The sequence below is a fragment of the bacterium genome (genome assembly GCA_023150945.1).
Taxonomy (GTDB): Bacteria; Zhuqueibacterota; Zhuqueibacteria; order Zhuqueibacterales; family Zhuqueibacteraceae; genus Coneutiohabitans.
Genome location: JAKLJX010000004.1, coordinates 57,672 through 252,440, shown reverse-complemented (window position 1 = coordinate 252,440; position 194,769 = coordinate 57,672). Strand labels below are relative to the sequence as shown.

Genomic DNA, 194,769 nt, shown 5'->3' with positions numbered 1-194,769 from the left:
AATCCCCACGCAGAGCGTCGTTCAAGACTCAGTCGGCTTCAGCCGACTTCCGCTAGCAGCCTGCGATTTGAATCGCAGAATATGATTTGCACAATCCCCACGCAAAACGTCGTTCAAGACTCAGTTGGCTTCAGCCAACTTCCGCTAGCACCCTGCGATCTGAATCGCAGAATATGATTTGCACAATCCCCACGCAGAGCGTCGTTCAAGACTCAGTTGGCTTCAGCCGATTTCGGCTAGCACCCTGCGATTTGAATCGCAGAATATGATTTGCACAATCCCCACGCAGAGCGTCGTTCAAGACTCAGTCGGCTTCAGCCGACTTCCGCTAGCAGCCTGCGATTTGAATCGCAGGTTGAATACAATTCGCACAATCCCCACACAGAGCATCCTCCAAGACTCAGTTGGCTTCAGCCAACTTCCGCTAGCAGCCTGCGATTTGAATCGCAGGTTTGAATCGCAGGTTTGAATCGCAGGTCTGTATCGCAGGTTTAACCACAGGGCGCAGATCGCAGGCCAAACCGCCGGCGCGAGTCAAACCCCAGCCGCACCCGGCCCCCGCACCACCTCCGCAATGATTTCCGGCGGCACCATGAGTTTGCCGCGTTGATCGACGAACACACCGAGCGAATAATCGCGCGCCAGCAACCGGCCGGTGCCGGCGTTGTAGATCTCATGCCACCAGGCCCCACGCACCCGGCTCAGGTGACAAATCCAACTGACGATCCTTAAGGCGTCGTTGTCGAAAGCGGGCTCGAAATACTCGATCTCATGTCCGCCCTGCAGCGCACTCCAGCCATAGCTGCGCGCTTTCTCGATGGGATGGCCGGCGGCGCGAATGGCGTCAAAGTACGCTTGTTCGATCCAATGCAAATAAACCGCGTGATGCACGTGTTGCACCGTGTCGACTTCATAAGTCTGCACGCGGCGCGTGCTCTCGTAGCGATGGGCGTCGGCAATCTCCGGGGCATGCCGAATGTGGACGGAGAGCGGTTCCTGCACGTTGGTGGGTTGAAAAGCCGCCTGAAATTCTGCGGGGATGCGCACCGGCTGGCCCGTATTCAAATCGACATAAACCCAATTGACCCGGGCCCGGGCAATCACGGCCGCATCGCGCCCGCGCGTGAGCACATACTCACGGTGGGAAGTCACCCGCTTCATGTCTGACACCCAGGTGGTGATCTCGATCTCGTCGCCGTACACCGCCTGCTGAAAGTAGCGAACTGCCAGCTTGCGGATCACCCAGCCCACGCCGTGGTCGCGATACCAGGCGGGACTGTAGCCCGCGGCAGTGGAAGCCTCAATCGCGGCCTCCTGCATGTACTTCACGAACACGGCATTGTTCAGGTGATGAAAGAAATCCAGCTCATAGTGGCGCACGTGAAAACAGCGGCGATACAGGTGTGACAAGGTTGATCCTTTCATGCGAGTGCGATTGCCGAGGGATGGCGGAAGATAAGCAGCATGCCGCAGGAAGTCAAGGCGGCCAAGCCGTTGGGGAAATGTTGATTCGCGCGCAAGAGATTGCCCCGTGAGGGTCGCTCTGCAAAGAATCATCCCCGGGATCTGTTCCGTGCTCTCGCGGAAAAAATGCTGGCAGCATGACACGGCAAGTGGTGCAGTCAAGCCTCCGGAATTTTTGCTGACATCACCGGGAAAAATTGCTTATCTTGCCGCTGCCCTGTTGGCGGGAATTGCGCTGGGCAGTTCCCGCTCCTTCGAGTGGTGACGAATTCGTGGCTGTGAGGTTGAACCAATGCAAGTGGAGCGGAGGAAGCATGATCGCCTTCATCACCGGCGGCACGGGTTTTATCGGCAGTTTTCTGGCACAACGATTGACCGACGCCTGCGAGCAGGTCTATTGCCTGGTGCGGCCGACCAGCTCGCTGAAGTGGCTGCAGCAGTTGCCGGTGAATTACGTTTACGGCGACTTGTTCAATGAAGCCGCGCTGGCGGAGGCCCTGCACCACGCCACTCACGTCTTTCACCTGGCCGGCGTCACCAAAGAGCTGACCAGCGCCGCGTACTTTCACGCCAATGGCGAGGGTACGGCGGCCTTGCTGCGCGCGTGCAGCCGCCACGCCCGGGAACTCGAACGCTTTGTGTACGTTTCCAGCATCGCGGCCGCAGGCCCCAGCCGCGGCAAACAACTGCGCACCGAGGGGGAAACTCCGCAGCCGGTTTCGGTCTATGGCAAATCGAAATACGCCGGTGAATTGGCCTGCGCCGAGTTTCGCTCACAAATGCCGATCACCATCGTGCGACCGCCCATCGTCTATGGCCCGCGTGACCGCGACGTCTACAACTACTTCAAACAAGTCGATCTCGGCATTCGCCTGCGGCCGGGCCGGCGCGAACGCTGGACCAGCCTGATTCATGTGCATGATTTGGTACGCGGCATCCTGCTCGCCGGCACCCATCTCAGGGCCATCGGCGAAACCTACTTCCTCACCAACCCCGAGCCATATGAATGGAACGAACTCGGCCTGGCAATCGCACAGGCGCTGGGCAAAAAGTCGATTGCGATCACCGTGCCGGAGGCGGTGACGCCGGTGGTGGCCGCGGTGAGCGAGTTGGTGGCCAAGATCGTGCGCAAACCGGCACTGTTGAACTTCGACAAGATTCGTGAAATGCGGCAAGCCGGCTGGGCATTCTCCGGTGAGAAGGCCAAACAACAACTCGGTTTTGTCACGGAAATTCCGCTCGCCGAGGGCCTCAAGCAAACCGTGGAATGGTATCGCGAGAACGGCTGGCTGTAGGCAAAATAGCGCTTGCTTCTCAGCACGATTCTTCTATCTTAACGCGGCTTGAAATTAGACTCGACCTCCTTTGTGCCGCCCCCCTCAAGTCGCCTGACAAGCAAGATCAACTTCATGTGAAAAGTGGAGAAGCAAGCGCCGGTGAAGAGAGTTGTTTCGATCGCGACGTTCCTGACTGCCCTGGTTGTCCTTCCCCTTTCTACTCAAACCCCGTGGCGCAGCGACGGCTGCCTGACCTTTTCCGGGCCGGTGGTCGTCGAACAACAGGATGCGGGAGGGTGGTTCGACTTTTTCTCCCAAGCGCCGTTGCGCAGGCTTGAACGCGCCGCCATTGGCTTGAGCGCCGATACTGCGGCCATGGCTAACTGGCCCGGTTTCACGATTGAATTCTGGTTCCAGACGGAAGAATCGTCTGCGCCGGCCCCGCTGCTTGCGCTGTTGGAGTCCGGCACCGGTCGATTCTTTTGCCGGTTGCAGCGCGAGGCGGCCGGGCATTATGTGGCAGAACTGGCTCTGCCCGGCTCGTCCGTTGTGCTGACCGCGGTCGCGAACAATGCGGTCCAAGGTTGGCGCCATCTGGCTTTGGTTTTCGACCGCGCCCAGGCGCAAGCGCCGCAGTTGCGATTGTTTCTTGACGGCATGCAGCTCGCAAGCATGAATTGTCCAGCTCCGCCGGTTTGGCCCGGGCGTTTTGCTTTGAACCTCGGCGGCGTTTCAGGCGTCTCGCCTTTCGCCGGCAAGGTTGACGATGTGCGCATTTCCGCCTGGCCGCGTTATCATCCGGCTGGCTTTCAACCGGCGCGGCCGCTGCTGAAAGATCGCGGTACACTCGGCTTGTGGAATTTCGATGCGCTTCAGCATGCGGGCATCGGCCGCCGGGCTGAACGCGCCGAGGCGGGCTGGCAGATGGTTTGGCGTGCCTCGGCCAGCGGCGCGCGCCTCGCGAGCTGGCAGGTCCGCCGCAGCGCTGACCAGGGTCTGGAAATCCGCTGGGAAACTGCGCGCGAAGACAACCTGCATGGGTTTGAGATTCAGCGTCGCGACGCCACTTCTGCTGCGCCGTTTGCGAGAGTTGGATTCGTGCCGGCGACCGGCACCAGCACCCATGACGTGGTTTATCATTTCATTGATTACCCGGAGCGCACCGGCCTCTACGAATATCGTTTGAAATGTGTGGATGCCGGCGGACAGGCCGGCTACTCGGCGGCGTTGCGCTGCGAGTTCCGCCGTGAACTGGCGGCGGATGATTGAATCTTGCCGGCAGCGACAACGCGGCAGCACACCAGCGCCGGTCGCCAGCACTCGCGGGGCAGTCGGCATGGCCGAACGCCGCGGCGCGCGGGCGCACGCACCGCCGCGTTCCCACTGCGGGTTCCCCGGCCCGTAATGCCAATACCTCGTGGTACTCTTGCTGAAGGGAAAGCACTTGCGACTCTCTCTCTTTCATCTCCTACTTCTCTCCCTCCTCGCTGCCGGCTGTGGCAGTCAATCGGAAAAAAGTCTGGTGGTTTATTCGCCGCATGGCAAGGAATTGTTGGAGGATTTTGCCCGGCGCTTCGAGGCCGCCCATCCCGGCGTGAAAGTCGATTGGTTCGACATGGGTGCACAAGATGTGCTCGATCGCGTGCGCTCGGAGAAAGCCAATCCCCAGGGTGACATATGGTGGGGCGCGCCAGCGCCCACGTTCATGCAGGCGGCGCGCGAGGGGTTGCTGCAAGCCTATCGTCCCTCCTGGGCGGCCGCGGTTGATTCGGCGTTTCACGATCCGCAAGACCATTGGTACGGCACCTGGATCACGCCCGAAATCATCATGTTCAACCGCGACAAGCTGACGCGCGCGACCGCGCCGCAGGATTGGGACGAGGTGCTGTCGGAAAAATGGCGAGATCAGATTGTGCTGCGTGATCCGCTCGCCTCCGGCACCATGCGCGCGATTTTTTTCACCATGATCTACCGGGCGTATCGCGAAACCGGCTCCACTGCCGCCGGTTTTGACTGGCTCCGCCGGCTGGACGCCAACACCAAATCCTATGCCGCCAATCCCGCCCTGCTTTATTTGGCGCTGGCGCGCGGCGGCGCGGCGTTCACGCTGTGGAATCATCCCGATGTGCCGCTGCAGGCCAACACCTACGGCTATCCCTTCGACTATGTCGTGCCGCGCAGCGGCGTGCCGCTGGTGCCGGAAGGCCTGGCAATCATTGCCGGCGCCAAACATCCCGAACTGGCACGGCAATTTTACGAGTTCATCACCTCGCCCGAATCTTTCCTTCATGCCGCGCGTGCTTATTGGCGCATTCCCGCGCGCAAAGATCTGGACTTCTCGCAATTTCCTGCGGAAACCGATCCCGCCCAGTTTCCGGCGTTGCCCATGAATTGGCAGCTCTTCGCCGACAGCTCGGAAGCCTGGATACAGTATTGGGATGCCAATCTGCGCAATCGAGGAAAGCACTAGCATGGCGCGCGTTCGGCTGGCAGGGATTGAGAAATCGTTCGGCGCAGTCGCGGCCGTGGCAGAACTTCATCTGGACATCGCCGAAGGTGAGTTCTTCAGCCTGCTCGGGCCGAGCGGCTGCGGCAAAACCACGACGCTGCGCATGATCGCGGGATTTGAAACGCCGGAACGCGGCCGGATACTCTTCAATGACGAAGAAGTCACCGCCAAACGGCCGAATCAGCGTAACACCGGCATGGTCTTCCAGAGCTATGCCCTGTTTCCCCACCTCACGGTTTTTGAAAACGTCGCGTTCGGCCTGCGCGCGCGCAAACGACCTGAATCCGAAATCGCGGCGCATGTGCACGAGGCGCTGCAGCTCGTGGCAATGAATGAGCTGGCCCAGCGGCCGGTCACCCAGCTTTCCGGCGGGCAGCAACAGCGCGTGGCGCTGGCGCGCGCGCTCGCCATCAAACCCGCAATCTTGCTGCTGGATGAGCCGCTCTCGAATCTCGATGCCAAGCTGCGCTACACCACCCGCAGCGAGTTGAAGCGCCTGCAGCGCCGCCTGGGGATTACCACCATCTATGTCACTCACGATCAGGAAGAGGCGCTGGCGCTGTCCGATCGCCTCGCCATTCTCAATCACGGTGTCTTGCAGCAGGTGGGTACGCCGGAACAAATCTACAAAGACCCGGCGAATTTGTTCGTGATGAATTTCATCGGCGCGACCAATGTGCTCAGCGGCCGCGTCGATCGTTCAGTAGGAGCCGGCTTCACCATCAAAGGCGCATCATGGCAGGTGCAATTCTCCGGCGCGCCGGAGACATTGCCCGCGGCCGCCGAAGTGCAACTGGCCTTCCGGCCGGAACATGTGACGCTGGGAGAAACCGATGCGTCCGCCGGCGAGGAGGTGCTGATCGAGGGCCAGTGGCACAGCCTCGAGTACGCCGGCACGCACTGGCTGGCGCAGCTCACCGTTGACGGCGGACTTTGCAGCGCGCGCATTTCCGATGAAGTCAAACACGCTTTGCTCGGGCCGCAAGCCTGGGTTGAAGCCGATCGTAAAAAAGTCAATTTGCGGATTCCGCGCCGGCATTTGCGCTTGTTTGCAGGCTGACGCGCCGGCTTGACCACGCCGGTGCCCTGATGCTGGCAACGCCGGTCCATTCGAATTGTGCAATTCAAAATCTCCCGCACTTTGCTCAAGCGACATCCCTTCACGTTCGCCGCAGTGGCGGCGCTGCTCGCGGTGTTGGCGCTCGCGATTTATTTTCCGCTGAGCACGATGCTGCTCGAAAGCCTGCGGACGGTCGATCCCCAGACCGGTAGTAAGGGTTTCTCATTCGTCCACTTTGCGCGCTTTTTCAGCCTGCGCTCGCCCGAGAGTTTGCAGGCCTTGTCCGGTAGTTTGAAGATTTCACTGCTGAGCGTCCTGCTGAGCGCATTGGTGGGCGTGCCGCTGGCGGTGCTGTTTACGCGCTTTCGATTCCCCGGACAAAAGCTGTTTGGCGTACTCGCGACACTGCCGATGCTGCTGCCGCCGCTGGTCGGCGTCATCGCCTTCTTCATTCTCATGGATGAAACCGGTATCGTACCGCGCGCGCTGCAGCATTTGCTTGCCACCGCCTCACCGCCGTTGGTCATGCGCGGCGTGCCTGCCATTCTGCTGGTGCACACCTACAGCTTCTACGTGTTCTTCTATTTGTTGACCCGCAACGCGCTGGCCGGCCTGGATCATGCACTGGAAGAAGCTGCGCTGGGATTGGGCGCGAGCCGCTGGCGGTTGTGGTTTGGCGTCATCCTGCCGCAGTTGCGGCCTGCCTTGATCGGCGCGGCCATGCTGGTGTTCATGAATTCCATGGCGAGCTTCACCGCGCCCTATCTTTTCCGCGATGATTGGCGCTTTTTGTCACTTGAAATCTACAATGCCAAACTCAAGGGCGACCTGCCGCTCGCGATGGCGCAGTCGGTGGTGCTGGCAAGCATCTCGATCGTGTTCGTCTTTATTCTGCGTTGGTACGGCAATCGCCACGCCCTGGGCCGCGGCAGCAAGGGCGTGGCCGCGCCCGCGAGAGTGCTGACCGGCCGCTGGCAGAAACTCGCTTTGACCGTCGCCGGGAGTGTCATTACCCTTTTGTTGATGCTGCCGCAGCTCACACTTTTGCTCATGGCCTTCGTAAAGAACGGCACGTGGACTTCGGCGATTCTGCCGGACACCTTCACCACCGAGAACTTTCTCGAGCTGTTTCGCAGCCGCAAGACTGCGGAACCCTGGATGAACAGTCTTTGGATGTCAGCCACGGCCACGGCTCTAGGCACAGTCATGGCGCTGGCCGCCGTGCTGGTCGCCCACCGTGGCAAACGCCTACCGCCCGGCACGGCCGGACTGCTGGAGATCAGCGTGATGCTGCCCTGGGCGGTGCCGGGCACGGTGATCGCAATGGCCTTGATCGTGGCGTTCATCACCCCGCATTGGTTCACCGCCGGCCACACGCTGGTCGGAACTTCTGCCATTATGGTGCTGGCCTATTTTGTTCGCCATTTGCCCATTCAATTTCGGGCCACGGCCGCCGCGCACGCGCAACTGGATCCCGCACTCGATGAGGCGGCCAAAAATCTGGGCGCCGGCGGCTGGACGGCATTTCGCCGCGTCACGCTGCCGCTGATTCTGCCCGGCGTCATCACCGGGACGGTTACGGCATTCGTGATCGCGCTCGGCGAGTTCGTCTCCTCCATTCTGCTGTTCACGCCCTCCAACCGGCCACTCTCTGTGGCCATCTTTTCCGAGCTGCGCGATTTCGACCTGGGCAGTGTCGCAGCATATTCGATCTTGCTGGCCGTGCTCATCGGTGCCACCTTGGCGCTGGCGCAGAAATTTCAAGGACAGCAGCAACCCGGCCTCACCCCTTAGCGCGCCTTCGACCTGTATTGTGCGAGTCATGCGGACCAAGACGTTCCGACCACAGGAAAGCAACGCTGCGGCTGAATTGGCGGCCAGCTTTTTTGTGTTGCCTCTTTCTTCACTTCTCTTTCCTCGTGGGTAATTATCATGGTCATCAATCGAACAAAGGAGCCTGCTATGTTGACAAGAAAGGACAATGCTGAAGCCGAACGCAGCGGTGGTGAACTGAATACGATTATCGGGCGTGGCTCAGTTTTTGAAGGAACCCTCACCGTGCAAAGCAGCTTGCGAGTGGATGGCAAGGTGATCGGCAATGTGCAAGTGAGTGATGCATTGATCGTCGGAAAAGAAGGGGAAATCGATGGGGAAGTGCGTGTGCGCAATGCCATCATCGGCGGCCGGGTGCGCAATCGCATCCTGGCAAGCGGCAAGGTCGTACTGGAGGCCAAATCGGTTGTACATGGTGAAGTGAAGACTTCCCGGCTGGTCATTGACGAAGGCGCAGTTTTCGAGGGCAGATGCTCGATGAGCGACGACGACAAAGCGGCCTCCCTGCCTGAAAATTCCAGCCGCGGCAATCGCCCCAGTGCGATGAACATGGAAGTACTGTCGCGGCACGAAGCGGCTGCCGGACGATGAGGAAACCACGCCATGAAATTTTCATTCTTGCGCAGGCTCTTCGGCGATTCCGCTGCTAGCGAGCCTCCGCCTGAGACCAGCCACCGGCGAGACCTGCGGGATTTTGAGACGCCGCATCTTGCCAGCCGGCCGGCACCACTCAATCCCAAACCCGTGTCGCCGCGAACCCCAACTCCACAACCCCCGAAGAACGTCATGGAAGATACTGGCAGATCAGGAGATTTAAACACCATCATCGGCAAGGGTACGGTGATCGACGGCACCATCAAAGTGCAAAACAGCATGCGCCTGGATGGCCGCGTGACCGGTCACATCCTCACCACGGATGCGTTGGTGGTGGGTAAAGACGGCGAAGTCCGCGGCGAAGTCCGCACCAAGAACGCCGTTATCGGCGGCTTGGTGAATGGGCAAATTTTTGCCAGCGGCAAAGTGGTGCTGGAGAGTCGCGCCGTATTGAAAGGCGACGTCAAGACTGCCAAGCTGATGGTCAATGATGGTGCGCGCTTTGACGGCAATTGCTCGATGAGTGAAGACGGTGGCGTCAAGGCTTTGGCACACGGCCAAAACAGTGCCGAGCCGGCCAGAGCTGGTGAATTCAGCCGCAGCGCCGCCAGCCGTCGTTAGTTGGTGTCCGTCTGAGCATGTTCCCACCTCGGCTGAGCCGTGGTTTCCAAAACTTCGGGTGTCGTGGGAACGCTGAGGAGTTTGAGGCAACGGCCAAGCCGTTGCGGGAACATGGCCTCAGACGCTCGCGATTTCGCAACGGACACTGGTTTTCCCTCGCTCACACCTCACCACCCCCTTCTCGCTGCCGGATTTCCGCTTGACTTGCTAGCCCTGGGAGCGTACATTGCCCCGCGTTGAGAAACGCCAACATGCTTCACAACGCGACAGGTTCGTGGCTCAGCAAGGAGGAGCGGGTGGTGTTTCAACATGCGTTGCGCACTCTGTTGGTTGGCGGACTGCTGTGCGGCGTGCCAGTTTGGGCGCAGGGCAATCTGTTCGCGCTGCGCGCGAAAGGCGCGCCCCTCCTCACCGCTGATTCCCTGCTGCTGGGCAATGGCTTGGTGACGGTGCAGGTTCTGGCGGCAAGCGACACGAACAAGAACCGCCCCTGGGAAATTACCGTGGCCGGCGCTTTCACGATCGGTACGCCCACCAAGCGTTTGCTCTTCGGCTTCGGCGAATCTTCTTACAGCTCCCACCTGAACGTTCGGGTCGACGGCAAAACTCATAGCAACATCCCCTACAATAGTGGCGCCGAGCCTTTGGCAGTGGCAGCTCTGCCGCAACGCACAGGCGGCTCGATTCGATGTGAATACGCCGCCGGTGACGTAAGGATTACGCAGCGCCTGACGCCAGTGCAATTCAGCCGCACCACCGGCGCCATCTTCATTGAATATGAAATCGTCAACAACTCCCCTCTTCCCCATCTCGTCGGCGTGCTCCTCCACCTCGATACTCAAGTTGCGAGCAATGACGCGGCGTCCATCCTTACCCGCTTCGGCTATAGCCGCAAAGAGACCATCTACACCGCCCCTGCCATTCCAGAATTTTTCCAAGCTTTCGAGACGACGCGTGGGCCGGGAGATACGCTGGGATTGGTCGCCCAAGGCACGCTGAACGGCAACGGTGCCGTGCAGCCGAATCTCTTCATCATTGGAATTCATTCCCGCCTGAAGAACGTGGCGTGGGAATACACGCCGGTTGACACCGTGTACGACGACAGCGCCGTGCTCCTGCGCTGGGATGAGCAGTATCTCCAATCCGGAGAGCGCCGCGTCATTGCCACCTACTATGGCATCGGAGATGTCGCCAGCAACGTTGGTGCGCCATTGACCCTGCACCTGGCTGCCGCCAGCAGTCTGAGCGCGATTGGCGGTGCACTTTCGCCCAACCCCTTCGAAGTCAATTTGCTGGTCAATAATCGCCTGAGTCAAACCGTGAGTGCAGTACAGGCCACGCTGCTTCTGCCGCCCGGCTTGATGCTGGCCTTTGATGAACAAGCTACCAAACTGCTCGCGAATCCCACCTTAGGCCCAGCTCAGAACGGCACAGCCTCGTGGAAGGTTTTGGCGCAATGTCCGCCGGCTGATACCACGTTGAATCTGACGGTACAGGTCTCCGCGCTGCCACAAATTACGAAGACAATAACTGACTCGATCTTCATCCCCAGTTGTGCAGTCCCCATCCCGGACTTCGAAGTAGTGGCGGCACCTTCGATTCGCTCTCTCACGGCCGGAGAGACGGCTAATTTCCAAGTCTCAATCAATGCCTTCGATGGTTTCAACCAGCAAGTCGAGCTTTCTTTCTCGCCCATTATTCCTGGCATTGAGGGTCGCTTTATGCCCGAAAGGATTTTTCCCGGGCAAACGTCCACCTTCACGCTGAGCACCAATCGCGACTTGATTGCTGGAGAATATCCCATCTTTGTGACGGGCAAGGGCGGAGGCTTGACTCGCAGTGACGAGGTGCGCTTGCAGGTTGCTCCCGCGCCAGTGCCTGATTTCCAGATTGCGGTTCAGCCGCGAGATCGCGCCCTCACCGCCGGAGATTCCACGGCTTTTGAAGTCGCGATCACTGCGCTCGCCGGCTTCAATCAGGAGGTTGCTCTTTCCTTTGCGCCCGCCATTCCGGGCATGACCGGAAGCCTGGCGCCCGCCCGGATCTTGCCCGGCCAGCGTTCTGCGCTCACCCTGCGCACGAGTCGCGATTTGATTGCGGGAAACTATCGCCTCATCCTAACAGGTCAAAGTGGCGGGTTGATTCACAGCGACACGGTGCAGGTGAGCATTGCTGCGGCTCCGCCGCTGGATGTCAGCGCGCCCACGTTCATCAACTTCAATCCCGCGCCCGAGGCCACCGAAGTGCCGCCGCACACCGCCATCGAGTTGCAGATTGTGGATGAACTCGCCGGGGTCGATTCGGCCAGCATTCGCATGCAGGTGAACGGCGTCGCGGTCACGCCGGTGATTACGGGTTCGCCGCGGACCTATGCCGTGGTCTATCGACCCGCCTCGCCTTTTCGCTTGAACGATACGGTGCGCGTGCGCGTCGTTGCGGCGGACCGCAACCGGCCCGCGAATGCCGACAGCGTGGCCTACTCTTTTCGCACGCGGCCGGATACCTTGCCGCCGTTTGTCGCAGAACGCATTCCCGGCCGCAACAGCCGCAACATTGCAATGGACACCGACATTCGTCTCTCGGTGCGCGACGTGGATTCCGGCGTGGACAGCACTACGATCGTACTGAGCCTCGATGGCGTAAGAGTGCAACCCGAGATCAGCGGCACGCCGGCGCAGTACTTTTTGCGCTACCTTCCTGCCCGCGCGTTTCGTGACAATCAAACCGTCACCGTGCGGCTGGCAGCCAGGGATTTGGTTTTCCCCGCCAACGCGCTCGCGCCGGCGGAGGAATACTCGTTCACGACCATTCGCGATTCATTGGCGCCGCGGTTGATGGATCTGTTTCCCGCGCCCTTCGCCACCAATGTGCCTGGCAACATCGAGATTCGCGCCAGTTTGGAGGATGATTTAACCGGCGTGGAGCGCGATGGCATCGTTATGTTGATCAACCAGCAAGCCGTTGCGCCCATCGTCACTGAAATCCCGCGAGGATTCCAATTGCGCTATCGCATGCCGGTGGAACCCGGGCCGGGCGACACGGTGTTTGTGCATCTCCGCGGCCGCGATCGGGCCAGTACGCCCAACGAACTGGCGCGCGCGTACTACTTCGTGATTGCGCTTGATCGCGATTTGGAACCGCCCTATGCCACGCGCCAAAGCCCGGCGCCCGGCGCCACCAACGTGCCGGTTGCTGCCGGCGTTTCAGTGCACGTCGTCGATAACGGCAGTGGCGTTGATCGTAATGCGCTGAAGTTGACCATTAACGGCCAGGCGGTTTCGTCAACCATCACTGGCCAGCCCGGCGATTTCCTGCTGACCTACCAGCCGCCAATTCCCTGGCCTTTCAATGCCACAGTAACGGCGGTGGTGAATGCCCAGGACTTGGCCGCGCCGCCCAATGTCATGCCGCCTGACACGTTTGCATTCGAAATCGTGAAGGATATTTCCCCGCCATTTGTTACGGACCTGACACCAGCCACTGGTGCCGCCGAGGTGCCGGGCTCGACCAGCATCTCGTTTCTGGTGCGGGATGAAGGGGCGGGTGTCGAGCGCAGCTCCATTCAACTCCGGGTGAATGGTTCGAACGTTGCGCCGCAAATCTCGGGTGCGGCCAATGCCTATGCCGTGCACTATCAACCGGCTCAGGAATTTCAGCCGGGCGAGCGCGTGGCGCTGGAGGTGCAGGCGGAGGACATGTCCACTCCGCCCAACCGCGCGGTCGTGTCCTCCTTCTTCACCGTTGGCCAATCCTTGCCGGACTTGATTGCGGTCGAGTTGGTGCCGGTCGGCGAGTTTTCTCTGGGCCGACCCGGCCAAGTACGTGGCCGCGTCAGGCTCGAGGCCCGCGTCCCGGCAGCGGGGATTCAGATTCACTTCCTGGCCGACGGCCAAGTCTGGCGGGATACAACTTTGGCCAGCTTGTCACCGGGCCGCGACATTGATCTGCCGGTTGCTTTCATCTTTCAGGAAAAGGGCAGCCACACGCTCAGCCTGGTGTGCGATCCGGCTGATGCGCTGCGGGAGGCCAACGAAACCAACAACCAGCAGCAATTGCTGATTCAAATCGCCGAAACCCGGGTTCTGTCCGGCAAACTGGTGGTTCGCCCCAATCCTTTCACTCCCAACGGCGATGGCTTCAACGACGTGGTTGAGTTCGACTTCTCCGGCTTGGATGTTGAAAACCCCACCTTACATATCTTCGATGCCAATGGCATCCCCCTGCTCACCGACAGCCGCCACAGCGGGAAACGCATGCACTGGAACGGCCGTGATGAACGCGGCCGTGAATTGCTGCCGGGAGTTTATCTCTACTCCTTGCAGGAAAAGGGCAGCAATGTTGCCAGCGGTTACGTCGTGCTGGCGCGCTAAAGATTTCAATTTTTTTCAAAATGACGTGAAATTTTCTACCCTCCCCGAGCAACTATACTGATAAAGAATGGGGATTCTGCGGGGAGTTGAAAGGGCGAATTGTCTGACATTCGACCCGGGGATGATCAGATTATTCCCCTTTCTTCTTTTGGGGAAGGGGCGATGGCCGGGGAATTTCATCACACATGCTTTAGCAGGCTGGGGGGCCTCCATGATGAGCGGAGGGCGAGACTTCTGGGGCAACCCGGTCAGCCGGAGGGATTCCCCTCCGCTCATTCCATGCCACTCGACTTGTCAGACGGGGCCCTACCCGGTGGCTCCGTCATCCCTCTTGCAAAACTTCCTTATCCATCGCCTCAACCTTCCATTTCGAAGAGGTTTCCAGGGTCACAGATTTTGATGGGAACAAATCTGCCCGATTCTCGGTTAGAAGGATCGACGCACCGGGCAGAAGAAATCAGCAACGTGACAAGCCTGGTGACGTGACAACAGAATCCGTTACCTCCTTTAGTCGTTTTCCTTCCTCCTCAGAATCCCCAGTGTCCTCCGGGACCTGGGGATTTTTCATGTCAGCTTGCATTTTTCCGCAAAACCTCTAAATTGCCGCTCGTCAACAGGCCTCGCGAATTTCCACCCCATGCGGAGAGAGGAAAAACCTGGGAATGCAACAACTCCGGAAAGGATTGTTTGCCGGGATCACGTGCGCGCTGCTTTCAACCGGCTGCGGCACCAAGGATTCGGCGACAATCCCCACCCCTGCCACCGTTTGGTCAGTCCAACCTTCTCTGAAATATGATGTCTGCCATCTCATCGGCATTCTCGCGGGACGGCCGCTTTACCTCCAATTCTACCCGGGAATCTATCAGCAATGGGGCAGCAAACTGCCGGCGCCCGTCAAGGCCGCGCTGGGGCAAATCGACAAGATCCTTGGCCCGGAGTGGCCGCCCGGCCCGCGCCTGAGCCTGCTGATGTCATTTGTGCCGGCGGATGGCAGCTTGAGCGCCATCCTGCGCGCCCTGGATCGCAACAAAGAAATCTACGATCGGCTGATGCAGTCTGATTACGCCAGCCAGAACAATTGGAAGCAGTGGGTTGACCTCAAACCGCACGTGCAAGTCGTGCTGCAGCACCTGCAATCCAGCGGTTTTGAAAACTATTGGCGGGAACAACTTTGGCCGGGCATCAGCGCACGCATCGAGCAGGCCCGGCAGGAATTGCAGCCGTATGACGTGGTCGGAGATTTGAAGCGTTTTCTCGTTGACTTTGAGGGTCGTGACACTCTGCAGGTGTTCTTCCTGGCGCTCGCTCATCCTCATGAGCTTCGGCTCAGCAGTTACCAACGTGCAACAGACATCAGAAATCCGCTCAGGGAAATGGTCAGAAGTTTCTACGAGCAGATGGCGCATCCCTATTGCGACCGCCTGGTGGATTCCCTGTTTGCTGCGGATTTCGCAGCGCTGCAAGCCGACAGCTTCTTGATCAAAGCGCAGCGCCTCCACGCCGGCGGCCACGGCATGTCGAATTATTTTCGCAAGGAACTGGTTGTTGCGGTTGAGCTATGGCTGGCAGGGCGGCGGCAATTGCTGCCGGTGGGCACTAACCTTGCGAATGCCGGAACCGACGAGGCCGCGCGTCAGTACTTGCGAATTACCGACAACGGGGCGCACATTTTGGCCGCAGTGATCTACTCGTACCTCGAGTCCGGGCTGAAAGTGGAACGTCTCACCTATGCCGATTTCGTCCGGGATCTGTTTGCCAGCGGCAGGCTGCGTGCCGGAAGGATCGAGAGCCGGTATACGGATTTCATGAGCCGGCCGGCGAATCCGGAGGCCGGTTCGCCGAATGATTGAGCGCGCGGCGTTGGCGCACGATTTCATAGCAGGCGACTGCGGCAGCCGTGGCGACATTGAGCGAGGCCACTTGGCCGCGCATGGGGATGCTGTAGACAAAATCGCACTTCTCGCGCACCAGCCGATGCAACCCCTTGCCTTCGCCGCCCAGCACAACGGCCAGCGGCATGTTGGCATCCATTTCAAACACCGCTTGCTTGCCCCGTTCATCCAGCCCCACAATCCATAATCCGCGCTTCTTCAACGCTTCGATCTGCCCGGCAAGATTGGCCACTTGCGCCAGCGGCAAATGAAAAGCAGCCCCTGCCGAAGTTTTGATGGTCACCGCTGTAACGTCAGCGCAGCGGTTCTTGGTGATCACCAAGCCGTGCATGCCTGCCGCCTCCGCCACGCGAATGATGGCGCCCAGGTTGCGCGGATCCTCCACCCCATCCAACAGCATCAGCGCCGGTTTTTCCCGGGGCGTGCGGCGCTCGACCTTGGCCAGCATGGTCTCGCACGACACGTATTCCACTGCCGGCAACCAGCCCACCACGCCTTGATGCTTGTTGGTTTTGGTGAGGCGATCCAACTCCAGGCGGGGAAGAAACTGCACCGGAATCTTGCGGCCGCGTGCCTGTTGCAGCAAGGCTTCGATCTCTGCGCCCGCTGTGCCCTGTGCCACGGCAATCTTGCGCACCGGTATTTGTGCCGCCAGCGCCTCGGCCAGCGGGTTTCTTCCGAAAATCGTGAGGTTAGACATGAAATTCTGCCAATTCTGGTTGACTGAGTTTCTTTTCTGAGAATTCTCAGGTTTTCAATGCAAGGGCCAAGCCGTTGCAAGAACTCAATTGTTAGCGGGCTGTGATTTCGAGCGGCTACTGATTCGTGTTTGTTCAGAAATGAAGAAACCGCCTGGGCGTTTGGCTCCGCAGCGTACACACGTCGAACAGAACTGACCCTTGCTCATGACGAAACGCCCGAGTGGTGGGGTTTGGGACCGACACTAACGCGATGATTGTGAACCGGCATTACGTTCCGATTTCGCAACAAATCCTCGACAGGAAGTCACGGGCAGGCGGGGATACCTCGGAAAAGCCGGATCGCTCTCCGACTTGCGACACAGCAAAAAGCGGCTTCCGCGACGGCTGTGAATGACCTGTACATGTACACAATGTTCGCAAAGCCCTGCTTGCATTTTGCGCTCGAGGGATTGTCCTTTCTGTCGAAAAGCAACGCGCCCACAATAAGCAACGCCCGCTTGAATGTCAAGGGCTTTGGCGCATGCCGCTCGGCGGCTCGCTCCTGAAACGCCAGCCTGGCAGTGACGGACGGCCTCACGGTCCTTTCGCAGCCACAGGAGGTGAAACCTGCGACGGCCGCCTGCTGCCCTCGGTGTGTTTCACAGCAAAAGCACTTTGAGCGCGTTTGGTCTCGTTGATCTTCCGCAGGCAGGATGCCAGGGCCGGCAGCGCAGCCAACGGAGAACGCATGACGCCTAGATTCCCCGCCTTTGGCGGCATTTCCGCTTTTGTTATTCTCACCCTTTTCTCGCCGCTCTACAGCCAAAGTTTTGGCAAAAATCACGTGCAATACAAGAGCTTCAAGGCCCGCTACCTTCAGTCGCGGCACTTCGACATTTACTTTCACACCGGCGGCGAGTCGCTGGCGGAATTCACCGCGGAAGTGGCGGAGCAAAGCTACGAGATGCTGCGGTCGGACTTTCACTATGAGTTGCATGATCGCATCACGATCGTGGTTTACAACAGCCACAACGATTTTCAGCAGACCAATCTCAGTCTCGGTCCGCCCGAGGAAGCGGTCGGCGGCTTCACCGAGTTTTTCAAGAACCGCGTGGTCGTGCCTTATGATAGCGACTGGGAGAAGTTCCGACACGTCATCCATCACGAATTGACTCATGCCGTGATGCTGCAAATGGTGTATGGCTCAGGTGTGCAGGCGATTCTCACCGGCCTGAGCCGCGTGCAAATGCCGTTGTGGTTCATCGAAGGTTTGGCAGAGTATGAGAGCCGCGGCTGGGACACGGAGAGTGACATGTTCATGCGCGATGCCGCGCTCAACGGCTACGTTCCCGCGATCAATGACTTGAGCCGTTATGGCTTTCTGGCCTACAAGGGCGGGCAAGCGGTACTCTACTATCTCGCCCAAAGATACGGCCCGGAAAAAATCAGCGAGCTTTTGAGCCGGGTCAAAATCACCAAGAGCCTCGAGCGGGCCGTGCGGCAATCTCTGGGCATCGAGATCGAAGATCTCAGCAAACGCTGGCACCAGCATTTGCGCAAGCAATACTGGCCTGACATCGCCAACCGCCAGGAACCGCAGGAAATCGGCACCCCGCTCACCGATCACGTGGCCTACCGGAATTTCATCAACAACAGCGCGGCGCTCTCGCCCAATGGCGATCAGGTCGCCTTCCTGTCGGACAAATCCGACTATTTTGACATCTACCTGATGAGCACCCTTGACGGCAAGATCATCAGCAAGTTGGTCAGCGGCCAGAAAACCGACAACCTCGAGGAATTGCACTGGCTGCGGCCCGGCATCAGTTGGTCGCCGGACGGCACGCACATTGTTTTCGCCGCCAAGGCCGGCGCGCAGGATGCGCTGCATTTAGTCGACGTCCGGCAAGAGAAAATTGTGCGCAGCCTGAAATTCAGACTGGACGGTGTCTTTTCCCCGGCGTGGTCGCCCCGGGGAGATGAAATCGCGTTTGTGGGCATGCACAACGGTCAAAGCGATCTTTACGCGGTTGACTTGTCAACCGAACAGCTTCGCCCGCTCACGCAGGATGTCTTCAGCGATCTCGATCCCTCCTATTCGCCCGACGGCGCGCGCTTGGCATTCGTCAGCGATCGCGGCAGCCACCTCGTGGCCGACAGTCTGAGCCCGGATTTCAAGATTTGGCGCAGCGATTACCGCAATCTCGACGTGTACCTCGTGGAGGCGAAAGGCGCGGCCAGTGGCGGAAAAATCACACGCCTCACCAATACGCCCTCGCAGGAAAAGTCGCCGGTCTTCTCGCCGCAAGGCGACAAGCTCGTTTTCACCAGCGATCGTTCCGGCATTGCCAATCTCTATCTGCATGATCTCGCCACGCAGACGGAGTATCCGATCACAAATGTCATCTCCGGAATCTTTCATCTTTCCTGGGCCGGCGAGGGCTCGCGCCTGACGTTCGTTTCCTTTTTCAACGGCGGCTACGATGTCTATTTGCTCAAGAATCCGCTCGACCTGCAGCCGGGCATGATACAGCTCGAAAAGACGGCGTTTCTGGAGGCGCTCGAGGCCAGACGCGCAGCCCAGCCCGACAGCGTGGCAGTCACTGCCACCGGCAGGCGCGCCGAGGACGGACCGGAAAAGTATCGCCAATACGTCTTCGGCAAGGATTTCGCTAACGGCATCGTCCAGCCGCGGCCCGAACGCGTTGCCCTCGGCGACAGCACGCAGTACAAATCAGCCAACGGCGAATACCTGGTGCGGGATTACAAAACCAAATTCACGCCCGATATTGTCTACGGCAATGCCGGTTACAGCCAGTTCTTCGGTGTGCAGGGGCAAACGCAGATCTCGCTCTCCGACGTACTCGGCGATCATCGCATCGATTTCATCACGGATCTGTTCTACGACATCCGCAATTCTAACTACCTCGTGCGCTACTTTCATCTGCCGCGGCGCACGGACTATGGCATCGGCGCATTCCACAACGCCTGGTACTTCTACAGCAGTCCATCCGGACTGATGCGCGATCGCTACTACGGCCTCTCGCTCTTTGCCTCCCGGCCATTCAGCACCTTTCGCCGCCTGGAGGCCGGTGCCACCTGGCTCGCCATCAATCGCGAATTTCTCCACCAGAACGGCACGCCGGTGCGGCGGCTGCGGCTGGTGCTCGGCAATCTCGCCTACGTCACGGACACGGCACTGTGGGGATGGACCGGCCCCAACAACGGCAGCCGTTCCGAGCTGGCGGTGAGCTTCTCTCCCAAAATCGCGGCGCACAACGGACTCGGGTTTTTCACCGTGCGCGGCGACGTGCGGCGATACTACAAATTCTTCCAAGAGTATAACTTCGTTCTGCGTTTCGCCGGCGGCTTCTCCGAGGGCAGCGAGCCACAGCAATTCTATCTCGGCGGCCTCGACAACTGGCTCAATCAACGCTTCAAAGGCGGCCTCCGCATTGACCGGCCGGAAGACATCTATTTCGCCAGCTTCGAGACGCCCCTGCGTGGCACCGACTACTATGAGAAAACCGGCAATCGTTTTATGCTCTTGAATCTCGAATTCCGCTACCCGATGATTCGGCAATTGCTGCTGGGCTGGCCGCTGCCGCTGGCTTTGGAGAATGTGCGCGGCACGCTGTTCACCGATCTGGGCGCGGCCTGGCGCGGCGAGCTTGGCCGCCGTGAGGACTTTCAGCCTTTTCGCAGATCAGGTTCTGCTGTGCCCAGGTTGCATGATGTGCAGATGGGATATGGCCTTGGCGCGCGTGCCAATTTGGGAATCCTGCTTTTCCGTCTCGATCTTGCCTGGAAGACAAACCTGAGGCAGGCCAGCTCGAAGCCACGATACTATTTCTCACTCGGCGCGGAGTTGTAAGAGAATACGATCAGCGGCTGCCAGGCCTGCGCCGCAGAAATGCCGCACCGTCCTGTTCGGTTGTGCCGGGAAGATGGCAGATTCCACGGCGAGCCCGATGCCGGCGCAGCTCTGCAGTTTACCGGTGTTGAATGTAAGATTATGCCGTCAACGGAATGGCCGCAGTCCTAAAAGGCAAGGTTTGCTTGGTTGAACATGTGCAGTGTGATTTTCCGGAGAACACCAGCGCTGCGGTTTTGGGCACGCCGCGGGCATTTTCCCGCGGCCAGCCTCTGCCTGATGCTGCTGGCCATCATGCCGTTGCGAGTGCCGGCGCAACCCACGGCTGAAGCAGCACAAGTGCAACCGCCGAACGGTAACGGGCGAGTTCAGACCGGCGGCATCACCGGATTGCCGGCGTTTGTTCTGCGCTCCTATCAATTTCTCGAGCCGGACGGCCGCGTGCGCCTCGAAATTCGCTTCGGACTGGTGAATGATCTGCTGCAATTCGTCCGCCTCCAGCCCGATCGCTATCACGCCGCCTACGAGGTCACGCTGGCGCTCCTCAATGAGGCGGGGAACTTCATCGCCGGCCGCACCTGGAAACGGCAGTTGCGTGCAGAGTCTTTTGCCGAGACCAATAATCGCCAACATCTGAATGAAGAAAAAGCCTCATTCACGGTGGCGAACGGCAAATATGAGCTGCGCTTGGAAATCACCGATATCGAGACGCGCAAACGCTTGCAGCGCCGCTATCCGCTGCAGTTGCTCGGAGGTGAACCGCAACGGCTGCAATTAAGCTCGCTGGTTCTCGGGTATCGTTTGCCGGATAGCGATACTCTGCAATACAATTTTGCCGCGCTGCTCACCAGCCAGGATGACCGGCAGGGCGTCCATTTCGAAATCGCGGGCGCCACGCCCGGAGATACACTAGCGCTGACCTATGAGATCGTGGACTGGCGCAAAGCCGTACTCGAGCGCTGGGAGCAACGGCAAGCCGTGACCGCGGATCGCATGGCGATCTTTGAACCGTTTGGCCGGCGGCTCAAGCACCAAGGCCCGCAGCGTTTGCGGGTAAAGGCGCATTGCGGCGGCGACACCGCCCAGGCAGAAGTCGATTTTCGGGTGAATCTCCCCTCTTTTGATGAGGCCCCCGCCGGGCTGGTGGCTTCCGATTTTCTGCGCATGCCGCTTGCCGTGCTGCGCTACATCAGCGCTGCGGACGAGTATCAGCGTCTGGCCGCGGCCGGCGAGGCCGAGCGTGACAGCCTGATTGCCGCTTTCTGGCGCCGCCGCGACCCGACGCCCGGCACCGATCAAAACGAGTTGCGTGATGAGTTCTACCGCCGGGTGAAATTTGCCGAGGCGCGCTTCGCGATCACGGGCATGAGCAAAGCCGGCTGGGAAACCGATCGCGGCCGAATCTATATCGTCTATGGCCCGCCGCAGGAAGTGCATCATCGCTTGGAAGAGGCCGGATCTTCGCCCTACGAAGTCTGGCTCTATCCGCATCGCGACCGCTACTTTGTGTTTCGGGACAAACAGGGCTCGGGAGATTTCAAGCTGGTCAACCGTTGACCGCGCACTCTTACAAAACGAGGAGACCTGACACAGCTCCGCAGCGGGTTGTGAAGGAAAACATCATGCAAACGATTATCGTGGGATTGGTGGCGGGCTTGGTGGTGGGAATCATCTGCGTCTTCTATGTTTTCATCCGCACGCGCAGCGTGGTGGCCGCCAACCTGGCCGCGCGGAAACCGCGCCGGTACGTGTCGCAAGACCCGAACTATTCCGATGAACCGACCAGCTCGGGCTTCATGTTTATGGCGATTATTGCCAGCGGCTCACTGCTGTGGGGTTTCATCGGCGCGGGCATTTATCATCTCATCAGAAACGATTTGTACTTCTTCATCCTCTCGGCCGTGCTGGCACTGGTGATCAGCATCTGGATTTGGAAAAGCCGGGCCACCTATGCCGTCGACAAGATGATTCTCACGTTTGTCATCTTGCTCGGTTTGGGCGTGTTGATCCCCTGGCTGATTTGACCGCGTTAGAACATCTTTTCCGCTGCCTCGGGTTTGAACTCGCCGGCCGTCCGCTTGACCCAATACGTTTGCGCTTGGGGATTCCATCGTTGTTCGAGCAAGTCCTTGCCCAACAGCCGGGCGATCAACCCGATCGGCGTGAACAATCCCAGGTACAACACGGTCAAAATCACCCGTGTCATGACGAATCCCATCACCAACGCCAATGTCATCCAGGCGCGATAAACCGGTGCGAGCAGCTTGGGGACCAGCCCTCCCACTCCCGCAAAAATCACGGCCGCCGCGAGCCAATATCCTGCGCTGGATTTTTCCTGCCAGAACAAATAACCGGCAAGCGCCAACAGCAGCAGGCCCATGGTCAAGCCAAAAGACCTCAGCTTGGCGGGCGTAACGGAAAGATTCTTGATTTCCTGCCTGAGCATGTTCACTCCCTGCAATGAAGTTCAGCCGCCGCTTCCGTCCCCTCGGTTCGTGCGGCACATGTTCCTCAATCTAACTCGAATTGCTGCTGCCAGCTCAGATCCTGCACGGTTTGCTTCTGATCCCGCTTGGCGATAAGAAAGTTCTCGATGACGAGATAGTCCATGTTGGTGCGCATGAAGCAGGCCAATGCCTCGGCGGGCCGGCAGACGATGGGTTCACCGCGCACGTTGAAGGAAGTGTTGATCAGCAACGGGCAGCCGGTGAGATCGGCAAATGCTTTGATCAGCGCGTAGAAGCGCGGGTTGTCGGCGGGGTGCACGGTTTGAATGCGCGCGGAATAATCGACGTGCGTGACCGCAGGAATCGTCGCGCGCATGATCTTGAGCTTGTCCAGCCCGGTCACGCCGTGTTCATCCGTGGGCATTCGCCAGCGCTCCAACACCGGCGCGACCAGCAGCATGTAGGGGCTTTCACGGTCGAGCATGAAGTAGTCAGTGGCGCGCTCGGCCAGCACCGCCGGCGCAAACGGACGAAAGCTCTCGCGGAACTTGATTTTGAGATTCATGAGCGATTGCATGCGGGGCGAGCGGGCGTCTCCCAGAATGCTGCGGCTGCCGAGCGCGCGCGGGCCGAATTCCATGCGGCCTTGAAACCAGCCGACGACGTGTTCCTCGGCCAGCAGCTTGGCCACGGTCGGCGCGATTTCCAGATCGCTGAGTTTGGTGAAAGCGACTTCATTGGCGATGAGGAAATTCTCAATCTCTGCGGTGCGGTAGTGCGGGCCCAAATACGAACCGCGCTGGGCATCGCGGCCGTTGGGCGAAACGTGGCGATCCGCGCCGAGGTAGCGATACCAGGCATAGAGCGCTGCTCCCAACGCGCCGCCGGCATCGCCCGCCGCCGGTTGAATCCAGATATCCTGAAAAGGCCCTTCCCGCAGGAGGCGACCGTTGCCGACGCAGTTCAGCGCCACCCCACCCGCCAGCACGAGTTTGTTCATCCCGGTTTCGCGGTGCACGTGACGCGCCATGCGCAGCATGATTTCTTCGGTGACTGCCTGCACCGAGGCCGCCAGGTCCATCTCGCGCTGGGTCAGCGGCGTTTCCGGTTTGCGCGGCGGCCCGCCAAACAGCCGGGCAAAGCGCGCGTTGGTCATGGTCAAGCCGGCGCAGTAATCAAAGTACCTCATGTTCAGCCGAAACGAGCCGTCTTCCCGCAAATCGAGCAGCTCTTGGCGAATGAGGCCGGCATACACCGGCGCGCCGTAGGGCGCCAACCCCATGAGTTTGTATTCGCCTGAGTTGACCTTGAAGCCGGTGAAATACGTGAACGCCGAGTACAGCAAGCCCAGCGAATGCGGAAACAGTAGCTCGGCGCGCAACTCGAGAGTGTTGCCGGAGGCAACGCCGTAGCTGGCAGTGGCCCATTCGCCGACCCCGTCCATCGTCAGAAATGCGGCCTCCGTGAAGGGAGAAGGATAAAACGCCGAAGCCGCATGCGATTCATGATGCTCGGGGAAAATGACCTTGCCGGTGAATCCCAATTCGTTCTGGATGTAATCCTTCAGCCACAATTTGCGCTTGAGCCAAAGCGGCATGGCTTTGAGGAATGAGACCAGTCCGCGCGGCGCATAAGCCAGGTAGGTCAACAGCAGGCGCTCGAATTTGATGAAGGGCTTGTCATAGAAAGCGACATAATCCAGTTCTGCGGCCGTCAGGCCGCCCTCCTGCAGACAATAGGCAATGGCCGCTACGGGGAAGTCGGGATCATGCTTCTTGCGCGAGAAGCGCTCCTGCTGCGCCGCCGCAACGATCTCGCCGTTGCGCACCAGGCAGGCCGCGCTGTCATGATAAAAGGCCGAGAGGCCGAGGATGTTGATCGTATCTTTTCCTGCCGGCAGATTCATTCAGACTCTTTTCCAAGTGAGCCGCTGCGCCCGCGAATCATCAGTCGTCTGGCAGCGCGGCCCGGGTTTCATTCATCAATAGCACAACGAGCCGCAACCAAAAAAGAAAAACAACAGCGCACGCAAAGACGCAAAGATACGCAAAGAAAATCTTGACTTCAGACTTTCATGAAGAGAACAAATGATTGAAAAACCTTTGCGGGCCTTTGCGGCTCTGCGTCTTTGCGTGAATTCTTTTAGCAAGAATCTCAAAAGTTAGAGATTTGAAAAAGTGTTACGAAACCCGTATAAACACAGATCAAAATGGCACTCCTTGAAAAAATCTTTGCTTTTTTTGCACAAATTTGACTACTAAGGCACTACGCCAGGTTTCAGACAAGCTGAAACCTGAAGCCCGAGGGCAGCAATAAGCCCGATTTGTGCACTGTTGTCTCGCACGAGGTATTCGCCACCACTGTCATCCAACTGTCATCCAGTATGGATCCTGTGAAGATTGAGGCACACGCCCGTGTTATTCACTTCAAAAGCTCACCGCCAAGACGCGAAGAAGGACTCTCTTGATTTTGAAACTCCGCGTCGACGCGGTTCGAATGTCTGCCTTGTGGTGAAGAATCTTCTGGAATTTTATTCTGACTTTGCGCGCCTTACGGCATAGCGTTCTACTTCAGCACTTGCGGTTCAGCGCAACAGTGTTAGCTTGCGTTGCAAAGTTGAACCTTCTGTTTGCAGGCGGCAAACATACACGCCGCTGGCAGCCGGGCGGCCTTCCGCGGTGCGGCCCTGCCACTGCACACGATGGTTGCCCGCGGCAAGCTCGCCGGAAATCAGCGTGGCGACAAGCTGGCCGTTCAGGTTGTAAATTTTCAAACTCACCGCGGCCGCATATGGCAGGGTGAATTGCATCGTGGTTTCGGGATTGAAGGGATTGGGATAGTTTTGCTCGAGCCGGAATTCCGCCGGTGCGGATGGCGATTGATCCGCGACGGTGACCGCCAGATCGAACCAGGCCAAAATGCGCTGCATCATTTGCGGCCGCGTCAGCGTGCGGGGATTGTTCGAGGGAATGGCTTCGAAGCCAAAGCCGAAGAAAACGATCTTGGCATCATTGCCGGCATTGGCCACGGTCACGGCGCCCACTTCCGTGGCATTTAGGTAGGTGAAAGCCGGCCGGGCATTTCCGCCTGTCACTGGTTGCAGCACATCGGGCGAAACTTGGTTGTTGGCGCCGGCCATTCCGGAAATGGCGAGCAAAGAGGCGCTTTCGGCAATCGGGCTGTTGGCCGCGCCGCTGAGGACGAAACGATTGGTGTTGCCGAGATATTCAAGGTGCAGATAGTCGCGCAAAAAAGCGCTGTTCTCGGCAAACAGAGATTGCGCAAGATTTTGGCCGGAGAGAAACAACCGGCCGCCGCGATCGAGAAAACGCGCCAGACTGTCCTGCTCGGCCCGGCTCAACACCGCGGTCGACGCATCGCCGGTGAACCAAATCATGGTGCGCGACGAGAGTTGCGCCGCGGTTGTCACCGGCAGGTTGCTGCCGTAGCTGGCAGTTTGCCACTCGTAAATCGCCAAGCCGGTGCCGGCCAGCGCGCCGCGATAGTACTCGCTGTAATCAGCGAGCGGATCATCATTGACGAGCACAATGTCCGCTGCCTGCAGTTGGAAATCGCGCGTCGTGGTCGTGCCGGCGGTCACGCTCACGTTGTGCCATGCCTGGCTGACGTAGGGAAAACGCGAGGCGAGCCACAGGCTGTCGTACTCGGCGAAGGGACCGTCGGAGATGGAGAGATTGTCGAAACGGTAATGTCCCTGCGCGTCGGTGATTTGCGAGTACACGATCGGAGCCTGCAATAATTCGCTGCGAACACGCAGATAAACCGTGTGACCGGCTGCCGGCTCTTGTGCCGGCAAGCGCACCGTGCCGGCAATGGCGCCGGCCGGCGCAGGCGCCAAGGTAATGGTGACGGTGTCGTTTCTGGCCGATGCCGTGGTAAAAGACACAGATTTTGCGGAATAGCCAAACGCCGAGGCTTCAAGAGAAAAACGCTGCGCCTCGCCGCCATACCCCGTGGCAAAGGCGCCGGTCGCGGTGGCGTGCGTGATCGTGCCGGATTCCACCACTTTGAGCCGGGCGTTGTTGATTCCGCTGTTGGTGGCGGCATCGCGCACTGCGCCGTAGACACGATGGCTGCGGCGGCCGTTGAATTTCACCACAAACAGGCCGGCTTGAATATCGCTGACATAAACGACGCCATGCTGCGTGTAAGGATAGGTTCCCCACGCACCGGCGAAACCGGGCTGCTCGTTTTGCGGATGCGTATCGTAACTGCCGACTTCGATGGGCGCCCGCGGATCGGCGATATCGATGATCTTCAAGCCGGATTGGTAGTGCGAGATGTAGGCAAAATCGCCGAGCATGAAGGGATTGTGCGCCAACTGGCTGCCGCCCAAATACTCTCCCACTAGTTTGATGTCGTTCAGATTCTGAATATCCCACAGCTTGAGGGTGCGTTGGGCGGTTTCTTCGGCGGTAATCATGTAGCGTTGATCCGGCGTCACCCAGGAGCTGTGCACATAACCGGCATTGGGAAAATTCAGGCGACGCAGCAGCCGCGGCGCGGCTGGATTGCTGACATCGAAGAAACCCATGGTGCGGTTGACGCCCTCGGCGACGTACAAAATGCCGTTTTGCGCAAAGGCATCATGCGCATCGGTGCCCAACCCGGGGCCGAGAATGGCGCGTTCTTCAGGACGCACGGGATCAGCCAGGCTCAGAATGCGCACCGGACTGGCGGCGTTGAAATCTTCGATGCCGTAGAGCACGCCTGCAGCAACGTCGATATAAATGTTGTGCGGCTCCGAAGCGAACCCCGGGTAGACCGCGACCAAGGTGGCGACCTGCGGCAGGCCGGAGAGATCGATAATCTGCATTTCGCCGGAGCTTTCGTTGACGACATAGAGGTATTGCTGATACGTCTTCATGTCGCGCCATTGCGAAAACGGCCCAGGAATGAATGCGCGCTCCACCGCATTCGCCGGATCCGTGGTCTCGATGATGCTCGTGCCCTCCCACGCGCCGAGGATGGCGTACTCGCGGCCGTCGGGCGCGCGATAGCCCCAGCAATCGCTGTAGCCCTGATGATTGTCGAGATGGGCCAGCAGCGTAACGTTGGCGATGCCGCTCTGCGCCAGGCAGGGCGAACTCAGACTCAGCAACAACAGAGACAAGGCAACAAGCGGCGATTGCAAACGCGCCAGCATCGAGACTCCTGATTTTTGGGAAAAGGATGAATTTTGGTGGGGAGCAAAGTATCTATCCTGCCGTCCAAAGTCAAGGCCGTTGCCGTGGATGGCGCCGTGGGATTGCCGGTTGCAAAAGCCCTTCATTTTGTGTATAATTGCCCCGTCCGATTGCAGCAAACGCTGCCGCAAAGCTCGCAAATTCATCTCCGGCAGTCTGTGCCTTGCGGGGAACATGCTGTTTGCTCAACCATGAACTGCGCCGCCGGCCACTGCCGGCGGCTGAATGCTTCATCAATTTCTGAGAGGAAACCATGCGCAAAGGTTGGATTTCATGTGTTCTGATTCTGTTCGGCCTCGCCTGCACCAAGACGCCCTCCTTTGAAGGCGAGAAGTACGGCGCGGCCATTACGCTCGGCCAGGTCACTCCGATTTCGCAAATCCTGGCCGAACCGCAAAGCCATCTCGACAAAAAGGTTTTGGTGCAGGGTGAAATTGTGGACGTGTGCGCGAAAGCGGGCTGCTGGCTGGAAATCGCCGGCGATCAACCGGGGCAGAAAATCAAAGTGAAAGTGAATGATGGTGAGATTGTGTTTCCGATGAGCGCCAAGGGCAAAATCGCGCAGGCGGAAGGTGAGGTGTATGAAATCAGCCTGACGCACGAGCAGGCCATGGGCTATTTTCACCACGTCGCGGAGGAAAAAGGTGTGCCGTTCGACTCGACCAGCGTCACCGGCCCCACGACGATCTATCAAATCAAAGGGCTTGCTGCGGTGATTGCCCAGTAGCGCTGACTGCTTGCCGTAGCGCAGGCTCCCTGCCAGCCTGCAGATAAGACGTCTGCGCTACGTTTTCTCAGAATCACCTTCACGCAGCCAGCCTGCCGACTGCGTACCCATCAACGAAATTTCACGCGCTCGAAGCCGGCGCACCCTCCCGCCCTCGCCCGGTCTCCAGCAATCCTCCAAAAGTGATCATAACCCTCAATGCGCGGTTCCGGATCGAAGAACGTGCTGAGCACGCCCAATTCCGGCCAACATTCTTTTGCCAGTCCGGCCTTGATCAAAAAATGCGGAATCACATTCGAATGCGACACCAGCACCACCGTCTGCGCCGGCCGGAAGCGGCGGCTCAAATCGAGCAGGAATGAAGTGATCGTCGCGGTGTCAGCGCAGGCTTGGTTAACCTGCACCGGCGCGCCCGTCTGCTGGGCGATGAGCAGAGCCGTGTGCAGCGTGCGCGTGGTTTGGCTGCTGTAGACTGCGGCCACTTCGCCCGATTGGAAGCGCGCCGCCACTTGTTTCGCCGTCTCGATTCCCTCCGCACTCAGCGGCTGATAGGCATCGAGTTCCGCGGCCTCGAACCAGCCCGCCAGCTTTTCAGAATGGCGCACGAGATAGATCGTCGGTTGCGTCCAACCGGCAGCCGCGCCGGCCAGCAGCAGCGAAATCACCAAAGCCATGATTCTTTGCTTCACCGAACCTCCCTTCAGTTTTTGGCCCTTCCCGCAAAATTGTGCACGCTGTTGAAGCGATGCTCGGCGTGCGGCCGCGTGCCCACGCCGACGAATTTCAAAACGGGATTCAAGATGGTCTCCCGATGGCCGCGCGCGGGCACGCCGGCATCGACCAGAAGCTGCAAGACGATTTCCAACGGATCTGCAAAACCATAAGAACAGTTTTCCGCCAGGATGGTGTTGGTTTCCGCGCCCGCCCGCCGCACACGTTCGCGCAGCGTCGCACCGTCAGAGCCAACGTGACCAACGCCGCCGGACTTTCCCATATCCTCCGCATGCGCCTGCGCCGCGCGCGCCAGGGCCGCGTCCGGCAGCAAGGCGGAACGCGATTTCTGCCGCAACATCACTTGATAGCACTCCTCCTCATCCGCACTGCGGCTGCGCCGATGAAAAAGGTAACGCTGCGCAAACAACGCTGGATTGGTGCGGGCCTTGTTCAAATACAAAACCACCTCCTGCTCACCCCGGCTCATGTACGGCACTTCGGCAGCAGTGTCGAGTTTCGTCAGATCCCAGCCTGCGAGCTTTTCAGCTTCCGCAGCAGAGACGAGCCTGCCGCCGCCGACGGTCACGGTCAGCTCGCCGGAGGCCATGAGGTCGCGATAGTTGCCGCGATTGGCAAACAGGATCAAGCGGCCGGCAGCGGGACTGGCGTAGCGCAGGCCCTCGACCACGGCGAAATAATCAGCGCCTTCGATGCGGCCCACCAACGTGCCGAGATAACCATGTTGATTGATCTTCTCGAAATTCGTGTGGCCGCGATAATCTACCGGCTGCCATTGTTCCCACATGCGCCATTGCCCGCTGATCTGAAACGACAGCGTCTCGCCTTTGGCAACCCACAGCGGGTAGGCCGCTTCTTCTTGCTGCGGATTCACTACAAAGCTGTGCTGCGCCGCGAGGCAAGTGCAGGTCAGCAACACCAGACCCAGCGGGCCGCAGGTTCTTGTCGATTGGAGCATTTCAACTTCTCGCTTGCCAAGCCGGTTCAATCGTATCAGGCAGTTTGACCGCGTGCTTCCGTCTCAGCACATTACCAACAAAAAAAGCGAGCATTGAGATTGCTCGCTTTCGTGTGCCGGGGGCGGGACTCGAACCCGCAAGGGATTGCTCCCACTGGATTTTGAGTCCAGCGCGTCTACCAATTTCACCACCCCGGCGAAAGAACGGCAGGTAAGATAGAACTATTCGACTGATTATCAAGAAGAATTTTCGCAGCGGTGCGATGCCAGGCCTGCCGGCCGCAATTCCCGCTCACGGCGCCAGCGCAGGGCTGTAGGTCAAAATGAATTCGAAAAATTTCGACACCTCCACCATGTCCTTGCCGGCAAATGCGATGCTGTGCGCATCCGTGCGCTGCACCAGCGACAAGTAACTCAACACCTCGGAGGGACGATAGTTTTTGAACCGCACTTCCAGTTGCACCGGCGTCTTCAGCTTGTAGGGTTTGAATTCGCCCAGCCGTTTCATGGCAGCGGTGACCTTCGCGCGAATCAATTCGCAGGCAGCCGCGGGCGTCAGGGTTTTGGCGGAATGAAAGCCGTAGGCCCATTTCACCACCGCGCCTTCGAGGTTGCCGAGCAGGCCGGTGGCCTCCTCCACAATGGCATCATCGCCGGAGAGCATGATCACCGGCACGTTGAAATGCCCGGCAATCGCCGCGTTGAAGCCGGCCTCCGACATCGCAATGCCGTTGAGGCGCACCTCCGCGAGCGTGGCACTGGAAAAAGAATGCGCGCGCACGCCGCGGGGATTGGTGGTGCTGGTGTGATAGCCAATGAAAATCACGCCGGCAAACGATTCGTCGATGCCTTGCATCATCATCAAGGGCCGCGGCCAGGAACGCACGACCTGCACGTTTGGCGGCAGCTTTTCCAGAAGAAGATTCTGACCGTTGCCGTGCGAATCGCTGACCAAAATCTCGGTGGCGCCGGCGGCAAACGCCGCGTCAATTGCGGCATTGACTTCATTGGTCATGAACTCGCGGAAACGTTGATACTCGAAACCCTCGGGGCCGAGCTGGGCGTCACTCACCACGCCGGCAATGCCTTCCATGTCCGCCGAAATATAGATTTTGGTTTTCGGTTGGGCCTGCAGCAGACTGCCGCCGGCCAGAAGAAGTAACGCGAGAATCACAACACGTGATGGCATGCGGCTGCTCCTGTTTGATGAAATGGACACGAATGAATCAAAGGCTGCGAGCCGAAACCCGGCCGCCAACTGCACGGCACCAAGCCCGGTGCCTGCCGCTGCTGTGCACGCGATCAACACGAACCGGCTGCCGGCTTTTCCCCGGCTTTGCTTCCGTCCGGCGCTTCGAAGATGATCGCTTTGTATCTCTGATAGAGATAGGAGACCAGCAGCAAGATCAATCCCAGCCCCATGAAGGCAAAGATGCGATAGAGCGTGTCAAGGAACGACAAATCGTAGAAGAAGATCTTCAGAATCGTGATGCCGAACAAGCCGATGGCAAGCAGGCGCACGCCCTGCTGCCGGCGCCAGATGCCGAAGGCCATGAGCAGAATCGAATACAGCAGCCAGAGGCCGGAAATGCTGAGTTGCTGCAGATTGCGCAGTTGATCGATCCGGCCGGAATACTCCGCGCCCGCACTTGCTTGCTCGAGCACAAGAATCGCCCGGTCGAAATAGTCGCGCGCTTCGGCGGTAATCAGCTCGAAGATGAGCAGGACGGCCACCACCGGAATGCCGAGCAACAGCCAGCGAAACCAGGCCTGATCGCGTTCATGCTGTTTGAGCCAGCGTTCCTGCACATAAGCGCCGGCGGCGAGCAGCGCGACCGCAGCGACACGATAATTCAACCCCGCAACAAAATCCGCCAGCGGCGCAAAAGCTGACAGCGTGTGCAGCAAGCCCGTCGCCAGCGCCAGCGTCAAGCCGAGGAGACCGGAGCAGATCACCGGCAGGGCTTGCCGGCGCAAACCATACCACAGCAGCGGCAGCGAATAAGCCAGCCACACCAGCGCCAGCACAAACGGCTGCAGATGACGCAGCCGCGCGCGCGCCGGTTCCGCGGCCGCCCGGGCCAACCGCGCAAACGTGTCGTTGGTCTCGACCGTCAACACCTCAAAGAAGAGCAGCACGGCCGCCACCGTGAGGCCGATGAGCACGCGCCTTACCCAAACCCGGCTGTGCTGCTGCCGGCTCAACTCGCGCATGAGAAACAGTGTCGCAGCCAGCACGGCCACCACCGAGAGAAAGCGATGATTCAGCAGCGTCACGAATTCTTCGAGCGGCTGCAGCGGCAGCAGCGTTTGCAGCACACCGAGCAGCAGCGCCAAACCAAGCGCCGCCAGGCCGCAATAAAGCAGCGCAGCGAGGCCGTGGCGCAAACCGGCAAGCGCCAGCGGCACCGCCAAGGCGGCCCACACCACGGTCAGCATGAAATCACGCATTGAGCCGAAGTAAGCCGCGCGGGTGCCGCCGGCGCTTTGCATCAGCTTGGCGAAAGTGTCGACCGTTTCCGCGGTGACGAGAATGAATGCCAGCGCGCACCAGCCGTAGTGCAATGCTGTGCGCACCAACGCGCTGCGTTGGTGGTCCACCCCTTTGAAGATGAATGGTCCGGCAAAGCAAACGCTCGCGAGCACAAGGAAAGCCAGAAAGCGCGGGTTGAGAACCGGGGTGAAATTCGACAACGGTTTGTAATCGAGCGCGCCGGTGGTGAAGAAGAGCAACCCAACCGTTGTCACGGCCAGCAGGATCAGTGCCATCTGCCACACGTAATGCCGGCGCCAATGTGCACCGGCCGCGAGCAACGCCAACGCTTCCACGGCCCACAGCATGATGAGCTTGAAACCGGAGAATTCGATGGCCGTGGCCAGCGCCAGCAACACTATCGCGGTGAGCGACAGGCGCGTGACCGCCTGAGTTGCTGCGGGATTGCGGTGCTGCAGGCCAAGCATCACCATGAAGTAAATCAGGGAAACGGTGAAGGTCACGCTGCCCGTCCAGCGGCTGTGCTCCTGCTCCATCAAGCTGTAGAGGCTGATGAAATAGAACGCCGCATTCAAGACCGCGACGAGGTGCCGCAGCATCCGGTAGCTGGCCACCGAGCGCAAGCCGCGGAGCACCTCCAGGCCGAGAAACATGCCCCACAACACCGTGAGAAAAACAAACGTGAGCGGAAAATTCCGGCTGGTGTAGGCCTCGGCGTACCACGCGACATAGATCAGATAGCTGCCGCCGAGAGTAAGCGGTTCGAGAATCGCCCACTTGTCTTTGCGATATGCCACCGCGAGCAAACCCGCGGTCAACAGCGCGAGATAGATGAACAATTGCACCGGCTGGGCAAAATCGAGATTGAGCATGAAGGGCGTGAGAAAGCCGCCGGCCCAACCGAGCACCGAAATCGCGAGCGCATCATAAGTCAGCGCCTGCCAGATGGCGAGCGCGGTCACACCGGCCATCAGCAGCAGCGCGCCCTCCTGCGGCACGAGCTGGTAGAAGTTAAAGGAGGCATAAGCCGAGAGATAAAGAATCGCGATGCCTGCGCCGATCAAACCCTGCGCAAAGATCCGGAAATCCCTCTGATGCGAGCGGCGGCCGACCAGCAGCAAACCCGCGCCAATCGCGGCGCCGATGAGCACGCGCATGGTCTCGCTCAGCCAGTTGTTGTCGAAGGCATATTTCAGAAAAAAGCCGACGCCCAGGATGAGCGCCAGCGCGCCGATGCGGTTGAGCAGCTTGCCGCCGACGAGCGCTTCCCACTCCGCGCGAGTGCGTGAGGGTTTTGCCGGCGGCTTCGGCGGCAGCGGTGGTGGCGGCAGCTCGCGAGGCAGCGGCGGTGCAGTGGCAGACGGCGCGGCCGCTGCCGGTGTTGCGGTTGCGGGAACCTCCGGCCATGCCGGCACGATCGGCACAGGTGACGGTGCCGCAGTTGGAGTCACGACGCGCGGCTCACTCGGCGCCGGCGCTGCAGCTTGCCCGGCCTTGAGGGCGCGCAGCTCGAATTGCAGCAGTTGTATCGCTTCTGACAGACGATTCGTCTTGCGGATATAGATGACCACCAGAATGATCAAAAGCAGCAGTAGAAATTCCGACATGCGATCTCCTGCGCCGGCCTGTGGCGGAAAGCCGCAGACCGGTGCCGCCTGGGTTCATGAGGTTTGTACTCTTTCAAAAAATCTCTCGAGTTTGCGTTCGTCGAGCGTGCCGTTGGTGCGCACCCCGCTGCAGAGGTCGAGGCCGAAAGGTCCAACTTCTGCGATGGCCTGCTGCACGTTGTCGGCATGCAGGCCGCCGGCGAGATACAGCGGCACGTCGATCATGGCGCGGATCATGCGGCTGATGCGCCAATTGTGGGTGCGGCCGGTGCCGCCGAGCTCCTTCACGGCCAAATGGGGATTGCCGGAATCGAGCAAAATCGCATCGACGAGCGGCGCAACTTGCTGCGCTTCCGCGACGGCTTCTTCTCCGGTCACGTGAATCACCTGTACCAGTTTGATGCCGGGCAGGGCTTGGCGCAAATCGGCATACGTGCCCGCCTGCAACGCGTCCACCAATTGAATGGTGTTGGTGCCGCAGCGGCGGTGCTGCGCAATCACCGCGGCGGCCTCCTGCTTGCTGGTGAGCAAGAACGTGGCGACGCCCGGCGGCGTGCGGCCGGCAATGGCGGCGATCTGTTCTTCGGAAATCACGCCGGGACCGCTCGGCATGGCGGAAACCAAACCGAGCGCCGCCGCGCCGTAACGCACCGCCAGTTGCGCCTCTGCGAGACTGCTGATGCAGCAGATTTTCACGCGAGGATTTGGAGTGGGGGCCATACTGCAGTTTTCCCTCAGGCTAATACCGCCAGCTCGTCACATCAGCGCCGGGCGGCGCGGTCTGCAGCAATCTTGCGATCGCGCGCGGCACGAACATTTGGTGATAGCGCAGCCGCGAAATGGCGTTGGGCCGGGTGTGATCACCGTTCCAGCAATGCTCGGCGCGGTCGCCGTAATCCACCTCGCCTTCATAAGGCGGCGCCGTGGTACTCTGCAGAAATTCTTCCACGAGATAGACGGCATTGTTGAGATAGAAATTGTCCATGTCGCCGCAGTAGAGGTGAATCTTGCCGCGCAGTTTGGGGCCCAGGTGTTCCCAATCGCGCCGCAAGAGGTGGCCGAGATCATAGTGCTCGCGCCAGTAGGCGGCAACCTCCTGATCGATTTCGCCGGTGAGCTTGTCCCACAATCGTTTCGGATAACCGTTCTCGCCCCTGGGAGAATAGACCGCCTCCCAAATATCCCACTGCTGGCCCGAGCGGTTGTTCGTGCCCAACACCAGCTCCAAGTGATTGGCCTGCTCCAGCGTCGTGCTGACTTCGCCGAGGTAATTGCGCCGGCCGGGCCGCGGCACGCGCTTGAACGGGCCTTCATCATAGTAGGCGTTCTTGTGTTCGTAAATGTTGACCACGGTGTAGGCGCGAAAGTCAATGGGATCCGGGCAGGCGGCGAAGCAGCCGTTGTATTCCTCGGGATAAAAAATCTGCGCTGCCAACGCCTCCCAGCCGCCGGTGGAGCCGCCATAGAGAAAGCGCGCCCAGCCTGCGCCCAAGCCGCGGAATTTCTGCTCGATGAAGGGAATCAATTCGTACGTGAGGGCATCGCCGTACGGCCCGAGATTGGCGGAATTCACCGCATAAGAATCATCATAGTAGGGATTGGCGTGCTGAATCTCGATGATGATCACGCGCGGAAAATCCGGCCCGATCCACTCACGATAGAATTGATGCGCATGCTCCTGCACGATCTTGTTGTAGCCTGCCATGCGGAAGCGGGCGCTGTATTCCGGCACGAGATTGGGATCGGGCGGCTCTTCCCGAAAACCGCCGAAGGTATAGGGAAAATGGCCGTGAAAGATCATGAGCGGATAGCGCGCCTCCGGATGCTCTTCAAAGCCCTCGGGCAGCAGCACGCAGGCGCCCAGCTCCACCGGCCGCCCCCAGAATTTCGTCAGGCGCTCGCTTTGCATCTTCACATGCTTGATGTACTTCGTATCCTGCGGCGGCGGAATCGGCGGAATTTCCTGATCGAGATTGATCTTGATCACGGCGGCCCGCCGCGGATCGATCGTCATCCGCTGCGGCGTGCTGTAGAGATTGCCGGGCGCGCGATTCCATTGCTGGCCTTCGCCACGATCCCTCGGCAGTTTCACGGTGTGGCCGCTGGCGAGATGAAATGTTTCGTACTTGTGCAGCAATGCTTGCACGACGTACTCGCCGGGCTTGAGCTCCGCCAGACTCTGGAGCGGATAGCCGGACACCGAGGCGTCGATGCGCGCAGCCTGTCCCGGGCCGAGGCCCTCCACGTCAATACCAAAAATCTGCTGGGTGCCGGGATCATCGCTGATTTGAAAACGCGGTTCCTTCTCTTCGTTGACGGACAACATCAGCAGCAGGCGGCCGTCGATCGGCGTCCGGCTTTTCTCTGCGGTGAATGAAATGGCGAAACGCAGCTTGCTCATGAATTCCTTCTCCGTGGTTTGGCCATTTGCGGCGAGCAGCAGCATGAGTGCAACAACGGCCCGGCCTCGCGGCATGTTGATCCAAGTCATCGCAGTTCTCCCTTTCCCTGCAGTTGGCTGAAGTGCACAGCAGGAGTCATGAAATCGTGTGACCGTCGCGGTTCAGTGCGGTGCGCTGCCCTGCTCCCGATGCCGGCGGGGTCACTTCGGCGCTGCCTGCTTCGCCGCCGGCCTCGCTGCGCTAGTCTCCTGTTTGCGGGGCTTTGATGAGATGCCCGTATTTCAACGGCTCGCCGGTTTCCCAGGGGCGGTAGCTGTTGCAGAATTCGATGCGCTCGCCGATGGGCGGATGGGAAGCCCGCCAGAGTTTGTAGAGCCAGCCCGGCCGCGGGTTGCCGAGATTTTCCGTCTGCAGTTTCACGAAGGCCAGGGCCGCGGCGCGGTTGTTCTGGCAGATTTCCAAACCAAAGCGGTCGGATTCATGCTCATTGTAGCGCGTGTAGGCGAAACTGAGCGGCGTGGCGAGGAAGAGAAAAAGATTGAAAAGCAGAATCAGCAGCGGCAGCGAAGCAATATCCGCGAGCTGGTTGAAGCCAAAGCGGGCGTGATACCTTCGCAGCAGCGCGGCGGCATTGCGGTGGGCAGCGTACAACACCACCAGGATCAACGCCGAAAAGAACAACACACTCTTGACCACGTGTCCCAGCACGTAATGTCCCATTTCGTGGCCCATCACGAACAGCAGTTCCTCTTCCTCCAGCTTGGCGATGATCGTATCCCACAGGACGATGCGCTTGGTGTCGAGAAACCCCGAGACATAGGCATTCACGGCCTTGGTGTCCACGCTTTTGTTCACTTCGAACACACGGCTGCCCTCGATGCCGGCACGCTCCGCCAGCGCCAGGATTTTGGCCTCCAGCGCCTGATCCTGCATCGGGCCGAACTTGTTGAACAGAGGCGCAATCCAGATCGGGCTGATGAGCATGAAGAAGAACAGAAACGGCACCATCAAAATGCCGGTGTAGAGCCACCAGCGCTGTGGACTCTTTTTGAGCAGCAAGTACGGCACCCACAGAAACAGCACGCCGCCCAACATGCCGACCACCAGCGCTTTCAGCGAGTCGCCCAGCCACTTGCTGAAGGTTTGGTTGGAAAGATCATAGGCATGCTGTCGCACGAATTCCTGATAGTAGGTGAGCGGCAAATCGAGGAGAAAGGTGATGAGGGAAAAAATGATGAAGTAAAGGCCGATCACAAAGAACCACTTGCGCCCGAGCTTCTGCGCCCAGTTGCGAATGCGCGCCGAAAAGCCGGTGAAAAGAAACGCCGCGGGGACCAGCAGGCCCCACAGCAGACCGAGGCCCCACAGCCAATTGCCGCTGCGGTAATAGCGCAGAGCTTTCTCGCTGGCGGGCGGTACCGGCACGGGCCTGGTTTCTTCTGCGATGCGCTGCAACGTATCGACCGCAGCCATGACCAGCGCAGTGTCCGGCACGGGCGGATTTGCGGTTTGGCTGATGGATGGTCGCGACAGCGCGAGCACGGTACTGCACAGAATGAGAAGCGATCGCATATTTCCTCCCTGGCGGGGATGAAAGATTGCACACTGCCGCCACGCCGAAGCATGGCGATGAAAGGCAAGCCGGCGAACCGAAGCTGCCGGTTCAAAGCAAAGATGATTCCAAGAACATTCGCATGTATTCAAACGAATCAGGTGAAGTGCACGCCACCGTTCGCTGGACTTCACCGGCACGCTTCCGGATGAAAGGCAGGGATGAACATGTCCGTCAAGGTTGCGCTTGCTTTCGGCGCCTTCGATCACACCTTCGACGGTCGGCAGAATTGGTAAGTTTTTCGGCGGGAAAAAGCAAGGCCTTTCTGAGACACGCGGCGGCACGCGCTTGCGGTTCTGCCCTCAGAATAGGCTCAAGTATCTTGCCGCGTGTTGCGGCTGGGTGAAGCGGTCACTCAGAAGAATCTTGTGCAGTACTTGGCCGTGTGCCCAAGACTTCCCAAGCTCCCTGGCTGTGTGCCCAAATCTTCACAAGATACTTGGCAGTGTGTCCAAATAGGCAAAAGATCCTTTCAGGACGAAATCAACGGTAGTCATCGTTTTCAAAGAGTCAAGCGATGAAAAATTGCTGCAGCCGTTGGTTAACCGCCTCGGCCTCTTCATGCTGCACCCAATGGCTGGCGTTTTCCAAAAGCAGCAGCTCGGCGTGTTCGCACTGCGCCAGGCTGGCTTCCGCCAGTTCGGTGCGGAGAAAGCGGTCACGGCCACCCCAAATTATCAATGCCGGCATCTTCACAGTGGCGTGGCCGGCACCTCCGCGGCGTTGCCGCAACGCCGCACGGTACCAGTTGATCATCGCGGTCACGGCGCCAGGTTGTGACCAGGCCGCGCGATATTCTGCCAGATCGGCTTCGCCGAAGGTGCCGGGCCGGCTGGTCTTCAGCAAGGCCCGGCCGGCGATTTCCCAACCGTTCTTTTGCATGCGCCATTCCGGCAGCCCGGGCAGTTGAAAAAAGAAAATGTACCAGCTCTTGCGCCTTTGCACGGCATCGTGCAGCAGGTGGCGGCGCATGACTTGGGGATGCGGCCCGTTCAAGACCGCCAGCTTCTCCACGCAGTCCGCATGTCGCAGCGCCAGCCACCACGCCACGACTGCGCCCCAGTCATGTCCCACGATCAGGGCGCGTTCCCGGCCAACCGCCTTGATCAAACCCACGATGTCACGCGCGAGATGATCGAGACCATAGGCGGCAATGCCGCCGGGCTTGTCGCTCAGATTGTAACCGCGCTGATCCGGCGCCAGCACGCGATAACCCAAACGCGCAAAAAAATCGATCTGCCGGCGCCAGCCATACCAAAACTCCGGAAAGCCGTGCAGGAAAATGAGCAAGCGGCCGTGGTCCGGCCCGGCGAGCGCGACGTGCAGCCGCACGCCATTGGTGTTGAAATACTGATGTTCGAGTCCGGCGATCATGTGGCGGATTGCTGGCGGGCGGCGGGCAATTCCTCCGGCCGGACGACCGGATGAAACTGCTGCGCGATCAAGCGATGCAGCCGGCGCGCAAGCAGTTTGCGATCGGTCGCGCGCACCGCGGCGTCGCCAAAGGTGAGCAGCGCTTCGAAACGGGGCAATTGCAGCACGTTGAAGAAATGATCCGGAAACGTCATATCACCCCACCAACATACCGCCAAATGCGCGGGCGGCTCGCCGGCAGGCGTGCGATAACTCAAACTGGCGTAGGAAACCGGATAGTGGTTTTCGGCGGCGACATGCAACAATGGCGATTTGAACGGCCGAATCTCCGCGCCGGCTGAGCTGGTGCCTTCTGGAAAAAAGATGATGCCCTCCCCTCTCTCCCACGCGGCGCGCAACAAATGGTTCAGACGAACCACTTCGCGCGCCAGTTCGCGATTGATGAACAGCGTGCCCACCGCGCGCGTCAGGAATCCGATCACCGGCCAGCCGCTCACATCATGCCGCGAGACGAACACGCCCCGAACCTGAGTGGCGAGCACGAGAATATCCATGTAGCTGAGGTGATTGGCCACCAGAAAGAACGGCGGCGGTGGAGCGTTTCCCCGCACCACCAGCCGCATGCCGATGATGGCCGCCAGTCCGCGCGCCCAGCCTTGAAAGACGCGCAGCCGCCAGCGCCGGAAACCCGTGTCCGTAAACAGCGCGAGCAGCCGGCCACCGAGCAACAGCAACACCCCGGCGGCGGTCAGCACGGCAATCATGACAATGCGAACAATGGCACGGAGCTTTCTCATGGGGCGAATTGCTTGCGGAAGAAAAATCTGCGGGTGGCTTCATCGAGCGTGGCGACATCGAGGAAGGTGAGATAGTCGATGGTCTTGAAGGCGCGATCCAGCGCCGGCAGACTGCAGATCTTCGCGCCATAGACGAGGTAGATCTTCATGAGCCGTGGCAGGTGAACGGCGCCGGGGCCGGCGGTGAAGTCGCTTCCGTAGCAAACGTAACCGGGTTGCGGCTGCAGCAAAAAGTCCGGCTGCACGTGCTGGTTGGCGGTGAGATGATCCATGACGCGCTTGCCTTCGGCCGGGTCCTGGCTGGTGAGCGAACAGCAGCCGAACAAATAACGCTTGCGATTGCAAGTCAGGTACGCGGCCAGGCCGCGCCAGAGCAAATAAAGCACGCGGGCATTGCGGTGCGGCTTTGCGACGCATGCCCGGCCAACCTCGACCGCGTTTTCCAAAACGCCGGCCGGAAAGCCGGTGAGATCGTATTCGCCGGCAGAATAGAATCCCGCGCTGCCGCCCGCCATGGCGAGCGTCTGCATGCGATAGGTGCCGATCACCTGCTGCAGCGACCGATCCAGCACCATCAAATGGTGGCAGCGCAGATCGAATTCATCCTGATCGCGAAACGTGTCGTAGGAGGAATCCAATCCTTCGCCGAGCTCGAGATTGAACACCTCGAAGCGCAGTTTCAGAACGGCATCCAACTCGGCTTCGCTGCGGGCAAAACGCAGGAGATAGTTGCCTTCGGCAATCTCGAGCGGAGGCAGCAGTTCCGGGAAGGGCGGAAAGGTTTGGGCCAGGCGCGTCAGGGTCATTGCAGTTCTCTCACGACCGTGATTCAATTTTGAAGAAACCGGCAAATGCTCGTACGGCGCTAGGAACGGCGGTAGGTCTTGGGATCGGCACGCAGCATCAAAAAATCACCTTGTTGAATGATTTCGCCGCTGATGACCAGCGGCTCTGCGATCATGGCCAGAATTTCCGCGTTCACGCTGCGGCCTTGCGCGGAAACCAGAAAAAGATAGACGGCATTGCCGTCCTGATCGCGCACGACGAACACCGGCGGAATGCCGCCGCTGATGCAGCGCACGGCGCAGGCGCGATGGGTTTTCAGCTCGCCGGGTTTCATCACCCCAAAGTAGCATTTGCTGTCGACGATTTCGCCCGCGAGAGTGAAGGTGCCGAGCGAATAGGCCGGCAAGGAATCCGCCCGCGCCGTGAGCGCCGGATCCGCGGTGCTGAGGGCAGTGATCGAGCCGGGCACCACCTCCAGCAAAGTTTGGTTGTCGCGATGGATCAGCGTGCCCCGCAGCCGGACGGCTTTGCCTTCCCATCCGGCCAGCGCCTGCTGCGCGCCATGCTTGCCTTCCGCCACGAGATGATAACGCGACAGCGGCACCGCCTCGCCGGGCAAACCCGGCCGCAAGACCAGCAGCGCGGGATAGGGCGAAGCGACGACAATACCCTGCATCGCGCGTGGCATGAGATATTCAAACACGCTGGGCGCAAAGGGATTTTGGCCGCGCACCAGCACCGCCGCTACTCCTGCCGCCAGCAGGAACAGGACAAACACCACGCCCGCCATAAAAAACGCCTGGCGTCGCGGCGCTTTCGGCAGATAGCCGATGTAAAATTCCTCCGCACGATCTACACTCGCCACGCACGCACCTCTGCTTTCACTCAATTGATCAAGGCCGGGGCCACGCGCGTCCCCGGCGGATTCGGTGTGGTATTGACGAAAACCCGGCCGCGCCGCACACGGACGGTGAAAGTGGGAACTTTCTCGGTGAAGGGCGGTGGCGAGGCACCGGTCTCGGGCAAATACTGATACCCATGCCAGGGACAGGTGATACAGCCGTCAATGATGCGGCCTTCGCCCAACGGGCCGTTCTGATGCTGGCAGACATTCGAAGCCGCCGAGACCCGACCGTCATATCGGAACACCGCAACGCGCTCGCCGCCGAGGGAGAATACCAACGCGCGTTTCTCCGGAATATCGCCGGCCTGGCACACCTCCACGAAACCTTCGGCATCGGGTTCACGTGTTTCCTGATCGCGCCGTCTCTCCTTGCGGCCGGCCGCGTAATGCAGACTCAACACCATGACCAGGCCAACCGCCACCACGGCCGCGAGCATGGGATTGGTTTCCGCCTGCAAGGCACCAAGCGTGACGTGCATGACGATCAAGCCGTAGGCCGGATAAACCAGCATATGCAATTTCTTCCACGCCGGCGCAGTGAGCTGCGCCAGCCAGAAATCATGACTGGTGGCGGCCATCAAGAAGAAAATGAGGAGACCGAGCAGGCCAAGCATCTCAAAAGGAAATCCGCTCAAGCTCGCATAGCGCGTGTTGCCCACCAACAGACTGACCAGCGGATTGAGATCGCCCAACGCATGAAACTGCACCAGGGAGAAGACGGCATGTCCGAGGCCGAGCACAAACATGGTCACGCCCAGATGCCGGCGATTGTACAACAAAGGGAGAAAGCGCGGGTTTAAGCGGCACAGCGGGCCAATCGCGAGAATGACATGCAACAACAGCAAGGCCCCAGTGCCCAACGCCCGGATGATGAGCGTCTCGATGGTTGCCTGCGGATGCCATCGCAGCCCGGCCGCGAGGAAGACCGCGAGATAGAGCACCAAGCCGACGAGCAGCACAATGTCGTAGAGGCGTTTTTGCCGGTTCCAGGAAACCGCACGGTAGGCGAGGCTCATGGCAGCCTCCCGGCGCGCACCAGCGTCGCAGTGGGCAGGATCGCAGTGGCCACGATTTGCTGATGTGCCAAGCTGTAAAGCATCATCTTGCCGTCGGCACTCAACGCGGCCGGCGGCAGCGCAAAACGGCGCAGATGTTTGCCGGAGAGGCCGCCCAGCAAATGGGCCGTCTCCGGCAATTGTTTTGTAACTGGGACGCTCGCCTCGCACCAGTACACCAGCACGTCGGGCGCGATGAGATCGCGGCGAGGCTGCAGTTCGATCACCAACCGCTGCGGCGGAATGCGGTCGGCGCTGACGCGCGTCATGATACTCTGCCCGGGCCAGAGGTTGTCTCGCTCCAACAGCATTTTGGGAAAGGCAGGGATTTCATTGATCAACAGCGCCGGAACCTCTTGCGGCAAGGGTGCATGCCGCACCGCCAATCCCGCCAGAAAAAGCAAGGGCAACCCGACGGCCATGATTCGCATGAGTTGATAGTGGCGCTGCCGCAGCGGCTGAATCATGACGCAGCCTCCTTGCCGGCCGGGGCGCTGCGCCGGCGCGCAGCGGCGCGATGCGGATTGTTTTCCTCGGGCGGCGTTTTGGCTCCCGCAAGCCAGCGCCACAACAGCAACGGCCACAGCGCGATGGTACCGGGGATGATGATCAGGCGAAATCCCCAACCCGAGCCGCGGGCAGCCGCATCGATTTTGTTCACACCGATTATGAGGAAAGGAATGGCGAATGCGAAACCGAGTGCCAGGTAGAGGCCTGCAATTCTCACCAGCCAGGTCGCCCAAAGTGTATCCATGCAGTCAAAGACTCCGGCGAAACGTTGATTCGAATCCAAACAAAGCAAACGCAGGAAAGATGCCCGGGCATGATGTCATTTCATGAACGCTGGCGTTGTCCGTCAATATTCCAGCTTTTTCGCGACGGCGGATGAAGGCGCCGCAGCCTGTTGGTTGGAAGTCGCGAGCAAGAGTCCGTCAATTGCCGCACAGCCCGGCCGGTCAGTGGGGATGAGTTCGTCGCTGGTGGTGATCGGATAACCGGGCAAAGTGGCGCAATGATATGAAATTCGCGTCTCGGAAGCAAGTGGAAGTTGCCCGTGCGCCGGCGCTGCGCGGCGCGGAGTTCGTAGTTGCATGCCGCGGGATTTGTGTTATATTCGCAGCGCCGAATCTGAGCTGGCAGCCGAATGCCGCCGCCGCGTTCTCCTGCCGAAGACTTGGGATTGGCTTTCCACCGCAACCGGAAGAGAGTGCACGCGGATGCGCTACCTCAACCAAATCTTCACTGCGCCGCTCGGCCAGCCCGTCGAGAACGAGACGCTGCGCGCCGAATTCGAACCTTTTCTGGCGGCATTGCCTCTGGCAAACGACAAGCTGGAGGAGTTGCGCAACTTCGTTCATTACTCGCTCGTGGGCCGGCGCACGCGCCATCGTTTTGCTGCGGATTACAGCGCCATGCGCCGTTTTGCCGCGCGCGCGGCGACCTTCGAGTCGGGCGCGGCAACAGCGGTGGCGGCGCTCGCCGGGAAGCTCGCGCCGGCGGTGCGCGCCGCAGGCGTGAGCTTCGATGCCGTCATCACCACCACCTCCACCGGCAATCTCATGCCCGGCTTGAGCTATCGCCTGGCGCAACGTTTGACCGATTGCATTCGCCGCGACACGCTCATGATCGACCTCGGCAATGTCGGTTGCACGGGCAGTTTGAAAGCGCTGCAGCTTGCCCGCTCGCTGCAGGATTCTCTCCAGCATCTGCTGGTGCTGACGGTGGAACTGCCTTCCACGCTCGCCGACGTCACCAGCACCCAGCCCGACACCTGGCAGGGCAACTGCACTTTCGGCGATGGCGCCGCGGCGGTGTGGCTCTCCCCTTCTCCGGGGTTTGGTGAGATGGCGCTGGCGCTGGAGGATATGCATTATGTGCAGCAGGCGCCGCAGGGGTTCGATCTCATACGCTGGGATTATCGCGATTATTACACCTTTGCGCTCGCTGACGAGCAAACCTTCAACAACCAGGTGCGTGAGTTCGTCGTCAACGCCCTGGCGGCCAGCGAGGCGGCATGGCAGGAAGAGCCGCGTTGGGCGATTCATCCCGCCGGCATTGCGTTGCTGGTGCGATTGAGCCGCAAGCTCGGCATTCCTTCTGCAGCGATGCAACCCTCGCTGGCACATTATCGCCAATACTCCAACATGAGCAGCGCCAGCATTATTTTCATCCTGCAGGAACTGGCAACGGCCACGCCGGTGGGCCGCGCCATCAACCTGCTCTCTATGGGCGCGGGCTTCAATGTCGTTTACGGACGTGTGAGAAAGGTGAGATGATATGGATCAGGCAGTGGTGATGGAAAAGATGAAAGCCTACTTCGCCAAGAGCCAGCCGGCCGAAGTGGTGAATACCTTGGGTGAGCAAGTCGTGACCCGTCTGCTGCAGGATAGTCTGGACGTGGTGGAGTTTCTGGTCTATTTGGAGGAGGAATTGCAGCTCGCCAGCGAGATTGACTTGAACAGCCTCGGCCCCCAGGTTGTCAATCGCACGTTTGCGGAAATCGCCGGCGCGATCGTGGCCTACGTGCAGACGCGCCAGCCCGGGCCGGCGTGAGGGTTTGCACGGGACATTTTGCTCTCCCGGCCGACAACCGTCCAACTTGGCGCGTGGCTGCGGGCGGACTGCGCTCCCCAGGAACAATTTCTCGCCCCTGCCCGGCGCCGGCCAGCCACGGTGCGCAGTGCCGCTGCTTCCTTTTTTCTCCCCAACCGGCCGCAAAAAAAGACAAAAAACCGCTTGACATTCCGCCGCGATTTGTGTATGCTCAAAACAGTACCAGATAGATAGACTAAATAGGTTTGATCGTGCTTTCCAAAAAGGCAAAATACGCCCTGCAGGCGCTGCAATACCTGGCGCGGCACTACGAGCACGGCCCCACCCTCATCTCCGAGCTGGCGGAGAAAGAAAACATTCCCAAAAAATTCCTCGAACTCATCCTGCTGGATTTGAAGAACCACGGCGTGCTGCAAAGCAAGAAAGGCAAGGGCGGCGGCTATTTCCTGGGCAAACCCCCTGCGGAGATCAGCCTGGGCCACGTGATCCGCCTGGTCGATGGCCCGCTCGCGCCCCTGCCCTGCGTCAGCCAGACCGCCTACCGCAAATGCGAGGAATGCCGCGACGAAGCCACCTGCGGCATCCGGCTGGTGATGAAAGAAGTGCGCGATTCCACCGCGACGATTTTGGACGGTACCAGCCTGGCCGACATGCTGGGCAAGATCTCCCAGTCGAAAACCAACGGCAAGGCGAAGAAAACCCGCCGCCACTGATTTTTTTTCTTGCTTTACTCTACAAAGCATATAGAGTAAATCGCTTAGAAGGAGCCGACCATGTGTGCCGCTGATTCTGCCCGAACCCCCGCCCCCGCGCTCGCTCCGCCGGAGTACGACCTGGCCCAGACCATCTGCAATGCGCTGCAAGGCATTCGCTTTGGTTCGGTGGAGATCATCATTCACGACGCTCAGGTGGTGCAAATCGAGCGCAAGGAGAAGATTCGCCTGGAAACCGCAACCCGCAAGAAAGGCAGGTGAACCGGGCTGTACAAGAATGCAAGGCCGCCGGCGCGCCGACCAGAAGGCTGGAGGCAACTCGGCCGGCAGTTACAATTCCCAATGCCCCTCGATTGGCGAACTGACCGGGCCACCGGAAGTCTCCCTGCAACCGGAGACACGAGATGAAAAATCGCCTGTTTGTGTGCCTGAGCGGACTGCTGCTCGCGGCCCTGGCCGGCAGTGCTGTCCCGCTGCGCGGACAATCCCTCACCCCTCCCGATTCGGCCTGGCAGCAACGCTGGCAAGAGCTGGATCAAAAGCAACGCATCCTGGAGCGCAAATGGGAACTCGCCCGGGAAGAAGCTGCCGCGCAAGCCAAAGCCGCACCGGTGCTGATTGCGGGCAAGGACGGTTTCTCCCTGAAGTCCGCTGACTCCGCGTTTCTGCTGCGGCTGCGCGCGCACAGCCAACTCGATGGACGCTTTTTCCTCGATGATGCCGCGGCAGCCAACCCCAACACCCTCGTCAACCGCCGCATGCGCTTCCTGCTCGAAGGCACGCTCAACAAGATCTTCGACTTCAAATTCATGCCCGATTTTGCCGGCAGCCGGCTGGTGCTGCAGGATTTCTTCCTCGATGCGCGGCTGTGGCCGCAGCTCAAATTCAAAGCCGGTAAATTCAAAACGCCCTTTGGCCTCGAACGTCTGCAATCCCCCACCAACCTGCTGTTCATCGAACGCGGCCTGCCCAACAACCTCGTGCCCAATCGCGATCTCGGCGTGCAATTGCACGGTGATTTGGCCGGCGGCGTGGTGAACTACATGGCCGGTGTCTTCAACGGCGTCGTCGATGGCGGCAGCGGCGACAGCGATAGCTACGACAGCAAAGACCTCGCCGCTCGCCTGTGGCTCTCTCCTTTCACCAAAACCAATTGGCCAGCGCTGCGGCAACTGGGCCTCGGCCTCGCTGTGACCAAGGGCACGCAGCAAGGCACGCCGGCCTCGCCCAACCTGCCGAGCTACAACACCCCCGCGCAGCAATCGCTCTTTCGCTATCGCGCCGACGGTACAGCTGCTGGCACCGTCATTGCCAACGGCGAAATTCAGCGGCTCTCGCCGCAAGGCTACTACAGTTGGGGCCGCCTGGGCGTTCTGGGAGAATACGTGATTGCGCGGCATCAGGTCACGCGCGGCAGCCTGTCCGCCGAGCTCGAACATCGCGCCTGGCAGTTGGCCGCCTCCTACTCGCTTACCGGTGAAGCGGCTGCCTACAAGGGCCTGACGCCTTTGAAGACGTTCGATCGCGTTCACGGAGTCTTGGGCAGCTTTGAAATCGTGGCGCGCTACAACGTACTGGAAGTCGACCCCGACGCTTTTCCGGTGTTTGCCAATCCTCAAAGTGCAGCGCAGCAGGCGAAGGCCTGGGCCTTGGGTTTGAATTGGTATTTGAACCGCAACGTCAAAGTGGTTTTGAATTATGAGCAGACAGCTTTCACCGGCGGCGCTGCCAACGGTGACCGGCCGGACGAAAAGGCCCTGCTTTCCCGTGTGCAAGTCGGTTTTTGATGGCCATGCCACTGTGTCATGGCGCTGGCCGCAACTTCTCTTGATGCTTGAATAGCGCAGCTGGCTCGAGCCCGCTGCAGGATCTTCCCAGGTGCCAACACTGCTTCTCATGCAATGCTTCTCAGGAGGACTCATGACATTCCGATCAATCTGCCAAGCGGCCGGCGCTGCCGTGATGACATTGCTGCTGGCGCAATCGGCATTCGGTCAAAAGGCCGTCACGCTGCTCAATGTCTCCTATGATCCCACCCGGGAATTGTACCAGGAGTACAATGCCGCCTTTACGAAATACTGGAAGGAAAAGACCGGCGAAACCGTCACCATCAATCAATCCCATGGTGGCTCAAGCAAGCAGGCGCGCGCCGTCATCGACGGTTTGCAGGCCGACGTGGTGACGCTGGCGCTGGCTTACGACATCGATGCCATCGCGGAACAAGCGAAGCTTCTGCCGCCCGACTGGCAGAAGCGGCTGCCGCACAACAGCGCGCCCTACACTTCAACGCTGGCATTTCTCGTGCGCCAGGGCAATCCCAGGAAGATCAAAGACTGGGATGATTTAATCCGGCCCGGCATCGCGGTGATTACGCCCAATCCCAAAACCTCGGGCGTGGCGCGCTGGAATTATCTCGCCGGCTGGGGCTACGCGCTGCGCCAGAACAACGGCGAAGCCGCCAAGGCGCAGGAGTTCATCGCCAAGCTCTTCAAGAACGTGCCGGTGCTCGATTCCGGCGCGCGCGGCGCGACCACGACTTTCGTCGAACGCGGCATCGGCGACGTGTTGATCAATTGGGAAAACGAACTGCTGCTCATTCAAAAACTGAGCCCGGGCAAGTTTGAAATGGTCGTGCCCTCGCTCAGCATTTTGGCGGAACCAACGGTGGCGCTGGTCGACAAGGTCGTTGACAAACGCAAAACGCGCGCAGTGGCGCAGGCTTATTTGGAGTACTTGTATTCCGAAGAGGGCCAGGCGATCGCAGCCCGCCATTTCTACCGCGCGCATTCGCAGGCGGTGATGGCAAAGTATGCAGCGCAATTTCCCAAAATCAATCTCTTCACCATCGCTGAGGTCTTCGGCGGCTGGCAGCAGGCGCAGAAAATCCATTTTGCCGATGGCGGCATCTTTGACCAGATCTATCTGCCGTGAAGCCAGCTCCAAGTCCTGACTTCGCATTGACAGTGGCGTGAGCCATCAGGTTGTTGCACCTCCTCAGCCAGGAGAACAGTCACATGGCGCTTGCGCTCAAACAACGCAGCGTGCTGCCGGGTTTCGGACTGGCGCTGGGTTATACGCTGCTCTACCTCGGCCTGCTGGTTTTGATTCCACTGGCCGGCACTTTTCTCAAGACCACCAGCCTGAGCTGGGCGCAGTTTTGGCAGACGGTCACGGCGCCACGCGCGCTGGCCTCCTACCAGCTCAGTTTCGGTGCGGCCTTCACCGCGGCGCTACTCAACGCGTTCTTCGGATTGATAGTTGCCTGGGTACTCGTGCGCTATCAATTCCCCGCCAAGCGTTTGATCGACGCGCTGGTCGATTTGCCGTTTGCCCTGCCCACGGCCGTGGCCGGCATCGCCTTCACGGCTCTCTATGCCAGCAAGGGCTGGCTCGGACAGTGGTTTGAACCTCTGGGAATCAAAGTGGCGTTTGCGCCGCTGGGCATCGTCGTGGTGCTGACCTTCATCGGCCTGCCGTTCGTGGTGCGCACGGTGCAACCGGTGTTGGAAGACATCGAGCCGGAAGTGGAAGAAGCCGCCGCGATTCTCGGCGCGCATCGCTGGCAAACTTTCACGCGCGTGCTCCTGCCGGCGATCTGGCCGGCGTTGCTGACCGGTTTCGCGATGGCGTTCGCGCGCGCAGTGGGCGAATACGGCTCGGTGATCTTCATTGCCGGCAACATGCCCATGCGCACCGAGATCACGCCCCTGCTCATCGTCACCAAGCTCGAGCAGTATGACTATGCCGGCGCCACCGCGCTGGCCGTGGTCATGCTGGTTATTTCATTCGCGCTGCTGCTTTTGATCAACGGCTTGCAAGCGTGGAGCAGCCGCCGCCAACGCCATTGAGTCTGCCGCGAGGAGCTGCCATGACCAATCCCCTAGTCGAAGCCGTGTGGCGCAGGAGCCGCGCCATTGCGGCGCACGTGAAAACCGAGCCACGCCTCATGCGCTGGGCGCTGACCGCGGTCGCGGTGGGCTTTCTCGGGCTGTTCGTGGTTTTGCCACTGCTGGTGGTTTTTCTCTCGGCGCTGGACAAAGGACTGGGCGCCTATTTCGCGGCGATTCGCGAGCCGGATGCGCTGGCCGCCATTCGCCTGACCTTGCTGACCGCAGCCATTGCGGTTCCGCTGAATCTGGTGTTCGGACTGGCGGCGGCCTGGGCCATTGCCAAATTCGAGTTCAAGGGCAAAAACGTTCTGATCACCCTCATCGACCTGCCGTTTTCCGTTTCGCCGGTGGTTTCCGGCTTGATTTACGTTTTGATTTTCGGATTGCACGGTTGGCTGGGACCGTGGCTGAATGCGCACGATATCAAGATCATCTTTGCGGTGCCCGGCATCGTGCTGGCGACGGTATTTGTCACGTTTCCCTTTGTCGCGCGCGAGTTGATTCCATTGATGCAGGCCCAGGGTGTGGAAGAAGAGGAAGCCGCGCTTTCTCTGGGCGCGAACGGCTGGCAAACGTTTTGGCGGGTTACCCTCCCCAACGTCAAATGGGGCCTGCTTTACGGCGTGATTCTGTGCAACGCGCGCGCGATGGGCGAATTCGGCGCGGTGTCGGTGGTGTCCGGCCACATTCGCGGTTTGACCAACACCATGACGCTGCACGTCGAGATTCTCTACAACGAATACAACTCGGTGGCCGCCTTTGCCGTGGCTTCGCTGCTGGCGCTGTTGGCGCTGGTGACGCTGGCCGCGAAGAGCGCAGTGGAATGGCGCACCAAACAGCAGATGCAGGCAGCAGCCAAAATGATCATCTCCGAGGAGAGCGCATGAACATCGACATTCAGCATCTCAGCAAGAAATTCGGCGCGTTCGCGGCGCTGCAGGACATCTGTCTGGAGGTGAAATCCGGCGAGCTGCTCGCGCTGCTCGGGCCTTCGGGCTGCGGCAAAACCACGCTGTTGCGCATTCTCGCGGGCCTGGAGTTTGCCGATCAGGGCAGAATTGCGTTCGATGGCGAAGACGCCACGCAGCAAAGCGTGCGGGCGCGGCGCGTCGGTTTCGTGTTTCAACACTACGCGCTGTTTCGCCACATGACGGTGTTCGAGAACATCGCGTTTGGGATGCGGGTGCGGCCGCGCGCCACCCGGCCCTCCAACGCGGCGATCCGCGCGAGTGTGCTGAAGCTGCTGCGCCTGGTGAAGCTGGAAGAGCTGGCCAGCCGCTATCCCACGCAGCTCTCCGGCGGCCAGCGCCAGCGGGTGGCGCTCGCGCGCGCCCTGGCCGTGGAGCCGCGCGTGCTGTTGCTCGACGAGCCTTTCGGCGCGCTCGACGCCAAAGTTCGCCAGGAATTGCGGCGCTGGTTGCGGCGGCTGCATGATGACATTCACATCACCAGCGTGTTCGTGACACACGATCAAGAGGAAGCGCTGGAGGTTGCCGATCGCGTGGTGGTGATGAATGCCGGCCGCATCGAGCAAATCGGCACGCCGGAAGAGGTGTACCATCATCCCGCCTCCCCTTTCGTCTACAATTTTCTCGGCAATGTCAATCTCTTTCGCGGCCGCATCGAAGCAGACCGCATCTACATCGGCGAAATGGCGATGGAACTGCCGGAGGGCGCCGAGCGCGATGCAGACACTGCAACAGTCTACATCCGTCCGCACTTGCTGGAGATCGAAGAGAAGCCCAGCCACCAAAACCATTTTTCCGCCATCGTGCGTCACATTCATGCGGCAGGTCCGCAAGTGAAAGTCGAACTGGTGACGGAAGCGGGCGATCCCGTGCAAGTGGAAATCACTCAGGAACGCTATCGCGAGCTGCGCCTGCAACGCAATGTCAGAGTCTTTGTCAGACCAAAGAAGAAGGAGGCAACGGAAACTTAGTGGTCGGTCCTCTCAGTTTGTGACAGTGTTTTTTCGCGATGCCCATCAGGCGAGCCTTGTGAAACACTGTGCACTGTGCCCAAATCTTCACAGCATCCCTCCCCTCGCACGCACGCAGCGCAAAACGCATGCGTGACCGTTCGCTGCTGCCCTCCGGTTCGATCTCCGCATAGTTCATTTGTTCTATTTTGAGCGCTGTTTGCAACCGCTCCGAGGCGGCTTCGTACATCAGCCCCGCTGCAACAGCCAAGTCAATAACCCTCAGAAAGGAACAATGTCTCATGAACAAGCTGGTCAAAATTGCCGGCGGCCTGGTGCTGGCATTGCTGGTGGCTGCCGGTGCGGGTCTGGCATATTTGTTTGTCGCTTTGCCGAATGCCGGCGACACGCCGGATCTCAAAATGGCCGTGACGCCCGCAACGCTGGCGCGCGGTGAATATCTTGCCAAACACGTGACCGTGTGTTTGGATTGCCATTCTACCCGCGATTTTCGCTACTACAGCGGGCCGATCACGCCCGGCAGCGAAGGCCAAGGCGGTTCCGAGATGGAAGAAGGGGTCGGTAAGATCACGGTTCCCAACATCACGCCGGCGGCATTGGAGAACTGGAGCGACGGTGAGATTCTGCATGCCATCACCGCGGGGGTGAACAAAAACGGCGACCCGCTGTTTCCGATGATGCCTTACCCGCTGTACAATCAACTCGCCGAAGAGGATGCCCACGCGATCGTAGCCTATCTGCGCACGCTGCCGCCGATCGTAAACGAGGTGCCGCGGTCGCAACTCAGCTTCCCGATGAATTTGATTGTGCGCACCATGCCCAAGCCTTATGTGCCGCAGCCGCGGCCCGCTGCGTCCGATACTCTGGCGTACGGCAAATACCTCAACACGATTGCCGCTTGCCAGTTTTGCCACACGCCAATGAATGACAAGGGCCAGCCGCTGCCGGAAATGGATTTCGCCGGCGGCCAGGAATTCAAAATGCCGGGCGGAGGCGTGGTACGTTCGGCCAACATCACCCCGGAGTTTGATTCCGGCATCGGTGCGTGGGATCGCGAATATTTCGTGCGGCGCTTCAAGGAATACGCGGATTCCACCAGCCAGCGCATCGAAGTCCCCGCCGGCCAGGCCAACACGCCCATGCCGTGGACGTTCTACGCCGGCATGACCGCAGCGGACTTGAACGCGATCTACACCTACCTGCGCACGGTCCAACCGGTGAAAAACGATGTGGACCGCTATCCGGAAGCCGAGGTTTCGTTGCGATAAGGCGCGGGACGACGGGCCCGACGTCGATTCTTCTCGCACACAAAAATCACCATGCTCCCTGGATGAGCGCAGCCGGGGCGACGATGCGAATCGTCGCCCCTTTTTGTTTTGCCCTCCCTGTTTTGCGGTAACCCGTCAAAATAGATCATTTGATCTACCAACCGCTGCGGCAACAGTCCGTATCAGAAGCCATGAACGACGAACGAGCCACTGACGCTGCTGCAGGAAGCAGCAGCGCGCCGGCTCTACGAATTATCATCCCACAGGTACATTGTTCTGCTCTGAAAAGACTAGCGCGATTTCGAAGTCTTTTCCAACTTGGTTCTTGGTTCGCTTGCAGTCTGGCAGACTGCGCGCCGATTCACAACTGAAGAGGTGAGTACATGAAGACGTTTGTTGTGCAGTTTCGCTGTTCTCGGATGGGAGTGCTGGCTGGTCTGCTGTCGATCATGCTGGCAGTGGGCGGCTGTCGCAAGAATCCCACGAGCGCCGATGACAATCCTGGCCACGGCAATCACGATACGCCGCGCACCGCGGTGCCGGCGGAATTGGTAGGCTCGTGGTACACCGGTACGATTTCGACAGTGAATTACTACAACCCCACCACCGGCCAGTGGTCTCCGCCCTCCGGCACCGGCATCACCTATAGCCTTACCGCGGACGGCTACTACGAGAAAAGCGGCCTGCTGCAAACTTCTCTCTATGGCTGCACCACGACGCTGTTTGTCTACAACAAGGGCACGGTGGCGGTGGACGGCAACAAGATCTCGCTGTATCCGACCTATGGCCGGGTGAAGAGTCAGGATAATTGTGTGCCGCGCTTCAACTATGACAAGCCGGCGGAGCTGGCCGAGGAGCATATCTTTTGGGAACTCGGAACCGACGCCTATGGCCTCGAAGCGCTGTGGCTCAGATACGCTGAAGGCGACGCCTCGGCGTTTTATCGCCGCTGAGAGTTGCTGCATCTTGTTCCTCCAAAGCGAAGGGCGGCGGTGAAAATCGTCGCCCTTTGTGTTTGTCGCACGGCAACGGTAACAGTGCATCAGATTAGTTCATCTGCTCTATAGCCGAACGGATTGATTCATGCAAATTCACCGTATCGCAAGGAACGCCAGCTCTCCGCCGGACCGGGATCCGGCTACGGCCAACATGTCCACCGCCGCACTCGACCCGGGCGAGGCAGTTGTGGCGATCACCTCCTGTCCGCACTGCGGCTTCACCTTCGGCGGCGAGTATCGCTATTGCGGCAATTGCGGCAAAGCCCTGGCTGCAACGGCAAGACGCGCTGCTCCTGCCGTGCCGCACGTTACCGCGCAGCCGACCGAACCGCCCGCCGGCCTGCCGCCGCGCTTGGGACTGCGGGCGCTGGCCATGATCCCGCGCCTGCATTTGCGCTGCGGCTGGCGCTGAGGAATCTGTTCGCGCTCACCGTTTTGGGCACGGTTGCGCCCGCGCTGCAAAATAGTCCGTTCGTTCTACCAACTCTGCTGCGCCCAAATCGTATCGCAGCAGCACAACACAACGCGGCCCGATCAACACGTCAATCCATCCATTAACCCAAAGGAGATCATATGAAGAAGTCCCTCGCAGTCTTGGTCATGTTGTTTGCGCTGCAGGCCGGCTCGCTGGCGCTGGCGCAGGAAAAGAAGCTCGCTTTTCACCTCAGTGGCGGTGCGAGCGCGCCGTTGACGAATCAGGAGTTCCGGGATCTGTACAGCTCGGGCCCCAATGGCAGTCTCGGACTGGACGTGCGTGTTTCGCCGAAACTGGCAGTGGGCGCGGAATTGGGCTACAGCTCTTTCGGTCTGGATCGTAAGGGGTTGCTCGATCTGATCGAAATGGAGGACAATGACGCGATCAAGATCAAAGGCGGTGATCTGAGCGTCGTGGAAGTGTTGGGTGTCGGCAAATATTACCCCAAGTCCGTGGATGCCAACACCAGTTTCTATCTGCTCGCCGGCGCCGGTCTTTCCGCGTCTTCGATTGCAAAACTCGAAGTCACCACGCCTGCCGGCGATTTGGAGAGCGAGGCCGTGAGTGAAAGCAATTTCATGGCGCTCGGCGGCATTGGCCTGCAGCACAAATTCGGCGCCAAATGGAATGCCTATTTCGAAGTGCGCTACACCCGCGTCTTTTCCGACGAGGCGTTTTCCTATTTGCCAGTGCGCATCGGCACCACGTTCTAAGTTCACGAGGTTGTCGTGTGACCGCTCGTGCACGACCGCCGGCAGAATCTGTTCATCTTTGCACGGTTATCCGCCAGGGCACTTGTGCAGCGCGTGGCCCTGTATCCGAGTCTGCACCGGGTCTCTGGCGGAATGACGTTGGAGGAATACATGTATCGCAGAGTCACCATTCACCTGGCTGCCCTGTTGGCGCTGGCGAGCCTGTCCGCGCCGGCCTGGACGCAGCCTACCCTCTCTCTTCAGAACATTCGCAACAAAGGCCGCGTTGCGGTTGCGGAACAACCGCGTGCTGCTGCGCCGCTGGCCCCGCAAGCCATCGTCACGCTCGCAGCAAAAATGCAACAGGTGGCGAGTGTCGCAAGCACCAGCCGGCAGCCGGGAATGAACACTTTGGCCGCAAGCCAAAGGTTTGATTTGAGCCGGCGGGCCGCCGCAAATCCGGCTGCGGCCGAAGCCGAACGCCTGGGCTTGGAGATTCGTTGGGATGAGGACAACGGCACGCCCACCTTCATTTCTGTTTCAGCCGCAGCACAGCAGAGAATTCTCAGCAAAACCACGGCAGCGGCGCGGGCGGCGCACATCGCCAAAACCTTCATCGCAGATCATCGCGCCTTGTTCCGGCTGGAGAATCCGGAAGAAGAATTGCAAATTGCCGAGGAACACGTCGATCGTCTCGGCAAACAGCATGTGCGCTTCACCCAGACGTTGCAAGGCGTGCCGGTATGGGGCAAGGACCTGGTGGCCCACGTGGAAGCCGACGGCCGGTTGTATGCCATCAATGCCCGCTATGCTCCAACGCCCGCGAACTTGACGCTGCCGGCGGCGCCGCTCACTGCCGCGCAAGCTCTCGCAATTGCGCAGCAACACTTGGCGCAGCGCACCGAAACCACCGCGCTGTCGGCGAGCGAAAAGAAGATGCTGAACTATGACGGGCCGCAAGCCGCGCAATACATCTGGACCGGTCCCGCCAGCCAGCAGCCGCGTTTGATCTGGCACGTCGAAATCCGCCCGGACCTGCAGGACGATTGGTATTACTTCATCGACGCGGCCTCCGGCGCGATTCTGGAATGCTACAACAACACGCGCTTTGACGGCCCGCGCACTGCTGCCGCAACGGATTTGAACGGAAAAACGCAAACCGTGCACAGCTATCAAGTCGGCAATGCTTACATCATGGTCGATGCCTCCCGGCCGGTTTGGCAGCAACACCAGCCGGATCTGATCAATGATCCCAAGGGCGCCCTGGTGACGCTGGATCTGCGCAATAAGGATCTCAATCCGCAGGCAACGTTGTTTCACGTGGTTTCCAATGACAACACCTGGCCGGATGCCGTGGCGGTCTCGGCGCACAGCATCATGGGCACGGTTTTCTCCTACTACTACAACACCCACGGCCGCCTTGCCATCGACGGCCAGGGCAGCTCCATGATTTCCATCATTCACCGCACGCTGAACGGCCAGCCGCTGGACAATGCTTCGTGGAACGGCGCGGCCATGTCCTATGGCGACGGTAACGTCAGATTCAAACCGCTGGCCGGGGCGCTGGATGTGGCGGGCCATGAGATGACGCACGGCGTGGTGAGCCACACGGTCAAACTCGAGTACAAGTTTCAATCCGGCGCGCTGGATGAATCGCTGGCCGATGTCTTCGGCATGATGGTGGATCGCGAGGACTGGCGCATGGGGGAAGACATCGTCAAGCCGGGCGAATATCCTTCCGGCGCGCTGCGTGACCTGTCGGATCCGCACAACGGCGGCAGCCGCTACGGCGACCGGGGCTGGCAGCCGGCGCACATGAATGAATTCGTCAATCTCAACATCGACAGCGACAACGGCGGCGTGCACGTGAACAGCGGCATTCCCAACCGCGCGGCGTACCTGATCACCAATGCCCTGGGCCATGAGCGCACCGAGAAGATCTACTATCGCGTGATGGAGGCGCGCTATCTCAACGCGCAATCCAATTTCGTCGACATGCGGTTGGCGGCGGTGCAGGCGGCCACGGACTTGTATGGCAGCCAGTCTGCGGATGTGAATGCGGTCAAGTCCGCCTTCGATGCCGTCGGCATTTTCGATGGCACCGGCGCCAAACCACCGCAGGACTTGCCGGCGGTGCAGGGCGAACAATGGATCGCCACGGTGAACGCGGATGCGGCGAACACCAGTTTGTTTCTGGTGCGGCCGGAGGTGCAATCGCAGCAGGATATCGTTCAGTTGACGGCCACCCAAGTCTACCTCAACACCGCCAATCCGGTCACGGCCTCGGACAATGGCGCGTTGCTTTATTTTGTGGACAAAGAAACCAACATTCGCGTCATTCGCAGCGACGGCTTGGGCGAAGAAGTGATCACCAACCTGCCCGGTTGGCGCTCCGTCGCGGTCTCACCGCAGGGGACGAAACTCGCGGCCACGCGCGTGGAGATTGACACCACAATCTACATTTTCGATCTGGTCAATCCGGCGGCCAGCTTTGGCCTGCGCCTGCGCACGCCTTCCACCGGCCAGGGCGACCAAATGAACACAACCGTGATGGCCGATGCTTTGGATTGGAGTTCGGACGGCCAGTATCTGGTTTATGACGCGTTCAACAGCGTGCCGCAGAGCGGCGGCAAGGCACGGGAATATTGGGAAGTGAACTTGCTGGATGTCGCCAATGTGGTGACGGTACGCCTGTTTCCGCCGCAACCGGACGGCATCAGTTTCGCAAACCCCTCCTTTGCGCAGAACAACGACGGTTACATCGTTTTTGACTTGCTCGACTACAACACCAGTTCGGACAAGATCATGGTGGCGAATCTTTTCACCGGCGAAGTCGTGATGATCGAGGACAACGGCAATTCCATCGGCTACCCGCGTTTCTCCACCAGCGATGAACGATTGGTGTATCAACGCATTGAAAATGGTGCGGCTGCGCTGCGCCAAGTGCCGCTGGCGGGCAATCGCATGGGCGCGGCCGGCCCTTCGGAATTCCACGTCAACGGTGGTGTGCTGCCCCTTTGGTTCGCCATCGGCTCCCGGCCGACCAAGGTGGAAGATCATCCCGCCACGTTGCCGGGGGGGTTTGTGCTGGATCAGAATTTTCCCAATCCCTTCAACCCCGAAACCACGATTCGCTACCAACTGCCGTTCGAGGGCCGCGTCACGCTGGCCGTGTTTGATCTTGCCGGCCGTTTGGTGGCGAAGCTTGAACAGGGTGTGCGCAGCGCGGGCGAACACCGTGTCAAATGGCAGGGCCGCGATCAGATCGGTCGCATGGTGGCGAGCGGAGTCTATTTCTACCGCCTGCAGGCAGCCGGCCGTGAAGGCCAATCTTTTGCAGTGACGAAGAAGATGACGTTGATGAAATGACGGAAACTTGAGAACCTCTCCAGGAGGGAGAGGTTCTCAAGTGGTGTCCGCGTGAACCACGGGCGCGCCGAGAACCAATGGTCGCAATGGAAAATTCGTGAGGAGACAACGTTTCATGGAGGCGAATGCCTATCTCCGCCGGCTGGAATACCGCGGTTCACGCGTGCCCACTGTCGCTACTTTGCGCAGCCTGCATCGTGCCCACCTGCTGGCCGTGCCCTTCGAGAATCTTGACATCCCTCTGGGCCGGCCCATCCGCCTGGAGGCGGCGGCGCTGTTCGAGAAAATCGTGCGGCAGCGGCGCGGCGGCTTTTGTTATGAATTGAACGGCCTGTTTGCGCTGTTGCTGTCGGCTCTCGGTTTCGAAGTGGAATTGCTCTCCGCCCGCGTGATGGATGGGGGCCAGCCCGGCCCGGCGTTCGATCATCTCGCGCTGCTGGTGAAATTGGAGGAACCCTGGCTGGCGGACGTCGGCTTTGGGGATTCCTTCGTCGAGCCGTTACGACTGCAGGATGAGATCGAGCAAGTTCAAAATGCCGGCGCATTCCGGCTGCTGCGCAGCGCTGAGCAGTGGACGTTGCAGGCACGCACTCGTGAGGGTGATTGGCAGCCACAATATCTTTTCACTCTTACGCCCCACACCCTGGCTGATTTCGCCGGCATGTGCCATTATCATCAAACTTCACCCGCATCCCATTTCACCCAGAAGCGCATCTGCACACGTGCCACCGCGAGCGGCCGATTGACCTTGAGCGAGCGGAAGCTGATCATCACCCATCACGGCGAGCGCCGGGAGACAATCCTGCACAGCGAGGAGGATTACCAAGCGGCGCTGTGGGACCGCTTCGGCATCGTTCTCACCTGAGTTTTGCGTGGCTCGTGTTGTAGAACATGATCGCAGCTTGACGACGCAGAGGTTGCAGCGTTTCCCCAGAAATACAGTGTCCGTCCCAAAACACCACCGCCCGGGCGCTTCGTCTTGAATGGGGGCGAGTGTCATTCGACCTGTGCACGCTTCGAGGCCAAGCGTCCGGGCGGTTTCTTGATTTCCGGAGAGACTCGAATGAGGCTTATCAGGCGGTATATGCTGCCTCTTGCACTTCTCCAAAAATATCTCTACCCTGCGGCGTGTGCAAGCGTTCGAAACATCGCTTCATCCGCAGGTGCCTGCTGGTCTGGCTGCCCCTCTCCTTGCCCTTGTTTGCCCAGCCGCCCGACATTCGCTTCGAGCACGTCACGGTGGAACAGGGCCTTTCCAATTTTTCCATCAATGACATCGCGCAGGATGCCCAGGGTTTTCTTTGGTTCGCCACCGAAGACGGCTTGAATCGATTTGATGGCTACCAATTCCAGGTCTACAAGGCCAATCCCTCCGACAGCAACAGTCTCCCCAGCGCTTACGTCGTTCGTCTGCATGTTGATCGCAACGGCAATTTTTGGGTGGTGGCCGGATCTTCGCTGTGGCGGTATGATCCGGTCGGCGACGGTTTCGAGCCCTTCACCCGGCATTCCGCCACCACGCGGGCGTTGGCCGGCAAGAATGTGTTTGTGGTGTGGGATGATAGCCACGGCGATTTGTGGCTCGGCGGCGCCGAGGGCCTCTATCGATATAATTGGCAAAACGACGTGATGCAGGAGTACCATCCCAATCCTGCCGACAGCGGCGCACTTGCCGACAATTCGGTTTCTGCATTGTTTGAAGATCAGACCGGCGTCCTGTGGGTGGGAACCGGCCGCGGCGGCCTCAATCGATTTGATCGCAGCCGGAATCGGTTTACTGCTTTTCGCAGTGACCGCGGCAATCCCGCCAGCCTGAGCGATGATTTCGTCACCTGCCTGCAGGAAGATCGTCACGGCGTGTTGTGGATCGGCACCGGCAACGGCCTGAGCCGCTATGATCGCGACAGCGGCAAAATCACGCAGGTGCCTTACGATGCCGGAAATCCTCATCACAGCGAAAAGGACGTAATCTTCGACATCTATGAAGACAGCCGCGGCACGCTCTGGCTCGGTACGTTTCATTACGGCCTGTGGCGCCATGACGAGCAGAGCGGCCGCTTCTATCAGTATGTCCATCAGAATGATGATCCGCACTCGCTGTTGAACAACCGCGTGCAGGCGATTCACGAAGATCGTTCGGGCGTCATGTGGCTGGGCCATTATCGCGCCGGCATCAGTCGCTACGTGCGGCGCCAGGATCTGTTTTCGCGTTTCAAATTCAACGAGGGCATTTTTGCGGTGCTGTACGACCGGCACGGCAGAATTTGGGCAGGCGGCGACAACAGCGGTCTGCTGCAGTTCGATGGCCGGGGCAAACTGGTCAAACAGTATCGCCATCGGCCCGCCGATCGTCACAGCCTCAGCCACAACAGCATTCTCAGTCTCACTGAAGACCAGCAGGGCGAGATGTGGGTCGGCACGGCTGCGGGCGTGGACCGCTACCTCGCCGCGCGCGACCAATTCGAGCGTTATGCCCACCAGCCGGGCGATCCCATAGACGCTGAGCACCATCAAGCCAAGGCGCTGCATGTCGACCGTGCGGGCACGCTGTGGGTGGGCACGCAGGGCAGCGGCCTGTGGCGGCTGGAAACCGGGGCCAAAAGCTTCACCTACTTCATTGCAGACCGCACCTCGGTGCCGTTCCACACGGTCGGCAAGAACAATATTTGGGCAATTGCGGAAGATGCCGCCGGCGATCTCTGGCTCGGCAGCTTCGGCGACGGCCTGCTGCATTTCAACCAGCACACGCAAACCTTCACCACGTTTCCAGTGGCGCCGAAAGACCTCGACGGCCTGAGCCACGGCGCGGTCTATTCCCTCCACGTCGACAGCAGCGGCGCCCTTTGGATTGGCACGTTCGGCGGCGGTTTGAATCGCTATGACCCGCGCACCAGACGCTTCGTGCATTACACCGACCGCGAAGGCCTGCCGGACAATTTCGTCAAGGGCATTCTGGACGATGGCCGCGGCCATCTCTGGTTGAGTACGGACAAGGGCCTGTCGCGCTTCGATCAGCGCAGCAACGCCTTCCGCAATTTTACCGTCAACGACGGTTTGATCAGTAATGTGCTGCTTTCCGGCGCCTACTGCCGCGGCGATGACGGCCGCCTCTACTTTGGCGGTGAGGGCGGCGTGATTGCCTTCCATCCCGACAGTCTGGGGGAAAACAAGTATCTGCCGCCGGTGCTGTTGACCAGCTTCAAAGCCTTTGACCAGCCGCTGCCGCGCACCGGCAAGTCCGCCTGGCGGCCACGTCACTCGGCTGACACGCCCTACGTCATTCTCTCCTACCGCCTCAATTTCTTCTCCTTCGAATTCGTAGCGCTGGATTACACCCAGCCGGAGGAGATCCAGTACGCCTACAAACTCGAAGGCTTTGACGCGGACTGGATGTATTGCGGCACGCGGCGTTATGCCAGCTACACCAACGTCGATCCCGGTGAATACACTTTTCGCGTGAAAGCTTCGAACAGCGACGGCGTGTGGAATCAGGAGGGCGCCATGGTGCGCATCAAGATCATCCCGCCGGTTTGGAAGACGTGGTGGTTTCGCGGCCTGGCAGCGGCCGTCCTTTTGCTGCTGGTGTGGGCGGCCTACCGCTATCGCGTCAACCGGCTGCTGGAGATTGAGCGCTTGCGCACGCGCCTGGCAGCGGATCTGCACGATGAGATCGCCAGCAACCTCAGCAGCATTGCCATGTTTGGGAAAATCGTGCAGGACCAAAACGCGGCGGCAGGGCGCAGCACCGTGGCGGGCGCGGAATTGCTGGAGCGCATGATCACGCTGTCACAGGAATCCGTGACCTCGATTCGCGAAATCATCTGGGCGATTGATCCCCGGCCGGAGAGGATTCATGATCTGCTGGTGCGCGTGCACGACTTTGCTGCCGCCGCCTGCCGGGCACAGGAGATGCAGTTACGCTTCGAAGTCCCGGACGCGGCGCTGCTACCTCACAAGAATCTCGCGCCGGAACAGCGCAAGAACCTCTGGCTGCTGTTGAAGGAGGCGATCAACAACGCGGTAAAACACTCGGGCGGCAGCGAGCTGGCCGTGCGTGCGCAATACAAAATGGGCTACCTCAAGATCAGCATCAGTGACAACGGCGCCGGCCTGCAAGCCGCGGCCGTGCCCAGCCGTTTTTCCGGCAAGGGCTTGAGCACCATGAAGAGCCGTGCGCAGCGACTGCGGGGCTCCTTTGAGCTGCAGTCTCATCCGCAACAAGGAACCACGGTCACGGTGATGCTGAAGATTTGAGCTGGCGGATTACGCTCAGGCCGCAAAGCAGAGAGTGGTTCCGATGAATCATGTGAATTCGAGTCTGTCAAGAAACGAAGAAAACGGCCAGGCGCTTGGTCCCGCAGCATACACAAGTCGCACAAGACTCGCTCTTGCTTGTCACGAGGCGTCCAGGCGGTCTTGTCTTTTTGACCAACAAGAATTACTCGGTGACAGACCCGGAAATTCACAAGCTCCCTGCGTAACGACAGGATTGAGGAGGTTTCATCGTTCGTAAGTACCAGTACATTCACTGTTCGCTGGCGAACACCGACTGTCCAGCCACCGTGCAGTGCTTCGCTGCAAAACCCTCTCTCCTCCCACTCTAATTCTTTGCAAAACAAATCCGGCATGCTTGTTGAGATCTCTCAGTTCGGCAGAGCCGGGCTGAGGGCCCAACCTCCTCAACGCAATACCAAATCAACCGCAGTCCGGCTCTGTTCATATTTCACAGCCGGAAAAACCTATGAGTCTTATCATGGACCGCCCGATTCAAAAAAAGAAATGGCCTCCCAAGCGCATCGCACTTTATGCCGGTGCCGGGCTGTTTTGCTCTGTGGTGATGTACAGCTTTCTGTTCGGCGACACCAGCTCGAAGCTGAATGTTGAAACCGAGCGGATCACGATCGCGACGGTGACCCGCGGACCGTTTCAAGAGTTCATCCCGGTGAGTGGCAACGTTTTGCCGATCAAGACCATCTATCTGGACGCCGTGGAAGGCGGCCGCGTCGAGAAGAAGTTCGTGGAAGCCGGCGCGATGGTCGCCGAAAAAGACCCGATTCTGCAGCTTGCCAACACCAACCTGCTGCTCGACATCATGTTTCGCGAGGCGCAATTCTTCGAACAAAGCAACAACCTGCGCAATACGCGGCTGTTGATGGAACAAAGCCGCCTCACGTTGCGCCAGCAGCTCGTGGATCAGGAGTATCAATTGCAGCGTTTGCAGCGCCTGCACGAGCGTGCGGTGGAGCTGCGCGCCAGGAATCTGATCTCACAACAGGAGTACGAGCAGACCCGTGATGAATACGAGTATTATCGCCGCCGCCGCGATCTGGCGGTTGAATCCTTCCGGCAGGACTCGCTGTTTCGCGAGATTCAGGTGCAGCAATTGGAAGGCTCGTTGCAGCGTATGGAAGCCAATCTCGAGGTCACCAAGCAAAAACTGGCGAGCATGATCATTCGCGCACCGATCACCGGCCAGCTTACCTCGCTCAATGCTGAGATCGGCGAGTCCAAGTCGCCGGGTGAGCGCCTCGGCCAGGTGGACGTGCTCGACGGTTTCAAGGTGCGCGCCGGCATCGACGAGCATTATCTGGCGCGCATCAGCCTCGATCTCGCCGGTGAGTTCGATTTTGCCGGGCAGACGTACCGCCTCCTCACCAGAAAGATCTATCCGGAAATCCGCGACGGCCGTTTCGACATTGATCTCGAGTTCGACGGCCCGGCGCCGGCCGGCATACGGCGCGGGCAGACGCTGCACATTCGGCTGCAGCTCGGCGACCTGGCGGAGGCCACGCTCCTGCCGCGCGGCGGTTTCTACCAGAAGACCGGTGGCCAGTGGGTCTATGTGGTGGACAAGTCCGGCGCGATCGCGGTGAAGCGCAACATTCGGCTGGGCCGGCAAAATCCGCAAGTGTTTGAGGTGTTGGAAGGGCTGGAGCCAGGCGAACGGGCGATTACTTCGAGCTACGACAGCTTTGGGGATATTGACAAGTTGATTTTGAAAAAATAACCAGTGCTTGGTAAGCAGTGATCAGTGGTTAGTCACGTGCAGAATTCGGGCGGACTGATTGCTGAAAACTGATGACGGCTAAATGGCAACAAGGAGCCAAAATGATCAAGACGCTCAATCTCAAGAAACTCTACACCACCGAAGAGGTCGAAACCACGGCACTCAACAACATCAACCTCGAGGTCAATGCCGGCGAGTTTGTTGCGATCATGGGTCCCTCCGGCTGCGGCAAGTCCACCTTGTTGAATCTGATCGGGCTGCTCGACAACCCCTCGGACGGTGAGTACTATTTTCTCGGCCAGGAGGTGTCGAAGTATTCCGAGCGCCAGCGCGCCAACACCCGCAAGGCCAACATCGGTTTCGTGTTTCAGAGCTTCAACCTGATCGACGAGTTGACGGTGTATGAGAATGTCGAGCTGCCGTTGTTCTATCTCGGCGTGTCCACGGCTGAACGCAAAAAGCGTGTCGGAGAAGTGCTGGAACAAATGCAAATCATGCACCGCAAGAATCACTTTCCCCAGCAGCTTTCCGGCGGCCAGCAGCAGCGGGTGGCGGTGGCGCGCGCGGTGGTGGCCCGGCCCAAGCTAATTCTCGCTGACGAACCCACCGGCAATCTCGACTCCGCCCACGGCGATGAGGTGATGAAAATGCTGACCGACCTGAATGAAGCGGGTACCACCATCGTGATGGTCACGCACTCGCCGGCCTACGCGGAGTTCGCTCACCGCGTCGTGCATCTCTTTGATGGGCACGTGGTGACGGAGAATTTCACGGAGAAAGTGCGGATTTGACTACCAGATGGTCTGCAGCTCGGGAGCATTCCTCAGTCTGGCATCAGCAGTTACAAGTTGGGCGCGTTCGCTCACCGCGGTCGCGGCGATGAGGCGATCGGCAGGATCCTTGCTGAGTGTGGCAGGGAACGATGTCGCAAGTTCTGCGATCTCCGGCGAAATCGGCTTGACAAGGTAACGGTTAGAGGCAAGAATCAACTGAATGAATTCGAGGTAGGACGTGTTCACCAGAATTTGCTTTTTCTGAATCAGCATGCCGATCTCCCAAAGGGAGATATCGCAAAAGATGATGCCATCATTCAGATTGGCCTTGGCGATTGCCCGCTTTGCCGGCTTGGAGAGGCGATTGGGCTGCAGCGCATCCCAGATGATGACATGCGTGTCCAAGACGATCACCGTGACGCCTCCCACTCGTCAGCGATCGGAGAGACAACGTCGAATACCACGGCAGTTTGCCGCAATTCCACCAGCTTCTCTCGCGCTTTTTCCATGGCGTTCGTGGGCGGAACGAGGCGGGCAATCTCGCGGCCCCGGGAAGTAATCGCAATCTCCTGGCCGCGTTCTATTTGTTTCAGCACCTGCATGAGATTTGCACGAAAGTCGCTTACTGCTATACTCTGCATGAATCACCTCTTCAACATTGTACAACCAGATTGTACAGAAAGATTGCCACAATGTCAATAGGGTAATTTCCTGCAGCGGCGTGAGGATAGAATATGCTCAAAAACTATTTCACAGTTGCTCTGCGCAACCTGCTCAAACACAAAGGCTACACCTTTATCAACATTGCCGGTTTGGCGGCCGGCATGGCCTGCTGCTATCTGATCCTGCTCTACGTTCGCCACGAGTTGAGTTACGATCGCTTTCACGCGAAGGTGGATCGCATCTACCGCGTGTTGGTGACGATGGAGCGCGACGGCAAAATCAGCGACCCGTTGACGGTGACCGCGGCGCCCATCGCGCCCGCCCTGCAACAGGAATATCCCGAAGTGGCTCAGGCCGTGCGCCTGCGCCAGGCCTCGCGCCGGGTATTGGTGACGGTTGGGCAAAAGCGAATCTATGAGAATGAATTCTATTTTGCCGACGGCAATCTCTTCGAGGTGTTCGACTTTCCGCTACAGCAGGGCGATCCGGCCACAGCGCTGCGTGATCCGCACGGCATCGTGCTGAGCCTTGAGGCAGCGCAGAAGTATTTCGGTGCAGAAAACCCGATGGGCAAGACACTGCTGGCGGAGTTCGGCAATCGCGAGTTTCAGGTCACTGGTGTACTGGCGGAGATACCGGCCAACTCCCATCTGCAGCCGCGTTTTATCGTGGCCTTTGAGAACGGCGGCGGGCACAGTCTGAACAACTGGTGGGGGTTCTCCTACTTTGCCTATTTGCTTCTGCAGCCTGGCACTTCTGCCGCGGCGCTGGAAGGAAAATTGCCCGCGTTTATTCAAAAACACTATGCCGCCGCGCCGCCGGGTTTTCCCAAGCCGGCGCTGCATCTGCAGCCGCTCACGGATATCCATCTGCATTCCGGTTTCGATGACCGCGCCGGCGAGTCCGGCAAGCTGACGCAGCTCTATCTGTTCGTGGTGCTCGCCTTCTTCGTGCTGGCCATTGCCTGCATCAACTTCATGAATCTCGCAACCGCGCGCTCGCAGCATCGCGCCAAGGAAGTGGGCGTGCGCAAAATGGTGGGCGTGCAGGCCCGCGGCCTGATGGCGCAGTTTCTCGGCGAGGCGGTGCTGCTGGCTTTCATCGCCCTGGTTGTGGCCGCCGGCCTGGTGGAATTTTCCCTGCCTTATTTCAATGAACTGACCGGCAAGAAACTGGAAGTGCATTACCTGCAGGACGCGTTCGTCACCGTCGGTTTTATTGCCATCGGCCTGGTGACGGGCATTCTGGCAGGCAGCTATCCTGCGTTTTTCCTCTCGCGCTTTCAGCCCATCGAGGTCTTGAAGGGACGGCGCACGCCGCACACCGGGGGCGCACGCTTACGCCAGGCTTTGGTAATCGCCCAGTTCGCCATCTCAATCATCTTGATTGCCGGCACCATGATCATCTACCGTCAGCTCGAGTACATGCGCACCAAGCGCCTCGGTTTCGACAGAGAGCAAGTGGTGCTCGTGCCGCTCACCGGCCAGGAGGCCAGACGCAAATGGCCGGCCCTGAAAACCGAGCTGCTGCAGAATCCCGCAATCGTCAGTGTGACTGCTTCCTCTTCCATGCCGGCGGATGAAGGCTGGTGGCAAACCGGCGCGCGTGTGGAAGGCGCAACCGACGACAAGGAACAAATCGTCTACACTTTTCAAATCGACTACGACTTCATGAAGACCCTCGGTATCGCACTTGCTGCCGGCCGGGATTTTTCGCCCACTTTCACCGCCGACAGCAGTACCGCCTTCATTATCAATGAGGCCGCCGTGCGAGAATTCGGCTGGGCTTCGGCCGAAGCCGCGCTGGGGAAGAAATTCATCTGGCAGGGCGAAGGCCCGGACCGGTCCAAAGCTGGCACGATCATCGGTGTCGCAAAAGATTTCCACTTCCGAGGATTGCATGAGCAGATTGCACCGGCGGCGTTTCATCTCATGCCCTATGGCATGGATTATCTCGCCGTGCGCCTCCAGCCCCGCCGCGTGCCGCAGGCGCTCGCCGTGCTGCAGAAATCCTGGGAGGCATTCGACCCCGCTCATCCTTTGGAATATTCCTTTTTGGATGACAAGGTCAATGCCCTGTACCAGTCCGAAGAAAAGCTGGGGCGCATCTTGGGCGTGTTCTCCGGCCTCGCCATCTTCGTTGCCAGCCTCGGGCTTTTTGGACTGGCCTCCTTCACCGCAGAACAACGCACCAAGGAGATCGGCGTGCGCAAGGTGTTGGGCGCCTCGGTGTCGGCCGTTGTCCTGTTGCTCTCGAAGGATTTTGCCCGGCTGGTGGTGATCGCCTTCTGCCTGGCCACGCCAGTTGCCTACCTCGCCATGCGCAAATGGCTGGAGGAATTCGCCTACCGAACGGAGCCCGGCTGGTGGGTGTTTGCGTTCAGCGGGCTGCTGGCGATGGTGATCGCCTTTTTGACGGTGAGCTATCAAGCGCTCAAAGCCGCGCTCGCCAATCCCGTGGAGGCATTGCGCTACGAATAAAAGCAGCGCCGAGGCGGGAGCGGGAAGATTCAAGCGCCACCCGCCTCCCTGCTTCACGCACTCTGCCGCCTGCTTTTGGCCGCTCACACGGAAGGCACTGATCGTGGTCGATCAAGAGTCTTTCGTGACCGCGATACCAGAAGATGGTCCGGATTTTCGGATCGTCTTTGCGAAACTCGAACAGGGGGCGCGGGTCTTCCGGACGGACACGCTGACTTCAACAAATCAATCCACAGCGCGTCGGCATGATGCTGTTTCAAAAGGGTCGAGTCTCCCGCGCCTCTGGGGCCGAAAAGAGAAAAGCTCGGCTTCGGCGCGGTGGATAATCTTGGAAAAAGGAATTCCATATTTGCTGCCCATTTTGGAATGAGTGATCCACCAATACGTAACGGCTGACCGCTTGCCAAGCCCGATTTTTTTGTCGGCACGATTGCGATCCCTGATTCTGGTTGCTTGTTGCTGGACCGAGCAACCTGCGACAAGGAGACACCATGTTCAAAAACTATCTCAAAATCGCCTTCCGAAATCTGCGCAAGCACAAGGGCTATTCCTTCCTCAACATCGCCGGCTTGGCCATCGGCATGACGTGCTGCGCGCTCATCATGTTGTACGTCCAGCATGAGGCGAGCTATGATCGTTTTCATCAACATGCTCAGCGACTTTATCGTGTCGCACTGGATGCCGGCATCGGCGGCCGCTTCATCAAATCCGCCACGACCTCCGCGCCGATGGCCGCGACGCTGGTGCAGGAGCTTCCCGAGGTGGAAAACGCTGGCCGCTTCTGGCCGGCGCATCGCGTGTTGGTGAGTTACGGCGAGAAACGCGTCTATGAAGACCATTTGATCTATGCGGACGCCAGCATCTTGGGCATGTTCAGTTTTCCACTTGTGCAAGGCGATCCCCAAACCGCACTGGCCGAGCCGAACAGCATCGTCATCACAGAAGCAATGGTCGAGAAGTATTTCGGCAGCGAAGCGCCGCTCGGCAAAGTGTTGCGCTACGACAACCGCGCCGACTACAAAGTCACCGGCGTGCTGCAGAACCTCCCGACAAACTCACATCTCTGCTTCGACATGCTGGTTGCGCTCAATACGCGGCCGGAGAGCCAAAACCCGCGCTGGATCAGCAATTCATATCATACCTACGTGTTGTTGCGAGAAGGCACCTCACCCGCTCAACTCGAGGCCAAATTCCCCAGCCTGGTCAAGAAATATGTGGCCCCGCAGATCGAAGCCGTGCTCGGACAATCCTACGACCAAGCCATCGCCGCCGGCGCGAAGTGGGGGTATTTTCTCGAAGCTGTGCCGGACATTTATCTTCATTCCCGCGTCGAAAATCAAATCGGCGCGACCAGCGACATCAATTACCTCTACATTCTCACCGCGATTGCGCTGTTCATTCTGTTGATTGCCGGCATCAACTTCATGAACCTGGCCACGGCGCGTTCCGCCAACCGCGCCAAGGAAGTGGGCATGCGCAAAGTGCTCGGCTCGGTGCGCACACAGCTCGTCAAACAATTTCTCAGCGAATCTGTTTTGCTGGCGTTCCTGGCTTTGTTCATCGCGCTCTTGCTGATCGAACTGCTGCTGCCGGCGTTCAATCGTCTCGCGGACAAGGAATTGACGCTGCACTTTTCTACGAACCTTGGCTTCGCCTCGGGCCTTGCCGGCGTCGCACTGGTCACCGGCGTGTTGGCGGGCCTCTACCCTGCCGTGGTGCTTTCCTCCTTTCAGCCGATCGCGGTGTTGAAAGGCAGCCTGAAAGCCGGCGCCAAAAGTCCGTGGCTGCGCAGCACGCTGGTGGTTCTGCAGTTTGCGATTTCGATCGTTTTGCTCGTCGGCACCGGCGTGGTTTTCCAACAGCTCGAGTACATGCGCAACAAACGCCTCGGTTTCAACAAGGAACAAGTGGTGGTGCTGCCGATTGAAACTGCAACCGGCTTGCGCAACTACGAAGCTTTTCGCGAGCAGCTTTTGCAGAATCCCAATTTCATCAATGTTGCGGCCGCGAGCGGCGTGCCCGGGCGGATCGAGGACGACACCGCCCATCGCCTCGAAGGTGCGCCGGAGGAAGTGGCTTATCCGCTGCAAATTTTTCGGGGAAGCGTGGATTTGTTGAGTACGCTGGAGATTGCAGTGGCGGCGGGACGCGGCTTTTCGCGCGAGTTCGTCAGCGATACGTCGGAAGCGTGCCTCCTCAACGAGACGGCGGCGCGGCTCATGGGCATGACGCCGCAAAGCGCCCTCGGCAAGAAGCTGACGCAAATCGGCCCGACGCCCGCGCAGAGCGAGGTGCGCACCATTATCGGGGTGGTCAAGGATTTTCACTTCGAATCGCTGCACCGCGAAATCAAGCCGCTGGTGATGAGCATTGCGCCGCGCGAATTTGTCAACGTCGTCGCGCGCCTCCGTCCCGAAAATATTCCGGCCACGATCGCCTTCCTGCAAGAAAAATGGCCGGCCTTTGAGCCGGGTTATCCTTTCCGCTATTTTTTCCTGGATGAAGATTTTGGCCGCCTCTTCCGGAACGAGGAGCAGCAGAGCAAGATTTTCGGCAGCTTCACGATTCTCGCCGTACTCATTGCGTGTCTCGGCTTGTTCGGCCTGGCGTCGTTTATCGCCGAGCAGCGCACCAAAGAAATCGGCGTGCGCAAAGTGCTCGGCGCTTCTGTGCAACAGGTCATACTCTTGCTGTCGAAAGATTTCACCCGGCTCGTTGCCGTCGCGTTTGTCATCGCCACGCCGGTCGCGTATGTTGCCATGAACAAATGGCTGCAAGATTTTGCGTATCGCACGACTTTGAGTCCGGCCATTTTTGTGCTCGCCGGCGCGCTGGCGCTGGTGATCGCGTGGCTGACCGTGAGTTATCAAGCGGTCAAGGCGGCGCTGACGAATCCGGTGGAAGCGCTGCGGTATGAATAGCATGGTCATTGGTGTGAGTCCAGTGGCGAATATGTGGAAGGTGTGCCGCCCAATTTTGTGAAGGAACAGAGATGATGGCAATTCTCAGGAATTTCGTCACGCTCGCCAGCCGCCACTTGCTGCGGCAAAAGGGTTACACGGCGATCAACATCGCCGGGCTTGCGATCGGCATGAGCTGTTGCTTGATCATTCTCATGATTGTTGCCGACGAGTTGTCCTATGATCGCTTCCACAAGAATGCCGAGCGCCTCTACCGCGTCACGCTCGATGCCCACGTGCAAGACCGGGAATTCCGCACCGCGCGCAGCAGCGGTCCGGTGGCTCAGAGCCTGCGGGAGACGCTGCCCCAGGTGGAAGCGGCAACTCACCTTCGAGCACGCGGCGGCACGCCGGTCAGTGACTGCGCCGTACGCCATGGCGAGAAAGCATTCAATGAGTATTTGCTGTTCTTCGCTGATTCGTCGTTCTTCGAAGTCTTTTCCTGCGAAGTGCTGGCAGGCGACGTCAACACGTTCTTGACGCAGCCCAATACCATCGTCGTCACCGACGCTACCGCGCGCAAGTATTTCGGCGACGAACCGGCGCTCGGCAAAATTTTGGAAGTGGATGGCCGCTCCCAATTCATGATCTGCGGCGTGGTGAGGGAGTTTCCGCAGCAATCGCATTGGCGTTTCGGTCTCCTCGCCGCATTGGCCGGCCAGACCATCTCGGAACGAGACAATTGGCTCAACAACTCCTGGTACACCTACGTCTTGTTGAAAAAGGGCGCTGCGCGGGAACAAGCGGAAGCCACCTTTCAGTCGATGGTCGAAAAGAACGTCCAGCCCGCGGTGGAAGAAGAGTTGGGCGGCAATTGGAGTGAAATGAAATCGCAGGGCATGTACTATCGTTACCGCTTTCAGCCGATCACCAGCATCCATCTGCACTCGCGCCTTGATGAGGAGGTCTTTCCGCCGGGCAACGCCGCCACGGTGTACGCGCTCGCCATGATCGCTGTGTTCATTCTGTTGATTGCCTGCATCAATTTTATGAATCTCGCCACCGCCCGTTCGGCGCGTCGCGCCAAAGAAGTCGGCGTGCGCAAAGTTCTGGGTTCACAAGTGCTGCAACTGCGGCTTCTGTTCATCGGTGAAGCCGTATTACTTGCCGCTTTGGCCATGGTGGTCAGCCTCGGCCTCATGGAATGGGCGCTGCCGCTGGTCAACAGCCTCACCTCCAAATCGCTCTCGCTGGAATTCCTCGCCCACCCGCGTGCCCTCGCCGGTCTGCTTGGCTTTACGCTCCTGGTTGGCGTTCTGGCGGGCGGCTATCCGGCCTTCGTGCTTTCCTCGTTTCAACCGGCCACTGTGCTGAAGGGTGAAGTGCGCGGCGGCATGCGCGGCGGTCGGCTGCGCGGCGCTTTGGTGATCCTGCAATTTGCCATCTCGATTGCCTTGATGGTGGGTACCATGGCCGTGTATCACCAGCTTCAGTTCATGCGCACGCGCGATCTCGGGTTCGACAAAGAACAAATGCTCGTGGTGGACAACACCTGGCTATTGGGCCGCAGCAAAGCACAGAGTTTCAAGGAGTCCTTGCTGAGCCGGCCCGGCATTGCTGCCGCGGCCTTCACACAAAATCTGCCGGGCAACGACATCGGCAGCGCAGCCTACTGGCGCGAGGGCGACAACGCCTCCAATCTCATTATGCTGCGCCAACTTTGGTGCGATCACGATTTTCTGAGCGTGATGGGCGTGCAGTTGAAAGAAGGCCGCTTCTTCAAGCGCGAAGTCACCACCGATTCCGCCAGTGCGGTGATCATCAATGAACGCGCCGCTCGGCTGCTGGGATATGAGCAACCCGTCGGCCGCAAGCTCAACGGCTTTTTTGGCGACGGTGAGAAAGCTCTGGACATCATGGGCGTGACCCGAGACGTGCATTACGAGCCGCTGCACCAGCCGATTCTGCCGATGGTCACATTGATCTCGCGCGGGGCGCCGACGCGTATTGTCCTGCGCGTGCGCGGCGACATACCGGCGCTTATTCGCGAGGTGGAAGCGCAATGGAAAGAGTTCAGCGGCGGGCAGCCCTTCACCGCCTACTTCCTCGATGATCGCCTGGAACGCTACTACCGCGCCGACCAGGCGTTGGGAAGACTATTTGGCATTTTTGCCGGCGTCGGCATCTTCGTCTCCTGTCTCGGCCTGTTGGGCCTGGTCACATACGCAACCGAGCAGCGCACCAAGGAAATCGGCATTCGCAAAGTCTTGGGCGCCACCACCTCGACCGTCGTCAGTTTGCTATCAAAAGAATATTTGAAACTGGTTGCGATTGCCAATCTGATTGCCTGGCCGGTGTCCTACTACTTCATCAACGGCTGGCTGCAAGACTTCGCCTATCGCATTGATTTGGGCTGGGGCATCTTTGTGGCGGCCGGCGGATTGGCGCTGCTCATTGCGTTGCTGACGGTCAGTGCGCAGACGGTGAGAGCCGCGCTGGCGAATCCGGTCGATTCCTTGCGATACGAATAAAAGCCGGATCCCGCGATCGCGGGATGGAGGCGCTGCGGTATGAGTAATCAGTAACCCGTGATCAGTCTTCTGGATAACTGATCACTGGCTACTGAAAACTGGTTACGTTCAACTGGGGCATATTATGCTCAAAAACTATCTCAAAACCACGCTGCGGGTGCTGCTCAAGCAAAAGCTCTTTTCGCTCATCAATGTATTTGGTTTGGCCGCCGGTCTGTCGGTCACGCTGCTTCTTTTGCTCTATTTGCAGGCCGAGCTGAGTTACGACAAATCGTTTGACCGCGGCGAACAAATCTACCGCGTGCTGCGCAAATCGGAAGTCAATGAGAAGGGGTATCTCATCGGCATCACCTCCGGACCTTACGCGCCCGCGCTCAAGAACGATTTGCCCGAGAGCATTCACGACGCGCTGCGCGTGCTGCCCGGTGATGGTCTGGTCAAGTACGAGAATCGCACTTTCATGGAAAAGAAATTCTTCTTCGCCGATGAGAATTTCTTCGAATTCTTCCCTTTCCCCATGGCGCAGGGCGATCCCGCGACGGCGCTGGCCAGTCCCAATGGCGTGGTTCTAACCGCGGCAACGGCGCGCAAATATTTCGGTGGCGCGGATCCGATGGGCAAGGTTCTGCGGGTGGATGATCGCTACGACTTCATCGTCTCCGGCGTGCTGGCGGAAAAGCTCGGCCGCACGCACTTGGATTTTGATTTTGTTGCCTCGTTGAAAAATTTCGAGCGCGCAACGTGGTTCAATGATTGGTGGAGCAACAGTTTCTTGACCTATGTGCTGATCGACAACCCGCAGGAAGCGCAACGGCTCGAGGCAAGATTGCCGGCATTCATCGACAAGTACCTCGGCGAAGATTTCAAGCGCAACGGCCGGCGCATCGATCTGACATTGCAGCCGCTGGCGGATGTCTATTTTCAGGAGGGCATTCGCTACGAGCAGGGCGTGCGGCATGGCGACAAACAAGCGGTCTATATTTTCGGCGTGATCGCCTTTTTCATTCTCATGATCGCCTGCGTCAACTACATGAATCTCACCACGGCCCGCGCCGGCCGCCGCGCCCGTGAAATCGGCGTGCGCAAAGTGCTCGGCGCGCATCGCGGCCGCCTGATTTTGCAATTTCTCGGCGAATCGTTTTTCGTGACCAGCCTCGCTGTGATCATCGCGATTGCCGTGACCGAGTTGGTGCTACCGTGGTTCAATGCGGCTTTCGGACTTGATCTGGCCGTGAACTTCTCCGACCCGTTATTGCTCAAAGCCGCGTTTGGCTTGCTGCTCATCGTGGCGCTGCTCGCAGGAAGTTATCCGGCCTTCTTGCTGTCGGGATTTTTTCCGGCGCGCGTGCTCGGGGGCCGCTTCTCGAAACAGTCTGCCGAGGTCCTGGTGCGCAAAAGCCTGGTGGTTTTTCAGTTCAGCATTTCGGCAGTGTTGATCATCGCCACGGTGCTCGCCGGCAAGCAGCTTGAGTATATGCGACGGAAAGATCTCGGCTTTCGCGCCGAGCAAGTGCTGCTCGTTCCCATCAACAACAGCGAGATGCGCCGGCAGCAGGAAACTTTTGTCGAACGCGTGCGGCAGCAACACGGCATCGCCAGCGCCACGGCGATCTCGGGGCACCCCGGCGGTTTTCACGATGCCATGTCTTTCGCGATCAGCGGCAAAGACGAGAATTACCGCATGCGCACCGTCTACACGGATTTTGATTACGTCGAGACGTTGAGTTTGGAGATCGTCGCCGGCCGGAATTTTTCACGCGCGTTCACGACGGACAAAGCCCACGCCGCGCTGCTGAATGAAACCGCGGTCAAAATGCTTGGCTGGACCAATGAAGAGGCGCTGGGCAAGGAGATGCGCCGCACGATGTTTGACTCCACGCGTTATCAGGTCGTCGGCGTGGTGCGGGATTTTCATTTCTCCTCTTTGAAGGAAGCCATCGATCCGCTGTTCATTTCGATGCGGCCCTTCGCCAACGTGTTCGCGCTCAAAGTCGATCCCACGAACCTTCAGGCGACGCTGGCGGCCGTGCAGAAGCAGTGGGCAGCCATTTCGCCGGCCTATCCGGTTGAGTTCACTTTTCTTGATGAAACATTTTTTCAGCTTTATCAACAGGAACAAAAAGAGTCGAAGCTTTTTGCGATTTTTGCGGTGATCGCGATCATCATTGCCTGTCTGGGCATTTTTGCGCTGGCCGCTTATGCAGCGGAGGCGCGCACCAAGGAAATCGGCATCCGCAAAGTGCTGGGCGCTTCGGCTGCCAATGTCTTCAATCTGCTCTCAAAAGAATTCCTGCGGCTGATTGCCCTGGCGAATCTGGTGGCCTGGCCGATTGCGTGGTATGCGATGAATCGCTGGTTGCGGGATTTCGCCTATCGCACGACGATGGATTGGCAACTATTTGTATTCGCCGGCGGTTTGGTGCTGTTGATCGCATTGCTTACCGTGAGTGCACAAGCCCTCAAAGCCGCGCTGGCGAATCCGGTTGAGGCGCTGCGATATGAGTAGCAAAGCGCACAGTGCCGCGCGCGCAGCCAGATAGAAGAATCACCATTCAAACAACGTAGATGTGGGTTTATGGCGAAACTTAGATTTCACGGCCTCGAGATTTGGCAAATGGCTATCGCAATCGGCGATATGCTTTCTGACATTGCTGACGCACTGGAGCAAAAGCATCTCTCTCGTTTTGCCGAGCAGGTGCGCGGAGCCGGAATGAGCATATTGAACACATTGCCGAAGGTTCAGGATGCGATTCGGACGAAGAGTTTGCCCGTTTTCGCGATAACGCTCGACGCTCAGCATTCGAAAATGCCAATGTCGTGGTTATCCTTTTTCACAGAAAACTGATTGATGAAGAAACACGCGACAGCCTGTCGGAAGATCCGGATCATCTTTGTCGAAAGATTTCAAACTTCCAAAAGAAGCTAAAAATCAGCGAACTCTTGGCGTGCTGCGCAAGGCATTTTCGCTATGCGCCATGCGCCAGACGCTTTGCGAGGAGCCATGCTCAGAAACTACGTGACAATCGCGCTGCGCCATCTCTTGCGGCACAAGGGTTATTCTTTGATCAACATTCTCGGGTTGGCGGTCGGCATGGCGAGCTGTATTTTGATTTTGCTCCACGTGCATGACGAGCTGAGTTACGACCAGCATCACGAGCGGGCCGATCAGATTTACCGGGTAACGCGCGAGTGGTTCAATTCTGACGGCTCTTCGAGCTTGCACCTCGGGCACGTCGCGCCGCCCATCGGGCCGCTGCTCAAAAATGATTTTCCCGGTATTCTGCAAATGGTGCGGATCAAGAGCGGCGGCAGCCCTCTTCTGCGGCACGGCGACAAGGTTTTTCAGGAAGAGCGTTTTTATTTTTCCGATCCGAACATTTTTGAAGTTTTCACGCTGCCTTTGCTCAAAGGCGATCCGCACAATGCGCTGGCTGATCCCGACGGCGTCGTGCTCACGCCGGCAATGGCGCGGAAATATTTCGGCAACGAGGAGCCGCTGGGAAGAGTGCTCAATATTGACAATCAGGCGGATTTAAAGGTCACCGGCATCATGCCGGACATGCCGGCAAACTCGCATTTCCATTTTGACTTTCTCGGCTCGATGAAGCTGCTGGAGCGGGCTCTTGGCGAAGATGAGTTCAAGAATTGGGGCAGCAACAATTACGCAACGTACTTGCTCTTTCCAAAAAACTATCACGTCGAAAATTTCCTAAAAGCCGTTCCGGATTTCATTGGCCGTCACCATCCCGACGGCAAAGAGGCCATCCCGCAAACGACGCTGCGCTTGCAGCGGCTGACGGACATCCACCTGTTTTCGCATCTCGATTCCGAGATCGAGGCCAACGGCAACATCGTATATGTCTACATTTTTTCCGCAATCGCTTTCTTTCTGTTGTTGATCGCGTGCATCAACTTCATGAATCTGGCGACGGCGCGTTCCGCCAATCGCGCCAAGGAAGTCGGCTTGCGCAAAGTCATGGGCGCCGACCGCCGGCAGTTGATCCGACAGTTTCTCGGCGAAACCGTCGTCATGGCGCTGCTCGCCCTGCTGCTGGCAGTGGTGCTGGTCGAAATGGCCTTGCCCAAATTCAATGCTTTTGCCGGAAAAGAACTGGCGCTGCGCTCGCAAGGCCCGTTCTTCATCCTGACAAGTCTGCTCGGCGTCACGCTCTTTGTCGGTATCGTCGCCGGCAGCTATCCCGCCTTTTTCCTCTCGCGTTTTCAACCGGTCGCCGTTTTGAAGGGACAAAAAATCGGTTCGGCGCGCTCGCGCTTTCGTAGCGTGCTGGTCGTCTTGCAATTCGCGATTTCGATCATTTTGATCGTCGGCATGGGCATCGTGTACAATCAGCTCGAATACTGCCGCACCAAAAATCTCGGCTTGAACAAAGAGCACATCGTCGTGCTGCCCGTCGAGCAAGGCCGGGAAATCGTGCGGCGTTATCCACACCTGAAAAACCAACTCCTGCAGCATCCACAAATCGTCAGCGTGGCCGCCTCCAAACGTGTGCCCTCGGGACGGCTGCTCGATTCCTCCGGCGGCAGCGTTCCGATCGGCGACAAATACGAGCCCCTGACGTTTCGCATTGCCAACGTGCGCGTCGATCACAGCTTCATCGATACCTACGGCATCCAAATGGCCGCTGGACGAAATTTTTCGGTGGACTTTCCGACGGACTCCACCGCAGCGTTTATTCTGAACGAGACGGCCGTGCGGAAGATCGGCTGGCCCTCGCCGGAAGCCGCGATTGGCAAGCCTTTTCAATACGGCAACCGCCAAGGCCGTATCATCGGTGTCGTTAAAGATTTCAACTACGAGTCTTTGCAACAGCCAATTACGCCGGTTGTTTTGCTCATCGCCCCGCAAAGCTTCAACAGCATCTCCGTCAAAATTCGCGCGGAGCAGCCGGCGGACATTACCGCCACGCTGGAATTTCTCAAACAAAAATGGCAGGAATTCCGCCCGAATTTTCCGTTCCAATATTCTTTCATCGCCGAGCGCTATGAGCAGCTTTATCAGAATGAGCATCGCCTTGGCCGGATTTTCGGCGCTTTCTCGTTGCTGGCGATTTTCATCGCCTGCCTCGGCCTTTTCGGGCTTGCCTCGTACACGGCGGAACAGCGCACGAAAGAGATTGGCGTGCGCAAAGTGCTCGGCGCATCGTTGGGCAACATCGTGTTCCTGCTCTCCAAGGAGTTTGCGCGGCTGGTGGCCGTGGCCACTCTGGTTTCCTGGCCGCTTGCCTATTTCGCCATGAGCCGCTGGCTGCAGGAATTCGCATATCGGATCAATATCAATCACCAAAGCCTGACTTTTCTATTGGCGGCGCTGCTCGCTCTAGCCATTGCCTTAATCACCGTCAGCTTCCAATCCCTCAAAGCCGCGCTGGCGAATCCGGTGGAAGCGCTGCGCTATGAATGAGGCGCGCCGGCAACACCACGGCCTCACCGAATATCTTGAGCTTTACAGATGACGATCAAATAGTTGTCAAGTCCATTTGGCGTGAAAATTGGGAATCAACCTCATGCTCTCAACCTACTTCCGCCTCGCGTGGCGCCATCTGCTTGCGAACAGAACCGTTGCGCTCATTAATGTTGTCGGCCTGTCCATTGCCGTGGCGTGCTGCATCGCGGTGTTTCTCTTTTTGCAGAATTATTGGACGCTCGACAATTTTCATGAGCACGGCGAGCGCATCTTCATGGTGGAATACGTCACCGAAATCGACGGTGATAAACAAATCTGGGGCGATGCGCCGGCGCCCATTGCCCCGGCGCTGGCCGCGGATTTTCCACAGGTCGAACGCGTCGTGCGCATGCAGCGCGAAGGCGTGAAGTTGTTCAACAAAGAGAACGCTTTCAACGAAGTGCTCGTCTATGCGGACACGGGCTTCTTCTCCATGTTCACTTTTCCGCTGCAATACGGCGATCCCGCCGCGCTTGCTGATCCGAACGCCATCATTCTCAGCGCGGATATGGCACAAAAATATTTCGGCGAGGAGATGCCCCTCGGCCGCACGCTTACGCTGATGACCGACGAACAAGAGCGCAAGCAGTTCGTCGTGCAGGGCGTGGCGCAACCATTTCCGACGAATGTCGGCTTTTCTTTCAATCTGCTCACCGGCTATCACGCCGTTCACAAATCGCTGCAGGCGCAGGAGTGGAAAATCGGCGCGAGCAATTGCGTGTTTGTGCAACTGCGCCGGCTTGAAGAGGCCGCCCAACTCGCGCCGCAAATGGCGCGGTACCTTGCCCCGTTCAACGGCGGGAATCCCGAAGCGAACGTCGTTTCTTTTGCGCTCGATAATCTGCGCCACCCAATGCCCGGAGCTTATGACGTCAATCGCCGGCCCGCGGAAGCGCCCCATCCCGTGTTGACGCTGATGTTCTCGCTCATCGCGCTGACGATGATGGCGTTGTCCTGCTTCAACTATGTGAACATCTCGCTCGGCGGGGTGACGCGGCGCTTGAAAGAAATCGGTATTCGCAAAGTCATGGGCGGGCAGCGCGAGCAGCTCGTCGCGCAATTCATGTCTGAAAATTTGTTGCTTTGCTTCATCGCGTTGCTGCTCGGCCTCATGATCACGGAAGCGTTCCTCGTTCCGCTGCTCAATGCGAACTTTGTGCTGAAAATAAGATTCTCCTTGCTCGAGAACACCGGCCTGTGGCTGATGCTCGCGGGGTTGCTCGCGCTCACCGCGCTGGCCTCCGGCGCGTATCCGTCGCTCTATGTGTCATCATTCAAGCCCGTGGCCATTTTCACCGGCAGGCTGAAATTTTCCGGCAAGAACATTTTGCGGCGCGGTTTGTTGGCAACGCAGTTCGCGCTCGCGTTTCTTGCGGTGATCATCACGGTTCTGCTGTTGGCCACGGTGCACGTGTGGGAAAGACATTCATGGGGCTACGATCCCGACCAGGCTTTGGTCGTGCCGCTCAATGACAGCGCGCAATTCCATCTGCTGCGCAATGAGATTTTGAAAAACCCCAACGTGCTGCGAGTTGCCGGTTCGGTGGATCATGTCGGTCAAGGCTGGCGTCCGGAGGTTTTTCAAATTGACGAAACCAAACAAAAGGCTTCGCGCTACGACGTCGGCGCGGATTATCCCGAAGCGCTCGGCCTGAATTTGGTCGCCGGACGCTTCTTTGATGCGAATCGCCGTGTGGAAGATGAAGACGCGGTGGTGGTCAATGAGACGTTGGCGCGCAAACAAGGCTGGACTGATGCCATTGGCAAGCGACTGCGACTTGAAACGAAAGAGTACACGATCATCGGCGTGGTTGGTGATTTCAAGCTTTTCGCCACCGGCGCCAACCGGCCGGCGCTGTTCTTGCGCGCCGATGAAAATGCGTTCAGCAATCTCGTCGTACGCTTCGCCGCCGGCAGCGGCAAGCAAGTCGCCACGCAAATCGAGCAGGACTGGCAGCAGCTTTTTCCGAACACGCCGTGCAATCATTTTTTTCAGAGCGAGGTTTTTGACGGCTTCTATCAAAGTTCGCGCAAGCTGTCCAGAAGCTTCGGTTACATCGCCGGCCTCGCGCTGATGATTGCCTGCATGGGTTTGTACGGCCTGGCCGCCCAACATTTCGCCCGGCGCTTGAAGGAAGTCGGCGTGCGCAAAATGCTCGGCGCTTCGGTCGCACAAATTCTGTTGTTGATCAATCGCGAGTTTATGTTTCTGCTGTTGGGCGCCGGCGCCTTCGCGACGGCGTTGAGTTTCGTCGCGACGCGCCTTTTGCTGCGTGCAGTAGAGCCTTTTGTTGGAAATTACACGCCCGGCCTCGCGCCATTTTTACTGGCATGCCTCATCGTCTTGCTCACTGCCGCGCTTGCGGTTGGCCGGCAATCGTGGAACGTGACGCGAGTAAATCCCGCAGCGATGCTGCGCAACACGGAATGACCATGGCATGGCAAGGCTGCTCTTGCATGGTGTTGAAACATAACGAAAGGACTCACTCATGAGAATTATTGTCACTGCATTCATGTTTGCCGTAATCACCACGGTTTTGCCGCTGTATGCGCAAACCGCGGCAGACTCCGCCGCGATCAAAAAAGCGGCGTTGGATTATGTCGAAGGCTGGTATGAAGGTAACCCCGAGCGCATGGAACGCGCGCTGCATCCCGAGCTGGCGAAGCGCATTGTGCGTACGGATCAAAGCGGCAGAAGCCGGCTCGAACAAATGAGCGCCATGAGCCTGGTGCAAGGCGTGAAACGCGGCGGCGGCAAAGATACGCCCCTCGCGCAGCAACAAAAAGACGTTTTCATCCTCGACATTTTTCAAAACACCGCCAGCGCCAAAGCCATCATGTCCGGCTGGATCGACTACATGCACCTGGCCAAATGGAACGGCGAGTGGAAGATCGTCAACGTGCTGTGGGAGCTGAAGGCGAAGCCTGTGATCAATAATCAGTAATCAGTAACCAGTGATCAGTAACTGAAGACTGATGACTGACCACTGATAACTGATGACTGGTCACTGACAAGCGGAGTCGACAATGTTCAAAAACGAGCTCAAAATCGCGCTGCGCAATCTGTTGCGTCACAAAGGCTACTCGTTTATCAACGTCGTGGGCCTGGCCATTGGCATGGCATGTTGCATACTCATCTTGCTTTGGGTGCGCGACGAGCTGAGTTACGACTCATTTCATCCCGAGTCCGATCGCATTTATCGCGTCGTGCAGGAACAGCGCTTCAGCGGCTCCGCGCAACAAGTGGCGGTCGTGGCCGCGCCGGTGGCGCCGGCCCTGGCGCATGATTTTCCGGAGGTCGAAATTGCCGTGCGTGTCCGGCCGCGTACCCATCTGGTGAGCTTCGGCGCGAAGAAATTCTTCGGTGAACGGATCGCGTATGCCGATTCGAATGTCTTCAAGCTTTTCGCGTTCCCCTTGCTGCGTGGAAATCCGGAGACGGCGCTGGCGACGCCGCGCTCCGTGGTCATCACCGAAAGCATGGCGAAAAAATACTTCGGCGCGGAAGATCCCGTGGGCAAGGTATTGAGATTCGATAATCGCTACGACTATGCGGTGACCGGCATCATGCAGGATATTCCATTCAATTCGCACATCCGCGCCGATGCGCTCGCCACGTTCACGGTATTCAACGACGAGCCCTGGATCAACAAGTGGGGAGTCAATTTGCTGTGGACCTATCTTCGCTTGCAAGACGGCGTTTCGCCGCAGGCGCTGAATGAAAAGCTGCCGGGGTTCACCAAAAAATATCGCGGCGAAGAAACGCTGGCCAACATTTCATATTCTCTCCAGCCGCTGCGCGATATCCATCTGCGCTCGCATATGGTGGCCGAAATGAGCGCCAATGGCGACATTGCCTACATTTACATCTTTTCGGCTGTGGGCGTTTTCGTGCTCTTGATCGCCGCCATCAATTACATGAACCTCGCCACCGCCCGCGCGGCGCAACGCATGAAAGAAGTCGGCGTGCGCAAGGTGCTCGGCGCCCATCGCCTGCAATTGCTCAAACAATTCCTCGGGGAATCACTGCTGTTGGCTTTCTTTGCGTTGCTGTGCGCCCTCGTCATGGTCGAGCTGGTGCTGCCGGCGTTCAACGATTTTGCCGGAAAGACTATGGCATTGAGCTATCGCACCGACGCGCTCGTCCTGGCGGCTTTGCTCGGCGTTGGTGTCCTGGTTGGCGTGTTGGCTGGATCTTATCCCGCCTTTTTTCTTTCCGCATTTCAGCCGGCCACGGTTTTGAAGGGCATTTTGAAATCCGGCCAGCGCGCCGCGCTGTTTCGCCGCGTGCTCGTCGTCTCGCAATTCGGCATTGCGATCATCTTGTTAGTTGGCACGATCGTGGTATTTCAACAACTCAGTTTTGTTAGAGCGCGGCATCTTGGCTTCAACAAAGAACATCTGTTGGGGATCAATGTGCGGGATCGCGGGCTGTCCGGCAAAACCGAGATGGTCAAGGCCGAGTTGTCGAAGATCCCGAGTGTTGTGAGCGCGACCGCCAGCTCGAATTTCGTCGGGGCCTTTCTCGGGCAAAGCACGTTTCAGCCGGAAGGCGACGACCAAAGCGAGTGGCTCATGTCCGAATTGTACGTTGACGCCGACTTCATCGAGACGATGGAGATGCAAATCGTCGCCGGCCGTGATTTCTCGCGCGCCATTGCCGGCGATTCGACAACAGGGTTCATCGTCAACGAAGCTGCCGTCAAAGCCATGGGATTGCAGACGCCGGAAGCGGCGCTGAACGTGCGGCTGCGGCGCGGCGACAGCCGCACCGGCCCGATTCTCGGCGTAGTCAAGGATTTCAATTTCACCTCACTGCACCGTGAGATCGAGCCGCTGGTCATGATTTATGATCCCGAGCATGTTCTGCCCATCACCCTGCGCATTCGTCCGGAGGAAGTTGCCGGCACGCTGGCTGCTTTGGAACAAACGCGGAATCGCCTTTCGCCGGCCTGGCCGTTTGAATACGCTTTCATGGATGAAAGCCTCGACGCCTTGTATCGCGCCGATGAAAAAGTCGGCCAAATTTTCGGCAGCTTTGCCGCGATCGCCATTGGCATTGCCTGTCTCGGCCTGCTGGGGCTGGCGGCGTTTACCGTCGAGCGCCGTACCAAAGAAATCGGCATTCGCAAAGTCTTGGGCGCCTCGACGTCCGGCGTTATTGCACTGCTCTCAAAAGAATTTTTGCAGCTCGTGCTGTTTGCCAATCTCCTTGCGTGGCCGGCGGCATACTTTGCCGCAAGAAGATGGCTCGAAGAATTTGCCTATCGCGTTGATCTCGGCCTCACGGCGTTTTTGCTGGCTGCGGCAACCGCCCTGGCGATTGCTTTTGTGACCGTGAGCCTGCAGGCCCTCAAAGCCGCCATGACGAATCCGGTGGAGGCATTGAGATACGAATGACCTCTCAATGCGGAGATCTCGATTCTCGGGAAGGATGCGCTGCGTTATGAGTGAAGAAGTAATAAGTCATCAGTGTTCAGTAGTAACCAGTCAACTGATCACTGAACACTGATAACTGATAACTGGAGTCAGCCATGCTCAAAAACTACCTCAAAATCGCGCTGCGCAATTTGAAGAAAAACGCCGTCTATTCCTCCATCAACATCGCTGGCCTGGCAGCGGGCATGGCGTGTTGCATTTTGATCACGCTCTACGTTCTGCACGAGCTGAGTTACGACAAGTTTCATCAGAACGCTGATCGGATCTTCCGCGTCCGGCTCGATCTGGATTTGAATGGCGTGTTATATCGTGAGCCTTCCATTCCGTTTCCGGCAGCGGAGGCGTTGGCGCGCGATTTTCCGGAAGTCGAAAGAGCGATGCGCTTCTATCGCAACGACGATTTCCCGATGATCGAAATCGGCGACCGCCAATTCATCGAGGAAAGATTTTTCTTCGCCGATCCCGCCGTTTTCGAAATGTTCGACTTCCCCTTGATCAAAGGCGATGAGAAAACCGCATTCATCGAGCCGAACAGCGTTGTGCTTTCGGAAGACATGGCGCGCAAATACTTCGGCGATGAAGACCCGCTCGGCCAAACGCTGCGCTATCAAAAGCAATTCGATCTCAAAGTCACCGGCGTGATGAAAAACGTCCCCAACAACGCGCATTTTAAGTTCGACTTCCTCGCGCCGCTGCAGTTTCAATTGAATCTCTGGGAAAGCCAGAACGGCCCGGGCGGACGCCACAATCAGTGGTTTTGGACCGGCGCGTGGACCTATTTGTTGTTGTCTAACGACCATGCCGCACAAAGTCTGACCGAGAAATTTCCGACGTTTGTCACCAAATATTTTCCCGACCGCATCAAAGGCGGCCTCACGCTTTCGCTGCAGCCGTTGACGAGCATTCATCTGCATTCTCGCCTCGACAACGAAATTCAGCCGAACAGCCATATTTTGTACGTCTACATTTTTTCGGCCATCGCGGTGCTGATTCTCGTCATCGCCTGCATCAACTTCGTCAACCTTTCCACCGCGCAATCCGGCACGCGTGCGAAGGAAGTCGGCGTGCGCAAAGTGGTCGGCGCGGGAAAATCGCAACTGGTGGCCCAGATGCTGGGCGAAAGCACCATCGCCGGATTGGTCGCCATGCTGCTCGCCGCCGGTCTCGTCGAGCTGTTGTTGCCTGCGTTCAATCAACTCACTGAAAGGCAGTTGGAAATCAACTTTCTGGGAAATTGGACCGGACTTCTTCTCATCCTCAGCCTGGCATTGTTTGTCGGCGTGTTGTCCGGTTTGTATCCGGCGTTCTTCATGTCGCGTTTCAATCCTGTCGGCAATTTCAGGAGAACAACGACGGCGAGCGGCGGCAATGAAACGTTGCGTAAAGCGCTGGTGGTGGCGCAATTCGCCATCTCCATCGTGCTGATCATCGGCCTCGGCGCGGTGCACCGGCAATTGCGTTTCCTGCAAGAAAAAGAATTGGGATTCAATAAAGAACAAGTTTTGTTCGTCAAAGCGCGGCCGGCGGTGAATGTGAAATTCGAGGCGTTCCGCACTGAGTTGTTGAAAGATCCCGGCATTCGCAATGTTGCCGGCACTTCAAATATTCCCGGACAGGGCGCGTTCGGCTATCGCTTCGTTCCCGAAGGCGGCTCCATCGACAAGCCGGCAATGCTGCCGTTGCTGCTCATCGATTATGATTTTCTCGCAACTGCCGGCATCAAAATCAAGCTGGGGAGAGGCATTGCGCGCACTTCGCCGTCGGATCAAGCCGAGGCTTTTCTGTTGAATGAAAAAGCCGCGGCTTCGCTGGGCTGGAAAGACGATGCCGTCGGCAAGAAGATGCAGCTCTTTGCGCCCGGCACCAATCAAATCGGCAAATCGGGCTACGTCGTCGGTGTGATACAGGATTATCATTTCGAGTCGTTGCACCACGAAATCAAGCCGCTAGTGTTGACGTATGCAAACTGGTATGACTATTACGCTGTCAAAATAGCAGGGGGCAATTTCGCTGAGCGCCTGGCCACGCTCGAAAACGCGTGGAAAACCTTCTCGCCGGACTGGCCGCTGGAATGTACTTTTCTCGACCGCAAGCTGGAGCAGCTTTACGGCGGCGAGCAAAAACTGGCGCAGGTGATCAACTACTTCACCATCATCGCCGTCATTCTCGCGTGCCTGGGCTTGTTCGGATTGTCATCATTTGCCGCCGCGCGGCGCACCAAAGAAATCGGCATTCGCAAAGTGCTCGGCGCTTCGGTGACGAGTATTGTTTCTCTTCTGTCGTCTGATTTTATAAGACTCGTGTTGCTCGCCAATCTCATTGCCTGGCCGGTCGGTTGGTACGCCATGCACAAATGGCTGCAAGGTTTCGCCTATCGCGCCAATCTTGACGGTTGGACGTTCGTTCTTGCCAGCGCCGGCGCATTGGGCATCGCATTACTGACGGTGAGTTTCCAGGCGATCAAAGCGGCAATTGCGAAGCCGGTTGAGGCGCTGCGGTACGAGTGAGCGAAGGGCAGATGACGAAAAGCGGAGAAAGATGAGAAAAAGATGCTTCAAGCGCTCCACCCTAAGCTCTGGGCCCTCTGCCCTCCACAATATCGCCGAGATCAACTTGCGGTGACAGAGCTTTCAGAAACAATTCACAGGGTATACACAGGACGTGATCGAGTAAGAGCTTGTCTTTGCCGCGATACAAAAAAATGGTCTGGCTCTTTGAATAATCCTGGCGAAACTCGCGCAGAGAACGGAGATCTTCCGGGCGCACGCGGTTGGTATTTTTGACTTCAATCGCGTGGATGCCGCTTTTGCCGTAGAGCACAAAATCAACTTCGAGTCCGCCGCGCGAGCGCCAAAAGAAGATTTCGTAGGAGTCGTTGCGATAAGCGTTCCAGGCGCGAAGGTGTTGCGCCACCAAGCCTTCCAACGCCGCGCCGGCAATCTCTTCTGGCCGGTCGAGAGGCCCTTGGGGACGAAGGCTTTGAAAAACGCCGGTATCGAAAAAATAAAACTTAGGGTGCGCGACCACCGCGCGCCGCGCTCTTTTGGCGAACACCGGAAGCTTGAACGCCAAGAGGATGTCCTCCAAAATTTGGATGTAGGCTTCGGCGGCTTTGCGCTCGACGCCGCATTCTCTGGCAACGTTGCTGACATTCAACAAGCCGGCGTGCGAAAAACTGACGGCCTCCAAAAAACGCGAGAAATTGCCGAGGTTTCGAACGAGGCCCTCGGTCTGGACTTCTTCGCGAACGTACAGCGAAACATACGCTTTGAGAACGTCGCGCGGATTCTTTGCCGAAATCACGATAGGCAAAAGGCCGAGCTGCAAAGTTTGAGCGAGGGATGGAGGAGTGGGCAATTCCGACAACAGAAAGGGATGAAGCGTTCGCAGTAACACGCGCCCAGCCAGCAAATCGATGCCGGTTCTTTTCAGCTTGCGCGCGCTCGAGCCGGTCAGCACAAAGGTTCTTTTGATTTTTTCCTCGATTAGACTGTGAACGGCGCTCAAGATTTCCGGCACTTTTGGGACTTCGTCAACGATGATGACTCTCTTTTCCGGATTGCCGCGCACCAGCTCGATAATGCGCTCCGGTCGGGAGAGGTGAGCGCGGAAAACATCCGGCTTGAGCAGATCCACCCACAGCGCATCGGGATAGTGCTGCTTCAAGAAGGTCGATTTCCCCGTTCCTCTAGGGCCGAACAGGAAAAAACTTTGCTGCGGCGCTTGAAAAAATCTTGGAATATATGATTCCATTTTGCTACCCATTTTGGAGTTTTATATTCCAAAATAATTAGGATCGTGATTACTGTCAAGTCCCAAGTGAGAAATAATGTAATCACTGACTTCGGACCTCGGGCAAAAGACTTTGGACTTCGGTAATTGGCTTCGGACTTCGGACCAAAAGACTTCGGACTCTGCCATGTTCAAAAACTACCTCAAAATCGCCCTGCGAAATTTGATCGCGAACAAACTATACGCCGTTATCAACGTCGTCGCGCTGAGTGTAGCGATGGCATGCGCTGTGGTGGCGTATCTCAACTATGATTACAGCCGCAGCTTCGACCGTTTTCATGAGAACGCTGAACGCATATTTGTCGCGCGCTCGACGGTCACAGTCAATGATCGCGAACAAAACTATGGCATCACGCCGCTGCCGCTCGGCCCGGCGCTGGCGCGGGATTTTGCGCAGGTCGAGAAAATGGCGCGGGTGGTGTACTCGCTCTCTGCGCTCGAATACGGCGACAAGATTTTCAACGAAGTGACTTACTACGTCGATGAAAGCTTTTTTGAAATGTTCACGTTTCCGCTTAAGCTGGGCAGCCACGAAGCCATTCACGATAAAAGCAAGCTGTTCATCAGTGAAGACCTGGCGCTGAAATACTTCGGCGAAGACGACCCGCTCGGCAAGCAGGTTTCCATCCATTATAGCAGCGGCAAAACGCGTGATTTCTTTGTCGGCGGCGTGGTGCAAAAAATTCCAGCCAATTCCAGCTTGCAATTCGATGTTCTCATTCCGTACGCCGTGCTGGCGGAGGTCAGCAACGAACCTCAAGAAAGTTGGGCTAATTGGGCGCACGAAACTTTCATTCAACTTGCGTCTCCTGTTGAGATCGCCGCCATTTCGCGGCAGCTTGATCGTTATCTAGCGGTGCAGAATGCCGCTTCGCCGGACTTCCAGATCGCCCGGCTGTATTTTGATCCCTTCGCGCAAGCCTCGCAACGCGCCCGCGCCCTTACCAATGACATTCTCAAAGAAGGCGTGCATCCGGCGGCCGTTCTGGCGCCCTCCATCATCGCCGTGCTCCTATTGTTGACGGCATGCTTTAATTTCATGAACACCTCGCTGGCCTTTTCAGCGCTGCGCCTGAAGGAAGTCGGCGTGCGCAAAGTTTTGGGCGGGCTGCGCCGGCAATTGATCGCGCAATTCATCGGCGAGAATTTGTTGTTGTGTACCATCGCCCTGTTGATCGCCATTGGATTGGCGGAATGGCTGGTGCCGGCTTACAGCAACCTGTGGACTGATTTCGATCTGGTTTTAAATTATCGTGAGAATTGGGGCCTGCTCGCTTTTCTGATCGGCCTGCTCGCGTTCATGAGCTTCGCCGCCGGCGCGTATCCGGCGTTATACGTCAGCGCTTTCAGTCCGGTCGCCATTTTGAAAGGCAAGCAACAACTTGGCGGCGCCAATTGGCTGACGCGCAGCATCTTGACGTTTCAATTTGCGCTCTCCACCATGACGATCATTGCGGGCATCGTTTTTACCCACAACGCGCGCTTCTTCGAGCAACTGGATTTGGGCTTCGATGCCGAACAAACCATCGCGGTTCCGCTTCGGAGCGCGAACGTTTATACAGCTTATCGCAATGCCGTCGAGCAAAATCCGAGCATCCAAAGCGTTTCCGGAACGCGCCATCAGGTTGGCTATAACCAGGCTGGATTGTTAGCGGAGAGTGAAAGCAAAAAGCACCAAGTGGCGGTGTTGAGCGTGGGCGCCGAGTATCTCGAGACCATGGGCATGCAGCTCGTGCAGGGCCGGAGTTTCGATCCGAATCTCGCGACTGATAAAGATCAAGCGCTCATCGTCAATGAAAAGATGGCGGCTGATTTCAACTGGAGCGAGCCGTTGGGAAAGCAGGTGACCATCGACAGCGTGCGCTATACCGTGATCGGCGTGGTGAAGAATTTCTACAACCGCAGTGTCTGGCGGCCAATGCAAGCCTGCGCACTGCGCTTGACCGATCCCGAGCAGTTTCGCTATCTCGTTGTGCGCACCGATCTGCATAACGTCGTAGCCGCCAACGAATTTCTGCGCGAGATCTGGCAGCGCCTGTCGCCCAATGTTCCGTATGCCGGCTTCTATCAGGATGAAGTGCTCGCCGAAGCCGTGCAGGTCAATGGCAGCATCAAGCTCTTATTCATCTACATCTCCATGGCGGCGATCGCCATCGCCGTCATGGGTTTGTTCGCGCTCAGCTCGCTCATCATCGTCAAGCGCACCAAAGAGATCGGCATTCGCAAAGTGCTGGGCGCTTCAGTGGCGCACATCGTGCAGTTGCTGAATCGGCAAATCGTAGCTGTGTTGGTAGTGGCTAGCATCCTGGCGGCGCTGGGCGGTTATTTCAGTCTGGAACCTTTAATGAGCAGCATTTTTGCTTATCATGTCAACCTGCAAGCGTGGCACTTCGTTCTGGCCGGCGCCATTGTTTTTATGATCGGGCTGATCACCGTCAGCTCGCAGGTGTACCGCGTCGCGACGGCGAATCCGGTGGAGAGTTTGCGGTATGAATGAGCCTGAGGTTGACGTACTCTTTCGAGAAATCACCCCGATGAATGGAGAAAATCATGATCCGTGTGAACAACCTGTTCAAATACTATTCGAACAAGTTCGTCAAGACTTTCGTGCTGCAGGATGTCAATTTGGAAATCACACCGGGCGAATTCCTGACCATCATGGGCCCGTCCGGCTCGGGCAAATCCACCCTGCTGCATATACTCGGCATGTTGGATGATCCCAGCCAGGGCGAATATTACTTTCTCGACCAGCCCGTGCACCAGTTGAGCGAAAAACAACGCGCGGAGCTGCACAAAAACTGCATCGGATTCGTGTTTCAAAGCTATCACTTGATCGATGAACTGACGGTCTACGAGAACCTGGAAACGCCGCTGCTCTACCAAAAGATCAAGGCGGCAGAGCGCAAGAGCATGGTGGCCGACATGCTGGACCGCTTCCAGATCGTCGCGAAGAAGGATCTCTTCCCCCATCAACTTTCCGGAGGGCAGCAGCAGCTCGTGGGCATTGCGCGCGCGGTGATCGTGAAGCCCAAACTCATTCTCGCCGACGAGCCGACCGGCAATTTGAACTCGCAGCAGGGCGAAGAGATCATGGAACTCTTCCGCAAATTGAACCAGGAGGGCACCACCATCGTGCAGGTGACGCATTCCGAGAAGAACGCCGCCTACGGCAAGCGCACGATTCATTTGCTCGACGGCCGCATCGTGCGCGAGGAGCGTTGAACAAACCCATTCAAGAAACGCAATAGACCGTATTTGGGAGATCCGAGCATGCCTGCCATTGCGATTCAACTGCCTGCCGTGGAGGCGGATCAGCAGATCGAAGTCGAAGTCAAAATCAACGGCCGCAAGCGCCGGTTGTGTTACCGCGTTGAGATCCTCGCCTGGGAGCAGTGTGAGGAGCCGCCGGCGCAGCGCGCCTACTGCCTGCAACGCCTGATCGCGCAGTATGACAAGAATTGGCAGTTGATTCAAATCGGTACGCCAACGGACAAGAACATTCCGGTGATGTTCAAGCAGATCGACCAATAGAGAGCAGAATTTCGCTTGACAAGCGGCCGGCAATTCGACAACTTGGCCAAAACAGAATCTCACCTTCACCGGCCGACCGATGAAAAACCGCAATGCGAGGCTTCTCCCTGTGCTGGCGGGTCTGGCTTTCGCAGCAGGCTGCACGCCGCACCACCACTCCCCCGCCCGGTCTGCAGCTCCGGAAATCATCTCCGTCGCGCAATGGGGCGGCCAGGCCATAGCGGACTCTTTCCGCACGCATCAAATCAAGTTCATCACACTTCATCACGGCGGCGAGGAATATCCCCCCGACCAAGACACCGCCGAGTATCTGCGCAACCTGCAGAGTTGGTCACGCCGCGAGAAGAAATGGATCGACCTCCCCTACCACTTCCTGATCGACTGGCAGGGAAAAATCTACGCCGGCCGCGATCTGCGCCTTCCCGGCGACACCAACACGGCATATGATCCCACCGGCCACGCGCTGATTTGTGTATTGGGAAATTTCGAAGTGCAGAGGCCGAATGACCAGCAATTGCGCGCGGTGGTCGAGCTGATGGCGTGGTTGTGCCGCACCTATGATCTACCGGTCGAAGTGATCAAAGGCCACAAAGACGTGGCCGAGGGCACCGTGTGCCCGGGCAAGGACTTGTACCTCTACCTCGCCAACGGTTATTTCAAGAGAGAAGTCGCGCGGCGCCTGGTGCCGTGAAACGTCACGGCGGTGCAGACGCGAAGTCCAATGGCCCGCCATTGCACGCGTGCCGGCCGTGCGCGACTGTGCCCGGCAACTTGCGGCAGCGCGACGTTGCGCGGCGCATTTGAACAAAATGTCTGCGGGAGACGTCCTTTCACCACCGTCCTTCATCGTCCTCTTTCTTGGAACTGCACAATTGGCGCGCGGACGAAAGCAATTCGAGACAATCCACCCAACTCGAGGCCACGATCAGCGTGATGAACTCATCGCAATCAGTGCGCAGGCACGCCTGCCTGCTGCTTCTCGCTGCACTCAGCTTGCCGGCGAAGTCGCCGGCCCAAACGCCGAAACTTCGCTTCGAACCTCTCTCCCTCGAACAAGGTGTCTCTCACAACCTGGTGTACGCCATCCACCAAGATCGCAGCGGATTCATGTGGTTCGGTACGATGTACGGCTTGGTCAAGTATGACGGCCGGCGTTACACCTGCTATCGCCACGAGGCGCGCGATCCGCATTCGCTGTCATTCAACGACATCATCGCGATTCATGAAGATGCGCAGGGTGCCCTGTGGATTGGCACGTGGGGCGGCGGTTTGAATCGTTTCGATCCCGTGACTGAGACGGCGACGCGCTTTCTGCATGAGGAGAAAGATCCCGCAAGCCTGAGTGACAACACCGTGTGGGCGATTGCCAGCGATCCTGCCGGCGATCTCTGGGTGGGCACGAATCGTGGGCTGGATCGCCTGCCTGGCGCCACGCGCCTCGAGCAAGCAGAGGAGGGCGCGCGCATTCCCACCCGCGCCGCGTTTTTGCATTACACTTTCAAATTTCTGGTTGCCGGCCGCTCCGGCAATCCAATTGTGCGCAGCCTGCAGGTCGACCGGCGCGGCCGGCTGTGGGTAGGCACTCTGGGCGGTGGCCTGCACTTGTTTGATCGCGCCCGCAGTGAATTCGTGACCTTTCGGCATGATCCCAACAACCCGCGCAGTCTGAGCCGCAATGCCGTCAATTCAATCTATGAAGATCAGGCAAGCACGCTTTGGATCGGCACGCTGGGCGGCGGCCTCAACCGAATGCAGCATTCAAAGGACAGTGTGTTCGCGGCCGCGCCCACGCCGGAAGGCGCGGCGTTCATCCATTTTCGTCATGATCCGGCGGATCCTTTCAGCCTGAGTCAGGATGAAATTGGGCCAATGGTCGAGGATCGCGATGGTGATCTGTGGATCGGCACCAGCGCGGCCGGTCTCAACAAACTGGAACGCAGCACCGGCCGCTTCCACCGCCATCTGCAAGATCCCGCCGATCGCTTTTCTTTAAGCAGCAATGCCGTGGTTGCGCTCTGTCACGATCGCTCAGGTATTTTGTGGATCGGTTCCTACCAGGGCGGTGTTGCCAAGCTCGTGCCCCACCAGCAATGCATCGCGCTCGTGCAACGCGAGCCGGCAAATGATGCCAGCTTGAGCCACAATGATGTGCGTGCGCTTTGTCAAGATCGGGCCGGCACGCTTTGGGTCGGCACGTTTGGCGGCGGGCTCAATGAATTGCCGGCGCGGGCCGGCGGCGGCTTTGTTCATCATCGCGCCAGGCCGGACAAACCGGCTGCCTTGCGCTCGAACTTCATCACCTCGCTGCGGGAGGATCGTCACGGCAATCTGTGGATCGGAAGCCTGCGCGGCGGGCTGAGCAGATGGGATCGCAGCCGTACGCGGTTCACCCATTTCCGACACCAGCCGCAGGAAGCGCACAGCCTGAGCCACGACAACGTCAGCGTCATCTGCGAGGATCACTACGGCGACCTGTGGGTGGGTACCGAGGGCGGCGGATTGAACCGCCTGGCCGCGGGCAGCGCGCAATTCAAGCACTATCGCCATGACCCGGCGAATCCCGGCAGTCTGAGTAATGATTTCGTGCATACGCTGCACGAAGACCGGAGCGGCGTGTTGTGGATCGGCACCTATCGTGGCCTCAGCAGATTCGACCGGCAGAGCGAAACCTTTGTCACCTATCGCCACCGCCTCGATGATCCTGCGAGCTTGAGCAACGATTACGTCTATGCCCTCCACGAAGACGGCGCCGGCAACTTGTGGGTCGGCACCAGCGACGGGCTGAACAAATTCGATCCTGCGCATCAGCGCTTTGAGATTTTTACCGAGGCGGACGGGCTTCCCAACGGCGTGATTTGCGGCATACTCGAAGCGGAGGCCGGCGGGCTGTGGCTCAGCACGCAAAAAGGATTGAGCCGCTTCGATCCGCGCGCGCGGCAGTTTCGCAACTACGAGGTGGCCGACGGTCTGCAAAGCAACATGTTCAACCTCGGCGCCTTCTGCCAAGGTGCCGGCGGCGAGATGTTCTGGGGCGGCATCAACGGATTCAACCGCTTTCATCCCGCACTTCTGCCGCCCGACACGCTGGCCCCGCAAATCGCCCTCACCTCGCTGCGCGTGTTCGACCAGCCCAGGCCGCTCACCGGCCGGCCACTGCGGCTGCGGCATGACGAAAATTTCATCACCCTCGAGTTTGCGGCACTGCACTTCGCGCGGCCGGAGAAAAACGAATATGCCTACCGCCTCGAGGGTTTCGACCGTGAGTGGATTGCGTGCGGCACGCGCAACAGCGCAAGCTACACCGGCCTGCCGCCGGGTCGCTATGTTTTCCGCGTGAAAGGGTCAAATGGTGACGGGGTGTGGAATGAAACCGGCGCGGCAGTGGCGCTCGTGATCACGCCGCCGTTCTGGCGGACATGGTGGTTCTATGGCGGCGTGAGCATACTGCTGGCCGCGAGTCTGGCGCTTTGGCATCGGGCGCGGCTGCGCCAGGTGCGCGCCCGGGTCGCGGAAATCGCGCGGATCAAAAACGAGGAGCAAATGGCGCGTTGGCAGGCGGTGGAGCAGGCGCGGCGCGAGGAGCGCGAACGTGTGCGCCGGCAAATCGCCGCGGATTTTCACGACGAATCGGGCCACAAGCTCACGAAGATTTCGCTGTTTTGCGGCGTGCTGCAGGCGCGCTTGCGCCAGGGCGCGCAGGATCTCGACGAGCATGCCGGACGCATCATGGCGGTGGCGGCAAGCCTGCACAAAGACATCAGTGACTTCATCTGGTCGCTGGATCCCGCTGAAAACACCCTGCATGATGCCGCGCTCAAGCTGAAGGACTTCGGCGAGAAACTGTTCGATCGCACCGGCATTCGCTTTCGGCTGGAAGGCCTCACGCCCGCATTGGAGCAGGTAGTGCTGCCGATGGAAGTCCGCCAGAACCTCACCTGCATCTTCAAGGAGGGAATGAACAACATTCTCAAACACACGCGGGATGACTGCCGCGAGGTCCGCTTCGCGTTTGCCGCTGCCGACGGGCAATATGCCGTGACGCTGAGCGATGACGGCAAGGGCTTCGATGCCGGCCGCTGTCCGCCGGGCAAGGGCCTTTACAATATGCAACGGCGTGCCCGCGCCGTGCAGGGAGAACTGCAGGTGATCTCGCGGGAGGGCAAGGGCACGGCGATTCGCTTGGTGGCCAAGATCCCGGCCGCGGAGGCGGGCCGCGCCGACCACGCCGAGCTTGCCCGCGCTGACCACTGGCGGCCAAGGAACGGCAAGCACGCGCCTGCCGTGGCCGCCGATCAATCCTGAACGATTCAGCAGAGCGATACCGGCATGATTCGAGTGGCCATTGTTGAAGACGAGGACGAAATTCGCGAGAGTCTGGCGATCATTATCGGCGGAGCGCCGGGATTCACCTGCGCGGGCGCTTACGCCGATTGCGAAGCCGCGCTGCAGCGGCTGGAGAGCGATCTGCCGGAAGTGGTGCTGATGGACATCCGGTTCCGGCCCGGCCGCATGTCGGGCATCGAGGGCGTGCGCCGCATCAAGGCGAGGTGGCCTGAGATGGACCTGGTGATGCTGACGATCTACGAGGACAATGACTTGATCTTCGAGTCGCTGCGTGCCGGCGCGTGCGGGTATCTTTTGAAACACACACCGCCGGCCGAGTTGCTGGCCAGTTTGCAGGAAGTGGTTGCGGGCGGCGCACCGATGAGCACCAAAATCGCGCGGCTGGTGGTGGGTTCATTTCAACACAGCCAGACTGGGCCGCAACTGACGCCGCGGCAGAGGGAAATCTTGCAGAAATTGCGGGAGGGAAAGAGCTATCGCACCATCGGCGAGGAGTTGTTCATCAGCGAAAACACGGTGAAATGCCACATCAAGAAAATCTATGAGCTGCTGCACGTGCACACGCAGGCGGAGGCCATTGCCAAAGCCTTCGAGAAGAACTTGCTTTGATTTGAGGCGAGGTGCAGCGGCCGCGCCGCCGGAGGGTGCGCAAGTCCTTGGGCGCGCCGACGATTGCCATCGAGGCGCCGGCCCCAGCCGGATTCAGCCCGCCACCGGCCGTTGGCTCCGGCCGCGCACTTCGGCGCGCAACGCTTCTTCGAGAATCTTGATCGCCTGCGTATCCCTCACGCCTTGTGAAAGATAAGCCTGCGCCACGATGGTGCTCATCTCTTCCCGGTTGCGGGTTGCCAGATTCAACTGCAAGACGGTTTTGTAGATGTTCATCGCGGCTTCATCGCGGCGGCCGGCGAGCAAATAGATGCTTGCCAGCACCGGATAGAAGCTCACGCGATTCGGTTTGTCGAGCAGCAGCTTTTCGTAGACGCCGGCGGCAGCGTCGTAGTTGCCGTGCAGCAGATGCAGGCGCGCCCGTGCCTCCGGTGAGAACATGATGAAACCGAGCAAGGGCAGCAGGATCAAACCGGTCACTGCGCCGCCGATGAACAAGGCGCTGCCCAATCCCCCGGCAGCATTCACGCTGGGCAATTCCGAAGCCACCAACGTGAGATTGACCCGGGCCTGCGCGAGCAGCGCGGCCAGGTTTGGATCCTGCGGCGCGGTCCGCCGCAGCTTCTCCAACAGCAGGATGGCGCGGCCCCAATCTTCGTTTGCCATGGCCGTGCGCGCAGCCGCATAGAGCGAATCATGCAGCACGCGGGCGTGCCCGGATTCAGGCGCCGGCGCTCGTGGCGATTGGGATTGTTGGCGCTGCTGGCGCGCCTCTGCCAGCAAGACGGCGATGTCTTTGTAGGAGGGATCCAGGCGCGCGCCCTGCTGCAAAGCGCGCACAGCGGCCGGCCAGTCGCCTAACGCGAGCGCGGCGCGGCCTTCTTCATAGAGAGCCGCCGCCCCGGCTTCGGCAGTTTCTTGCGCTAGGTTTTGCCGGGCCGCGGCCAGACGGCTGGCGCTATCCTGGAAATTCGGCATGGAGGCCGTTATCCTTTCGAAGGCCGCGATGGCAGCCGCCCACTCCTGCCGGTTGAATGCGCTCATCGCGGTATCATAAAGCTCCTCCACTTCCTCGAGTTGGCGCTGCCTTTGCGCAGCCGCTTGCGAGAGCTCGAGTTGTTCGAGTGCTTGACGCAAGCGCGCCCGGGCCTCGCGATAGTCGCCGGCCTTTTCCAGCAACCCTTCATACGCGTTGATGGCCTCCTCCCACTTGCCTGCCGCGGCCAAAGCTTGCGCCCGCTGATACAGCGCCTGCCAGACGGTTTCCTCCTGCTGCCGCCGCAGTTTTTCCGTCACCGCTGCCAGCCTGGTCCGGGCGTTTTCATCATCCGGCGCTTGCGCCGAGATCTGCTCGAACAGGGAGCGCGCTTCTTGCAGGCGGCCTGCGGCCTCGGCCTGTTCGGCGTTGGCCCACAAGCGCTGCACCGCCCGGGCGTTCTCAACCAAACGCGCGAGGTTGGCAAACTGCTGCGCCTGCGCGGGGTTGAGCCTCTGCCCCTCCCGCAGCTCGGCCAGGGCCTCGTCCAGCCGGCCTTGTTGATAGAAATACCGTCCCAGCTCAAACGAAATGGTTCCGCCGATTTGTTCTGCGCGCGCCAGGCTTTGCGCGGCGCGCAAGGCGTCTTCATACTGCGGCAGTTTGTGCAGTCGCTTGCAGGTCAGCGCGAGTTCATAAAGCACAGCAAGCTGCAAATCCTTGCTGGTCTTGGCGGTGCAGCTCTGCCGCGCCCGCTGCAGGAATTGCTCCGCGCGGACGTGGTCCTGCAATTGTTTGTAAACCAGGCCGAGGTTGTATGACGCTTCCACAAAATCAGGATCGAGCGCGAGCGCGCGGGTGAAGGCGGAGATTCTGTTGCGCGGTGCGGATTCCCGCAATCCGGCTTCGAGCAGGCGGGCCGCACGTTCGTTCTGCGATTGTGGCGCGGCGGGTCCGGTCAGGCTCAGGATCAGCACGACCCCGAGGCAGGTTTGCAGCAAAGTCTGTCGCATGGCAAATCTCGCCGGCAGGCTCATAAGCAACCGATCGTGATCACAGCGAACTCCATCACTGGAATCTCATTGCGGGAGAAGGCATGGCTCGCACTCCTCCTGAAGGCGCAGCCCCAAAACAGTGCAGCAGAAAATCGTGCGCGAGCAAGTGCGCGTGTGGAACAGCTTTATCAACAACCGGAGAATCGCGGCACAGCGTCACAGTGATTGCAGCAGCCGCAGGGTCATCATCCGGCCGATCAACGGCGCGCCCACGAATGCACGGTAGGGGCTATCCAGCAGGTTTTGCACGGCAAGCAAGGCCTGGGTGCTCCGGCTGAGGTTGAAGCTCATGTCCCAATCCACCACCGTGTAGGTTTGTACCGCGCCGATATAGACGCCGGAATTGACTGGAAAGCCCTGAACGTGGCGCAGCCGCGTTTCGGTCTCCAAGCCGGAGCTGAGCGCGGTGAAACGGACGCTGGCGCTGAGCTTGTTGCGCGGCGCATTCAGCGCGATGTCATGCGGCTGGCGGCCGTTTTTGGCAAAGAAATCCCGGCTGACATGGGAATAATTCAAACCCAGCCGCCAGCTTCGATTGAGAAACCAGCCCAGGCTCAGGTCCGCGCCGTAGAATGAAATATCGCCGAAATTACGATAGGTCATGATCACTTCTGTTGCGCTTTGAATCTCTTGCGGTGAAATCAAGCCAATGGGGAGATTCGCCAGGTTCTGCGCAATGCCTTGCGCCGTCGCTTCTGCGACCGCGGGCGAGAAACCGTTGGCCTTCAAATCTTTGGCCAGCACTTGCGCCAGCGCTGCCGGATCGACGAACACATGGGGCGTTTCCACATTCAGCGGGCCGATGAAATCCCTCACGCGCGAACGATAGAGATCCACCCCCACCAACAGTTTTTGGCTGAACAAACCCTTGTATCCGAGTTCCGTGGTCGTGGTGATCGTCGGCTTGGTCAGGGGAATGTCCGCGACGGTGGCAACCGGCAAGTCAAACGCGCGCGCGGTGGGATTGAACGCACGCAACACGCCGGGCACGTTCGCGCTCAGAGTGCGCGGCAACGCCGCCGCCAGCGCCTCACGCGCCGGGCCGGCAGGCTGCGAGGCCAGGACCAAGTTGCGCAAGGCCGGCCACACGGAATTGGCATCGGGCGCGAGATAGCCGTTGCCGCCACCCGGCGCCGGGTCGAAAGGTGAAATCATCTGAGGCCGCTGATCTGCGCCCCGCCGGAAAGTAAATCCGCCGGCGCTGGTGCGCGCAAAGCCGCCCATGCGCGGCGCCGTGCCTTCCGCATAGAGATTGAAGAAAACCGGCCCCAGCAACGGTTCCAGCGCAGGGTTGATCGCTTTGGTCGGCACTGTGGCTGACAGAATATCCAGGAAGAGATTGTTGGCGGAAGGCGTGCTGTATGCCTGATTGTAGGTGAGGCGCAGCGTATGATTCTCGCGCGGTTTGAGCAACAGCGCGGCGCGCGGAGAAATCACTTTGTCTTTGATGAAGGTGTGATCATCCACGCGTGCGGCCAAAATCACGGTGAGCCGGGAGGAGAGTGAAGTTTCCGACTGCAGAAACGCGCCGCGCTCATCGATGCGGTCGAACGGTTCGTGACGGTTGTTGATGGTGCCGCCGGTGTTCGGCTTGGTCTGCAGCGCGTCGAGGCCGTAGGTGAAGCGGTGGCGGCGCCACAGCGTGAAGCTGTGCTGCACTTGTCCCACCATCAGGCTGGATTTATCCACGATCGGCGCGCCGGTGCGCAGCAGATAGGTGTCACCGGCATCGGTTTGATTGAAGTAAGCCTGCGCGAAGAGATTTTTGTAGTACAGCCGGCCTTGCACGTAGTAGACACGCCAATCGCGCGCCTGCGCCGCGCCAATGCCCGTCAATTCGATGTCGCTGGCCTGGCTGAATCCCGAGGAGAGAATGCCGGTCATGCCTGACAGCGGCCGGAAATCCAGGCGGGCATCAAGGCTCAACCGTTCGACGTCGAAATCGCGGCCGGGGGCGGGCACACGCTTGCCTCCGGTTTCGAAAAATTCCGGCTCGGCCGGATCGCGAGAGTACCAGTCCACGCCTTGATAATATTGCCCGGAAACTTTGTAGCCCAGGCGCTCGCCCAGACTGTTGGCGTGGCGGAATGAGCCGATGAATTCGATGCGCTCGCCTCCGCCGGCGCTGAGGGTGGTGCCCTCCGATCCGAACGGTGATTTGGTGATGAGATGCACCACGCCGTTGGCGCTATTGGGACCGTAGAGGGCAGCGCCCGGACCGGACACCACTTCGATGCGCTCCAAATCCTCGTTTGCGACTGGAATCAGATTATAAGCATTGAAGCGCAAGGAGGGCAATCCCGCGATGCGGTTGTCGGTCAGCGCCAACAGCGCGCCGGAAAAGGTATTGTTGAATCCCCGCACCACGATGTTCGCCTGGTTGATGCCGGTGTTGGCAAAGTCTACTGCCGGCAAAGTTTTGATGTGCTCCAGCGGTGTGAGCACGGACTTGGACTGAAGCTGCGCGCTTTCCAGCAGCGAGATGGCAGCCGGCGCCTCGAAAATCTTCTCTGGCCGGCGCGAGGCCGTAATGATGACGGGATTGAGTTGCAGCCCGACGTGCAGCAGCGAGATTTCCAGCGCCTTGGTCATGCCGGGTGACAGCTCAACCTGCGGCAGCGCTTTCTTTTCATAGCCGAGGTAGGAGGCGGTAATGGTGTAAACGCCGGCAATGACGTCTTTGATCTCGAACTCGCCGTTGGGGCCGGAGACCGTGCCCGTGGCCTGACCGGCAATGCCTTCCGGAATCAGCTCGAGGTTAGCCCCGGGCAGGCGCTCGCCGGTTTCGACATCACTGACGAAGCCGAGCACGGTGGCTTCGGCAGTCAAAGCCGAGGCGGCAACCGTTTCGCCGCCATTTTTCTCCTCGGCCAGCGGCATGTGCGCCTCCTCCCGCGGCGGCGAACCGGCGGGGGCAGCAACGGTTTCCCGACTCGTGCTGTAGTCGCTTTCGATGCCGTCCAGCACCGGAACCTCGCGGCCGTTGATGAGCAGCCGGTCAACGTCGCAGTCGGTAATGATGAGATTCTTGAGTGCCGGCTGTGCGTTTTTGGCGATGACGGCATGGTCGCTGTAGCGAATCACACAGAAGGAAAGTTGCGAGCCGGGTTGACCCTCTCCGAAGAACTCGAGGCCGAGCCAGTCGCGAATCGTGGGCAGACGGCGGCTGGCCACACCGCTCCAGCCAAACTCGTTGTCGAAGGCCGAGGTGAAAACGATGCGGTCGGCGGCCGTGCCATTGGCGAGCAGAACCCCGTGCACCTTGAGGCTGAACGCGCCGGCAAACTTCACTACCACGCCGGCTTGAATCACCAGAGTCTCTCCCTGCGGTACATTCACATCGTCCGTCACCAGGTAAGGGCTGCCGGCCAGATCCCACGTTCCGGACTGGCGACCGGCAACGTCCGTCCCCCGGGAAAGACTGGGCACCAGCCACACCAACAAGAGAGCGAGTGCGATGACCCGCCCTCGTGAGTCATGACCTTGTCGTGACGTCACAGCAAGCCTCCTTGAGATGAGCTACGGGAACCGGCGTCCGATCCCGGGATACCGGCAACAGCATGTGCAAGATGATTGGCTTCGGCGCGAATTCTCCTCACCGCCACTGCAACGAGTCCATTCTACATATTTTACCCCCAAAGGTATTGGCTGCAGAAAGGCACAAGAGGATCGGGGAAATCCGTGGGGTGCGTTGGATGAAGGTGAGGGAAAACGGCGCGCTCACCGCCGCTGTTCGCGCGGCGGAGGGTGACTCCGGTTGCGGCCGGCGGCCTCGTCCGGCGCGGCCGCTCGCTTGCTCTGCTGCTTGCTCTGCGCCACAATCGAGGAAATCCTGTCCCAGTTGCGCGTGGCCGGACTCATCTGCAAAACACTCTCATAGACCTTGAGCGCATTCCCATCGGTGCGACCGGTGCGCAGATAGATCTCCGCCAGGCGTGGGTAAAGGCCGGTGGCTTGGGGATTCTGCTGCAGCAGCTTTTCGTAAATCGAAGCGGCGCGATTGAAATCACGCAGGAAGAGAAAAGCATGCGCCCGCACCTGATCGGAATGCGGAAATACGCCGCTGAACGGCAACACCACCAGCGCCGTTACGATCGCGGCGACAAAGAGAATCATGCCCCAATTGAGACCGGCGGCCACGACCGCTTCCTCCTCTTCTTGGGCAAACTCGATCTGGGCATACAGGCTGGTGTCATCGTCGGGAAACCGCGTGATGGCAGGTTCGACGGTCACCGGCATGATTTCGGGAATCGGGACGGCGGAATCTGGCGCAGCCCGCACAGCAGAATCACCAGTGGCCGTCTCGACCGCGACCGGCGCGTCCACCATTTCAAACGGCAAGACGGTGGCTGCCGGTAACAGGTGGTTGCGCACGTGCGCCAGGAGGGTATCGATTTCAGTATCGTAGGGATTGAGTTCGCGCGCTTTTTCGAAGGCTACCAACGCGCGGCTGTAGTTGCCGCTGGCCAGGGCGCGTCGGCCGTCGAGGTAGTAACGCCGGGCGCGGGCTTCGAGTACGGCGCGGCCAGTGTCCGCCTGGATGCGCGCCAGCCACGGCCGCACGTTCAGCAAGCGCTGTTTGTCATCCAGCCGCCGGCGCACACGCTGCAGCCGGGCTTCGGCATCCTTGTAGCCGGGAGCTGACTGCAGCAGGCTTTCGTAGGTGGTGATGGCGAGTTCGAGGCGGTCGTCGGCCTCATAGCTTTGCGCCTGCAGATAGAGCCGATGGAAAACCTCTTCGCGATCGGCAGCTTCCAGACTCGCGCCCAGGGCGGCGATTTCGCGGCCGACATTCATGAAACCGGGCTTCTGCGCCTCGATTTGCCGCAGCAGCGCCAGCGCATTGTTGAGATTGCCGCGCGCCCGCTCTTTTGCCGCTTCTTGATAAAGCTCAAAGAGCTGCACCGCCTCCTCGACGGAGGGGATCAGCTTGTCGAATTCCGCCAGGTTGGCGGTTGCGTTGCGCCGCCCTTCCTGCAATTCCGCCAATGCCTCACGATAGCGGCCGCGTTGATAGAGCAATCTGCCCAGATCCAATGACACCAACGTGCGCGATTTGGCATCGGCGGCAAGGTCGCGCGCCTGCCGCAGCGCCTCCTCCGCACCTTCCAAATCATCGAGTCGCTGGTTGAGGGCAGCCAGCTCATAAACGATTTTGAATCGCCAGTCCTCTTTGGCAGGATCGGCGCCCAGCACCCGTGCCCGTTCAAGCAAGTCCCGCGCTTGGGCATAGTCCTTCCGTTTGCGATACAACAGCGCGAGATTGTACAGCGCTTCCTGAAAACTCGGGTCCAGCGCGATGGCTTGCTGGTAGGCGGCAATGGCAAGCTCCGCATTCTTCTGCCGCAGGCCGGATTTGAACCATTTGTTGGCCTCCGGGCTGCGGGACTGGGCATGGGCCGAAAGCGGCGGCAGCAGCAACAAACACAACAAGAGCAGCATGCCGCAATGGGCCAGGTGGTATTTCATCCCAACGTCCTTCATGACCGATGACCAGAGATTTGCCATTTGCATCCAGAAATCATTACCGCAAGGAAATGCAAGTTGCGAAAGCGTGAAGTATTTTTTTCAGCCGGTACCGACAGGGCCAGCCGTTCGCTTGCCCGGTTCAGTCCCGATCGCAATAAGAAATCGCGGTGACGAGCAGACAAGCTGTCCGCCGCCACGCGCGCGCGGCCGCAATTGGACCGCAGAAAAGATGCCGCACGACCTTTGCGCAACGCCGTCCTGCCGCCCCGAACACCCCTCCGACTCAGGATTCGCGCCGGGCGCTCTTGCGATTGAGTTCCATGTGAATGGCGCTCTCCAACGCCTTGAGGGTGTCGGCATCGCCGCGTCCGTTCACCAGGTAGTGTTGGGTGAACACTGCATTGATTTGTTCGCGGTTTTGCACAGGCAGATCGAGCTGCAAGACGGTCTTGTACACTTTCATGGCGTTTTCATCGCGGCGGCCGGAGAGCAGATAGATGTTTGCCAGCGCAGGATAGAGATCGACCCGGCCGGGCTTCTGCGTAATCAGGCGTTCATACAAGCGCGCGGCGCCGGGAAAATCGCCGAAGAGCAAATGCAAGCGGGCGCGCGCGGAGGGCGAAAAAACGAAGAAGCACAGCACTGGCACCAGAATGATCGCAATCAGCATTCCAGCAGTGGTCAACACCCGGCGCGTCTCGTCGCGCGCGTCCACGCTCGCCATATCCGCTTCCAAGAAACTGAGATTCATGCGGGCTTGGGCCAGCAAGCGGTTGATCTCACCGTTGCTGGGAGCAAGAATGCGCAGCTTTTCCAGCGTCACCACCGCCTGCTTCCACTCATTTTGCTGCATGAAGCGCAGCGCCGCGTCATAAAGGGAATCCACCGTCGTTGAAGCACCCAGCAGAGTTGCCGGCGTCATGCTTGCCAGCCGTTGGTTTTGAATTTCGCTTTCCACCTGCGCGAGCAGCTCGGCGACCTCGCGGTAGTTGGGGTCCAGGCGCCGCACTTTTTCGAAAGCCACCAAACAACGGCCGAGATCGCCGCGGCGCATCGCACTCAAACCTTCGCCGTAATAGCGCGCCAGCACTTCCTCGGTGTTCTCCTGATCCAGGCGGCGTTGGGCTTCGACGAGATGCTGACTCACTTCGCTGTAATCGGGCCGGAGTTCGAGCACTCGTTCGAAGGCGGTAATCGCGCCCAGCCAGTCACTTGCCTTGAGAGCCGCCAGGCCTTCGGTGTATTTCTGCTCGATTTCCAGGGCGATTTGCTTTTCGAGCAGCCGGCGCTGCGTGCTTTGCAGGCGCAGCCGCGCGTCCTTGAAGTTCGGCATGCGCTGCAACAGCGCCTCATAGGCGGCCTGCGCCAGTTCCAAATTGTTTTCCGCTTCCAGCGCCACGGCTTGTTGATAAAGCTCCTCCGCGGTCTGTTTTGCTTCCGCCGCCGCGGGCGTTTCCTGGCGCGTTACCGCCGGCAGTGCGGCGCGCTGCGAGTCCGCGGCCGGTTCGACCGCGGTGGCCGAGGCGGCCGCGAGCGCGACCGTGCTTTCCGCCTGGGCCGGTTGCGGTGTTTGGGCCGCAGCGATTTCCTTTTCGATCAGCGCGATAAAACTGTCGAAACTGTCCTTGTTCTTCGAATCCTCTTGGCGCCTTGCCTTGAGCTCAGTGAGCGCCTCCAGCATGCGATTTTGCTGGCAAAGCAGCCGCGCCAGCTTGAAGGTGATATTGGTCTTGAGCTTGTTATCCTTGGCAAGAGACTGGGCCCTGCGCAGGGACTCTTCACTCGCGTTCAAATCGCCCTTGCTGAGCTGCGCGTTGGCAAGCTCATAGTAGATTTTGACCTTGAAGGAGTTTTTCATGTTTGCCGGCATCAAGCGGGCGGCCCGACTGAGATAACGCTCGGCTGGTACGAAGTTCTTCTGGCTGTTATGGGCGTAGCCGAGGGCAAACAGCGCCTCCACAAACGTGGAGTCAAGCGTGACCGCAGCTTCATATGCGGTGAGGGCTTTGGCGACGTCTTTCTCCAAGACGCCGGCATTGTACCAACGCACAGCTTCCGGGTTTCTGACCTGGGCAAATCCAACTGCGGCGGACAAGCCCAGCAATAAAGCGGTGAAGATAGAAGAACAGGACTTGGCTTGCATCGGATCACCTCCTGGAAGAGTGGTGATGGTTCGGCTGAGGGCAGGCGCGGCGGCAGCGGCCGTCAGCGCCGGAGGTCTGCCGCTCAGGATCTGCCGTGTTGGGAACGTGTCAGCAACTCGGATTTGCGATACTCGGCTTGCAGCATGTCTTCAAAGACCTTGATGGCGTCGGCGTCCATCCGGCCTTGCGAGAGGTAGGTTTGCGCGACCGCAGCGTTGATCTCGTCGCGATTCGAGGTAATCAAGTTGAGTTGCAGGATGGTCTTGTAGACCTTGAGCGCCTGCTCGTCCCGCCGGCCGGTGAGCAAGTAGATATTGGCCAGCGAGGGATAGAGCTTCAGCCGGCCGGGATGCTGCTGCAGGAGCTTCTCATAGATTTGCTCGGCGCGGTTGTAGTCGCCGCGCATCAACGCGATCCGCGCCCGCAGCGTGGGCGAAAGCGCGAAGAAACCGATCACCGGCAGCATCAGCAACGCCATCAGCGCACTGCTGATCAGTAAGATCGGCGGACCCGATCGCAGCGCTGCAGCCGGCGCCGGTGGAACGACCAGTCGCAGGTTGGCGCGCGCTTGGGCGAGCAGATCAATGAGCACGGGGTCATCCGGCGCGGCGGCTTGCAGCCGCTCCAACAGCCTTACCGCCTCCGTCCAGTGCTCCTGCTGGATCGCGGCCTGGGCAGCGCGATAAAGCGAATCCTGTTCCAGCACCGCCGTTCGCGGCGCGCGCAGCACCGGACCTTTGGCCATCATCTCTTCGACTTCCGCCAGCAGGCTGGCAACATCGCGGTAGTCTTGATTGATCTTGTGTACTTTCTCGAAGGCCACCAGAGCCGCGCGCACATCGCCCTGTTTCATTGCCGCCAAGCCTTCGGCATAGAAGCGGGCCAGCACGGTTTCGGAGTTCTCCCGATCCAGACTGCTTTGCGCTTCACGGAGCTTCTGGCGCGCCTGCCGAAATCCGGCATCGGTTTGCAGGATTTTTTCGAAGATGATCGTGGCGCGCGCCCAGTCGCGGGCTTTCAGTGCCGCCAAACCGGCAGTGTATTGCGTTTCCAGCGTCTCCTGCGAGCGGCGCGTTTCGAGTTCTTGCTGCAAGTTTTGCAGCCGGGTGCGCGCGTCTTTGAAGACCACGGCCTGGCTCACGAGCTTCTCATAAGTGGCCACTGCCAGCTCGATCTTTCCTGCGCTCTCCAGTTTGCGCGCCTCTTCATAAAGCGCATTGAAGGCAGCCTTGTCGGTGTCGGCCTTTTGTTTGGCCTGCAGGCTAAGGTATTGCTCCTGCACATCTCTGAAATTCGCATCGGCGGCGATGATTTCCGCCAACTTGGCCTGCGCCTCGGTGAGATGGCCGGCCTGCCGCGCCTGCTGCGCCTGATCATAGAGCGTCTGAAGCTGCTGCGCCCTTTCCACGGCCAGAATCAGATTTGCGAACTTGAGTCGGTTGTCCGGTTCCAAAGACATGCCGGCGCGCAACTCCGCCAGAGCCTCGGCATGGCGGTGGCGCTGATGGAGAAAGCGGCCAAGCTCAAACGAGATCAGGCTCGCCATGGTTTGGTCTTGGGCCAGCGCTTTGGCGTTGCGCAGGCCCTGCTCGGCTTCGCGCAATTGACCGAGCTTCAACTGCGTGGCCGCCAGCTCATAGAGAATCTGAACCCGCAGCGCGGTCTGGGTCTGGCCGGGCCGGGCCTGGTAGGCGCGGCCGAGAAATTGCGCCGCCTGGTCATACTGCTGCCGTGATTTGTAGACCATGCCGAGATTGTACAAGGCCTCGACATAGGCCGGATCCAGCTCAATGGCGCGCTGATAGGCCTCGATTTTTTTGTCGAGGTCGGCCGCCATGATGCCGGTGCTGAACCATTGCAGGGCTTCACGGTTTTGCGGCTGCGCCTGCAATCCGGCCGCACCGCAGGTGATGAGCCAAGCCACAAGGAAGCGCTCGAGTGCTCGCATGCATCTCCTCTTCAAACAAGCCGGCGCCGGCGCAAGTGCGCGTGGCAGCGGCCATTCCATATCCAGCCACTACAATTCTGCCGAGCTCGTGATCAGCGTCAAAAATGGCGCGCGTCCCCTGTGAAAACGTGTTTCCGGTCAGCCTTCTCCCCGCTTTCGCGGCCGGCTCCTTTTTGCGTGCTTTGTCCTGCCCATGCCGCCAGCCACAACACGTTTGCCAGTGCAACCACAAAAACCGCGGCGGGCAGGCGCCCGGTGAAGGGCATTGGGTACCAAGGGCTGATTGCCGTGGCTCCTGTGGCCTCATGCCGGTGAAATCCGCCGCGGACGGCGAAGGAGCGCCAGCGCAGTCGCAATTGATGGTGCAAACCAGCGTAAAGGAGTGTATCAGAATCGGTGGTTGGTCAGACGTATTGAGACACCGAACCGGCAGTTCGCGTGCTTCGTTTCATCCCATTCCAGAAGTGTAGCCAACACCCGGCGGCGCAAAGAAGTCGAACGCAGGATATCGCACACCCCTGACACCGCTGCCCGGGCGAGGAATCTCGGGCCCAACCTGCCGCAGGGTCATTCTTCGCGGGAAATCAAAGCCGAGGCGCGTGCGTCGCAGCGACACTTATGCCATCAACCATACAATGCAATGCCGGCAAGTGCGGAAACCCCGCAACGCCAAACGCTTGCAGCGCCGCGGCCGCTTTCCGCAAGGTGCCGGTCTTGAGGTTAGAAACGAGAGGATAAACTGCTCGTGGACTCACGGTGTCGCTGTGAGTTGCCTTTCCGTGCAGGACGACGGGCCTGCAAGCTGAAGGCGAAATCGCCCCCTCCCCTGGCGGGAGAACGGTGCGCATGTTCGCCTTCTTGTTTTTGGGCAATAGGTGGAGGTCAAATCAATCATGCCGACGGTCATGCCTTTTGCAGCAAAGCCTCGCGGCCGGGCGCTGGGCTTCCTGCTGATCATCCTGTGTGCCACCGCTGCCGCACAAGACAGCGGCGCCAGACAGCAGAACAGACGCACACCGCCCGACTCGGTGTTGCAAGATGAGTACAACGCCATCATGGTGCCCTCTTCCTGGGCCGACTCGCTCTACCTGGAAGCACAAGTGGCAATGGCGAAACAGGATTGGATTCATGCCGTCATCACACTGGAGAAGCTGCAATTGGTGCGGCCCAACTATCTGAACGCGGCCGATCAATTGGTGCAAGCGCGCGCCAACCTCAACACGGTCGAACTGTCACGCGTCGGCCCGATTTCCACCCGCGCCGGCCGGCTGATGGCCTACCTGCTCCCGGTGCTGAGCGTGGGACTGATCGTACTCATCGGGCTGCTCCCCACTTCGCGAGCGCGGTTTGAACTCATGCGCGGCAATATCTCGGCGGCGGCCCGCATCTACGAAAGAATGCTGAAGCGTTCACCCCACCGCCTGCGGTTGTACAGCTCGCTGGCCGATATTTACCTCATGCAGGAAAGAAGAGACGAACAGGCCTTACAGCTCTACAAGACCATTCTGCAATTGAATCCCGCTTTCAAGCACAACCAGCGAATCACTGAGATCGTCACCGAACATTACCTGACGCGCGGCCAGTCCGATGACGAAGCGATTCAGTGGCTGGAAGAGACACTCGCGCGGGAGAAACGCAAATTGCTCTCCGCGCGGACAGAAGGCGACGCCCAGGCTGGAGGCACAGGCGGCGCGGAGGCGGCTGCCAATGACTAGGCGAAGATCTCCCTGTTCTGGCGCAGCCGGACAGTTTCGCTGAGAGGTTTTGTGGTATTCGGCGCAGTCTTCTGCCGGGAGGATCCTGCCGCATACACAGTGCCGCACGCGTTGGCCGTCATTTTTTCTTTTCCACCACGAGTTGCCTCGACTCCTGCGGCCGGCACAGGCGGAGCGGGTTGGCGGTATTCGCCAACAGTTCATGCCTGTCACTGCCCACAACCCGGCAGGCGGCCGCTGCCAGAATACGCAAATACAGCCGCCAGTCGCGGTGCGTGGCGTAGTACAAGTCCAAGTCGATCCTGCGTGCTGTTTCAGCAGGCGTGTAGCCCGGGCTGGCACACAGTTGCGCCAAACCGATGAGTCCCGGTTTCACGCATTGCCGTTTGCGATAGTCAATTCGCGCGTTGGCTCTTTTACCGGTCAAGCCGGGCGGCTCGGGCCGCGGCCCCACCAAGCTCATTTCTCCGCGCAAAACATTCCACAGAATGGGCAGCTCGTCCAGTCGCCAGCCGCGCAGCCGCCTGCCAATGCTGGTGGTATACAGCTCGCTGGCAAAGGGCAAGGTCGCCAGCTCCTCCCTGGCGGCGCCGCAATGGGTGGTGCGGAAGCGATAGACCGTGAACGGCTTGCCGTGCAAATCCTTTTTCCGTTTCTCCGGCTGGCGGCGGTCAGCCGCGAGCGGCAGATTCATGATGCGGCGCTGGCGGCGGCGGCGATCAACACCGGCATAAACTTGCCGGCAAAAAACCGGCCCGGGTGAGCTGACTCTGACAAATACGGCCACCACTGCCAGCAACGGCAGCGCGAGCAACAGGCCGGCGCTCGCGCCGAGAACGTCGAGACATCGAATACCAAGCTCCTGCCTCACGGCTAAGTTCCTCCCTTGCTTATAGTTCATCCAGCAAACGGGCAAACCAAAACGGTTCGTGATTCTGAATCCTCCTAAGCACGGCGTGGGACAGCCGCGGAGAAATTCTCTCCGGACTTTCCGCTGTGGCGTGCAAAATCGTCGTTGCGGCGATTGGGACTTTGATCAACAGTTCGTCGCACGGCAATGCAGTCCTGCGCTGCCTTTCCGAAAAATTCTGGATAAAAAAGCTACCTGCAAATGCCCTCGTCTGCACAAACAATTCCTACGCGGACACGAAATCATCGCCGAAGCCGCAGAGTCGCTGACAGTGCTGAATCAGCTTTTTTGCTGTTGTGGCGTTGCGCTCGCAGCATAGCCGCGGTTCGAATGTTTGCTTGCGGGACTGGCAGAATTCCCTTGCAGATGCCCCGACCTTTTTTACTTTTCTGCAAAATCCAATTTCATCAAGGAGGAAGACATGAAGCCGTGGCCCTATTTGCTGGCGTTCATCGTGCCGCTCAGCGCGGTGGTGGGACATTGGTGGGGAGGCGTTTTCCATTTTCTGACACCGGTGATTGCGTTTGTCATGATTCCGCTGCTCGACTTGGTGGCCGGCGCGGAGGGCAACAATCTGCCGCTGGCTGAGCTGGAGAAGCTGGCGGAGAAGATGAGCTTTCGGGTGATCACGTTTCTCTATGTTCCGGTGCAGGTGGGGCTGGTGCTTTGGGGCGGGTATGTTGTCACGCACGCGGCGTTGACACCGGTGGAATGGCTCGGACTGGTGGTATCGGTCGGCATTGCCACGGGCGGTATCGGCATCACCGTGGCGCATGAGTTGTTTCACAAAAAAAATGCCTTCGAAAAAGCGCTGGGCCACGTGCTGCTGTTGACGGTCAGTTATATGCATTTTGCGCTCGAACATCTCATTGGGCATCACGTGAACGTGGCGACGCCGCGCGATCCCGCCACGGCGCGCCTGGGCGAATCGGTGTATGCCTTCTATCCGCGCACGGTGATCAACAGTTGGCGGAGCGCGTGGGATTTCGAGCGGCGGCGTCTCGAACGCATGGGAACACCACTCTGGAGCCGGCACAATCGCATGCTCTGGTTTGCCGCCCTGCCGGTGTTGTTTGGCGTGCTACTGGGTGGAATCCTGGGCTGGCCGGCGGTTCCCTACTTTTTTGCCCAGAGTGTGGTGGGTTTCACTTTGCTCGAGATCGTCAATTACCTCGAACATTACGGTTTGCAGCGCCGCGAACTCGCGCCCGGGCACTATGAGCGGGTCAACATGACGCACGCCTGGAACGCGGATCAGCGAATCACGAACTACTTTCTGTTCAAGCTGCAGCGCCATGCGGATCATCACGTTCATCCCCAACGGCGCTACCAGACTTTGCGTCACTTCGATGAAAGCCCGCAACTGCCGACCGGCTATGCCGGCATGATGCTGCTGGCGTTGGTGCCGCCGCTGTGGCGCGCCGTCATGCATCCCCGGCTGGCGGCGTTTCAACGGCGACAGACTCAGGCCGTTGTGTGACGGCCGCGCCCGCGGAGCGCGGCCTGCGGGGCAGCACGCCATTCTCTCTCACGCGGATGCTATCAGGATGACGCCGGCGAGCATCACGCTGCAACCCCACAGCCGCCGCGGAACATTCTCCTCATGAAAAAACCACCAGCCCAGCAAGGTGGCGAAGATCATGCTGGTCCGTTTGACGGAAATCATGTAAGCGACTTCGGCGCGGCTCAGCGCCAGGAAATGGCACAAGACGGTCGCCGTGACCGCCAGTCCGATCAACAGAAAGAGCCGCACCTGACCGCGGGCGAATAGCCAGCCCCGGCGCGAACGCAACGCGGTGACCGGCAGCATTACCAAACTGGCAAGCGGGTAATAGAAGATCGCGAAGAAAATCGGGCTGGAATGCTGCACCGCCACTTTGCCGAGCGTCGAAGTGAGGCTGTAAATCGCGGCAGCGAGTAGCATCAGGCGGGAGCCTTTTTCGCGCGCCAGCGCCTGCACCGGCGCCAGCCATTTCCTGCCGTTCAAATCCTGGCCGCGCGCCGGCGGTGTGCCGGCGTTGTTTTGCAGATTGAGCCAGTAGGCGCCCAGGACGATGCAAACCACGCCGGCAGCGCCGCGGATACTGAGCTTCTCGCCCAACAGCACCGTCGGCACGACCAGCAGGAACAACGGAGTAAAGGCGAGATAGGGCACGGTGAGCGAAAGCGGTGAAAGCTGCAGCGCGCGCATGCTCAACGAAGCTGCGGTCAGCTCCAGCGGCAGCAGCGCCGCCACGGTGAGCGCAAACGTCGCATCCAGCGGCGGAATGTCGACGAACAGCAGCAGGGGCAGCAGAAAAATGGAGGAATAGCCAAATCGCACCCACGTCACGGCCCAGCTATCGGCGGATTGGCTCGCCTTTTTGCAGAGCGTATCACTTACCGCGCTCATCACAGCCGAGCCCAGGGCAAAGATCAACCAGGACATGTCAGCGCGGAGACTCCTTCCCGAGCCGGCGTAGGCGCACGATACGAATGAGTTTTCTCTCTCAGAATGCCACCGCGAGACCGAGGCCGCGAGTGCCGAAAGCCGGCCGCCAGGAAGCGCCTTGAGGCTGCCGTGCATGGGCGCGCACGAGGGTGCTTCCCACCCAATAGCCCAGGCCGCCGCCAGCCAGCACATCCGAGGCCCAATGCCGCCGGTCTTCCATGCGTTGAAACGCGACGGCCGTGGCGAAGGTGTATGCCGGAATACGCACCCACCAGCGATCGTATTGCTTGCTGATCACCGTCATGGTGGCGAATACGCTGCTGGCGTGACCCGAGGGCATGGATTGAAAGGCATTTCCCCTGTTCTTGAACGGCGTGAGATGATGCGGACCTTGGTCAGTGTCGGGCCGCGCGCGGCCGAGCGCGTGCTTGCCGAGGTAGGTGAGCGCTTGCGTCAGCACGCTGGCTTCGACAACCAGTTTGGTCGTTTGCAGCAGCTTCTGATCCTGCAACACCAGTCCGCCGGCAAGCAGGCTGGCGGTGACACCGGCAGTGAAGGCCACTGGGGAAACCTGGTCATAGGCCTTGCCGATTTCAGCAAGCTCGTGCGCGGGATAGAAGATGTTGTCCCCTTCGCGGGCGTACTCTTCATCAATCAGGTCATCCAGCAAGAAATACACGCCGGCAGTGACCGCCACAAAACCGAGCATCCGCACGCTTTCTTTTTTCGACATCCGAAAGGGCGAGGTCAGGGCTTGATGTAATTCTCTGCCTGCGGCAAGCCCGGGCGGCGCTTCTACGGCCGGCAGCGCGTCACGATCGCGCAGGCTTTCCTGTGCGTGGAGACCGGATTCCGCCGCCGGCGATAGCAAGCCGAACAGGATCATCGTGCAAACGTGCCAACAGCCGCTTCGCCTTGAGTTCATGCTCACCCTTTTGGATTGAGTCTGTCGAAGATTGTGATCTCTTGATAAGAATACTCCTGCAACGGCCTAGCCGTGGCATCGAAAACTCAGCTCAGCCGAGCTGGGAACATTTTCAATTTTCAATAAGAACGTTCCTGCAACGGCTTGGCCGTTGCATCGAAAACCTCGGCTCAGCCGGGGTAGGAAGATCTCCCAGCGGAGACCCAACATTTACCGCGAGAGAATTCGTAAAGAGCGTCAACCCTCTGCCGCACAGAAATACTCGCCCGCGTTCGGCAGAGTGGGCCTACAGCAAGGTTCCGCCCAAAATCAGCAGCGCCACGGAGAAATAGATGATCAGGCCGGTGACATCCACCAACGTTGCCACGAACGGCGCCGATGACACCGCGGGATCAAAGCCCAGCCGTCGCAGGATGAAGGGCAGCATCGAGCCGGTGAGTGTGCCCCACATGACGACGCCCACCAGGCTGAAAGCCACCGTCAAGCCCACCAGCAAATAGTGCTCGCCGTAAAGCGTCTCGTTGTTGGGGATCAAGAGCACCTGCAGGATCGCGATGGTGCCCAGGATCGAGCCCAAACCGAAGCCCGAGGCCAGCTCCCGCCGCATCACTCGCCACCAATCCCGCAGCCGAATCTCTTCCAATGCCATGGCACGAATCACCAGCGAGGCTGCTTGCGAGCCGGAATTGCCGCCGCTGCTGATGATGAGCGGGATGAAAAGCGCGAGCACCACGGCGCGCTCGATTTCGCCCTCGAAATACTTCATTGCCGCGGCGGTCAACATTTCACCCAGAAACAGCAGCGAGAGCCAGACACCGCGTTTCTTCAACATGCTGAAGAAGCCGGTCTGAATGTAGGGCTCGTCAAGAGACTGCACCGCGGCCATTTTCTGAATGTCTTCCGTGGCTTCCTCCTCCACGACGTCGAGCATGTCGTCGACGGTGACGATGCCGAGCAGCACGCCCTCGGAGTCGGTGACCGGCAGCGCGACGCGATCGTACTTTTGCATCAGCTTGGCGGCATCCTCACGATCGTCATAGGCGGAAAGCGAAACGAAGTGACGGTCCATCACCGTAGCCACGGCTTCGGTCGGTTCCGCCAAAATCAATTTGCGCAGCCGCACGTCATCGATGAGCTTGCCGGCGTCGTCGACGACATAGACTGTGTTAATCGTTTCGGCATCCTTGCCCTTTTGGCGCAGGTGTTCGAGCGCTTTGCCGATGGTCCACTCCGGCTTGATCGCGACGTATTCGGGCGTCATCAAACGGCCGACGCTTTCTTCGGGATAGCCGAGCAGGTGGCGCGCCTCTTTGAGATCCTCGGGCGAGAGCAGATTCAGCAATTGCTGCGTCACTTGCGCGGGCAGTTCGCCGAACAGCTCAGTGCGGTCATCGGGCGCGAGTTCACCCAACAAGGCACGGGTGTTTTCCGTGTTCAGGCTCTGCAGCAGGCGTTCCTGCTCTTCCGGGGGCAGATAGGCAAACACTTCGGCGGCAGTCTGGCGGGGCAGGAGCCGAAAGAGAATGGGTTGATCTTCCACTGGCAGGCTGGCCAGCAGCTCGGCAATCTCCGGCGCTTCCCAGTCGGAGATGCCGTCCTTCAGACCCGAATAGGCCTTGTCACGAATCAGCTCTTGAATGTCCGGGACCAGCAGTTCTTTCAGCATGACTCACCTCGCGACGATCCCAATGCAATGGGGCGAAAAATGGCGTGAACATAGAAAGCATCTGCAAGAAAGTCAAGGCTCGAAATGCAAGAGCGTTCGAGTTCCCGAGGTGTGGCGGCACCCGCAACTTTGAAGCAGTGCTGCAGTTGTGTTTGAAGGCTTCCCGGCGGCTTGCGGCGCGGGAGTCCGGTGGACGCGGCTCGAAGACTACACTGGTCGGCAGGGTTTTGCGGAAATGGGCAAACGTGCCTTCGCGTCAACTGGTCGGTTTGTCCGAGGGCGGCAGCACCGCGAAGAAATCCGCATAAATGCGGCGGCGGTATTCTTCCAGCAGGAAGAGGAGGCGTTCGCGATCGGGTGAGCCCAAGACGAAGCCCACGTGGTTTTTCTTGTGCAACCGATAAAAGATCTGGGGAGCTTGATAGGCCGAGGTGTCGGGCCACTCCTGCTTGGCCAACGAGATGATGACGCCGCCATAGTCCCGGCGGATTTCCGGCAGGCGATACTCCTCCTCGCCCTGCGCGATTTCGATCCGCGCCCATTCCGCCCAGAGATTGATGCCGGTGGCGGCCTGCACCATTTCAACAATGTTGGCGCCGCCGACGCGCGCGGCCGCTTCAAGAAAATAGAACCGGCCATCTTCCACGCTTTTGATGAATTCGATATGCGTGACCCCACGCACCAATCCCAGCGCGGCAACGACGCGCGCATTCTCCACCTGCAGGGCCCGCTCCAGCGCTGAACCGCGCAGCACCGTGCGCGAAGCAAACACGCCGCCCTCGTGGGCGACACTCATCGGCGGCAAGGCATACTCGTGCACCTCTGCACAAACAATTCTGCGTTCGGAAATGATGGTATCAACATGATAAACCTCGCCGGGCACAAAGCGCTCCAGCAGATAAAAGGATTGGCGGTCGCCGAGGGCGTCGAGCAACGGCCACAGCTCATCCGCGGCGTGGACTTTTTTGATGCCGACGGAAGAGGCCTCGGAGCGCGGCTTGAGCACCCACGGCGGCGGCACGGTCGCCATGAATTGGCGGAGGGCGTCATAGTTGAGCACGTGAATGAAAGCAGGCACCGGAATGCCGCGCTCGCGTGCGCGCATGCGCATGGCCAGCTTGTCGCGGAAGTAGCGTGCCGTGGTCTCGCCCATGCCGGGCAGGCGCAGATGCTCGCGCAGGGTCGCCACCATTTCCACGTCGTAGTCATCAAGCGCCACGATGCGGTCAACGGTGCGCGCGCGCATCAGGAAGCTGACGCCCTTGATGACGTCGTCGCGGTTGTAGAGATCGGGGAGATAAAAAATCTCGTCGATGCTTTCCCGCGGCCAATCGGCAGACTCCAGGGCCTTGGTGGTCAGCAAATACACCAGGCCTCCCTGGCGCCGGCATTCGCGCAGGAATTCCTGGCCTTTTTCATAACTCGAAACACACAACACCGCCTTGCGGGTGGCTGCTCCCATGGTTCCGGCTCCGGTTGGTGGGTTTCACCGCTTTTGTGCGGCTGCATAATACCGGATTTTCCAGGGATTGTCAAGCGCGCCGGACTTTTTCATTTGAAATAAGCAGAATAGTTCACAAATTTCGCGGCCCGGTTAGCCAGAACAACAACGCCGGGGCGTTTCCCGGAATTCACCTCATCAGGAAAGGAAAAATCGGTGCACCAGGTTACTTTGATTCCAGGCGATGGCATCGGGCCTGCGATCATCGAGGCCGCGGTCATGGTGTTGGAAGCTGCGGGCGTGCAGTTCGAGTGGGATCGCCAGCTCGCCGGCATGGCGGCGGTTGAGCAATTGGGCACACCGATCCCGGAGCAAACCCTGGAATCGCTGCGGCAAACGCGCGTGGCCCTGAAAGGCCCTTTGACGACGCCGGTGGGCGGCGGCTATCGCAGCGTCAACGTGGCGCTGCGCCAGGAATTCAACCTTTACGCCAATGTGCGGCCGGCGGTCTCCTTCGCGGGCACCGCCGCCATTCACCCCAACGTCAATCTGGTGATCATTCGCGAAAACACCGAAGGCTTGTACTCCGGCATCGAGCATTTCATCACGGCGGACGGCGTCAACATCGCCGCCGAAAGCACGGCATTGATCACGCGCAGCGGTTCGGAGAAGATTCTGCGCTATGCCTTCGAATACGCGCGCAACAACAAGCGCAAGCGCGTGACGCTGGTGCACAAGGCCAACATTCTCAAATGCACCACCGGCATGTTCCTGGAAATCGGCCGCGCGGTGGCGCACATGTATCCCGAGGTGGAATTCAACGACAAGATCATCGATGCCTGCGCTATGCAAATGGTGATGAACCCCGGCGCTTTTGATGTCATTGTCACCACCAATCTCTTCGGCGATATTCTTTCGGATCTGGCCGCCGGTTTGGTGGGCGGGCTGGGCTTGACCGCGGGCGCGAACATCGGCCGCGCAGCCGCGATTTTCGAAGCGGTGCACGGCAGCGCGCCGGACATCGCCGGCAAGAACATCGCCAATCCCACCGCGGTGATCATGGCCGGCGTCATGATGTTGGACTATCTCGGTGAATATCAGGCGGGGCGGCGCGTCGAGCAGGCGGTGCGCGCGGTGATTCGGGAGGGGAAATCCGTCACGCCCGACCTCAACCGCGCGGCGCCGGTGAGCACGCAAGCGATGGCGGAAGCGATCGTGGCCGCGCTGCATACCGGCCGGCACGCGTGAGCCGCGCTCGCCGGCTTTTATTGATAACCCGCGGCCTGCAGGCGAAAAAGCTCAGCATAGCGGCCATTTTGCCGCAGCAGTTCCTCATGCGTCCCCAATTCGAGCAGCTCGCCGTTGTCGAGCACGAGAATGCGGTCCGCCATGCGCACGGTGGAAAAACGATGTGAGATGAGCACCGCCGACTTGCCGCGGGTCAAATCCGCAAAGCGCTGAAAGACCTCGTGCTCGGCGCGGGCATCGAGCGCGGCCGTGGGTTCATCGAGAATCAGCAGTTGCGCATCGCGCATGTAGGCGCGCGCCAGCGCCATTTTCTGCCACTCGCCGCCGGAGAGTTCCACGCCGGTATCGAATCTTCTGCCGACGATTTGTTCATAGCGGTTCGGCAGTTTTTCGATGACGGTGTTGGCCAGGCTGCGCAGCGCGGCCTGCTCGATGCGCGCGTGATCGTCGCGCGCTTCGATGCGGCCCACCGCGATGTTCTCCGCCGCGGTGAAATGGTAGTGCACGAAGTCCTGAAAGATCACACCGATTTCCCGCCGCAATTCCTCCAAATCATATTCTCGCAGATCATAGCCGTCCAAGAGAATGCGGCCTTCCGTGGGATCGTACAAGCGCGCCAGCAATTTGGCGAGCGTGGTCTTGCCCGCGCCGTTTTCTCCCACCAGTGCCAGCTTCTCCCCTGCCCGCAGTGTGAAGGACAAATGGCGGTTGGCCCAGCGTTCGGTGTTGGGGTATTTGAATCCGACGTTTTCGAACGTGAAGCCCTGGCGCACCGGGCGCGGAAACGGCCGCGCCTGCGACCGGGAAACGATGCGCGGCTTGAGCGCGAAAAAATCGAACAAATCGCGCAGGTAGAGCGCCCCTTCGGCCACATTCGAGAAGCGCTGAATCAGGCTTTGCAGCAGGCCGCGCAGCCGGGAAAACGATCCCGCCAGGAAAGTCATGTCACCCAGGGAAAGCTGGCCGCTCACCGTACGCATGATGATGACGACGTAGGCCGCGTAGTAGCCCACGCTCGCCACCATGGCGAGCAACGTGCCCCAGCTCGCGCGGCGCACCGACAAGGCGCGATTGGCGCGGTAGTAGCGATCGGCCAGGTCGCGATAGCGCTCGGTCAAAAAGCCGGAGAGGCCGAAGATCTTGACTTCCTTGGCGGTTTCATCACTGGCGCCGGTGTAGCGCAAGTAATCAAGCTGGCGGCGCTCGGGCGTCCAACTGTACATCAGCGAATAGCTGCGCGCATTGAAATGTGATTCGCCCAAGAGCGAGGGAATCAGCGTCACGGTCAGCAGCAAGATCAACCAGGGATTGAACGCCACCAGGCCGACCGAGAGAAACATCATGGTGATGACGTCCTGGGCTTGCTCGAGCACCTGCGACATCAGCGCCATGCGGCCGGCGGTTTGGCGGCGCGCCCGTTCCAGCTTGTCATAGAAGGCGGCGTCTTCGAAATAATCCAAATCGAGATCAGCCGCATGCCGCATCAAGCGCACCGAGGTTTGATTGGAGAAAAGATCGCCGAGCATGCTGTCCACCAGTGCCAGCGCCCGATTCAGGATGTCCGACACAAAGATGATGCCGAATTCCATTGCGACCAGCTTCCACAGATAATCCAGCTCGCGCGGCGCGGGGAGTTGCGTCAGATGCACGACTTCATCGATGATGAGCTTGCCGATGTAGAGGGTGGCCAGCGGCACGGCCGCGCGTACCACGCGCAGCAGCATGCTGGCAATCGTCAACGGCGGGCTGGTCTGCCAGATCAACTGAAAAAGCTGGGGCAAATTCCCCAGCGCCTTGAAGCGCTCCCGAAAGGTGACGGGAGGCTCGTCGCGGTGTCGAGGTGGTTGCAGCTTGAGGCGAAAGGTGAGTAATCCTTCCCACAGCGAGCGCAGCCTGCCCTTTTGCGGATCGGCTGCCGGCGGCGTATTCATCATTCTGCTTGCATCACTTTCTGAATGCGGATGCGCCAATCCGGACCGGAGCCGATCTGGTACACCGCGGCAAAACTGCCCTGATTGATTGCCAGCGCGACATGCAATTCGCTGTTGAGATAAAGCAGCGGTGTGCCGACCGGCACTTCGCCGAAGGTGCGGGCGTAGGGCATCTCCCCCTCGTAGACCGGCGTGTTCTGGTTGGTGATGGCCACGCGGCAGCGCTCGCCGAATTGCAGCCCCAGCTTTGCGAACGTCGCCTGGTCGATGTTGGTCCAGACGTTGCCGAATTGCACGTCAAGAATCGGAATGGTGCCCAGCAGCGCGCCTGGTTCGGAGGCAGCTTTTTGATGGGGAATAACGACGACGCGCGGCGCGAGCGCGGGTCCGACTTCTTCAAATGTAATGACGCCGGCCGCCAGCCGCGCCGCGGTGAAGGCGTACACGTCACGGCCGTGAAAGGTATAGGACTCGCGCGAGGCGGGCAGGCGGTTGCGATTTTCATCGATCTCGCGCAGCGCAGCGATGCCCATGTTTTCCGCGACAAAAGTGAGCGTGCCGTTGTCGGGCGTGACGAAGAAGTGGCCGGTTTTGGTTTTGAGCACAACCGACTTGCGTTCCGTGCCCACCCCGGGATCCACCACCGAAACGAAAACCGTTCCTGCCGGCCAGTAGGGCGCGGTTTCCTTCAGGCGCAGCGCTGCTTCCCAGATGCTGAAGGCGGGAATGTGGTGGGTGAGGTCGAACATGTTGAGATGCGGCTGTACGCCGTAGGCCACACCCTTCATGCTGGCCACGGCGCCATCGCGCACGCCAAAGTCACTTTGAAAAACCAGCGCGGCTTGCGCCCAGCAGGCGGTGTGCAAGCTCGCACTCAGAAAAATCGCGCGCATCAGATGCTTCATGCGAGGAGGCTCCGTTGGGTGATCGCGTTTGCTCGTATTCTGTTGGCTTGAAAAGTCCGTCCACCGCCCTGTCCTCCAGCGGGATCCTGTGAAGAGGTGGGCACCGGGCCGGGTATTTCACCGGATTCTTCTGAACGACACATTGAGAAGTCACTTCTTCGAATCGAGGTTGCTGTCCACCATTCTCCGTAAAGTAGAATCGCAGCCGAACGCAAAGTCCTGTTTGATGCGTGTCCTTCCGGACGGTGTGGAAGACTCTGCGATTCACGCCAAACTAGGGCTGCGGAAGCAAAACAGCAAGCGGTTTTTCGCATGCTTGGTACCGTGCAGAAAACAGCCTTGCAAGAGTCGGCAAAACTGACTATTTTGGTTCGCGCAAAAATGATGAAGAAAGCCGATTGCAAGCAATTGTGCTCGCCTTCAATTTTATGCACTCCCCCGACATTGATTTTTGTTGAGGAATGTCGCACAGCGACTGGTGGCGTACCGCCGCTCGCCAGCAAACATCTGAAGAACCAACTGTAAGGAGATTTCCATGGCGATGTCGAATTTGGGCTATCCCGACACCTTGTTTGTGATGCCGTTTGATCACCGCGGCTCGTTTCAGGCCAAGATGTTCGGCATCAAGGGCCGCCAGCCGACCGCGGAAGAGACCAAAATGATTGCCTCGTACAAATACGTGGTCTATGAAGGCTTCCTGAAGGCGCTGGCGATGGGCGTGCCGAAAGCCAAAGCCGCCATCCTGGTGGATGAGCAATTCGGCACCGACTGCGCACTGGATGCAGCGAAGAACGGCATCATGGTCGCGATGCCGGCCGAGAAGAGCGGGCAGGATGAATTCGATTTCGAATACGGCGATCAGTTCGGCGCCCACATCGAAAAATTCAATCCCAGCTTCGTTAAAGTATTGGTGCGCTATAATGTCGAAGATGACGCCACGCTGAACCAGCGTCAGGCGGCGCGCCTCGCCAAGCTGAGCGACTATTGCCACGCTCACAACAAAAAGTTCATGTTCGAGCTGCTGGTGCCGGCCACTGAGGCGCAACTGGCGAAGCTCGGCGGCGACAAGAAGAAATTCGACACCACCGTCCGCCCCGGCTTGATGGAAAAGGCGATTGCGGAATTGCAGGCCGCCGGCATCGAGCCGGACGTGTGGAAGCTCGAAGGGCTGGAGCACGCGGAAGACTACAAGGCCATTGTCGCGCAAGCACGCAGCAACGGCCGCAATCAAGTCGGCATGATCGTGCTCGGCCGCGGCGAAAACGCGGAGAAGGTCAATCACTGGCTGCGGGAAGGCGCCAAAGTCGAGGGCGTGATCGGCTTTGCCGTCGGCCGCACCGTGTTCTGGGATGCGCTGGAAGGTCTGAAGAACAACAAGCACAGCCGGGAGCAGGCGGTCAACATGGTGGCCAACAACTACAAGGGCCTGGTTGACTTGTTCACCAAGGCGCAGGTGTAACGCCGGCGCGCCGGAGTCACACTACGACAACAAGGCACGCAAAGGCGGGGACGAGGTGCAATGCACGGCAGTCATGCTGTGCGGCTCTCCGCCTTTGCGTGATTCTTTTTAAACGATGTGTTCCGGTTTTGAATGCTGCGACAGTGTGTGGCCGAGGGTCGATCGACCCACTCGTGAGAGATCGTGTGCATCGCCTGATGCTCTGCACCTCAAGCCCAAGCGCTGTAGACAATGACTGCCGGCATCCCCAACCTCACGCCGGCGCATGACTTCCAGCGTTCGAAGATCGTTTCTTGCCTCGTTGTTCCTCTAACCCGGTGTTAAAAAGATCCAAAGGAAGAGCAGCAATGCTTCTCGACTCGAGCGCGAAGAGCGCCGCAGTGTCAAGTCTCCGCTTGCCGGCGTTGGAAACTGAAGTGGCTGCCACCGTTGCCCAGGTCGCACCGCTGTTGCAGGCCGAGCTTGCGGGGTGTTGGCGCGCAATTGCTGGCGATTTTCCCGCAGAATTGACGCCCGCGCACATGGCGCAATTCGAGCAGCGCTATCTCAGCGAAGCAAGCCGGCGCCTGACTCAGCTCGCACCCGAGGCTGGGAGCGCAGAAGCCTATCCGGCCGTGAGCCGCAACCAGATGCGCGAGCATTTTAACGAGCGGCTCGTTCAAGATCTGCGCGCAGCGTTCGCGCGTACGGCGCTGCGGCACGCACTCACCAAAGCCGAGAAGCTCGAGATTCTGGCCGGCATGCTGCGCACGCGCCATCTCGATGCCCGGCTGAAAAAACTCTTCACCAACGGCGAAGTGAAGCTGCCCGGCGGCCTGCCCTTTCAAGGCAAGGGCTTTCGCTCCATGGGCCAGGAGGCGATCTACGCCGCCGCGCTGCGGCTGCGGCGCGGGCCGGAATTCCAACAAGACGGCCGTTACACCGGTGATTTCGTCGCGCCGATGATTCGCGATCTGGGCCTGGCACTGGCCATGGGCCAGCAACCTTACGACATCATGGCCGCGCAAATGGGCAAAACCGGCAAGCCGACGAACGGCAAAGACCTGCACCTCGGCGATTTCGCCTGCGGCATCCTCCCTCCGGCCGCGCCGATCACTTTGAGCACCGGCTCGGCGTGCGGCATCGGCTTCGCCTTGCGCGGCACCGGACGGGTCATCATCAACTGCCTTGGCGAAGGCGGCACTTCCGCCGGCGAATGGCATGAAGTCATCAACTTCGCGGCGGTGCAGAAGATGCCGATTGTGTTCATCGTGCAAAACAATCAAACCGCGCTTTCCACGCCGGTGCAGGAACAATGTGCCGCGTTCAACTTCGCGCAAAAGGCACTGGGCTATGGCATGCGTGGCATCACGATCGATGGCACTGATCCGGAAGCCGTGTTTGCCACCGTCGCCGAGGCTGCCGAGGCCTGCCGCCGCGGCGCAGGGCCGGTGCTGGTGGAGTTGATTGCCATGCGCATGTGCGGCCACGCGCATCACGATGACATGCTCTACTTCGGCAAAGAACCCGATCAGTTCCTGGAATATGTGCCGCCGGCAAAAATCAACGGCGGGTATGTCGATGCCCAAAAGTATGAATTCTGGTACCAGAGGGATCCGATCAAACTTTATCAGCAGCATTTGCTCGCGGAAGGCGTGCTGCACCCCCAGGAACTCGAGCAGATGATCGCTGCGATTGCCGTGGAAATCGAGAGCGCGGCGCAAAAGGTGATCGCGGCGCCGTGGCCGGATGCCAGTTTGGCCGGACATCCGGTGATCACGGGCGGCGAATGGCAACAGCATCGCCTGCCGCTGGTCGGCAATCGCGAGCAAAATCGTGAAATAGAATCCTGGCAGCCATCCGAACCGGCCGGCGTGCAGTTCGATCCCAACGGCAAAACCTTCTGGCAGGCGATTGTCGAAGCGTTGGAAGAAGAACTGCGGCGGGATCCCGAGGTTTTTCTGCTGGGTGAAGACGTCGGCGGCAACTACGGCAACGCGTTCGTCATTCTCAAATCATTGCTGGCGGAATTCGGCGACCGCATGATCAACACGCCGCTCGCGGAGGCGGCAATCCTTGCCTGTGCCACCGGTGCGGCGCTGTTGGGCAAGCGTCCGGTGGCGGAGATTCAGTTCAATGATTTCGTGGCGAGCGGCTTCAATCAACTCGTGAACAATGCCGCGAAGATCTACTATCGCTGGGGCCAGCCCGTGCCCATGACCGTGCGCCTGCCCTGGGGCGGCTTGCGCAACGCCGGGCCGTATCACTCCCAGAACACCGAGCCGTGGTTTTACCGCACGCCCGGCCTGAAGATCGTTTGCCCCTCCACCCCGCGCGAGGCCAAGGGCCTGCTGAAAGCCGCCATCCGCGATGAGAATCCGGTGCTCTTTCTCGAACACATCGCGCTCTATCGCCTGGCCTCGATCAAACAGCAGTTGCCCGAGGCGCACGCCGAGGAGTTGATCACGATTGGCAGCGCCCATTTGAAACGCGCCGGCGATGATTTGACCATGATCACCTACGGCGCCTACGTGCATCGCTGCCTGGCGGCAGCGCAAACGCTCGCCGAGAACGACGGCCTCACCTGCCAAGTGCTCGATCTGCGTTCGCTGCAGCCGCTCGACAAGAATGCCATTCTGGCGTGCGTGCGGCACACCAATCGCGTGCTGATCGTGCACGAGGATTCCAAAACCGGCGGCCTCGGCCAGTCGATTGCCGCGATCATTGCGGAAGAAGCGTTTGCGGCACTCGATGCGCCAGTGTGCGTGTTGGGCGCTCTTGACGCGCCCGTGCCCTACAGTCCCCCGCTCGAGGAAGAATTCCTCGTGCGCCAGCAGCAGATCGAGGAAACAGCCAGACGTCTGCTGCGCTATTGAAGTGTAGTTGGAGAATGCCGCCAAACAGGTAGTCCGGCGCCGCGGAAATTACAAAAAGATGGGTTGACTATTAGGCAGCGCAGTGCGACATTCAGGCGCCGCGTTGGAAGACTGCCGCAAGGCCAAAACGCGCGGACGGCCTGCAGCAACGGCATTACCGGAGAGAGAATTCGATGACTGCCCAGATCTTCACGCTGCTTGGCAGCGGTTGGATGCTCGTTCTGTTGCTGATGACGATCCTGTGGGCGATCCAACTCGGCACCGAGAATGCCGGTATCGTGGATTTCGGCTGGGCTTTGGGATTGGCGCTGCTCGCGCTGTGGTATTGCCTCACGGCGGAAGGTTTCTTGCCAAGGCGATTGCTGATTACGGCCATGGCAATGACGTGGGGATTACGCCTGGCTTTCTTTCTCCTGCTTACGCGTTATGTCGGCCAGGCGGAAGAGGGCCGTTATCGCGAACTACGGCGCCGCTGGCAAACCCACCTTGGATTGAAATTCTTCATTTTCTTTCAGGCACAGGCCCTGCTCGCGGTGGTGTTGTCGCTGCCGTTTCTGTTGGCATCTTTGAATCCGGCGCCGCGCCTGGCCGCGCTCGAATGGCTCGGCTTCGGCCTCTGGCTGGTGGCTTATGCCGGTGAAACCACCGCGGATGGGCAGTTGCATCGCTTCAAAAGCAATCCCGAAAACCGCGGCAAAACGTGCCGCGCGGGCTGGTGGAACTATTCCCGCCATCCCAACTATTTCTTCGAATCGTTGATCTGGGTCGCTTACGCCCTGTTCGCCCTGGCTTCGCCGCTGGGTTGGCTGGCACTCAGCGCGCCGGTGCTTATCTTGTTGGCGATATTCAAAGTCACCGGCATTCCCGCGACCGAAGCCCAGGCGCTGCGTAGCAAGGGGCAGGATTATCGGGAGTATCAGCGCACGACCAGCATGTTCATACCGTGGCTCAAAAAGAACTTGAGATCTGCCTCATGAAACGTAAGAAGAAACCTGCCGCGCATGACCCCATGCCCGACCGCTGCGCCTGGTGCGACCGCGTCATCGATCCCGATGAAGAGGTTTTCGGCTGCGGTGCGAAAGCCATGCCGGGCATCGATCTGCGCGACCGCGAGGGCAAGACCATTCCGCTGTTCCTCGCCTTGATTCGCCGCACCGTGCCGGCGATCGTGGTGCCGAGCGATTCGCAGGCCAAGAAAGACGGCAATGATTTGTACTTCGTCATTTGCAGCGAGCGCTGCGGCCGGGAATTGAAAGAGGCATTGCAGCGGGACAAAGACGCGTTTGGCACGCTCTGCTTGAATTGACATGAGCCATACCAAAGACGAAATCATCAAACTCACGCACACCGTTCGCTGCGCCGGCTGAGCTTCCAAACTGAGCCCAACGTTGTTGTGGCAAGTTTTGAGTAAAGTGAAGCAAACGCCCATGCCCAACGTGCTGGTCGGCCTCGATCTCGCCGCCGATGCCGGCATCTACCAGTTGCGGGAAGACCTGGCGCTGGTGCAGACCGTCGACTTCTTCACCCCTATCGTCGATGACCCCTATGATTTCGGCCGCATCGCCGTGACCAACGCGTTGAGTGATGTGTATGTCATGGGCGGCACGCCGCTCACCGCGCTGAACATCGCGTGCTTTCCCAAGAACGGCAATCTCGACTGGCTGGCAGCGATCTTGAACGGCGGCCTCGAGCAAGCCGCGGCTGCGGGCGTGGCCATCATCGGCGGCCACACGGTGGATGATCCCGAGATCAAATACGGTCTGGCCGTCACCGGCACGGTTCATCCGCAGAGAATCATCCATTCGCACACGGCCCGCCCCGGCGATGTTCTCGTGCTTACCAAACCCTTGGGCACCGGCATTCTGAGCACAGCGCTGAAATCCGGCCGGCTCGATGCGACCGGCAGCCGGCGGTTGACGGAAGTGATGGTACAACTCAACCGGCAGGCGAGCGCGGCCATGATCGCCGTGGGCGCGCATGCTGCGACGGATGTCACCGGTTTCGGACTGCTGGGTCACGCGCACGAAATGGCGCAAGCCAGCCAGGTCACTTTTCATCTCTCCGCCAGCATGATTCCCCTTTTGCCGGGAGCTTTGCAATTCGCCCGCGCCGGCTACCTAACTGGCGGCGGCCGCAGCAATGCCGAATTCGTCGGCACACGCGCACGCCTCGCAGCCGGCCTGGAGGCCGCGTTGGTGAGTGTCTGGTTCGATCCACAAACGGCCGGCGGGTTGCTGATCGCACTGCCGCCGCAGTGCCTGCGAGAGTTCCTTGACCGCCTCGGCCAGGAAGAAGCGAGGCCGATCGGCGAAGTTGGCGTTGCCAGCGAGTTCACTCTCATTGTTGACTAGAATAGACGGGGGGATTTCTCCTCACCAGGTGAGTTGTATCCGGCACGGCGTCCACATCCGGCACGCGGCAATTCCTGAGACCCAGGGTGCTGCCGGCGTGACCATCAGGCTGCAAAACCCCAAATTAAAGTCAGTATTGCTTGCAACTTTTGGCCGAAAAACGCTGTATCAGACGCCAGTCTTGCAGCCTGTCCGGTCGATATTCCCCATTTTCATTGAGGAGGTTAATCCATGAACGCAGCCCGGGTATTACTGGTGCTTTTGTGCGCTGCTTCCCTTGGCATGAGCGCGTGTGCGAAGTCAGAGGCCGAGGACAAAGACAAAGGCAAAAACGGCACTGCGGAAACCAAGAATGGCAACGGCGCCCCGAAAGACAAGGCGAAGGCGGACGAAATCAAGTCCGTGCCGGTCGAGGTGACCACCATCAAGCCCGGCTCGATCTCGGCTTTCGTGATGACGACTTCGTCGATCGAAACCGAGGAGGCCGTTGACATCTATCCGCAGGTGACCGGCATCGCGGTGCGTTTGCTCACGGAAGAGGGCCAGTACGTGCGCAAGGGCGAGGTCTTATTGGCGGTGGATGAGCGCGAATACAAGCTCAAAGAAGAGGCGGCGCGTGTCAACTATGAACGCCAGAAGAACAGCCATGAGCGCTCGCGCAGCATGTTCGAGAAGAATCTGATGAGCGCGAGCGAATTCGAAGTCGCCAACTTCAACCTCGAGCAGGCGCGAATCGAATGGGAACAGGCCAAGCTGACGCTGGACTACTGCCAAATCAAAGCGCCAATCTCGGGTTTCATTTCCGAGCGCACGGTGAAGCTGGGCGACCGGCTGCTCACTTCCACCAAAGTCTATTCCATCGTTAATCCCGATCTGTTGCTGGTCAGAATTCACCTGACGGAAAAAGACGCGTTGCGCTCTCGAGTCGGCCAGGTGGCGAAGGTGCTTTCCGAGGCGCTGCCTGAACAGGAATTTCACGGCGTGGTCGATCGCATCAGCCCGGTGGTGGATCCCGCCAGCGGCATGGTGAAGGTGACGATTCGCGTGACTGACCGCCAGCGCCTGCTGAAACCGGGCATGTTTGTGAATGTGCAGCTCATCACCGATACCAGGGCCAATGCCGTCCTGGTGCCGAAGCGCGCGGTGATTTATGACGACAATCAGCAGTTCGTGTTCGTCGTGCGGCAGGATTCGCTGGCGCGCCGTATTCCGCTCAAAGCCGGCTACAGCGATCGCGACAACATCGAAGCGCTCGCGGGCGTCGGCGTCGGCGATACCATCATCGTCGTCGGCCACAACGCCATGAAGGACAGCACGCGGGTGAAGATCGCCGAAATGAAGATCTGACGCGAACTGGGCGAGGGGTGCAGGTTGCGGAAATTCCGTTGGAGACTCCGCGAGCGCCCGCCGCCCTTTCTGTTTTCCTCATTCTTCCTGACCAAGAGACCGCACGCCATGAACGCTGAATTCAAACAAAACGTCACCGACTTTTTTCGTTTCACCACCACGCGGCCGGTGGCGATTTTCATGATTGTGGTGGCTGTCTGCGTGTTCGGCCTGGTGTCCTATGATCGGCTCGCGTTGAATCTGATGCCGGACATTTCCTACCCCTCCCTCACCATCCGCACGGAGTATCCAGGCACTGCGCCCGAGGAAATCGAAACCACCATTTCGCGGCCGTTGGAGCAGCAGTTGGGCGTGGTGAGCAACCTGGTCAGCATCAGCTCGATTTCCAAAGCCGGTTTTTCCGACATCATCCTGGAGTTCACCTGGGACACCGACATGAACGCGGCGATTCAGGACGTGCGCGAGAAGCTCGACCAGGTTTTTCTGCCTCCCGAAGCGAAGAAGCCGTTGATCCTGAAATATGACCCCACGCTCGATCCGATTCAGCGGCTGGGGCTGTATGGCGATCAATCGCTGTTCGCGCTGCGCTATCTGGCTGAGGAGGAAATCAAACGCGAATTGGAAACGCTGGAGGGTGTGGCGGCGGTCAAGGTGCGCGGCGGCCTGGAGGAGGAGATTCGCGTCGAGCTTGACGAACGACAAATCACGCTGCTCGGCCTCGATATTCAAGAAGTCAACCGCCGGTTGGCCTCGGAGAACATCAACCTGGCGGGCGGTAATCTCAAGGAAGGCCAGACCGAGTATCTGGTGCGCACGCTGAACGAATTCCGCGATCTGGAAGAAATACGCGGCCTCGTCATCGGCCGCCGCGAGGGCGTGGATCTGCGTGTCAAGGACGTCGGCACGGTCACGCGCACCAATAAGGAACGCGAAGTCATCACGCGCGTCAACGGCAAGGAAAGCGTCGAGATCGAAATCTACAAGGAAGCGGATGCCAATATCGTCACGGTCGCCCAGCGGGTGAAGGAGAAGATCTTCGGCACGCCGGAACAGCAGGCCTTCGTGGCCAATCTCAAGCAGCAGGCGGCCTCTCAGCAAAACGGCAAGCCCAAGAGTGAGGAGAAGAAACCCGCTGCCCATGGGCCGGCAGCGGCGGCACAGGCCATGCTCGCCAAAGCCATGACTGATTTCATGGCGTATCATCTGCCGGCGAGCACGGAAATCACCCTGCTTTCCGATCAATCGACTTTCATCCAAAGTGCGATTGATGAGGTGAAAGGCACGGCGATTCTCGGCGGCATCCTGGCCGTGGTGGTGCTCTACATTTTCCTGCGCCGCGTTTGGAACACGATCATCATTGCCGCGGCCATTCCCATCTCCGTGATCGCGACCTTCGGGCCGATGTTCATTTTTGACGTCACGCTCAACATCATGTCGCTCGGCGGACTGGCGCTCGGCATCGGCATGCTGGTGGACAATGCCATCGTGGTGTTGGAGAGCATTCATCGCAAGCGCGAAGAGGGTCAGGATCTCTTCAGCGCGGCGGTGCAGGGCACCGGCGAAGTCGGCGGCGCGGTTCTGGCATCGACGCTCACCACGGTGGCGGTGTTCTTCCCCATCGTCTTCGTCAAGGGAGTTGCCGGCCAAATTTTCGGTGACATGGCGCTGACCGTGGTGTTTTCACTGCTTGCTTCGCTGGCAGTAGCGCTGTTTGTCGTGCCCATGCTGGCCTCGCGCTATATCAAAGAAGAGTATCTGCAGGATATGCGCGGCCGCTTCGCCGGCAGTCACGTTTTGCGCCTGGCGATTTTTGATGAGTTGAAATCGTGGCCGGCGCGCACCACTGCCGGGGAGTCGGTGCCGCTGCTGCAATTCGCCGCCGGCGCGTTGGGGCGAACGGTGCGGCAGGTCTTTACCAGTCTGCTTTTCCTTGCAGCTACCTTGCTGCTCATGCTGCTGAAGGCCACTGCCGTGCTGGCCCTTTTGCTGCCCACTTTGTTGGTCGGCTGGCTGCCGCCGCTGCGACGCCTGGTGAGCAAGCTTGCTTCCTGGACGCTCGCGCCGCAACTGGTGGCCGCGCTGCACACCGTCACCTGGGACACGATTTTCGTGTTCAAGGCCTATGATCTGCTGGTGGCCGGAGGCCGCGGCTTCGCACAAAAATTCTCCGCCGGCTTCTGGTGGAAGAAAGCGCTGCTCGCCCTGTTCGGGTTCCCGATCTATCTGCTTTACAGCCTGGTCCGCTTCATGGTTCAGCACCTTTCGGCCACGCTGTTCAAGACCATCTTGATGCTGCTGTTTGCGTTGGCTTTCGTCGTGATGATCGGCCTGGTGGTGGCGGGCATTCCTGTTGCGCTGTTCTTCGCCGTCATGCTGCTGATCGCGAATCCCGTGCTCGAGTGGTCCTACCGCACCTATCCCAAGGCGGTACGCTGGGCGCTGCACCATCGCAGCAGCGTGCTGGCTTGGGCCGGCGGATTGTTCGCGGTGTGCAGCCTGGTGTTGCTGCCGCGGCTGGGCGTGACGCTGATTCCGGAAGTGCACAAGGGCGAGTTCAACATTGAGGCCCGCTTTCCGGTGGGCACGCCGGTGGAAGCGACCGATGAGAAATTGCTGCCGCTGGGAGATATGACGCTGCAGCATGCCGACGTGCAGCGCATTGCCATGGTGGCGGGCAGCGAACGCACCTCGCAATCGCAAACCGAAGAAGGCGAGCACACCGCCAAGCTCACCGTGACGTTGAAAGGCACCGGTGATTTTGAGCGGCGCGAGGAAGCGTTGATCGCCGGGATTCGCCGGCAATTCAGCAATGTGCCGGAGGTCGAAACCAAAATCTCGCGGCCGGCCATGTTCAGTTTCAAGACGCCGATCGAAGTCGAAATCAAAGGTTACAATCTCACCAAGCTGAAGGAACTCGGGCGGGAGGCGGAAGCCCGGCTGGCCCGGCTGCCGAATTTGAAGGACGTACGTTCCAACATTCAAACCGGCAACCCGGAAGTGCAAATCATCTACGATCGCAACCGGCTGGCGTTCTACAACTTGAACATCAACGAAGTGGCGGCGGTGGTGCGCAACAAAGTGCAGGGCGTGGTGGCCACGGAATTCCGCGAGGCCGACCGGCGCATCGACATCCGCGTGAAGGTCGATGAGGAAGACAAGGCCGGCTTGGCGGAGCTGAAGCGGCTGGTGGTCAATCCCAACAAGCCGGTGCCGATTCCACTGGCGGCGATTGCCGACATTCAAGTGAAGGAAGGCCCGAGCGAGATCCGGCGCATCGAACAACAGCGCGCCGCCTTGATCACCGCCAATATCAGCGGCGTCGATTTGAAGCAGGCTGCCGAGCAAATCCACGCCACCCTCAGCAGCATGGATTTCCCCGACGATTTCACCTTCACGGTGACCGGCCAAAATGCCGAAATGGAAACCTCGATCAACAGCTTGATGCTGGCACTGGCGCTGGCCGTCTTTCTGATCTATGTCGTGATGGCGGCGCAGTTCGAATCGCTGTTGCATCCCTTCGTTATCATGTTCACGATTCCGCTGGCGCTCATCGGCGTGGTGCTGGTGTTGTGGGTGCTGCAGATTCCGTTGAGCGTGGTGGTGTTCATCGGCATGATCCTGCTCGTTGGCGTGGTGGTCAACAACGCCATTATTCTGATTGATTACATCAACCATTTGCGGCGTGGCGGCATGGAAAAGATCGAGGCAATTGTCAAGGCCGGCAGCGTGCGGCTGCGGCCGATCCTGATCACCACGGGAACCACGGTGCTGGGGCTGCTGCCCATGGCCCTGGGTCTGGGCGACGGCGCGGAGATTCGCACACCCATGGCCATCACCGTCATTGCCGGTTTGACCAGCTCCACGCTGCTGACCTTGATTGTGATTCCGGTGGTCTACGCCATACTTGATCGTTCGAAATAGCCAACTGCCGGCGTCGCTCCGGCCTGCGCATGCCATAGGTGTCTTCGAATCCGCACGGCCAGGCAGCCGCTTCAGCAGCTGCTACGCTCGACGATGGACACAAACTGCGAGAACTTCATGAAACGGAACTCCCTCCTGCCGAACTTGTCGGTCCGGCGCCCGGTCACGGTGCTGATGGCCTTTCTGGCCTCCGTGGTGGTGGGTCTGGTCGCGTACCGGGAAATTCCGGTGGAATTGTTCCCGCGCGGCTTCGTGTTTCCCGCGCTGGGCGTTTGGATTCCCTACAACAACGCCAACCCCAGTGAAGTGGAGGAACAAATCGCGCGGCCGGTGGAGGAGATCATTCAAACCATCAGCGGCGTGCGGCGCATCGAGTCGAGCAGCCGCGACAACGGCTGCTGGTTCTGGATCGAATTCGCCAATAATACCGACATGGACGTCGCCTATTCCGACATTCGCGACCGCATGGACCGCATCAAACCGGAGCTGCCGGCGGACATCGAGCGCATTTACCCGCGCAAATTCAGCGATGATGACGAGCCGATCGCGGTGATTGCGGTCGCGCTGGAAAAGGATTTCGAGGATGCCTACAGCCTACTCGACACCTATGCCGCCAAAGTCTTCACCCGCGTCGACGGCGTCGCCAATGTCGAGCTGTGGGGCGCCGATCGCAAGGCCGTGCGCGTCATGGTCGATCAGGCCAAGGTCGATGCCCACAACCTCGATCTTTATTCGCTCGTGCAGGACCTGCAGCGCGACAACTTCGTGCTCGCCAGCGGCTACGTCAAAGACGGCGCCAAGAAATTCTACGTCCGTTCCGTGGGCAAATACGGCAGCCTGGACGAAATTCGCAACCTGCGCCTGCGCAACACCAATTTGCGGCTGCAGGACATTGCCGAGGTGCGTTACGACATTGCCGACGAAGTGCAGTGGGTGCAGCGCCTGGATCGCAAGAAAGCGGTGTGGATCGGCGTCTTCAAGGAATCGCAGGCCAATACCGTCGCCGTGTGTGAGGTTTTGGTGCAAACGCTCAATGACCGCATCCGGAAAACGCCGCAACTCGCCGGCATGCGCTTCGAGCTGATCTTCGACCAGGGCACCTACGTCAAGGAATCGATCAACAATCTCAAAAGCTCGGGGTTGTGGGGCGGCATTTTCGCCTTCTTCATTCTCTACTACTTCCTGCGCCGTCTGCGCATGACGCTGATCATCAATTTGGCGATTCCCATTTCCCTGCTGGGAACGATTATCGTGATCTACTTCATGGGCTGGACGATGAACATCATGACCATGATGGGCTTGATGGTGAGTGTCGGCATGGTGGTGGACAACTCGATCGTGGTAGTGGAAAACGTCTACCGCCTGCGCAAGGAGGGCCTGCCGGCGCGCGAAGCGGCGATCAAGGGCGCCAGCGAAGTCGCGATGCCGATCACGCTCGCCACGCTCACCACCGTGGTGGTGTTCCTGCCGTTGATCTTCATGGGCGACAATCCCGGCATGACGTATTACATGGCGCGCATGGGCGTGCCCATCATTGTCGCGCTGCTCGCCAGCCTGGTGGTGTCCCTGCTCTTCATTCCACTGGCGACGGTGGTGTTCTCCGGCCTGCAGGAGCCCAAAGAGGCGAAAGCCATCACCCGCGCCATTGGCTTCTATGAACGAATACTCGCGCGCTCGCTCGCGCATCGCGTCGATACCGCCATCATCTTCCTGCTGCTGATGGCGAGCGGGTTTGCGATCCTGCAGGTGGTCCCCAAAACCGACGAAACACAGGGCAACATCAACAACATTTGGGTGATGTTCGATCTGCCCTCGAATTACACGATGGAAGACGCCGATTCCTATTTCACGCTGCTCGAAGAGTTCGTGTACAGCCAGAAGGAAAAATACGGCATGCGCGCGGCGGACGTCCGTTTCCGCGCCAACTGGGGCCGCATGGAGATTTATCTGAACTCGCCGCCCGCCCATGATTGGTGGCAGGTCATTGGCCTCGCCATTGGTCGCAAGCTCGGCTTGCTGGAAGACGGCATGATGACGCGCGAGGAGGTGCTGGAACATTTCAAAAAGAACGCACCGACGCGGCCGGGCATCGAAATGCGCACGCGCTGGCGGCAAGGAGGCGGCAATGAGCAAGGCACCATCTCGGTGGTGCTGCACGGCGACGACACCAGCCGCCTCACCGAGCTGGCCGAGGAGGTCGAACGGCGGTTGCGCACCATTCCCGAGTTTCTGGACGTTGACACCGAGCTGGAAGACGGAGTCGATGAAATCCGGTTGAAGCTCGACCGCGAGCAGGCGGCCAAGCATGGCGTGAATGCGCGCGCGGTGGCCGGCACCATTGGCTATGCCCTGCGTGGCGTCGAGCTGCCGGACTATCGCATGGAGGATCGCGAAGTCGATCTCAAAATTCAGATGCGCAAACAGGATCGCGAGACGCTGCACCAGTTGATGAACCTGCGGCTGCCGCAGCAAAACGGCCAGGAGATCCCGCTGGCCAGCATTGCACAGGTCTCGGTGAAGCGCGGCTATGGCCGCATCATCCGAGAAGACGGCAAGACCATGCTGGCCGTGAAAGCATCGACCACCAGCGACAAGCTGGAACAGGTGTACCGCAAGGTCGATCAAGTCATGGCGGGATTTCAAATGCCGTCGGGATATTCCTGGGACAAGGGCCAGCGTTTCAATCGCATGCAGGAGAGTGAGCAATCGACCAATCACGGCCTGTATCTCGCCACCACGTTCGTGCTGCTGCTGATGGGCGTGCTGTTCGAGTCCATCATCCTGCCCTTCACCGTGTTGATTTGTATTCCACTGGCGTTTATTGGCGTGGGCTGGATTTTGTTCCTCACCCAGACGCCGATTGACCTGATGGCGATGATCGGTTTGTTCATTCTGATCGGCATCGTGGTCAACAACGGCATCGTTTTGGTGGATTTGATCAATCAATTGCGGCTGGCGGGCTACAGCCGCCACGAGGCGATCATCGAGGCCGGCCGCCAGCGCTTCCGGCCGATTTTGATGACCGCCGGAACGACCATCGCCGGCTTGATTCCCATGGCGCTGGGCACGGCGAAAGTCATCGGCATCTCCTACGCGCCCATGGGCCGGACTCTGATCGGCGGCATGATCACCGCGACGGCGCTCACCCTGCTGGCGGTGCCGCTGGCCTACACCTATCTCGATGATTTGCGGGAGTGGTTCAAGCAAGTGACGGCGATCATGCTCGGCAAGAAAACAAACAGCGCCGGCGGTTGATTTTCTCAGCCGACCGACCTGGGGAGGGAAAGCCTCGCTTGCAGCGGCCTTGGGCGCAGGCATGATTCAAGTCGAAGCCGGTTTTCATTGATCAAAAAGCCACGGCGTGAAAGCACCGTGGCTTTTTTCGTTCAGAGCATCGCAATTACGCGGTCGCTGCGGCGTGGCATGAAGGGGTGAGTGGCGGTGACTCCACTGGGGTTTGTTCGTTATCAAAGTGCTTGCGAGGCAGGCCACAATCGCTTAGATTTTGCCGCGTTGTGCCAGCCAGCAGTGCTTTGGTGTCATCGTATTGCAGTCCCCGCCCATTGTGGACGGCTGTTTTGGGCTACACACGTGCATGCTCCAGCCATGCCGCAGCAAGGGGCAGGAGTACGAATCAAAGTAACGTCGAATTAGAAGGGCTTGAAGATCACCAGCAGGACAATGACAACGAGCAACGCGAGGGCCAGCGCGGTGACGAACAAGTGCCGCTGTTTGAGCTGGGCCGCCTCGGCGCTCTTGCCTTGCGCGCGCAACGCGACCATGGCCTTGAGGTTTTTCAGCTCCATGTGGCTCAGGCCGATGACCACCAGCACCAGCGCGATTTTCACGTGCAAATAGCCGGCTGCGAAAGCATTGGTCAGGAAGGCAAGAATCAGGCCGGTGACGAATGCCAACAACAGGCCGTACACTTCGAGAAAGCGTGTCAGGATCAGCGCCATCTTCTCGCTCGCTTCGGCGTCGGTGGTGTGGGCCTGGCAAAACGGCGCACGAGCAAATATTGGCCGAGCGCGCCGCCGGCGCCGGCAATGATGCACAGCAGATGCAGGCTTTTGAGCAGATTGACCCAAAATGGCAAAGTCATCTCTTCCTCCGTTTGTGCGTCAGTACTGCGGCGGTGGCGTCACCGTCGCGGCGATTTCTCTCGAGTTGCGCGGCAAGATAGTCAGGCAGGCCGGCAAAGTCAAGGCAGGTGGAGATCCCCATCGCAGCGGTGAAAAGCATTCATGATTCCGGCGCAGACATTACTCGAGGCGTACAGCCAGGGCATTTTTCCGATGGCGGATGAAAGTGGCGAGATCAACTGGTACGAGGCGAATCCGCGTGCCATTCTCGAAGTGCAGGACTTTCGTATTCCACGCGATCTGCGCCGCGTTCTCAACCGCCGGCAATTCGAGATTCAGATGGATCGCTGCTTCGAGTTGGTGATGCGCGCTTGCGCAGCCCGCAGAGAGACTTGGATTTCAGAGGAGATCATTACCTCCTATATAAACCTGCACGCGTTGGGATACGCACACAGTGTTGAAGCCTGGCAAGACGGCAGATTGGCCGGCGGGCTGTACGGCGTGGCACTGCACGGCGCGTTTTTCGGCGAATCGATGTTCTTTCGTGTCTCCAACGCTTCCAAGGTGGCGCTGGCGCATCTGGCCGCACATTTGAAGAACCGCGGCTATGTGCTGCACGACGCGCAGATGATGACGCCCACACTCCGGTTGTTCGGCGCCATCGAAATTTCGCGCGAGGAGTATCTCAGCCGGCTGCAGGTGGCGCTGCGGAAGAAAGTGTCATTTCGTTAAGCGGCTTCGTTCAATCTGCCGGCAGGGAAAGCGCGAATGATGCCGGAGATCGTAGGCGTGAGTCTCAACGTGCCGGAAGGAAAACGGCAAGGCAGGTGCAGGTGGCAGGTTGGGTGCGGTATCGGGTGGTTTGCGTTCGGAACGAGCGAGGCCGCGGGCGTCATTCAAAAAATGGATTGCTCCACGCCCATTGTCGTGCCCGCGCTGGTGAGGATGAGTTGGGCATGCTCCCGCCGCAGGTGAAACAATGCGCAAATACGCCTCATTTCGTGTGCCCGGCTTGCTGATGCGCATGTTCTCTTATTGTTGAAAGCACGGGCCGGCGCACAGACCTCAAACGCGACCGTCCGGGCTGGACCAGCGTGCAACCCGGGCACTTCGTGCAGGCCGGCTCGGCTGCGCTGCCGGCGTCGAATTGCTGCAGAAAAGTGCGAATTGCCGAAACGCCGGCGAGCACAACGATGCTGAAAACAATGATCTCCTGCCAATTCATCTCATTCCAATCCGATCAGTCTTCCGCCTTGAAACACCGCGAACGAGCCCAAATACGCCAGCACGGTCATGTAGGCAATCATGAACAGCGGCCAGCGCCAGGTGTCGGTTTCGCGGCGCACGATGGCCACGGTCGACATGCACTGGCAGGCGAGTACGAAGAAAACCATCAGTGAGAGCGCCACCAGCGGCGTGTAAACCGGTGCGCCGGTCCGGGGATCACGCTCGGCCTGCAAGGCTTGGCGCAGATCAACCGAGGCTTCGTCGGCTTCCTGCACGTTGTAGATCGTTGCCAGCGTGCTCACCATGACTTCGCGCGCCGCGAATGAGGTGATCAAACCGATGCCGATTTTCCAATCAAAACCCAAGGGCGCGATTGCCGGCTCGATGAATTTTCCCAGGCGGCCGGCATAGGTGTTCAGTATTTCCGCCTCCGCGGCCATTTGCTGCGGCGCCGCGACATCCGGATCTGCCGCGGGTGTATCACTCTTGGGATAGCTCGCCAAAAACCACAGCACGATCGAAATCGCCAGAATGACCTGGCCAGCATTCACGACGAAGAGCTTGGCGCGCTCGTACATTTGCCACAGCACTGTGCGCGGTGAGGGCATGCGGTAAGCCGGCAGCTCCATGACGAAGGCTTGCGCATGGCCCTTGATGAGAAAGCGTTTGAACAGATAGGCCGCGGTGATGGCGGTGACGATGCCGAGCAGATACATCGCAAACAACGTTACGCCCTGCAGCGAGAGAAAGCCGAGCAGCGGCACATTGGGGATGAACGCGCCGATCATAAGCGTGTAGACCGGCAGCCGCGCACTGCAGCTCATCAGCGGCGCAACCAGAATCGTGATCAAGCGATCCTGCGGGTTTTTGATCGTGCGCGCCGCCATGATGCCGGGGATGGCGCAGGCGAAAGAGCTGAGCAGCGGGATCACGGAATGGCCCTGCAAGCCGATCCTCGCCATAAAGCGGTCGAGCATGAACGCAGCGCGCGCCAGGTAGCCGGACTCTTCCAGCAGCGCGAGAAAGAAGACCAGCAGCAGAATCTGCGGCAGAAACACGATGACCGCGCCCACGCCGGCGATCGCGCCGTTGCTCAACAAATCCGCCAGCACACCTTGGGGCAGGGCCGCGGCCACCCCCTCCTGCAGCCACGCGAAGAAGTCTTCGATCAGGGCCATGGGGATTTCCGCCCACGTGAAGATGGTTTGAAACATCAACAGCAGAACCGCGATCAGGATGAGCGGGCCGAGCAACCGGTGGGTGAGCACGCGATCGATCTTTTCGCTGCGCACCAGGCGGCTGGCGCTGCCATGGCGAACATTCGCGGCAATGAGCTGATCGACCCAGGCGTAACGTGCTGCGGCTTCGGTTTGACGCCACGGAATACGCTGTTGCTCCAGCGCCGCGCGGCTGGCATTCACCAAGCGGCGCAATTCGGATAGGCAAGGATGCTTGGCCCAGCGCTGTAATCCGTTCTCGTCGGAAATTGCGCGCAACGCTTCGGCCATGGCCCGGCGGCGGTTCATCGCGCCATTTTCTTGAAACCAAACGGCCACCGGCTGGCACGTCTGCGCGAGAGCGGTGGGAATTTGCCAACTGCCTGGGGTGGTTTCCGCGGCCGGTTGCAGTGCCGCGATAATCGCGGTGCGAATCGCAGCGACACCGGTGCCCTTCTTGGCGGAGGCTGGCAGCACGGCCACGCCCAGCTTGCGCTGCAGGCCGGCCCTATCGATGTGAATGGCGTGGCGCGCGGCCTCGTCGATCATGTTCAGCACCAGCAGCGCGGGCAATCCCAAATCGAGAATCTGCGCGGCGAGATAGAGATTGCGCTCGAGGTTGGTGGCGTCGGCCACCACGACGATGAGGTCCGGAGGCGAGGGCCAGGCCGTAATTTCCGCCACCGCAATTTGCTCGTCGAGCGATCGCGCCGTCAGGCTGTACAAACCGGGAAGATCATGCAATTCAACTTTGAGGCCGCCGGCGTCTGCGAGAGCGCCGACTTTTTTCTCGACAGTCACGCCGGGATAATTCCCGACTTTCTGCCGCATGCCCGTTAGGGCGTTGAAGAGAGTGGTTTTGCCGGAATTGGGATTGCCCACCAGCAACACGCGCGCGGTGCGGGTGAGGGTGGTGTTTTCTTCTGCAGGTTGTATGGCGCTGATCGTGGACATCTCTCCGTTACCTACCTAATAGTATTCCACCCCGGCCCATCAAACTCGGAATCGCACACCAAAAGTCTCTGACCAGCCATTGCCAGCGTGGCACCGCAAAGGCCGGGCTACTTGCCAGCCTCCCGCTTCACCCAGATGCCCTGCGCCATGCGCTTGCTGATGGTCAAGTGAAACCCGCGCACGGAAAGCTGTAAGGGATCGCCCAGCGGCGCGGATTTCACCATGCGCACGCCGGCGCCGGAGATCAGGCCCAGTTCGGCCAAACGCGCGTCTTCGCCGACGTCCTCGCGATAGCCGGCAATCACACCTTCCTCGCCCGGCTTGAGATGCGCCAGCGGCTGCCATTGCGCCGCGCCCTCATGTCTTTCGCTCTCGGAGAAAGGTCGGGCTTCGATCACGGTTGTGGAGATCATATGCATTTCCTGATTTGAGGTCATTTCCTGTGGTCGCGCGCGGCGGTGCCAGGCGCCGTCCACTGTTGGGTGGCTGCCGACTTATGCTACGCCTACCGCCGTCCGCAGGTAGGTTTTCGAGGCAAGCTGATCGATCATGAAGTTCGCCACGTCGGCACGGGAGACGCGGACGGTCCAGATGAAATTGCCGACACGATCGCCGTGTCGAACGCGGCCGCGCGTGCTGCCGTTCGTGAGTACTCCGGGCCGCACAATCGTCCAGTCCAGGCCGCTTCCCGCAATCGCCCGTTCCTGGCGCGTCTTGTCCCAGAAGTAGAAAGGCAGGATCAACGGGATCACAAAAAACGTGTAGTAGAGGCCCATGCGGCCCGCACTGTCGCCGATACCCAGCGAACTCATGCAGACCAGCCGGCGCACGCCCTGCGTCTCCATCGCGCGCAGGACGTTTTTGGTACCTTCCGACAGAATGCGAGTCGGATAGAAGTAGCGCTTGTGGCCGAGGGCGGAGAGAACCGCCTCTTGGCCGCGCATCGCTGCGTCGAGCGAGGCCGTGTCGAGCACGTTTCCCGGGATGACAGTCAGGCGCTCATGGTCCAACCGAAGGCGCGCGGGATTCCGCACCAGGGCAGTGACCCAGAAGCCTCGCTCCAACGCCTGTGCGACGAGTTGGCGGCCCGTTCCACCGGTGGCTCCCACGATCAAGAGCCGCGTCGGATGCTGAGGCGGTGCGTCAATTGAGCGCGTGGCACCCGACCGGTATCCGGCGCGCGCCAGCGCCATCGACAAACCAACTGCGTACAGAATGAAAAGGAGAAGCACAGTCATTGGCTACCCTTCAGACGTAAGAGACTCGAACCTCATCCCTTGCCAGCAATCTCGCCACTGAACAAGCACTCGACATCACAAACCGGGCACTGGTTGATATCGACACAAGCATTCTTGTAACTTTGAAAAGCCTTGAGGAATGCGTTGGCGCGCTCGTCGCCGGAGAAAAGGAATTTCAGAAAGGTGAGCATCAACTCGCCGGCTTCGGTGCTGATCAAGTGCTCGACTTTGCAGGCGTCGATCTCGGCTTGTTCGGGCGAAACGTGCAGCACGTCCCGCAAAAACTTCAGCAAGATGATGCGCTTGGATTCGATCCGTTGCGCCAGCGAATTGCCCAGCTTGGAGAGATGCAGAAATTTATTCTCATCTTCCTCGACCAAGCCTCTCTCCTTCAGCGCCTTGAGCGTGATCGAGGCACTGCCCCGCGTAATATTGAGCGCTTTCGCCACGTCGGTCACGCGGGCATAACCCTGCTTGCGCAGCAGTCCGTCGATCGCCATCAAATGATGTGCGCCGCTGTGGCTGATGACGTTCTGATCGAACTCTTTCCAAACTTGGGTATTCACGGCAACCTCGCAGTCTCTTGATTCTCGGGATGCGGTTGCGGCAGCCACAACAACCATCATATTTTCTAAGCCATTAGCTGCCACTGATCTATAAATCAAACGCCAGAATATAGTGCAAGCGAAAGAGTCAAACAAGGACTTTTTCTTTTATAAGCTAAATTTATGTTGCTTTCACCTCTGATCTGGCATATATTCATTCCGCTTGATTTAATACTAATACAGCTTGACAGCAGTGCAACTCATACAATTGAATTCCGGAGGAAGACCAGATGTGCAAGTCTCGCCTTTTGGCTGTTCTGTTTCTTCTTCTCCCCTTCTCGATGTTGCATTCCCAAGAAACACAGCAGGATACCCTGCGCGAGCTGATGCGGCGCATCGATATTCTTGCCGAAGAAATCGAGAAGGCCAAGCTCGGCGAGGTTGCCGAGCGCAAATACGAAAGCCGCCGCGGGCTGGGGCCGGCGGCTTCGCAGGTGTACCAACTGAAGAAAACCGGCGTTTCGCTGGCGGGTTACGGCGAGGTGACTTATCAAAACTTTGCCAAGGAAAACGATGCCTCTCTCCCCTCCGGGAAAGATGACGAAATCGACTACCTGCGCAACATCATCTATGTCGGCTTCCGCTTCAGCGATCGGCTGGTGTTCAATTCGGAAATCGAAGTCGAGCACGGCAGCACCGGCAAGAACGGTGAAGTGTCGATGGAGTTCGGCTATATCGAAGCACAGCTTGGATCAGCAGTGGCGGTGCGGGCGGGCATGGTGTTGCCGCCAGTTGGCATCGTCAATGAATTGCATGAGCCGCCGACGTTTCACGGCAGTTTGCGGCCGGAGGTCGAACAGGCGATCATTCCTTCGACCTGGCGCACCAATGGTATCGGCTTGGTGGGATCGGTGCCGGCAGGATTGGGCTATCGGGTCTATCTCGTTGAAGGACTGAATGCGAGCCAGTTCTCGGCAGGCGGCATTCGCGGCGGCCGGCAGAGCGGCTCGAAGAGCGTGGCGGAGGATTTTGGCCTGACCGGCCGGATGGAATACACCGGCTGGGCGGGCATCCAGCTCGGCGCTTCTTTCTACACCGGCAACAGCGGCCAGGATTTGGTTGATCCTGACGGCCGCGAAATCGGCGCACGCGTGAACTTGTTCGCGCTGCACGGCCTGTACAACCGCCACGGCGTGGAGCTGCGCGGATTGTATGCGCAGTCCACGATCGCTGATGCCGGCAGGCTCAACCGCGCTCTGCTGCTCAGCGGCAATCGCTCCATCGGCCAAAAGCAAACTGGCTTCTACTTCACCGCAGCCTATGATATTCTTCCGCTGTTCCGCCGGGGCGCAACGAGCGCTGTAATGCCGTTCGTGCAATTCGAGAGACTGGACACTCAGGCCGAGGTGCCTGCTGGTTTCAGCCGCAATGCCGCCAGCGAACGCACGAACCTCGCCTATGGCATCACATTCAAGCCGCATCCCAACGTGGCCTGCAAGGCCGACTATCTCAATCGCAAGAATGAGGCGGGCACGGCCGTCGATCAACTCAATGTCGCGCTCGCCTACATGTTTTGAACGAAAGCTGCTCACTTTTTGTACTCACGGCATGACGATGCGAACCGGATTGCTCGCCGCCCTTCTCCTGTTCTCGAATCTCGCCGGCCGGCCGGCGCAGGCGCAACTGCTGATGACCCAAGAACAGGCGCTGCAGCAGGCGTTTCCGCCCGGCACCAGGATCAAGCGACACACCCTGTTTCTGCATGACGAGCAGGTCGAGCAGATTCAGAAGCTTGCCCGCGCCGCGCTCGCTTCCAAGCTGGTGACCTACTACAGCGATTCCTGCAGTACCGCACCGCAGCTCGTTTTTTTTGAGAAGAACACGGTGCGCACGCGCGACGAGATTTTCATGGTCGTTATCGATCGCAGCGGGCAGGTGCAACGCATCGAAATGCTCGCCTTTTACGAACCGCTCGATTATCTGCCGCCGCCGCGCTGGCTGGCACTGTTTTGCGGCAAGCTGCTCTCTGACAAACTCTGGCCGCAGCAGGAGATTCACAACATCACCGGCGCCACCTTGACCGCCCGCGCAGTCACGCTCGGCGTCCGCCGCATTCTGGCGACTTTCGAGCTGGCCATCAAGCCGACATTGCACGCCGCCGCGTCGCGCGGTTCCTGAGCACAGCCGGGCGGCTGCCTCCACCGGCGTTTGCACCGCCGATTTTATTTTGGCGTTTGCTTTCCGGCCGCCTCGAATGTATATTCGCCAACCATCAAACCCTGGCCGAACTACTGAGGTGGGAGCTCTCACATGCTAAAGCACTGGTACCTCTACGTCGTTGTGTTTGTCTCCGGCGCTGCGGTTCTGGCAGTTGAAATTTTGGGCACGCGCATTCTGGGGCCGTTTTATGGGGTCAGTTTGTTTCTCTGGTCAGCCCTGATCACCGTGACGCTGGCGGCGCTCAGCCTTGGCTATGTGCTGGGCGGCCGCTGGGCGGATCGAGGCCCGCGCCTCACCCGGCTGTGCAGCCTGCTGGCATTGGCCAGCGTGTGGTTGATGCTCATCCCGTGGTTGAAACAGCCGCTGCTTTATCTCGCCGCGCCTCTGGGCTTGCGCTTCGCCGTGCTGGTCGCCGCCTTCATCCTGTTTGCGCCGCCGCTGACGCTGCTCGGCATGGTCAGCCCTTATGCCATCCGGCTGCGCGCACTCAGTCTCGAGGAAGTGGGCCGCACCGCGGGGAATCTCTATGCCCTTTCCACTATTGGCAGCGTGCTTTCCGCGCTGCTCACCGGTTTCTTCCTCATTCCCAACATTGGTGTCGGCCGTTTGATACTGGCAATCGGATTGGCGCTGCTGATCACCGCCGCCTTCGGCTTCGCCATCGCGAAAAACTCCAAGGCCGGCGCGCTTGCCAGCCTGTTGCTGTTGCTGCTGGGCGGAAGCCTGACCGCCGCTTTGCCGATGGCGCAAGCCCAGCCGGAGCGCGGGTTGCTGGCAGTCGAACAAAGCGCGTACGCGGAATTGCGCGTGTTGGAAACTGAAGCCGGCCGGCATCTGCTGATTGACGGCGGCATTCATACCATCGTCGAGCCGGAGTTCTTGGAGTCGAATTTTCCCTACGTCGCGGTTTTGGACCTCGTCAAAAACCTCTTCGCCGAATCGGGCGACGTGCTGGTGATCGGCGTGGGCGGCGGCTCGGTGATCAAGAGCTTTGCGCGCGCCGGCTGGAACGTGGCCGCGGTGGAAATCGATCCGGCGGTCACGGAAATGGCGCTGCGCTACTTCGCGCTGGACTCCTCGCAGGCGAATATCCACCATGCTGATGGCCGGCAGTTTCTCACCACACAGCCGCAGGCCTATGACGCCATTATGCTGGATGCGTTCGGCAGCAGCTCCATCCCCTTTCATCTCGTCACGCGCGAAGCCTTTGCGTTGATGCGGGCGCGGCTGCGGCCAAACGGCGTGCTGGCGATCAATGTGGAAACCGTGGGCTGGCATCACATTCTCACCCGCAGCCTGGCCGCCACGCTGCGGCAGCATTTCAAACATGTGCTGGCCTTGCCGATCGCGGAGCCGCCGGACCGTCTCGGCAACGTGATCCTACTCGCCGCTGACCGCCCGCTGGAGCTGACCCGCGAGCTGGACCGCAATTACGCCGATCCCGATTATCGCTCTAGCCTGAGCTACCAACGCGTGCACGCGTGGGACAATCGCTTCGAGCCGGACACCCGCCGCGCGCCAGTTCTCTCCGATGATTGGAATCCGGTTGATCTCTGGTCAGAGCAAATCAACCTGGCTGCACGCAGGGATTTGCACGATTATTTTGGGGAGAAAGGATTGAGTTGGTAGGATTTTGACTGCGCGGCGCTGACTGCAAAATCGGCTTTGCCGCCGGCAAAGAAAGGCGGCCGCCGCTCTCTCGCCGGCGTTACCTGCCTCGAGCGCCGGCTGCTACATCGGGCGGATTTCGCCGGTTTCCTCGATTTCCACAGGATGACCCTCCACGCTGCGGGGAATCTTTTGCTCGAGCGCGTCGGTTTTTTCCACGACCATCACGCGAATGCACAACCGGCCGTCGTCCTGCGCCCCGATGTAAACGCCGACCACGCCCGGCAGCACCATCCACTCCGCGGTATGATCCTGCATGACTTGATTGATGTCACGCACAGGCACGCTCCCTGGTTCCTGGTTCTCTTCTTTGATCTGATTCTGACACGCCATCGCTGCGAGCAACAGCATGAAAAACAGGGACAAGCCTTGCCTCGCCGCAAACCTTGCCTTCATTTCCCGTCTCCCTCAAAAAGAACGCCTGCCTCCGGGAAAACCGGAAGCAGGCGTTCATTCGTTATCTCAGATTTGAATGCAAACGCTCGCCGTCAATTGCCGACCATTGTCGCGCCATAGTGGCTCAGCACATCGTTGATGGGATTGGCAATCGCGGAGGTTGAGCTGCCGGCATACAGCAAGCCCACGGCCCGCGGATTGGTGGTCACATCTTCGACCATCAACGAGCCGGAGTCGCCGGAATTCAAGAACGCGCTGCGCCTGTTCTTGATGACGATTTGACCGGTGAAGGTCTTGGTGAAAGCCGCGCCGCCAGCGCATTCATTGTCGTAGGCCACGCTGACGGTGGCATTGAGGCCGCTCACCGTGCTTCTGGTCAAGCCGGTAGTACGGCCGCTCTTCTTAACTGCTTGATTGATGAAAGCGGCAACCGTGTTCGCCGACAGCGTGCCAATTTCGAGGATGGCGCCGTCGGTTCTCACCATACCTGGAATCACCGCGGCAATGCCGGCATCGATGTTGGCACTCGGCAGGCTGCCACCGTTATTCACCAGCGTGGCAACGTCCTGCGCGTTCGCGGCATTGCAGTTGACATCGATCAGGCCGGGCTGAATCACCGGGTCGCCGGGCTGCGCCGTGCGATTGTTGCCGCCGCTTACGATGTCGGCATACAACACGTGATAGTTGCTCAGAATGTACTGGGTGCCGGCTTTTTGAATCAAGGAGCCCAGCGTGCCGCCGCAGCAATAGCCGTTGGCCAGATCATAGCGCCAGCCGCCGGAGGTGCCGAGCTGGATCGGCGGCGTTTGCTTGGCGGTGTGGCTCACGCCGCCGCCGCCGCTTTTCATGGCGCGAAACTCACCGGTCACTTCGACCACGACCGGCACGCCCTCGATGCTTTCGGGGATGGGGGACACGCGGCCCTTGGCCAGCGCCGGCGCCATGATGTCGGTCTTGGTGAACACTAGAATGGCCGGCCGGCCGTCAGCCGTCAAACCGGTAGCGGTGCCGACCACACCGGCAACGGCCATCAAATTCGGCGTATGGCGGTCTTGCACGGCCATCACTGCCTGAATTTGCGGATTGTCTTTTCCCAGCGTCACGGCTTGCTGGCTAGTTTGCGGATCAACAGGCGTATCGTAATTGCTCGTACAGCCCGTCCATACCAGCGCCGAGAGCGCGAGCAGAACGATTACCAGCCACGAAGATGAACGACGCCACGAATTCAACATAGCCTTACTCCTCAGTTTGGTGATGGGACGACAGGGTGACCACGGGCGCATTTCAGTTTATCGCTTCACTGCAGAGGCAGAGTGAGCCACAGTTTGCCGTGCCGTCTGGCAGGAACAGCCTGAGAGATAACGGCAACGTTGGACGGGCAGGCTGCGGGTGCTGGGAGCATCGAGAGCATGGCCACGTCAAGAACCGGAGGGAAAAAGGCGAAAAGTCGGTGCCTTCGCGCTGTATAAAATTGCGGCGAAGATAGACAAATTAAGTTGCCTTGTCAAGCGATTTTTTCAACGTCACGCATGCAGGTCGGGACGCAGGGCTTGCAACACCACTTGCGTGGGGAATGCCGCTGGCGTCGCCGGCGACGGATTGCCCGAAGACGGGGCTGCGTTCAAGTTGCCGTCCTCATGCTGCCGGACGTCATAGAAGCCGGCCTGGTGGAGGGCGGTGACGTAATCTTGCGGAAAAAAGCGAAACGGACCGGAGCGCATCTCGAAATCGACTTCATAGAAATTGATCTCGAGATGCGCGGGCGATTTGCTGCCCGTGGTCGCCGCGAAGATGTCGGGATAGTGCAGCGACAGCACGATCCGGCCGCCCGGTCGCAGCACGCGGTGCATCTCGCGCAACAGGCCGGGCATGCGCTCGGCATGTTCGCCCGCGACCACGCACAGAATCGCATCGAAGTAGCTGCTGGCCAACGGCAACGATTGTTCAAGATCGCATTGCAGCAGCATTTCCTCGGGGAAACGGCGGTGCGCGGCACGCAGCCGCTCGGCAGAGGCTTCCACGCCCACCCCGGCCGCACCGGCAGCCGCAATCAGCGGCAGGCGGTGCCCGGCGCCGCAGCCCACTTCCAGCACGCGCTCATTGCGCTGCGGCGCGAGCGCCAGCACGGTAAACTTGTCCTGTGCAGTGGTGACGGACAGTGGCCGGTTCGCGCGCAACGTGCGTTGCGGAGCCGGCACCCGGCGCGAGGCCGCGGGCTGGCGAGTTGTTGCCGTCGTGCCGTCATTCTTCTGCTGTTGCAACGCTGCAGGTGCCGCTTTCACCGCCATGGTCATCTCCGCTGAAATTTTTCCAAATTGTCGAGGAAATTTTGAAAGGAAGTCAATTGCGCAATTTCACAGCCGTGGTTTTCGATGCGCGTGCCGCGCGGATATTGCGGGCAAATCGTGCCCGCTGCCAGCCGGCGGAAGCGCTGCTCACACTCGGCGACGGTGGGCGCCGCCGCGAGAAACAAATGCGAGGGCGAACTGGTCAGGCGCACCATCTCCGGCGTCAAGGTTGCCCGTTTGCGCCGCCCGGCCGCCAGCGCAATGCGCCCGCGCAGACGCCCCTTGCTGAAGCCGAACACATAACGCTGATAGCGCTGGCGTTTGCTCCACTGGTCGTGCCCCTCCTGGGAAGGCACCAGTGCCAGGCAGTTCAGCATCGCCGCCGGCTGCGCCACGGCCTCCGGCACATGAAACGTTTTGAGATCGACAACTTCATTCAGAATGCGCAAATCAAAACGGTCCGGCTGGGTGTGCGGCGTCGCGCCTTCACGGCTGAGATGCGGGATGGCGTGCTGACGCAGAAAGCGTGTCAGCGTCGCTTCGCAGGCTTTGCCGGTGGCGATTTTGTTGAACCGCCGGCCAAAGTCCGCGCCGTAGTTCATGCGATCGAACGTGTAGTCCAGCGAGCGGCAGGCATACGCAATTCCGCCAGCCACCTCTTCAGGCAAAATCGCCAGGCAGATGATTTCCTCCACACGCATGGTGCCTCCCCATCGCCTCTGGTTCCTGCTCTTGCTTTGGCCTGATTTTGTGAGTATAATGGCCGGGACCGTCGTCGCGGCCAGTCCTCACGTCGCGCGCAATCCGGACCAAGCAAGCGCTGTCTCACTTTGAACCGCCAACTCATGCCTCCAGCACGAAACAAGCACTCCTCACTGACCTCACGCGAAGTCGATCCAGGCAACCGCCTGAATGACTTGGACAGCCAGCGCTGGCTCACTTTTCAAAAGAGCTGGTTCCTCATGCCGCGGGGGCAGAGTCTTGCGGCCACGGCCGCGGACTTCATCGCGTTCTTCACCAAACAATTCACTGCGCCGGAACAGCGTGCGCGCGTCGGCCTCTTGGCAGAAAACGCCGCGAGCCTGCAACCGGTCGTGTCCGCGCTCGGCCGCGCAGCCATCATTCTGGATGATCTCGACCCGGCTGCCACCCCGCTGGCGCTGGACTATTGCTTGATCGACCTCAGCAGCATCATCACCAGCGCCGCTGCCGACGAGGGCGATTTGCAGCATTGGCAGGCGCGCCTCGCTGTGATCGCGAATCATCTCAAAACCAATTCTTATCTTACCGTCTTCATTCGCAACCAAGATGCCGGCGGCCTGCTGCAACCGCTCGCTTGGCTGTTGGGCAAGGCCGTTGGCCAGACGCTTTCCATGAAAGACGAAAGGATCGGCTGCGAAGAGAAAGAGCCTGACCCATCCTCATCTCAGGCAAACTGGACAACGCTGCAAAATGTGATCTATTGTCTGAACTTTCGCCGCGAAGAGCATCCGCCCGCTGCGCCCTCGTTGCCCACGGTTTCGGTTGCCCCTGGTCACCCGTTGGTTGCCCCTCGCCCTTTGCCCCTTGCGCCGCCCCGCTCCTCCTGGATGATCGTGAAACCGCCGCCGCGCGAGAAAGGCGTGCTGCTGCATCCCGGCAAGTTTCCCGAATCTCTCATTGAAACCTTTTTGAAAGACTTCACCGCGCCGGGCGATCGCGTTCTGGATCCGATGGCCGGCACCGGCAGCGCGCTGCTTGCCGCCCTGGCCCTGGGACGGGAAGCCTATGGCATCGAACTCAACCCGGAGTTTCATCGTATCGCGCAGGAACGCATTGCGAAATATCTGCCGGCCATTCCCGGCCTGTTGGATTCACCCCAATGGCGGCTGATTTGCGGTGATGCCACGGAATCCGCAAGCTATCGCGAGCTTCCCGCACGCTTCGACTACATCATCACCAGCCCGCCTTATTGGGACATGCTGCGCATGAAGGGCGCGGAAACACAACAGAAGCGCAAGGCCGCGGGCCTGCTGCAATTCTATTCCGACGACAGCCGCGACCTGGGCAATCTCGACGAGTACTCCGCCTTTCTCGCCAAGCTGCTCGAGCTCTACCGCTTCCTCGCCGCCAAACTCAGCGCCGGCAGCTATCTCACCATCATTGTCAAAAATGTGAAGAAGCGCGGCCTCATGTATCCGCTAGCGTGGGATTTGGCGCTGGGCTTGCGCCGCGACCTGGCGCTCTGCCATGAACAGTTTTGGTGCCAGAACGATCAAAAGCTCGCGCCCTTTGGCTATCGCTACGCCTGGGTGAGCAACACCTTTCACCATTACTGCCTGCATTTTCGCAAGACCTGAAGCCTGGCCGCGCCTCGGCTGCCGTCAACGAGTGTGCATCCAAAAATGTTCCAGCCTCGACTGAGCCGAGATTGCCGAATCCTCGAACGCCGTGAAATCTCCGAGGTTATTGATACAACAGTCAAGCCGTTGCCGGAACACTGTTGTCAGCGAATCGTGATTTCGGACCAACACTAATTTCCTGAAGGCTCGCCCGCCGGCAGGGCATTGTCGCCGGCTGCACTCTCACCCTGCGTCGTCCGTTCGCGCAACACCTCGGCGGACGCAGTGCCGTTGGCCGCCGCTTCCTCCCGCCCGCTTTCTTCCGCCCCATTATTGTTGTTCTGATTGTTGTTGTTGCGCCAAATGCGATGCTCGTCGCAATACATGTTTTGTTTCGGCGCCGCTTTGTAGGTGGACTCGAATTCCTTGCCGCAGCGGGCGCAGTTGTATTTGTATACCGGCTTCTCGCGTTCGTTTTTGGGAATGAGCCGCAGTTCCTCGAGATAATCTTGAAACCGCAGCACGGGGAAATCGCTGAAGCGTTGCGTGGGCTTGGGAAAAATGTAGTCATAGGCCGCTGAGCCGCCGATGGTCAAGATCAAAATGCGCTTGCCCAATTGCCGCACGCGTTCCAGCGCGGGCTGATAGTCGGCATCGCCGAGGACGGCAATGGCGATATCAAAGGCATTGATGGCGGAGAAATAAAGCATGTCGGTGCCCATCGCCATGTCGATGGTGCGTTCCTTGGGGGTGAAATTGGTCTCGCCTTCGCGCGTGATGCGATCCTGCATCGCCATGAAATGGCCGCGAAAATCGATTTCATGCAAGACCAGATTGAAGCCGAGGGACTCGCTGAGAATGCTGTAGAACTTGCGCTGATCCTCGAGTTTGGGTGCATCCTCGGGATGCACGTTGAAAGGCACGCTGGCGTAGTAATAGGTGCGCACCAAATCGAGCGGCGGCGGCTCGTTTTGCAGCAGGTTTTGGTAATACTGCCGCAGATAGCGCAGCGCCACGACGTTGATCTTGCTGAAGTCGATTTTATAAGGCCCGCCGTGCGCCCGGACGAGCATGTCCTGATTGTGATAAAGCCATGACCCATCGATGAAGGTCATGCAGCGCAGCAGGCTGTGGCGCACATGCGGCCGCGCTGCGCCGCGCACAAATTCGGTTACCCCATGGTCTGCAACCACCCGTCGGCCTTCGTAACCAGCTTCCTGATGTTCCATCATGATTTCCTCGGTTGTCTTTTCGTCTAGTTAATCTGTCGTGCTCTCGTAGAGGTGGTCTCATTACACGCACGGGTTTCAGGCGGCCATGAGAAAATTCTCAGGCTTGATCCTCCGGAGTTGTTCATCGTACTCGTTCAATTGCTGCATCAATTCCGTCACATCCCGGCCGCTGCGGTCGCCGAGTTTGATTTGCTCCAGCAGCGCCTGGCGCTGGTCTTCGATCATGAAGCGTTGCAGCCGGGCCATGCAGTCCGCGCTCCAGCGGCGATAATCGATTTCAATCGCTTCCTTGTGAATGCGTTCGGCCACTTCGTTGATGACTTGGGAAATGAACTCCGCCTGTCGCGGCTCGTTGAAGCTGTGCAGCAGCATTTCCGGCTCGAGCGGCACGGGGCGGTCCAACAAGGCGTAGAAGACCTGCGCCATTGCGCGCGCTTCCGGATCGTGAAAATCCTCCACCCGCATGAAGCTGAAGATGAATTGAATGGCGTTCCAGTGCAGAATCATGATGCGCAGCAGCTCCATCTCCACGGCGCGGCTGCGCTCGGCAAACGGGCGCTGGCCGCCGAGCACGGCTTGGGGATTGGGCTGTGCCGCCGCACCGCCGCGCGCCAGGCGTGATTGCGAACGGCGCAGACGCCCCACCTCCTCCCATAGTGCCGCCTCGCTCACCTGCAGCTTTTCCGCCATGCGATGCACCATCACCTGGCGCTGCAGCGCGTCGTTCATGCGCGCCAACGTAGCGACGATCGAGCGTAGTTGCTCTTCGCGCGTGGCCGGCGCAGCCTCCGCGGTCACTTGGCCGGGGTTGCGCGCCTTGAATTCCAGCAAATCCGGCGCGTTCGTCAGGATCTCCCGCATCGCTGCGGCCGGCTGCCGGCGGAGAAAACTGTCAGGATCATCACCCGCGCTCACCGTCGCCACTCTCACTTGCAAGCCGTTTTCCACCAGGATGTCAGCGCCGCGCAGAGTAGCGGCCGAGCCGGCAGCATCACTGTCAAACAGCAGAATGACGTTGCGCGTGTAGCGCAGAATCAATCGCGCCTGGTGTTCGGTCAGCGCGGTTCCGGAAGTCGCCACCGTGTTCTTGAAGCCGCACAAGTGCATGCGCATGACATCAAGATAGCCTTCGACCACGATCAGACAATCAGCGGCGCGCAGATGCTCTTTCGCCAGCGGAAAACCGTAGAGAATCTGGCCCTTGTGATAAACCGCGGTCTCGGGTGAATTCATGTATTTGGGAGAGTCCTCGCGCTCGGGCGGGATGCGCCGGCCGCCGAATGCCACCACCCGGTCGGAGAGGTTGTGGATCGGAAACATGACGCGGTTGCGAAAGCGGTCATAGTAACCTGCAACCTTGCCTTCCTTCTCGCGCGGATTGAGCAGCCCCGCCTTCACCAACAACTCGGGGTTCACGGACTTTTGGCGGGCGTACTTGTGCAGCTCTTCCCAGTCATCCGGCGCGAAGCCGACACCGAACAGTCGCAACGCCTCGTCGTCAAAACCACGCTGCTGCATATATTCGCGCCCGGCCGCGCCCTTGCTGCTTGCCAGGATCAATTGGAAAAACTCCGCCGCCAGCGCATTGACAAAATACAGCGCCTCCTTTTCCTGGCTGGCAGCGCGATCCTCTGGCTCCGGTTCGGGAATCGCGATGTTGGCGCGTTTCGCCAGCTTGCGCACCGCCTCTGGAAAGCCCACGCCTTCCAGCTTTTGAATAAAAGTGAACGCGCTGCCGCCGGCACCGCAGCCGAAGCAGTGAAAAATCTGTTTCTCGGGATTGACGCTGAAAGACGGGGATTTTTCCGGATGGAAGGGACAAAGCCCGAAGTAATTGCGGCCGGATTTTTTGAGCGAAACGTATTCGGATATCAGATCCACGACATCCGTCGCGAGGCGAACTTCATCTATGATGTGCGGAGGAATTGTAGGCATATCGATTTCGCTACTCTAATATCCCCCGCGCGACGCACGCCCTCCCAAAGTCGATGCCGGCAGGCGCGCAACGCCGTGCCCGCTTACGTTCGGCATCGCGTGCTGCGCCTCCGGCCATTCTGCTATAAAGTTTCGCGCTCGGTTAGGCGAGCGCGTTCATAACGTGTAAATAATACTCGCAGCTTTTGGTCAATCCTGGTCGTCTTCGTCATCGACCTTGCGCTGGCTTTGGTAAAGCTTGCGGCGAATGAACAGCTCGACCAGGTTCTTGTCGAGTTTGCCGCGTTGCGCCTCCTCCTGCAGGATTTGCAGGGATTTTTCCAGCGGCACGGCCTGCTTGTAGGGCCGATCCTGCGCGCTCAGCGCATCGAAAATGTCGGCGATGCACATGATGCGCGCCTGCAGTGGAATTTCGTCGCCGCGCAGTCCCAGCGGATAGCCCGAGCCATCCATCATCTCATGATGGGCGCCGGCATACTTGGGAATGTTCTCCAGATCCTTGGTGAAGGGGATTTTCCGCAAAATCGCCAGCGTGTGCTCGACGTGCTTTTGAATTTCCTTGTATTCCGCCGAGGTGAGATTCCCCTTCACCACCGATAGGTTTTCATATTCCTGCGGGGTGAGATAGTAACGCTCTTCGCCGTTGCTGTCCACAAACGTGCGCTCGCCGATGCGGCGCAAGCGCTCGATTTTTTCGGGAGAGAGATAGCCAGGAATGTTGATGGTGCGCAGAAAATCCAGATCGCTGTCCAGCTCCTTGAGTTGTTCGAGCAGCTTGGTCTCGATCTCGCGCAGGCGGGCCGCGCCTTCGCCGTTCATCTGCACCAGCTCGAATTTCTGGCGCAAGGCCTCGATGATCAGCGAGGACTTGATCGCGGTGAAGCGCTCGGCGATCGTCTCCATCTGGGCTTCGCTGAGCTTGGTCATCTTCTCGAGCACCGCCTCTTTCACGCCGATTTTGCCGATATCATGCAGCCAACCGGCCATCCGCAGTTCTTCCAATTGCTCGGGCGTGAACGTGACGTGCGCGAAGGCGCCTTCGGTTTCATCATTGATGGCCTGGGCGATGCGCATCGAATACTTGGCGACGCGCCCGGAGTGGCCGGCGGTGTGCGGCGAACGCGAGTCAATGGCTTTGGCAGAATACCGCACCAGCGATTTGAACAGCGCGCGGATTTCCTCGATCAGCTTGGCATTGCGGATGGCCACCGCCGCCTGGCTGGCAAGCGACAGAATCAGCGTCTCGTACTCCCTGCGAAACGGCACCACCCGGCCATCGGCATCCAGCGAATTGACCAACTGCAGCACGCCGATGATCTGGTCCTTGTGATCCCGCATCGGCACGGTCAGCATCGACTTGCTGCGATAGCCCATGCGCTTGTCGAAATCCTTGTTGAAGCGGTATTCCACCGTGGGCGGGATGTGATAGACGTCCGCGATGTTCAGCACTTCACCGGTGATCGCCACGAAGCCGGAGATGCTCTCCTTGGTGAGCGGCACGTAGAACGACTTGAACGGAGGAGCGCCGTTGAGCTTCTTCTCCAGGGATTCGGTCTGCGCCACGAGAAAATTTAGCTTATCGTCTTCCTTGATGTAGAGACTGCCGCCGTCGGCGACGGTGAAGCGCCGCGCCTCCTTGACGATGAGCTCGAGTAACTTGTTCAAGTTATGTTCGCTCGATAAAGCTATTCCGATCTGATTCAAGCGCGCAATTTGGGTTTGCAGATCATCATTCACGTCCGACGTGGCGTCAAGGCTGCCCATGTTGTTCCTTTCACGAGTTGTGAGTCCTGATCGTCGGTTGCTATCCTGCGCAGCACACCTTCGGAGAGTGATGGCCCCGGCCTTGCCGTCGCGCCGGCCATATCTTGCAATGAAATTCGGACAACGAATAGAATTGATTCGGGATGCGGACACACGAAGCGGGTTTTCGCGTCAGAGCGGGCAAAGATAAAAAAACGACTTTCGAGATGCAAGAGGCAATCCTTCCCGCGCAGGGCTGCAACGCCACCACACCGGCTCCCGGCCTCGCGCCGGCCCGGTGCAGCGCCTCACCGCCACCCGCCGCTGCCCACCGGCGTCTGCCTGCGCACTCCTGGTGCCAAAGCCGGCGCGCCGGCACCTCCTCCCGGCCAATGCCGGAGACTAGGACTCCTCCTCATCGTCCTCGTCCGGCTCCCGCTTCAGGTTGCTGAACATGCGGTTCAACATGTCGGAATAAGTCCGCAACGGCCCGGTCTCATCGCGGCTCAACATCGAGTTTTGATGCAAGCCCTCCAGCACGAACTCCATGCCGACCGCAAGCTGATCCGGCGACATTTCCCGCGCGCCCGGCAGATACTGCAGCGTCAACTCCTTCAGGCCTTCCACGCTGTTGAGCGTCTTGACGTATTCCTGATTGGCAAGCGTGTCGGAGATGTCGAGCTTGCGGTCTTTTTTGAACCACGCCACCACCTTTTGATATTCGCGGCCGCCCTTCTTCATGGCAGCATAGGGATCGGGGAAATAACCCAGAAAAACCTGTTTGAGTGCCTTGCCCATCAACCCCTTGCTGACATTGGCGGCCCCCTCCTGCTCGCCTTCGTAAACCAGCTCGATCTTGCCGGAGACCGCGGAGAGGGCGGCGTAAAGATCGCACACGCGCGGCACCAGCTCTTGGTCGCCGGTCAGGTAACTGCGGCGCTCGGCATTGCTCACCAAATTCTCCAGGAAGGAAATCGTCAAGCGCGCGGAGACGCCGCTCTTTTGATCGACAAACTCGCTGCGCCGCGCTTCCACCGCCACCTGCTCGATCGCCTGGCGCAGAAAATACGCAATCTTGACCGGCAGGCCGTCGCGCCGCACCCAGGCCTCCTGCGCGGTGATCTGCATGCCGATCTCCACCGTGCGCGGATAGTGGGTGTGAATTTGCGAGCCGATGCGGTCTTTCAACGGCGTGATGATGTTGCCGCGGTTGGTGTAGTCCTCGGGATTGGCGGTGTACACGATCATCACATCCAGCGGGATGCGAATGGGGAAGCCGCGAATCTGAATGTCCTTCTCCTGCATGACGTTGAACAAACCGACTTGAATGCGCGGCTGCAAATCCGGCAGCTCGTTGATCGCAAAGATGCCGCGGTTGGTGCGCGGAATGATGCCAAAGTGAATGATGCCTTCGTGAGCGTAATGCAGCCGCTGTGCCGCCGCCTTGATCGGGTCGATGTCACCGATCAAATCGGCGATGGTGACGTCGGGCGTCGCCAGTTTCTCACCAAAACGCCGGTCGCGCCCGATCCATTCGATCTCGGCTGCCTCGCCGCACTCGTTCACCAACTCCACAGCATATTTTGATACCGGTGCAAAGGGGTTGTCGTTGATCTCGCTGCCCTTCAGAATCGGAACGTGGGCATCGAGCAAATCCGGCAGTGCGCGCAGAATGCGGCTTTTCGCCTGGCCGCGCAGACCGAGCAGGATGAAATCATGGCGCGAGAGAATGGCATTGCACAGCTCGGGAATTACGGTTTCGTCATAGCCGATGATGCCCGGAAAGATTTTTTCCCTACTACGTAACTTCGTCACCAGGTTTTTGCGGACTTCATCCTTGACCGGCAGCACTTTGTAGCCGGCGGCCTTGAGTTGGCCCAGGGTGCGGATTTCCAACAGCGCTTTTGTACTCATGGTCTCTTCGTTACAGGTGAATGATGCGTTTTGGGCGAGTCCCTTGGCCGGCGCCGATCCCGCCATGCGCCGGCAGGTGGACGCAAAACAACCGGCGTGGTGACCGGATTCCGCGCCAGCCGGGTGGGGCTTCAGCGCAAGTGCCGGCGGCGGTTGCGCAAGTAATCGACAAACACGAATTCGCCCAGCCGGTTGAGCGAGGAGAAGTAAGCCCGGCCGCGGTTCGCCTGCGTGAGCTTGTTCACGAAGTCAACCAGCCAGGGATCGTCGGCAATCATGAAGGTGGTGATGGTGGTCTTTTCCCGGCGGCAGAGGACGGCCTCGTCCAGCGTCTTGTTGACGATTTTGCGGTCGAGGCCGTAAGGGTTCTTGTAGATGCGGCCGTATTCGAAGATGGCGGAGGGTTTGCCGTCGGTGATCATGAAGATCTGCTTGTTGACATCGCGCTTGCGCTTGAGAATTGTGCGCGCGAGCTGCAAACCCGCCTTGGTGTTGGTGTGAAACGGCCCCACCGTGACGAAAGGAATGTCCTCCACTTTGACTTCGACAGCGTCATCGCCGAACAACACGACGTGCAGGCTGTCCTTGGGGTACTTCGTCAGGATCAACTCGGAGAGCGCGAGCGCGACGTTCTTGGCGGGGGTGATGCGATCTTCGCCGTACAGCACCATGCTGTGGCTGACGTCGATCATCAGCACCGTTGCGCAGGTGGCGAGATGCTCGGTTTCGTAGATCTCGAGATCATCTTCGGCGATGCGGATCTCATCGAGGCCGGCGCGCTTGATGGCATTGCTGATGGTGTTGGTGAAGTCGATGTTGCTGGGCGCGTCACCGAAGCGGTAGCGCTTGGTTTCGGAGAGCCGCTCGATGCCCTCGCCCGATTTCGGAATCGAATGCTGCCCGCCCATGCGGCTCTTGCGCAACGAAGAAAAGATCTGATCCAGCGAATCCTGGCGGAGGCGTTTGCCGCCGCGCTGGGTCAGGCGGAATTCGCGGTTGACTTCCTCCAGATAGCCTTGCTGTTTCATCCACTCGATGAAATCACCCAGCCCCTTGCCCGGCTCATCATCGAACAGCCGGTGCTTTTGATCGAGCTGCGTAAGCCAGCGCAGCGCCTGGCCCACATCGCCGTCGCTCTGCAGCAGCAACTGGCTGAACAATTTCATCAAATCGTCGAAAGTCAGGCGGCTTTTGTTCTGCTCATCGCGCCATTCGGAATAACGGAAGTTCATGACTCCTGTCCTGTGGGATCGCGCCAGAGTGATTCTGCAAAAAGGTCGGCCAATATGCGAATTTGTTCCTGCAAATGCAAGTCCCAGCCTTTAAGCTGCCGGCTCAACCCGCCGCCGGCCAGGTGCTGGCCGGCTTGCGGAATTCCGCGCGCAGCATGGCGATGCCGGCCGCGGCCAGTAGCAGGCCCAGTGCGTCAAACCACAGCGGCTGGAATTCCACCGCGCCGCTCATGTCCGAAGTGTAGCCGGGAATCTTCAACTGCAGCCAGGAGAGGGCAATCACCGGCAAGGCGTTGTGCAGCGCATGCCCGAACAGACAGGGCACCAGCGAGCGCGTTTCCACAAACCACCAGCCCAAAACCACGCCCGCAACCGCCGCGCTGATGAACTGCCAGGGATTGAAATGGATCAGCGCAAACAGCAGGGCCGAGGCCACGATCGCCTTGCGTACGCTGTAGTTGCCGAGCAAGCCGCGCAGAATCAGCCCGCGGAACAAAAACTCCTCGGTCACCGGCGCGACAATGACCAACGCCAAAACCGTCGCCCATACGCCCTTGCTGGGATCGAAAAGCTCTTTCAACAGATCGGCCAGCCAGTTCGGCACCGGCAGCACCAAACGCAGAAGATTGTCGCACTCGGAAAGCAGAATGTTCATGCCGAGAATCGTCAACGTCATCGGCAGCCACAGCGCAGCCGCCACCGGCTTCAGGGGAAAGAGCTCCCGAAACGTGGCGCGTGCCCGCCGGCCGCCCCACAGCAAAGTCAAACCGATCGCCACCGTGTTGGCCAATGCCAGCACCAGCGGCTGTGCCTTCACCGGAATTTGCAGGACGTCGCCGATCAGGCTAATCGGGATACTCGCTAAAGTGAGCAGGAGAATGACTATGCCCAAAAGCCCAAAGGCCTGCGGAAGATTGGGATAGGTTTGCTCTTGTTCCATGCAGCAGTACTCCGGGAAAACTGGCGTGGCCGTGAAGTTCTTTGCCGGCTTGGTTCTGGGTTCGCTGGCAGTCTGGCAGACTGCGCTTCGTCGAAATCTCGGCTGAACCGCTACTCACCCTCTGCAAGCAACGCTACTCCCGCACCCAGATTTTGACGCTCTGCTTGGGCACGGTCAAATCAATGGCAGACAGCGGCCGCAGCTCGCTGTCCGCATGGCCGGCAATGCCGTTCGCATGATCGACCTGATCTGCATCCGCCACCAGGCGCCAGCGTGAACGAAGCGGCAGCGTGACTTTGGCAAAGGTGGCCTCTTCGTCGGCGGTATTGACCAACACCAGCAGCCGATCGCCAATCGAATAGCCCAGCAGCCTCTCGTTCTCCGGCAGGAACCATTTGAGGTAATCACTTGCCGGTTTGGTGGAGAGCCGGCAGACTTTACCGTACCTGCTATTGCGCAATGCGATCAGGCCGCGCCAGTATCGGTACATGTTGTCATAATTGCATTTGATTTGGCCGTTGTCGTCCCCGCGCTGCCGGCCTTTCGTTTCCCACAGAAATTCGTTGGCGGCGCGCAGGTTGTAGGTGTCGCGCTTGCCGTGCAGGAAGATGGGGCCGCTGCGCGTCTGCTTGATGACTTCTTCCAGCGGCGCGGCGCCCTTGCTGCGCATGATCTCGGTGCCGCCGTGCAACACAATCGGCCCGAGGGAGGTGAACAGCATGGCGGCCGCGATTTTGAAGGGGCCTTCATCGACGCCCTGGCGGCCGTCCCAATCGTGCAGCGCGAAGCGGTCCGCCATCGCCCAGTTGTCGTGAATGTCGAGATAGTTGATGCCGCTCAATGGCGTGTGCTCGGTCTCGAAACTGGCAGCAACCGCGAGCTGCGCTTCGGCGCGCCGGCCGTTGCCGCCGGCATAGCCGCGATCGGTGAGTTTGTTTTTGGGATTGTCCGGCGGGCCGTGAATGGCGTTGCGAAAATCATCATCAAAATAAGTAATGGGCGCATCGATTTTGTACCAATCCCAGTCGGGATTGGCCTGAAAGTCGGGGTCGCTGGAATCGATCCAAGGCTCGCCGTAGAGAATAATGTCCGGCCCCAGCACTTGGCGCAGGGCCAGCAGCGTCTGCTTGTCGGTCAGGCCGGCGAGATCAATGCGAAAGCCGTCGACGCCGTATTCCTCCACGAAGAACTGGCACTGATCGATGATCCAGCGCTGTACCATCGGCCGGTCTTCCGATTTGGTTTCGTTGCCGAAGGCGCCAATGAGCTGCAACTGGCCGTCAGTGCGGTAGTAGTATTGCGCGTCGAAGGCCTTGAAGTTGAAAACGAAATCACGCTCGTCGATGTTCTCGGCGGTGTGATTGAAGACGAAATCCAGAATGACGGCGATGCCCTTTTTGTGAAAGGCGGCCACCATGTCGCGAAACTGCTGGTTTTGCGCGCCGTGCTCCGTGCCCTTGATGCGGTAGCGATTCTCCAGCGCAAAGAAGTTCGAGATGCGATAACCCCATTGGTAGTTTTCCCGGTTGATGCCGCGCGCGCTCATGTAGGGGTCATGCTCAAACGCCTCCCGCCATTCCTCGTCGGGATAGTGCATGAACTCCTGCACCGGCAGCAGATGCACGGCGGTGATGCCGAGCTCGACCAAATGATCAAAGCCGATCTTCTCGCCCGCGGCGTTGCGCAGATTGGGCTCCATCATGCCGGCAAAGGTGCCTCGCTTGTTTTCCGCCAAGCCGGTGAGGCCGGTGGTGAAATCCTGCACATGGACTTCATAGGCAATCAGATCAGCCATGGCGGGCCGGCCTTGGGGCAAAGGCGGCGGCGGCTTCACCGGAGCGCACACGCGGCTGCGGCCTTGCGCATCGACGTTGGCGCGGGCATACGGATCATTGACGTGCACCGGCCGCTGTTCAAAAAAGTAATTGCCCGGGTCATTCGGTCCGTGCACGGTGAAATCGTAATATTTGCCCACCTGATTGCCCGGCACCATTGCCTGCCACACGCCCAGCTCATTCTTGGTCATATCCAGAGTTTGCAGCGCCTCCGAGGTGGGTGTCTCATAGAGGTAAAGTTTGACCAGCGTGGCGCGCGGTGCAAATACACGAAACACCGTCTGGCCGACGGCGTCAGCGAAGAATGCCCCCAGCTTCTGGTTGGAATAGAGATGGCGAAAATAGCCGCTGAACGAGGCCACGGCTTTCTGCTGCAGTTTGACGGCTTCGACGTGGTGGACGCGCGCCAAATCCAGCGCCGCATCAACATGCAGATGCAGTTCTGCTGGCGTGACGCGCAGCACAGCCGCCACTGGAATGACATGGCCATCCGCCTGCACCAGGCGATAATCCGCTGCATTGAGCGAAAGCTCCTGTTTGCTCCCGGAAATCAACAGACGAACGTAATGCGGGTTTACCAGCTCTGCAGACAGCCGCAGCACTTTCTCCTCCGGTTTGAAAACCAAATTTCCGGCCTTTTGATTGGGCGCGGCGACCGGCACCGGCAGCCATTCCCCCTCATCGATGCGGAACTTGAACTGCATGCCGGGCACCAGCTTGGGAACCTTCGCCGGCAAAACTGCCAGTGTCCACACTGTGGCCGCGACTTGCTCGCGCTGCAACGCCCATGCTTGATCGGCCATCTCCTGGCTCCAGCCGCGCATCTCACCGGTGACCTGAACCTGCCTCGGCTTGACGCCATAAAGCGCTTCATCAAAAACAAAAATCACTTCTTCTCCACTCGCGCGGTAGCCCTGCAAGCGTTCGGTCGCCGTGAACGAGGCCTGCGCGTAAAGATCGACACGCGCCATGAATACCGCGAGGAGGTAGGGAGAACAGCCAATGAATTTTCGCAACACTGCCAGACTCCTGGAATTGGTTAGGTCAGTTGCCGCATACCGGCAGATGGTGCAAGATAGAAAAAATTGTCTGTCAACCAAGCTGATTCTGCGTGCGCCGCGCCCGCCGAGATTCGCGCTTGCATCTGTGCGCCGGGGCAGTTATGTTGGGAAAAAGCCAACCCCAAAGCCGAGCCTGTCATGGATACCACCCGATTGGAAAAGTTGCTGCAAAGCCTGGCCGCCGATCCCGCCGATGCCTTCACCCGCTATCTGGTCGCGCTGGAACTCACGAAGCTGAACCGGCCGGAAGAGGCACTGCCCCATTTCGAACGGCTCGTCGCCGAGCACCCGGCCTATGTGCCGACCTATTATCAATATGCCCATCTGCTGGAATCGCTCAATCGCATTCCGGAAGCGATCGCGATGTATCGCGCCGGCCTGCAGGCCGCACGCCATGCCGGCAATCACCACGCCGCCAGCGAATTGCAAGCCGCGCTGGATTTGATCGAATAGCCGCAGCCGCCGGAAAGCGGCGGAGGCAAGATTTCTGTTGCATCTTGCTGCTTATCCTTGCACATTTCCGGCCGTTGAATGCGAGTGCAAGCAGAAGCAGTGCCCATTTTGTTACAACATTCTATGAAAGGAGATTGGATCATGGCATTGAAAGAGAAGTATCAGGACTTGCTGGACTTGGGAACCAAGCTGCAGGTCAAGGATGGAGACGTTCGGGAAGAGGGCGGCAAGCTGCACATCAAGGGAACGGCCACATATCAATTGGACAAGGATCTGCTCTGGGACAAGATCAAGACCTACCCCAATTGGGAAAACGAAATCGCGGCCGACATCAAGGTGGAGAAAACGGACATCTACGGCATCTACACCGTGAAATCCGGCGACACGCTGTCCAAGCTGGCGAAACAGCTCTTCGGCGATGCCAAACGCTACATGGAAATCTTCAACCTGAACAAAGACATTCTCAGCAATCCCGACCTGATCAAGGTCGGCCAGAAGTTGAAACTGCCCTTCAAACAACGTTGACGCCGGCGCACACGGCGCGGCGCTTGCAGCGCGACTGTTTGCGGGTGGATTTTTCCAAGGCCTGGTTGCCAATCGGCGCCAGGCCTTGGCGTTTTGGTGCTACCCTTGCCCCCGAAGATCCGGGTTGAAGCCACCCCCGGCCCTCAACCGCAGCGATCACTTCCGCATGGATTGCAGAAAGCCATAGAATGAGAATGCAAAGCTGACTTGAAACGTCGCAAAGGCGGCGCCGGAATAGCGGTCATAGCGCCGGGCGCGCGCGTAGTGACTTTCCCGCCCGGCCGGATCACCGAAGTTTTGATACTGCCGGTAAGCCTGATCGGCCTCGTGTTTGAAGTAAATGGCGGCAACACTTGCTGCCAAACTCACCCCCGCAGCAACGTAGGTCATTCGCCGGTAGCGCGCTCGGCGGCGGTCGCGCGCGTGGAGTTCCTGTTCCAGTTGGGAGGCCAACACCAGGTCTTTTTCAAGGACAAGGTCAAAGCGTCGCACCGAGACGGCCAGCGGCGTTTCCCCCGCTTGCGGCCCGAGTTCGAGCACGCGGCCATGATACCCTTCCAGCACGACTTCCACAGTGGCGGTTGCCTGCTCCGGCAAGCGCAAGACCAATGGGGTCGTGCCTTCCAATTTCTGATCCCGCCAAACTTGCGCGCCGTAAGGACTGGAATTGATGAAATAACTGCGATAGAATTCCGCTGTCAGCTCTAACGTGTCACCGGCTGAAACCGTCACGCGTTGCACCCAATCGGAATCAAGCCAGCTCGAAGAATCACTGCGGCGCACGCCGAACTCATGTTCGCCCGCAAGGACGGGGAAATGGCGCACGGGCGTCACACCGATTTGCGCCTCATCGAGAAATGCCGGCAAGCCGGGATGGCGGCAGAGAATCGAAACGAAGGCAAAAGCAGAATCAGCTTTTGCGCTCTGTGCCGGCAACTGCGCGAAGGACAACGCGATCATCACCACTGCGAGACTGGCCCGGCCCTGCCACGAAGCGATGCGCCGTGGCCACTGCCAGGGGCAGCCCATGGCGCAGCGTGCGGGCAGCTTCTTGCGCAAAGGCAAATGCGTCAACATGACCACGACTCAGTCTCCGCCGGCCGGGCGTGGCGACCCAAAAATGTAAAGCTCACGATCTTCACTGGCGAGAATCAAATGCCCCTGCCACAGAATGGGATTGGTGCGCACGCGGCCATGCAACTCCTGGCGCCAGATCAACTCGCCATCCCTGGCATGAATCGCATAGAGATGGCGGTCGAGCGCGCCAAAGAAAACGGTTTCGCCCGCGAGCAATGGCGAGGTGCCAATGACGCTCAGCGCGCGCGACTCCCACATGAGCCGGCCCGTGGCCGGCGCCAGCGCGCGCAAACGGCCATCGGCACAAGCCAGAATGAGCAGACTGTCATTCACCGCGGGCGCGTGAAAAACGCGACCGGGATTGGCAAAGCGCCACAGAACCTCGCCCTTGAACAAATCCAACGCCACCACCTGATCGCGCGCGGTGCCGATGAAAACGCGCTGCCCCTGAATCACAGGCGTGGCCAGCACCGGCCGTTCGAGATCGGTTTCCCAGATTTTCTTGCCGGACTCGGGCCGCAGTCCATAAACCATGCCGTCATCCGCGGCGACGACCAACACGCCCTCGCCGAGGGCCGGCGAAGCATGCAACTGCGCCCGGGTTTTGAATTGCCAGCGCCGCTGGCCATCGCGCAGGCGGTAGGCATCGACGTGCTGGTAAAGCGCTGCGACAAACAGCAGGCTGTCTGCGATCAATGGCTCGCTGGCAATATCACCGGCATCAATCGACCACCGGCGCTTGCCGGTGGCAAGATCGAAATGCGCGAGCGTGTGTTTGCCGTAGCGCATCGCAATGACAATCGAATTGGAGGTTGCCGTGAGTGTGCCGGCGTTGCCCTGAGGCAGTTTCCATTTGCGTACGATTTCGTGTTTCTCCAAATCGACCACGTAGATGCGGCCGTCGAGCGTGGGCGCGAACAGAAAACCGCGGGCGACAAAAAGGTTTTGCGCCGCAGCGGAGGACAGCTTGAGGCGGGCAAGCTCCTGCAGGGGCACAGTGAGAGATTCGGCGCGCGCCGAAGTGCGGCGGGTATCGAAACCGGCGATGCGCCAATCCTGCTGCGGATGGTCCGGCAGCTGCAATTGCAGCGGGGCTTTGGAGCAGCCGGCGAGCATCACCAAAATCAGCAAACAACCAATCGGAAACTTTTTGAACATTCTCTTTCTTTTTCCATGCACCGGCGAATGGATCACCGTTTCATTGCCTGCCACTTCCGCCGGAGTGATCCCCTCCTCTCCTGCCCCGGGCTGGTTATCTTTGGTCAAAAATCCCACCCGAAGAAAAACTGCTGATAGACTCTGCGGTCGAGTTTGAGTTTGCCGGGCGCGAGTCCGCGATCGATTTCATTCCAATAGAAGCGCCGGCCGATGTCGTACCGCAACACCAGAAAACCGCCGACGCGCAATCGCACCCCGAAGCCGGTGCTGCCGAGAATGCGGTCGAGCTTTTGATCCCAGGCATTGCCGGCGTCGACGAACAGGGCGCCGCGAATCGAGCTGAAGCCCAGGCCGCCAAAGGGAAACGCCACGGCAAAGCCGTCAATGAACGGAAAGCGCAATTCCTGGCTGACCAGAAACGTCTTCTGGCCCCAAATGCGCCAGCGGGGATAGAGCCGCAAATCCCAACTGCCGCCCATGAAAAAGGGATAAGCCTCCTTGCCGTGATTGTACTGCGTCTGCAACCGCACGGCATAGGCATTGCGCAAACCCAGCCGGAAATAGTGGCGATAGTCGGCCAGAATGGTGTAGAAGTTGACGTTGGAATGGCGCACATCAACGGTGTAGCCCAGCGAGAAGTTGAGGCGCCGGCCATCCACCGGCCCGGAGGGGCCCCACAGCGAATTGTCCTTCACGTACGAAACGAAATTGGAGACCAGCAAGGCATCGCGCGCGACCGAGATGCCCTCCCAGCGTTTGTGGGATTGCCGCACATTGATACTGGCCTCGACGCGTTCGAACACGCTGAGCGGATAGCTGAGCGCGCCAAAGCCGCCGTAGCGCCGTTCGAAGAAGTAGCCTTCGGCATAGTTGTAGTAGCGCCCGGCAAAATGATAAAGCCCAAAGGCATGATTGGCGCGCTTGGAGAGATCGAAGCGGCTGACCGCGAGGTTGAAGCTTTCCAGGAATTCGCTGCGGGTTTGCGCGTTGTTGAACACCAGGAAATGATACTGCTCGTTGCCCAGCATGTCCGACATCGCGAGCTGCGCGCCGCCGGCGGCGCCGAAAATCGGATCCTGCGTGATCTGGCTTTGCGCGATATCGAGGCTGAATTTGCGCTTGTAGGAAAACTGCGTCGGCGACATTTCGCCGTTGAGCTTGGGAATGGCCCACGGCGGCCGGCGAACGTGCAGCGTATCCACCACGCTGATCTTGGCCTCGTCGAAGACTTCCGGCACGTTTTCCAGTTCGCGAATCTGAAAATTGAAGCGCTCGAAGGCGGTGAACAGCAGACTGCCCTTGTCGGTCCATTCGGGATCGAACGCGCCGGTGGTGAAGCTGGTGAGTTTGCGCATCTCGGCGGCACCGTTGATGGCGCGCGGATACAACGGCGCGGGCGCGAGGCCACCGTTTCTGTAGGGATTGTCGATGCTCGCGGTGGTGGCCACCTGAATCTCCTGGTGCGGCACGCGCAGCATCCAGATGTTGAACGCGCCGTCGCGGTCGGAAGTCAGCGCCAGCGCCCGGCCGTCCGGTGACCATGCCGGCGCATAGTCACGATGGTTGCCGTAGGTCGCGTATTCGATCTCGCCGTTGTCAAGATGGTAGAAGAAGAGATTGTAGGCGCCCTGCCGGCCGTATTCGGTGCGGTCGGAGGAAAAAGCCAGCACGCGGCCATCCGGCGACCAGGCGGGATCACGGTCGTCATAATAGTCGTTGGTCAGCTTCGTCAGGCCTTCGGTGCCGGGATCGAGCAGGTACAGATCGCGCAGGCCGCCAAAGCCCGTGGCCGCAAACGCCAGACGATTGCCGTCCGGCGACCAGTTCGGCGAGCTCATGGTGACGATTTCATCGAATTGATGCCGGCTGACGATCTTCTTCTGGCTCAGCGAATAGACGTAGAGCGCGTCATGCCCCTTGCTCTTCGAAACGAACGCCAGCAAACCGCGGCTGTTGACATCGAGCTTGCTGCGCAGCAGATTGAAGGCTTCGAACTCGGTGGTGCGTTCACCGTCCACCAGGGTCTCGAGATGCTGCTTTTCCGCGCGCTCCGGGCCGTAGGGGATGCGATAGATGTTCGAATAGCCGACGCGATTGGACATGAATACGATCTCGCGCTGCTCGCCGTAACCGGCAAACGCCGGCTTGGTGCTGATGCCCTTGTCGGTGAGGTGGCGGGTGATCATGCCGGGCGCGTCATTCTCCTCCATCAGCGGATATTTTTCCTTCTTGAGATGATAGAGCCAGACCTTGTCGAACTCGCGATAATCGACGCCCAGGGTGAGTTTCATGACGTCGGAGAAATTGTCGGCCTTCCAAATGTTCTCGATCAACTGCAGCAGCTTTTCTTCACCGTAACGCTCGGCGATGAACTTGCAGATGGCCTGGCCTTCCTTGTACATCAAGAAAGTGCCGTAAATGCGATACATCTGGCTCAACGGCACGAGATGGCCGGCGAGCACGGCGTCGCGGATGAACATCTCGGCTTCGCTGTCCCATCCCTCCGACCAATACTCGGCGATGCCTTCGGTGAACCAGAGCGGCAACCCGGCATGCTGCGTGCGTCTGTGATCTTTCAGAATGCGATTGGCGCGGCCATGCGTGAAGACGTGCACCAATTCGTGATTGATGACGTGTTCGAACTCCGACAAACTGCCGGTGGCCGGAATCACCACGCGGCCTTTCAGAAACTCGAAGAAACCGCCCACGCCTTCGGGAATCAGGTTTGGGATGGTGTTGGTCTGTTGAAAGTGAAAATGATTGGAATAGAAAATCAGCGGCAGCGGATGATTGAAGCTGTAATTGGTGAGATTTTCCAGCCGGCTGTAGGCCTCTTCGGCATAGGTGGCGCCGATTTCCGCCAGCTCCCGCATCTCGGGATAGAAGTAGATGTCAAAATGGCGGGTTCGGAGAATTTGCCATTCGAAATAATTGTACTGCACTTTGTTGCGGCCAAAGTAATATTGCCCTTCACTCGTGGCCGTCCAAGCCAGAAGGACAAGCAGCAGCAGCATCCGTCTTTTCATGCCAGGCTCCGGGGGCTAGCTTCACATGCGGAGTTTGAAAACAAGTTACTCTGGCGGAGTGATTCGAAATCTAGCGTTTGCCGCTAGAGAGTCAAGCCAAAACTCCTGAACGGCCCGGCGCGCCGGCGCCGGGTTTTCCTCAAGAGAGTATTGCGACGAGCGGATCACGCGCCGGGCGCGGCAGTTTGACGCGCTCGCCGCCCTCAACCAGCCATCTCCCCTCGCCTGCTTTGAGGACCTGGCCGATGCGTTTTGCGGGGATGTTGGCAAGGCGCAACTTGCCGAGCACCGCCTCGCAGCCGCCGGGTTCGCCCACGATCACCAGCGCGCCCGGCGCAAACACGGCGAGGGGATCCACGCCAAAATAGTCACACAGCAGCTTGGCTTCAGGGAGAATCTCGATCTCAGCGAGATTGATTTCGAAGTCCAGAGTGGCATAATCCATCATGTCATGCAACACGCCCGCCAAGCCCGCTTGAAAAAGATCGCGCAGCGCGTGTATGCCGTTCACATTCCAGGCGCAGCGCGCCTCGGCCAGCACACTCGCCTGCGTTGCCGCTGCAAGTTGCTGGCAGCGTCTGGCAAACTTGAGATCAAAAGCCTCGGATAACTCCTCTTCCTTTGCATTTGCCATCAGCGCCGCAGCCGCACCCGCCAAATCCTTGGTGAGGATGAGGTGATCACCCGCCTGAATGCTCTGCGGCAGACACGGCTGCTGCGCGGCCAAAAGTGCAAGCATTTGGCATGCCACCAGCGGTTCGCGCATCCCGGGCAGGCAGCGTGATTGTTCGCCGCGCCAACTCACGTTCAGCTTCCTGGCGAGGCTGGATATTTCCTGCCCCAGAGGGTTCTGTTCCGCCGCAGGATTTTGGTCTGCCGGCAGCAGCAGCGTGGCCCACAGGCTTTGTGGCTCGCCGCCATGACAGGCCAGGGCATTGGCGAGCGCCTGCACCGAGTAGATGCCGGCAAAATCCACCAACGCAGTAAATGCAGTGGAGATGAGCAGCCGCTGTTCGGCCAGCGTGAGAATGCCATCCGCCGCATGGTGCGCAGCACCGGCCGCCAAGCCGCCGCGGCTCCCCGCCGCCCGCCATGCTCGTGCCAGTGCCTGCAACTCCCGCAGCGTGGCCGCTGGCACGGAATCTTCACGATATTTGCGCGAACTGGGCATGACGGCAATTTTGGAATGAACCGGCGCGTGCCGATGGTTGCAGAACATACGGTTTGAAGCTGGCGCGCGGCGCCTCAGCCCGCCAGCACGTTTCCGCCATTCACGTTGAGAATCTCACCGGTAATGTATGATGCCAAAGAAGAAGCAAGGAAAATGATCGGCGCGGCGATCTCCGCAGCCGTGCCGGCGCGGCGCAGCGGTATCAAGGTGGTGATCTTCTCGCCCTCTTCCGCCAGCGCCTCATTCGACATGTCGGTGGCGACCCAACCCGGGGCCACACAATTCACCGTGATGTTGAACGGCGCCAACTCCGGCGCCAGCGATTTGGTGAAGCTGATGATCGCGCCTTTGGTGGCGGCGTAATGGGAATGAAACGCCTCGCCGCGCTGGCCGGCAGTACTGGCAATGTTGATGATCGTGCCCTGCCGCCGGGCCTTCATATGCGGCGTCACCAGCCGGCAGCAGTTGTAAATGCTCTTGAGATTGACCGCCATGGTCTCATCCCAAACCTGCTCCGGCATGGTATCGATCGCGCCATAGGTCCAAATGCCGGCGTTGTTCACCAGTACGTCGATCTGGCCGAAGCGGCGCAGCACGGCGGCAACCATGCGCTCGACTTCGCTGTGGCGACTGACCTCCGCCTGAAAACATTCCGCCTGCCCGCCGCCGGCGTTGATTTCCGCGACGAGCTGCTCGGCCGCGGCCTGCGCGCGATGGTAGTTGATGGCAACCGCTGCCCCGGCCCGCGCCCCCAACTGCGCCGCCGCTGCGCCAATGCCGCGACTGGCACCGGTAATCAACATCACCTTGCCGCTGAGATCGATCATTTGGTCCATCCGGTTTGCGTGAACCAGCTTCGTGAAATTGAACGCGGCAAAATACGGACTGGCGATGAAAAAGTAAAGCCGGACTTGCATCAGCAAATCCGGCTTGCGGGGAACGCCAGAGTCGTCAACTCAGCAGGGTCGGGTAGGCCAGCGTGATCAATAGCCAAACTTGTAGGTCTGTTTCAGCGTCACATCCGGCGTGGACGGATCCATTCTGCCGAAATCGTTCCAGCGCAGAATCTTTCGCAGAATGCATTTGTCCAAATCCGACAAGTTCAAAGTGGAGGAAATCACACTGGCTTCGATGACCTTGCCAGTGTGCGCGACGGTGAAGCGCACCGAAACCTGGCCTTTCAAAGTCGGAGAGGTTTTCAGCGCCTGGCGGTAGCAGTCTTGAATGGCGGCACTGTGTGACATGACGATTTCGCGCATGCGCTCGGGATCGCGCGTCGCCATATCGCGCGGCCGCCGGCGCGCCAGCCCGGTGACGCCGGGGATTGCGGTGTCCTCCACCAAGCTCTCGACCGGCTCGACTCGCTGGAACTCCCGCGTGGCCTTCACTTCCTTTTTGGGCGCGGCTGCCAGGTTGGTCACGATTTCCTCGGCCTGCACGCCCGAAGCGGTATGGCGCTCGCCACGCACTTCGCGCTGAGCAATCATCACCTTCTGGGAATCAAAGCCGCCGTGGCCGAGCAACCCGCCGCCGGCACCGCCCACCGGCGCGCCAAAATAGTCCTGGCCTACGCGCGGCACCCGCAGCGTCCTCACTTGCGACAGCACTTGTTCGAGATCATTGGCCTGTGCGACGCCGTGCTCCAGCACGTCCTGCACCGGCTGATACGACACAAACCGTCCGCCCGGCACGGCAAAATTACTGTTGCTGGTCAACAAGCCGAGCAAGCCCACGCGTCCCACTTCTTCAGACAAGGCTTGCCGTGCCCGTTCGCGCGCCGCTGAGGAAATGCGGCGGTGCACTTCACTGGCTTCACGCGACACGCCGCGGGCTTCGGGCGTGCCCGCGCCCGGCCGCAGACCCGGATTCATCGCCGGCGGTTCGCCCGTTCCCATCACCTCGCCCATGATGGAAGGCACGTATTCCGAAGCGTACAGCAACAACTCATTCGGCGTCGGGCTTTCGCCGGGCTGCTCCACTTCGAATTCCGAGAGAAACGTCTCCGCATACTTGGCTTGCAGCCGTGCGACTTCGGCTTCGGTCGTGCCCGGCTTATGCAACCACAACTCATAGACGATGATCAGCGGCTCGAAAATCATGACCAGAATAAGAATGGCCATGAAACGCCGGTCCATGGTCTCCCAAAAGTGACGGTTGAATTCTTTGGGAAAGCTGGTGATGACTTCGTCATCTTCCACCGGCGGGCGGGAGGTGCGCGGTGGCCCATCCTCTGGCGGGGTTGGGAACTCCGAGGCTTGTTCAAGTTGAGCGCTGTCGTACAAATGATCCACGTGCTGAGCTCCAACGTTTGCTGAGCGTCAATAAAAAGACAAATTCCGAAACCGTAATTGCCATTTACGGATTGGTGCAGCGGAAGCCCGCCTAACTCATTATTCGAGATTGTTTAGGTCGCGCAGCATGGGGCAATCACAAATCCTGTAAATCGTCGTCTTACCATGAGACAATCAGGATGAATCGCAGCGCATGAATCTGCGCGGTTTACCGGCGCCGGGTAATCCGCCCAAAAACTCGGGAGATTTTAAACAAGTATTATGCCAAAATTTACCGCATTGAAAATTCAGCCAATGGCAGGATCTCTCCGGAAACTCATGCCTGCAGGCGCCAAAACAAACATCCGGGCGTGCGGGATCACACTGCTCAAATTCAGAATCGCCTCGCCCGGATGATTGCCCTGGCAGGCCGGTCAGGCATGTTCCGCCCACCGGCCGGATAGCGGCCGCGGCGGTTACATCCGCCGGCTCGGCTCCAGGGTGACGGTGAACACCATCTTGTTACCGTTTCGCAACGCCACGATCTCCACCTCCTGCCCCGGCGCATGCTCGCCCAGCGCATAGGTGTAATCGTAGATGTTCTTGATATCGATAGCGCCGAACTTGATGATAATGTCACCCGTCTGCAGCCCGGCGCGTGCTGCCGGGCCGCCCTCGCGCACGCCGCTGAGCCTAAGCCCTTCCACCTCGGCGGCATAGTCGGGCATGGTGCCCAGACTGACACGAAAGGCCGTCATCGGCCGGCGTTCTGAATCGGTTTTTGTAAATAGCGGCAGAGAGTCGGAATTGGCGATTTCTGTAATCGTTTTCGCCACCAGTTGCAGCACTTCCGCCTCGCCGGCCACGTTGATCTTGTCGGCATCGTCGGTCACGCGATGATAGTCTTCATGCAAATCGGTGAAGAAAAACAGCACCGGAATATTCTTGAGATAGAACGAGGCGTGATCGCTCGGGCCGTGACCGTCTTTCACCAACTTCAGTTTCAAATGCGTGTTCGCCTTCAGGCTGTCCACCAGCGTCTGCCAGCGCGGTGAGGTGCCGACGCCCTGCACGATCAGCGTGCTGTCGCGCAGGCGGCCGATCATGTCCATGTTGATCATCGCAATCGTCTTTTCCAGCGGCAGCGCGGGTTGATTCACATAATGCGCGGAACCCAGCAGCCCCAATTCCTCCCCGGTAAACGCGGTGAAGACCAGCGAGCGCCTGGGCTTCTGCGGCTGGGCCGCGAAGTATTGCGCCAACTCCAGCAAACCGGCGGTGCCGGAAGCATTGTCATCCGCGCCGTTGTGAATGCCGTTGGCGCTGTCCGGGCTGCGGCTGCCCTCCTGGCTGCGGCCGAGATGATCATAATGCGCGCCCACCACCACGGCCTGCTGCTGCAATTCCGGATCGCTGCCGCGCAGCACGGCGACAATATTCGCGGCCACACGGCGAATCGGTTTGACCTCCGATTGCAAGTGGACTTGGGCAGCCGGCAGTAAAACGGAATTCGGCTGGCGCGCGGCATTGATGCGCTGTTGCAACGAATCGAGCGACTGGCCGCTGCCCGCGAGCAGCCAATCGGCCACGTGCCGTCTCACGTAGATGACGGGCAAGCCCGCGTCAGTGGCGGCGCGATCGTAGCGCAGCTTGGGCAGGGCATCGCTGGTGTCGCTCAGGCTGCCGGTGGTCACCAGCAACGCGGCAGCGCCTTGCTCGCGCGCGGTGGTGGCTTTGTGGCGCAATCCTTCGAACTTCGCGAACGGGCTGTGCGGATCATTGAGGCCCGGTGAGAAGCGCATGATCAATACGACTTTTCCTGCTGCGGCCACACCGGCGTAGTCATCATAACCGTGTTCTTTGGCGGTGATGCCGTAGCCGGCAAACACAATGGCGGAATCGAGCGCGAGCGTGTCGGTCGCTGAAAAACCCGCGGGCATGAAATCGACGCCGACTTTCCAAGTGGTGTCTGCCGCGCCGCGCGTGAAGCGCAGCAGATTGTGCGGCCCCAGCTCGAGATCGCCGATGAAATCGAATTTTTGGAAATAGGAGCCTTGGTCGCCCGCCGGTTCGAGTTTGAACCGCTTGAACTCCGCGGCAATGTAATTGGCGGCCAAATCGCCGCCGGCCGTGCCGGAGAGCCGGCCTTCGAGTTGATCGGAAGCGAGATAGTTGACATGATATTGCACGTCGGCTGCCTGCAGATCCACGGCGCTGGCACGATTGAGCGGCGGGGCTTCCTGGCAGCCCGCGGCCGCCAGACTCAACGCAGCAAGCACAACAACCAAAGTCTTGGTCATGATTACATCCAATCGAGTTGATGAGGTGAGACACATGTAGCGTAGCGGCACTATTTCATTGCCCAACAAACGGCCGGAACGATACCGAATTTCAGCGGGAAAGTCAAGGCAGAGTGAGCGGGCGGGGTGCGATGGCAAAAATCGCTTCGCCAAGACAGTGTTTGTACCATAAGGACTCGTGGAAGGAGCTTGGGCGGTTTACCTTTTTGCGGCAGGGGCCGTTAGCCTCATCATTGCAACAAAGTCATATCTCCAGATCAAGATCGCATGGTGTTCCGCGGAAAACCGTACACAGAGATTTCTTGGGGGGAACCTTCAGTTCATCAGACGTGCAGCGTTGCGAACCAGCTTCTGTTTCGCAGCTATTGTCCCCTTTATCCCCAGCTCCCTCCTCACCCTTGCCGGCAGGCTCGCAGCCACGAGATGATAAGACTCACGCAGCAATTGCCTGAGCATCGTGGCTGGCAGGGCCTTCGGCTGGGTCACCAATGCCCAATTGTAGCGGGCAAGATACGGCGCGCGATCAATGCCCTCTTTGCTGATCAACGTTGAAAACAGCCAGGGCGTCGTGCGGAAGGAAACATGCGGGAAACGAATTCTACAATCCCAACTCTTCCAGCCCGGCCAGCCAGGGGAAACAGGCGACAGCGCCGATTTTCTTGGGCGCGGGATCGAGCGACAGGCAGAAGGCCTCGCTGTTGGGAATGTCGTTGCCGAGCTGCTGCAAAGCGCGAACGTCATCTTCGGTCACGCGCGCCGTGGATTTGATTTCGACGAGCGCGCGCTTCAGTCCCGGCCGCTCGATGATCAAATCTATTTCCACCCCGTCTTTGGTGCGCAGATAGGAAAGCTGGTAATCCTTTTTCGCATAGGATTGCAGCCGGTTGATTTCATTGATGACGAAATGCTCGAACGCCATGCCGAACGCCAACGTCTGTGGCTGCAATTCCACCGTTAGCGTGTTGTTGAGAGCCCGCTGCACGCCCGTATCGAAGAAATAGAATTTGGGGTTGCCGAGCTGCCTCTTGCGGATGGATTCATGGAACGGTTCGAGCAGAAATCCCACGAGGGTGTCATCGAGAATCTGAAAATACGATTGCACAGTGGGTGTGCTCGCGCCAACGTCGCGCGCGATTTTCGAATAATTGATGATCTGCCCGCTCATTTGCGCGGCAACAACGAGAAAACGCCGAAACGGATCGAGGCGGCGCACGACCTGCTCTGCCGTAATTTCCTCTTTGAGATAGGTGTGCGCATACGTGCGCAGAAATTCGCGCTTGTCCGCCTCGTTTTCAAAAGCAAAGAGGCGGGGCAGTGTTCCCCAAGCCAACGCCGCGTCAAGCGAGAATTGCCCGCCCAACTCGCGTGCGGTAAGAGGATAAAGATGATTGACAAAAGCGCGGCCCGCGAGCAGATTTGCGCCGCCACGTTTCAGCTTGCGCGCGCTCGAACCCGACAGCGCAAACTTGAACCGTGAAGACTCGATTTGTTGATGCACCACATCGAGCAGCTTGGGTACTTTTTGAATCTCATCCATCACGATCCATTCCGTTTCATTTCCCAAGGCGGCCAGTTGCTCAAGCAGTGCCTGCGGCCGCAGGCTGAAGGTCTCGTTCACTTCCGGCGAAAGAAGATCGAAATAAGCCGCCTTCGGAGGCTTGAAATGCTCTTTCAGCAGGAAAGTCTTACCTGTTCCGCGTGCGCCGAACAGGAAAAAGCTATTGTTTTTTCGCAACTTGATCAGTCTGTTAAACATGGTTTAAATTTGTCCGCCATTTTTAAAGTTGGGTTGCCGGAGAATCTAATTCAGCAGCATGCCAAAGTCAAACCATTTGAAATGGCTGTTTGGCTCTGCGGCAACAGATTCCTTTTCTGCCCACGAAGCACGCGAATCACCCGAAATGCTTTTTCGCGTATTTCGTGTATTTCGCGGGCAAAAATCTAGATTTGCCAATCGAGAATTAGCGTTTCGTGCGGCCGCGTTTGGACGCTGGCCTTTGCTTGGATCCCGATGTCTCTTGCAGCCCCAACTCTCTCCTCTTCTTCGCCGGCAAGCCCGCCGCCACGAGATGATAAGACTCGCGCATTAATTGCCTGAGCATCGCCGGCGGCAAGGCCCTCGGCTTGGTTACCAACACCCAATTGTAGCGGGCGAGATACGGCGCGGGATCAATGCCTTCTTTGCTGATCAACGTTGAAAACAGCCAGGGAGTCGTGCGGAAGGAGACATGCGAGAAATCGGCAAGCTCGAACATGGCGAACATCTTGCCGCCCACCGAAAAGACGAGATTGCTTTCCCATTTAACATCCTCGGTGATGTGCGGTAATTTGCGGCAAAAAGTGGCAAAGGTTTTGAAGCTCATATGAAATCATCCGGCAAGTATTTGAGGCGCAATTTGAGATTGAGGCCGCGGCACGCCTTTTCGAGAACTTGAAAATAGGGCGACCAACCAGGCATCGCGCGCGGTCGCGCATAAAAAGTCAGCACTGTGATTCTTCTGCGCTTGAGTTGTGCAATGATTTTTTGCGACAGTTGCGTGACTTCTGCGGGCGAAAGCGCCTGATCGTAATACGGAATTTTCGTTTGTGGCGTGAGCAGGCCATATCTTCCCGACAAAATCAGCATCGGCAGGCCAGCGCGCCGGCTCTCACGCCAAACCCAGCGAATGCGGCGGCTGAGGTATCTTGCCAGCGCGGGCAGCGGCACCGCCGCTCGGCGCTTGCGTTTGCAGCACGCTGTGCACAGATACTCCACCAAAAGTCAGCCTTTCTGATTCTTCAATTCCAGCCTCTGCCTCTCCTGCTGCAGCCGGCCGGCGAGCATCAAGGCCCACATCTTCCAGTCACCCAGAAACGAGAAAAACGGATAAGTAAACGTCGCGGGCCGGTTTTTCTCCAGCCAGAAATGGCCCACCCAGGCGAATGCATAACCGGTCAGTAAGGCGGTGAGCAAAAACCAATAGCGCTGCGTGGCCACCGCAAAGATGATCTGCGCCAGCGCCAGTGAAGTACCGATGAAATGGAGCCAGCGGTTGGCAGGCGCAGCATGCTCGCCGAGATAGAACGGCCAAAACTCTGCAAAGGTTTTGAGCGTTTTGGGCATGTCACTCTCCTCCTCATCAGTTGGTGTGAGTGGGATGGGATAAGCGGCCTCAATTCACCAGTTCATTGAGAAAATGATACAGCGCGTGCAAATGATCGGTATGGTCGGGTCCGGCGTTGCCGGCAAAACCGAGGACGGTGAAGTGATGGCGGCGAGCCTCACTGATTTGCTGCATACCCAATGGCCCCCACGCCAGTACCGGCCGGCGCGGCATGCCGAGCTGCTGCAAAACAAAATCCGTCGCCTCGGTGGTGCTAACAAACGTGCCGGGAAAAATCTCGGAATGAGTGATCAGGAATCGCTTGCGGGAGTCTTTTGCGGCCGCGCGGCGCGCAAAGCGTACGAAAGCGGCCAAATCAGCCGCCTGCATCTCGCCGCCCTCGGCCAGCACGCGGTATTCCGGAACATAACTCGCGTGAATGCCGTCGAGCAGGAGAATCGCGTCAACGCGGGCCTCGTTTTGCGGCGTGCTGATGATCTTGCGAACCGCGCCGTAGCCCGCGCTGAAGCCGCTCAGAAGAATGCGTTGCAGCGCCACCGGCCGGCCAAGTCTTTGTTGCAGGCTGTCCTGTAGGGCGCGCAGCAAAGCGGGAAAAGCGGTGGAATCTTCAAAAGCACGGCCGTAAACGCTGGAGCCGGAGCCGAGATTGATGGTGGCTGCCAGCAGCGGCCGCCGGTGGCGTACGGCAGCATATTCGGTGATGAATTCCGCGCCGTGAAAATGCAGCAGCAGATCGAAGGCTCGGGCTTTTCTCCTTTTTTCTGGCAGAAAAACCCGCACTGGCTTGGGCAGCAGTGCCGCGATCTCGAAGTGAATGCCGGGCTGTGTTTGCTGGGGAATGCGCTGATGCAGCCGCGCCGTCTCGCGCAGGGGTGAGGGATTTTGCGGCCGCGGTTTCAAGCTGTCCGGCTGCTGGCTGCGAACGGGCGGGATGACAAGTAATAGCAGAAATGAAATCAACGGAAATCTCATGCCGCATGCTCTACATTGTTCCGCGACGGCTGGGCCGTCGCATAATTCCGCTGTTCATCAAAATGCAAGATCCGAATCTCACGGTGAGCGTGCTACTCGGCCGGCAGGCCACGGCCAAGCCGTGCCGGAACGATCATCGCTTTCGCACCAACCACTTCTTCGCTTCGCGCAACTGCCGTTTTACTTGCGCCAACGCGGTCCCGCCAATGGCATTGCGCCGCTCGACGCTGGCGCGCGCATCGAAGCAATTTGAAACATCATCACCGAACGACGAATGCAACTTTTGCCAATACGGCAAGGGCAATTCATGCAACTCGCAACGTTCGTGTTCGGCTTGTTGCACCGCCCGCGCCACGAGATGATGCGCTTTGCGGAAGGGCACGCCTTTGCGCACGAGATAGTCGGCAATGTCGGTCGCGAACAGGCTGCCGTCGAGCGCGGCCTTCATCTTCTCCGGCCGGAAACGGCTGGTGGCCAGCGCGCCGGCAAACACTTCCAGGCAATCCTGTGCCGTCTGCAGCGCTTCGAACACGATCTTCTTGTCCTCCTGCAGGTCGCGATTGTAGGTGACCGGCGTGCCTTTTTGCAGCGTGAGCATGGCGGCCAGCAAGCCGATCAGCACGCCGGCTTTGCCGCGCACCAACTCGAAGGCATCGGGATTTTTCTTGTTGGGCATCATGCTCGAGCCGGTGGCAAATTTTTCGCCGGGATCGAGAAAGCCGAATTCCTGCGTGCTCCACAAAATGAAGTCATGCGCATAGCGGCTCAGCGTGGTGCCGAGGTCGGCGCACACAAAGGTGATTTCATTGCAGAAGCTGCGGCTGCCGGTGGCATCGATCGAATTCGCCGCGATTCGGCTGAAGCCCAGCTCTGCCGCAAGCAGCCGCCGGTCGATTGCAAAGGCGGTGCCCGCCACCGCGCCGGCGCCCAACGGCAACTCATCGACTCTTTGCAGGAATTCCTGCAATTGTTGGTGATGCCGGCGCAAGGCTTCAAACGCTGAAAGCATATAATGCGCAAGCCGGACGGGCTGCGCTTGCTGGGTGTGAGTATAACTGGGAAGGATAATTTCTTGCGAGGCTTCAGCTTGCTGCACGATCGCATTCACGCAAGCATGCAGCGAGGATTGCAATTCACGGGTTTTACGTTTCAAATAGAGGCGAAAGTCGGTGACGACTTGATCATTGCGGCTGCGGCCGGTGTGAATTTTCGCGCCAGCGTCGCCGCTCAGCTCCGTCAGGCGGCGTTCGATGGCGACATGAATGTCTTCATCCTGAGGTCGAAAGCGAAAACGATTCGCACGAAATTCTTCGGCAATGCGTTGCAATCCGTTTTGAATGCGTTTCTCCTCCGCCGCCGACAAAATTCCGGCGGCACGCAAGGCTGTGGCCCAGGCCTGATTGACGCGAATATCTTCCCGCCACAACCGCCCGTCGATGTCGATCGAGCGGCTGAATTTTTCCATCAATTCTGCCGGGCCGGAGGTGAAGCGCCCGGCCCAGACTTTTGTGGATGTGCCTTTATCAGCTTTTGCTTGAGAATGGCTTCTGGTCAGCTTGCGTTGCAACTGGGTCTCCTGTCATTAGATGATGAGATGTTGATATCTGCTTCAACCTGACATCAAATATCATCCGGTGGGTGCCAGCCCACTTTTACCCATTGCCGGCGAGCATAAACGATAGACTCATGATTAAGTTGTAATGCGATGACCGTGGCGCGACCAATCGGCGTAAGCCCGAGAATCCTTATTCCATCGACGCTCCATTCGAAGTGTTCATGCCAATCTTGAAATCGAGGACTAAAAATAGCGACGGACAATTTCGTGACAGGATCTTCCGCGCGCGTTAGTGCGCCTTTAAATTCGTTGCACGGGCGGCAAGCAACCCAAAGACTATTCTCTTCAGATTGACCGCCGGCAGCCAGCGGGATAATGTGATCGAGGGCAAGACGAATGCCGGTGAGTTTCTCGGAGGTCAGGCAATATCCGCAGCGATAATCCGCTTGCGCCGCGATGCGGCGGCGGATCTTGGCGAGACTCTTCGCCATGCTTATCGAGGCCGGGGGAGTTTTGTCAAAGGGGGCAACGTGTGGCCGCGCCACTTGAGCAAGGAATAGGCATAGGCTTTGTGCAGCATGAGCCTCTCACTCTCTAGGCGCAATTCCTTCAGACGCTCGCGTTCGATCACGGTTATCGAACCGGCGCTATTCCGCTGCAAAAGACGATCATATTCTTTGCGGCCTGCCGGTGAAAAAGTACGGCGGGCGAGTTGCCATAACTCCGCATCATCCAGTTGCGCGAGAGTCTCCAACTCGGCTTGAAGCTCGGAAGGCAAATCATCGGATACCGGACTGGCTGCCGCGATCACGTCGACAAAAACTTGTTCGATGGGTCGCGACGTCATCTTGGCGGTTCTCTGCGCCAGCCGATAAACGGAAGCGGGAACCTGCAAAGTTACGCTGACACTCACCGGCCGCATCCTTATTTGAGAAGAATTTGTAGCGGTTTCCAACTACCATCGGCGGATCTTTTGCAATCGCAGCAACCTGCGCATGACGGGCAGGCGCTGCGCTTTGAATCGAAAACTGCTACAAATGTAGAAGGATTTTCAAAAGATTCAAGCCTGAATTATAAACGAACCCGCCTCAATCCCGCTTGAACTTGCTGTAATCCGGATGGCGATACTCACTCAGGCCGCTGCCTTCGATATCGATCAGCGCTTTGACTTTGAGCGGCAGGCCGAAGAGATTGATGAAGCCTTCGGCATCCTGCTGGTTGTAGACGTCATCTTCGCCGAAGGTGGCGTAGTCTTCACGATAGAGCGAATAGGGCGATTTGCGGCCTTCGACCATGACGTTGCCCTTGTAGAGTTTCAGCCGCACCGTGCCGGTGACTTTCTCCTGCGTCTTTTGCACGAAGGCATCGAGCGCCTGGCGCACCGGCGTGTACCATTGGCCGGTGTAAATTAGCTCGGCGTAGCGCGGCGCGAGCATTTCTTTCATGCGCAAGAGCTGACTGGTGAGCACCAGGCTTTCCAGCTCCTGATGGGCGGCGTAGAGAATCGTGCCGCCGGGGGTCTCATAAACGCCGCGGGATTTCATGCCGACCAGCCGGTTTTCCACCATGTCCACGCGACCGATGCCGTTGGCGCCGCCCAAGCGGTTCAATTCGGTCAACAAGGCCACCGGCGACAGGGCTTCGCCGTTGAGCGCAACCGGCTCGCCTTTTTCGAAGTCAAGCGTGACAATTGTCGGGCGGTCCGGCGCTGCTTCCGGGCTTACGGTGAGACTGAAGACTGCCGGCGGCGCAGCTTGCCAGGGATCTTCCAATTCACCGCCTTCGCTGGAACGATGCCAGAGATTTTGGTCGTGACTGTAGATCTTGTCCAGCGAGGCGCTGATGGGAACCTTTCTTTCGTGGGCGTAGCGGATGGCGTCTTCGCGCGAACGGATGTTCCATTCCCGCCAGGGCGCGATAACGCGCAGCTTGGGGTTGAGCGCTTTGTAGGTCAATTCAAAACGGACCTGGTCGTTGCCCTTGCCGGTGCAACCGTGGGCGACTGCATCCGCACCCTCCTTCTCGGCGACCAAGACCTGGTGTTTGGCGATCAGCGGCCGGGCGAACGAAGTGCCGAGCAGGTATTTGCCTTCATAGATGGCGTTCGCTTTCAAAGTCGGGTAAATGAAATCGCGCACGAACTCTTCACGCAAATCGTCGATATAGATCTTGCTGGCGCCGGTTTTGATGGCCTTTTCCTCCAGCCCTTCCAGCTCTTCGCCCTGGCCAATATTGGCGGTGTAGGCGATCACTTCACAGCCGTAGTTTTCTTTGAGCCAGGGAATGATAATCGAGGTGTCGAGTCCACCGGAATAGGAGAGCACGACTTTGCGAACGGGATGAGGCATTGAGAGCGTTCCTTTCTGTGTGCAGTGAATGGCGTTGAGCGAATTGCTTCAGTCAGAGCGGGCGACGCCGGTAATTGTCGAGGTCGGCGATTGTCATCTCATCGGGCGGGACCAGGCGATAGTGCCGTTCGGCCGTGAGGGCGAGGCCATTAGTGTGCACCTGCAAATAAGCATGGACAGGCCGCGCCTTCTTCCGAACTTGGGCAGGGCGTGAGGCTGAAGGCCCACAAGCCTGCATTGGGATAGAAGCAGTTGGCGCGCTGTTATCTTGACGAAAATGTCCAATGCTGAACGGGACAAAAAAATGGGCATAGTGCCGAGTGCCTCACAAGATTCTTCTGAATGACAGGGCAAACGAATCACGCATACAGAACAGAATAGCAGCGCACTGGCTCGCCGTTCAGTCTTCGTCCGCAGACCTACTGCGGCGCTGATGATTGTCGCGGCAGCCTTGATTGAGCCAGAATTTCTAAGCTCTCACACCGTCAACGGCACCAGCGGCTCAAAGCAGGCACGTTGCGGCCGGCAGGCGTCGGCGTGCACGGGACAATCATCGGGGCCAAAGGCATCCAGCGTTTTCAGGCAGAAGCACGGAGTGTGGTCGTTGGGATGGTAGGGCGCGTTCGTGCTTTGCCACCCCGGAACGTAATTGGCACGCGTGCGGAGATTGCCGCAGATTTGCGCAGGAGGCAGATTGCTGGTGAGAGACATGGGTCGCTCCGTGGGTAAAAGGTGAAAAGCGGCACGCGTCCGCTCCTGCCAGGGAGCCGGAAGGAGCGGTGCGCACGCCAGGATTATTTCACGAACAACATCTCGCTGTAGATCGGCAGCGGCCAGTAGTCATCCGGCAACGCTTTTTCCAGCCGGGCCGCCGCAGCGCGCACGCTGTTCATCGCGGGGATGACATTGTCGCGCATGTGATAGGCTTTGGAATGCACCGTGTCGCCGCCGAGCTCGGCATTGACCACCAGCAGCTTGTCGAGCGCTTCGCGGAAATCATTGGCATAGCCGTTAACTTCCTGCAGCGTCCTGGCCACACCCGCCGGGGTGGCGCCGTTGCGCTGCAAGCCTTCGGCGGTTTGAGAAAGGTCATGCAGGTAGCGAATCGCGGCCGGCAGAATCATGGTCTGCGCCATCAAGGCCGTGGTCTCGGCCTCGATGTTGACGGTCTTGAAATACTGATCGAAGAAGATTTCTTCCCGCGCTTCCAGCTCGCGCTGATTCAAGACCTGGTACGTTTCGAAGAGCTTCACGTTCTTCTCCTCGTGCAGCCGCTCGAAGGCATCGAGCGAGTTGCGCAAGTTCCACAGCCCCCGACGTTCCGCCTCCTGATGCCATTCGGCCGTGTAGTTGTCGCCGTTGAAGATGATGCGGTTGTGCCGGTGCAGCACCTCCTTCAACACGCTGTGCAAAGCCTGCTCGAACGGCATCTTCTTCCGCAAGTGCTCTTCAATGGTGGTGGCCATCTCCTCGATGGCCGCTGCCACGATGGTGTTGAGCACCGTGTTCGGAAACGAGATCGACTGGCTGGCGCCGACCGCGCGGAACTCGAACTTATTGCCGGTGAAAGCAAACGGCGACGTGCGGTTGCGGTCGCCGGCATGGCGCGGCAGATGCGGCAGCACCGCGCTGCCCAAGCCGAGCAGGTCCTTCGACTTGCTGCTCTCCGGCTTGCCTTTTTCGATCTGTCTGAAAATGTCTTCGAGTTGTTCGCCGAGGAACACCGAGATGATTGCGGGCGGCGCTTCATTGGCGCCCAGGCGATGATCGTTGCCGGCATGGGCGACGCTGGCGCGCAGCAAATCCTGGTGCTCGTCCACCGCCTTGATCACCGCCGCGCAGAAGAACAAGAATTGCATGTTGTCGTGCGGCGTCTCGCCCGGCTCCAGCAGGTTCATGCCGGTGTCGGTGGCCATCGACCAGTTGTTGTGTTTGCCGCTGCCGTTGATGCCGGCAAAGGGTTTCTCATGCAGCAGACACACCAGGCCGTATTTGCGCGCGGTGTTGCGCATCACCTGCATCATCATTTGTTGATGATCGGCGGCGAGATTGCTGTTCTCGAAGATCGGTGCGATTTCATACTGCGCCGGCGCCACTTCATTGTGCCGCGTCTTCACCGGCACCCCCAGACGATAGAGCTGGTACTCGACATCGGTCATGAAGGCGAGTACGCGCTCGGGAATGGAGCCGAAGTAGTGATCCTCCAGTTCCTGGCCGCGCGGCGGTTTGGCGCCAAACAGCGTGCGGCCGGTGGTCACCAAGTCCGGCCGGCGGTAATAAAACTCTTCGTCAATGAGAAAATACTCCTGCTCGGCGCCGACGGTGGTGTAGACTTTGTGCACGTTCTTCACTTCGAACAGGGCCAAGGCCCGCAGCGCCTGCCGATTCAGGGCTTCCATTGAGCGCAGCAATGGCGTCTTGTGATCGAGCGCCTCACCGGTCCACGAAGCGAATGCGGTGGGAATGCAGAGCGTCGCGCCGTGATGATTCTTGATGATGAAAGCCGGCGAAGTGGGGTCCCATGCCGTATAGCCGCGCGCCTCGAAAGTTGCGCGAATGCCGCCGCTCGGAAACGAGGACGCGTCGGGCTCGCCCTGGATGAGATCTTTGCCGGAAAAACGGGCAATCGCGCCGCCGCCGACATTGGGCGTAACAAAGCTGTCGTGCTTCTCGGCGGTCAGGCCGGTGAGCGGCTGAAACCAGTGGGTGAAATGGGTCGCACCATGCTCCACCGCCCATTCTTTCATGGCCAGCGCAACGACATCCGCAAGCTTGGGATCCAGCGGCTGGCCTTTGTCAATCGTTGCCATCAGCGACTGAAACGTCTCCTTTGGCAATTTGTCGCGCATGACCTCCATGTTGAAGGTGTGCTCGCCGAAAATGGAATTGATGTCAGCCGTAAGCTGTTGCGGCGCACTGCGCAAGACCCAGTTCTTGGCAGCGGCCACCACGTCATAACGTCGGGCAGAGTTCTTGGGCACGGGAGAGTCCTCCTAATGATGGTTGTTGATGTAGGTCAAATCCTGTTGCAGTTGGAATGGTTCACGGATTTTGCGCTACCTCTCGCTTGACAGGAGTTTGATGGCTGGGTGGGATTATAAGGGGATTTTTTGACTTTCAAAAGAAGTTTGTTGGGCACGGCGCCCAAGAGGCTGCCGGCGCGGCGGGTTGCCGGCCCCTGCCTGCCGCTCAGGCGCGCACTGCCGGCGGTGAATGGCGTTCACCGCAGCGGGCGCCTGAGCACAAAGCGGAGACCGGCGGCTCGCCCCTGCCGGCTGCGGCCCGGCAATGACGGGACTCTCCCGTCGTGGCGTCATTGCCGGTACCGCGGCCTCAGGTCAGTCAGGCATGGGGAAACAACCATGCCTCAGAAGTGCATGGAAGTCTTGAGATAGAAATTCCGGCCGGATTGCGGAATGTTGCTGCGATCCAAATGCTCGTGATAGAACACGTCAGTCAAATTCTCCAAACCGGCCTGCACCTGCAGCCGGCTGCCCACGCGGAGGCCGGTGCGCAGGTTGTAGACGGCAAAGGCAGCGGTCTCATCTTCGCCGGTAAAGGGCGACACTTGCCCCTGGCGTGCCGCAGCGCGGGTCTCGACTTGCACCCAGAACAGATTGGACGGATTCACATAACGCACACCGCTCAGCGTGGACAGCGGCGGGATTTCCGGCAGCGGCGCATCGCGCTCGAGATCGCGGCCCTTGGTGAATGAGACATTGCTGAAGAAGCTCAATCGCGCCGGCCCCTGCCAGTTCAAATCCACGTCCACACCATAAATCTGGGCGCTGCCGAGGTTACGATACACTTTCACACCGCGCGCGCCCATGCTGCGCGGCTGCAAGTCACTGCGCACTTCACCGCTGATGTAATTTTGCAAGCGGTTGAAATACGGCTCAGCATGCACTTGGAATTTTTCGGCGCGGTATTGCATGGAGAAATTGGCGGCCCAGTTGGATTCGGACGCGAGGCCGGGCGCGCCGATATGATCATAACCATCCAGGGCATTGAGCGAATACCAGCCGTAGCGTTCCTTGTGGCTGGCCGGCCGCACGCCCCGTCCGAGCGCCAGGCTCATGCTCCACGTGGCTTGCGGATCGAAGTTGAACCGGACGAAAGAATCCCAATTGGTTTCCGAGGCTTTGCTGTCGCTGCGCTGGTGAAAGCGGAGGAATTCCGCCGGCGCAGCCTCCGCTTCTGATTCCACCCGGGCGGCACGGCCACCCGCGGTGACGCTCCACGCCGTGCCGAACACACGGGTGAACTCGGCAAAAGCAGCATAGCTGCGCATTGTCACCTCCGGCCAGGTAAGGCTGGACATGCGCATGCCGGTGCTCTTGGTGAGCATGTCGCGCCGGGCGGTGGCAAACATCTGCCAGGCGTCGGCGCCGAATTTGACCGTTGTGCGATGTTGCCGCCATTCCGCGATGGCATTGCCGCCCGTGGTTTCGGTTTCTCCCAGAACGGACATCTCGCGCATCTTTGCTTCTGGCCGGTCGAGATTGTCCATCAAGTGCGAAACTTCGCTGCGGTAGGCTTTGAGTTGAAGTTGCGAGATGCCCAGCGGCGCGGCCGCGGCCAGGTAATCAAATCCGTAAAGCAGCGCCTGATGATCGCGCGTGTCCATCGGCAGCGCGGGAAAACCCGTGTCTTTGCCGTCGCTGCGATAATGCGCCAGCCGCACTTCATGATTTTTCGCCAGGCGCACCCCGGCCATGGCATCGACATGGGTGTCGTAATAAGCCGAGTATGGCACCTCACTGCGCGCCGAGGTGTAATTATCGCCCGCCTGCCGGCTGAGATTGAGCTGCAGCCCGACGCGCGAGCTGCTCATGCCCAACCGCACGCTTTCCTTGTCGCCCGAGGCTGCGCTGTGAAAGCTGCCGCCCACGGCGCCGGTGAACAGCACGCCCTCCTGCCCGGGGCGGTAGACCGGCCGCAGCTTGGCGAGATTGATCGTGCCGCCCAATGCCGAGCCCAGTCCGGTGACTTCAAACGGGCCTTTGACGATCGTCAACGCCTCCAACTCCGCCAGATCGGCATAGGCCGTGGGCGGATCCATGCGGCCGTTGCACGCCGGCTCCACCTTGATCCCGTCGATGGTGACGTTGATCTGCTCCTCTTTCAAACCACGGATGACCGGATCATAAGCCACGTTGCCGCGCGCCACCGCATGCAAGCCGGGCAGGTCGCGCAAAATTCTGCCGCCGCCATCGGGATTGCTGCGCAAGGCGTTTTGCAGAAAGGCATCGTTGCTGCGTTCCGCCAGCACCACCACTTCATTGACCGTTTGCAGAATCGTGGGCCGGAGCTCGATTTGCACCGCGGCAAGATCATCGGTCTGGCGGTTCAACGTTACAGTGACTTCGGCGTAGCCCAAATGTTTGGCCACCAGATCCAAACGCGCGCGGTGCGGCACATGAGTGATTACAAAATCGCCGCTGGCATCGGAGGTGGCGCCGCGCAGGGTGCCCTGCACCAGCAAAAGGACATCCGCGATGCCTTTGCCGCTGTCGCGATCAATCACGCGGCCGCGAATTTCATGGCCGGCGGATTGCGCCAGGACCCCGGTGGCTAACAACCATAGACCAATCACAGCATGAATGGATTTATTGCAATACATGTTTGTCTCCGTTTGATGAGGTTGATTCTTTCACCTTTCACGCCCCGCGCTGCCTCAGCACCAGGCGTGCGCCGGCGCTGCCGTGCACGTCCCGTGCGGGCGGCCGGCTCATGTCGGTTGAGCCGGCACAGCGTCCGGGAGAAAGCACGGCCGCCGGGTGAAGCATGCTTCACTCGTGAAATGGTCAGCAACAGCATGGCATTCTAGACCGGAGAGAATCGCGGAGGCGGAACCTCGGGCGGCAGACAATATCCCGCCGGAGGCCTTGGTGAGGTGAGAGCCAGCCAACCAAACAGCGGGGACTCCAAACGAAATTTTTGACTCAACAGCAAATAGTCTTTCGGTGAGACCACCAGAATGACGCGGGGCGATTCCGGTGCGGCAGGCAGGTTGGTGCTTTGACAAATGACGGTGACACCGGTGCCCGAACAACAACTCCCCTGGCATTTACAGAGGCCGCCCGCTGCTGCACAAGGGCATTGGTGGGAGGCAGCAGCCGGCGCGCCGCTGAGGCCACCAGGATCACTCGCGACCAGGCCATGCAACAGATGATTGCTCAGCGGATGACAGATCGAGTAGAGGAACGCCATCAGCACGGCATATCCCAGCGCTCTGACCGACCGCCTCGCCGCACAACGCAAGCCGGCCTTGCGCTTCTTTCCGCGCGGCTGTCGCAACCTACTGGCAAGGGCGCCGGCTGTGGGAATGAAGTTCGACATGTCGGGGAATCGGACGCGCAACCCAGCCTCGCTACTTCACCAATTTCTCCAACGCCCGCCGGACCATCACCTTGGTGAGCTGGACTTTGTAGCCGTTTTGACTCAGCGGAATCGCGTTGGCGGTTGCGGCCTCCGCTGCTTTGGCCAGCACGGCGGCAGTGAGCGTTTTGCCCTGTAATTCCGCCTCCGCAGCCGGTACGCGCCAGGGAATGGGCGCGACGCCGCCGAGCACGAGCCGCGCCTGCTGGCAGACCTTGCCTTCCATTTGCAGCACCGCAGCCACGCTCACGATGGCAAAATCATGTGATTGCTTTTCACGGAATTTGAGATAGGTGCTCTTGGTGCCCGCTGCCGGCGCGGGAACCTTGACCGCTGAGATCAGCTCGTTTGGCCCCAGAACATTCTCGCGCATGAGATTGTCTTCCGGCAGTTGATAGAATTCTGCCAGTGCAAGCGAGCGGCGGCCGGTGCCACTCAAGAGATCGAGGCGCGCGCCCATTGCCATCAGCGCGGGCGCGGCATCCGAAGGATGTACGATGAAGCTCGGGCCGCCGCCGAAAATGCAATGATACTTGTTCAGCCCCTCCACGGCAAAGCACAGCTCGCCGCCTTTTTTCAAACAAATGAGATCTTTCTCGCGAAAATACCAGCAGCGCGGCCGCTGGCAAAGATTGCCGCCGAGCGTGCCCATGTTGCGCAATTGCGGCGTGGCGATGCTCTCGGCAGCTTCGGCGAGCGCGGCATAGTTCTGCCGCACTTCGGCGTTCTCGGCGATCTCGGCGATCGTGGTGAGCGCGCCGATTTCGAGTCCGTCGCCGGCTTTGATATAGCTCAATCCCGGAATGCTTTTGAGATTGATCAAACGCTGCGGCTGCGCCAGCCGCTCTTTCAGCAGGTCCAGCACGTCGGTGCCGCCCGCAAGCAGCATGGTTTCCCCCCAATTGCGGCTCAACAACGCCGGCACCGATTCCAGAGTTTTGGGATTGACCAGCTCGAAATCGAACATTGTCTATTCTCCTGCCGCTCTCATCAAGGCCTTGTCGGTTTTGGAATCCGGCTTGAGGCCGGCGCTTGGATCTTCCGGCTGCGTTTTCAGGAATGCAGCGCTGCCAGCACGCGATCGGGCGTCATGGGCAATGCACGCATGCGTTTGCCGGTGGCATGATAAACGGCATTGGCGATCGCGGCCGCGGTCGGAATCGTGGGCGGTTCACCGATGCCGATCACCCCGCGTTCGGGTTGATCATAGATGATCGCCTCGATCTTCGGCATCTCCAAGGCGCCGACGATTTTGTAGTTTTCGAAAGTCGGATTGATCAGCACGCCGGTGAGCGGATCCATCAGACGATCCTCATAGAGCGCGTAAGAGATGCCCTGAATCACGCCGCCGATGACCTGGCTCTCGGCCGTCAAGCGATTGAGCACCAGGCCACAATCCTGCACCGCGAGCATGCGCAACACGGTGACCACACCGGTTTCGGTATCGACCTCGACTTCCGCAAACTGGCAGCCCGCCACGCCCGCGGAAGACAGACCTTCCACCCATTCACCATGCACCACCAAGGGCATCGTGCCGAACAGCGCACAAAGCTGCTTCCAGGAAAGGGCATTTTTCGCGTTGCCTTTGACGAAAGCGCGGCCGTCCGCCAACTGCACCTCGGTCCTGGCGGCGCCAAAATGCTGGGCAGCCACCTCCGTGAGTTTGTCCTTGGCCTTTTCCGCGACATTCTTGATGGCGGGCGCAACCGACGGCGCCGTGGTGCTGCCGCCACTGGCGCCGGAATACGGATATTCGGTATCGCCAATCATGGCCTTGATGGAAGCGATCGGCACGCCCAGTTCTTCTGCGGCCACGGCTGCCACCAGGGTGCGCGTGCCGGTTCCAATGTCTTGCGTGCCGCAGCGCACTTCGATGCCGCCATCCGGCAGAATGGTCATTTGCGCCTGCGTGCCGCGGCCGCCCGGCCACCACACCGCCGCGCCCAATCCCATCCCGCGTTTGATCACGCCGCGGCTGGCATTGGGCCGCGGTGCCCGCTTGGACCAACCGAAGCGCGCGGCCGCCATTTTCCACTGCTGCTGGCGCGTCTCATTCGAATCATTCTGCAAACGGAAATCCAGCGGATCGAGATTGAGTTTTTCCGCCAACTCATCCATCACCTGTTCCATCACGAACGAGGCTTGCGGGCAGCCGGGCGCGCGAAAGGCGCGCGCCGCACCGGCGTTGGTGTACACGTCGTAGTGTTCGGTGCGCGAGTTGGGGACATCATAGGCCAGCGGCAGCGCGGGCCGGGCGTTGTTGCCGATGCCGGCGGTGCCGTAGGTCTTCGCGCTGAAGGCAATGAGTTTGCCGGCGCGCGTTGCGCCGGCCTTGATCTCGGCAATCAAGTTCGGACGATTGCCGGCGCTGATCGAATCTTGCGGCCGGCTCAACATCAGCTTCACCGGCGCGCCCGTGGCTTTGGCCAGCCGTGCGGCGATGACCGAGTAGCGCCCTGCCTGCAGTTTGCTGCCGAAGCCGCCGCCCATGTAATCGCAAATCACCCGCACTTTGCTTTGTTCAATATTGAGGAATTTCGCAATGCCGTCGCGGCTGGCATACACGCCCTGAGTGGAGTCCCACACGATCAACTCGTCCCCCTCCCACTTTGCCACGCTGCCATGGACTTCCAAACAGGCGTGCACCTGCACCTGCGTGCGATACGTGCCCTCGACGATGACGGCCGCCTGCGCGAACGCGGCAGCGAGATCGCCCTCGCTCTCCACCCGCGGCTCCCGCACGTTGCTTTGCTCCGCATACACGCGCGGCGCCTCGGGTTTCATCGCTGTCTCCAAATCCACCACGAACGGCAGGACGTCATACTCCACCTTGATCCGTTCCAATGCGTCGGCGGCAATTTCCGGGGAAGTGGCCGCCACCGCCGCCACTTCCTCGCCCGCATAGCGCAGCGTGCCGGTGGGATGCACATCGGTCAATACCGCTTTCACGCCCGGCAGGGCCAGCGCCGCGCTCGCATCAATACGCTTGATCGTGGCAGCGGGATGTGGTGAGGACAGGAGCGCGCCGTAGAGCATGCCCGGCAGCTTGAGATCATAGGTGTATTTCACCGCGCCTGAGGCTTTGCCCGGGCCATCCAGGCGCGCATAGCCCTTGCCCAGATAGGTCATCTGGTCGAGTGGTTTCCATTTCGCCATGATCATCCTCGCTTTCCGGCGGTCTGGGCTGCGGCCAGCGCGGCTTCGAACACGCGGGGATAAGTGCCGCAGCGGCAGAGATTGCCGGCAACCGCCTGCCGTACCTCCGCCTCAGTGGGATTGGGATTGCGATCCAACAGGGCACGCACGGACATGACAAAGCCGGGCGTGCAGAATCCGCACATCAGCGCGTCATGATCAACGAAGGCCTGCTGCACCGGATCGAGCTTGCCGTTTTGCACCAACCCTTCCACCGTCACAATTTCCTGACCGGCGGCGTCGAGCGCGAGCATCATGCACGCCAGCACCGGTTTGCCGTTCACCAAAACCGTGCAGGCACCGCATTCCCCGCGATTACAGACCTCTTTGCAGCCGGTCACTTCGAGCTGGTTGCGCAATGCTGAAAGCAGCGTCGTGCGCGGCTCGACCGTCACGCTGCGCCGCTGGCCATTGACTTTGAGCTGGAGACTCACGCTGCCGGAAAAGACCTCGGCATCGGGCGGCAGGGCTGCCGCCTTGGCGTGCACCCCGGCGGTGAGAATGACCGTCCCAACGGCGCCGCCGCCGCTCAACTTCAAAAAGTGGCGTCGGGAAATTTTGGAGGAGGGTTCTTCGGCCGGTGGGGACTCGGCAGTGTCATGGATGGGCACGGGGCTCTCGTTTTGATCTTGCATGTCCTCTCCTTTCGCTCTGGTATAAATCGTCATGAAGGCCCGGGCAATCATATTGAAAAAGTGCGGGAATGTCAAGCGGTTTTGCCATCCGATTTTTCGGTCCGGCCTGCGTTCCATCTGATTCGGTGGGAAAAATGTGCCTCGCTTGACA

The 194,769-nt window shown here is 59.3% G+C and carries 138 protein-coding genes and 1 tRNA gene; 65 read left to right on the top strand and 74 right to left on the bottom strand.

Features of this window, described 5'->3' with window-relative positions:
• Window positions 1-534: 534 nt before the first annotated feature.
• Entirely contained in the window at window positions 535-1,410 is an 876-nt protein-coding gene (locus tag L6R21_07765; protein ID MCK6559083.1) for a thioesterase, read from the bottom strand.
• Between the two features lie 368 nt (window positions 1,411-1,778).
• Between L6R21_07765 and L6R21_07760 the strand changes: the two genes are divergently transcribed.
• From L6R21_07760 to L6R21_07720, 9 genes are all read left to right on the top strand, one after another.
• Window positions 1,779-2,759 (top strand): NAD-dependent epimerase/dehydratase family protein, encoded by a 981-nt coding sequence (locus L6R21_07760; protein ID MCK6559082.1) that lies wholly within the window; start codon window positions 1,779-1,781, stop codon window positions 2,757-2,759.
• 141 nt (window positions 2,760-2,900) lie between these two features.
• Window positions 2,901-4,010, top strand: coding sequence for a LamG domain-containing protein (locus L6R21_07755; GenBank protein ID MCK6559081.1), 1,110 nt, complete (start codon window positions 2,901-2,903; stop codon window positions 4,008-4,010).
• A 175-nt stretch (window positions 4,011-4,185) separates the two neighbouring features.
• Window positions 4,186-5,211, top strand: a complete 1,026-nt coding sequence (locus L6R21_07750) for an extracellular solute-binding protein (GenBank protein ID MCK6559080.1) — start codon at window positions 4,186-4,188, stop codon at window positions 5,209-5,211.
• Between the two features lies 1 nt (window position 5,212).
• Entirely contained in the window at window positions 5,213-6,310 is a 1,098-nt protein-coding gene (locus tag L6R21_07745; protein ID MCK6559079.1) for an ABC transporter ATP-binding protein, read from the top strand.
• Between the two features lie 57 nt (window positions 6,311-6,367).
• Window positions 6,368-8,104: an iron ABC transporter permease gene (locus L6R21_07740; protein ID MCK6559078.1), complete on the top strand. Its 1,737-nt coding sequence runs from the start codon at window positions 6,368-6,370 to the stop codon at window positions 8,102-8,104.
• Between the two features lie 168 nt (window positions 8,105-8,272).
• On the top strand, window positions 8,273-8,734 hold the full coding sequence (locus L6R21_07735) for a polymer-forming cytoskeletal protein (GenBank protein MCK6559077.1): 462 nt from the start codon (window positions 8,273-8,275) through the stop codon (window positions 8,732-8,734).
• A 195-nt stretch (window positions 8,735-8,929) separates the two neighbouring features.
• Window positions 8,930-9,358 carry a polymer-forming cytoskeletal protein gene (locus tag L6R21_07730; protein MCK6559076.1) on the top strand — a complete coding sequence of 143 codons (429 nt, stop codon included), beginning with the start codon at window positions 8,930-8,932 and terminating at the stop codon, window positions 9,356-9,358.
• Window positions 9,359-9,609: 251 nt separating this feature from the next.
• Window positions 9,610-13,728, top strand: a complete 4,119-nt coding sequence (locus L6R21_07725) for a gliding motility-associated C-terminal domain-containing protein (protein ID MCK6559075.1) — start codon at window positions 9,610-9,612, stop codon at window positions 13,726-13,728.
• A gap of 662 nt (window positions 13,729-14,390) precedes the next feature.
• Window positions 14,391-15,578 carry a hypothetical protein gene (locus L6R21_07720; protein ID MCK6559074.1) on the top strand — a complete coding sequence of 396 codons (1,188 nt, stop codon included), beginning with the start codon at window positions 14,391-14,393 and terminating at the stop codon, window positions 15,576-15,578.
• On the opposite strand, the gene rlmB is transcribed toward L6R21_07720, so the two are convergent.
• Window positions 15,532-16,320: a 23S rRNA (guanosine(2251)-2'-O)-methyltransferase RlmB gene (rlmB, locus tag L6R21_07715; protein ID MCK6559073.1), complete on the bottom strand. Its 789-nt coding sequence runs from the start codon at window positions 16,318-16,320 to the stop codon at window positions 15,532-15,534. The genes L6R21_07720 and rlmB overlap by 47 nt on opposite strands.
• A 728-nt stretch (window positions 16,321-17,048) precedes the next feature.
• Between rlmB and L6R21_07710 the strand changes: the two genes are divergently transcribed.
• From L6R21_07710 to L6R21_07700, 3 genes are all read left to right on the top strand, one after another.
• Window positions 17,049-20,171 (top strand): BamA/TamA family outer membrane protein, encoded by a 3,123-nt coding sequence (locus L6R21_07710; GenBank protein ID MCK6559072.1) that lies wholly within the window; start codon window positions 17,049-17,051, stop codon window positions 20,169-20,171.
• 204 nt (window positions 20,172-20,375) lie between these two features.
• Entirely contained in the window at window positions 20,376-21,728 is a 1,353-nt protein-coding gene (locus L6R21_07705; protein ID MCK6559071.1) for a GWxTD domain-containing protein, read from the top strand.
• Between the two features lie 65 nt (window positions 21,729-21,793).
• Window positions 21,794-22,195 carry a hypothetical protein gene (locus L6R21_07700; GenBank protein ID MCK6559070.1) on the top strand — a complete coding sequence of 134 codons (402 nt, stop codon included), beginning with the start codon at window positions 21,794-21,796 and terminating at the stop codon, window positions 22,193-22,195.
• A gap of 5 nt (window positions 22,196-22,200) precedes the next feature.
• Here L6R21_07700 and L6R21_07695 read toward each other — a convergent pair whose 3' ends face one another.
• The 3 genes from L6R21_07695 to L6R21_07685 all read right to left on the bottom strand — a co-directional run bounded on the left by L6R21_07695 (window position 22,201) and on the right by L6R21_07685 (window position 27,785).
• Complete coding sequence (locus tag L6R21_07695; protein MCK6559069.1) at window positions 22,201-22,617, bottom strand: SxtJ family membrane protein; 417 nt, start codon at window positions 22,615-22,617, stop codon at window positions 22,201-22,203.
• Between the two features lie 65 nt (window positions 22,618-22,682).
• Window positions 22,683-24,524, bottom strand: coding sequence for a carbamoyltransferase (locus tag L6R21_07690; GenBank protein ID MCK6559068.1), 1,842 nt, complete (start codon window positions 24,522-24,524; stop codon window positions 22,683-22,685).
• Window positions 24,525-25,202: 678 nt separating this feature from the next.
• Window positions 25,203-27,785 (bottom strand): choice-of-anchor B family protein, encoded by a 2,583-nt coding sequence (locus L6R21_07685; GenBank protein MCK6559067.1) that lies wholly within the window; start codon window positions 27,783-27,785, stop codon window positions 25,203-25,205.
• Between the two features lie 293 nt (window positions 27,786-28,078).
• Between L6R21_07685 and L6R21_07680 the strand changes: the two genes are divergently transcribed.
• On the top strand, window positions 28,079-28,552 hold the full coding sequence (locus tag L6R21_07680) for a DUF4920 domain-containing protein (GenBank protein ID MCK6559066.1): 474 nt from the start codon (window positions 28,079-28,081) through the stop codon (window positions 28,550-28,552).
• Window positions 28,553-28,662: 110 nt separating this feature from the next.
• Here L6R21_07680 and L6R21_07675 read toward each other — a convergent pair whose 3' ends face one another.
• The 15 genes from L6R21_07675 to L6R21_07605 form a co-directional block, all read right to left on the bottom strand.
• Window positions 28,663-29,241, bottom strand: a complete 579-nt coding sequence (locus tag L6R21_07675) for a histidine phosphatase family protein (protein ID MCK6559065.1) — start codon at window positions 29,239-29,241, stop codon at window positions 28,663-28,665.
• 11 nt (window positions 29,242-29,252) lie between these two features.
• Window positions 29,253-30,242 carry a CAP domain-containing protein gene (locus tag L6R21_07670; GenBank protein MCK6559064.1) on the bottom strand — a complete coding sequence of 330 codons (990 nt, stop codon included), beginning with the start codon at window positions 30,240-30,242 and terminating at the stop codon, window positions 29,253-29,255.
• Window positions 30,243-30,356: 114 nt separating this feature from the next.
• Window positions 30,357-30,440 (bottom strand) — tRNA-Leu (locus L6R21_07665).
• Between the two features lie 94 nt (window positions 30,441-30,534).
• Window positions 30,535-31,431: a M55 family metallopeptidase gene (locus L6R21_07660; GenBank protein MCK6559063.1), complete on the bottom strand. Its 897-nt coding sequence runs from the start codon at window positions 31,429-31,431 to the stop codon at window positions 30,535-30,537.
• A gap of 113 nt (window positions 31,432-31,544) precedes the next feature.
• Window positions 31,545-34,343, bottom strand: coding sequence for a DUF2339 domain-containing protein (locus tag L6R21_07655; protein MCK6559062.1), 2,799 nt, complete (start codon window positions 34,341-34,343; stop codon window positions 31,545-31,547).
• Between the two features lie 54 nt (window positions 34,344-34,397).
• Entirely contained in the window at window positions 34,398-35,063 is a 666-nt protein-coding gene (locus L6R21_07650) for a phosphoribosylanthranilate isomerase (protein MCK6559061.1), read from the bottom strand.
• A gap of 19 nt (window positions 35,064-35,082) precedes the next feature.
• Window positions 35,083-36,744: a hypothetical protein gene (locus L6R21_07645; protein ID MCK6559060.1), complete on the bottom strand. Its 1,662-nt coding sequence runs from the start codon at window positions 36,742-36,744 to the stop codon at window positions 35,083-35,085.
• Window positions 36,745-36,985: 241 nt separating this feature from the next.
• A complete protein-coding gene (locus tag L6R21_07640; protein MCK6559059.1) occupies window positions 36,986-38,317 on the bottom strand; it encodes a M48 family metallopeptidase in 1,332 nt (443 codons plus the stop codon).
• 550 nt (window positions 38,318-38,867) lie between these two features.
• Entirely contained in the window at window positions 38,868-39,731 is an 864-nt protein-coding gene (locus L6R21_07635) for an alpha/beta hydrolase (GenBank protein ID MCK6559058.1), read from the bottom strand.
• A complete protein-coding gene (locus tag L6R21_07630) occupies window positions 39,728-40,528 on the bottom strand; it encodes a 1-acyl-sn-glycerol-3-phosphate acyltransferase (GenBank protein MCK6559057.1) in 801 nt (266 codons plus the stop codon). The genes L6R21_07635 and L6R21_07630 overlap by 4 nt, the downstream gene beginning before the upstream one ends.
• Window positions 40,525-41,334, bottom strand: a complete 810-nt coding sequence (locus L6R21_07625; protein ID MCK6559056.1) for a GNAT family N-acetyltransferase — start codon at window positions 41,332-41,334, stop codon at window positions 40,525-40,527. The genes L6R21_07630 and L6R21_07625 overlap by 4 nt, the downstream gene beginning before the upstream one ends.
• 59 nt (window positions 41,335-41,393) lie before the next feature.
• Complete coding sequence (locus L6R21_07620; protein ID MCK6559055.1) at window positions 41,394-42,179, bottom strand: hypothetical protein; 786 nt, start codon at window positions 42,177-42,179, stop codon at window positions 41,394-41,396.
• Window positions 42,180-42,199: 20 nt separating this feature from the next.
• Entirely contained in the window at window positions 42,200-43,234 is a 1,035-nt protein-coding gene (locus L6R21_07615) for a ferric reductase-like transmembrane domain-containing protein (protein ID MCK6559054.1), read from the bottom strand.
• Complete coding sequence (locus tag L6R21_07610) at window positions 43,231-43,740, bottom strand: hypothetical protein (protein MCK6559053.1); 510 nt, start codon at window positions 43,738-43,740, stop codon at window positions 43,231-43,233. The genes L6R21_07615 and L6R21_07610 overlap by 4 nt, the downstream gene beginning before the upstream one ends.
• Window positions 43,737-44,027, bottom strand: a complete 291-nt coding sequence (locus L6R21_07605) for a hypothetical protein (protein MCK6559052.1) — start codon at window positions 44,025-44,027, stop codon at window positions 43,737-43,739. The genes L6R21_07610 and L6R21_07605 overlap by 4 nt, the downstream gene beginning before the upstream one ends.
• 463 nt (window positions 44,028-44,490) lie before the next feature.
• On the opposite strand from L6R21_07605, the gene L6R21_07600 reads away from it, so the two are divergent.
• The 18 genes from L6R21_07600 to L6R21_07515 all read left to right on the top strand — a co-directional run bounded on the left by L6R21_07600 (window position 44,491) and on the right by L6R21_07515 (window position 65,968).
• Window positions 44,491-45,549: a hypothetical protein gene (locus L6R21_07600; GenBank protein MCK6559051.1), complete on the top strand. Its 1,059-nt coding sequence runs from the start codon at window positions 44,491-44,493 to the stop codon at window positions 45,547-45,549.
• A gap of 1 nt (window position 45,550) precedes the next feature.
• Window positions 45,551-45,826, top strand: coding sequence for a hypothetical protein (locus L6R21_07595; GenBank protein MCK6559050.1), 276 nt, complete (start codon window positions 45,551-45,553; stop codon window positions 45,824-45,826).
• A 251-nt stretch (window positions 45,827-46,077) separates the two neighbouring features.
• Window positions 46,078-46,539, top strand: a complete 462-nt coding sequence (locus L6R21_07590) for an Rrf2 family transcriptional regulator (GenBank protein MCK6559049.1) — start codon at window positions 46,078-46,080, stop codon at window positions 46,537-46,539.
• A gap of 60 nt (window positions 46,540-46,599) precedes the next feature.
• Entirely contained in the window at window positions 46,600-46,800 is a 201-nt protein-coding gene (locus L6R21_07585; protein ID MCK6559048.1) for a YezD family protein, read from the top strand.
• Window positions 46,801-46,943: 143 nt separating this feature from the next.
• Entirely contained in the window at window positions 46,944-48,326 is a 1,383-nt protein-coding gene (locus L6R21_07580; protein MCK6559047.1) for an OprO/OprP family phosphate-selective porin, read from the top strand.
• Window positions 48,327-48,501: 175 nt separating this feature from the next.
• Window positions 48,502-49,470: a sulfate ABC transporter substrate-binding protein gene (locus tag L6R21_07575; protein MCK6559046.1), complete on the top strand. Its 969-nt coding sequence runs from the start codon at window positions 48,502-48,504 to the stop codon at window positions 49,468-49,470.
• A gap of 83 nt (window positions 49,471-49,553) precedes the next feature.
• Complete coding sequence (gene cysT, locus L6R21_07570) at window positions 49,554-50,387, top strand: sulfate ABC transporter permease subunit CysT (protein MCK6559045.1); 834 nt, start codon at window positions 49,554-49,556, stop codon at window positions 50,385-50,387.
• 98 nt (window positions 50,388-50,485) lie between these two features.
• Window positions 50,486-51,316 carry a sulfate ABC transporter permease subunit CysW gene (cysW, locus tag L6R21_07565; protein ID MCK6559044.1) on the top strand — a complete coding sequence of 277 codons (831 nt, stop codon included), beginning with the start codon at window positions 50,486-50,488 and terminating at the stop codon, window positions 51,314-51,316.
• Complete coding sequence (locus tag L6R21_07560) at window positions 51,313-52,368, top strand: sulfate/molybdate ABC transporter ATP-binding protein (protein ID MCK6559043.1); 1,056 nt, start codon at window positions 51,313-51,315, stop codon at window positions 52,366-52,368. The genes cysW and L6R21_07560 overlap by 4 nt, the downstream gene beginning before the upstream one ends.
• 281 nt (window positions 52,369-52,649) lie before the next feature.
• Entirely contained in the window at window positions 52,650-53,636 is a 987-nt protein-coding gene (locus L6R21_07555) for a cytochrome C (protein ID MCK6559042.1), read from the top strand.
• 383 nt (window positions 53,637-54,019) lie between these two features.
• Window positions 54,020-54,589, top strand: a complete 570-nt coding sequence (locus L6R21_07550; protein MCK6559041.1) for a hypothetical protein — start codon at window positions 54,020-54,022, stop codon at window positions 54,587-54,589.
• A 130-nt stretch (window positions 54,590-54,719) separates the two neighbouring features.
• A complete protein-coding gene (locus tag L6R21_07545) occupies window positions 54,720-55,046 on the top strand; it encodes a hypothetical protein (protein MCK6559040.1) in 327 nt (108 codons plus the stop codon).
• A gap of 161 nt (window positions 55,047-55,207) precedes the next feature.
• Window positions 55,208-55,822, top strand: a complete 615-nt coding sequence (locus L6R21_07540) for a PorT family protein (protein ID MCK6559039.1) — start codon at window positions 55,208-55,210, stop codon at window positions 55,820-55,822.
• A 150-nt stretch (window positions 55,823-55,972) separates the two neighbouring features.
• Entirely contained in the window at window positions 55,973-59,170 is a 3,198-nt protein-coding gene (locus tag L6R21_07535; GenBank protein MCK6559038.1) for a M4 family metallopeptidase, read from the top strand.
• 115 nt (window positions 59,171-59,285) lie between these two features.
• Window positions 59,286-60,035, top strand: coding sequence for an arylamine N-acetyltransferase (locus tag L6R21_07530; GenBank protein ID MCK6559037.1), 750 nt, complete (start codon window positions 59,286-59,288; stop codon window positions 60,033-60,035).
• Window positions 60,036-60,361: 326 nt separating this feature from the next.
• Window positions 60,362-63,424, top strand: a complete 3,063-nt coding sequence (locus L6R21_07525) for an ATP-binding protein (protein ID MCK6559036.1) — start codon at window positions 60,362-60,364, stop codon at window positions 63,422-63,424.
• Between the two features lie 487 nt (window positions 63,425-63,911).
• Window positions 63,912-65,177, top strand: a complete 1,266-nt coding sequence (locus L6R21_07520; protein ID MCK6559035.1) for an efflux transporter periplasmic adaptor subunit — start codon at window positions 63,912-63,914, stop codon at window positions 65,175-65,177.
• 101 nt (window positions 65,178-65,278) lie between these two features.
• Window positions 65,279-65,968 carry an ABC transporter ATP-binding protein gene (locus L6R21_07515; GenBank protein MCK6559034.1) on the top strand — a complete coding sequence of 230 codons (690 nt, stop codon included), beginning with the start codon at window positions 65,279-65,281 and terminating at the stop codon, window positions 65,966-65,968.
• Here the strand turns inward: L6R21_07515 and L6R21_07510 are convergent, their stop codons facing one another.
• Both L6R21_07510 and L6R21_07505 read right to left on the bottom strand, forming a co-directional pair.
• The gene (locus L6R21_07510) at window positions 65,969-66,364 is read right to left on the bottom strand and encodes a type II toxin-antitoxin system VapC family toxin (protein MCK6559033.1); all 396 of its coding nucleotides are present in this window, start codon (window positions 66,362-66,364) and stop codon (window positions 65,969-65,971) included. It lies immediately after the preceding gene.
• Window positions 66,361-66,591, bottom strand: coding sequence for a type II toxin-antitoxin system Phd/YefM family antitoxin (locus tag L6R21_07505; protein MCK6559032.1), 231 nt, complete (start codon window positions 66,589-66,591; stop codon window positions 66,361-66,363). Before L6R21_07505 ends, L6R21_07510 begins: the two co-directional genes overlap by 4 nt.
• Window positions 66,592-66,684: 93 nt before the next feature.
• Here L6R21_07505 and L6R21_07500 point away from each other — a divergent pair, with 93 nt between their 5' ends.
• The 10 genes from L6R21_07500 (at window position 66,685) to L6R21_07455 (ending at window position 87,934) form a co-directional block, all read left to right on the top strand.
• Entirely contained in the window at window positions 66,685-69,093 is a 2,409-nt protein-coding gene (locus tag L6R21_07500) for an ABC transporter permease (protein ID MCK6559031.1), read from the top strand.
• Between the two features lie 491 nt (window positions 69,094-69,584).
• A complete protein-coding gene (locus L6R21_07495; GenBank protein MCK6559030.1) occupies window positions 69,585-72,014 on the top strand; it encodes an ABC transporter permease in 2,430 nt (809 codons plus the stop codon).
• A 71-nt stretch (window positions 72,015-72,085) separates the two neighbouring features.
• Window positions 72,086-74,524, top strand: coding sequence for an ABC transporter permease (locus L6R21_07490; protein ID MCK6559029.1), 2,439 nt, complete (start codon window positions 72,086-72,088; stop codon window positions 74,522-74,524).
• A gap of 124 nt (window positions 74,525-74,648) precedes the next feature.
• Window positions 74,649-77,030: an ABC transporter permease gene (locus L6R21_07485; GenBank protein MCK6559028.1), complete on the top strand. Its 2,382-nt coding sequence runs from the start codon at window positions 74,649-74,651 to the stop codon at window positions 77,028-77,030.
• A gap of 108 nt (window positions 77,031-77,138) precedes the next feature.
• Window positions 77,139-77,369 (top strand): hypothetical protein, encoded by a 231-nt coding sequence (locus L6R21_07480; GenBank protein ID MCK6559027.1) that lies wholly within the window; start codon window positions 77,139-77,141, stop codon window positions 77,367-77,369.
• Window positions 77,370-77,525: 156 nt separating this feature from the next.
• The gene (locus L6R21_07475; GenBank protein MCK6559026.1) at window positions 77,526-79,946 is read left to right on the top strand and encodes an ABC transporter permease; all 2,421 of its coding nucleotides are present in this window, start codon (window positions 77,526-77,528) and stop codon (window positions 79,944-79,946) included.
• A gap of 103 nt (window positions 79,947-80,049) precedes the next feature.
• Entirely contained in the window at window positions 80,050-82,419 is a 2,370-nt protein-coding gene (locus L6R21_07470) for an ABC transporter permease (GenBank protein ID MCK6559025.1), read from the top strand.
• A gap of 58 nt (window positions 82,420-82,477) precedes the next feature.
• Window positions 82,478-82,933 (top strand): nuclear transport factor 2 family protein, encoded by a 456-nt coding sequence (locus L6R21_07465; GenBank protein MCK6559024.1) that lies wholly within the window; start codon window positions 82,478-82,480, stop codon window positions 82,931-82,933.
• A gap of 82 nt (window positions 82,934-83,015) precedes the next feature.
• A complete protein-coding gene (locus L6R21_07460) occupies window positions 83,016-85,388 on the top strand; it encodes an ABC transporter permease (protein ID MCK6559023.1) in 2,373 nt (790 codons plus the stop codon).
• 134 nt (window positions 85,389-85,522) lie between these two features.
• Window positions 85,523-87,934, top strand: coding sequence for an ABC transporter permease (locus tag L6R21_07455; GenBank protein ID MCK6559022.1), 2,412 nt, complete (start codon window positions 85,523-85,525; stop codon window positions 87,932-87,934).
• A gap of 61 nt (window positions 87,935-87,995) precedes the next feature.
• Here L6R21_07455 and L6R21_07450 read toward each other — a convergent pair whose 3' ends face one another.
• Complete coding sequence (locus tag L6R21_07450; GenBank protein ID MCK6559021.1) at window positions 87,996-89,180, bottom strand: DUF4143 domain-containing protein; 1,185 nt, start codon at window positions 89,178-89,180, stop codon at window positions 87,996-87,998.
• Window positions 89,181-89,346: 166 nt separating this feature from the next.
• On the opposite strand from L6R21_07450, the gene L6R21_07445 reads away from it, so the two are divergent.
• From L6R21_07445 to L6R21_07420, 6 genes are all read left to right on the top strand, one after another.
• Window positions 89,347-91,716, top strand: coding sequence for an ABC transporter permease (locus tag L6R21_07445; GenBank protein ID MCK6559020.1), 2,370 nt, complete (start codon window positions 89,347-89,349; stop codon window positions 91,714-91,716).
• A gap of 53 nt (window positions 91,717-91,769) precedes the next feature.
• Window positions 91,770-92,441: an ABC transporter ATP-binding protein gene (locus L6R21_07440; GenBank protein ID MCK6559019.1), complete on the top strand. Its 672-nt coding sequence runs from the start codon at window positions 91,770-91,772 to the stop codon at window positions 92,439-92,441.
• Window positions 92,442-92,489: 48 nt separating this feature from the next.
• Entirely contained in the window at window positions 92,490-92,750 is a 261-nt protein-coding gene (locus L6R21_07435; protein ID MCK6559018.1) for a hypothetical protein, read from the top strand.
• A gap of 109 nt (window positions 92,751-92,859) precedes the next feature.
• Window positions 92,860-93,441: a peptidoglycan recognition protein family protein gene (locus tag L6R21_07430; protein MCK6559017.1), complete on the top strand. Its 582-nt coding sequence runs from the start codon at window positions 92,860-92,862 to the stop codon at window positions 93,439-93,441.
• A 416-nt stretch (window positions 93,442-93,857) separates the two neighbouring features.
• On the top strand, window positions 93,858-97,052 hold the full coding sequence (locus L6R21_07425; protein MCK6559016.1) for a histidine kinase: 3,195 nt from the start codon (window positions 93,858-93,860) through the stop codon (window positions 97,050-97,052).
• A 24-nt stretch (window positions 97,053-97,076) separates the two neighbouring features.
• Window positions 97,077-97,703 (top strand): response regulator transcription factor, encoded by a 627-nt coding sequence (locus tag L6R21_07420; protein MCK6559015.1) that lies wholly within the window; start codon window positions 97,077-97,079, stop codon window positions 97,701-97,703.
• 93 nt (window positions 97,704-97,796) lie between these two features.
• Here the strand turns inward: L6R21_07420 and L6R21_07415 are convergent, their stop codons facing one another.
• The 5 genes from L6R21_07415 to L6R21_07395 form a co-directional block, all read right to left on the bottom strand.
• The gene (locus L6R21_07415; GenBank protein ID MCK6559014.1) at window positions 97,797-99,692 is read right to left on the bottom strand and encodes a tetratricopeptide repeat protein; all 1,896 of its coding nucleotides are present in this window, start codon (window positions 99,690-99,692) and stop codon (window positions 97,797-97,799) included.
• Between the two features lie 198 nt (window positions 99,693-99,890).
• Window positions 99,891-103,232: a TonB-dependent receptor gene (locus tag L6R21_07410; protein ID MCK6559013.1), complete on the bottom strand. Its 3,342-nt coding sequence runs from the start codon at window positions 103,230-103,232 to the stop codon at window positions 99,891-99,893.
• Between the two features lie 222 nt (window positions 103,233-103,454).
• A complete protein-coding gene (locus L6R21_07405) occupies window positions 103,455-105,203 on the bottom strand; it encodes a tetratricopeptide repeat protein (protein ID MCK6559012.1) in 1,749 nt (582 codons plus the stop codon).
• Window positions 105,204-105,486: 283 nt separating this feature from the next.
• Window positions 105,487-107,346: a tetratricopeptide repeat protein gene (locus L6R21_07400; protein ID MCK6559011.1), complete on the bottom strand. Its 1,860-nt coding sequence runs from the start codon at window positions 107,344-107,346 to the stop codon at window positions 105,487-105,489.
• A gap of 83 nt (window positions 107,347-107,429) precedes the next feature.
• Window positions 107,430-109,295, bottom strand: a complete 1,866-nt coding sequence (locus L6R21_07395) for a tetratricopeptide repeat protein (GenBank protein MCK6559010.1) — start codon at window positions 109,293-109,295, stop codon at window positions 107,430-107,432.
• A gap of 905 nt (window positions 109,296-110,200) precedes the next feature.
• Between L6R21_07395 and L6R21_07390 the strand changes: the two genes are divergently transcribed.
• Window positions 110,201-111,010, top strand: coding sequence for a tetratricopeptide repeat protein (locus tag L6R21_07390; GenBank protein ID MCK6559009.1), 810 nt, complete (start codon window positions 110,201-110,203; stop codon window positions 111,008-111,010).
• A gap of 118 nt (window positions 111,011-111,128) precedes the next feature.
• Here L6R21_07390 and L6R21_07385 read toward each other — a convergent pair whose 3' ends face one another.
• The gene (locus tag L6R21_07385; GenBank protein MCK6559008.1) at window positions 111,129-111,881 is read right to left on the bottom strand and encodes a sugar transferase; all 753 of its coding nucleotides are present in this window, start codon (window positions 111,879-111,881) and stop codon (window positions 111,129-111,131) included.
• A gap of 460 nt (window positions 111,882-112,341) precedes the next feature.
• Between L6R21_07385 and L6R21_07380 the strand changes: the two genes are divergently transcribed.
• Window positions 112,342-113,400, top strand: coding sequence for an alkane 1-monooxygenase (locus tag L6R21_07380; GenBank protein MCK6559007.1), 1,059 nt, complete (start codon window positions 112,342-112,344; stop codon window positions 113,398-113,400).
• Between the two features lie 48 nt (window positions 113,401-113,448).
• Here the strand turns inward: L6R21_07380 and L6R21_07375 are convergent, their stop codons facing one another.
• The 4 genes from L6R21_07375 to L6R21_07360 all read right to left on the bottom strand — a co-directional run bounded on the left by L6R21_07375 (window position 113,449) and on the right by L6R21_07360 (window position 118,404).
• Complete coding sequence (locus L6R21_07375; GenBank protein MCK6559006.1) at window positions 113,449-114,348, bottom strand: DMT family transporter; 900 nt, start codon at window positions 114,346-114,348, stop codon at window positions 113,449-113,451.
• A gap of 61 nt (window positions 114,349-114,409) precedes the next feature.
• Window positions 114,410-115,237 (bottom strand): phosphatase PAP2 family protein, encoded by an 828-nt coding sequence (locus L6R21_07370; GenBank protein ID MCK6559005.1) that lies wholly within the window; start codon window positions 115,235-115,237, stop codon window positions 114,410-114,412.
• 325 nt (window positions 115,238-115,562) lie between these two features.
• The gene (gene mgtE, locus L6R21_07365) at window positions 115,563-116,942 is read right to left on the bottom strand and encodes a magnesium transporter (protein ID MCK6559004.1); all 1,380 of its coding nucleotides are present in this window, start codon (window positions 116,940-116,942) and stop codon (window positions 115,563-115,565) included.
• Window positions 116,943-117,198: 256 nt separating this feature from the next.
• Window positions 117,199-118,404 (bottom strand): ATP-grasp domain-containing protein, encoded by a 1,206-nt coding sequence (locus tag L6R21_07360; protein MCK6559003.1) that lies wholly within the window; start codon window positions 118,402-118,404, stop codon window positions 117,199-117,201.
• 195 nt (window positions 118,405-118,599) lie between these two features.
• Here L6R21_07360 and L6R21_07355 point away from each other — a divergent pair, with 195 nt between their 5' ends.
• Window positions 118,600-119,631, top strand: a complete 1,032-nt coding sequence (locus L6R21_07355; protein ID MCK6559002.1) for an isocitrate/isopropylmalate family dehydrogenase — start codon at window positions 118,600-118,602, stop codon at window positions 119,629-119,631.
• Window positions 119,632-119,648: 17 nt separating this feature from the next.
• Here L6R21_07355 and L6R21_07350 read toward each other — a convergent pair whose 3' ends face one another.
• Together L6R21_07350 and L6R21_07345 are read right to left on the bottom strand one after the other, a co-directional pair.
• Complete coding sequence (locus L6R21_07350; GenBank protein ID MCK6559001.1) at window positions 119,649-121,565, bottom strand: ABC transporter ATP-binding protein/permease; 1,917 nt, start codon at window positions 121,563-121,565, stop codon at window positions 119,649-119,651.
• Window positions 121,562-122,467 carry an S-adenosyl-l-methionine hydroxide adenosyltransferase family protein gene (locus L6R21_07345; protein ID MCK6559000.1) on the bottom strand — a complete coding sequence of 302 codons (906 nt, stop codon included), beginning with the start codon at window positions 122,465-122,467 and terminating at the stop codon, window positions 121,562-121,564. Before L6R21_07345 ends, L6R21_07350 begins: the two co-directional genes overlap by 4 nt.
• Window positions 122,468-123,002: 535 nt before the next feature.
• Here L6R21_07345 and L6R21_07340 point away from each other — a divergent pair.
• From L6R21_07340 to L6R21_07305, 8 genes are all read left to right on the top strand, one after another.
• Window positions 123,003-123,926: a DUF2090 domain-containing protein gene (locus L6R21_07340; protein ID MCK6558999.1), complete on the top strand. Its 924-nt coding sequence runs from the start codon at window positions 123,003-123,005 to the stop codon at window positions 123,924-123,926.
• 347 nt (window positions 123,927-124,273) lie between these two features.
• Window positions 124,274-126,781, top strand: a complete 2,508-nt coding sequence (locus L6R21_07335; protein MCK6558998.1) for a thiamine pyrophosphate-dependent enzyme — start codon at window positions 124,274-124,276, stop codon at window positions 126,779-126,781.
• Between the two features lie 173 nt (window positions 126,782-126,954).
• Window positions 126,955-127,758 carry a DUF1295 domain-containing protein gene (locus L6R21_07330; GenBank protein ID MCK6558997.1) on the top strand — a complete coding sequence of 268 codons (804 nt, stop codon included), beginning with the start codon at window positions 126,955-126,957 and terminating at the stop codon, window positions 127,756-127,758.
• The gene (locus L6R21_07325; GenBank protein ID MCK6558996.1) at window positions 127,755-128,087 is read left to right on the top strand and encodes a hypothetical protein; all 333 of its coding nucleotides are present in this window, start codon (window positions 127,755-127,757) and stop codon (window positions 128,085-128,087) included. The genes L6R21_07330 and L6R21_07325 overlap by 4 nt, the downstream gene beginning before the upstream one ends.
• A gap of 121 nt (window positions 128,088-128,208) precedes the next feature.
• Entirely contained in the window at window positions 128,209-129,132 is a 924-nt protein-coding gene (gene selD / locus L6R21_07320) for a selenide, water dikinase SelD (GenBank protein MCK6558995.1), read from the top strand.
• Window positions 129,133-129,363: 231 nt separating this feature from the next.
• The gene (locus L6R21_07315) at window positions 129,364-130,479 is read left to right on the top strand and encodes an efflux RND transporter periplasmic adaptor subunit (GenBank protein MCK6558994.1); all 1,116 of its coding nucleotides are present in this window, start codon (window positions 129,364-129,366) and stop codon (window positions 130,477-130,479) included.
• A gap of 108 nt (window positions 130,480-130,587) precedes the next feature.
• Window positions 130,588-134,400, top strand: a complete 3,813-nt coding sequence (locus L6R21_07310; GenBank protein MCK6558993.1) for an efflux RND transporter permease subunit — start codon at window positions 130,588-130,590, stop codon at window positions 134,398-134,400.
• A gap of 117 nt (window positions 134,401-134,517) precedes the next feature.
• Window positions 134,518-137,655, top strand: a complete 3,138-nt coding sequence (locus L6R21_07305) for an efflux RND transporter permease subunit (GenBank protein ID MCK6558992.1) — start codon at window positions 134,518-134,520, stop codon at window positions 137,653-137,655.
• 395 nt (window positions 137,656-138,050) lie between these two features.
• Here the strand turns inward: L6R21_07305 and L6R21_07300 are convergent, their stop codons facing one another.
• Window positions 138,051-138,359 (bottom strand): hypothetical protein, encoded by a 309-nt coding sequence (locus L6R21_07300; GenBank protein MCK6558991.1) that lies wholly within the window; start codon window positions 138,357-138,359, stop codon window positions 138,051-138,053.
• The gene (locus tag L6R21_07295; protein ID MCK6558990.1) at window positions 138,350-138,502 is read right to left on the bottom strand and encodes a hypothetical protein; all 153 of its coding nucleotides are present in this window, start codon (window positions 138,500-138,502) and stop codon (window positions 138,350-138,352) included. Before L6R21_07295 ends, L6R21_07300 begins: the two co-directional genes overlap by 10 nt.
• A 142-nt stretch (window positions 138,503-138,644) precedes the next feature.
• Here L6R21_07295 and aat point away from each other — a divergent pair, with 142 nt between their 5' ends.
• The gene (gene aat / locus L6R21_07290) at window positions 138,645-139,214 is read left to right on the top strand and encodes a leucyl/phenylalanyl-tRNA--protein transferase (GenBank protein ID MCK6558989.1); all 570 of its coding nucleotides are present in this window, start codon (window positions 138,645-138,647) and stop codon (window positions 139,212-139,214) included.
• 494 nt (window positions 139,215-139,708) lie between these two features.
• On the opposite strand, the gene feoB is transcribed toward aat, so the two are convergent.
• The 4 genes from feoB to L6R21_07270 all read right to left on the bottom strand — a co-directional run bounded on the left by feoB (window position 139,709) and on the right by L6R21_07270 (window position 143,819).
• A complete protein-coding gene (gene feoB, locus L6R21_07285; GenBank protein ID MCK6558988.1) occupies window positions 139,709-141,880 on the bottom strand; it encodes a ferrous iron transport protein B in 2,172 nt (723 codons plus the stop codon).
• A 107-nt stretch (window positions 141,881-141,987) separates the two neighbouring features.
• A complete protein-coding gene (locus L6R21_07280; protein ID MCK6558987.1) occupies window positions 141,988-142,293 on the bottom strand; it encodes a ferrous iron transport protein A in 306 nt (101 codons plus the stop codon).
• A gap of 81 nt (window positions 142,294-142,374) precedes the next feature.
• Window positions 142,375-143,118, bottom strand: coding sequence for an SDR family oxidoreductase (locus tag L6R21_07275; protein MCK6558986.1), 744 nt, complete (start codon window positions 143,116-143,118; stop codon window positions 142,375-142,377).
• 32 nt (window positions 143,119-143,150) lie between these two features.
• Window positions 143,151-143,819, bottom strand: coding sequence for a metal-dependent transcriptional regulator (locus tag L6R21_07270; GenBank protein MCK6558985.1), 669 nt, complete (start codon window positions 143,817-143,819; stop codon window positions 143,151-143,153).
• Window positions 143,820-143,953: 134 nt separating this feature from the next.
• Between L6R21_07270 and L6R21_07265 the strand changes: the two genes are divergently transcribed.
• From L6R21_07265 to L6R21_07255, 3 genes are all read left to right on the top strand, one after another.
• Entirely contained in the window at window positions 143,954-145,240 is a 1,287-nt protein-coding gene (locus tag L6R21_07265; protein ID MCK6558984.1) for a hypothetical protein, read from the top strand.
• 31 nt (window positions 145,241-145,271) lie between these two features.
• Window positions 145,272-145,841 carry an FMN-binding protein gene (locus L6R21_07260; GenBank protein MCK6558983.1) on the top strand — a complete coding sequence of 190 codons (570 nt, stop codon included), beginning with the start codon at window positions 145,272-145,274 and terminating at the stop codon, window positions 145,839-145,841.
• A 132-nt stretch (window positions 145,842-145,973) separates the two neighbouring features.
• Window positions 145,974-147,512, top strand: coding sequence for a fused MFS/spermidine synthase (locus L6R21_07255; protein ID MCK6558982.1), 1,539 nt, complete (start codon window positions 145,974-145,976; stop codon window positions 147,510-147,512).
• A gap of 102 nt (window positions 147,513-147,614) precedes the next feature.
• On the opposite strand, the gene L6R21_07250 is transcribed toward L6R21_07255, so the two are convergent.
• The 4 genes from L6R21_07250 to L6R21_07235 all read right to left on the bottom strand — a co-directional run bounded on the left by L6R21_07250 (window position 147,615) and on the right by L6R21_07235 (window position 150,936).
• A complete protein-coding gene (locus L6R21_07250; GenBank protein ID MCK6558981.1) occupies window positions 147,615-147,947 on the bottom strand; it encodes a hypothetical protein in 333 nt (110 codons plus the stop codon).
• 92 nt (window positions 147,948-148,039) lie between these two features.
• Entirely contained in the window at window positions 148,040-149,179 is a 1,140-nt protein-coding gene (locus tag L6R21_07245) for a S1 family peptidase (GenBank protein MCK6558980.1), read from the bottom strand.
• 291 nt (window positions 149,180-149,470) lie between these two features.
• The gene (locus L6R21_07240) at window positions 149,471-150,235 is read right to left on the bottom strand and encodes a class I SAM-dependent methyltransferase (GenBank protein MCK6558979.1); all 765 of its coding nucleotides are present in this window, start codon (window positions 150,233-150,235) and stop codon (window positions 149,471-149,473) included.
• 2 nt (window positions 150,236-150,237) lie between these two features.
• Window positions 150,238-150,936, bottom strand: coding sequence for a hypothetical protein (locus L6R21_07235; protein ID MCK6558978.1), 699 nt, complete (start codon window positions 150,934-150,936; stop codon window positions 150,238-150,240).
• 144 nt (window positions 150,937-151,080) lie between these two features.
• Here L6R21_07235 and L6R21_07230 point away from each other — a divergent pair, with 144 nt between their 5' ends.
• The gene (locus L6R21_07230) at window positions 151,081-152,574 is read left to right on the top strand and encodes a hypothetical protein (GenBank protein MCK6558977.1); all 1,494 of its coding nucleotides are present in this window, start codon (window positions 151,081-151,083) and stop codon (window positions 152,572-152,574) included.
• A gap of 173 nt (window positions 152,575-152,747) precedes the next feature.
• Here the strand turns inward: L6R21_07230 and L6R21_07225 are convergent, their stop codons facing one another.
• The 7 genes from L6R21_07225 to L6R21_07195 all read right to left on the bottom strand — a co-directional run bounded on the left by L6R21_07225 (window position 152,748) and on the right by L6R21_07195 (window position 164,406).
• Window positions 152,748-153,788: an NYN domain-containing protein gene (locus tag L6R21_07225; protein ID MCK6558976.1), complete on the bottom strand. Its 1,041-nt coding sequence runs from the start codon at window positions 153,786-153,788 to the stop codon at window positions 152,748-152,750.
• 75 nt (window positions 153,789-153,863) lie between these two features.
• Entirely contained in the window at window positions 153,864-155,723 is a 1,860-nt protein-coding gene (gene dnaG, locus L6R21_07220; GenBank protein MCK6558975.1) for a DNA primase, read from the bottom strand.
• A gap of 189 nt (window positions 155,724-155,912) precedes the next feature.
• Complete coding sequence (locus L6R21_07215) at window positions 155,913-157,388, bottom strand: GAF domain-containing protein (protein MCK6558974.1); 1,476 nt, start codon at window positions 157,386-157,388, stop codon at window positions 155,913-155,915.
• 480 nt (window positions 157,389-157,868) lie between these two features.
• Complete coding sequence (locus L6R21_07210; protein ID MCK6558973.1) at window positions 157,869-159,380, bottom strand: magnesium chelatase; 1,512 nt, start codon at window positions 159,378-159,380, stop codon at window positions 157,869-157,871.
• A gap of 131 nt (window positions 159,381-159,511) precedes the next feature.
• Entirely contained in the window at window positions 159,512-160,612 is a 1,101-nt protein-coding gene (locus tag L6R21_07205; protein MCK6558972.1) for a VWA domain-containing protein, read from the bottom strand.
• A gap of 103 nt (window positions 160,613-160,715) precedes the next feature.
• Complete coding sequence (locus L6R21_07200; GenBank protein ID MCK6558971.1) at window positions 160,716-161,552, bottom strand: CPBP family intramembrane metalloprotease; 837 nt, start codon at window positions 161,550-161,552, stop codon at window positions 160,716-160,718.
• A 133-nt stretch (window positions 161,553-161,685) separates the two neighbouring features.
• Window positions 161,686-164,406: a pullulanase gene (locus tag L6R21_07195; protein MCK6558970.1), complete on the bottom strand. Its 2,721-nt coding sequence runs from the start codon at window positions 164,404-164,406 to the stop codon at window positions 161,686-161,688.
• Window positions 164,407-164,586: 180 nt separating this feature from the next.
• Between L6R21_07195 and L6R21_07190 the strand changes: the two genes are divergently transcribed.
• A complete protein-coding gene (locus L6R21_07190; GenBank protein MCK6558969.1) occupies window positions 164,587-164,901 on the top strand; it encodes a tetratricopeptide repeat protein in 315 nt (104 codons plus the stop codon).
• 141 nt (window positions 164,902-165,042) lie between these two features.
• Window positions 165,043-165,426, top strand: coding sequence for a LysM peptidoglycan-binding domain-containing protein (locus tag L6R21_07185; protein MCK6558968.1), 384 nt, complete (start codon window positions 165,043-165,045; stop codon window positions 165,424-165,426).
• Between the two features lie 156 nt (window positions 165,427-165,582).
• Here the strand turns inward: L6R21_07185 and L6R21_07180 are convergent, their stop codons facing one another.
• The 22 genes from L6R21_07180 to L6R21_07075 form a co-directional block, all read right to left on the bottom strand.
• Window positions 165,583-166,503, bottom strand: a complete 921-nt coding sequence (locus L6R21_07180; GenBank protein ID MCK6558967.1) for a PEGA domain-containing protein — start codon at window positions 166,501-166,503, stop codon at window positions 165,583-165,585.
• A gap of 9 nt (window positions 166,504-166,512) precedes the next feature.
• Entirely contained in the window at window positions 166,513-167,661 is a 1,149-nt protein-coding gene (locus tag L6R21_07175) for a PQQ-binding-like beta-propeller repeat protein (protein MCK6558966.1), read from the bottom strand.
• A 104-nt stretch (window positions 167,662-167,765) separates the two neighbouring features.
• Window positions 167,766-170,687 (bottom strand): BamA/TamA family outer membrane protein, encoded by a 2,922-nt coding sequence (locus tag L6R21_07170; GenBank protein ID MCK6558965.1) that lies wholly within the window; start codon window positions 170,685-170,687, stop codon window positions 167,766-167,768.
• Window positions 170,688-170,826: 139 nt separating this feature from the next.
• Window positions 170,827-171,858, bottom strand: coding sequence for an AIR synthase-related protein (locus L6R21_07165; protein ID MCK6558964.1), 1,032 nt, complete (start codon window positions 171,856-171,858; stop codon window positions 170,827-170,829).
• A 74-nt stretch (window positions 171,859-171,932) separates the two neighbouring features.
• Window positions 171,933-172,685: a 3-oxoacyl-ACP reductase FabG gene (gene fabG, locus L6R21_07160; protein MCK6558963.1), complete on the bottom strand. Its 753-nt coding sequence runs from the start codon at window positions 172,683-172,685 to the stop codon at window positions 171,933-171,935.
• 156 nt (window positions 172,686-172,841) lie between these two features.
• Entirely contained in the window at window positions 172,842-174,149 is a 1,308-nt protein-coding gene (locus L6R21_07155) for an AgmX/PglI C-terminal domain-containing protein (GenBank protein ID MCK6558962.1), read from the bottom strand.
• Between the two features lie 455 nt (window positions 174,150-174,604).
• Window positions 174,605-176,428, bottom strand: coding sequence for a M20/M25/M40 family metallo-hydrolase (locus L6R21_07150; GenBank protein ID MCK6558961.1), 1,824 nt, complete (start codon window positions 176,426-176,428; stop codon window positions 174,605-174,607).
• A 598-nt stretch (window positions 176,429-177,026) separates the two neighbouring features.
• A complete protein-coding gene (locus tag L6R21_07145; protein ID MCK6558960.1) occupies window positions 177,027-178,163 on the bottom strand; it encodes an AAA family ATPase in 1,137 nt (378 codons plus the stop codon).
• A gap of 226 nt (window positions 178,164-178,389) precedes the next feature.
• Window positions 178,390-178,791: an MmcQ/YjbR family DNA-binding protein gene (locus L6R21_07140; protein ID MCK6558959.1), complete on the bottom strand. Its 402-nt coding sequence runs from the start codon at window positions 178,789-178,791 to the stop codon at window positions 178,390-178,392.
• Window positions 178,788-179,135: a hypothetical protein gene (locus tag L6R21_07135; protein ID MCK6558958.1), complete on the bottom strand. Its 348-nt coding sequence runs from the start codon at window positions 179,133-179,135 to the stop codon at window positions 178,788-178,790. The genes L6R21_07140 and L6R21_07135 overlap by 4 nt, the downstream gene beginning before the upstream one ends.
• Window positions 179,136-179,189: 54 nt before the next feature.
• Entirely contained in the window at window positions 179,190-179,531 is a 342-nt protein-coding gene (locus L6R21_07130; GenBank protein MCK6558957.1) for a DUF962 domain-containing protein, read from the bottom strand.
• A gap of 49 nt (window positions 179,532-179,580) precedes the next feature.
• Complete coding sequence (locus tag L6R21_07125) at window positions 179,581-180,504, bottom strand: hypothetical protein (GenBank protein MCK6558956.1); 924 nt, start codon at window positions 180,502-180,504, stop codon at window positions 179,581-179,583.
• Window positions 180,505-180,637: 133 nt separating this feature from the next.
• Window positions 180,638-181,969: an argininosuccinate lyase gene (gene argH, locus L6R21_07120; protein ID MCK6558955.1), complete on the bottom strand. Its 1,332-nt coding sequence runs from the start codon at window positions 181,967-181,969 to the stop codon at window positions 180,638-180,640.
• Window positions 181,970-182,124: 155 nt separating this feature from the next.
• A complete protein-coding gene (locus L6R21_07115; GenBank protein MCK6558954.1) occupies window positions 182,125-182,550 on the bottom strand; it encodes an HNH endonuclease in 426 nt (141 codons plus the stop codon).
• Between the two features lie 2 nt (window positions 182,551-182,552).
• On the bottom strand, window positions 182,553-182,972 hold the full coding sequence (locus tag L6R21_07110) for a hypothetical protein (protein MCK6558953.1): 420 nt from the start codon (window positions 182,970-182,972) through the stop codon (window positions 182,553-182,555).
• A gap of 175 nt (window positions 182,973-183,147) precedes the next feature.
• Window positions 183,148-184,407 carry an argininosuccinate synthase gene (locus tag L6R21_07105; GenBank protein ID MCK6558952.1) on the bottom strand — a complete coding sequence of 420 codons (1,260 nt, stop codon included), beginning with the start codon at window positions 184,405-184,407 and terminating at the stop codon, window positions 183,148-183,150.
• Window positions 184,408-184,884: 477 nt separating this feature from the next.
• Window positions 184,885-185,118: a hypothetical protein gene (locus L6R21_07100; GenBank protein MCK6558951.1), complete on the bottom strand. Its 234-nt coding sequence runs from the start codon at window positions 185,116-185,118 to the stop codon at window positions 184,885-184,887.
• A gap of 83 nt (window positions 185,119-185,201) precedes the next feature.
• Window positions 185,202-187,388, bottom strand: a complete 2,187-nt coding sequence (locus L6R21_07095; protein ID MCK6558950.1) for a glutamine synthetase III — start codon at window positions 187,386-187,388, stop codon at window positions 185,202-185,204.
• Window positions 187,389-187,774: 386 nt separating this feature from the next.
• Window positions 187,775-190,030 carry a TonB-dependent receptor gene (locus L6R21_07090; GenBank protein ID MCK6558949.1) on the bottom strand — a complete coding sequence of 752 codons (2,256 nt, stop codon included), beginning with the start codon at window positions 190,028-190,030 and terminating at the stop codon, window positions 187,775-187,777.
• A gap of 750 nt (window positions 190,031-190,780) precedes the next feature.
• Window positions 190,781-191,755, bottom strand: coding sequence for a xanthine dehydrogenase family protein subunit M (locus L6R21_07085; GenBank protein MCK6558948.1), 975 nt, complete (start codon window positions 191,753-191,755; stop codon window positions 190,781-190,783).
• Window positions 191,756-191,841: 86 nt separating this feature from the next.
• Complete coding sequence (locus L6R21_07080) at window positions 191,842-193,944, bottom strand: xanthine dehydrogenase family protein molybdopterin-binding subunit (protein ID MCK6558947.1); 2,103 nt, start codon at window positions 193,942-193,944, stop codon at window positions 191,842-191,844.
• A gap of 2 nt (window positions 193,945-193,946) precedes the next feature.
• Window positions 193,947-194,618, bottom strand: coding sequence for a 2Fe-2S iron-sulfur cluster-binding protein (locus L6R21_07075; protein MCK6558946.1), 672 nt, complete (start codon window positions 194,616-194,618; stop codon window positions 193,947-193,949).
• Between the last annotated feature and the right edge of the window lie 151 nt (window positions 194,619-194,769).

Coding starts and splice junctions, on each gene's coding strand:
- L6R21_07495 (MCK6559030.1), top strand. CDS start 69,585: ATGTTCAAAAACTATCTCAAAATCGCCTTCCGAAATCTGCGCAAGCAC.
- L6R21_07165 (MCK6558964.1), bottom strand. CDS start 171,858: ATGCCCAGTTCGCGCAAATATCGTGAAGATTCCGTGCCAGCGGCCACG.
- L6R21_07680 (MCK6559066.1), top strand. CDS start 28,079: ATGCGCAAAGGTTGGATTTCATGTGTTCTGATTCTGTTCGGCCTCGCC.
- L6R21_07660 (MCK6559063.1), bottom strand. CDS start 31,431: ATGCCATCACGTGTTGTGATTCTCGCGTTACTTCTTCTGGCCGGCGGC.
- rlmB (MCK6559073.1), bottom strand. CDS start 16,320: ATGTCTAACCTCACGATTTTCGGAAGAAACCCGCTGGCCGAGGCGCTG.
- L6R21_07555 (MCK6559042.1), top strand. CDS start 52,650: ATGAACAAGCTGGTCAAAATTGCCGGCGGCCTGGTGCTGGCATTGCTG.
- L6R21_07100 (MCK6558951.1), bottom strand. CDS start 185,118: ATGTCTCTCACCAGCAATCTGCCTCCTGCGCAAATCTGCGGCAATCTC.
- L6R21_07260 (MCK6558983.1), top strand. CDS start 145,272: ATGACGATGCGAACCGGATTGCTCGCCGCCCTTCTCCTGTTCTCGAAT.
- L6R21_07450 (MCK6559021.1), bottom strand. CDS start 89,180: ATGGAATCATATATTCCAAGATTTTTTCAAGCGCCGCAGCAAAGTTTT.
- L6R21_07085 (MCK6558948.1), bottom strand. CDS start 191,755: ATGTTCGATTTCGAGCTGGTCAATCCCAAAACTCTGGAATCGGTGCCG.
- L6R21_07170 (MCK6558965.1), bottom strand. CDS start 170,687: ATGAAAAGACGGATGCTGCTGCTGCTTGTCCTTCTGGCTTGGACGGCC.
- L6R21_07175 (MCK6558966.1), bottom strand. CDS start 167,661: ATGTTCAAAAAGTTTCCGATTGGTTGTTTGCTGATTTTGGTGATGCTC.
- L6R21_07520 (MCK6559035.1), top strand. CDS start 63,912: ATGAGTCTTATCATGGACCGCCCGATTCAAAAAAAGAAATGGCCTCCC.
- L6R21_07295 (MCK6558990.1), bottom strand. CDS start 138,502: ATGACTTTGCCATTTTGGGTCAATCTGCTCAAAAGCCTGCATCTGCTG.
- L6R21_07540 (MCK6559039.1), top strand. CDS start 55,208: ATGAAGAAGTCCCTCGCAGTCTTGGTCATGTTGTTTGCGCTGCAGGCC.
- L6R21_07205 (MCK6558972.1), bottom strand. CDS start 160,612: ATGAACTTCCGTTATTCCGAATGGCGCGATGAGCAGAACAAAAGCCGC.
- L6R21_07455 (MCK6559022.1), top strand. CDS start 85,523: ATGCTCAAAAACTACCTCAAAATCGCGCTGCGCAATTTGAAGAAAAAC.
- L6R21_07600 (MCK6559051.1), top strand. CDS start 44,491: ATGCGCTACCTCAACCAAATCTTCACTGCGCCGCTCGGCCAGCCCGTC.
- L6R21_07530 (MCK6559037.1), top strand. CDS start 59,286: ATGGAGGCGAATGCCTATCTCCGCCGGCTGGAATACCGCGGTTCACGC.
- L6R21_07645 (MCK6559060.1), bottom strand. CDS start 36,744: ATGAGCAAGCTGCGTTTCGCCATTTCATTCACCGCAGAGAAAAGCCGG.
- L6R21_07200 (MCK6558971.1), bottom strand. CDS start 161,552: ATGGAACAAGAGCAAACCTATCCCAATCTTCCGCAGGCCTTTGGGCTT.
- mgtE (MCK6559004.1), bottom strand. CDS start 116,942: ATGCTGAAAGAACTGCTGGTCCCGGACATTCAAGAGCTGATTCGTGAC.
- aat (MCK6558989.1), top strand. CDS start 138,645: ATGATTCCGGCGCAGACATTACTCGAGGCGTACAGCCAGGGCATTTTT.
- L6R21_07760 (MCK6559082.1), top strand. CDS start 1,779: ATGATCGCCTTCATCACCGGCGGCACGGGTTTTATCGGCAGTTTTCTG.
- L6R21_07745 (MCK6559079.1), top strand. CDS start 5,213: ATGGCGCGCGTTCGGCTGGCAGGGATTGAGAAATCGTTCGGCGCAGTC.
- L6R21_07650 (MCK6559061.1), bottom strand. CDS start 35,063: ATGGCCCCCACTCCAAATCCTCGCGTGAAAATCTGCTGCATCAGCAGT.
- L6R21_07150 (MCK6558961.1), bottom strand. CDS start 176,428: ATGACCAAGACTTTGGTTGTTGTGCTTGCTGCGTTGAGTCTGGCGGCC.
- L6R21_07140 (MCK6558959.1), bottom strand. CDS start 178,791: ATGAGCTTCAAAACCTTTGCCACTTTTTGCCGCAAATTACCGCACATC.
- L6R21_07625 (MCK6559056.1), bottom strand. CDS start 41,334: ATGACCCTGACGCGCCTGGCCCAAACCTTTCCGCCCTTCCCGGAACTG.
- L6R21_07505 (MCK6559032.1), bottom strand. CDS start 66,591: ATGCAGAGTATAGCAGTAAGCGACTTTCGTGCAAATCTCATGCAGGTG.
- L6R21_07580 (MCK6559047.1), top strand. CDS start 46,944: ATGAAAAATCGCCTGTTTGTGTGCCTGAGCGGACTGCTGCTCGCGGCC.
- L6R21_07640 (MCK6559059.1), bottom strand. CDS start 38,317: ATGCGATCGCTTCTCATTCTGTGCAGTACCGTGCTCGCGCTGTCGCGA.
- L6R21_07080 (MCK6558947.1), bottom strand. CDS start 193,944: ATGGCGAAATGGAAACCACTCGACCAGATGACCTATCTGGGCAAGGGC.
- L6R21_07735 (MCK6559077.1), top strand. CDS start 8,273: ATGTTGACAAGAAAGGACAATGCTGAAGCCGAACGCAGCGGTGGTGAA.
- L6R21_07585 (MCK6559048.1), top strand. CDS start 46,600: ATGTGTGCCGCTGATTCTGCCCGAACCCCCGCCCCCGCGCTCGCTCCG.
- L6R21_07470 (MCK6559025.1), top strand. CDS start 80,050: ATGCTCTCAACCTACTTCCGCCTCGCGTGGCGCCATCTGCTTGCGAAC.
- L6R21_07465 (MCK6559024.1), top strand. CDS start 82,478: ATGAGAATTATTGTCACTGCATTCATGTTTGCCGTAATCACCACGGTT.
- L6R21_07655 (MCK6559062.1), bottom strand. CDS start 34,343: ATGTCGGAATTTCTACTGCTGCTTTTGATCATTCTGGTGGTCATCTAT.
- L6R21_07475 (MCK6559026.1), top strand. CDS start 77,526: ATGCTCAGAAACTACGTGACAATCGCGCTGCGCCATCTCTTGCGGCAC.
- L6R21_07485 (MCK6559028.1), top strand. CDS start 74,649: ATGCTCAAAAACTATCTCAAAACCACGCTGCGGGTGCTGCTCAAGCAA.
- L6R21_07490 (MCK6559029.1), top strand. CDS start 72,086: ATGATGGCAATTCTCAGGAATTTCGTCACGCTCGCCAGCCGCCACTTG.
- L6R21_07405 (MCK6559012.1), bottom strand. CDS start 105,203: ATGAAATACCACCTGGCCCATTGCGGCATGCTGCTCTTGTTGTGTTTG.
- L6R21_07710 (MCK6559072.1), top strand. CDS start 17,049: ATGACGCCTAGATTCCCCGCCTTTGGCGGCATTTCCGCTTTTGTTATT.
- L6R21_07380 (MCK6559007.1), top strand. CDS start 112,342: ATGAAGCCGTGGCCCTATTTGCTGGCGTTCATCGTGCCGCTCAGCGCG.
- L6R21_07230 (MCK6558977.1), top strand. CDS start 151,081: ATGCCTCCAGCACGAAACAAGCACTCCTCACTGACCTCACGCGAAGTC.
- argH (MCK6558955.1), bottom strand. CDS start 181,969: ATGGAAAAATTCAGCCGCTCGATCGACATCGACGGGCGGTTGTGGCGG.
- feoB (MCK6558988.1), bottom strand. CDS start 141,880: ATGTCCACGATCAGCGCCATACAACCTGCAGAAGAAAACACCACCCTC.
- L6R21_07730 (MCK6559076.1), top strand. CDS start 8,930: ATGGAAGATACTGGCAGATCAGGAGATTTAAACACCATCATCGGCAAG.
- L6R21_07370 (MCK6559005.1), bottom strand. CDS start 115,237: ATGATCCTGTTCGGCTTGCTATCGCCGGCGGCGGAATCCGGTCTCCAC.
- L6R21_07130 (MCK6558957.1), bottom strand. CDS start 179,531: ATGCCCAAAACGCTCAAAACCTTTGCAGAGTTTTGGCCGTTCTATCTC.
- L6R21_07210 (MCK6558973.1), bottom strand. CDS start 159,380: ATGAGTACAAAAGCGCTGTTGGAAATCCGCACCCTGGGCCAACTCAAG.
- L6R21_07325 (MCK6558996.1), top strand. CDS start 127,755: ATGAAACGTAAGAAGAAACCTGCCGCGCATGACCCCATGCCCGACCGC.
- L6R21_07360 (MCK6559003.1), bottom strand. CDS start 118,404: ATGGGAGCAGCCACCCGCAAGGCGGTGTTGTGTGTTTCGAGTTATGAA.
- L6R21_07115 (MCK6558954.1), bottom strand. CDS start 182,550: ATGGCGAAGAGTCTCGCCAAGATCCGCCGCCGCATCGCGGCGCAAGCG.
- L6R21_07090 (MCK6558949.1), bottom strand. CDS start 190,030: ATGTATTGCAATAAATCCATTCATGCTGTGATTGGTCTATGGTTGTTA.
- L6R21_07180 (MCK6558967.1), bottom strand. CDS start 166,503: ATGTTGACGCATTTGCCTTTGCGCAAGAAGCTGCCCGCACGCTGCGCC.
- L6R21_07700 (MCK6559070.1), top strand. CDS start 21,794: ATGCAAACGATTATCGTGGGATTGGTGGCGGGCTTGGTGGTGGGAATC.
- L6R21_07105 (MCK6558952.1), bottom strand. CDS start 184,407: ATGCCTCATCCCGTTCGCAAAGTCGTGCTCTCCTATTCCGGTGGACTC.
- L6R21_07075 (MCK6558946.1), bottom strand. CDS start 194,618: ATGCAAGATCAAAACGAGAGCCCCGTGCCCATCCATGACACTGCCGAG.
- L6R21_07445 (MCK6559020.1), top strand. CDS start 89,347: ATGTTCAAAAACTACCTCAAAATCGCCCTGCGAAATTTGATCGCGAAC.
- L6R21_07265 (MCK6558984.1), top strand. CDS start 143,954: ATGTGCAAGTCTCGCCTTTTGGCTGTTCTGTTTCTTCTTCTCCCCTTC.
- L6R21_07330 (MCK6558997.1), top strand. CDS start 126,955: ATGACTGCCCAGATCTTCACGCTGCTTGGCAGCGGTTGGATGCTCGTT.
- L6R21_07610 (MCK6559053.1), bottom strand. CDS start 43,740: ATGATTCAGCCGCTGCGGCAGCGCCACTATCAACTCATGCGAATCATG.
- L6R21_07340 (MCK6558999.1), top strand. CDS start 123,003: ATGGCGATGTCGAATTTGGGCTATCCCGACACCTTGTTTGTGATGCCG.
- L6R21_07255 (MCK6558982.1), top strand. CDS start 145,974: ATGCTAAAGCACTGGTACCTCTACGTCGTTGTGTTTGTCTCCGGCGCT.
- L6R21_07605 (MCK6559052.1), bottom strand. CDS start 44,027: ATGGATACACTTTGGGCGACCTGGCTGGTGAGAATTGCAGGCCTCTAC.
- L6R21_07670 (MCK6559064.1), bottom strand. CDS start 30,242: ATGCTCCAATCGACAAGAACCTGCGGCCCGCTGGGTCTGGTGTTGCTG.
- L6R21_07395 (MCK6559010.1), bottom strand. CDS start 109,295: ATGCGAGCACTCGAGCGCTTCCTTGTGGCTTGGCTCATCACCTGCGGT.
- L6R21_07345 (MCK6559000.1), bottom strand. CDS start 122,467: ATGAAGCATCTGATGCGCGCGATTTTTCTGAGTGCGAGCTTGCACACC.
- cysT (MCK6559045.1), top strand. CDS start 49,554: ATGGCGCTTGCGCTCAAACAACGCAGCGTGCTGCCGGGTTTCGGACTG.
- L6R21_07390 (MCK6559009.1), top strand. CDS start 110,201: ATGCCTTTTGCAGCAAAGCCTCGCGGCCGGGCGCTGGGCTTCCTGCTG.
- L6R21_07415 (MCK6559014.1), bottom strand. CDS start 99,692: ATGCGACAGACTTTGCTGCAAACCTGCCTCGGGGTCGTGCTGATCCTG.
- L6R21_07545 (MCK6559040.1), top strand. CDS start 54,720: ATGCAAATTCACCGTATCGCAAGGAACGCCAGCTCTCCGCCGGACCGG.
- L6R21_07335 (MCK6558998.1), top strand. CDS start 124,274: ATGCTTCTCGACTCGAGCGCGAAGAGCGCCGCAGTGTCAAGTCTCCGC.
- L6R21_07435 (MCK6559018.1), top strand. CDS start 92,490: ATGCCTGCCATTGCGATTCAACTGCCTGCCGTGGAGGCGGATCAGCAG.
- L6R21_07250 (MCK6558981.1), bottom strand. CDS start 147,947: ATGAAGGCAAGGTTTGCGGCGAGGCAAGGCTTGTCCCTGTTTTTCATG.
- L6R21_07280 (MCK6558987.1), bottom strand. CDS start 142,293: ATGATCTCCACAACCGTGATCGAAGCCCGACCTTTCTCCGAGAGCGAA.
- L6R21_07190 (MCK6558969.1), top strand. CDS start 164,587: ATGGATACCACCCGATTGGAAAAGTTGCTGCAAAGCCTGGCCGCCGAT.
- selD (MCK6558995.1), top strand. CDS start 128,209: ATGCCCAACGTGCTGGTCGGCCTCGATCTCGCCGCCGATGCCGGCATC.
- cysW (MCK6559044.1), top strand. CDS start 50,486: ATGCGCTGGGCGCTGACCGCGGTCGCGGTGGGCTTTCTCGGGCTGTTC.
- L6R21_07225 (MCK6558976.1), bottom strand. CDS start 153,788: ATGATGGAACATCAGGAAGCTGGTTACGAAGGCCGACGGGTGGTTGCA.
- dnaG (MCK6558975.1), bottom strand. CDS start 155,723: ATGCCTACAATTCCTCCGCACATCATAGATGAAGTTCGCCTCGCGACG.
- L6R21_07125 (MCK6558956.1), bottom strand. CDS start 180,504: ATGAGATTTCCGTTGATTTCATTTCTGCTATTACTTGTCATCCCGCCC.
- L6R21_07635 (MCK6559058.1), bottom strand. CDS start 39,731: ATGATCGCCGGACTCGAACATCAGTATTTCAACACCAATGGCGTGCGG.
- L6R21_07240 (MCK6558979.1), bottom strand. CDS start 150,235: ATGGCGGTGAAAGCGGCACCTGCAGCGTTGCAACAGCAGAAGAATGAC.
- L6R21_07350 (MCK6559001.1), bottom strand. CDS start 121,565: ATGATGAATACGCCGCCGGCAGCCGATCCGCAAAAGGGCAGGCTGCGC.
- L6R21_07725 (MCK6559075.1), top strand. CDS start 9,610: ATGCTTCACAACGCGACAGGTTCGTGGCTCAGCAAGGAGGAGCGGGTG.
- L6R21_07515 (MCK6559034.1), top strand. CDS start 65,279: ATGATCAAGACGCTCAATCTCAAGAAACTCTACACCACCGAAGAGGTC.
- L6R21_07275 (MCK6558986.1), bottom strand. CDS start 143,118: ATGACTGTGCTTCTCCTTTTCATTCTGTACGCAGTTGGTTTGTCGATG.
- L6R21_07460 (MCK6559023.1), top strand. CDS start 83,016: ATGTTCAAAAACGAGCTCAAAATCGCGCTGCGCAATCTGTTGCGTCAC.
- L6R21_07575 (MCK6559046.1), top strand. CDS start 48,502: ATGACATTGCTGCTGGCGCAATCGGCATTCGGTCAAAAGGCCGTCACG.
- L6R21_07630 (MCK6559057.1), bottom strand. CDS start 40,528: ATGAGAAAGCTCCGTGCCATTGTTCGCATTGTCATGATTGCCGTGCTG.
- L6R21_07440 (MCK6559019.1), top strand. CDS start 91,770: ATGATCCGTGTGAACAACCTGTTCAAATACTATTCGAACAAGTTCGTC.
- L6R21_07245 (MCK6558980.1), bottom strand. CDS start 149,179: ATGTTGAATTCGTGGCGTCGTTCATCTTCGTGGCTGGTAATCGTTCTG.
- L6R21_07310 (MCK6558993.1), top strand. CDS start 130,588: ATGAACGCTGAATTCAAACAAAACGTCACCGACTTTTTTCGTTTCACC.
- L6R21_07595 (MCK6559050.1), top strand. CDS start 45,551: ATGGATCAGGCAGTGGTGATGGAAAAGATGAAAGCCTACTTCGCCAAG.
- L6R21_07480 (MCK6559027.1), top strand. CDS start 77,139: ATGGCTATCGCAATCGGCGATATGCTTTCTGACATTGCTGACGCACTG.
- L6R21_07425 (MCK6559016.1), top strand. CDS start 93,858: ATGTGGTTCGGTACGATGTACGGCTTGGTCAAGTATGACGGCCGGCGT.
- L6R21_07720 (MCK6559074.1), top strand. CDS start 14,391: ATGCAACAACTCCGGAAAGGATTGTTTGCCGGGATCACGTGCGCGCTG.
- L6R21_07305 (MCK6558992.1), top strand. CDS start 134,518: ATGAAACGGAACTCCCTCCTGCCGAACTTGTCGGTCCGGCGCCCGGTC.
- L6R21_07235 (MCK6558978.1), bottom strand. CDS start 150,936: ATGCGTGTGGAGGAAATCATCTGCCTGGCGATTTTGCCTGAAGAGGTG.
- L6R21_07400 (MCK6559011.1), bottom strand. CDS start 107,346: ATGCAAGCCAAGTCCTGTTCTTCTATCTTCACCGCTTTATTGCTGGGC.
- L6R21_07315 (MCK6558994.1), top strand. CDS start 129,364: ATGAACGCAGCCCGGGTATTACTGGTGCTTTTGTGCGCTGCTTCCCTT.
- L6R21_07560 (MCK6559043.1), top strand. CDS start 51,313: ATGAACATCGACATTCAGCATCTCAGCAAGAAATTCGGCGCGTTCGCG.
- L6R21_07615 (MCK6559054.1), bottom strand. CDS start 43,234: ATGAGCCTCGCCTACCGTGCGGTTTCCTGGAACCGGCAAAAACGCCTC.
- L6R21_07375 (MCK6559006.1), bottom strand. CDS start 114,348: ATGTCCTGGTTGATCTTTGCCCTGGGCTCGGCTGTGATGAGCGCGGTA.
- fabG (MCK6558963.1), bottom strand. CDS start 172,685: ATGATCGATCTCAGCGGCAAGGTGATGTTGATTACCGGTGCCAGTCGC.
- L6R21_07185 (MCK6558968.1), top strand. CDS start 165,043: ATGGCATTGAAAGAGAAGTATCAGGACTTGCTGGACTTGGGAACCAAG.
- L6R21_07550 (MCK6559041.1), top strand. CDS start 54,020: ATGAAGACGTTTGTTGTGCAGTTTCGCTGTTCTCGGATGGGAGTGCTG.
- L6R21_07685 (MCK6559067.1), bottom strand. CDS start 27,785: ATGCTGGCGCGTTTGCAATCGCCGCTTGTTGCCTTGTCTCTGTTGTTG.
- L6R21_07690 (MCK6559068.1), bottom strand. CDS start 24,524: ATGAATCTGCCGGCAGGAAAAGATACGATCAACATCCTCGGCCTCTCG.
- L6R21_07500 (MCK6559031.1), top strand. CDS start 66,685: ATGCTCAAAAACTATTTCACAGTTGCTCTGCGCAACCTGCTCAAACAC.
- L6R21_07695 (MCK6559069.1), bottom strand. CDS start 22,617: ATGCTCAGGCAGGAAATCAAGAATCTTTCCGTTACGCCCGCCAAGCTG.
- L6R21_07420 (MCK6559015.1), top strand. CDS start 97,077: ATGATTCGAGTGGCCATTGTTGAAGACGAGGACGAAATTCGCGAGAGT.
- L6R21_07300 (MCK6558991.1), bottom strand. CDS start 138,359: ATGGCGCTGATCCTGACACGCTTTCTCGAAGTGTACGGCCTGTTGTTG.
- L6R21_07535 (MCK6559038.1), top strand. CDS start 55,973: ATGTATCGCAGAGTCACCATTCACCTGGCTGCCCTGTTGGCGCTGGCG.